Source organism: Roseomonas sp. OT10 (genome assembly GCF_020991085.1).
GTDB lineage: Bacteria > Pseudomonadota > Alphaproteobacteria > Acetobacterales > Acetobacteraceae > Roseomonas > Roseomonas cutis.
The window spans coordinates 4,348,452-4,570,723 of record NZ_CP087719.1 but is presented as its reverse complement, the minus strand read 5'-3'; the positions used below and the strand labels follow the sequence as shown (position 1 = coordinate 4,570,723).

The window sequence follows — 222,272 nt, the reverse complement described above, 5'->3', positions numbered from 1 at the left end:
TCGGCCTGGTCGGCGAATCCGGGTGCGGGAAGTCGGTGACGGCGCTGTCCGTGATGCGGCTGCTGTCCCGTCCGGCCGGGCGGATCGTCGGCGGGCGGGTGCTCTTCGGCGGCCGCGACCTGCTGACGCTGCCCGAGGGAGAGATGCGCGCCCTGCGCGGCCGCGACATCGCTATGATCTTCCAGGAGCCGATGACGAGCCTCAACCCGGTGCTCTCCATCGGCATGCAGCTCGCGGAGCCGATGCGCATCCATCTCGGCCTGTCGGAGGAGGAGGCGCGGGCCCGCTCCGTGGAGCTGCTGCGGCTGGTCGGCATCCCGGACGGGGAGCGGCGGCTGGGGCAGTTCCCGCACCAGTTCTCCGGCGGCATGCGGCAGCGCGTGATGATCGCCATCGGCCTGGCCTGCAATCCCAAGGTGATCATCGCGGACGAGCCCACGACCGCGCTCGACGTCACGATCCAGGCCCAGATCCTCGAGCTGATGAAGGACCTGTCCCGTCGGCTGGGGATCACCCTCATCCTCATCACCCACAATCTGGGCATCGTGGCGCGCTACGTCGACCGCCTGGCGGTGATGTACGCCGGCCGCGTGGTGGAGGAGGGGCCGGCGGAGGAGGTCTTCGCCGCGCCGCGCCACCCCTACAGCATCGGGCTGCTGCGTTCCGTGCCGCGGCTGGACCAGCCGCGCACCGGGATGCTGGAGACCATCGAGGGACTGCCCCCCAACCTGCTGCGGCCGCCGCCGGGTTGCCGCTTCGCGCCCCGCTGTACCGCCCGCATCCCCCGCTGCGATCGCGATCCCCCCCTGCGGAGGATGGGAGCAGGGCGCCAGGCGGCGTGCCATCGCGCGGACGAGATGCCGGGCGCCATGCCGCGCCGGGTCGCCGCCGGCGCGGCGGCGCGAGCGGCGCGATCCGTCGCGCCCTCTCCCCTGCTGCAGGTCCGTGGCCTGACGAAGCACTTCGCGGTCCCCGCCCGTGGGCTGTTCGGCGGCACGGCGACCGTGCGGGCGGCCGAGGCGGTGTCCTTCAGCGTCCGGCGGGGCGAAACCCTCGGGCTGGTGGGCGAGTCCGGCTGCGGCAAGACGACGGTCGGCCGGATGGTGCTGCGCCTGGAGGAGCCGACCAGCGGCGAGATCCTGTTCGACGGCGAAGACGTGACCCAGGCGTCCGCGAAGCGGATGCAGGCGCTGCGGATGCGCATGCAGGTGATCTTCCAGGACCCCTACAGCTCGCTGAACCCCCGCATGACGGCGGGCGACACGATCCGCGAGCCGCTAACCCGCCGGCTGGGCCTGCGGCGGAACGCCGCGCGGGAGCGGTGCGCGACGCTGCTGCGCCAGGTCGGCTTGCCCGCCGAGATGGCGGAGCGGTACCCGCACCAGATGTCGGGCGGGCAGCGGCAGCGCGTGGGCATCGCCCGCGCCCTCGCCATGGAGCCGGACTTCATCGTCTGCGACGAGGCGGTGTCGGCGCTGGACGTCTCCGTGCAGGGCCAGATCATCAACCTCCTGGCGGAGCTCCAGGCGGAGCTGGGCCTGTCCTTCCTGTTCATCGCCCACGACCTGGCGGTGGTGCGGCACCTCTCGCACCGGGTGGTGGTGATGTATCTCGGCCATGTCATGGAGGTGGCGGACCGCGACGCCCTCTATGCCACGCCGCAGCACCCCTACACCCGCGCCCTGCTGGATGCGGCCCCCGTCCCCGACCCGGCCGTGGAGCGCAGGCGGCTTCCGCGTGCCCTGGGGGGCGAGCTGCCCTCCCCGCTGTCGCCTCCGTCGGGATGCGTGTTCCGCACGCGGTGCCCGATGGCCGTCGCGGAGTGCGCGGAGGCCGTGCCGTCCCTCCGCGAGGTGCGGGCGGGTCACCTGGCCGCCTGCATCCGCATCTGAGGAGGGAGGACGCGATGCTGCGATATGCCCTGCGCCGGATTGCGCTGATGGTGCCGACCCTGCTCGGGGTCGCGGTGCTCACCTTCTTCATGCTGCGCGTTGTGCCGGGCGACATCGTGGAGATGAAGCTGCGCAGCGACGGCGCCCAGGTGACGCAGCAGATCGTCGACAGCGAGCGGGCGCGCCTGGGCCTTGACCGGCCCCTGGTCGTGCAGTTCGCCGACTGGATGCGCGGGCTGGCCACGCTGGACCTGGGCACCTCCATGTGGACCGGCCGCCCCGTGGCCGAGGAGATCGGCGTCCGGATCGGGCTGACCATGCAGGTGTCCCTGATGGCGGCGATCATCGCCGTGCTGATCGCCGTCCCCCTGGGCACGGTATCGGCCCTGTTCCGCGACAGCTGGATCGACTACGCGGTGCGCATCTTCACCACGGCCGGGCTGGCCGTGCCCTCCTTCTGGCTGGGCATGCTGGTGATCCTGGGGCTGCTGACGCTGTTCCAGTGGTCGCCGCCGGTGACCTACACACCCTTCTGGAAGTCGCCCGTCGACAACATCGCGCAGCTGATCTGGCCTGCCCTGGCGGTGGGCTACCGCTATGCGGCCGTGGTGGCGCGCATGGTCCGCTCCTCCGTGATGGAAGTGATGCGGGAGGACTACATCCGTACCGCGCGTGCCAAGGGCGTGTTCGAGCGGTGGGTGGTGACGCGCCATGCCATGCGCAACGCCCTGCTGCCGGCGATCACCGTGGTCGGACTGGAGTTCGCCTTCCTGATCGGCGGGCTGGTGGTGACGGAGCAGGTCTTCAACCTGAACGGCATCGGGCGCCTGTTCGTGGAGGCGGTGACGCGCAGCGACTTCGTCATGGTGCAGGCGCTGGTGATGCTGCTGGCCGTGGTCTTCGTGACCATGAACCTGCTGGTCGACATGCTGTACGGCGTGCTCGATCCGCGCGTGCGCCAGGCCTGAGGGGAGCGGGACATGAGCGCCTTCGTGGAAGGTGGGCAGGCACGGCGCCGCTGGCACTGGTCGGACCTGGCGCTGATTCGCTTCGCCGCCGCCCAGCCGCTGGGGATGGCGGGCCTGCTGGTCGTCCTGGCCATGGCCTTCGCCGCGGTCTTCGCGGACTCCCTCGCGCCCTTCGACCCGGAGGCGATCGACTTCGCCTCGATGCTCGCGCCGCCCTCGGCGGAGCACCCTCTGGGCACGGACGCCTTCGGGCGTGACATCCTGACCCGGCTGATCTACGGCGCGCGGACCGCGTTGAGCATCGGCTTCCTCTCCTCCTTTCTCGGCTGCACCGCCGGCGCGCTGCTGGGGATCACCTCGGCCTATTTCGGCGGCCGCGTGGACCTGGTGCTGCAACGCTTCGTGGACATCGTGCTGTCCTTCCCGATCATCGTCCTGGCGCTGGTCATGGTCACGGTGGTCGGGCACCGGCCGATCCTGGGGATCGATGCGAACCTCATCGCCGCCATCGCCATCCCCATCGTGCCGCGCGCGGCGCGCGTGGTGCGCGCGGCGGCGCTGGGCGTCCGGGCCATGCCCTATATCGATGCCGCGCGCGCGGGCGGCTATGGCAGCCTCCACATCATCCTGCGGCACATGGCGCCCAACGTGGTGGCGCCCTACCTGATCCTCCTGACCGCCTACATCGCCCAGGCCATCCTGCTGGAGGCGTCCCTGTCCTTCCTCGGGCTCGGAGTGTCGGAGCCGAAGCCCGCCTGGGGGCTGATGCTGGCCGGTGATTCGTCGAACTTCTACCAGGAGGCGCCGTGGATGATCCTGTTCCCCGGGATCGCGATCTCGCTCGCGGTCTTCGCCTTCAACCTGCTGGGGGACTCGCTGCGCGACTGGCTGGATCCGCGGTTCCGGACCTGAGCGGCGCGGTTCAAGAACAAGGGAAGGAAACGAACATGACGGATGCAATCGGCCGGAGGATGCTGAGCCGCCGGGCCGCCCTGGCCCTGCCGGCCCTGATCGGCGGCGGCCTGGGCGGCCCGGGGCCGGCCCGGGCCCAGTCGGACGGGGCGCCGAAGCGCGGCGGGACGCTGACCTTCGCCGTGGCCGCGGAACCCCCGACCTACGACCTGCACGCGACGGGCACCTTCGCGGTCATGCACCGCGTGGCGCCGCACTACTCCACGCTGCTGCGCTACGAGCCAGGCAATTACCCCAACATCGTCGGCGACCTCGCGGAAAGCTGGACGGCCAGCGACGACAGGCTGACCTACACCTTCCGGCTGCACCCCGGCGTCCGCTTCCATGACGGCACCCTCCTCACCTCCGAGGACGTGAAGGCCAGCTACGACCGGATGCGCGCGCCGCCGGAGGGCGTGGTCTCGAACCGGCAACCCTCCTTCGGACAGATCGCGTCGATCGAGACGCCGGACCCGCTCACGGTGGTGTTCCGCATGAAGGCGGTGGACGCCTCCATCATGGACACCTTCGCCTCTCCCTGGAACTCGATCTTCAGCGCCGCGCGACTGAAGGCGGACCCGAACTTCCCGGCCCGCAACATCATGGGCACCGGCCCCTTCCGCTTCGTGGAGCATGTTGCCGGCTCGCACTGGGTCGGCGAGCGGTTCGACGGCTACTTCCGGCAGGGGAGGCCGTATCTCGATGGCTTCCGGGCCATCACCATGTCGCCCGCCGCCATGGTGAACGCGCTGTCGGGCGGGCAGATCCTGGCGGAGTTCCGCGGCTTCACGCCCAACGAGCGCGACCGGATCGTGAAGGCGCTGGGGGAGGATGCGCGGGTCCAGGAGTCGAGCTGGATGCTGCACATGATCCTGACCTTCAACTGCCAGCGCAAGCCGTTCGACGATCCCCGGGTACGGCGGGCGCTGTCCCTGGCCATCGACCGCTGGGGCGGCTCCCGGAACCTGTCGAAGATCTCCCAGCTCGGCCAGGTGGGCGGGCTGGTGCGCCCGGGCAGCGAATGGTCCGCCACCCCGGAGGAAATGGAGAAGTGGCCGGGCTATGGCCGCGACCTGGCGGCGAACCGCGCCGAGGCCCGGCGCCTGCTGCGGGAGGCGGGGGCGGAGAACCTCACCTTCACCCTGCTGGACCGCAACCACCAGCCCTATGTCACCGCCGGCATCTTCATGATCGACCAGTGGCGGCAGATCGGCGTGCGGGCCGAGCATCAGCAGGTCGAGCTGTCCTCCTGGTACGCGGCCCAGAACAGCGGCAACTTCGAGGCCTTCGTCGATTCCTTCACCCAGTTCAGCGACGACCCGACCAACGTGCTGGTGAAGTACATCTCCTACGACCGCGCCGAGGTCGCGGTGGCACGTGCCACCGACCGCGAGCTCGACCGCCTCTTCGACGAGCAGGCGAAGACCATCGACACGGCGGAGCGCAAGAAGCTGGTCCGGCAGTTCGAGTCGCGGCTGCTGGAGCAGTCCTATGCCGTCCCCATCCTGTGGTGGCAGCGCATCGTGGTGATGAACAGCCGCGTCCGCGGCTGGTCCATGGCGCCGACCCACATGATCTACCAGGACCTGGGCGACGTCTGGCTCGCAGCATGAGGGCCATGGAGGGAGAAGGGACATGAGCGGGCAGCATCAGGCGGCGCCGAGGCTGCGGCGTGCCGCCGCGGTGGTGGGGATCGGGCATACCGACTGGGTGGGCGACTGGGCGCGCAGCCGGGCCGGCGAGAAGCCGGCGGATTGCTACGGCTACGCGCTGCGGGCCTTCTCGGCGGCGCTGCGGGATTCCGGGCTGCGGCGGGACGAGGTCAACGGGCTGATCGCGGGCCCGACCACCGCCTATGAGCGCCTGGGCGAGGTGCTCGGCATCAACCCCGCCTGGGGCGACCAGGCGGATGCCGTGCTCTCCGTGACGCAGGCCTGCATGGCGATCGAGAGCGGCCTGGCCGACGTGGTGGCCATCGTCTACGGCAACGACCAGCGCACGGCCGGCACCCAGTATGGCGGGCCGCAAGCCATGGGGGGCGATGCCTTCCTCTCCTACGTCTATCACGCGCCCTGGGGCCTCACCTCCCAGGGCGCGCTCTACGCCCTCACCTTCCAGGCCTACAAGCAGGCGCGCGGCTTCACCGAGGCAGAGCTGGGCGAGGTGGCCGTGGCGCAGCGCGGTTGGTCCTCGATGAATCCCAACGCCATCATGCGGCAGCGCATCACGATCGAGGACTACATGTCCTCCCGCTACGTGTGCGAGCCGCTGCACCTGTTCGACTACTGCCTGATCAACGACGGCGGCGTCGCCATGATCCTCGCGGAGGCAGAGCGGGCGAAGCGCATCTGCGAGCGGCCCGTCTTCATCGAAGGCGTGGGCCGGTCGGACCTGAACCGTGGCGCCACGGCGCTGGAGCCGCGCCTCACGGAGTTCTACCTGTCCGCGCAGCGCCAGGCGGCGGCGCGCTCCTATGCCATGGCCGGCATCGGGCCGGAGGACATGGATGTCTTCCAGGTCTACGACAGCTTCTCCGTTCACGTTCCCCTGGCGCTGGAAGGCTACGGCTACTGCGCGCTCGGGGAGGCAGGGAAGTTCCTGCGGGAGCAACGGATCGGACCGGGCGGGCGGCTGCCGACCAATACCGGTGGCGGGCACCTGTCGGAGACCTACATGCAAGGCTGGGCGCACCAGATTGAATGCGTCCGGCAGCTGCGGGGTGAATGCGGCGAGCGGCAGGTCGAGGGTTGCAGCCACGTCCACTATACCTCGGACGTCGCCGGCAAGGCCGTCTCATTGATCTACGCACGGTAGGGGGCACCATGGACACCGGCATCGCATCCACGCCCGCCCCCGTGATGGGGCTGTACGACCGTCCGATGTGGCAGAGCATCCGCGAGCGCAGGATGCAGCTGCAACGCTGCCGGCACTGCGGCACCTGGCAGTACCCTCCGGGCCCGGCCTGCAGCGCGTGCCTGTCCGAGGAACTGGAGTGGTCCGCCATCTCCGGCAAGGGCAGCATCCTCTCCTGGGTGATCTTCCACAGGCAGTACCTGCCGGCCTATCCGGCGCCGTACAACGTCATCGCCGTGCAACTCGACGAAGGCCCGGTCATGATCAGCAACCTGGAAGGCCCGGCGCCGGACGGTAGCTGGATCGGACGGCGCGTCGAGCTCGTCTTCCACGACATGCCGGACGGCGCCGTGCTGCCCCGCTTCAGGCTGGAGGGGTGAGACGCTTCGTACGCGTGGCATGATGCGGTGACGTCTGGCGGACGGGCGTCCGTGGCCCGGGGGCAAGGCTCTGCCTCGCCCCCGTACCCCCACTCCGCCAGGACCCTGCGGGCCCTGGACCCGAGGAGTGCTGCCGCGCGGATGACTGCGACGGGGTCGAGGCGCCGAGGAGCCATGCTCCTCGGCGGACACGGCCGCAGCATTCGCTGATGCCCTTTGAAACTTTTTTCGGAGTCCCGCCTGTCCGTGCTCCGTCAGGGTTCAGCCCGCAGGCTGACGGCAGCCACGAAGCACCAGACTCCCAGCGGGGTCCGGGGCCCGCTTGTGGCCCCGGCAGGGGAGGGTCTGGGAGGGGACGGCGTCCCCTCCCGGTCCGACGCTGGAACGCCATAACACGACGGGTCAGGTTATCCCGCCGTCGGTATCAGGGCATCAGCAGCCCGCCATTCACCTCCAGCACTTGGCCGGTGACGAAGCCGGAAAGCTGGGGCGAGGCGAGGTAGAGGTAGGCGCCGACGCATTCGTCCACGCTTCCCATCCGCCGCATCGGTGTCTGCCGCAGCGATGCCTCGATCTGGTGCGTCGGCGTGGTGGCCGCCTTGCCCGGCTTGTCGATGACGCCGGGCGCGACGGCGTTGACCCTGATGTGGAAGCGCGCGACTTCCTTGGCCAAGCCACGGGTGAAGGTGGAGACGAAGGCCTTGGAGGCGGCGTAGAGGACGGAGCGGCCGCCGCCGCCGTTCCGCGCCGCCAGGGAGGTGGTGGAGACGATGCAGCCGCCTCCTTGCGCTTCCATGATGGGCAGGGCAGCGCGTGAGCAGGCGAAGACGGAACGCGCGTTCAGCTCGGTGATGGCGTCGTAGAGCGCGTCGTCGACGTCGCGGACAGGCCGGCGCTCCACCACGCCACCGGCGTTGTTCACCAGAACGTCCAGCCCTCCCAGGGCGGCATGGGCGTCACGCACCAGGGCTGCGCAGTCCTCCGTTGCCTGCAGGTCGGCGCGCAGCACCACCGCATGTCCGCCGGCACGCTCGACGTCATGGGCAACCGCCTCCGCCGCCTCGGGGTGGGCATGGCCATGCACGGCGACCCGCATGCCCTGGGCGCCGAAGGCACGCGCGACGGCGGCGCCGATGCCGGTGGAGGAGCCCGTGATCAGCACGGCCTTGCCGTGCAGGTCAGGAATCCGCAGTGGTGCCGTCATGGCGTCCGGCCTTTCCCTGAAGCAATCGGAGGGAGGATCGCGAAAGGCGCTTGTCTGCGCCAGTGGCAAAAGGCATTTTATATTTTATGAATGCCGACGCGGTCCGCACGCCACGGGCGCCGGCGGATGCCAGGATCGACCCGCGAAGCGGGCAGAGGGAGGATCCGACGATGCAACAGGAGCCGGCGCCGGTCCGCGCGCCGAAGGCCCCGCGGGGCCCCGCCTTCCGATGAGCGACTACACCCATCTGAAGGACCGGATCGCCGTCGTCGGCGTGGGGAACACCCGCTACGGCAACTTCCCCGAGAAGGACGACTACGGCCTGGGGGCGGAGGCGTTCCGCCACGCCGTCGACGACTGCGGCCTCGACAAGAACAAGGTCGACGGGCTGTTGGTGTGCCGCATCCCGTACTACGCACGCATGGGCGAGATCCTTGGCCTCTCGCCACGATGGACGATGCCGTTGCCGCCGCATGGCCGCATGTCAGCGATGGGCATCATCGAGGCCGCCGCGGCGCTGGATGCCGGGCTCTGCGACTACGCCGCGCTGATCTACGCCAATATCGGGCGGTCGCGGCGGGTCAACTACGGCGGGGAGGAGAGCCCCGGCGTCTGGGACCCCTTCGGCTTCACCTCGCCGGGTGCTGCGCACGCGCTGATGTTCCAGCAGCATCGCGCCCTCTACGGCACCACGACGCGGCAGCTGGCCGAGGTGTCGGTGGCCTTCCGCCACCACGCCTGCCTGAACCCCGACGCGGTGATGAAGCAGCCGATCAGCATCGACGATCATGAGGCCGCGCGCCCGATCGTGGAGCCGCTGCGGCTCCTCGACTACTGCCTGATCAATGATGGCGCCGTGTGCCTGATCCTGACGACGAAGGAGCGGGCGCGCGATCTGCGGAAGCGGCCCATCCTGATCTCCGGCATCGGGGGGCGCGAAGCCTACGAGACGGCCTCGATCGCCAATTACGACCCGGATTGCTGGTACCACCAGGGACGCGACGTGGCCCGTCAGGTCTACGGGATGGCCGGGGTCGGGCCAGCGGACGTCGATACCCTGATGTGCTACGACAATTTCAGCCCCACGGTCCTCTTCAGCCTGGAGGGGCTGGGCTTCTGCGGCCGCGGCGAATCCGGCGGCTTCGTCGAGGGCGGCACGCTGAAGCTGGGCGGGCGGCTTCCCACCAACACCGATGGCGGGCACCTCTCCAACTCCTACATGCAGGGCTGGGCCCTGAACGCCGAGGCGGTACGGCAGCTGCGCGGCGAATGCGGCGAGCGCCAGGTGGAAGGCGCCGAGGTGGCGCAGTTCTGCGCCATCACGCCCTGCTCGCGCTCCATCATCTACACCCGGGGTTGAGGAGGCGCGTGATGGAGAACCCGCTTCCCGCCAAGCCCCGCCCGCAGATCGATCCCGTCAGCCGCGGCTTCTGGGAGAACTGCCGGCACGGCGTGCTGTCCGTGCAGCGCTGCGACGACTGCGGCCACCGGCACTATCCCGGCTCGCCCGTCTGCCCGGCCTGCCTTTCCGCTTCACAGTCGTGGGAGGCCGTGTCGGGGAAGGGTGTCCTGATCTCCTGGGTGCGGTTCCACCGCGCCTACTGGGACAGCTTCCGTGGCGATGTCCCCTACCTCGTCTGCCTCGTGAAGCTGGAGGAGGGGCCGCTGATGCTCAGCAACTTCGCCGGCGAGGCGCCGGCCGATCCACCCATCGGCGCCCCCGTCGAGGTGGCGTTCGAACGCGTGGACGAGACGCTCACCCTGCCGAAGTTCCGCTTGGGCGGCTGAGTGGGACGCGGGCCCATGGGGCCGCGTGGGCATCGGGCGGCGCGGACCGCCGGGCGCCCTGTCCGGTGGGATGCGCGCTTGCCGGGCGGGCACGATGATCGTGCAGGACGCAGGGCCGCCGACCGGGCGGCTGACAACAACAGGGGGGGTGGAGCGCGTGACAGGGCAGCAGGACCAGACAGGCACGACGGCGGAACCCGGAGCCTTGCCGGCCGACGCGCCCGGCATGCTGACGGGGCTGCGCGTGGTGGAGTTCGCCGACGAGCTGGCCGAGTATGCCGGCCTGATCCTGGGTGGCCTGGGCGCGGAGGTCATCAAGGTCGAACCCTCGGGCGGCTCCCCCACCCGCCGCATCGGACCCTTCGCCGGCGACGGAGCCGATCCGGAGCGGTCGCTGCATTTCTGGACCTACAACCGCGGCAAGCGCTCGGTGCGGCTCGACCTCGACGATCCCGGGCAGCGTGCCGCGTTGCAGAATCTGTTGCGCTCGGCCGACATCGTGCTGGATTCCACGCGTGGCGCCCTGCATGCGGCCCTGGGTGAGACCCTGGACTCCTTGCCGGGGCGCTTCCCCGGCCTGGTGGTGGCGCGGATGACGCCGTTCGGGGACACCGGCCCCTGGAAGGACCACAAGGCCAGCGACCTGATTCACCTGGCGCTGGGCGGGGTGATGATGAACTGCGGCTACGATGCCGCGCCGCCGTGGCACTACGACCTGCCGCCCATCGCGCCGCAGCTCTGGCATGCCTATCACATCGCGGGGGAGCAGCTGGTGGTCGGCATCCTCGCCGCGCTGCTGCACCGGCTCCATACCGGCGAGGGGCAGGACGTCTCCGTCGCCGTGCATGACGCCGTGTCCAAGAACACCGAGCTTGACGTGATGTCCTGGGTGATGCGCCGGGCTCCGCTCTACCGCATGACCTGTCGCCACGCCGGCGAGCACCCGAACCACGTCCCGAACATCGGCCATACCAAGGACGGGCGCTGGTGCATCGCGCTGGGCCTGTCCGTACGCGATCAGGCCAACCTGGTGCCCTTCCTGGCCCGGTACGGGATGCAGGCGGACCTGACCACGCCCGAGGACGGCGCGGATCTGCGCGCGCGCAACATCCCCGGCTCCGCCGCGGCCGACGAGTCCAAGGCGCATGTCGTGGAGGTGATCCAGCGCTTCATCCGGGCCTACACCTATGACGACCTGCCCTGGCGGGAGGCGCAGGCGGCCGGCCTGCTCTGGGCGCCGCTGCGCAAGCCGCATGAGAACGTCGCCGACCCGCACTGGCAGCGGCGCGGCACCTTCGCGGCGGTGGAGCATCCCGAACTCGGCCGCGCGTTGCCCTATCCGGTGAGCCGCTGGCTGAGCACGGAAACGCGCTGGCTCCCCGGCACCCGCGCCCCGCTCCTGGGCGAGCATACGGACGAGGTGCTGCGGCGGCCGGCGGCGGCGGGCGGGCCGGGCGTGCCGGCGCGCCCGCGCAGCGGCCCGGCGCGGCTGTCGGCGCGCGGCAAGGCCTTCCCGCTCCAGGGCGTGCGAATCTTCGACTTCTCCTGGTTCCTGGCCTCGGCCGGAGGGACGCGGCTCTGCGCCGCCCTGGGGGCGGACGTCATCAAGGTGGAGTGGAAGGAGAACCCGGACACCCGCCTGGCTGCCATGGCTCCGGTCGGCGGGCGCGACGCCCGCCGGGCCGCCACCGCGCCGCTGCCCGGCGTGACGGATGCGGACATGGGCGGGCAGTTCAACAACAAGAACGCCGGCAAGAGCGGGCTGTCGCTGAACATCCGCCATCCCAAGGGGCTGGAGATCGCGCGCCGCATGATCGCCCAGTCCGACGTGGTGGCGGAAGGCTTCTCCCCGGGCGTGCTGCAGCGCCTCGGCCTGGGCTATGCGGCGCTGCGCGAGATCCGGCCGGACATCATCTACGTGCAGCAGTCCGGCATGGGCGGCGTCGGCACCTATGGGCGCTTCCGCACCATCGGGCCCGTGGCCGCGGCCTTCGCGGGGACGGCGGAGATGTCGGGCCTGCCGGAGCCGGCGATGCCCGCGGGCTGGGGCTATTCCTACCTCGACTGGATCGGCGCGTATGGCTTCGCCATGGCGATCATCGGCGCCCTGTTCCACCGCGACCGTACGGGGCGCGGGCAGTGGATCGACAGCTCGCAGTGCGAATCCGGCATCTTCCATGGCGGTGTGCCGATCCTGGACCATGCGGTGAACGGCCGGTCCTGGACGCGCATCGGCAACCGCTCGCCCTACAAGCCCGCCGCGCCGCACGGGGCGTATCGCTGCGCCGGCACGGATCGCTGGATCGCCATCGCCTGCTTCACGGAGGCGGAGTGGCAGGCGCTTTGCCGCGTTGCCGGCAGGCGGGACTGGTCCGGGGACCCGCGCTTCTCGACGCTGGAAGCCCGCCTCGCGAACCAGGACGCGCTGGACGCGGCGCTGACCGCCTGGACGCGGGATCAGGACGCGCATGGCTGCATGGCGGCCCTGCAGGCCGCCGGCGTCCCGGCGGGCGTGTGCCAGGATGCCGAGGACCGCTGCGACCGGGACCCGCAGCTCGCGGCACTGGACTGGATGACGGAGGTGACGGGCACGAGGATCGGCCGCTGGCCCGTCACGGAGCTGCCGTCCCGGTTGTCCGCCACGCCCGCCTACAGCGGCGGCATCATCGACCGCGGCGCGCCCGGCTATGGCGAGGACAACGAGCGGTTGCTGCGGGACCTGCTTGGCTATTCGGCCCGGGAGGTGGCGGAGCTTGCGGCCGAAGGGGTGATCTGACCCCGTGCGCGACGCCTGCGGCATCGTTTTCGTCGGCGATATCCATCGCCACTGGCGCTATGTGGAGGAAGGTCTCGCGGCCCTGCCGGCGCCGCCGCGCGCGGCGGTGCTGCTGGGCGACATGGAATGCGACGAGCCCCTGGACAGGCTGGCGGCGCCGCTGCTGCGGCGAGGCGTGGCGGTGCACTGGATCTTCGGCAACCACGACTACGATGGCGGGCCGGAGATGTGGGCAAACCTGTCCGCGCCGCAGCGCAATCCCCTGACCGCGCCGGGGGCCCTGCACGGACGCGTGGTGGAGATCGGGGGGCTGCGTGTCGCCGGGCTGGGCGGCGTGTTCCGCCGCCGCGTCTGGGAGCCGCCGGAACCGCCACGCCTGCAGGCCCGCGCGGAGCTGGAAGCGGACCTCGCGACGCTGGAGGCGGGCTGGAACGCCGCGCAGCGCAGGGCGCTCGCCGATGCGCTGGCGGCGATGGCCATCTGGCCGGAGGACTGGGAGGCGCTGCGGCGACAGCGCGCCGACATCCTGGTGACGCACGAGGCGCCGTCCAGCCATCCGATCGGCGCCGCGGCGCTGGAGGAGCTGGCACGCGCCCTGGGCGCAAGGCTGCTGGTGCACGGCCACCACCACGTCAACACGCTGTCCACCGCGCCGGACGGTCTGCGCGTGCTGGGCGTGGCCTCGGGCTGGGGAGTGGCGGCCGACGGCGCCATCCTGTGGCCGGGCGAGGCACCGCGCTGGCTCGGCGCGGCGCCGGCGGGCTGGCGGCGCGAGAGGGTGCCCGACCGGGTGGGCGGGCCGGCATGCCCATGAGCGCCGGCGAGTCGTCCCGCCGGCCGAGGGAAGGACGGGCGCGTGCCGGGGCAACGGCATCGCCCACGCGACAGGGAAGGAAGACAGGATGAGCGTCATCGAGATCATGGCCCGCGGTCTGGGCTTTCCCGAAGGGCCGGTGGTGCTGGAGGACGGCTCCGTCATCATCACCGAGATCAATGGCGGCAGGATCACCCGGGTGTCGCCGGACGGGGCGGCGACGCCCCTCGGCGCGCCGGCCGGGGGGCCGAACGGGCTCGCCATGGGGCCGGACGGGGCGCTGTACCTGTGCGACAACGGCGGCAACCTTTACCTGCCCGGGCACTTCATGGGCATGGGGCCGGCGCCCGGCTACCAGGGCGGCTCCGTGCAGCGGGTGGACCTGCGGACGGGCGAGCGACGGGTGCTCTATGCCGAATGCGACGGCCACCGCCTGTCGGCGCCCAACGACATCGTCTTCGACCGGCAGGGCGGCTTCTATTTCACCGACATGGGCAAGCGCCATCCGCGGCACCGCGACAATGGCGGGCTCTACTATGCCCTGCCGGACGGCTCTTCCATCCGGGAGGTGGCCTACCCCATCCTCAGCGCCAACGGGGTCGGCCTGTCGCCCGACGAGCGCACGGTCTACGTCGCCGATACGGAAGGCGCGCGCCTGTGGCGCTTCGACGTGGAGTCTCCAGGCGTCCTGAAGGCGGGCGCTGCCCCCGCGCCGCATGGCGGGACCATCATCGGCGGCCTGCCGGGCCATGCCCGGTTCGACAGCCTCGCGGTCCTGGCCTCGGGAGATATCGCCGTGACGACGCTGGGCACGGGCTTCATTACGGTGTTCGCGCCCGACGGCCGGGTGGTTCGCGAGGTCAAGATGCCGGACACCCACCCCACCAACATCTGCTTCGGGGGAGAGGACATGCGGACCGCCTACATCACCCTCTCCGCGAAGGGAGAGCTGGCCAGGATGCAGTGGGACGAACCGGGGCTGCGGCTGAACTTCCAGCGCTGACGCGGGCGGATCGGGCCGGGCGGCGAAGGGCGGCCGCCCGCCCTGCGCGTTTCCCTCGGCGAGTGCGGCCGGGTATTCTGGCAACCGGAAAGCCCGGGCAGGGTCGGGTAGGGATATCGCGACGATGGCGTTCAAGACCAAGCAGGACCAGGTGGCAGACATCCTTCGGGAACGCATCATCGCCGGAACCTATCCGCGCGGCACCAAGCTGAAGCAGTCCCAGATCGCCGAGGAGCTCGGCGTCTCCATCACGCCGGTGCGCGAGGCGCTGCACACGCTGGAGGCGGAGGGCTATGTCGCCGGCGTCTCGCACAAGGGGCTGCTGGTCCCGGATGTCGTGCCGGACGCCACGCGCGAGATCTTCGAGCTGCGCGTCCTGCTGGAGCGCGAGCTGGCCGACCGCGCCATGGCGGCCATGACCCGCAAGGCGCTGGCCGAGCTTCGCGAGATCCAGGCCAGGATCGTGTCGCTGACCGAGGCGGCAACCGACCCGCAGGCGACGCGGGCGGAGAACTACCGCTTTCATTTCCGGCTCTACGAACTGGCGCAGCGCCCGCAGACGCTGCAGTTCGTGCGCGTGCTCTGGGCGAAGTACCCCTTCATCAGCCAGGAATACGCGGGCCGCCGGAAGAAGCAGATCGCGGAGCACGAGCGCTTCCTGACCCTCGCGGAGGCGGGGAACCGGGAGGGCGCCGTCCAGGCCCTGGTCGACCACATCGAGGCTGGCTGGGCCGGGCTGAACAGCACCCCGTCGCCCGTGGCGGCGGAGGAAGCCCCGGTGGCCGAGCCGGTGCCGCAGGCCGCACAGGCACGGCGGCGGCGCGCTATTCGAGCGTGATCCGCGCCTCCCGCACCACCCGCCCCCAGCGTTCCGTGTCGCGGGCGATCAACTGCGCCAGCTCCTCGCGGGAGGAGGCCACGGCATCCGTGCCCTTGTCCGCCAGGCTGCGTACCACCGCCGGCTTGGCATAGGCGGCGCGGACCGCACTCCCGAGCCGCGCGACGACGGTTTCCGGCGTGCCGGCGGGGACCATGAAGGCGCCCCAGGCGGCGGCCTCGAAATCCGTGACGCCCGCCTCGGCCATCGTCGGAACCTCGGGCAGGGCGGCGTTGCGCCTCCTGCCGGTGACGGCCAGCGGCCGCACGGCCCCGGAGCGGATATGGGTGATGGAGGAGGGGACGGAGTCCATCAGCATGTCGATGCGGCCCGCGATCACGTCCATCAGCGCCGGCGACGAGCCGCGATAGGGGACGTGCAGCAGGCTGATCCCCGTCAGCATGCCGTACAGGACGGTATAGAGCTGCACGGAGGAGCCGACCCCGGCCGAACCATAGGTGAGCTGCCCGGGCCGCTCCCGCGCCATGGCGGTGAGCTGGGCGACGCTGGTGGCCGGGCTGCGCGCCGGCACCACCAGGACATGATCGACGGAGAAGGTCTGCGTCACCGGCACCAGGTCGCGCTGGATGTCCACCGCCGACGCCCTGTACAGATGGGGGTTGATCGTCATCGTGCCCTGGGTGGCGAACAGCAGCGTGTAGCCATCGGGCACGGCGCGGGCGGCGAACTCCACCCCGATCGTGCCGGCCGCGCCGGCCCGGTTCTCCACGACGAAAGGCCGGCCGAGCTGGACGCGCAGCTCCTCCGCCAGGACCCGGGCGACGAGATCCGTGGCGCCGCCGGGGGCGAAGGGCACCACGACGTTGACCGGGCGCGCCGGCCAGTCCTCTCCGTCGGCCAGGGCGGCGCGGGGCAGCGCGGCGCCGGGCAACGCGACGCCGAGCAGCGCCGCGAGGCGACGGCGGGTGAGCGCATGGGGCGTGAGGGGCATGGTCAGATCGCCTCGTCGTTCCGCAGCGCCTGAAGCTCCTCGGCGCTGCGGCCGAGCAGCCCGCCATAGACGGCCTCGTTGTGCGCGCCGAGCAGGGGTGCCGCCTCCACCGTCACCGGCGAGTCCGACATCTTGATGGGAAAGCCCGGCATCACGAAGGCGCCGCGCACCGGGTGCTGGACCGTCACGAAGGTGCCGCGTGCCCGCAGGTGCGGATCGTCCGACAGCTCCTGGGTGTCGAAGATGGCACTCGCCGGGACGCCGGCATCGCCCAGCGTCTGCATCACCCACATCTTGTCGTGATGCTTCGTCCACTCCGACAGCACCGCGTCCACGTCGCGGTAGTTGCGCTGGCGCGCCTTGGGCGAGTCGAAACGCGGATCGCCCAGCAGATCCTCCCGGCCGATGACCTTGAGCAGGCTTTCCCAGTGCCGGTTCCCCGCCCGCGTGGTGTAGACGTAGCAGTAGTCGTTCTTGCCGCCGCCCTTGCAGGGATAGACCTCGCTGGGCGAGGTGCCGGCGATGATGCTCTGGTTCCCCGCGCGCGGGGCGGGCGAGCCGTACATGGCCTGGGTGGCATAGGCGATGCGGCCGAAGTTGATCACCGCATCCTGCATGGTGACCTCGATCCGCTGGCCGCGCCCGGTGGCCTGGCGCTGGTACAGCGCGGCGATGATGCCGATGGCGGCGTGCAATCCCGTGCCCGTGTCGCCGACATTCAGCCCGGGCTTCAGGGGCCGGCCATCGGCCTCGCCGGTGATGGACAGGCCGCCGCCCGCCGCCTGGGCGATCGGGTCGAAGGCCAGGAACTTCGCATAGGGGCCATCGGGCGCGAAGCCCTTGATCTGGCAGTAGACGATCCGCGGGTTGAGGCGCGCAACCTCCTCATACGGAAAGCCCAGCCGCTCGATCACGCCGGGGGCGAAGTTCTCGATGAAGACATCCGCCGTCGCGATCAGCTCGCGCAGCAGGGCGCGACCCTGCTCGTGCTTCAGGTTGCAGGTGACGCTGCGCTTGTTGGCGTTCAGCAGCAGGAAGTAATGGGAGTCCGCCCCCGCCGCATCCGTGGAGGAGCTGCGGCCCTGCTCGCCCTTGCCCGGGGGTTCGACCTTGATGACGTCCGCGCCCAGCCAGGCCATGGTTTCGGTGCAGGAGGTCCCCGCCTCGAACTGCGTCAGGTCGACCACCCGCACGCCCGCGAGCGCGCCGTGGGGCGCCGCGGCATCCCCTGGCTGCTCGCCCCTGCCGCTTTGCGCGTCCCGCACCGTATCGAGCATTCCTGTTTCCTCCGTTCTCGGCACGGCCTGGGCCGTGCGGCGCCATCACGGTCCGCCCTGGCGCGTCAGGTCGTGAAGGCGGTGAACTCCGCGGTCTGGGCGCGAGCGCGCCAATCCGTCACCACGTTGACCACCGCCACCCTGCCATCCGCGACCGCGCGCAGGGCCCGCTCCAGCGCGGGACGGATGTCCTCTGGCTGCTCCACGTACTCGCCGTGGCAACCCAGCGCCTCCGCCATGCGGTCGAAGCGCGTGTAGCCGAGCTTGCGGCCCGGCTTGACCTCGTCCGGATCGGCGGTCCAGCCGCCGTTGAGGCTGATCACGACCAGCAGCGGAAGGCCATGGCGCACCGCGGTGTCCAGCTCCATCGCGTTCAGGCCGAAGGAGCCGTCGCCGTGCAGCACCACCACCTGCTTGTCCGGCAACGCCGCCTTGGCGCCCACGCCGAAGGGCAGGCCGACGCCCATGGTGCCGAAGGGGCCGGAGTTCAGCCGATGGCCCGGCACGAAGGTGGGGATGGACTGGCGGCCGTAGTTCAGGATCTCCTGGCCGTCCACCACCAGGACGGCGTCGCGGTCGAGGATGTCGCGGACCTCGCGGCACAGGCGCAGCGGATGGATCGGGACCTGGCCGGTGGCCAGCTTCGCCTCCGCTGCGGCCTTCTTCTCCTCGTCCAGGGCGGCGAGCCGCGCCCGCCAGCCGGCATAGCGGTGGGCGAGGTCGTCCCGCGACGGCGACTCGTCGAGCTGGGCCAGCACCGCGCCCGCATCGGCGACGATGCCGAGGGCGAGGTGGCCGTCGCCGGCGATCTCCGCCGGCTCGATGTCGATCCGCACGAAGCGCGCGGACTTCGCGAAGCGCGGCGGCCTGGCATGCCCGAAGACGTAGTTGGTGCGCGTTCCCAGGATGAGCACCAGATCGGCTTCCCGGAAGGCCGTGGAGCGGGCGCGCGGGAAGGAGAGCGCGTGGTCGTCCGGCACGGCGCCGCGGCCTTGCGGGGTGGTGTAGAAGGGGATGCCCGCCGTCTCGACGAAGCGCTGCAGCCCGGCCGACGCGCCGGACCAGAGGATGCCGCTGCCGGACAGGATCAGCGGCCTCTCGGCGCCGCGCAGCAGCTCCAGCAGCCGTGCCAGCGCGGCGGGCGAGGCGGCGGGGCGGGCCGTCAGCGCCCCGGACAGGTCGGTGTCGGGCCAGCGCACCGCGTCCTCGTCCACGTCGGCGTGCAGCACGTCCCCCGGCAGGTCGAGGTAGACCGGGCCCGGCCGTCCGGCCATGGCGTGGCGCAGCGCGAGGCCGATGTATTCCGGGATGCGGCGCGGATCGTGCACGCGCTCCGCCCATTTGGTAATCGGGCGCATGATCGCGAGCTGGTCGATCTCCTGGAAGGCGCCCAGGCCCGCCTGGCTGACGGGGCTGGAGCCGCCCAACGCCACCACGGGCGCGCAGTCGACCAGGGCGTTGGCGAGGCCGGTGGTCAGGTTGATCGTGCCGGGGCCCGAGGCCGCCATGCACAGGCCCGGGCGGCCGCGCAGCCGGGCATAGGACTGGGCCATGAAGGCGGCGGCCTGCTCGTGCCGCACGTCGATCATGCGAAGGCCCTGGGCGATGCAGGAGGACAGCGCCCCGTTCATCGGCCCGCCCATGATGAAGAAGCCAGTGTCGACACCATGGCGAGCCAGGGCGAGGCCCACCAGGTCGTGCGCCTTGATGGTCATGGCCGGGCCCCGGCATGTCCAGCGTGGGCGGTCATCCGGCCGTCGCGGCGAGAAGGCGCTTCCTTCGCGGTGCAGCAATCGGCAGAGCCTCGGGTGAACTCGCATCCTGGCAGGCGCGCCATCTTTATCCCTCCCTGCGCGAGGGCCTGCCGGCCACCGGGAGATGGCGAGGCACCCTTCATTGCGCTTGTCGGCACTGAATATGTCGACACTTGTAATATTTTATATAGAATACCCCAAAGAGGTCGGCAACACCTTGCAGCCGCCGGGCCGGGGGCGCCGCCCTGAGGAGGGACAAGATCATGCAGTCGCGTCGGGGACTCATCGCGCTGGCATCCGGCTTCGGCCCCCTGCTGGCCGGCTTCCCTTCAGGCAGGGTCGAGGCGCAGGGGGGCTGGAACCCCAACCGCCCGATCCGCATCGTGGTCCCCTTCGCCGCCGGCGGCAGCACCGACGTCGCCACGCGGCTGGTCGCGGAGGCACTCAGCACACCGCTCGGCCAGCCCGTGGTGGTGGAGAACCGCGCCGGCGCGTCCGGCACCATCGCGGCCGAGCATGTCGCGCACAGCGCCCCGGACGGCTATTCGCTCATCATGGCCAGCGCGACGACCCACGCCGCCAGCCCTGCCCTGTTCCGCAACCTTCCCTATGACCCCCAGCGCGACTTCGCGGCGGTGTCGCTCGTGGCCTACGCGCCGAACATGCTGGTGGTGCACCCCTCCGTGCCGGCGCGCAGCATCCAGGAGCTGATCGCCTATGCGAAGGCGAATCCCGGCCGGCTGAACTACGGGACGGCAGGCAGCGGCAGCTCGCAGCACATCTCCGCCGCCCTGTTCGGCTACATGGCCGGCATCGAGATGACGCACGTCCCCTATCGCGGCGGCGCACCGGCCGTGTCCGACCTGCTGTCAGGCCGCGTGCAGCTGGTCTTCGCACCGGTGGTGGAGGTGCTGGAGCCGGTGCGCAGCGGCGCGCTGGTGGCGCTGGGCCTGACCACCGCCCGGCGCATCGCGCTGCTGCCCGCCATTCCCGCGATCGCCGAGGCGCTGCCGGGTTACGAGGTCGCCGGCTGGGTGGGTCTCTTCGCACCGGCCGGGACGCCGCCAGCGGCCGTCGACCGCCTGTCGCGGGAAACCGCGAAGGTCGTGCGCCAGCCGGCCCTGCGCGCACGGCTGGCCGAGATCGGCTTCGAGGCCGTGGGCAGCACGTCCGAGGAGTTCGCGACCTTCCAGGCCGGCGAAATCCCGAAATGGGCCGAGCTGGTGCGCATCTCCGGCGCGACGCCCGGCTGAATCGTCCAACGCACCGGCTGGCAAAGACGCCTGGCGCCGGTTGCAGGGGGAGAGTGGAGCGGATGGATCGTCGTCATCTCGTCGCGGCGCTGGCCGCGCTCCCTTGCCTGTCGGGGAGGTCGCGGGCGGAAACGCGCTGGGCACCGGAGCGCCCGGTGCGCATCGTCGTGCCCTTCGCTGCCGGCGGCAGCACGGACCTTGCCGCCCGGCTGCTCGCCGAGGCGCTGGCCCCGCTCCTCGGGCAGCCGGTCGTGGTGGAGAACCGCGCCGGGGCAGGGGGCAACATCGCGTCCGAGCACGTGGCCCGCAGCGCCCCCGACGGCTGCACGCTCATCATGGCCACGACCTCGACCCACGCGACCAACCCGGCCCTGTACAAGCACCTGCCCTTCAGCCCCTCGCAGGACTTCGCCGCGGTGTCGCTGGTCGCCTTCACCCCGAACGTGCTGGTGGTAAACCCGGCCGTGCCCGCCCGGTCGCTGCAGGAGCTGATCGCCTACGGCAAGGCCAATCCGGGGCGCCTGAACTACGGCACGGCGGGGCCAGGAAGTTCCCAGCACCTGGCGGCAGCGCTGTTCGGCCGTGCCGCGGACATCCGGATGACGCATGTGCCGTATCGCGGCGGCGCCCCGGCGGCGGCGGATCTCGTGGCGGGGCGCGTGGACTTGGTGTTTAGCGCGGTGATCGAGGTGCTGGACCAGATCAAGGTTGGGCAGCTCCGGCCGCTCGGCGTCACCACGACCCGGCGGACCTCGCAGCTGCCAGAGGTGCCGGCGATCGGCGAGATGCTGCCGGGCTTCGAGCTGGCGATCTGGGTCGGCCTCTTCGCGCCGGCCGGCACGCCGCCCGCCGCGATCAACCGACTGTCCCAGGAAACCATGGCGGCACTGCGGGCGCCGCGCCTGCGCGACCGCATCCTCCAGCTCGGCTCGGAGCCGGTCGGCAGCAGCGCGGAGGAGTTTGCGGCCTTCTACGCGCGGGAACTGCCAAAGGTGGCCGAGCTGGTGCGGCTGTCCGGCGCCACGATCGATTGACGCGCCCGACGCGCTGCGCATTGTCGGAGGGAAGACCACGGTGACAAAGGCGCTCCGGGCCGTATGGCCGCGCCCCCGTGCCGCTCTGGCCTCGGATTGGCACGCCTGTCCGGAGGCCGATGCCGAGGGCGCGAAGTGGCCGTGGCGCACTGTCGGCTGCACCTCGTACTGAAATCGTCACTGTGATCTCACACGAACGGCGGGACGCGCCACTCCGTGCCGGCGCGGGGTGCGCGCGTGGCCCGGGGGCAAGGCTCTGCCTCGCCCCCGTACCCCCACTCCGCCAGGACCCTGCGGGCCCTGGACCCGAGGAGTGCTGCCGCGCAGATGACTGCGACGGGGTCACGGCGCCGAGGAGCATGGCTCCTCGGCGGGTACGGCCGCAGCAATTGCTGACGCCTTCAAAGCTTTTTCAGAGTCCCGCCTGTCCGCGTTCCGTCAGGGTTCAGCCCGGAGGCTGACGCTCACCGGAAGCACCAGACTCCCAGCGGGGACCGGGGCCCGCTTGTGGCCCCGGCAGGGGAGGGTCCGGGAGGGGACGGCGTCCCCTCCCGGTCCGACGCCGGAACACCACAGCACCACGGGTCAGGTCATCCCGCCATCCGGATCAGCCCTTCGGCCGGCCGAGGGCGCCGGTCGGCCACACTTTTCGGACCGCGCATCCTCTTGCAGCATGACTTCCAGCATCCGCAGCGCGCCCAGGACATTGGCCTGCACCAGCGCGGCTGCCAAAGAGAGGTCGCGGTCCTCCAGCGCGCTGACCAGGCGCGAATGGTCGGCGATGGAGCGCTTTACGCGTTCCGGATTTGACAGCGTGCGGCGACGGAAGCGAAGGCTGCGCAGAACCAGAGAATCGAGAAGCCGCTGCAACGTCCGGTTCTTCGACAGCTCTCCAAGGCGTTCGTGGAAGCGGACGTTGCCCCAGTAATAGCCGTCGCGATCCTCTTTCGACGCGGCCTCCTGCATGGCGGTCACGATGGCGCGCAGGTCGGCGATCTCCTCGGCCGTGGCATGCTCGCCGGCCTCGGTCGCCACCAGCGCCAGCATCGCGGCGCGCACCCGGTAGATTTCCTGGATTTCCGCCAGGCAGTGGTTGACCACACGCGGCCTGCGGCGGGGCGGGATTTCCACCAGCCCTTCCTTCTCCAGCAGGACCAGTGCCTCGCGCGTCGGCGTACGGCTGGTGCGGAAGCGGCGGGCCAACTCCACCGAGTTCAGGTCCTGGCCCGGCTGCTGGATGCCGTCCAGGATTTCCGCCCCGATGGTGCAGGCGATCTCCGTCACCAGCGAGGACTGCTCGTCCCCGCGCGACAGCACCCGGCGGATGATGGCACGGAAGCGCTGCAGATTGGGTGAGGCCGGCGCGCCATCCACCTCCTGCGACGGCGGCAGGTCGACCTCGCGGTCGGCCATGGCAGGGCGGCGCCGTCCGTGTGCCGGTCGCTCCGTGTCCATGCCGTCAGGCGGTGAAGGCTTCGCCGATGGCGGGGACGCGCACGCGGCCGGCCTGCTCGCCCATCTCGCGCAGGAAGGGCTCGGGGGACTGCAGCAGGGGCGGGAAGGTGGCGTAGTGGCAGGGCAGGATCGTCCGCGCCTTCGGCAGGAAGCGGCGGACCGCGAGCGCGGCGCTGCGCGGCCCCATGGTGAAGCGGTCGCCGATCGGCACCATCACCACCGCCGGGTCGTACAGCTCGGCGATCAGGGCCATGTCGGAGAAGATGTCCGTGTCGCCCATGTGGTAGACCACCGGCTCCGCCTTGTCCTTGGGCGTGACGACGAGGCCGTTGGGCAGGCCCAGGGTCTGCAGCACACCGTTGGCGTCCATCTCCGAGGAGGAGTGGAAGGCGATGGTGAGGGAGACGCTGAACTCGCCCTGGTCGGTGGTGCCGCCGGTGTTCATCGGGTCGGTCGCGGCCACGCCCTTGGCGCCGAGGAACTGGCACAGCTCGAAGGTGGCGACCAGCTTGGCGCCGGTGCGCCGGGCGATGGCGACGGTGTCGCCGACATGGTCGCCATGGCCATGCGTCAGCAGGATGTGGGTCGCGCCCGCCGTCGCGGCCTCGGCATCGCCCCGGAAGGTGCCGTTGCCCGACAGGAACGGGTCGATCAGCACGACCGACCGCCCGAACTCCAGCCGGTAGGCCGAATGGCCGAACCAGGTGATACGCATCGTCGCCTCGTCGGCTTGCCGCCCCGGCAGCTCTAGTGGAGATGCCGGCGGCTGGCCATAGCTTTCCGGCCGGCGCCGCTCAGAAGGGCGTGTAGCTGCCGACCAGATCCAACGCGCCGGCGACATCGCCGAAGACGCGGGGATCGAAGCTGTCCGGCAGCGGGGCGGCCGCCTCGACCACGCCCAGGACGTCGGTGCCGGCCGTGCCCGAATCCTGCGCCAGCACGCGCACCTGTCGCACCTCTGGCCTTCCCTCGTACAGGTCGCGCATGCCTGCCACCACGGCATCCGCATCGCCCTCCCGCAGGCCGCGGAAGCGCAGCAGCCCGATCCGTGCCGCGCGCCCGGTGACGCGGTCGCCGGGATAGACCTGCGTTCCGGCGAAGCGCTGCACCCGCGCCCTGGCCGTCACGCGCTTGGTCCAGGGGCTGGAGCGCTCATGCGCGACGCGCAGGTAGTCCGGCGACTCCATCACCTCCGGCGCGGCGAGGTCGTAGATCGCGAGGTAGCGGGGCGCGGCCCCCGACACGCTGATGTAGCGCAGCCCGCTCTCGAAGCCCGGCACCGCCAGGCGTTCCGGCACGTGCTCGGAATCGTACCAGGCGTTGAACTCCTCCTCGAAGGCGGTGGGCGGGTGCATCAGCACCAGCAGGAAGCCCTTCCGTGTCATGCATCCTCCTCGTTCGCCCGCGCGCCGGCGCACCCGTCCGCGGATCGCGCAGGCCGGTGGCGGAGCGGAATCCTCATCGCGCGGCGACCGCGCCACTGCCGGAACCCTGCACGGAGTCGAGGAAGTCCAGCACCCGGGCCGCGAAGCGCGCCGGACGCTGATAGGGCAGGAAATGCGCGCCCTCCTCGTCGATCTCCAGCCGCACGTCGCCGGAAGGCAGCAGGCGCCGCACCTCCTCGGCCAGGGAGGGCGGCAGCAGCAGGTCGTACCGCCCTGGCACGAGCAGCACGGGGCAGCGGATGCGTGACAGGTCGTCGCCCGCATCGGCGGCGGCGAAGCCCAGCACGGCATCGGCATAGGCGGCCGGATCCTGGGCGGCGAAGGCGGCAAGGTAGCGTGCGAAGCGCGCATCGCGCGGCTGCGCCTCGAAGGGGCGTTCCACCGCGCCGGGCAGGATCGCCGCCATGCCGCCGGCCCGGACGGTCGCGGCACGCTCCGTCAGCATCGCCCGCGCCGCATCGGAGGAGCGCGCCGTGGGGTTGGACAGAACCAGCGCCGTCGCCCGCCCCGGGTGGCGCGCCGCATGGGCGGCGGCGACCATGCCGCCCATGGCGCAGCCGACGGGGACGACCGCTTCCAGCCCCAGCGCTTCGCACAGGGCCTCGAGATCCGCCACATGCGCGTCGAGTCCCGGCGGGACCTCCCCGCGTGGCGAGGCGCCGGCGGAGCGCAGGTCGACGGCGACGCATGGCAGGCGCGGCTCCCAGGCCGGCAGGCAGGCGTCCCAGAAGTCCAGCGACGCGCCGAGCGGATGGATCAGTAGCAGCGCCGGCCCCGCGCCGACCGGCCGCCCGCTCACGCGATGGTGCAGCAGGCCGCTCATGCTGCCGCCGGCCGCGCGTTGCCGAGCAGGAAACCCGCCACGGCGGCGGTGAAGGCGTCGGGGCACTCGATCTGCATCATGTGCGGCGCGCCGGGCAGCACGGCGAAGCGCGCGCCCGGGATGGGCCTGGCCACCGTCGCCTCCGACACGGCGGGGGCCGTGGCCGCGTCCTGCTCCCCCGCGACCACCAGCGTGGGCACGGCGATCCGGCCGAGCTGCGGCGTGGCCGACAGCCCGGCGATGGCGTGCCAGCCGGCGGACCAGCCCTCGACCGTGTCGCCCAGCAGCCGCGCCCGTACCCGCGCCACGGCCGGATCGTCGCGGAACCCGGCGGTGAACCAGCGATCGAGGGTCGGCTGCGCCACCGCCGCCATCCCCCCGCGTTCCGCCGCCAGGCCGCGCTCCCGCAGCATGGGGCGCATCTCCTCGGCAAAGTCGCCGCCGCAGCCGCAAGGCAGCAGCGCCGACACCAGCTCCGGATGCCGCAGGGCCAGCACCTGGGCCACCATGCCCCCGAAGCTGAGCCCCAGCACGGCGGCCGGGCCACCCGCCCTGCGGATGGAATCGGCCACGTCATCCGCATAGAGTTCGATCGGCCTCGGGCGCGACACCGCGGGCGAGCGGCCATGCCCCGCGAGATCCAGGCTGAGCACCCGGCGCGACCCGGCCAGCGCCGCCGGGAGCGGCCCCCAGAAGCTGCCGTCCAGGCCCACCGGATGCAGCAGGACGACCAGCGGCCCTTCGCCCTCGGCCTGGCCGTGCAGGGAAAGCGCGCTCACCGCGACGGCAGGCGGCGCAATGCCGCAGCGAGGGTCCTGGTCATCGGGGCCTCCCCTTTCATGTCGACACTTGCTCGCCACGTCACCTCTGTCAATGCAGGCGATGGTGCCTGGGGTGGCCTACCGAGCGGGATCAGTTCTTATCTGTGGCCGAAAGACGGAATAGGGGGTCGACGCGCGGCACGCCGGAGCCCTAGACTGGTGGCAAGCATAATGTCGACATTAAGGAGGAATTGTTCTGAGCGCGACCACCGCCGCGACCGTGCGGCACCCGGTCATCCGCCCCTCCTGGCTGGCCCGCAACGCCGAACCGGCCCTGGAGCCGGAGCTGCCGATCGTGGATGCCCACCACCACCTCTGGGACAGGGCGGACGACGCCTATCTGCTCGACGACTTCCTGGCGGATGCATCCGGCGGCCACGCCATCCGCGCCAGCGTCTTCATCGAATGCCGGACGAGCTTCCGCAGCGGCGGCGACCCGTTGTTCCAGCCGGTCGGCGAGGTGGAGTTCGTGGCGGCCGCGGCACGCCAGGCGGCCCGCCGCCCGGAAGGCTGCCGCGTCGCGGACGGCATCGTCGGCTTTGCGGAGCTTTGCGCCGGCGCCGCCATCCGCCCCGTCCTGGAAGCGCAGATCGAGGCGGGGGCCGGCCGCTTCCGGGGCGTCCGCCACATCGCCGCCTGGCATCCGGATCCGGGTGCGCGGGGCTCCGTCGCGACGCCGCCGCCCATGCTGTACCTGGAGCCCGCCTTCCGCGAGGGCTTCGCCCAGCTCGCGCCACTCGGCCTGAGCTTCGACGCATGGATGTACCATACCCAGCTCGCGGAACTCCGCGACCTCGCCGACGCCTTCCCGGACACGCCGATCGTGCTGAACCACGTCGGCGGCGCCGTGGGCATCGGCCCCTATGCCCAACGCCGCCGGCACGTCTTCGCCGCCTGGAGCGCGGCGATCCGCGAGCTGTCGCATTGCCCCAACCTGCACATCAAGCTCGGCGGGCTCGGGATGCGGCTCTTCGGATTCGACTTCCACGAGGGGGCGGAGCCGCCCGATTCCCGCCGGCTGGCCGAGGCCTGGCGGCCCTACGTGGAGACCTGCGTCGAAGCCTTCGGTCCCGGCCGCTGCATGTTCGAGAGCAACTTCCCGGTCGACAAGGCCAGTTGCGGCTACACTGCCCTGTGGAACGCCTTCAAGCGCATCACCGCCGGCTGGCCGGCGGAGGACCGGGCGGGGCTGTTCCATGACAACGCGGCGCGCTTCTACCGCCTCGGCGACCTGGGCTGACGGGGACACGCCGCCGATGGCCCGCCTTCCCTACCTGGACCCCCTGGACCTGCCTCCGGAGCACCGCGACATCCTCGCCCGCCCGATCGCCCTCAACCGCATCCTGGCGAACAGCCCGGGCGCGGCGCAGACCATCGAGAATCTCGGCATGTTCGTGCGCCACCGCAGCCGGCTCGATCCGCGCCTGCGGCAGCTGGCCATCCTGCAGGTCGGATGGCTGGCGCGGAGCCCCTACGAGTGGTCGCACCACATCCGCATCAGCCGCGACTTCGGCGTGCCGGATGCCGACATCGCCGCCATCGCGTCGGAGACAGAGGGGCAGGACAGCGGCCTGGAGCCCCTCGCCCGGATGGTGCTGCGCGGGGCGCGCGAGATGTACCACGGCCCCGGCATGTCGGCCGCGACCTTCGACGCCCTGCGCGCGCACCTGGATGCGGAGCGGCTGACGGAGCTGACGGTGGTGGTCGCCTTCTACTGCGGGGTGGTGCGGCTGCTGGCGACGCTGGAGGTGGATGTGGAGCCGGATTACCTGCCCTGCCTGCAAGAATTCCCGCTGCCGCGATGAGCACGGCCATGGCCCTGCCGGGCGAGGCGGCGACGCCCTCGCCCCTGCCGCCGCCCGGGACGCGGGTCCTCGTCACCGGCGGCGCCCAGGGCATCGGCCGCGCTGTGGCCGATGCCTTCGCCGCCCGGGGCGCCAGGGTCTGCATCCTGGATCTGGGGCCGGTGCCGGATGCGCCGGCCGGCTGGATCACCGTGCGCGGCAGCGTCGCCGATGCCGCCGAGGTGGAGGGCGCCTTCGCCCGCATGGACGAGGCCTGGGGCGGCGTGGACGTGGCGCATGCCAATGCCGGCCTGTCCGCAAACAAGCCCACGCTGGAACTGACCGAGGCGGAGTGGCGGCGCACGGTGGAGGTGAACCTGACCGGCGCCTTCCTGACCGCGCAGGCCGCCGGCCGCCGCATGGTGGCGCAGGGCTCCGGCCTGCTGCTCTTCACGGCCAGCCTGTATCACGCGGTGGGGGGCTCCGGCCGCGCGGCCTATTGCGGCACCAAGGGCGGCGTTGCGAACCTCGCCCGCTCCCTGGCCTGCGAATGGGCGGAGCACGGGGTCCGGGTGAATGCGCTCGCCCCCGGCTATGTCGAAACCGCCCTGGTGGCCGACCTGCTGGCACGCGGCCGTCTCGACGCCGGGGCCATCGCCCACCGCTCGCCGCAGCGCCGGCTGGTGCAGCCGGGCGAGGTGGCGGCGATGGCGCTGTTCCTCGCCTCCCCGGCGGCGTCCAGCATCAACGGCGCCGTGCTGGCGGTGGATGGCGGCTGGACCGCCAACGGGGCGCCGTAGCCATGGCGGACGACGTCGCCAGCCGCGCCTCGATCGGCGGCCGCACCCGGCTGCTGGCGATCCTCGCCGACCCGGTCGCGCATCTGCGCACGCCGGGCGCGATGAACGCCCATTTCGCCGCGCTCGGCCAGGACGCCGTCCTGGTGCCGATGCACGTCGCCCCCGGCGACCTGGCCACGGTGGTGGACGGGCTGCGGCGGCTGCCGAACCTGGACGGCATCATCGTCACGGTGCCGCACAAGGAGCGGATCGCGGCGCTGTGCCACTCCCTTACCGAGGCCGCGCGCCTGACCGGGGCCGTGAACGCCATCCGCCGCGATCCGGACGGCCGGCTCGTCGGCGGCCAGTTCGACGGCGAGGGCTTCGTGGCGGGGCTGCGGATGGCCGGCCACCCGGTCGAAGGGCGCCGCGTCTGGATGGCGGGCGCGGGGGGCGCGGCCGCGGGCATCGGCTTCGCGCTGTTGCGGCACGGGGCATCGGCGCTGACCATCCACAACCGCACGCCCGACCGGGCGGAGGCTTTGGCGGCCCGGCTGCGCCAGGCCTGCCCGGGTGGCGCGGTTGCGGCCGGCGGCCCCGACCCGGCGGGGCATGACATCGTGGTCAACGCCACCTCGCTGGGCCTGCACCCCGGCGACGCCCTGCCGGTGGAGCCGGCGCGCCTCGTGCCGGCCATGCTGGCGGCGGAGGTGGTGATGCAGCCGGCGGTGACGCCCTTCCTCGCCGCGGCGGCAGGCCGTGGCTGCGTCACCCATGGCGGCCTGCCGATGCTGACCGCGCAGGTGCCGATCCTGGCGGCCTTCGTCACCGCCGGCGCGTGAGTGCAGGCAGCAGGAGGCGGCGGCGCCGGCCGGCGCGGGCCTGCTCCTCCGGCCGCAGCACGGGCATCCGCGCCGGACGCAGGGGCGCCGCGGATGCCCCAACCCCGCCCCTCCAGGAGGTCCGCATGTCCGAAGACACGGCACTGTTCGACAAAGGCCTGCCGATCCGCCGCGAGGTGCTCGGCGCCGACTACGTCGACGGCTCGCTGGCCAGGGCCGACGACTTCATGATGGCCTTCCAGCGTGCCACCACCGCCTGGGCCTGGGGTTGGGCCTGGGGGGACCCGACGCTCGACCGGCCGACGCGCTCCATGCTGAACCTGGCCATGCTGGCGGCCCTCGGCCGCACGCACGAGATCAAGCTGCATGTGAAGGGCGCGCTCAACAACGGCCTGAGCGTGGAGCAGATCAAGGCGGTGCTGCTGCACGCCACGGCCTATTGCGGCATCCCTGCCGGCCTCGACGCCTTCAAGGCGGCGCATGAGGTGCTGGTGGCGGAGGGGGCCCTGCCTGGCCCCGCCAAGGGGCCGGCGGAATGAGCCTCGCCTCGCCGCCGGCGGCCGGCACGCCGCTGATCCGCCGCATCGGCTTCGTCGGCATCGGCAACATGGGCTGGCCGATGGCGTCGCGGCTGCTGGGCGCGGGGTTCGACGTGATCGCCTGCGACGCCGCCACCGGACGCCCGGAGCAGTTCGCGCAGGCCTGCGGCGGCCGGGCGGCCGCCAGCCCCGTGGAGGCTGCGCGCGGAGCGGACGCGGTCGTCACCATCCTTCCCACCAGCCGGCAGGTGGCGGAGGTGCTGGAGGCGATGGGCGAGGGGCTGGCGCCCGGCACGCTGGTGATCGAGATGAGCTCGGGCTCCCCGGGTGCCACCCGGCGGCTGGCCGGCCTGCTGTCCGGCCGCGGCGTGGCCATGATCGATGCGCCCGTCTCCGGCGGCGTGTCGCGCGCCAGGACCGGCGAGCTGTCCATCATGGTCGGGGGCGAGGCCGCGGCGCTGGAGCGCGCCGCGCCGGTACTGTCCGCCGTGGGCAGCAGCATCCACCGCTGCGGCGCCGTGGGGGCCGGCCAGGCGATGAAGGCCCTCAACAACCTGGTCAGCGCGGCCGGCTTCCTGATCGGCGTCGAGGCCCTGCTGATCGGCCAGCGGTTCGGGCTCGACCCGTCGCTCATGGTGGACGTGCTGAACGCGTCCACCGGCATGAACAACAGCACGCAGAAGAAGTTCAAGCAGTTCGTGCTGTCGCGCCGCTTCGATTCCGGGTTCGGCCTGGATCTGATGGTCAAGGACCTCGGCATCGCGCTGGAGATCGGGCGCGAGACCGACACGCCCGCGCCCTTCGCCGCGCTGTGCCGGGAGCTGTCCGCCAGCGCGGTGGCCCTGCTCGGACCGGGGCAGGATCACACCGCCCTGGCGCGGCTCTCGGAGCGGCTCGCCGGGGACGAGCTGGGCCCGGCCCCGGTGGAGCCGGCCGGCACGCGGTGAGCACGGCCGCGCCGGAAGCATGGTGGCGACACACCGGCTCGAAGGGCTGGCGGGGGCTCGGGAGAGAGCGTGCGGCCGCCGCCATCCCTTCCGACCCATCGGGCGGCCGTGGGGACCGTCGCAGCAGCAGCCGATGAGAGTGTGTACACCAATAGACTGTTCGATCAGTTTTGCCGACAATTTCCGGAATCGGCACGTATTTGTGTCGACACTTTGGCGGCCCGGAGCATACTGGCGGAGGGGCTGCCAGACCATGGAGGAAAGCGCCACATGCGAGTCGCCTTCGTGGGTGCGTCCCACTGGCATCTGCCGCTCTACCTGGACCCCGCCCTCCAGATCCCCGGCCTCGTGCTGGCTGGTGTCAGCGATCCCGATCCCGCCGTGTCCGCCGCGCTCGGCCAGCGGCTGGGCTGCCCCGACGACCGCGACTACCGGGAGCTCTGCCGGCGCGAGCGGCCCGATTTCGTCTTCGCCCTCGGGCGCCATGCCGACATGGCCGCGCAGGCGGAATTCCTGATCGGCGAAGGCATCCCCTTCGCCCTGGAGAAGCCCTGCGGCCTCGACAGCGCAGAGCTCGCACGCATCGCCCGTCTCGCCGCGGCGCGCAGGGCCTTCGCGGCCGTGCCGCTGGTGCTGCGGAACGGCGACTTCTTCCGGCTGCTGCAGGACCTGGCCGCGGAGGATGGCGGCGTGCAGCACATGGCCTTCCGCTTCATCGCCGGCTTCGCGCAGCGCTACCTGGATGCAGGCTGCGCCTGGATGCTGGACCCCGCCACGGCCGGGGGCGGCTGCGTGCTCAACCTCGGGCCGCATTTCGTGGACATCGTCCATGCGCTCTGGGGCGAGGCGGCACGCCCGGCGGCCACCAGCCTGTCCAACGCCGCCTGGGGTCATCCGGTGGAGGATTACGGCGCCCTGGCCTTCGCGGGACCGGGCGGCGCGCTCGCCCTGGTGGAAACCGGCTACCTCTACCCGGCGCCCACCAGCACCTTCGACCTGCACTTCGCCCTGCGCACGCCGCGCCACTACCTCGCCGTGCCGGACGCGGAGACGGTGGAGGTGACCGCGAATGACGGCGCGCGGCGGAGGCTGCGGATGCACACCACCAATGTCGGGCAATATCCGGCCTTCGTGCGCGACGTGCTGGAGCGGGCGCGTCGCGGCCAGGCGCCGCTGGCCGATCTGGACGCGATGCTGCCGGTGATGCGGCTGATCGAGGCGTCCTACGCCCTGGCCGGTCCGCCCCCGGACAGGCTGGCCCCCACCCGGGCCGCGGTGCCCGCATGAGCGCTGCGGCCGTGCGCGCCTTCGGCGGCCCGCGCCTCTACCTGCAGGGGCCCGGCGCGCTGCGGGAGATCGGGCCCGTGGTGGCGGGCATCGCGCGCGCGGCCGCCCTCGTCGCCGACGCCGCGATGCTGGCCCTGCACGGGCCGGCGGTGCTGGCTGCGCTGCGGGGGGCGGGTGTCGCCGCCGGCGGCGCCGCGCTGCGCGGCGAGGTGTCGGATGCCGGCGTGGCGGAGCTGGACGCGGCCTTGCCGGCGGAGGCGGGCTGCGTCATCGGCCTGGGCGGGGGGCGTGCCATCGACGCGGCCAAGGCGGTGGCGCTGCGCCGGGGCGTCCCCGTCGTCACCGTGCCGACCGCGGCCTCCAACGATTCCCCCACCAGCCGGATCTTCGTGATGTACCGCGACGATGGCGCGCTGGACCGGGTGGAGCGGCTGCCGCGCAGTCCGGAGGCCGTGCTGGTGGACACGGAGATCCTGCTGCGCGCGCCGCCCGTCCTGTTGCGGGCGGGGATCGGCGACGGGATCACCAAGCGTTTCGAGGCGGAGGCGTGCGCGGCGGTGGACGGCATCACGCCCTTCGGGACGCCGCCCCTGCGGACCGGTGCGGCCATCGCCATGCACGGCTTCGCGACGCTGCTCCGCCACGCGCCGCAGGCGATGGCGGATGTCGCGGCGGGCCGGCTGACGGAGGATTTCGAGGCGACCGTGGAAGCGGTCATCCTCATGAGCGGGCTCGGCTTCGAGAATGGCGGGCTGTCCATCGCGCATTCCCTCACCCGCGGCTTCACGCGGCATCCCGGCTCCGCGCACCGGCCGCATGGCGAGCAGGTCGCCTTCGGGCTGCTGGTCCAGCTCCACCTCGCCGGCGAGGAAGCGATGCTACGGCAGCTGCTGCCCTTCCACGCCCGGGTCGGCCTGCCGCGCCGGCTGGCGGAGATCGGGCTGTCGGCCGGGGATCGCGCCGGGCTCGAACGAATCGCCGAGGCGACCCTTACCGCCCCGCATGCCGGCCACCTGCCCGGGCCGCGTCTCACCGTCGCCGCCCTCCGCGACGCGATGCTCGCCGTGGATGCCCTTGCCCGCAGCACCGATGCGCCGCCGAACGCGCAGGAGCACGCATGACAGCCCATCCCACGACCCACCGCCTCGGGCTCGACGCCACGGCCCTCGCGGACAAGGCGCGGCGATTGCGCCGCCACGTCGTGCGCATGGTGGCCCCCATCGGGGAAGGCTATGCGGGCCAGGGGCTGGGGGCCGCCGACATCCTCGCCGCCCTCTATTTCCACGAGATGGCCTTCGACCCCGAGGACCCGGGCTGGGAAGGCCGCGACCGGTTCGTGCTCTCGCCCGCCCATTACGGCGTCGGCCTGTTCGCGGCCCTGGCCGAGCGCGGGGTGATGCCCGTGCAGGAGCTGGCGCAGTACGGCGTGGACGGCAGCCCGATGGAGATCATCGCCTCCGAGCGCCTGGCCGGGGTGGAGGCGACCTGCGGCTCCCTCGGCATGGGGCTTTCCGTCGGGGTGGGCATGGCCCTCTCGCTGCGCCGCCGCGGCAGCGCCAGCCGGGTCTACGTGCTGATCGGCGACGGCGAGCTGCAGGAGGGCTCCACCTGGGAGGCGGCGATGTCCGCTGCCGCCTTCGGGCTGCGTGGCCTGTGCGCGATCGTCGACGTGAACGACATGCAGGTGGACGGCGCCACCACCAGCGTCCTGAACATGGGCGACATCGCCGCGAAGTGGCGCGCCTTCGGCTGGAACGCCATCCCGGTGGACGGCCACGACATCCCGGCGCTGCTGGCCGCCTTCGCCGCCGCACGGGACCACGCGGCAGGCCCGACCGTGCTGATCGCCGAAACGCGGCCGGGACGGGGCGTTTCCGCCCTGGAAGGCCGCAAGAGCCATTTCGCCAAGCTGCCCCCCGAGGTGGCGGCCCAGGCCCTGACCGAGCTGGAGGGCTGAGCCGTGCGCGCACCCATCACCATCGCCCAGTCCGCCGCCGTCTGGCGCGACGGGACGCCCACCGCCAGCAAGGCCTATGGCCGCGCGCTGCTGGACCTGGCGCTGTCTGATCCCCGGATCGTCTGTCTCGGGGCCGACCTGACCGGCCCCACCGAGACCGACCTGTTCCGCGACCGCCTGCACGAGCGGTTCTTCAACCTCGGCGTCGCGGAGGCTAACCTGATGTGCGTGGCTTCCGGCATGGCGCGAAGCGGCGACATCCCCTTCGTGAACACCTTCGGCGTCTTCGCCTCGCGCCGTGCCTTCGACCAGGTGACGCTGCAGATCGCCTATCCCCGTGCGAACGTGAAGCTGGTGGGTTTCATGCCCGGTCTCACCTCGCCCGGCGGCCCGACGCACCAGGCGACGGACGACATCGCGCTGATGCGGGCCCTGCCCGGCATGGTGGTGATGGAACCTGCCTGCGCCTCCCATGTCGCGCCCATGCTGGCGGCGATGGCGGCGCATGAGGGGCCGGCTTACATGCGCATCAAGCGCGGCGACCTGCCGCTCCTGTTCGAGGCGGAGAGCATGCCGCCCATTGGCAAGGGGCAGGTGGTCCGCCGGGGCCGCGACGGCTGGATCCTGGCCAGCGGCGTCATGGTCGCCCTGGCGCTGGAGGCCCTGGACATCCTGTCGGCCCAGGGCATCCAGGCGGGTCTGGTGAACCTGCCCACGATCAAGCCGCTGGACGCGGCCCTGGTCGGGGCGCTGGCGGCCGAGGGGCGGCCGCTGCTGGTGGCGGAGAACCACTCGGTGATCGGCGGCCTCGGCTCCGCCGTGGCGGAGGTGATCGCGGAGTCCGGCCATGCGGCGCGATTCGCCCGCCTCGGCGTCGCCGACGTCTTCGCCGAGGGCGCAAGCGCCCCCTATCTTTTCGAGATGTATGGCCTTTCACCGGCCGCCATCGCGCGCCGCTTCGCCGCCCTGGTCTAGATCCTTGATCTCAGAGTCCGGCGGCGCAGTCTTCCCGCGGGCGTGGCAGGGCGCGCCATGCGCCAGCTTCTTCACCGGAACGCCCGCAGACAGGGGCGATCCGTCGGGCGATACAGCATGGTCAAGAGGGCCTGATACGGACGGCGGACTGTCCTGACCCGTCGTGCTGTGGAGTTCCGGCGGTGGACCGGGAGGGGACGCCGTCCTCTCCCGGACCCTCCCCTGCCGGGGCCACAAGCAGGCCCCGGTCCCCGCTGGGAGTTTGGCACTCCGTGGCTGCCGTCAGTCTGCAGGATGAATCCTGACGGAACGCGGACCGGTGGGACTCCGAATAAAGTGCCATAGGCGTCCGCGAGCGCGGACCCCGTACCCGCCGAGGAGCATGGCTCCTCGGCGCCGCGACCCCGTCACCACCACCGCGCGGCAGCGCTGATCGGGTCCAGGGCCCGCAGGGTCCTGGCGGAGTGGGGGTACGGGGGCGAGGCGGAGCCTTGCCCCCGGGCCACGAGTGCCAGTCCGGCAGACGTCAGCGCATCGCGCCGCGCGTATGAGGAGGCTCGCCCGGCGCCACGGGATCAATCCCGGGACGCAAGACGACCTGGATCTGGCGGTAGCAGCCACCGGCTCCGAGACTTGTGTGGGCGGCCCCGTGCCGCAAGGCCGAGCTACCGGCGCTGGGTGATCAGGCCGTAATGCTCGATGCGCCGGTTGGCCTCGAAGTTGAAGATCGTCTCCCGGTAGGGGCGCCCCGCCTCCAGGTCGCAATCGGCCACCACCACCTCGTCGCCCACGCCCACAGCCATGGCGACGATGTCGCCGCTCGGCGCGATGATGCAGGTCTGGCCCAGCAGGTCCTCGCCCTCCTCGTAGCCCGCCTTCGCGACGCCCACCACCCAGCAGCAGTTCTGATAGGCGCCCGCCCGCATCACCAGGTGGTTGTGCATGCTGGGCTGGTGCGCGGGCTGCAGGGCGGCGGCGTGGTTGCCGACCTGGTTCCGCCGCACCGCGCCGGTGTTGTAGCCCACCATCACGAGCTCCACCCCCTGCAGGGCCATGACGCGGTAGGATTCCGGCCAGCGCCGGTCGTTGCAGAGCAGCATCCCCATCGTCCCGCCGAAACCCTCGAAGACGGGAAAGCCGAGATCGCCGTTCTCGAAGAAACGCTTCTCGAAGTTCGTGCGCAGCCCGGCGGCGTCCTGTTCCTTGTAGCCGGGGATATGCACCTTCCTGTAGTTGCCGATGATGCGGCCGTCGCGCTCCACCAGCAGCGCACTGTTGAAGCGGCGCCGGCGTCCCTCCTCCTCGGCCAGCTCGGCATAGCCGAGGTAGAAGCCGATCCCCAGCGCCTTCGCCTCGTCGAACAGCGGCTGCACCGCCGGGTTGGGCATGGCGGTCTCGAAGTAGCCGTCCGCGGCCTCGGGATTCTCCATCGCCCAGCGCGGGAAGAAGGTGGTCAGCGCCAGCTCGGGATAGACGACCAGCTCGGCGCCGAAGCTCTTGGCCTTGCGCAGCAGCGCGACGAGGCGCTGCACGACCTCGGCGCGGCTCTCCTCCCTGGCGATGGGGCCCATCTGCGCGGCGGCGACCCTGACGATGCGTTCCATGACGATGTTCCCGATGCGGTGGTGTGGTCAGGCCTTGGAGACATTCCAGAACAGCGGCAGCGGCGCCTTCTCGATGCCGCTGACGCCGCTCCTCCAGGCCTGGTGCGCGAGGAAGAAGCCCGTGGGGATGTAGGGGACGCCGTCCATGGCCGCGCGGCTGAGGCGGTCGATGGCGGCCTTCTCCGCGGCCGCGTCGCCCGCCATGAACCAGGCGTCGCGCGCCGCCTCGATCGCCGGCACGGAGGGCCAGCCGAACCAGGCCTCGGCGCCATGGCCGCGCAGGCCGTTGTAGCCGGCGGGGGTGGCGCAATCGACGCCGCTGAACCAGGTGAAGAAGATGCTCCAGCCGCCCTTCTCCACCGGCTCGCGGCTGGCGCGGCGCGTGGCGACCGTGCCCCAGTCGGTGGCGACGTCCCGGACGTTCATGCCGAGGCGCCGCAGCAGGTCCGCCGTCACGTCGCCATGGGCCTTGGTGATGGCGTTGTCCTGGGCGACGAGCATGACGACCGGGCGGCCGTCATAGCCCGCCTCGGCCAGCATCCGCCGCGCCGCCTCCAGCCGCGGCCCGTCCCGCAGGATCTCGCCGCCGGCCTCGGTGTAGAGCGGCGTGCCGGGGGTGAAGTAGGAGGGCATGCGCCGCCACATGGCCGTGTCGCTGCCGGCCACCGCCTGCATGTAGTCGGCCTGGTCGATCGCTGCCATGACGGCGCGGCGGATGCGCACGTCGTCGAAGGGCGGATGCAGGCAGTTCATGCGCAGCACGCCGACATTGCCGAGCGGGTCGGCGATGTCCACGCGAACGTCGCGCCGGCGCCGCAGATGCGGCACGAGGTCGGGCAGCGGCGCTTCCCACCAGTCCACCTCGCCGTTCTGCAGGGTCGCCGCCGCCGTGGCGGGATCGGGCATGACGACCCATTCCACCCGGTCGAGCGCCACACGCTTGCCGCCGGCGAGCCAGGACGACGCCTCCTCGCGCGGCCGGTACTGGGCGAAGCGGCTGAAGGCGGCGGACACGCCGGGCACCCAGGCATCGGCCTCGAAGCGCAGCGGCCCGGAGCCGACGATCTCACCGATCTGCCGGAAGGGGTCCGTGCGCGCGATCCGCTCCGGCATCACGAAGGTGCAGGGGGCGCCGATCTTGGCCAGGGCCTGCAACATGCGCGGGAAGGGCTGGCGCAGCGTCCAGCGGAACTCGCGGTCATCCACCGCGACCAGCTCCTGCTGCCGCGCGCGGATCATCTGGCCCATGGAATCCCGCGCGGACCAGCGCTCCAGGCTCGCGACCGCGTCGCGTGCCAGCACCGGCTCGCCGTCGTGGAAGCGCAGGCCCTCGCGCAGGCGGAAGCGCCAGGTCAGCCCGTCCGGCGACACCTCCTCCGACTCCACCATCTGGCGGCGCGGCACCAGGTCGGCATCCATGCCGTAGAGCGTGTCCCAGACCAGCATGGCGGCGTTGCGCACCACCATCTGCGTGCCCCAGATGGGGTCCATGTTGCCCAGGCTCGCCTGCGGCACGAAGCGCAGGGCATTGGGCGCGGCGGCCAGCGCGGGCCGTGCCAGCATCGCCGTGGCGGCGGCTGCCGTGAAGAAAATCCGGCGTTGCATCCCGCTCCCCCTCAACCGGCCGCGGCCGTGACCATGATCTCGACCAGGCATTCCGGCCGCGCCATCTCCGCCTGCACGCAGGCCCGCGCGGGCGGCTCCCCCGCCGGCAGCCAGGCGGACCAGACCGCGTTCATCGCGTTCCGGTCGGCGATGTCCTTCAGCCAGACCTGGGCGCTCAGCAGGCGGGAGCGGTCGCTGCCCGCCGCCTCCAGCGCCGCGTCGATCTTGGCCAGGGTCTCGCGCGTCTGGCCCTCGATACCGGCGCCGAGGTCGTCCGCCGTCAGGCCGGAGACGTAGACGCCGCCGCCATGGCGGACGGCGATGGACAGGAAGCCCTTCTTCTGCAGCCTCTCGATGCCGCTCATGCGTCTGCTCCTGGGACGGGCCGCGCCGCGACCGGGTCGAAGGGCCCGGGGAAGACGCCGCGCGGGGCGATGAAGGGATAGGCGTCCCGCCGCAGCAGGGCGCCGGCGCCGGGGGGCGCGAGCACGGTCCCGTCGACGCAGGCCAGGCGGCCGCGCAGCAGGGTCGTCTCCGGCCAGCCGCGCACCTCCATGCCCTCGTAGGGCGTGTAGTCGCAGCCGTGCTGCATGAGCGCGTTGGTGAGGGTGACGCGCCGGTCGGGATTCCAGATGGCGATGTCGGCATCGGCGCCCACGGCCAGGCTGCCCTTGCGTGCGAGGCCGAAGAGCCGCGCCGGGTTGGCGGCGGAGAGGGCGGCGAACTCCCGCAGCCCGATGCGTCCCTGGGAGACCCCCTCGCTGAAGAGGATCGGCAGCCGCGCCGCGAGGCCGGGCACGCCGTTGGCGATCCTGGTGAAGGGCGCGTCGCGCCCATGCGCCAGCTTGCCGTCCGGCCCCTCGAAGCGGTTCGGGGCGTGGTCGGAGGAGACGTTGGCGATGACGCCCCGGCGGATCGCCGCCCAGAGCGCCTCCTGGTCCGCCCGGCTCCGGGGCGCGGGGCTGCACAGGAACTTCGCGCCCTCCATGCCGGGGCGGTCGAGATCCTCCGCCGTCAGCACGAGGTATTGCGGGCAGGTCTCGGCCCAGAGCTTCAGCCCGCGCCGCTGGAAGCGCTCCACCTCCTCGGCGCTTTCCGCGCCGGAGACGTGGAAGATCTGCACCGGCACGTCGAGCGCCTCGGCCATGCTCGCGACCCGGTGGATGCACTCCCGCTCCACCAGGATCGGCTTGGCCCAGGCATGGTATTTCGGCGCGGTCAGGCCCGCCTCGAGCAGGGCCTGCTTGTGGAACTCGATCAGCTCGTGATGCTCGGCATGGACGCAGACCAGCGCCCCGAGCCGCCGTGCCGCCGCCAGCACGCGCAGCGCCTGCCCGTCCGAGACGCGCGGGCCGTCGTAGGTGAGGAAGATCTTGACCGAGCGGTGCCCCTCGGCGACCAGCGCCGGCAGCTCCTCCTCCATCACCTCCGGCCGCGGGTCGGTGATCATCAGGTGCAGCGCCACGTCGATGCGGCTCCGCGCCACGCGCGGCGCGTAGTCGTCCACGGCCCGGCGCAGCGAGCCGCCCCGGGGCTGGCGCGCGAAGCAGACGAGGCTGGTGGTGCCGCCGACCAGCGCCGAGGCCGAGGCGCTCTCGAAGCTGTCGGCATTGACCAGCGGCGGGTCCGAGGGCTGCTCCACATGGGCATGGGTATCGACGCCGCCGGGCAGCAGGAGCCGGTCCGTAGCGTCGATCTCCTCCCGCCCCGGCGGCAGCCCCAGCCCGAGCGCCGCGACCCGGCCATCGAGGATGGCGAGGTCGCAGCGCGAGACGGCGTCGGCGGTCACGACGGTGCCGCCGCGGATCACGAGGTCATAGGTCTCGGGGGTCATCATTCGGCCTTCCTGAGGGGGCGGTGGGCCGGCAGCGCCGGCCCGGCGGGCTACTCGACCTTCACCCCCGCGCTGCGGACCACGCCCTCCCAGATCGGCGCCTCGCGCTCCATGCGCGCCTGCATCTCCTCGGGTGTCGACCGGATCAGCCGCCCGCCGATGGCGAAGGCGCGGCGGCGCGCATCCTCGTCCTCCGTCACCTCGTTCAGCGCGGCGGCCAGCCGGTCGATGATCGGGCGCGGCGTGCCGGCGGGGGCGACGAAGCCCGTCCAGGAGGTGATGACGAAATCGGGGAAGCCCGCCTCCGCCATGGTCGGCACCTCGTCCAGCCCCGGCCAGCGCTCGGCGCTGGTCACCGCATAGGCGCGGAGCTCGCCCCCCCGGATCGCCCCGGCGAAGGCCGGCACGCCGCCATCAAGGGTGAAGGCGGCCTGGCCCTGGGTGAGCGCGAGCTGGATGCCCGCGCCGCCGCCCACCGCGACGTGCTGGGCGGTGATGCCGGCGCGCTGGCAGAAGAGCGCGGTGGAGAGGTGGCCGGTCGTGCCCACGCTGGAGATGGCATAGAAGATGCCGCCCGGCTGCGCCCTGGCCCATTCGACCAGCGCCTTCAGGTCCGGCGCCGCGACATGCTTCGGCGAGGCGACGGCGACGTTCGCGTAGTCCCAGGTGAGGGCGATGGGCGCGAGGTCGTTCGGCCCGAAGGGCATGCGGTAGAGGAAGCGGTTGATGAGGAGGGAGCCGACGACACCCACGCCCAGCGTGTAGCCATCGGGCGGCGCCTTGGCGACGGCGTTGAGCCCGACGAGGCCAGCGGCGCCAGCCCGGTTCTCCACCACGACCGACTGGCCGAGCCGCGCCGTCAGCTTCTCCGCCAGGATGCGGGTGAGGACGTCGAGCGCCCCGCCCGGCGGGAAGGGCACGACGATGCGGACAGGGTGCGAGGGATAGGCCGGCTGGCCGATGGCCGGCCGCGCCAGGGTGCCGAGCGCGGCGCCCAGCAGGAGGCGTCGGGACGCTGCCGGGACGGTGCCGGCGGCGGGGAGGACGGGCCGCATCGCCTCACTCCACCTTCGTGCCGGTGCGCTGGATGATGTCGCGCCACAGCGGCCCCTCGGCCTCCATGCGCGCCTGCACCGCCGCCGGCGGGGCGCTGAGCAGCCGCCCGCCCGCCGCCAAAGCCCGGGCGCGGGTCGGCGCGTCCTTCACGATCTCCTCGATCGCGGCCTGGAGAATGGCGATCGCCTCGGCCGGCGTGCCGGTCGGCGCCATGAGGCCGGTCCAGGCGGTGATGACGAAATCGGGGAAGCCCGCCTCGGCCATGGTGGGCACGTCTTCCATCCCCGGCCAGCGCTCGGCGCTGGTCACCGCGAAGGCCTTCAGCGCCTTCTGCTGGATCGCCCCGGCGAAGGCGGGCACGCCGCCGTCCAGCGTGAAGGCCGCCTCGCCCTGGGTCAGCGCGAGCTGGATGCCCGCGCCGCCGCGCACCGCCATGTGCGTGCCCTTGATGCCCGCCCGCTCGCAGAACAGCGCGGTGCAGAGATGCCCCGGCGTGCCGACGCTCGAGATCGCGTAGAACACGCCTTGCGGCTGCGCCTTGGCCCAGGCGACCAGCGCCGCCAGGTCGGGGACGTGGAGATGCTCGGGCGCGGCGACGGCGACGTTGGCGTAGTCCCAGACCATGGCGACCGGCACAAGGTCGCGCCGCAGGTCGAAGGGCATGGAATAGAGGTAGGGGGCGATGACGATCTGCCCGACGCCGCCCACGCCGAAGGTGTGGCCGTCGGGCCGGCTCTTCGCGACGGTGTCGAGCCCGATCAGGCCGTTCGCCCCGGCCCGGTTCTCCACGACGAAGCTCTGGCGCAGCCGCTCGCCCAGCTTCTCGGCCAGGATGCGCGTCAGCACGTCCTGGGAGCCGCCGGGCGGGAAGGGGACGATGATCCGGACCGGGCGCGTGGGCCAAGTGCCGGGCTGCGCCAGCGCGGGCGCGGCCAGGGCGGGACCGGCCAGGGCGGCGGGGGCCGCGAGCAGGAGACGGCGAGACAGCATGAGGCTCTCCAAAACGGCAGTCAGGGTCATGCGCTCTGGCGTGGGCGGGTTCGGCCCGCTTCCCCGGGTTGGTTACCCAAAGTGTATCCATTTCCTAAATCTTACTGGATACACTTTCAAGCATCATTCTGCCGCTTCTCTTTCGGTCACGATCCTCTAGGACATCGTCCCCGATGGCCTCCGCCGACAACACGACGAAAAGCCGCGACGGCCAGGGGGTGGACCGCATCCGCCAGGCCCTGCGCGCCGCGATCCTGGAACGCGCGCTTCCCCCTGCCACGCGCCTGCCCGAAGCCACCCTCGCCGAGGCCTTCGGGGTAAGCCGCACCGTCATCCGCGGCGCCCTGGCGCAGCTCGCCGGCGAGGGGCTGGTGGAGGTCCGGGCCAATCGCAGCAATACCGTTGCGATGCCGGGCGAGGCCGAGGCGGAGGAGGTCTTCGCCACCCGGGCCAGCCTGGAGGTGCTGCTGCTCGGCCGTATCGGCCACAGCCTGACCGTGGACCAGATCGGGCTGCTGCGTGAGAACGTCGTCCTGCACCGGGCGGCGATCGGCAAGCCAGAGGCGATCCGCCTCGGCGGCGAGTTCCACCTCCTCCTCGCCTCGTTCAACCCGCCGGGCGTGCTGCGGCGCTACGTGGAAGAACTCGTCTTCCGCTCCTCCCTGGTCCTCGCCAGCCGGGGGCCGGCGAGAGCCGAGGACGCGCATTCCTCCGTCAACGAACACCAGAGGATCGTCGACGCGCTCGATGCTGGAGACGTCGCTGAGGCCGCCAACGTGATGGACCGCCATCTCCGCAGCATTGGCTCCAGGGTTTCTGAGCCGAGGTCAGATCGCTCGACGACCGACCTCTCGGAACGCCTCATGCGATACAGGCCAGCCTACTGATCCGCGCGGCGCGATGCCTTGACGTCTGCCGTCTGGCGCCCATGCCCCGGGGGCAAGGCGCTGCCTCGCCCCCGCACCCCCACTCCGCCAGGACCCTGCGGGCCCTGGACCCGGTGGGCGCTGCCGCGGGACAGCCGGATAAGGGGTCACAGCGCCGAGGAGCCATGCTCCTCGGCGGGACCGGCCTCAGCCCTCGCTGACGCCTTCTGGATCTCTTCTGGAGGCCCGCCTGTCCGCGCTCTCCCCGGGATCAGCCCGCAGGCTGATACCTACCACGGAGAGCCAACTCCCAGCGGGGACCGGGGCCCGCTTGTGGCCCCGGCAGGGGAGGGTCTGGGAGGGGACGGCGTCCCCTCCCGGTCCACCGCCGGAACACCACGGCGCCACAGGTCAGGTCATCCCGCCGCCGGTATGACGCGGCCCAGCTTGTCCCCGCTGTATCGGCCGCATGGCGCCCTCCTGTTCCGTCGTTACTCCGGCGTCACCCCCGCATCGGCGGCGACCTGGCGCCAGCGGACGATCTCGCTCGCGATCAGGCGGCGCAGCGGCTCCGGGCCACGCTCCGCGGCGGGCGGGATCTCCACCGCCAGGGTGGCGAAGCGCTCGCGGATCAGGGCGTCGTCCAGGGTCTCGCTCAGCGTCGCGGCCAGGGAGCGCACGATCTCGGGCGGGGTCCCCTTCGGGACGAAGGCGCCGTTCCAGACGGCGATGTCGAACTCCGGCTTGCCGATCTCGGCAGAGCTGGGCAGGTCGGGAAGCTGCGGCAGGCGCCGCGGCACGGTGACGCAGATGCCCTTCAGCCCGCCCGACTGCGCCTGCGGGATGACGGTCAGCGCCTGGTCCACCACCGCATGGGTGACGCCGTTCACCGTGTCCTGCAGCGCCGGCCCCGCGCCGCGATAGGGCACCAGCGTCGCCTTGGCCTGGAAGACACGGTCGAAGAGCAGCGCGCCGAGATAGGAGACGGAGCCGTTGCCGGCATTGGCGACCATCATCTGGCCAGGATGCGCCGCGATCCAGGCCAGCAGCTCCTGGGCATTGCCGGCGACGGAGGGGTTCACGCCGAGGATCATCGGATTGGTGGCGTATTGCCCGATCGGCTCGAAGTCCGCGACCGGGTCGTAGGGGAGGCGGCGGTAGAAGGAGAGGTTCGCCGCATGGGTGCCCATGTGGCCGAGCCCGAAGGTATGGCCGTCCGGCGTGGCCCGGGCCAGGCGCTGGGTGCCGACGATGCCGCCGGCGCTGCCGACATTCTCGACCGCGATCGGCCGGCCGAGGCGTTCGGACATGCGCAGGGCGAGGAGGCGGGCCATGACGTCCGTGGGCCCGCCCGCGGCGAAGGGCACCAGCATGGTGACGGGGCGCGAGGGGCGCCAGCCGCCGGCCGCGCCCTGCGCCAGGCCGGGGCGGGGCAGGGCTGCCGTCGGGCCTAGGGCCAGTCCGGCGAGCAGGGAGCGTCGGTGCATGGGGTTCCTCCTCCGTTGATTCCGATGGGGTCGCTGCCGGGCGGGCGGCCGCCGGCGCTCATCCTTCCACCGGCCATGACAGCCAGTCGAGCAGGACCTGGGTGGTCTCGTCGGGATGCTCCAGCGGCGGCAGGTGGCCGCATCGCCGGAACAGGTGCCAGCGCGATGTGACGATGCCCAGATGCATCTCCAGCGCCTCGGCCGGCGGCGTGAGCACGTCGGAATCGCCCACCGCGACCAGGGTGGGGATGCGGATCTCCGCCAGCAGCGGGCGTGAATCGACGCGGCCCAGGATGGCCTGCTGCTGCCGCAGGAAGGCCTCTCCGCCCACCCGGGCCGCCATGGCCCGCAGCATGTCGCCCACCGGCCCGTCCACCAGCGCAGGATGCACGAGCTGCGGCAGCAGCCGCCGGGTCACGCCGGCGAAGCGGCCGTAATGCAGCGAGTCAATGCCGGCGCGGCGCTGCGAGGCCCGCGCCGCGCTGTCCGGGGCGGCGCTGGTGTCCAGCAGCGCCAGGCGCGTGATGCGCTCCGGCGCCTGGCGCAGCATCTCGAAGGCGACGTAGCCGCCCATCGACAGCGCGGCGAGGGCGAAGCGGTCCGGCGCGGCGGCGAGGGCGCGCGCGGCCATGGCGGCGATGCTGTCGTCCAGCGTCAGGTCCGCCACCGCCACGCGCGCAACCTCGCCCAGCGGGCCGAGCTGGGCCTGCCAGAGTGCCGCATCGCAGATCAGGCCCGGAAGCAGGAGCAGGCCGGGCCTGTCGCCGGATGGAGATGGGGCGGTCATCCCGGTTGCCTCGTTCCCATGTCAGACCCGAGGCCACGGGGCCCCGGCATCGCCTCTCCGCGCCACCGACCCCGGCCGATCCGCCGCATCACCGCTCTCCCGGGCCCGCCTCAGCCGGCCGTGATGCCGGCCGCGCGCACCAGCGGCTCCCACTTCGCGATCTCGGCCTGCAGCCATCGCGCGGCGCTTTCCGGCGTCGAGGCGGCGTTCGGCTCGATGGTCATCTCCGTGAAGCGCTGGCGCATGCGCTCCTCGCCCATCACACGGTTCACGGCCGCGTTCATGCCCTGGACGATCTGCATCGGGGTGCCGGCCGGTGCGAAGAGCATGTGCCAAGTATAGGCTTCGAAGCCCGCCAGACCGGCCTCGCCGAAGGTCGGCACGTCGGGAAGCTGCGGCAGGCGGTGCGACGCGCTGACGGCGAGCGCCCGGGTCTGGCCGCGCTGGACGCTGGTCACGCCGTCCGAGGCGACGTTGAGGAACATGGTGAGGTTGCCGTTCAGCAGGTCCGGCATCGCCGGCGCCGCGCCGCGATAGGGGATGTGGTTCACCTTGAGGTTGCCGGCCTGCTGCAGGAACAGCTCGGTCGCCAGGTGCACCGCCCCGCCCGCGCCGGAGCTGCCGTAGTTGAACTTGCCGGGCGAGGCGCGGAACAGTGCGATCAGCTCCTGGAGGTTCCGCGCGGGGACGTCCTTGTTCACCATCAGCAGCATCGGGATGGTGCCGACCAGCGCGACCGGCTGGAAGTCCTTGACCGGGTCGAAGCTGAGGTTGGGGAAGAGCGGCCGCAGCACGGCATGCGCCACCGTGCTGTAGAGGAAGGTGTAGCCGTCGCGCGGCGCCTTGGCCGTCGCCTCGGTGCCGATGACCACGCCCGAGCCGGTGCGGTTCTCGACGACGACGCGCTGTGGCAGGACCGGTCCCAGCGCATCCGCGACCAGCCGGGCGGCGACGTCGGTGGGGCCGCCGGCCGCGAAGGGGCAGATGAAGCGGATCGGCTGGCTGGGCCAGGCATCGGCCGCGGCGGCCGGGCCGGCCAGGGTGAGGGCGGCGGGCAGTTGCAGGAACGCGCGTCGTTGGACCTTCATGTTGCTTCCTCCGGGCATGTCGTTGTGGTTTGCCGTCGCGGCGCGTCAGGCCCCCAGGATCCGGGCGCGCCTTTCCAGGAAGGCCGGCCAGGCCTCCGGATTGACCATGTGGGGTGGCCTGTCGCCGCGCAGCGCGGCGATCACCTGCCCTGCCGCCGAGAGTGCCATGTTGCGCCGCGCCTCGCCGGTCACGCCCGCCGTATGGAAGGTCGCGACCACGTTGCGCAGGCCCAGCAGCGGGTGGTCGGCGGGCGGCGGCTCCACCTCCCAGACATCCAGCCCGGCACCGCCGAGATGCCCGGAGCGGAGCGCGCTTTCCAGCGCGGCCTCGTCATGGATGCCGCCGCGCGCGGTGCTGACGAAGAGCGCGCCGGGCCGCATGCGGGCGAAGGCGGCGCCGTCCATCAGCCCCAGTGTCGACGGCCCGCGCGGGCAGTGCAGCGAGACGACGTCGGCGCGCGCCAGCAGCGCGTCGAAGGCGACGGGCTCGGCGCCACGTCGCCGGATTTCACCGGGCGGAAGGTTCGGGTCCGTGGCCAGCACCGTCATGCCGAAGGCCGCGGCAATGCCTGCGACGCGGCGCCCGATATGACCGATCCCGACCAGGCCGAGCACGCGTCCCGCCAGCTCCTGCCCCATCAGATCCTCGCGCGAGGCGACGCGCCCGGACCGCAGCAGCCGGTCCGTTTCCACGATGCGCTTGGTCAGGCCCAGCATCAGGCCGAGCGTGTGCTCGGCCACGGCCTGGGCGTTGGCCCCCGCTTGGTTGACCACCAGCACCCCGGCCCCGGTGCAGGCGGGCACGTCCACCGTGTCGTAGCCGGCGCCGTTGGTGGAGACGCAGAGCAGCCGCGGGCAGTCCCGCAGCAGCGCCGCATCCGCGAACCAGCGGCGCGGCAGCTCGTCCTTGGCGGAGGAGATCTGGTAGGCATGCGCCCTGGAGAGCTGCGCGAGCGGGTCTTCGCCCGCCAGGGGCAGGGTCAGGAGTTCCAGCCCCGGCTCGGCGGCGAAGCGCTCCGCCATGGCCGGATGGTACCAGAGGTCGAAACGCGCCACGATCTTGCTGGAACCCACCTGTCCTCCCCCCGGCGCGTTGGCCTTAATTCCTGTCAGCGTAGCACGAAGGGATTCGGGACGCCCTCGGCGAGGTTCATCCACACCGTCTTGGTCTGGAGATATTCGTAGATCGCGTCCTGGCCGCTTTCCCGCCCGATGCCGCTGCGCTTGTAGCCGCCGAAGGGCGCCATGAAGCTGACGGCGCGGTAGGTGTTGACCCAGACGGTGCCGGCCTGCAGCCGGTCGGCCATCAGGAAGGCGCGCCGCGTGCTGCCGGTCCAGACGCCAGCGGCCAGGCCGTAGATCGTGTCGTTGGCGATCTCCACCGCATGCGCCTCATCCTCGAAGGGGATGATCGACAGCACCGGGCCGAACACCTCTTCTCGCGCGATGCGCATCGTGTTGGTCACGTCGGCGAAGATGGTGGGCTCCACGAACCAGCCCCGGGCCAGCCCGGGCGCTTCCGGCGTGCCGCCGCCGAGCAGGCAGCGCGCGCCCTCGCTCCGGGCGATGTCGATGTAGGACAGCACCTTCTCGCGCTGCGGCAGGGTGGTGATGGGGCCGACCTGGGTCTCCAGCTCCATCGGGTCGCCCAGCCGCGCGGTGCCGGCGAAGGCGGCGACGCGGTTCGCCACCTCCTCATAGACGGAGCGCTGCACCAGCAGGCGCGAGCCGGCGATGCAGGTCTGGCCGGAGGCGGCGAAGATGCCGGAGATGGCGCCCTTCACCGCATCCTCGATCCGCGCGTCGTCGAAGATGATGTTGGGCGACTTGCCGCCCAGCTCCAGCGTGACGTGCTTCAGCCCCTTCGCGGCGGAGCCGTAGACGGCGGCCCCCGTGGCGTCGCCGCCGGTGAAGGCGACCTTGGCCACCAGCGGATGCTCGGTCAGCGCCGTGCCGATCTCCGCGCCATAGCCGGTGACGGTGTTCACCACGCCGGGCGGGAAGCCCGCCTCCTCGATCAGCGCCATCAGCGCCAGGGTCGAGCAGGAGGTGAATTCGGAGGGCTTGATGACCACGGTGCAGCCCGCGGCCAGGGCCGGCGCCAGCTTCCAGGCCAGCAGCAGCAACGGCGAGTTCCAGGGCGTGATGGCGACGACGACGCCCAGCGGCTCGTGCTTCGTGAAGGCGAACATCTCCGCCTTGTCGAGCGGCAGCACGCCGCCCTCGATCTTGTCCGCCAGCCCGCCGTAGTAGTGGAACCATTCCGGGATGTAGCGGAGCTGCCCGTGCATCTCGGCGAAGAGCTTGCCGTTGTCCCGCACCTCGATCCGCGCCAGCGTCTCCGCGTCGCGCAGGATCAGATCGCCCAGGCGGCGCAGCAGCTTGCCGCGCGCCGTGGCCGTCAGGGCCGGCCAGGCGCCCTGGTGGAAGGCGCGATGCGCGGCCTCCACCGCCTCCGCCGCGTCCCGGGCGGTGCAGCGCGGAATCTCCGCCCAGGTCTCGCCGGTGAAAGGGTTCTGCGACGCGATCCAGTCGCCTCCGCTGCCCTCGCGCGGCTCGCCGTCCACCGTGTTGCGGTAGCGCCGGATGTCGCCCATTCCTGACCTCCCCTTCTCGTGTGCTGGGGCCGGGGCCTGCCCGTCGCGGCGGGCCCCGGCCCGGGCGGCGTCACGCCGGCTGGTGGCCGAGCGCCATCCGGAAGCGGTTCTTGACGTAGACGCCGTCGCGCGGCGGCAGGGCGCGGGGCAGGTTGACCGCGGCGATCTTCACCACGGCGAGGTTCAGGCTCTCCTTCGCGTGCACGCGACGGCGCAGCGGCTCCACGCCCTGGCGCTCGGTGACGAGGTCGACCACCGGGAAGCCGCAGGCCTGGGCGACGCGGGTGAACTCGATGCCCTGGCCGGCATGGCTCGGCTGCATTCCCGTCTCGCCGAAATGGCCGTTGTCGAGGATGACGATGGAGAGGTTGCGCGGCTTGCGCAGCGCGATGGTGGCCAGCGCGCCGAAGCCCATCAGCGCCTCGCCGTCGCCGGTGACGACCATCACCGGGCGGTCGGGTTGTGCCGTGGCGAGGCCGAGGCCCACCGTCATGGCGCTGCCCATCGCGGCCCAGAGGTAGTAGTTGAGGTCGTGGTCGCCCGCCGCCATCACGTCGTAGGAGGGCGAGCCGAGGCCGGTGACGACGAGCAGGTCGCCGCGATCCTGCAACAGGTCGGAGACGACCGCGCGCCGCTCCAGGGTTCCGCCGGGGGTCACTTCACCCACTCCTTCTCGCCGATCAGACGCTGCCCGAGCAGGACGGCGCAGGCGGAGTCGCCCTCGAAGGCCATGGTGGCCGCGCCGCGCAGCAGGGGCGCGACGTCGCTGGGGTCGTCGGCGCGCCAGGTCATGACGCCCATCAGCCGCAGCGCCGCCTCGGTGGCCTGCCCCATCGGGTTCTGCCACTGGTTGAACTCCGCCCAGTCGCCGCGCATGGTCACCACCATCAGCAGCGGGAAGCGGGCGCAGGCGGCGAGGCCCAGGGTGTTGATGCAGTTGCCCACGCCGCTGGACTGCATCAGCAGCGCGCCGCGCTCGCCGCCGAGCCAGGCGCCGGCGAGGTAGCCGATGCCCTCCTCCTCGGTGGTGAGGACGACGGCGTGGATGTCCTCGTCGGCCTCGGCCATCCGGATGGCGGTCGCATGCCCGGCATCGGGGACATAGACGACGTGCCGAACCTTCGCGGCCTTCAGGACGTCGAAGACGTCCCGCTGCCAGGCCGGTGCCCCAGCGGGCGGTGCTTCCGAGACCATGCGCTTCCTCATCGCGGCGGGCGCGGCCGTGATGGGACGCCCCCTGTCCCTTGCTTCTAGGGGAGAGCGGACCTTTTGCGGAACGACAATCTTGCTCAAGGAGATATCCACGGATTATATCGTTTCATGGATCTTCGGCAGCTCAACACCTTCCAGCAGGTCGCGGATCTGGGAAGCCTGAGCAAGGCGTCCGACCGGCTGCGCATCGCCCAGCCGGCGCTGAGCCGCCAGATGCGACTGCTGGAGGAGGAGCTGAAGGTGCCGCTCTTCGTCCGGCACGGGCGCGGCATGGTGCTAACCCCGGCCGGGGAGATGCTGCGCGAACGGGTCAGCGGCATCCTGCGGCAGATCGAGGAGACGCGCGCCGACCTGCTGCAGGAGGCGGACGCGGTCCGGGGGCGGGTGATCCTGGGCGTGCCGCCCACCGTCGGCGACGTGCTGGCGACGCGGCTGATCGAGCGCTTCCTGCAACTCTACCCGGAGGTGCGGCTGCGGGTGGTCACCGCCTTCAGCGGCTATCTGCTGGACTGGCTGCACAGCGGCGAGCTGGACGTCGCGGTGGTCTACGGCTCCGAGCAGGGGAGCAACATCCGCTTCTCGCCGTTGCTGATGGAGAATCTCTACCTGATCACGCGCGCCGGCGGCGAGTCCCGGCCGCACCACGCGATCCCCTTCGCGGAGCTGGTGCGGCACCAGCTGATCCTGCCGGGGCCCCAGCACGGCCTGCGGATCCTGGTGGAGCGCGAGGCGGGCCGGCTGGGCCTTGCGCTGCGCATCCCCGTGGAGGCCGATGCCCTGCAAATCCTGAAGGGCTTGGTGGCCAGGGGCCTGGGCGCGACGGTGCTGCCGCTCGCGGCGGTGCATGAGGAGGTGTCGGCCGGGTTGCTCGGCGCCTCCCCGGTCGTGGACCCGCACCTGTCGCGCAAGCTGGTGGTGGCACGGCCGCAGGGGCGACGGGCTTCCAAGGCGGTGCAGCGCTTCGAGGCGGTGCTGCGGCAGGAGGTGGCGGCGATGGTGGAGGAGCGGGTGTGGGAAGGCCGGCTGCTCGAAGGAGATAGAATATCGGCATAGATGATCGACAAGAATTGTCGATGCGATACATCGCGTCTGGTGGCATGATCCGGCCGCATCAGCCAGCCACACAGCAGAACCCGGAACACGTCCATGACCGAGATGCCTGTCGACCCTCATGCGGAGATCCGGGAGGAGGTCGCCACACTCTGCGCCCGCGTCTGCCGGGTGGCGCCGATCAGCACGAACCTGATGCTGTTCCATCCGGGCGAGCACGTGCTGGGGATGCCGCGCGGCTGCTGAGCGCATGACGGCCCCGCACGGGGTCTGGCAAGGAAGCGGGACGAGGCACGGTCTGATGAAGCTGCTGGTCGCTGTGAAGCGGGTTGTGGACTACAACGTGAAGGTCCGGGTGAAGACGGACGGGACGGGGGTGGAGACCGCCAACGTCAAGATGTCGATGAACCCGTTTGACGAGATTGCGGTGGAGGAGGCGGTCCGGCTGAAGGAGAAGGGCGCGGCCACGGAGATCGTGGCGGTCTCGATCGGTCCGTCCCAGGCGCAGGAGCAGCTGCGCACGGCGCTGGCGATGGGGGCGGACCGGGGCATCCTGGTGGAGACGGCGGAGGCGGTGGAGCCGCTGGCGGTGGCCAAGATCCTGAAGGCGCTGGTCGACAAGGAGCAGCCGGGGCTGATCCTGCTGGGCAAGCAGGCGATCGACGACGACATGAACGCGACGGGGCAGATGCTGGCCGCCCTGCTGGGGCGCGGGCAGGGGACCTTCGCGAGCAAGGTGGAGATCGCGGACGGGGCGGCCACCGTGACGCGGGAGGTGGATGGCGGGCTGGAGACGGTGAGGCTGGCCCTGCCGGCGGTGGTGACGACGGACCTGCGGCTGAACGAGCCGCGCTATGCCTCGCTGCCCAACATCATGAAGGCGCGCAAGAAGCCGATCGAGACGGTGAAGCCGTCTGATCTGGGCGTCGATGCCGCCCCGCGCCTGACGACGCTGAAGGTGGAGGAGCCGCCGAAGCGGCAGGCGGGGGTGAAGGTGGGCTCGGTGGCCGAGCTGGTGGGCAAGCTCAAGACCGAAGCGAAGGTGATCTGACGATGAGCGTGCTGGTCCTGGCCGATCACGACGGCCGCGCCCTGATCCAGCCGAGCCGCTCGGCGGTGGCGGCGGCACAGCGGATCGGGGGGGAGGTGCACCTGCTGGTGGCCGGTCCCCGCGCGGTGGCCGAGGCGGCGGCGAAGCTGCCCGGGGTGGCCAAGGTGCTGCTGGCCGAGGGCGAGGCCTATGCGCACCAGTTGGCCGAGCCGGTGGCGGCGCTGCTGGTGGCGCTGGCGCCGGGCTACACGCACCTGCTGGCGCCGTCCTCGGCGGTGGGCAAGAACGTGATGCCGCGGGTGGCGGCGCTGCTGGACGTGCAGCCGGTCAGCGACATCTCGGCGGTGGTGGATGCGGACACCTTCGTGCGGCCGATCTATGCGGGCAACGCGCTGGCCACCGTGAAGTCGTCGGATGCGAAGAAGGTGATCACCGTGCGCGCGGCCTCCTTCGACCCGGTGGCGGCGGAGGGGGGATCGGCCGCGATCGAGGCGGCGCCGGGGGCGGCGGATCCGGGCGTGTCCTCCTTCGTGGGGGCGGAGATCGCGAAGTCGGAGCGGCCGGAGCTGACGGCGGCGCGGGTGGTGGTCTCGGGCGGGCGCGCGATGGGCTCGGCGGAGAACTTCCACCTGCTGGACAAGATCGCGGACCGGCTGGGGGCGGCGGTGGGGGCGAGCCGTGCGGCGGTGGATGCGGGGTATGCGCCCAACGACCACCAGGTGGGGCAGACGGGCAAGATCGTGGCGCCGGAGCTGTACATGGCCTTCGGCATCTCGGGGGCGATCCAGCACCTGGCGGGGATGAAGGACAGCAAGGTCATCGTCGCCATCAACAAGGACGAGGAGGCGCCGATCTTCCAGGTCGCCGACTACGGCCTCGTCGGCGACCTCTTCAAGATCATCCCAGAACTCGAAGCGGAACTGGGCAAGGCGGCTTGACCTTCGGGAAGCACCAGATACGGAGACGCTGAGCCATGTCCGACCGGGAGGCGATGGAATTCGACGTGCTGGTGGTGGGGGGTGGCCCTGCGGGGCTGGCCGCTGCGATCCGGCTGAAGCAGGTCTCGCCGGGGCTGAGCGTCTGCCTGGTGGAGAAGGGCAGCGAGATCGGCGCCCATATCCTCTCCGGCGCGGTGCTGGAGCCGCGCGCGCTGGACGAGCTGTTCCCCGACTGGCGCGACGACCCGCCGGCGCTCGCCACCCCGGCCGGCGAGGACCGCTTCATGCTGCTGACCGAGAGGCGGGCGTTCAGGCTGCCCACGCCGCCGCAGATGCACAACCACGGCAACTGGATCGTCAGCCTGGGCAATGTCTGCCGCTGGCTGGGCGCGAAGGCCGAGGCGTTGGGCGTGGAGGTCTATCCGGGCTTCGCGGCTTCCGAGACCATCCTCGAGGACGGGCAGGTCCGGGGCGTGGTCGCCGGGGTGATGGGCATCGCCCGCGACGGCGAGGAGGGGCCGAACTTCCAGCCGGGGATGGAGCTGCGCGCCACCTACACCCTCTTCGCGGAGGGCTGCCGCGGCTCGCTGACCAAGCGGCTGGAAGCCAAGTTCGACCTGCGCCGCGACGCGTGGCCGCAGACCTACGCGCTGGGCATGAAGGAGCTGTGGGAGATCCCGAAGGAGCGGCACACGCCCGGGCTGGTGTGGCACTCCGTCGGCTGGCCGCTGCCGCGCGACACCTATGGCGGGTCGTGGCTGTACATGCTGGGCGAGAACCTGGTCTCCACCGGCTTCGTGGTGGGGCTGGACTATCCCAACCCCTGGCTCTCCCCCTTCGACGAGTTCCAGCGCTTCAAGACGCATCCCGAGGTGCGGAAGATGCTGGAGGGGGGCAAGCGCATCGCCTACGGCGCCCGCGCCCTGAACGAGGGCGGCTGGCAGTCCATCCCCCGCCTCGCCTTCCCCGGCGGGGCGCTGATCGGCGACGGGGCGGGGTTCCTGAACGTGCCCAAGATCAAGGGCACGCACCTGGCCATGAAGACGGGCATGCTGGCGGCCGAAGCCGCGGCCGAGGCGCTGGCCGGCGACCGGCGCGCGGTGCTGGACGCCTATCCGCGGTCGATCCAGTCCTCCTGGGTGGCCGAGGAGCTGAAAGGCGTGCGCAACATCCGCCCGGGCTTCGCCAAGCTCGGCTTCTGGGGCGGCATGGCCCATGCGGCGCTGGACACCTACGTCCTGAAGGGCCGCGCGCCCTGGACGATGAAGCACCACGCGGACCACGAGACGCTGCGCGATGCGGCGCAGAGCCCGCGCATCGCCTATCCGAAGCCCGACGGGGTGCTGAGCTTCGACCGGCTGTCCAGCGTGTTCCTGTCCAACACCAACCACGAGGAGGACCAGCCGGTCCATCTGGTGCTGAAGGACCCGGCGCGCTGGAAGGCCGTGAACTGGGACCGCTTCCGCAGCCCCGAGAGCCGCTACTGCCCGGCCGCCGTCTACGAGGCGGTGGGGCCGGAGGCGGAGCGCGTGCTGAAGGGCGAGCCCGACGCCCAGGCGCTGGAGGCGCCGGGCGGGCAGAGCGCCGAGGTCGAGGCGGGCGACGCCGCCGCGCGCCTGGTGATCAACGCGCAGAACTGCGTCCACTGCAAGACCTGCGACATCAAGGACCCCAGCCAGAACATCGACTGGCACACCCCCGAGGGCGGCGGCGGACCCAACTACATCGGCGGCATGTGAGGGCGACGCGCGGACGGAAGTGAAGCGGAAAGGAGGCGCGCCCGCAGCGGGATCAACGCCTCCATCTCCACTGGCTTCGATCGTGCCATCCGGAAGCCGTTCGCGACGGGCACGGAGTACCGGCGAACGATGCCGGTGGCGACGCGATGACGCCGGCCCGGCGCCGGATCAGCGGCCGGCCTGCCCCTGCCGGCCCGGGAAGACCACGTCCCGGTTGACGTCCTTGTAGAGCAGGTAGGCCGTCTCGCCCCAGCCGGTGGCATAGAACTGCTGCGGCACGTAGGCACCCATCCAGATGAAGTCGCCCGCCCAGCATTCGTGCCACTCGCGGCCGAGCAGATAGAGGCCCTGGCCCTCCAGCATATACAGCCCGTGCTGCATGATGTGGGTCTCGACGAAGGGGAAGTAGTTCCCCGGCGCGAAGGACAGGATGTTCACCTCCATGTCCATGGCGAGGTCCGCCTCGCCCAGCAGCGCCTGCCAGGCCCGGCCCTGGGTGTGCTTGTTCACCCGCGGCACGGCGTCGCGATGGCCGAGGAAGGCGCCGCGCGGCGCGATGCCCGGGGCGGGGATGTAGGGGCGCTGGATCCAGATCGCCCGCGCCGGGCCGCCCACCGCGCGGATGCCATAGGCCCGGCCGGCGGGGGTATAGGCGAAGCCGCCCGCGCCCAGCACCCGCGCCTCGCCGTCGGCGCCCAGCTCCGCCTCGCCCTCCAGCACGTAGAGGAAATGCTCCAGCCCGTCCTCGCGCGGCCCCGTGGTGCCGCCGCCCGGCTCCATCGCCAGCAGCGCCTGGGCGAAGTTCGCGCCCATCGCCGGGCTGGTGTGGAAGTGGATCGCCGTGCCCGCAAAGCCCGGCAGGCGGCTGGGCAGGATGCCCTCGGGCGGCATCACCGCGTAGTGCGGCGTCACCATGGTGCGGTTGTGCCCGGCGATGCCGGGGGGAAGGATCTGCATGCGGCTCACGCGGGCTCTCCGGGCAGGGCGGCGGTGACGATGATCTCCACCAGGTCGCCGGGCGGCATCGGCGTCTGCACCGCGCTGCGCACGGGGCCGCAGCCCCCGGGCAGCCAGCGCGTCCAGGCGGCGTCCATCGCCGCCTTCTGCGACAGGTCGGCCATGAACACCTCGGCGCGCAGCAGGCGCGAGCGGTCGGTGCCGGCGGCGGTCAGGTAGCCGTCGATCACCGCCAGCAGGTCCTCCGTCTGCGCCTCCACCCCCGCGGCCTTGTCGCGCGCCGTGGCCAGGGCCCAGACCGTGCCGCCCCCGCCGGGCAGGCGGTGCGTCACGGTGCGGGAGCGGTTGGCGAAGGGTCCCGGGGTGCGGTCGATGTCGGGATGTCGCATGGTTCGGCTCACTCCGGCCGGATGGTGGTGGCAAGGGTGTACTCGGCCGGGTGCGGCGGCATGGTCAGCCCGCGCCGCAGCGCCCAGGACGCCTTCTGGAAGTAGAGCGGGATCACCGGCAGGTCGGCCATCGCCACCTCGCTGGCGCGCGCGGTCAGGGCGCGCCGCGCCTCCGGCTCCATCGTGGTGCGGATCCGCTGCATCAGCGCGTCCAGCTCCGGATTCGAATAGCGCAGGTAGTTGAAGTTGCCCGAGCCGCGCGCGGCGTCGAAGCTCTCCGCCACGCCGCCGATCTGCCGCGCCGCGTCGCCATAGACGGTGGCGAGGCCGGCCAGGCCCAGCGACGCCTCCTGCCGCGACATGCGCGGGATGAAGACGGCGAAGGGCTCCGCCTGCACCTCCGTGCGGATGCCGATGCGCGTCAACATCGGCGCCACCGCCTGCATCACGTTGCGGTCGTTGACGTAGCGGTTGTTGGGGCCCGCCAGCACCAGCCGGAAGCCCTGCGGCCAGCCCGCCTCGGCCAGCAGCTTCCGCGCCGCCGCCGGGTCCGCCTTGTCGGGGTGCAGCGCGGGCGAGGTGCCGAAGAAGCCGTCCGGCAGGAACTGGCCCGCCGGCACCGCCTCGCCCTCCATCACCCGCTCCACCAGGGCGCGGCGGTCGATCGCGAGGCTCATCGCCCGGCGCACGCGCGGGTCACGCAGCGGGTTGGCGATCGGCTCTCCGTCAGGGCCGGTCACCTGCGGGCTCTGCTCCCGCGCCGTGTCGGGCTGGAGGTAGATCAGCCGGGTGGAGACGCCGGAGATCACGGTGAAGCGCGCATCGCCGCGCAGCCGCGGCAGGTCGGCGGTGGGCACCTGCTCGATCCCATCTAGGTCGCCCGCCAGCAGCCCGGCGGTGCGCGCGGCATTGCCGGAGACGGGGCGGAAGGTCACGCGCGCCCAGGGCTGCGGCACGGGGGAGAGCGGGTTGCGCGCGATCACCCAGGCCTGCCCCGGCACCCAGGAGACGAAGCGGTAGGGGCCGCTGCCCAGCCCGGCGCCGCCGCTGGCGAAGTCGGCGCTGGCCTTCCCCTCCGCCGCGCGCTTCGCGACGATAGCAACCGCCGCCAAGTTCTGGAGCAGGATCGGGTCCGGCTGCGCCGTGCGCAGGCGCAGGGTGCGGTCGTCGACCACCGTGATCTCCGCGATGGTGCGGACATGCACGGCCAGCGAGGAGGGGCTGTTCGGCACGGTGGGCGGCCGGCGCAGCGAGAAGGCCACATCCTCCGCCGTCATCGGCGAGCCGTCGGCGAAGCGGGCGCCCTCGCGCAGGGTGAACTCCCACAGGTCGGGCGCCAGCAGGCGCCAGGAGGCGGCGAGGGCGGGGATGCTCTCCCCCGTCTCCGACAGCCCCACCAGCGGCTCGTAGAGGTGGCGCCAGAGGGCGTTGTTCGGGCTGGCAGACTGGAAATGCGGATCGGCGGAGGTGATCTCCGCCGACACGCCCAGGCGCAACTCCTGGCCCAGCGCCGCGGTCGCGGCGGGGGCGCAGGCGAGGGCGGCGAGCAGCAGCGTCGCACGGTGTCGCATGGGTGGTCGGTCCCGGCAGGTTCGCCGTGGTGTGGTGTTTCCGGGGGCAAGCTGCGCCGCGGGCCAGCCGCAGACAAACCACTTGTTCTCCGCCAGAGCCTCAGCTTTCCTGCGGGTCCATGCGACGTGACCTGCCACCCCTGAACGCCCTGCGCGCCTTCGAGGCGGCCGCCCGGCTGGGCGGCTTCGCGGCCGCGGCGGGAGAGCTGGGCGTGACCCCCGGCGCGGTCAGCCGCCACGTCCACCTGCTGGAGGCCCGGCTGGGCCAGCGCCTGTTCGACCGCGGCCCGCGCTCGCTCACCCTGACCGCCGCGGGCCGCGCGTTGCTGCCCGTGCTGTCCGAGGCGCTGGACGCGATGGAGGCGGGGATCGCCCGCGCCCTGTCGCCCCGCCCGCGCACGGCGCTGGGGGTCTTTGCCCAGACCTCCTTCGCGATCGGCTGGATGCTGCCCCGGCTGCCCCGCTTCCATCGCGAGCACCCGGAGATCGAGCTGCGCCTGTCCACCGGCATCGAGGCGCCGGCGCTGCATGGCGGATCGGGGGCGGGCACCCCGGATGCGGCGGTGGTGCATGGGCGTGGCCCCTGGCCCGACCTCGCCACGCACCTGCTCTTCCCCGACCGGCTGGTGCCCGTCTGCGCCCCCGCCTGGCTGGCGGCGCGCGACCTGGCCGAGCCACGTGCCCTGGCCGGCGAGACGCTGCTGGTCTCCGACACCGCGCCGGAGGACTGGGAGGAGTGGTTCGCCCATGCCGGGCTGCGCGGGCTGCGGCCGGACCGGGCGCTGCGCTTCGGCTCCTCGCTGCTGCCGCCCCAGGCGGCGGGCCATGGGCTGGGGGTGGCGCTGGCGGACCTGTCGCTGGTGCAGCCGGAACTCGAGAGCGGCCGGCTGGTGAACCCCGCGCCCGCCGTGCCGCCACTGCGCCGGGGCACCGGCTGGCACCTGGCCCACCTGCCGGCACGCGGCCGGGAGGTGGCGCTGGTGGCGCTGCGCGACTGGCTGCTGCGCGAGGCCGGCGGCGGCTGAGGCGCGTGTCACGGTGAGGGGTGTGCGTGGCCCGGCTTCCCCGGGGGAGGCCTTGCCTCCCCTGTTCAGACCGGAGAGATGCTTGACGGGTGTACGGAGACATCCCTGACGGAGTGGATAATGGTGGGGGAGGCGGAGATGTCGAGGTTGGCGAGGTGGAAGCGCATGAAATGAAGGCTGAGGAGGTGTTGGGATGAGGTGGGCCTGAGGGCGATGTCGAGGCCGGCGAAGGCCTGGGACAGGCCGACCAAGTGGCCCTTCAGCTTGAAGCAGCCGTCGGGCCGCACCCGCCGGACCAGGTCGGTGGCGTAGTAGTCGGGCAGTGGCAGGGTGCGGGGGAAGGGGATGCGGCTGGGCTGATAGCGACTGGCCGGGACGGCCAGGCCCAGCGCCTCGTGTGGGCGCTGCTCGTTGTAGACGGGGCGCCAGGCCTGGAAGGCGCGCTGGCAGGCCTCGAGGTCGGCGAAATGACGGCCCTGCAGCACCTCCACGTCCAGGCTGCGGTGGAAGCGCTCGTCCTTGCCCTGGGTCTGGGGGTGGCGCGGCCGGCCGTGCCGGGTCGCCACCCCGAGGCGCATCAGCCAGACCTCGAAGGCGCTGCGCTGGACCGGCAGGCGCCCGAGCTGGCCGCATGCCCCCCAGGGCGAGCCGTTGTCGCAGAGGATGGCCGCGGGCAGGCCATAGCGGCGGAACACCTCGCTCAGCCGCGCCTGCACCTCCGTCAGCGTCTCGCCGGCACAGGCGAGGATGCCCAGCGCATAGCGGGAATGGTCGTCCAGCACGGTCAGCGGATGACAGCGCCGCTTGCCGGCCGGGATGTGCCCCTTGAAGTCGATCTGCCACAGCTCGTTGGGGGCCGATCGCTCGAAACGGCCGCTGGCGCGCCGGTCGGGCATCTCGCCCGCCTCCAGCAGGCCGGCCCGGCGCAGCACCTGCGTCACCGTGGAGGGCGCCGGCACCGCCTCCACCCCCAGGTCGCGCAGCCGGCGTGCCAGCTTGCGCCCACCCCAGCGCGGGTGCGCGGCCCGGAGTTCGAGGAGGCGGGCCTCCATCTCCGGCCCCACCCGCCGCGGGCTCGTCCGCGGCCGGCGCGAGGCATCCTCCAGCCCAGCCTCGCCCGCCTCCCGATACCGGCGCAGCAGGGCAAAGCCCGTCTGCCGGCTGATCCCAAAGCGGCGGCTCAACTCCGCCACGCTCACCTCGCCCGTGCCGGCCAGACGCACGAACTCCCTTCGGCTCTCGATCACCGATAACGCCTTCCAGGGCATCGTCCCTCTCCCGAGGCCACTCGCCCATCAGCGTCAAGCATGTCTCCGAACAAGCGTCAGGAATGTCCCCGGTCTGAACACCTCCCCCAATACCCCCTCCACCGGGGGCGGGCCGGCCCCCGGACCCCGGCGGGAGTTTGGCTCTGCGTGGTGGGGGGTCGGTCTCCGGACTGAACCCGGAGAGCACGGGATCAGGCGGGGCGCAGGAAAGTAAGAATCCGTCAGCGCGCGAGGTAGCCGAACCCGCCGGAGGTCATGGACCTCCGGCGCCGCGATCCCGTGTCAGGCTGTCCCGCGGCAGCCCCCAGGGGGTCCAGGGGCTCTGCTCCTGGCGGATGGGGGGTATCGGGGGGCAAGGCGGAGCCTTCCCCCCGGGTCACGTGCGCACCACAAGGCCCTGCGCAGAGCCAGCCACCCGACCAGGCTGCCGCAGGTTTCCTGCCGTGGGGGCGCAGGAATCCTGTGTCTGGCAAAAGCCGGGGCTTCGCGCTTTCCCTGGGCCGCCATGACCAACCTGCTGCCCGACACCGAACTCGCCGCCACGCTCTTCGCCCGGCTGCACGCGGCCACCGCCGATCCCGCCGGCGGGGTGACGCGCGAGGCCTACGGCCCTGGCGAGAACGCCGCCCATGCGCTGGTGCGCGAGGCGGGCGAGGGGATCGGGCTGGAGGCGCGCACCGATCCGGCCGGGAACCTATACCTGACTCTGCCCGGGGCCGACCGGGCGGCGAGGCGGGTGGTGTTCGGCAGCCACCTCGACAGCGTGCCGCGCGGCGGGGACTACGACGGGGTGGCGGGGGTGCTGGCGGGGCTGGCCGTCGTCTCCGGGCTGCGCCGCGCGGGCTTCGTGCCGCCGCGGGACATCACGGTGATGGCGATCCGGGCGGAGGAGGCGGGCGCCTGGTTCCCCTTCGGCTGCCCCGGCTCGCGCGCGGCGCTGGGCATGCTGCCACCCGAGGCGCTGGCGGTGCGGCGGATGGATGCGCCGGTGACGCTGGGCGAGGCGATGCGGGCGGCGGGCTTCGACCCCGACTGGTGCGCGCGCGGCGAGGCGGCGCTGACCCCGCGCGACACCGCGGCCTTCGTCGAGCTGCACATCGAGCAGGGGCCGGTGCTGGAGGCGGAGGGGCTGCCGGTCGCGCTCGTCACCGGCATCCCCGGCAGCCGGAGGCACCGCTTCGCGCGGGTGCTGGGGGAGTGGAACCACTCCGGGGCAACGCCGCGCCGCTATCGCCGCGACGCGGCGGCCGCGCTGGCGGAGCTGGCCTATCGGCTGGAGCAGGAATGGATCGCGCTGGAGGCGGAGGGGCGCGAGCTGGTCTGCACCTTCTGCGTCATGGCCACGGCGGCGGAGGCGGGCTTCACCAAGATCGCCGGCGAGGCGGAATTCAAGCTGGACGTGCGCAGCGTCGACCAGGAGGCGCTGGACCGGCTCTTCGCGGCGCTGCACCGGCTGGTGGCGGAGATCGGGGCACGGCGCGGCGTGCGCTTCGAGCTAGGGCCGGAAAGCGCCGGCACGCCGACGCCGCTCGACCCCGCGCTGCTGGAAGGGCTGGGGCAGGCCGCGCGGATGCTGGGCGTGCCGCACCGTCGGATGCCCAGCGGCGGCGGGCACGACGCCTCGGCCTTCCAGAAGGCGGGCATCCCTTCGGCCATGCTGTTCGTGCGCAACCAGAACGGCAGCCACAACCCGGACGAGGCGATGCGGATCGAGGATTTCGACGCGGCCTGCCGGGTGCTGATGCGCTGGGTGACGCAGGGCGAGGATCCGCGGACACCTGCCTGAACCAGGGGATGGCGGCGGCAAGGCCATGGTGCTGTGCCAGGATGCGGAAGCCTCCGCCGGTCTTCGCCAGACGCGCCATCCGAAGCGCGCAGCGATGACGGCGAACCCGGCGCCGAGGAGGTATGGGCATCCGTGGTCCTGCTTGGTGGCAGGCTAGGGGCGCCCCTATCCTCGCTTCGAAGCGGCGCAGGCAAGATGCGTGACGGAAGTTGCGGTGGGGCTGGGCGTCTGGCGCCTGATGGAGGTGCTCTTGGCCAGCCCGCTGGCCGTCTACCTCCTCGTGCAGCGGGACCCGGCCTATGGCGGCGCCGCGCGTCACGCCAGGGCGGTGGGAGCCGGCATCAGGCCGCCCGCATCGGCCGCCGTACCCAGGCGCCGTGCGATGCGAAACGCCTTCCCGTACCGCTCGACATCCTCGGGCCAGCGCAGGAACCAGAAGATCGGCGCTGTGCCTGCGACCCAGTCGGGCCGCAGGCGCGCGACCTTACGCAACGCCTCACGCGCCTCCTCGACGAGGCCGGCCTTGATTGCCGCGACCGCCATGCTGCGGAAGCAGAGGGCGTAGCCAGGCAGATGTGCCGCGCAGTGGCGGAGCACGACGCCGGGGAGGCGTTCACCCAGGACGGTCTCGCGCCACCGGAGGCACGACGAGCAGAACGAGGGGGCGCGCCTGGGGTTGTTCACCGCCGGCATGGCCATCGTCCACGGCCGTTCGAACAGACCCCGAGGCAAGCCATGGGGCGTCTACAGGTGCTTCACCAAGCCCTCGATCATGGCCTGTCCCATCGCGTGACGAGCCTCGACCGTTGCGCTGCCGAGATGCGGCAGCAGCACCACGTTCTCCAGTCGCGCCAGTGCCTCGGGCACCACCGGCTCGCCCTCCAGCACATCGAGCCCCGCCGATCCCAGGCGCCCGTCCGCCAGCCGCACGATCAACGCGTCCTGATCCACGATCTCACCACGCGCGACGTTCACCAGCGTGCCCTCCGGCCCCAGCGAGTCCAGCACGGCGCCTGTCACCAGATGCCGGTTGGCTTCGCCGCCGGGACAGGCCACCACCAGCAGGTCACAGCCCTGCGCGAGCTCCAGGGGCGTGGCGCGGTAGGCATGCGGGCTGTCCTCGCGGCGGCGCCGGGTGCAGTAGGCGATCGGCATCCCCATGCCCGCCGCCCGCCGCGCCACCGCCTGCCCGATATGCCCGTAGCCGAGCAGGCCGAGCCGGCAGCGACTGAGCGAGCGTCCCAGGGGAAAGGCCCCCTGGCGCCAGGCGCCGCCCCGGGCATGGGCATCCGCCGCCACCAGCCGTCGTCGCGCCATGACAGCAAGCGCGATGGCAAGGTCCGCCACGTCCTCCGCCAGCGCGGTCGAGGTGGTGGTGAGCGGGATGCCGCGTTGCGCCAGCGCGTCGGTGTCGATGCGGTCCGTCCCGGCGCTGAAGCAGGAGATGATCCGCAGCCCCGGCATCCGGTCGAGCATCGCCGCGTCCAGCACCACCTTGCCGCTGGTGGCGATGCCCGCCACCCGCCCGCCCTGCGTCGCCAGGAAGCTGTCCAGCCCGGCGGCGTCGAAAGGGCCGTGGCAGGGGAACAACCCGCGCAGCGCCGTCACATCCTCCTCCGGCAGGTAGGGCGAGAGGATCAGGACCTCCGGCGCGCTCATTGCCCGCCTACCACCGGGAACCAGTCCGGCCGACGCGGGTCGGCGTGGAAGCGGGCGTAGTAGTCGCCCTTCTCCTCGTAGAGGCGGCCGTACTTCTCCATCTTCTCCTCGTCCAGCGCGACGCCCAGGCCGGGCCCGGTCGGCACGGCAATGGCGCCGTCCACGTAGCGCATCTTGCCGCCCTGGATGATGTCGTCCGTCAGGTAGTGATAGTGCGCGTCGCCCGCGACCGTCATCTCCGGGATGGTCGCCGCGGTGTGCAGCATCGCCGCCAGCTCGATCCCGAACTCCGCTCCCGAATGCATCGCGACCCCCAGGTTGAAGGTGCGACAGACCGCGGCCAGGTCCTTCACCCCGCGCGGCCCTTCCCAGTAGTGGATGTCGGTCAGCACGATGTCCACCGCGCCCATGCGGATCGCGGGGCCGAGATCGTCGAAGCGCGCCGGGTACATGTTGGTGGCGATGGGGATGCGCACCTGCTGCCGCACGGCGGCGTTGCCCTCCAGCCCCCAGGACGGGTCCTCGTAGTATTCCAGCCCCAGCGCCTCCAGCCGCCGCCCCACCGCGACGGCGGTGCGCACCGACCACACGCCGTTCGGGTCGATTCGCAGTCCGAAGCGGTCGCCCAGCCGCCTGCGGCACAGCTCCAGCACCCGCGCCTCCTCGAACGGGTCCTCGACCCCCGCCTTGAGCTTCATCGCCGTGACGCCCAGCGTCTCGTGCAGCTCCACGCAATGCTCCGCCACATCCTCGGCCGAGCGGTCGTCGCCCCCGCCGGGCCGATCGTAGCGCCAGAACAGGTAGCCGATCATCGGAACCGCATCGCGCACCCGCCCGCCCAGCAGGTCCGAGAGCGGCCGCCCCAGCATCTTGCCCTGGATGTCGAGGCAGGCCATCTCGATCGCCGCGTAGAGCCGCGCATTGGACAGGTAGTAGATCGCGCGCAGCACCTTCAGCTTGATCAGCTCCAGCGCGAAGGGGTCCATGCCCAGGATCCGCGGCTTCAGCTTCATCAGCGCCCCGCGCTGGTCGCCGCCGCCCACCTCGCCCAGGCCCACGATCCCCTCGTCGGTGATCAGCTCCAGCACGGTGCGCAGGAAGTAGCCCGGATGCACCCCCGTGTTGTGCCGCAACTGGCTGTCCAGCGGAATCGCCACGCAGCGCACCCGCATGTCCACGATCTTCATGGTCCGGACGTCTCTCCTCTGAACGTTGCACTTCGTGGCCCGGAGGAAAGGCGCTGCCTTTCCCCCGTACCCCCTATCCGCCAGGAAACTGAGTTTCCTGGACCTTCCGTTCGTTCGCGCGTGTCGTCGGGGTCGCGCCGGGGAGCCACGCTCCCCGGCGAGGGGCATGTCCGCGCTCGCGGCCGGGATCATTCTTCATCGGTGCCCCGCCTGTCCGCGCGCTCCCCGGGTTCCGCCCGCAGGCGGACCGCCGAGCGGGCGCCAACGCCCAGCGGGGTCCGGGGCCCGCTTGTGGCCCCGGTGGAGGGGGTATCGGGGGAGGCAACGCCTCCCCCGGGGAACGGGCGCGCCCTCACGCATCATCGTGCCGCAACCGGCTGTCCAGCGCGTCGCGGGCGGCGTCGCCGAGGAAGTTGAAGGCCAGGACGGTCAGGAAGATGGCGAGGCCGGGGAAGACGGACATCCACCAGGCGGCGGGGTATTCCAGGCCGGTGGCGACCATGAAGCCCCAGCTCGGCGCCGGCGGCTGGGCGCCGAGGCCGAGGAAGGAGAGGGCGGATTCGGTGATCAGCGCCTGGGAGGCGGAGAGCGAGCCGTAGACCAGCACATTGCCCGAGACGTTGGGCCAGATGTGGCGCGCGAGGATGCGCAGGTCGCCGGCGCCGGCGACGCGGGCCGCCTTGACGAAGTCCAGCCCGCGCAAAGTCAGCACTTCGGCGCGCACCAGCCGGGCGAAGCCGGGGGTCTTGGTAATGGCGATGGCGAGCATCGCGTTCATCAAGTCCGGGCCGAGGATGGCGACGATGGTCAGCGCCAGCACCAGCAGCGGGAAGGCGAGCAGCGCGTCCATGACGCGCATGATCAGCGCATCCACCCAGCCGCCGAGCCAGCCGGAGACGAGGCCGATGGCCGAGCCCACCGCCAGCGCCAGCCCGACCGCGAGGCCCACGACCTGCAACGACACGGTGGCGCCGTGCATGATGCGGGAGAGGACGTCGCGCCCCACCTCGTCCGTGCCGAAGAGGTGGCGGGCGGAGGGGGCCTCGGTCAGCGCGTCGAAATCGACGTCGATGGGGGAATAGGGGGCGAGCCAGGGCGCCAGCAGCGCCATGCCCAGCACCAGGGCCAGGATGGCCACCGCAGCGGCGCCCTGCCAGGAGCGGAGCACGCGGCGGAGGAAGACCCGGCCGGGCGAGGCGCTGCGCGGCATGGCGGGAAGCGGCAGGGCGGTCGCGCTCATCGGGGCCTCACGCCTGCACGCGGGGATCGAGGACGGCGTAGAGCAGGTCGGTGACGAGGTTCACCAGCAGCACGGCAGCCACGATGAACAGCACCGCGCCCTGGATCGCCGGGAAGTCGCGCTGGAAGATGCCTTCCACCAGCATCCGCCCCAGGCCGGGCAGGGCGAAGACCGTCTCCGTCACCACCGCGCCGCCGAGCAGCGCGCCGACCTGCAGGCCGATCACCGTCACCACCGGGATCAGCGCGTTGCGCAGCGCGTGGCGCAGGATGACGGAGCGCTCGCGAAGGCCCTTGGCGCGGGCGGTACGGACATAGTCCTGGCTCAGCACGCCGAGCATCGCCGCGCGGGTCTGGCGCATCACCAGCGCGGCGAAGGCGAGGCCGATGGTCAGTGCCGGCAGCGCCATGTGCTGGAGGGCGAGGGCGGGGTCCCGCGTCAGCGGCACGTAGCCCGAGGGCGGGAACAGGCCGAGCCGCACGGAGAAGAGCAGGATCAGCAGCACGCCCAGCCAGAAATACGGCACTGCCATCCCTGCCAGCGAGGTGAGCGAGGCCGCCACGTCCAGCCAGGTGCCGCGGAAGCGCGCCGCCAGCACGCCGGCCGGCAGGCCGATGGCGACGGCGATCAGGATGGACAGCCCCGCCAGCAGCAGCGTGACCGGCACGCGCGCCTGGAGCATCGCCACCACCGGCTCGTTGGAGCGCAAGGAGCGGCCGAGATCGCCCTGCAACGCCCGCCAGACCCATTGCGCGTAGCGCAGCGGCAGCGGGTCGTCGAGGCCGTAGGCGGCCCGCGCCGCGGCACGGGCGGCGGGGCTCGCCTGCTCGCCCAGGATGGTGAGGGTGGGATCGCCGGGCAGCAGGTTGGTCAGCGCGAAGACCACCACGGTCACGATCGCGACCACGGGTAGCATGGCGAGCAGCCGGTTTCCGATTCGTCGCAGCATGGGCTCAGTCCTCCAGCCGGGCGAGGCGCTCGGGATCGTCGCCGATCGCCTTCACCACGCTGTCGGTCGCGTCGAAATGGATTCGCATGGCCCGGCGCGCGGCCTCCGCATCGCGGTCGCGCACGCCCTCGGCAATGGCCACGTGGCGGGCCAGGGTGGCCATGGGGTCGCGCAGGTCCATCTGCGTGCCCATCAGCCGCATGGTGTAGCGCATCACGTCGGACAGCGCGTCGACCAGCAGCGCCAGCAACCGGTTCTCCGCCGCCTGGGCCAGCGTCAGGTGGAAGGCGAAGTCGGCCCGCAGCCAGGGGTCCAGCCGCTGCGGATTGGCGCGCATGGTGGCGAGGTGGCCGAACATCGCCTCCACCTGCGCCTCGCTGCGGCGTTCTGCGGCCAGCGCCGCGACCTCCGTCTCCAGCGCGCGGCGCAGCTCGATCGCCTCGTGCAGCCCGTTGTCGTGCGTGCGCACCGCCATGCGCAGCAGCTCCTGGAACGGACCGGCGGAGAGCGGCTGGATCGTGGTCGGCTTGCCCTGCTGCACGGAGACGAGGCCCAGCGCCACCAGCCGTCCCATCGCCTCCCGCACCACGGGCTTGGAGACGGAGAGCAGCCGGGCCAGCTCCGCCTCGCTGGGCAAGGCGTCGCCGGGGCGGAGCATGCGGGCGGCGACCCGGCCCAGCACGAAATCGGTGACGGAGGCGGTCAGGCGCGGTCGCTCTGCGGACGCGGTCACGGGCGTCGTCCTCCTCCCCAGGGTCGTGGCGCGAAATACGCTTGACGAACCTATAAGATATCTGAAAGGTTCCTGGCAAGACGGAAGGCACGGGGACAGGCAGTCCCGGTGCCCGGCCGCCGGAACCAGGGAACGTCCACATGAACCGTCGCCTCGCGCTCTCGCGCCGCGCCCTGCTGGGCGCCTCCGCCGCCGCCCTCGTGCCGTGGCCGGGCCTGGCCCAGGCCAATGCCGAGCCGATCCGCGGCGGCCGCATCGTCGCCTCGATGGACCTCCAGCCGCGCAGCCTCGACCCGATCATGGGCGACGCGCCCACCTCGGACCGCTACGTGCTGATCCAGATGTTCGAATCGCTGGTGCGCTTCGACGAGAAGGGCGAGCTGGTCCCCTGGCTGGCGGAATCCTGGGAGTACGGCGATGGTGGCGCCTCCATCCTGTTCCGCCTGCGCCGCGGCGTGACCTTCCACGACGGCACGCCCTTCGACGGCGAGGCGGTGGCCTTCAACATCCGCCGCACCATCGACCCCGCCACCAACGCGCCGCGCTCGCCGGACATGGGCGACGTCGCCTCGGTCGAGGTGCCGGACAGCCACACCGTCCGCGTGCGGCTGAAGGGCCCCTCGGGCGCGGCCATCTCCGCCTTCGCGGTGGAGGCGGGAATGATGTGCTCGCCCACGGCGCTGAAGAAGTTCGGCGCGGATTTCGGGCGCAACCCCGTCGGCACGGGCGTCTTCCGCTTCGGCGAATGGGTCTCCGGCAGCCAGGTGGTGATGCACCGCAACGAGAGCTACTGGCGCGACGGGGCGGACGGAAAGAAGCTGCCCTATGCCGACGGCGTGACGGTGCGCTTCATCCCCAACACCGCCGTCAAGATGATCGAGGTGAAGGCGGGCAACGTGCATGTCGTGGACGGCATCACCCCGCGCGACTTCGCCGAGGTGGAAGCAAACCCCGCCCTCCGCCTGATGCCGGTGCCGCCGGGCATCGCGCAGTGGCTGACCTTCAACGTCACCAGGCCGCCCTTCAACGACCAGAGGCTGCGCGCCGCGGTGAACGCGGCGATGGACCGCAACCAGCTGATGCGCGCCATCACCCGAGGATACGGCGCGGTGACGCCGACCTTCGTGCCCAACAGCGAGTGGAACTTCGACGGCTCGCTGCGCGCCCCGACCCTCGACGTGGCGCGGGCGAAGCGGCTGCTGGCCGAGGCGGGGCATCCGAACGGCTTCTCCGCCACCCTCTCCATCATCCAGCGCGACCCGGACACGCAGCTCGCCCAGCTCATCCAGGCGCAGCTCCGCAACGCCGGGATCAACCTGAAGATCGAGATCCTGGAGCGGCAGGCCTGGGTGCCCAAGGTGCTGGACCACCAGCACGAGATCGCCATGGGCCGCGTCAACGTGCCGCGCGCCGATCCGGACCAGGTGTTCAGCCCCTTCTTCGGCCGCGACGCCTCGCAGAACTGGTCCGGCATCAACGACCCGGAGGTGTTCGACGCGGTGGACGCCGCCCGCCGCGCCACCGACCGCGCCGAGCGCAAGCGGCTCTACGCGAAGGCGCAGCAGCTCCTGCTCGACCGCGACTACTACGCCTGGCTGTTCTTCCGCGAGGCGCGGCATGTCGTGCGGCGCGAGCTGCAGAACCTGGAGATCGATTCCGGCGGTGCCTGGCTGCTCGGCACCGCCTGGCTGCAACCGAAGCCGGTCTGACGCCGTGACGGATTTCCCCCTGCTCTCCGTCCAGGACCTCGGCATCGGCTTCGCCAGCCGCCACCGCGTCACGCCCGTGACCAGCGGCGTCAGCTTCGACGTCGCCCCGGGCGAGACCCTGGCCGTGGTGGGGGAATCCGGCTCCGGCAAGTCCGTCACCTCGCTCGCCGTGATGGGGCTGCTGCCGCAGCCGCAGGCGCGCACCCTCTCCGGCCGCATCCTGTTCCGGCCGGAGGGCGGGGGGCCCGTCGATCTCCTCGCCCTGACGCCCGAGGCGCGGCGGCGGCTGCGCGGCGGGCAGATCGCGATGATCTTCCAGGAGCCGATGACCTCGCTGAACCCGGTCTTCCCCGTGGGCGACCAGATCGCCGAGGCGGCCGCCCTGCACGGCGCCCCCGGCGGGCGCACCGGCCGCGCCGCACGGGATCGGGCGCTCTCGGCGCTGGAGCAGGTCGGCATCCCCGACCCCGCGCGCCGTGCCCGCAGCTATCCGCACGAGATGTCGGGCGGCATGCGGCAGCGCGTGATGATCGCCATGGCGCTGGCCTGCAACCCGCGCCTGCTGATCGCGGACGAGCCGACGACGGCGCTGGACGTGACCATCCAGGCGCAGATCCTCGACCTGCTGCGCCGCCTCCAGCAGGAGGCGGGGCTGTCCATGCTGTTCATCACCCACGATCTGGGCGTGGTGGCGGAGATGGCCCGGCGCGTGGCGGTCATGTATGCCGGCCAGGTGGTGGAGGAGGGGCCGGTGGGCGACATCCTCGCCAGCCCGCGCCACCCCTATACCCAGGGCCTGCTCGCCTCGGTGCCGGAGCTCGGCTCCTCCTGGCGCGGCCGGCGGCCCCTGCGCCCGATCGGCGGCGCCCCGCCCGACCCCGCCTTCCCTCCCCCCGGCTGCCGCTTCGCCCCGCGCTGCGTCCATGTCCGCGCCGAATGCCGCGCCGCGCCACCGCCGCTGCTCGCCGCAGGGCCCGGGCGTGCCGCCCGCTGCATCCGCATGGGCGAGATTCCCGCCCTGCCGCTGGAGCAGGCCGCATGACCGCCGCGCCGCTGCTCGCGGTCGAGGGGCTGCGCAAGTGGTTCCCGCAGAAGCCCGGCGGCCTGGGCCGCCTGTCCGGTCGCGCGCCCACTGCGGTGCAGGCGGTGACCGACGTCTCCTTCACGCTGCGCCGGGGCGAGGTGCTGGGGCTGGTGGGCGAGTCCGGCTCCGGCAAGACCACCATCGGCCAGTGCGTGATGCGGCTGCACGAGCCCTCCGCCGGCCGGATCATGTTCGACGGCACGGATGTCGCCGCCCTGCCCAGCCGCGCCATGCGCCCGCTGCGCCAGCGGATGCAGATGGTGTTCCAGGACCCCTACGCCTCGCTGAACCCGCGCCTGCGCGTGGGCGACAGCATCGCCGAGCCACTGGAGACCTTCGGCCTGCTGAAGACCCGCGCCGAACGGACCGACCGCGTGGCCGAGCTGCTGGAAACGGTCGGCCTGCGCGCCGACCATGCCGGGCGCTACCCGCACGAATTCTCCGGCGGCCAGCGCCAGCGCATCGGCATCGCCCGCGCCATCGCCCCCGGTCCGGAGCTGATCGTGGCGGACGAGCCAGTCAGCGCCCTCGACGTCTCCGTCCAGGCGCAGATCGTGGCGCTGATCGAGGAGCTGCGCGCCCGGCTCGGCCTGACCATGCTGCTCATCGCCCACGACCTGGCGGTGGTGGAATACGTCTCCGACCGCGTGGCCGTGCTCTACCTCGGCCGCGTCATGGAGATCGGCCCGGCCCGCGAGGTCTACCGCACCCCGCGCCACCCCTATACCCGCGCCCTGCTCTCCGCCGTGCCCGAGGCCCGGCCGCATGCCGATCGTGGCCCGCGCATCGTGCTGCGCGGCGACATCCCCAGCCCGCTGAACCCGCCCTCCGGCTGCCCCTTCCGCACCCGCTGCCCGGAGGCTGTCCCCGCCTGCGGGGACGCGGTTCCGCCGTTGCGCGACGTGGGCGCGGATCATGCCGTGGCCTGCATCCGTCAGGAGATCGCTTGAGCGTCGTGCCCGCTCCCCGGGGGGAAGGCGCTGCCTTCGCCCCCGTACCCCCCATCCGCCAGGAGCAGAGCCCCTGGACCCCCTCTCACGGGGCCGTTGCAGCGGGATCGCCTCGCCGGAGGTCCATGACCTCCGGCGCCCGAGGGTGCCGCCGGCACGACGCGGGCATGGCTTTTCATGCCCTGCCTGCCCGGTTCGGCCCGCAGGCTGACCCATGCCATACGGCGCCAGACTCCTGCCGGGGTCCGGGGGCCGGCTCGCCCCCGGCGGAGGGGGCTACGGGGGAGGCGGCGCCTCCCCCGGGGAACGGGCGCCACCCATGACCGCCTCCTGGCGACTGGACGGCCGGACGGCGCTCGTCACCGGCGGCAGCCGCGGCATCGGCCTGGCCATCGCCACCGCGCTGGCGCAGGCGGGGGCGCGGGTGGTGGTGCATGGCGCCGAGGCGCATGCGCGGGAGGCGGAGTCCGAGGCGGCGCGGCTGCCCGGTGCCGTTCCGCTCGCGCTCGACCTCGGCCCGCCGGGTTCGGGGCTGGAACTCGCGGGCCGGGCGGGGCCGGTGGACATCCTGGTGCTCTGCGCCTCGGTGCAGGTCGAGGCGGCCTGGGACGCGGCGACGCCCGAGGCGATGGACCTGCAATGGGCGGTGAACCTGCGGGAGAGCCTGGTCCTGGCCCAGGCCCTGGTGCCGGGAATGCTGGAGCGGCGCTGGGGGCGGGTGCTGGGCGTATCCTCGGTGCAGGCGTCGCGGCCGCATCCGATGATGATGGTCTATGCCGGCACCAAGGCGGCGCTGGGCAATATGCTGCGCAACCTGGCGAAGCAGACGGCCGCGCGGGGCGTGACCGCCAACCTGATCTCGCCCGGCGCGATCGAGACGGCGCGCAACGCGGCCGCGCTCGCCGATCCGGGCTACCGCGCGCGGGTGCTGGAACGCATTCCCGCCGCGCGGCTGGGCCGGCCGGAGGACTGCGCGGGCGCCGCGCTGTTCCTCTGCTCCGACGCCGCCGCCTATGTCACCGGTGCCGACATCCCGGTGGATGGCGGGCTGGCGCTCTGACATCCACGAACAGGGAGAAGCTCCATGCCCGATGACGGGTCCGTCGATACCAAGGCGCTCCAGAAGGAGGCCGCGATGATGAAGCTGGAGGGCCTGATCCGCGAGCGCGAGGTCCATGAGATCGTCCCGCTGCCGATCCCGGACGCGGAGATCCTGGCGCGTTACGAGAAGCTCTACACCGGCGCCATCTCCGACGTGCTCCGCGAGCACGTGCTGATGGACCAGGCGCTGCCCGGCTACCTCCAGGTGCTGCGGCCGGAGAAGACCGTGGCCGGCTTCGCCTTCACGGTGAAGAGCGCCCCCAGTACGCGGGTGAGCGGCGAGCTGACCTTCCGCACCCACATGCTGGAGCAGATCCCGCGCGAAGCCTTCATCGTCTGGGACACCACGGGCGATACCGAGGGCACGCTCTGGGGCGGGGTGATGACGGCGACCGCCGTCGGCATGGGCGTGCGCGGCGCGGTGATCGACGGCGGCATCCGCGACACGGCGCAGATCCTGCAGAAGGACTTCCCGATCTTCTACAAGTACCGCTCGCCCAACGGCAGCCTGGGGCGCTGCCTGATCTCGCACTACCAGGTGGCGGTGAAGATCGGCAGCGTCTGGGTGCGGCCGGGTGACATCGTGGTGGGCGACATCGACGGCGTGATCGTCGTGCCGCGCGGCATCGCCATGGCCGTGCTGGAACGCGCCGAGCAGATCCTGGGCAACGAGAAGGAGATCTTCCGCTGGGTGGCGGAGGGCGACAGCCTGCAGGAGATCACCGCCAAGGGCGGGTATTTCTGATCCGCCGCGCGGGACGCCGCCCTGACGGGGTGGTGTTCCCGCACCCTCCGGGAGCGGGCGCCGTCTGGCCACGCCTGCCCTGTCGGCACGTTGCCGGGAGCGGGCAGTGACGCCCTGAACGCCGGCGCCAATGCCGGCGAGGGCCTGTTCGCCACCCTGATGGGGCGGCGGCTGCGGCGCGGCGCCTTCCGCCTCGCCACGCCCATGCGCGGCATCCTGCTTGGTTAGACGTTCTTAAGTCCCAATGCGCCATCCTTCGTACCGACAGGGCCAGGATGGCGGGGCGTGGCAAAAGGCAATCGCAACGGCGAGGGGGCGACGATCGTCATCCGCCGGGAGGAAGGCGGCGGAGACGGGCACCACGGCGGTGCCTGGAAGGTTGCCTATGCCGACTTCGTCACCGCGATGATGGCCTTCTTCTTGCTCATGTGGCTGCTCAACGCCACCACGGAGGAGCAGCGCCACGGCCTCGCCGACTATTTCGCGCCGACGAACGTCATGGCGCGGGGCAGCAGCGGCAGCGGCCAGCCCTTCGGCGGCAGCACGCCGAACGATGCCGGCCAGCTCGCCTCGACCACCGGTGCGGTGCGGCTGGAGATGGGCCCTGCGCCCATCCTCCAGGACATCGAGACCGAGGATGAGAGCGAGGTCCCCGCGCGTCTCCTGCCGATGCGCGATGCGCCCCCCGGCGAGTCGGACGGGCCGGAGGCGCGCCCCGGCCGGGTGGAGATGGCGACCCCCGGCATCCGCCGCGGCGACATCCTGCGCGACGGTCACCTGGATGCCGTGCCGCCGTCGCCGGATGCCTTGGCTTCCCCGGCCACGCAGCAGGCGGGCCCGGCGCAACGCCGCCGGGAGGAGGCGCGGGAGGCCGACCTCGCCGCCGCCTCCGAGGGCGCGCTGCGCCAGGAGCTGGAGCGGCGGGAGCGCGACGCGCTGGAGCAACTGGCCGAGCAGCTGCGCTCCGCCGTGAAGGCCGACCCCGTCCTGGCCGAGCTGGCGCAGCAGTTCCGCGTCGAGCAGGTGCCGGAGGGCTTGCGCATCCAGCTCCTCGACGCCGACCGCCAGCCGATGTTCGCCCTGGGCGGATCGGCGCCCAACGAGCGCTCGCGGGCGCTGATCGCCAAGGTCGCCGCCATCATCCAGCGCGTGCCCAATGCCGTGGCCATCACCGGCCACACCGATGCCAAGCCCTTCCGCACGGGCGAACGGTCCAACTGGGACCTGGCCGCCGACCGCGCCAACGTCACCCGCCGCCTGCTGATCGAGGGGGGGCTGACCGAATCCCGGCTGCGCAGCGTGGCCGGCCTTGCCGAGAGGGAGCCGCTCTTGCCCGAGGACCCGCAGGCCGCGGCGAACCGCCGCGTCGCCATCCTGCTGCTGCGGCAGAACCCGGCGCCGGGGACGCAGGCCCGATGACCACGATCGGCGGCTTCATCTTCATGCTGGTGGCCGTCTTCGGCGGCTACACCATCGCCGGCGGCCACTTCAACATCATCATGGCCACCCTGCCCTTCGAGATGATGATGATCGGCGGCGCGGCGATCGGCACCTTCGTCATGTCGAACTCGATGCACGACATCAAGCACACGGCCGGCGGCTTCGGGAAGATCATCAAGGGCGCGCGCTACCACAAGGAAGACTACGTGGACATGCTCTCGCTCCTCTACTTCTTCGTCCGCCTCGCCCAGACCAAGGGCGCCATGGCGCTGGAGCCGCATATCGAGAAGCCGGAGGAGAGCGCGGCCTTCGCGAAGTTCCCCAAGATCAGGGACGACCACCACGCCGCCGCGCTGATCTGCGACTACCTGCGCATGGTGGGCATGAATGCCGACGACCCGCACCAGATCGAGGACGTGATGGCGCGCGAGCTGAAGAAGATCCGCGAGGAGGAGATGCACGCGAGCCATGCCATGCAGACCGTGGCGGACGCCCTTCCGGCGCTGGGCATCGTCGCCGCGGTGCTGGGCGTCATCAAGACCATGGGCTCGATCGACCAGCCGCCGGCGGTGCTGGGCAAGATGATCGGCGGCGCGCTGGTCGGGACCTTCCTGGGCGTGCTGCTGGCCTATGGGCTGATGGGGCCGATGGCCACGCGGCTGAAGGCGGTGGTGGAGGAGGAGTCGAAGTACTTCGAGGTGATCCGCGCCGTCCTCGTCGCCCACCTGCACGGCAACGCGCCGCAGGTCTCGGTGGAGACGGGACGCAAGATGGTGCCCAGCGGCTGCATGCCGACCTTCCAGGAGCTGGAGGCGGTGCTGCAGGACCTCCAGATCGCCTGATGCGTGACGCCCGCGATGCTTGACGGGCGCGGCGGCGGGCGGCACCCCTTGGCACATGCAGAACGACCCCGGCGGCGCCCCCTATCACGACCTGATCGGAATGGAGGTGGAGGAATGGCGTGACGGCTTCGCCCGCATCGTCTGCCACGCGGAGACGAAGCACCTGAACCGCAGCGGCATCGTCCATGGTGGCGTGATCCTGTCGCTGATCGACCAGGCGGCCGGCTATTCCGGCCTGTGGTGCAGCGTGCCCGGGAACGTCCGCAAGGCGGTGACGGTGGACCTCGACTGCCGCTTCACCGGCCAGGTCGGGCTGGGCCGGGTGGTGGCGGAGGCGAAGCTGGTCCGCGGCGGCCGCAGCCTCTACTTCGTCCGCACCGAGGTCTTCGATGCGGACGGCCAGCTCGCCGCCTTCGGCGCCAGCACGCATCGCTGGCGCAAGGGCAGCGAGCGGATCGAGGGCGTGCCTGCCGAAGCCGGCTGAGGGCGGCGCTACGCCGCCAGGGCCCGGGCGAAGACCGCCGGGTCCACGTTGCCGCCGCTGATCACCACCCCCACGGTGCGGCCCTGCAGCGGCACCTTGCCGGTCAGCGCCGCGGCCAGGGCCACTGCACCGCCGGGCTCGGCCACGATCTTCAGCGCCTCGAAGGCGAAGCGCATGGCGTGGAGCACCTCTGCGTCGTCCACCGCGACGGCGCCGGCCAGCAGGCGGCGGTTGATCGCGAAGGTCAGCGCCCCCGGCCGCACCGAGAGCAGCGAGTCGCAAAGCAGCGAGCCCTGGCCGTCCGCCCGCAGCCGCTCCCCGGCGGCGAGCGAGCGGGCGGTGTCGTCCCAGCCTTCCGGCTCCACCCCCCAGACCTCCGTGCCGGGGCTCGCGCCCTCCACCGCCAGGGCGCTGCCCGCCACGAGCCCGCCCCCGCCGGTGCAGACCAGCAGCGCGTCGAGCGTCAGCCCGGCGGCCTTCGCATCCTCGATCAGCTCCAGCGCCGCCGTGCCCTGGCCGGCGATCACATCCGGATGGTCGAAGGGGGGCAGGACGGTGCCGCCGTGCTCGGCGGCCAGCCGGTCGGCCAGGGTCTCGCGGTCGGTGGTGGCGCGGTCGAAGAAGGTGATCTCCGCGCCCCAGCGCCGGGTGCTCTCCACCTTGATGGCCGGGGCGTCCTGCGGCATCGCGATCAGCGCCCGCATCCCCAGCGCGGCGGCGGCGCAGGCCACCGCCTGGCCGTGATTGCCGGAGGAATGCGTCACCACCCCCGCCGCCCGCTGCTCCGGCGACAGCTTCAGCGCCGCGTTGGTCGCCCCGCGCAGCTTGAAGGAGCCGGTGCGCTGCAACGGCTCCGGCTTCACCAGCACCGTCGCGCCGGTCAACTGGTCCAGCAGCGGGTGGCGCAGCATCGGCGTGCGGACGATCCGCCCGGCCAGCCGTTCCGCGGCGGCGCGGACGTCGTCATGGGTGGGAAGTCCAGGGGTGGGAAGCCCAGGGGTGGGAAGCCCAGGGGTGGGAAGCCCAGGGGTGGGAAGCGTCGTCATGCGGTCTCTCCGGCGAAGCGGCGCGGGTCGAGCAGGGGCAGCACCGGCGCCAGCGCCTGGCCGGGGTCCTGTCCCTCGACCAGCGCGGCCAGCAGGGCACCGGCGGCGGGGGCGGTCTGGATGCCGTAGCCGCCCTGGCCGGCATTCCACCAGAAGCCCTCGGCCGAGCCGGGCCCGATGGCCAGGCCGCGATCGGGGGTGAAGGTGCGCAGCCCCGCCCAGCGGTGCTCCACCCGGCGCACCGCGATGTCCAGCGCCTGCTGCATCCGGTCCACGGCGACAGCCACGTCCAGCTCGTCCGGCTGGGCGTCGGCGGGCTCCTGGTCCGTCTCGTCGGCCGGGCTGACCATGAGGCGGGAGCGTGCCTCCGGCCGGGCGTACCAGGAATGGCCGACATCCTCGACCAGCGGCCAGTCCGTCACGTCATAGGGCGCGGGATCGACGATCAGGGCGGTGCGCCGCTTGGGTTGCAGCCCCAGCGGGGCAACGCCGGCCAGGGTCGCGACCTCGTCCGCCCAGGCCCCGGCGGCATTCACCAGCACGGGGGCGGCGAAGGCGGTGCCGTCGCTCGTCTCCACCTGCCACTGCCCGTCGACCCGGGCGATCCGCCCGGCCCGGGCGCGCAGGGCCAGCACCCCGCCGCGCGCCGCGACCTGCTTCAGGAAGCCCTGGTGCAGCGCGGCCACGTCCATGTCGAAGGCCTCGTGCTCGATCGCCGCCGCCGCCGCGTAGCCGGGGCGCAGCGCCGGGACCATCGCCCGCACGTCGTCGAGGGCGATGGGCTCCACCCCGCGCCCGTTGGCGATCAGCGCCTCCAGCACCGGAAGCTGTTCCGGGGGGGCGAGGTGGACGACCGGCCGGCGGCGGAACAGCGGCGCGGCGGCGAAGCCCTCCGGCGGGTCCTCGAAGAAGGGGCGGGAGGCCAGCGTCAGCACCTTCGCGTCGGGCGAGCCATAATTGGCCAGCCAGATCGCGGCCGAGCGGCCGGTGGTGTGGTAGCCGGCGCTCTCCTCCGCCTCGATCAGCGCGACGCGGCGGTGCGCGGCGAGGTGCGCGGCGGCGGTGGCGCCGCCGATGCCGGCGCCGATGACCAGGGCGTCGAAGGCGCGGCTCATGCCACGGCGAGCCGGCGCGCCCCGCCCGGCGGGCACGGGGCGGGGGAGGGGGTTCGGATCATGCTTCCATGGTGCGTCTGCCGTGCTCCCCCCACAAGGCCGCCGCGTTGACAGGACGTAATCCACGCCTCTATGTCGCGCTTGCTCAAGGTTCCGACCTCGGGCCGCGGGGATTTGACGGATGCAGCTTGCGCCGCGTCACCAAGTGCTAAAGCGCCAGGAAGCGAAAGCCGGCTGAGCCGGCCGCGCTTCGTGGGTCATCCGACGGTGTTGGAGGATCGCGATGCGCCCTGAGATGTGTCCCTGCTGACCGTCTGAAGCTGTCCGCCGAAGGGTCCCGTGCGGCCCCGAAGCCCCGTTTTTCCCGAGTGCCCGCCCATCATGTCCCAGACCTCAGCCACGACGGCCCCGGCCGCGATCCGGCTCCGCGACCTCACGCGCCGCTTCACCGGCCGCGGCACCGCGACCCTTGCGCTCGACGGCGTCTCGCTCGATGTCGCGCCGGGCGAGGTGTTCGGCATCGTCGGCCGCTCGGGCGCCGGCAAATCCACGCTGATCCGCTGCGTGAATCTGCTGGAGCGGCCGGATTCCGGCGGCGTGGAGGTGCTCGGCCGCGACATGCTGGCGCTGGACGAGGCCGGGCTGCGCGCGGCGCGGCGCGGCATCGGCATGGTGTTCCAGCACTTCAACCTGCTTTCCTCCCGTACCGTCGCTCAGAACGTCGCCTTCCCGCTGGAGATCGCCGGCATCCCCCGCGCCGAGCGCGAGGCGCGGGTGGCGGCGCTGCTGCCGCTGGTCGGGCTGGAGGCCAAGCGGGATGCCTATCCGGCGCAGCTCTCCGGCGGGCAGAAGCAGCGCGTGGGTATCGCCCGGGCGCTCGCCTCCGACCCGAAGGTGCTGCTCTGCGACGAGGCGACCAGCGCGCTCGATCCCGACACCACGGGCGAGATCCTGGCGCTGATCCGTGCGCTGCGCGACCGGCTGGACCTGACCGTGCTGCTCATCACCCATGAGATGGCGGTGGTGAAGGCGATCTGCGACCGGGTCGCCGTGATGGAGGCGGGCCGCGTGGTCGAGCAGGGCCGCGTCTTCGACGTCTTCACCCGGCCCGCCCATGCCACCACCCGCCGCTTCGTGGCGGAGGTGATCGGCCATGCCGTGCCGCCCGGCACCCTCGCCCGCCTGCCCGGACCCGGGGCGGGCGAAGGGCGGCAGCTCTGGCAGGTGCTCTTCGCCGGGCCGAACTCCACCCGCGCCGTGGTCAGCGAGGCGTCGCGCCGCTTCGGGCTGGACCTGAACATCGTCTCCGGCCGCATCGACGAGATCGGCGGCGAGCCCTTCGGGCTGATGGCGCTCGCCGCCTATGGCCCGCCGGCCGCGCTGGAGGAGGGGGCGACCTGGATGCGCTCCCTCGGGCTGGACGTCACCCCCGTGGAGGAGGCCGCCTGATGCTGCCCTTCGACCTGCCCTGGCTCACGCCCACGCTGCAGGACCTGCTGGTCGAGGCGGCGTGGGAGACGCTGCTGATGGTCGCCGCCGCCATCGCCATCGCCATCGCCGCCGGCCTCCCCCTGGCCCTGCTGCTGCATGCCACCGCGCCGGGCGGGCTGCGCCCCTCCGCCTGGGTGAACCGGCCGCTCGGGCTGGTGGTGAACGCCGTGCGCTCCACCCCCTTCATCATCCTGATGGTGGCGATCGTGCCCTTCACCCGGCTGGTCGCCGGCACCTCGATCGGCACCGGCGCGGCGATCGTGCCTCTGGCCCTGGCCGCCACCGCCTTCATCATCCGCCTGTTCGAGAACGCGCTGCGCGAAGTGGACCGGGGCGTGGTGGAGGCGGCCCGCGCCATGGGCGCCACGCGGCTGCAGATCCTGGCCAGGGTCCTGGTGCCCGAGGCGATGCCCGGCTTGGTGGCCGCCGTCACCGTCACCCTGGTCGGGCTGGTCGGCTACTCCGCCATGGCCGGCGCCGTGGGCGGCGGCGGGCTGGGCGACCTCGGCATCCGCTTCGGCTACCAGCGCTTCATGCCGGAGGTGATGGCGACCGTGGTCGTGCTGCTGATCCTCTTCGTCCAGGCCCTGCAGTCGCTCGGCGACTGGCTGGTCCGCCGCGTCAGCCACCGCTGACACCCCTGCCGAACACCGGGAGACCCTCCATGCCGACCACCCGCCGCGCGGCCCTCGCCGCCGCCCTCGCCATGCCCTTCGCCGCCGCCCGGGCGGAGCAGATCGGCACCGCCGCCCGTCCGCTGCGCGTCGGCGCCACCGCCGGCCCGCACGGGCAGATCATGGAGAAGGTGCGTGAGATCGCCGCCCGCGACGGCTTCGTGATCCGGGTCGTCGAGTTCTCCGACTACATCCAGCCCAATGCCGCGCTCGCCGCCGGGGACCTGGACGCGAACTCCTACCAGCACCAGCCTTTCCTCGACCGGACGGTGCAGGATCGCGGGCTGAAGCTGGTTTCGGTGGCCAAGGGGATGGTCTTCCCGATGGCCGTCTACTCCCGCCGCCACAAGGCCCTGGCCGACGTGCCGCAGGGCGGGCGCGTGGCCATCCCGAACGACCCGACCAATGGCGGCCGCGCGCTGCTGCTGCTGGCCTCCGCCGGGCTGCTGACGCTGACGCCGGGCGTCGACTACCGCGCCACCATTGCCGACATCGTGCAGAACCCGAAGCGGCTGCGCATCGTGGAGCTGGAGGCGGCGCAGATCCCCCGTGTGCTCGACGAGGTCGACCTGGCCGCCATCAACACCAACTTCGCCATTGCCGCCAGCCTCAACCCCGTGCGCGATTCCCTGGCGCGCGAGCGCGCCGAGAGCCCCTATGCCAACGTGATCGCCGTGCGCGAGCAGGACCGCAACGCCCCCTGGCTGCCGCGTCTCCTCGCCGCCTACCAGAACGACGAGATCAAGGCCTTCGTCCGCGACACCTTCCAGGGCAGCGTCGAGCCCGCCTTCTGAGGAGTTCCCCGACCATGCAGCGTCGTTCCCTGATCCTCGCCGCGGCCGGCGGCATGCTCCTGTCCCGCGACGCCCTCGCCCAGGGCGGCGCCGCGATCGGCACCGCCGCCCGCCCGGTGCGGGTCGGCGTCACCAGCGGCGTCCACGCCCAGGTCCTGGAGCAAGTCCGCGACGTGCTGGCGCGCGACAACTTCGTGGTGAAGATCACGGAGTTCGGCGATTTCATCCAGCCGAACGCGGCGCTGGCCGCCGGCGACCTGGACGCCAACACCTACCAGCACCAGCCCTTCCTGGATGCGCAGAAGGCCCAGCGCGGCTATGACTTCGTGCCGGTGGGCAAGACCGTGCTGACGGTGATGGCGGTGTTCAGCCGCAAGCTGAAGTCGCTGGCCGACCTGCCGCAGGGCGGGCGCGTGGCCATCCCGAACGACCCGACCAATGGCGGCCGCGCGCTGCTGCTGCTGGCGCAGGGCGGCGCCATCACGCTCGCCCCCGGCGTGGATTTCCGTGCCACCGTCGCCGACATCACCCAGAACCCGAAGCGCCTGCGCTTCGTGGAGCTGGAGGCGGCGCAGATCGCCCGCTCCCTCGACGACGTGGATGCCGCGGCCATCACCGGCAACTACGCCGTGCCCGCAGGCCTCAACCCGCTGCGCGACGGGCTGGTGAAGGAGGGCGCGGAGAGCGTCTACACCTGCCTCGTCGTCGTGCCGCGCAAGGATGCCGAGGCTTCCTGGGCGAAGAAGCTCGCCTCAGGCTACGCCGCGCCGGAGATCAAGGCCTTCGTCGCGGAGAAGTTCGGCGGTGCGGTGATCGTCGGCGCCTGAGCCGGGGGGGGAGGCCCTGCCTGCCCCTCGGCATCGAGGGGTATCCCCTGGGGGTGGGGCTCCGACGCTCGTTGCGACGGCGGACTTCCCTGCCATCAGGCCTGGCGCGGACCAACCAGCCCGAAGGCCGCGCCTTGCGGGTCCAGGGCGATGAGGACGAATTCCCCGCCCGGGATGACGTTCGGACCGAAGAGGACCGTCCCGCCGCCGTCGCGGACCGCCGCTGCCGCCGTGTCGATCCCGGGCACGCCGAAATAGGTCAGGAAGCCCGGCGGGCGGCCGGGTGGCAGGGGCATGACCGCGCCGATCACCTGATCGTGGTGGGCGAGGAACTGGTACTCGCCCATCTCGCCCATCGGCATGGCACCCTTCCGCTGCCAGCCGAAGTGACGGCCGTAGAAGTCCAGCGCCGCGGCCGGGTCCGGGACGGCCAGCTCGTTCCAGCGTGCGTGCCCGGCCGCGGTCGGGTGGAAGGATTCGCTGCGGCCTTCGTAGGCGGGCTGCATCACGGAGAAGGCGGCGCCCTGCGGGTCGCGGAGCAGGGCGAAGCGGCCCACCCCGGCGATGTCGGTGGCCGGGAACAGCACCTGGCCGCCCTCGGCCGCGATGCGTCCGATCACCGCATCCGCCTCCGTCACCGAGAGGTAGAGGCGCCAGGAGGGCGGCATGGCGGCCCCCTCCGGCCGCGCCATCAGCCCGCCGATCGCCGTCCCCGCATGCTGGAAGAGCCGGTAGCCGGTGTCCGGGCCCGGCGCGGCGGCAACGGTCCAGCCGAGCAGCGCACCGTAGAAGTCTGCCGCCGCATCGGGATCGGCGGTCATCAGCTCGTACCAGATCGGGGCGCCCTGTTCCTGGGACATGGGGTGTCTCCTCAGGCGTCCAGGATCGGCAGGAAGCCGCCGAAGATCATGCGCCGCCCGTCGAAGGGCATCTCCCCCATCTCCGCGAAGCGGGGGTCGGTGCGCATGGCCGCGTTCACCGCGTCGCGGACGTCCTTCGAGGGATATTCGAACCAGCTGAAGACGACGGTTTCATCGTCCTTCGCATGCACGGCGGTGCGGAAGTCGTTCACCTTGCCCGGGGGGATGTCGTCGCCCCAGCATTCGACATGCCGCAGCACGCCGAGCTCCTTGAACACGGGCGCCGCCGCCGCCGCGTGGCGGAGATAGGCCTCCTTGTTGGCGGTGGGCACGGCAAGGACGAAACCCTCGACATAGTTCATGCGGACAATCTCCTGAGTGACGATTCGGGATTAAAGGTTGATATCAACATTACGGCGCGTCAAGACCGTCTCCATGTGGCCCACCGCCCCTGGCCCGGCCCCCGGAGCATGGTGTCGCAATTGTTGCGCCCTGCCGCACGGTCTGCCTAACCTTCTCCAAACACCCGCGCCGGCCAAGCGGCGGCACGACCCTGGGATGCACCCGGGGCGCGCGACGGGATGGAGGGACGGACCAATGACGAACGGGCAGGCGACCCGCCGGCAGGTGTTGCGCGCGGGTCTGGGCGGGGCGGCGGCAAGTGCGCTGCCCCTGGTCAACGTGCATGGCCAGGCGTCGGGCGGGAAGCTGGCGCTGGGTCTGTGGGACCACTGGGTCCCTGCCGGCAATGACGAGATGCGCCGCATCCTGGCCGAATGGGGCCAGAAGAACCGGGTCGAGCTGCAGGTCGACTTCATCACCTCCGTCGGCAACAAGAACCTGCTGACCATCGCGGCCGAGGCCCAGGCTCGGCAAGGCCACGACATCCTCTCCTTCCCGACCTGGGAGATCCACGCCCAGTCCCGGCTGCTGGAGCCGATGGACGACGTGATGGGCCGCCTGTCCGAGAAGTACGGCGCGATCAACCCGATCGTGCAGTACCTCTCCCGGGTGGAGAACACCTGGCGCGCCGTGCCCGCCATCTCCGGCAGCCAGAACAAGCCCTCGCTGGGGCGCATCGACCTGCTGAAGCAGCATGCCGGACTGGACATCCAGGCCATGTATCCCGCCCGCGCCGAGGCCTCGCCAGCGGCGGAACAGTGGAACTGGGACAACTTCCTGCGCGCGGCCGAGCCTTGCCACAAGGCGGGCGTGCCCTTCGGCCTGCCGATGGGACAGTTCACCGACGCCACGGACTGGATCGGCAGCCTGTTCCGCTCCTTCGGCGCGGAGCTGGTGAACGGCAAGGGAGAGACCACCGTCCGCAGCGACAACGTCCGCAAGGTGCTGGACTACGCGACGAAGCTCGCCGCCTTCCTGCCGCCCGACGTCTTCTCCTGGGACGACGCCTCGAACAACCGCGCGATCATCTCCGGCAAGTCGGCGCTGGTCTTCAACCCGCCCTCCGCCTGGGCGGTGGCCAAGCGCGACGCGCCGCAGAACGCGGAGCAGATGTGGACCTTTCCCGCGCCCTCCGGCCCCGCGGGGCGCTTCACCCCCTATTTGCCGTATTTCTGGGGCGTCTGGTCGTTCAGCCGCAACAAGGGCGCGGCGAAGGCGCTGGTGGAATTCCTGTCGGAGCGCGACCAGGCGAAGCGGATGGTCTCCGCCTCCAACGGCTACGACATCCCGCCCTTCACCAGCATGACCGACTTCGACACCTGGGAGAAGGAAGGCCCGCCGACCGGCGTCGTCTTCAACTACCCGGTCAAGCCGCACCACAAGGCGGAGCAGTTCATCGCCTACTACCCCGCCCCGCCGGAGATCGCGGTGCAGATGTACAACCAGGGCATCCAGGCGAAGATGATCGCCCGCGCGGTGCAGAACAAGGAACCGGCGGACCGCGTCATGGCCTGGGCCGAGCGCGAGATCGAAGGCTTCAAGCGCGGCTGACCCCGCCTCGCCGGGCCGGGGCGCGGAAGCCCCGGCCCGGCCGCACCGATTCCAGGAGACGCGGATGGCCGATACGCTGACCGCCCCCATCGCCACCGCCCCGGCCGTGCGGCCGAAGGTGGGGACGCTGCAACGCCTGGCGCGCCGCAAGTCCACCACGGCCTTCCTGATGACCCTGCCGCTGATCCTGCTGATCAGCGGGCTGGTGATCTATCCGTTCTTCTACGCCGTGTACCTGGCGATGCAGAACAAGCGCATGACGCGCTTCGTCGGGCTGGACAACTTCGCCTTCCTGCTGACGCGCGAGACCTTCTGGGCCGTCTTCTGGCAGAGCGTGCTCTTCGCCGTCTCCGCCGTGCTGGCCAAGGCGCTGATCGGCTTCATCCTGGCGCATGTCCTGCACGCCCTGCCGGCGAAGGGCCAGCGCAAGTGGCGCGGCATGCTGCTGGTGCCCTGGGTGATCCCGCCCGCCATCTCCACCCTGGCGTGGTGGTGGCTGTTCGACCCCTCCTACTCCGCCTTCAACTGGGCGCTGATGGGGATCGGGGTGGACCCCGTGCCCTGGCTGGGACAGGCGGGCTGGGCGCGCTTCTCCGTCATCCTGGTCAACGTCTGTTACGGCGCGCCCTTCTTCATGATCATGTACCTCGCCGCCCTGAAGTCGGTACCGGACCAGCTCTACGAGGCGGCGGCGATCGACGGGGCGGGGTTCTGGCAGAAGCTGCGCTTCGTCACCCTGCCGATGATGCGCAACATCATCAGCATCACCGTGCTGTTCAGCCTGATCGTCACCTTCGCCAACTTCGACATCGTCCGCATCCTGACCAATGGCGGGCCGCAGGACACGACGCACGTCTTCGCCACCTATGCCTTCCAGGTCGGCATCCAGTCGGGCGACATCCCGCTCGGCGCCTCGGTCAGCCTGTTCATGTTCCCGCTGCTGGCCGTCTTCGCGATCCTCACCCTGCGCGGGGTGAACAAGCGGTCCAAGGAGATGGCATGAGCGCCACCACCGCCGGTCCCGCGGCGGCGCCCGCGGAGCGCCGCTCCGGCAGCCTCTCGGCCGAACGGCGCTGGGCGCTGATCGGCGCCTATGCGGCGCTCGCCGTCTTCGTGCTGTTCTTCCTGATCCCGCCCTTCCACATGCTGGTCACCAGCCTGAAGGGCAGCGCGGAGATCGCGGACCTGAGCAGCAACCCCTGGATGGTCTGGCATCCGACGCTCTCCAACTACTGGGAGCTGCTGACCCAGGGCTCCTACCTGACGCATTTCAGGAATTCGGTGATCGTCACCACCTGCACCGTGCTGATCACCATGGTCATCAGCACCCTGGCCGCCTTCGCCCTGGCCCGGATGCAGTTCTGGGGCAGCGGGGCGCTCGCCACCGGGGTCTTCCTGACCTACCTGGTGCCCGAGACCCTGCTGTTCATCCCGCTGTTCCAGATCATCGGCAGCCTCGGCCTGTACAACAACATGTGGGCCATGGTGCTGATCTTCCCGACGCTGACCGTGCCCTTCTGCACCTGGATCATGATCGGCTACTTCGCCTCCATCCCCAAGGAGCTGGACGAGGCAGCGGTGATCGACGGGGCCAGCCACCTGCAGATGCTGTGGAAGATCTTCATCCCCGTGGCCCTGCCCGGCATCCTGGCGGCGATGATCTTCGCCTTCACCGTCTCCTGGGCGGCCTTCATCTATCCGATCGCCTTCCTGGTCTCCTCCGACCAGATGGTCCTGACCGTCGGCATCGTCAGCGAGCTGATCCGGGCCGACACCTTCCAGTGGGGCAAGATCATGGCCGGGGCCCTGATGGCCGCCTTGCCCCCGCTGCTCGTCTACGCTTTCCTGATGGACTACTACATCGCCGGCCTGACCGCCGGCGCAACGAAGGGCTGAGAAGGGACGTCGTATGGCTCAGGTATCGCTGCGCAAGGTGGTCAAGGCCTATGAGGGCGGGGTCCAGGCGGTGAAGGGCATCGACCTGGAGATCGCCGACCACGAGTTCGTCGTCCTCGTCGGTCCCTCCGGCTGCGGCAAGTCCACCACCCTGCGGATGATCGCGGGGCTGGAGGAGATCTCGGACGGGGAGATCTCCATCGGCGGGCGGGTGGTGAACGACGTCCCCCCGCGCGACCGCGACATCGCCATGGTGTTCCAGAACTACGCGCTCTATCCGCACATGACGGTGCGCGACAACATGGCCTTCGGGCTGATGCTGCGGAAGTTCGCCAAGGACGAGATCAACCGCCGGGTCGACAACGCCGCCCGCATCCTGGACATCGAGCCGCTGCTGGCGCGCAAGCCCAAGGCCCTCTCCGGCGGCCAGCGCCAGCGCGTCGCCATGGGCCGGGCCATCGTGCGCGACCCCAAGGTGTTCCTGTTCGACGAGCCGCTGTCCAACCTCGACGCCAAGCTGCGCGTGCAGATGCGCACCGAGATCAAGAAGGTCCACCAGACCGTCCGCACCACCACCATCTACGTCACCCACGACCAGGTGGAGGCGATGACGCTCGCCGACCGGGTGGTGGTGATGAACCACGGGGTGATCGAGCAGGTCGGCCCGCCGCAGGAGCTGTACCACAACCCCGCCACCCGCTTCGTGGCCGGCTTCATCGGCAGCCCGGCGATGAACTTCATCCCCGCCCGGCTGGAGAACGGCGCCGCCGCCCTGCGCGTCCACCTGCCCGGCGACATCGTGCTGAACGTGCCGGAGAGCCGCACCGGCCGCTACAGCGCCTGGGCCGGCAAGGAGGTGCTGTTCGGCATCCGCCCCGAGCACCTGACGGAGGCGAAGAACCTGGAGCGCCCCGGCGTCGCCCCGCTCTCCGCCACGCCGGAGGTCACCGAACCGATGGGCATGGAGACGCTGGTGCACTTCCGCATGGCCGATGCCGAGGTCTGCGCGCGCGTCGAGCCCACCGCCCCCGCCGCCCCCGGCGTGCCGCTGTCCATGGCCGCCGACATGAACAACATGCACCTGCTCGACCCCGCCTCCGGCCGGGTCCTGTGACGGAACTCGCCGGGAAGACGGCCTGGGTCACCGGGGCGGGGACGGGGATCGGGCGGGCGGTCGCGCTCGCCCTGTCCGGTGCCGGGATGCGCGTGGCGCTGACCGGCCGGCGGGAGGCGCCGCTGCGCGAGACGGCGGCGCTGTTGCCGGGCGAATCGCTGGTCGTGCCGGCCGACCTGACGGACGCTGCCGCCGTGGCGGCCGCCGCCGACCAGGTGGCCGGGGCGCTCGGCGGGCCGGACCTGCTGGTGAACAATGCCGGGCTGAACCTGCCGCGCCGCTACCTGCACCAGCTCGACCCCGCCGGGATCGAGGCGATGATCCAGGCCAACCTGACCGCGCCCTTCCTCACCACCGTCGCCGTGCTGCCCGCCATGCGCGAACGCGGCGGCGGGCTGATCGTGCAGATCGCCTCGATGGCCGGGAAGCTGATCTCCTTCCTTTCCGGTCCCGGCTACACCGCCGCCAAGACCGGGCTCGTCGCCTTCTCCGCCCAGGTCAATGCGGAGCAGGGCATCCACGGCATCCGCTCCACCTGCGTCTGCCCCGGCGAGGTGGCCACGCCCATCCTCGACCTGCGCCCGGTGCCGCCCACGGCCGAGGAGCGGGCGCGGATGCTGCAACCCGAGGACCTGGCGGAGATCGTGCTCTTCGCTGCCCGGATGCCGCCGCGCGTCTGCCTCAACGAGATCCTGGCGACGCCGACCTGGAACCGCGCGAACATCGCCCAGGCCCAGGCCATCGCCCAACTCGCCTGAAGGACTTTCCCCGATGGGTTCGACCGACACCCTGATCGAGGCGCCCCGCCTCGAGGCCCTGGTGCGCGACATCTTCGTCGCCGCCGGCTGCGACGCCGCCGAGGCGCATCGCATCGCCGAGCACCTGCTGGGCGCCAACCTCGCCGGCCACGACAGCCATGGCGTCGCCCGCGTGCCGCGCTACGTCGAATGGCTCCAGGCGGGCTACGTCCATGCCGGGCGGAATGCCGAGATCGTCACCGACGGCGGCGGCTTCCTGCTGTTCGACGGCCAGTTCGGCTTCGGCCAGACCGTGGCGCCACAGGCCGTGGCGGCGGGCATCGAGCGGGCGAAGGCCCAGGGCGCTGCCATCGTGGCGCTGCGCAACGCCGGCCATGTCGGCCGCATCGGCGCCTATTCGGAGCAGGCGATCGCCGCCGGGCTGCTCTCCGTCCACTTCGTCAACGTCGCCGGCTCCACCCTGGTCGCGCCCTTCGGTGGCGTGGAGCGGCGGCTGTCCACCGCGCCCTTCTCCGTCGGCGTGCCGCTGGACGGGCGGCCGGTGGTGCTGGACTTCGCCACCTCCCTGGTCGCCGAGGGCAAGGTGCTGGTCGCCTCCAACGGCGGCAAGGCGCTGCCGGAGGGCGCGCTGATCGAACCGGACGGCACCCTCTCCAGCGACCCGCACACGCTCTACGGCGACTATGCCCCGGTCGGCCCGCGCGACGCGGCGGGCGGGCTGGGCGCCATCCGCGCCTTCGGCGAGCACAAGGGTTCCGGCCTCGCCCTCGCCTGCGAACTGCTGGCCGGCGCCTTCACCGGCGGCGGCTGCGCCGGGCCGGTGGACACGCGCGGGCGGATCGCGAACGGCATGCTCTCCATCTACCTCTCGCCGCAGCATTTCGGCACGGAGGCGGAGTTCCAGCGCGTGGGGCGCGAGTACGTGGACTGGTTCGCCTCCGCCCGCCCCGCCACCCCCGGCCAGCCCGTCCTGCTGCCGGGCGAGCCTGAGGCCCGGACCCGCGCCGAGCGGCTGGCGAAGGGCGTGCCACTGCCGCCAGGGACCTGGGGCTCCATCCAGGACACCGCCCGGGCGCTGGGACTCGATCCCTTGGCCTGATCGCGGGGCGCGCCCTGGGGGGAAAGGCTCCGCCTTGTCCCCCCAACCTCCCTATCCGGCAGGAGCAGAGCCCCTGCACCCCCCTTCACGGCAGCGGGGTCGCGCCGGAGGTCCATGACCTCCGGCGACGGCGTGTGTGGCCCGGCATTCTTCCGTGGAGCCCCGCCGGTCCGCGAATTCTCCGGGGACAGCCCGCAGGCTGACGGCTCAGCGGGTGCCAGACTCAAGCCCGGGGTCCGGGGCCCGGCTTCGGGCCCCGGCAGGGGGAGGGAGGGGGAGGGGACGGCGTCCCCTCTTGGAGGCATCCACCTGGAGACGACAAGGGCCCCGAACTACCCGGTCCGGGGCCCCGTATATCCAGAGGGAGACCCTCCCCCGGCATGGGCCGCCTCAACTCTGGGCGTCGGGCGACAGCGCCATGCAGGCGCCGCGGGCGCGCAGCTTCTCGCAGGCCCCCTGGGCCCCTTCGCGCGACAGGCCGATCACCCGGGCGCGGTAGAGGGTGGAGCGTCCCTGGGACACTGCCTGGACCGCGACACGGTTGGCGCCGGGGATGCTGCCCTTGGCCTGGTTGGCGGCGGCGCGCGCCAAGTTCTCGCTGGCGAAGGCGCCGACCTGCACCGCCCAGTTGCCGCCGGTCGCGGCTACGGCCGGGGCGGGGCTACCGCGCATCCCGCTCGGCAGGGTGCTCGCCTGGGCGGCGGGGATCAGCGCCATGTTCCGGAACGGGCCGGAGGCCGGCGCCGGGAAGTTGGGCGCCGGGGCCGGGGTGCGCGCGGCGGCGAACTGGGTACGGGGCGGCGGGGCCGGCGCCGTGGCGAAGGCCGGCGGGGTGGGCAGGGACCGCGGGGTCGGCTGCTCTGCGAAGCGGGGCGCAGGACGCGGGGCTGGCTCCTCCGCCACGGCGGGGGCGGGGCCGGTGGAGCCGTCCGGGATCGGCGCCATGGCGACCACGTTGGGACCCAGGCTGGCCGCGGCTGCGCTCGCCACGGGTGCCGGGCCGGTGGAGCCGTCGGGGATCGGGTCCATCGCGATCACGTTGCGGCCCAGCGTGGGCGCGGCGACCGCGGCGGCGGAGGTGCCATCCGGGATCGGTTCCATGGCGACGACATTGGGACCCAGCCCGGCGACCCCCAGGCTGGCGACCTGCACCCGGCGGGTGGACCCGTCCGGGATGGGTTCCATGCGGACCACCGGGCCAGCGGGCAGGCTGGCCATCTGTACCGCCGGCTGGTCGGCCTGGCGGCGCTGCTCCCGCTGCTCGCGCAGGGCCAGCATGGTGGCGCTGTCCATGCGGCGCGGACCGGCGGGGATGTTCAGCGGGATCTCGGCCGCGGCGTAGACCTCCGGCGGGGCGCGCCGGTTCGGGTGGGCGTCGATGATGCGCGGCCCGATGCGGGCGACGTAGTTGCGCGTCTCCGCCGGCATGCCGCGATTGGCCCAGAGGTAGTCCTCCAGCCGGCGCGGGCCCGCATTGTAGGCGGCGAGGAAGCCGGGGCTGCCGTAGAGGTCGTACATCTGCCGGATGTAGGCGGTGCCGGCCATGATGCTGTCGTAGGGGTGGTAGGGATCGTCCCCCAGCCCGTGCTTGTAGCGCAGTTCGGCATAGGTGCCGGGCATCACCTGCATCAGCCCCATGGCGCCGACCGGGCTGGTGGCCGTGGCACGGCCCGCGCTCTCCTGGCGCATCACCTCGCGGATCCAGCGCTCCGGCACGTCGAAGCGGCGGGAGGCCTCGCGGACATAGGGACCCCAGGGATCGCCGGCCGGGCCGGGCGGGTCGTAGGAGGCGGGGCGGTGCATCGAGGCGGATGCGCGCGTCGTGGGCCCCGAGGTGGTCGGCTGGCTGCCGCAGGCCGCGACCAGGGTCAGCAGCGACAGGGTCGCCACCCCTCGCCAGCGAGCGAGCAGATTGCACCGATCGGCACCGGCAGGAGCCATCCCCTATCCCCCCTTCGGAGAAGCCCGTCCGCGATTCGCGGCCCCCTCGCGACGCCCCCACGCCGTTCGGAAGGCCGCAGCGCGGCCGGGACAGGCGGTTGCCTGTGGCCGGAAGGGCTACTGGAACCCCGGGGGGCAGGCAAGCTGGAGATGCTTCTTCACACGCCGGGGGGTGGCGACCGTGTCCTCAAGGCGCCAAATGACCCCTGTATCCTCGTGACGTGCGTTGTTCCGGCAACACCGTCCCCCAGGGAGCCTTCCGATGCCTGCCTTCGTCCCGACCTTCCGCGCCCTGCTGGCGCCCCTGCTGCTGGCAGGGGGCCTTGCCGCCTGCGCGCCGCAGCAGAGCGGCGCGACCTACAGCGCGGCCTCGCTCGGGCGTCCGGCCGCGGTCAGCTACGGCACCATCGTCGGCTCCCGGCCGGTGACGGTACAGGGCGGCTATGGCGGACCGGGCGTCGGCACGGCGGCGGGCGCGGTGGCCGGCGGCGTCGCCGGCTCCTTCATCGGCGGCGACTGGCGCTCCAACCTCATCGCCGGACTCGGCGGCGCGATCATCGGCGGGCTGGCCGGCAACGCGATCGAGCGGGGCGCCACCACCGGCCAGGCCATCGAGTTCGTCATCCGCCAGGATGGCGGCGGCGACGTCGCCGTGGTGCAGACCAACGAGGAGGGGCTGCAGGCCGGCGACCGGGTGATGATCAGCTACGGCCCCGACCGCGCCCGGATCAGCCGGGCCGCCGGCGGACCACCCGCCGCCCCGGCCTATGCCCCCGCCGCCTATCCGCCCGCGGCCGCCACGCCCCTCGGCGCCGCCCCGGCCGGGACCGGCTACGCCCTGAAGCAATAGCAGCCGGCACGGGCGCCACGCTCTGTTGTGGGGGCAGGCGGCATCGTATAGGCAGCGCCGCATGACCGCTCTCCTGGCGCCCGTCCACAGTATCGACGCGAGCGACCCCAAGCACCTCTCCCGGGCCCTCGAGGATCTGGGCGAGGGGCTGGCATCCTGGCGGCTGGCCTGGGCCCTGGCCCGGCTGGACCTGCGCAACCGCTACCGCGGCTCGGTCATCGGCCCCTTCTGGATGACGCTGTCCACCGCGGTGATGCTGGTGGGGCTGGGCTTCCTCTACGCCCGGCTCTTCGGGATGACGCTGCAGGGCTACCTGCCGCACCTGGCGGTCAGCCTGATCACCTGGAACGTCATCAGCGCCGTGGTCACCGACGCCTGCACCTCGCTGACCAGCGCCGAGGGGGTGATCCGCCAGCTGCGGCTGCCCTATACCGTGCACGCGCTGCGCTGCGTCTTCCGCAATCTGCTGACGGCGGCGCACAGCCTGCCGCTGATCCTCCTAGTCTTCCTGGCGCTGGACCAGTGGCCGGGCGCGGAGGCGGTGCTGGCCATTCCCGGCCTGCTCCTGCTCGCCATCAACGCCCTGTCCGTTTCCCTCTTCCTCGGCATGCTCTGCGCCCGCTTCCGCGACATCGGGCCGATCGTCGGCAGCGTGATGCAGCTCGCCTTCTTCATGACGCCGGTGATCTGGAAGCCGGAACTGGCGGGCGACTGGCAGCCCTGGCTGGTGCTGAACCCCTTCTACGCCCTGCTCGAGACGGTGCGCGGGCCCCTGGTGGAAGGCGGTGGGCCGCCCGTGGCCTGGCTCGCCGCCTTCCTCTACACGGCCCTGGCCGCCGCCGGCGCCTTCGCCTTCTTCGTCCGCTTCCGCGGCCGGGTCGCGTTCTGGGTCTGAGTGGATGGCGCTGATCAAATCCAGCGGGCTGACCATCGAGTTCCCGCTCTACCATGTCGGGGCCCGCAGCCTGAAGAAGCGCCTCCTGGCGAAGGCGGCGAAGCGGGTCCGCACCGACGCCTCCAACCGCGTGGTGGTCAGCGCCCTGCGCGGGCTCGACTTCGCCATCGGGAATGGCGAGCGGGTGGCCCTGATCGGCCACAACGGCGCCGGCAAGACCACCCTGCTGCGCACCATCGCCGGCATCTACGAGCCGGTGGGCGGCAGCCTGCGGGTGGAGGGCGCGATCGGCTCCCTGATCGATCCGGGCGCCGGGATGGACCCCGATTCGACGGGGCGCGAGAACATCCGCCTGCGCGGCCTCTACCGCGGCCTGAGTGCCGAGGAGCTGGAGCGGCTGGAGGAGGACGCGGCCGAGTTCTCCCAGCTCGACGAGTTCCTCGACGTGCCGGTGCGCGGCTATTCCGCCGGCATGCAGCTCCGCCTCGCCTTCGCCATGGCGACCGCGATGGAGCCGCAGATCCTGCTGATGGACGAGTGGTTCATGGCGGGCGACGGCCAGTTCATGGAGCGGGCGGAAGCCCGCCTCACCAGCCTGGTGCAGGGCGCGGAGATCCTGGTGATCGCCACCCATGACATGAGCATCGTGCGCCGCTGGTGCACCAGGGCGATCCGGCTGGAGGGCGGGCGGATCATCGCCGACGGTCCGGTCGACGAGGTCCTGGGCATCGGGGCCGCGGCGTGACCGCCGCCCCCGGACCCCGCCGCCCATGACCGTCTGGGTCGATGTCGAGGACCTGTTCGACTACCTGCTGATCGGCAAGCGGCCATCCGGCATCCAGCGCTTCGCCTTCGAGATGTGCCGTGCCCTCTCCGCCGAGCCGGGCGTCCGCTTCTGCCGCCACCAGCCCCTCGCGGGCGGCTTGCAGCAGGTGGCCTGGAGTGACGTGGAACAGCTCTACGAGCGGCTGGGCGCCGGCCAGGCGGAAGCCGCGCCCGCCGGGAGAAGCGGCTTCGACGTGCTGGCGGCGCATGCGGCCCGCCCCCCGGAAGGCCCGGGCGAGCGGGGGCTGATCAAGCGCTCGCTGGGCCGGCTGCCCGGCACCGTCCGCTTCCCGCTGATGCGGACGGTCCTGTCCCAGGCCGCCGCGGCGAAGCACGGGGTGGAGAGCGCGCGCGCGATCGCGGGCCTCGTCGCAGGCTTCGCGCACGACCGCCTGCGCCCCGCCGCCCGCCGGACACAGGGCGAGGCCATCGCGCCGGCGCCGGGCGACGTCCTGCTGGTCCCCGGCGCGCCCTGGTCGCGGCCGGAATACGGGCAGATGCTAGCAGGGCTGAAGCAGCGTCACGGGTTGCGCGTCGCCCTGGTGGTCTACGACCTGATCGCCATCCTGCATCCCGAGTGGTTCGACCCCGGGCTGGTGCGGGTCTTCGGCAGCTGGTTGCGCGCCACCCTGCCGCATTGCGACTGGGCCCTGGCCATCTCCCGCGCCACCGCGGCCGACCTGACCGAATGGCTGGCGCGCGAGGGCCTCGCCGCCGCGACGCGCGTGGAGACGATCCCCGTCGGCACCGGCTTCGGCGCCATCCCGCCGCTGCCGCCCGCCGTGGCGCCGCCGCCGGCCGATCCGGGCTACGTCCTGTTCGTCTCCACCCTGGAGGCGCGCAAGAACCATACCCTGGCATTCCGTGCCTGGCGTCGCCTGATGCGCGAGATGCCGGAGGCGCAGGTGCCGCGCCTGGTCTTCGCCGGGCAGGTCGGCTGGCTGGTCGCCGACCTGATGCAGCAGATCGAGAACTCCGCCCATCTTGGCGGCAAGCTGGTCCTGGTCCGCGGCGGCAGCGACGCGGAGCTGCGCCTGCTCTACCGCGACTGCCGCTTCACCCTCTTCCCGTCCTTCTACGAGGGCTGGGGCCTGCCCGTGACGGAAAGCCTGAGCTTCGGCCGCGCCTGCATCGCCTCGGACCGCGCCTCGGTTCCGGAGGCCGGCGGCCCCTTCTGCCTCTATCTCGACCCGGACAACGTGACCGGCGCCACCGCCCTCATCCGCCGCGCCATCGAGCAGCCGCAGGAGATCGCCGCGCTGGAACGGCGGATCCGCGAGGAGTTCCGTCCCACCCCCTGGTCGGCGGCCGCCCGGGCGATCCTCGATCTCACGGCCCACCCCGGCGAGCGGTAAGCGTCGCTCCGGGCCCTCGGGGGAGGCGGAGCCTTCCCTCCAGGCGACGGCGGCCGGGGATCAGCCCCTGGCCACGCGGTCGCGCCAATCCTGCAGCAGGTCGCCCAGGGTCGTCTCCCAGGGGATATGCGGGGCCCAGCCCAGCGCCGCATGCGCGGCCGTGGCGTCGCCGGCGGTCCGCTCCACGTCGGTCGGGCGCAGGCGGGAGGCCTCCTCCTCGATGCGGACCTCGATGCCGGCCAGGGCGATCAGCGTGTCCAGGATGTCGCCGATGCGGCGCGGCGTGCCGGAGGCGATGTTGAAGACGCAGCCGGCCGGCAGGTCGGGCCGGGCCAGAGCGGCGGCATAGGCGGCGCAGACGTCGCGCACGTCCAGGAAGTCCCGCCAGCGGTCCAACGCGCCGGTGCGCAGCACGGGCTCCTGCTTCCCGGCCTCGATCAGCGCCACCTGCTTCGCGAAGGCGGCGAGGGCGAAGCGGTCGGTCTGCCCGCCGCCGGCCTGGTTGAAGGGGCGCAGCCGTACCGCGTTCAGTCCGCGCAGGCTCATCTCGCCGATCGCCAGGTCGGCCGCGGCCTTGGAGGCGGCGTAGGGGTTGGCAGGGCGGAAGGGCGCGTCCTCGGTCAGCGGCACGCCGCTCTGGAAGGCCAGGCCATAGACTTCGGCCGAGGAGACGTGGACCAGCCGCGTCTCCGGCAGGGCGCGGCGGATCGCCTCGCCCAGCGCCATGGTGCCGCCCAGGTTCACCCGCCAGGTCCCTGCGGGGTCGGCGAAGGATTCGGGCACGGAAGACTGCGCCGCGAGGTGCAGTACGGCATCCGGCGCCAAGCGCCGCAGCACAGCCTCCAGCCCCGGGTCGAGCAGGTCGAGCGGCACCGTCTCCTCCGCCCCGGCGACCGTGCCCTGGCGCGAGGCGGCCAGCAGCCGGGCGGCGGGGAAGGCGGCCCGAAGCACCGGCATCAGATGCCGGCCGACAAAGCCGCCTGCCCCGGTGACGAGGATGCGCTGCGGCAGCGGGCGGCCCGGCACGCCGGCCATCGCCGTCAGCGCTGCATCCGGGAGCGGTGCCGGAACAGGTCCGCCTCCACCATTTCCTGGATCATGGCTTCCAGCGAGGTCTCCGCCTCCCAGCCCAGCACGCGCTTCGCCTTGGACGGGTCGCCGAGCAGCACGTCCACCTCGGCCGGGCGCAGGAAGGCCGGGTCGACCTTGACGAACTCCTCGTAGTCCAGCCCGACATGGGCGAAGGCGATCCGGCACATGTCGCGCACGGTCGTGGTGCGGCCGGTCGCCACGACGTAGTCGTCCGGCTTCTCCTGCCGCAGCATCAGGGCCATCGCCTTGACGTAGTCGCGGGCGTGGCCCCAGTCGCGCTTGGCGTCGAGGTTGCCCATCTTCAGTTCGCCCGCGAGGCCGAGCTTGATGCGGGCGGCGCCGTCCGTGACCTTGCGGGTGACGAACTCGATGCCGCGCAGCGGGCTCTCGTGGTTGAACAGGATGCCCGAGGAAGCGTGCAGGCCGAAGCTCTCGCGGTAGTTCACCGTCATCCAGTGGGCGTAGAGCTTGGCCACCGCATAGGGGCTGCGCGGATAGAAGGGCGTCGACTCGCTCTGCACCGGCTCCTGGATCAGCCCGTACATCTCGCTCGACGAGGCCTGGTAGAAGCGGGCCTCCGGGGCGACGAGGCGCATCGCCTCCAGCACGTTGTTGGCGCCCAGCGCGGTGACCTGCCCTGTCAGCAGCGGCTGGCCCCAGGAGGACTTCACGAAGGACTGGGCCCCGAGATTGTAGACCTCATCCGGCTTCACCTCCTGCAGGATGCGCAGCAGGGAGGAGAGGTCGAGCAGGTTGCCGTCCATCATCCGGACCTGCCCGGCGATGCCCAGCCAGCGCAGCCGCTCGTCCACCACGTCCGCCGAGGCGGAGCGTCTCACCAGGCCATAGACCTCGTAGCCCTGCTCGAGCAGGTGCTGGGAGAGATAGGCGCCGTCCTGGCCCGTGACCCCGGTGATGAACGCTCTGGGCATGGTCCTCGTCTCGGTAAGCTTGAGTCGCGTTTAGAACGGATGGCCGGAAGGTGAAATCACCCGATGGGGTGAATCCGCCCCGGCGCCCCGGCGGGGGGCCAGGCAACGCCTCCCCCCCCGGGTGGGCCCCCAGGCGCGCGGCGCCAGGATCGGCCGGACCCCTCGGCCCCCGTGTCACCCTTCGGGCGGGACGGCCAGCGCGGCGCGGTAGTCGGGCGGGGCGAAGCGGACCGGGGCCGGCCGTTGCAGCGACGGGTCCCCGGCGATCCGCCGCAGCGCCTGGGCTGCGGCTGCGGTGTCCGGATCGGCCCAACGCGTGCCCGGCATGTCATAGGTGCCCTGGGGGTCGCGGGCCGGCACCAGTGTCCAGGGCACGGCAAAGCAGCCGGGCCCGGTCATGAAGTCGGTGTTGCCGGACCAGCCTGTGGCCACGACCGGGCGGCCGATCGCCATCGCCTCGGCCATGGCGAAGCCGTAGCCCTCCGACCGGTGCAGGGAGAGCAGCGCGTCGCATTCCCGCATCAATGCCCAGAGGTCGCGGCGCGGCAGGTCCGCATCCAGCACGCGCACGTTGGAGTGCCCTGCCGCCGCCCGCGCCACCGGCTCCCAGCTGCCCTTCGCCTCCGCCGTGCCATGGGTCTTGAGCACGAGGAGGCGGGAGGGGTCGTCGCCGAAGGCGCGGGCATGCGCCGCGATCGCGCCCAGCGGGTTCTTCCGGGCCAAGGAGGAGGTGGCGTCGAACAGCGTCAGGGTGACGAAGGCATCCGGCGGCAGACCGAAATCGGCGCGCGTCCTGGCGGAGGGATCGGGGGCCGGCACGGTGTAGGGGACGATCTGCGGCTCCGGGAAGCCGCCACGGCGGAAGGCGTCGGCGCAGAATCGGCTGGGCGCCCAGATGCGGTGACAGGCGTTGTAGCCGCGGTCCCAGTCGCGCGGCAGGGTGGGCAGTTCCCAGGCCCAGTTGGCGACCAGCCGCTTGCCCGCGACCGCCTGCCGCCCCAGCGCCCTGAGAGCCCAGGGCAGCATCGGCCCGTTGACATGCAGCACGATCGTCCCCGGCCCGGGCGGGATTGCCGGCGGCGGGCCTGGCGGCCCCTGGCGCAGCGGGCCGGTCAGGTCGGCCGGCAACGGATCGAGCCCCTGGGCCCGCATCCCTTCCAACATGCGCCTGGCCCCGGCGCCGAGGCCGGAGCTGGCGCCGAGGTAGCCGGCCACCACGACAGGCCCCTGCCCGTCGGGCTCCGGCCGGGTGGGGCGGGGCGCCAGGGCGGCCATGGTGCCGAACAGCGCCTCGCGGCGCAGGCCACGCGGCAGCGCCTCCCAGGCCCGGCGGAGCAGGCTCATGCCCGCCCCCCGCCAAGGCCCAGCCCACGCAGGCCGTCCACCAGCGCCGCGGCCTGGGCGTCCCAGTCGGCCAGGACCGCCCCGGTGCCCCGCGCCTCGGCGGCGCTTCTCTCCCTCTGCGCCGGTTCCATCATCCGCTCCATGGCCTCGGCCAGGGCGGCCGGTGTCGCGGCCGCCGCGAGCAGCCCGCCCCGGCCCTCGCCGATCTGCTCCGCCAGCCCGCCCACGGGCGTTGCCACCGCCGGTACCCCGAGCGCCAGGGCCAGGGGCAGGACGCCGGACTGGCTAGCCTCGCGATAGGGCAGCACCACCGCCCAGGCCCCGGCCAGCAGGGCGGCCATCTCCCCATCCGGCACCCAGCGCTGCTCCAGCGTCACGCCGGGCAGGCCGGCCAGGCCAGGGGCGCAGGCTTCGGCATCTCCCTCGCCCACGATCCGCAGCCGCGCCTCGGGCCGGCGCTGCCGCAGCAGGGTGAAGGCATCGCGCAGCAGGTCCAGGCCTTTGTAGGCACGCAGCCGGCCGAAGAAGACGAAAGCCTGCCCGGCCGGCGCCGCATCGGGCGGGCGCGGCGCGGCCCCGCCGCCGGGCAGGTGCGCGCCCAGCGGCATCCGCAGGAGAGGCAGCCCGGGTCGCAGCCGTGCCACCCTCTCCTCCACCGCACGGGAGAAGGTGAGGGCGGCGCGGGCGGCGCCCAGCTCCGTGCGCAGCCGCCAGTCCCAGAACAGCGCGGGGTCACCGGGATGCGGCGCGGCGTCGTGGATCGCCGGCACGAAGGCAAGCCCGGCCCGGGGCAGGGCGGGCGCGACCAGGGGCGTCCAGACATGGCTCATGGCGGACAGCACGACCTCCGCACGCATCCGTGCCGCCTGGCGCAGCAGCCGGCGGCGCAGGGCGGGTGCGCGCAGCAGTCCCAGCGCCGCCCCGGGCAGGCCCGCGAAGGTCGGGACCGCATCCAGCCCGGTGCCGATGGCGCGGAATGCCGCCAGTTGTTCCACCCGGTCGGCCAGGGACAGCTCCAGCGTCACGTCGGAACGGGCTGCCAGGGCGCGCGCCAGGCAGAGAGCGTACTGCGCGCCCCCGCCGCGACGCCCCCAATACCACAGCAGGATGCGCATCCCGGGCGCCTAACACCTGCCGCCCGGGCTGCCTAGCGTCGTGCGGATCGTGTCTCGGCGGGATGGTGCTTCGCCCGGGCGCGACTAACCTCCTAGCGCCTTGATCGCCAGTGTAAGGGAAATGAAAATGAGAAATACAATCCATGGTTGATAATCGTATCATCCCACCCGCCGAGCGGAGCGCCATCTGGAGAGCTTCTGCCGAGGAGGCGACGCTGCCGCTGACAGCCGTGCCGCAGGCCGGGTTGGAGGAGTTCCTCGCGGGCCTGCCCGCGGCGGCGGCGGCCTTCCTGCGCTCCAGCGGCTTCACGGCGAAGGCCGGGCAGGTGTCCCTGCTGCCGGGTGCGGAGGGGCTGGCCGGCGCGGTGCTGGGCCTGGGCGGAGGGAGTGAGGCCGCGGGCCTGCCCTGGACCTATGGAGACCTGCCGCGGCAACTGCCGCAGGGCTCCGCCTGGCGCCTGACCGGCGCCTATGACCCGGCGGCCGCGGCCCTCGGCTGGGACCTGGGCAGCTACGCCTTCGACGCCTATCGCAAGCCCGCGCGGGCGCCGGCCCGGCTGGCCCTGCCGGATGGGGGCGAGGAGGCGGCCGGCACCGCGCTGGTCATCCACTGGGTGCGGGACCTGATCAACACCCCGGCGGCCGATCTCGGCCCGTCCGAGCTGCTGGATGCCGCCGCCGCGCTGGCGGAAAGCGAGGGTGCCTCCTTCGAGCGGATCGGGGGCGAGGCGCTGCGCGCGGGCTTTCCCGCACTGCAGGCCGTGGGCGCCGGCAGCGATCGCGAGCCGGGCGTCGGGATGCTGCGCTGGGAGGGGAAGGCGGACGGGCCACTGGTCGTCCTCTGCGGCAAGGGCGTCTGCTTCGACACCGGCGGCCTTGATCTCAAGCCCGCCGCCGGGATGTTGCGCATGAAGAAGGACATGGCCGGGGCCGCGGTGGTGCTGGGCCTCTCGGCGCTGATCATCCGCTCGCGCCTGCCGGTCCGCCTGCTGACCCTGGTCGGGGCGGTGGAGAACAGTGTCTCGGCCGCCGCCTTCCGCCCCATGGACGTGCTGCGGACCCGGGCGGGGTTGCGAGTGGAGGTGGGCAACACGGACGCGGAAGGCCGCCTTGTCCTCTGCGACCTGCTTGCCTTTGCCGCGGAGCAGAACCCCGCGCTGGTCATGGACTGTGCCACCCTGACCGGCGCGGCGCGCGTGGCGCTGGGTCCCGACATGCCAGCGCTGTTCTGCAACGACGAGGCCTTGGCCAGCGGATTGCAGGCTGCCGGTGAGCGTGTCCACGACCCGCTCTGGCGTCTCCCGTTGCATTCAGGTTACGATTCGTGGTTGGACAGTTCCGTAGCAGACATCAACAACGTCGCCGGAAAGCCGATGGCCGGTGCCGTTGTTGCGGCCTTGTTCTTGCGCCGCTTCGTTCCCTCAACCATTCCTTGGGCTCATATTGATCTCTATGGATGGAACGATTCACATCGAGCGGGACGTCCCGAGGGAGGAGAGGCGCAGGCTCTTCGCGCCATGTATGCGGCTCTGACAGAGCTGCTACCCACACTGGTGCTCCATGGAAAAGAAACGAAGTCAGATTGAACACGTTCTTCCCGTGACGAAACGAGTCTGAGCGGGCAATCTGGAACCAAGGTCCGCGCGCGTCGTACGGGCCTGGCCTTGGGGGGAAGTCCTGGAACGACGCGGTCAAAATGAAATTTAAGAAAGGACAACAAGCGGCATGACACTTCAGAAGATGAGCTCGGATGAGCTGGTCGAGATTCTCCGCGACACCATCGTCGCGATGGTGCGGCGGGATGGGCCAGACCTGTCCGCGCGCCAGCTCGGCGTCTTCCTGACCACCTATCTGGCCGATGGCCCGCACACCGTTCGCGGCCTCGCCGCCTCGCTGAACGTCTCGAAGCCTGCCATCACCCGCGCCCTGGACCGCCTGGGCGAGCTGGACCTGACCCGTCGCAAGACGGACCCGCAGGACCGCCGCAGCGTGCTGGTGCAGCGGACCATGAAGGGCTCCACCCTGTTGCGCGACCTCTCCGCGATCATGGGCGAGGCAGCCCAGGCGGCCGGCGGACCCGCCCTGGCGGAACCCGCGAACTACGAGACCCCGGCCAAGGCGGCCGTCTGACCGGACCACCCCTGACCCTGGCCTCCGGGCCTCGGGACCGGCAGGATACGCGGCGGCGATCGCCGCCCGTGCCTGCCGGTGGGCCGGATAGCCAGGCCCGCTGTCCCGCTCTGTATCAGGCCACCCCGGACGTTTCGTGCATGTCCAGCGCGGCTGCCATCAGCCGGCGCGTATAGGCCTCCCGCGGTGCGGCGAGGATCTGGCGGGTCTCCCCCGTCTCCACCACCCTCCCCCCCTGCATCACCATGATCCGGTGCGCCATGGCGCGCACGACCCGCAGGTCGTGGCTGATGAACAGATAGGCCAGCCCATGCTTGGCCTGGAGCGTCCGCAGCAGATCCACGATCTGCGCCTGCACGGAGACGTCGAGCGCGCTGGTCGGCTCGTCCAGCACCACCAGCTTCGGGTTCAGCACCAGGGCGCGCGAGATCGAGATGCGCTGCCGCTGCCCGCCGGAGAATTCGTGCGGATAGCGCTCGGCCATCGAGGGATCGAGCCCGACCTCCTCCAGCACCCCGGCCACCCGGGCTTCACGCTCCGCCCGGGACAGGCCGGGCTCGTGCACCGCAAGACCTTCGCCCACGATCTCCTGGACGGTCATGCGCGGCGACAGGCTGCCGAAGGGGTCCTGGAAGACGATCTGCATGGAGCGCCGCAACGGGCGCAGCGCCGACCGGCTCAGCCCGTCGATGCGCTTCCCCTCCAGCGACACCTCGCCCCGGCTGCCCTCCAACTGGAGCAGCGCCAGTCCCAGCGTGGTCTTGCCGCTGCCGCTCTCCCCCACCACGCCGACCGTCTCGCCCCGGTGGATGTCGAGGGAGACGCCGTCCACCGCCTTCACCTCCGCCACCACCCGGCGCATCACTCCCCGGCGGACGGGGAAGCTGACCCGGATGTCGCGCGCCGTCAGCACCGTGGGCGCCCCTTCCGGCGGGAGCGGCGCCACGCCACGCGGCTGGGCGGCGAGCAGCATCCGCGTATAGGGGTGCTGCGGGTCGGCCAGCACCTCGGCCACCGGCCCCTGTTCCACCGCCTGGCCGTCGCGCATCACCACCACCCGGTTGGCATGGGCGCGCACGATCGACAGGTCGTGGGTGATGAGCAGCATCCCCATCCGCCCGCCCCGCTTCAGCCCGTCCAGCAGGTCGAGGATCTGCGCCTGGATGGTCACGTCGAGCGCCGTGGTCGGCTCGTCCGCGATCAGCAGCTTCGGGTCGTTGGCCAGCGCGATGGCGATCATCACCCGCTGCCGCTGCCCACCCGAGAGCTGGTGCGGATAGGCATCCAGCCGGTCGGCCAGGATGGAGAGCCCCGCCCGTTCCAGCAGCCGCGTCACCTCGGCCTTCAGCGCCGCGCCGCGGACGGGGCGGTGCAGGGTGATCGCCTCGGACACCTGGCGCCCGATGCTGTGCAGCGGGTTCAGCGAGGTCATCGGCTCCTGGAACACCATCCCCGCCACGCCGCCGCGCAGCCGGCGCAACGCTGGCTCCGGGGCGGAGAGCACCTCCACCCCGTCCAGCACGATCCGGCCGGCGGGATTGCTGCCCCCTACCGTCAGCAGCCGCAGGCAGGAGAGGGCGGTGACGCTCTTGCCCGAGCCGCTCTCGCCCACCAGGGCGACGGTCTCGCCCGGATCGACAGTAAAGGAGACGTCGCGCACCACCTCCCGCCCGCGGAAGGCGACGCGCAGCCCCTCCACCTCCAGCACGGGTGCCATCAGCCGCGTCCTCCCGGAAGCTTGCGCGGGTCGAAGGCGTCGCGCACCGCCTCGCCGATGAAGATCAGCAGGGTCAGCGTGCCCCCGAGCACGAGGAAGGCCGTCATCCCCAGCCAGGGGGCCTGGAGGTTGTTTTTGGCCTGCGCCACCAGCTCCCCCAGCGAGGGCGAGCCGGGCGGCAGGCCGAAGCCCAGGAAGTCCAGGCTGGCCAGCACGGTGACGCTGCCCGAGAGGATGAAGGGCAGCAGCGTCAGTGTCGCGACCATGGCGTTGGGCAGGATGTGGCGCAGCATCAGCCGGGAATCCGCCACCCCCAGCGCCTTGGCGGCGCGCACGTAGTCGAGGTTGCGGCCGCGCAGGAACTCCGCCCGCACCACGCCCGTCAGGCTCATCCAGGAGAAGAGCAGCAGGAACACCAGCAGGGTCCAGAAGCCCGGCTCGATCACGCTGGCCAGGATGATGAGCAGGAAGAGCTGCGGCATCCCCGACCAGACCTCGATGAAGCGTTGCAGCCCCAGATCGACCCAGCCGCCGTAGTACCCCTGCACCGCCCCCGCCGCGATGCCGATCACCGAGGAGACCAGCGTCAGCGCCAGCCCGAACAGCACGGAGATGCGGAAGCCCCAGATCACCCGCGCCAGCACGTCCCGCGCCTGGTCGTCCGTCCCCAGCGGGTTCCGCGCGCTGGGCGCCGAAGGGGCCGGCACGCCCAGGTCGCGCACCACCGTGTCGAAGCGATAGGGCACCGCCGGCCAGACGGCCCAGCCGCGCTTCTCCACCTCGGCCAGCAGCACCGGGTCGCGCCAGTCGGCGGTGGTGGGGAAGCCGTCGGAGAGGATGTCGCTCTCGGCATAGTCGGTCAGCACGGGGAAGAACCACTGCCCCTCCACCCGCGCCACGATCGGCCGGTCGTTCGCCAGCACCTCGGCGAAGAGGGTGACTACGAACAGCAGCCCGAACAGCCAGAGCGAGACATAGCCCCGCCGGTTCGCCCGGAAATTCGCCCAGCGTCGCCGGTTGAGCGGGCTCATGCGCGGCGTCGTCCCTGGCCCACCCCCGGGGGGAGGCGCCGCCTCCCCCTCTCGACCCCCTCCGCCGGGGCCACAGCCGGGCCCCGGACCCCGGCGGGAGTCTGGTGCCGGGTGGGTGCCGTCAGCCTTCGGTCGAATCCGTTTGGAGCGCGGACGGGCAGGGCGCCAGCCGAATCGGGAAAGGCGTCAGCGCAGACGGACACCTTTCCCGCCGGAGGTCCAAGACCTCCGGCGCCGCGACCCCGTATCAGGCTGTCCCCGGCAGACTCCCCGGGTCCAGGGCACGCAGTGTCCTGGCGGATAGGGGGGGCCGGGGGGAAAGGCGGAGCCTTCCCCCCCGGGGACCGGCCACTGGAGCGATCCCGCCTCACCGTCGCGCCTCGAAGTCGATGCGGGGGTCCACCAGGGTGTAGGCGAAGTCGCCGACGATCTGCATGACGAGGCCGAGCAGGGTGAAGATGTAGAGGGTGGCGAACATCACCGGGTAGTCGCGGCGGATGGCCGATTCGAAGCCCAGCAGCCCGAGGCCGTCGAGCGAGAAGACGATCTCCACCAGCAGGGCCCCCGTGAACAGGATGCCGATGAAGGCCGAGGGGAAGCCCGCGATGATGAGCAGCATCGCGTTGCGGAAGACGTGGCCGTAGAGCACGCGGTGCTCGCCCGCGCCCTTGGCGCGGGCCGTGAGGACGTACTGCTTGCCGATCTCGTCCATGAAGGAGTTCTTGGTCAGCATCACCAGCCCGGCGAAGCCGCCCACCACCAGGGCCAGGGTGGGCAGCACCATGTGCCAGGCATAGTCCAGCGCCCGTTCCCAGAAGGGCCACAGTTCCGAGCCGGAGGAGGTGAGGCCGCGCAGCGGGAACCACTGCACGAAGGAGCCGCCGGCGAAGATCACCACCAGCAGGATGGCGAAGAGGAAGCCGGGGATGGCGTAGCCGACCAGCACCACGCCCGAGGTCCAGGCGTCGAAGGCGGTGCCGTCCCGCACCGCCTTGCGGATGCCGAGCGGGATGGAGATCAGGTAGATGATCAGCGTGGACCACAGGCCGAGGCTGATGGAGACGGGCATCCGCTCCACGATCAGGTCGATCACCGGGCGGCCGCGGAACAGGCTCTGCCCGAAGTCGAAGCGCAGGTAGCCGCTCAGCATCTCGAAGAAGCGGACATGCGCCGGCTTGTCGAAGCCGAAGGTGCGCTCGATGTCGCGCACGATGGCCGGGTCCAGCCCGCGCGCGCCGCGATAGGTACCGACGGCGCCGCCCTCGCCGCCGCTCCCGCCCTGGGATTGTGGTGCCTGAGCCGCACCCTGGCCCTCTCCGGTCAGGCGGCCGAGCGTGCTGCCGCCCTGGCCGCGCAGCTCGGCGATCATCTGTTCCACCGGGCCGCCGGGGGCGAACTGGATGACGACGAAGTTGATCAGGATGATGCCGAACAGCGTCGGCACCACCAGCAGCAACCGGCGGAGGAGGTAGGCGGCCACGGGCGCGCGTCAGGCCGGGCTGCGCCGTGCCTCGGCCAGGGCGCGGTCGCGCGCCGGGTCCACCCACCAGCTGTCGAAGCCCAGGCCGTAGCGTGGGTTGCGCTCCGGCCGGCCGAGCCGGTCCCACCAAGCGATGCGGAACGTCCGGCTGTGCCAGTGCGGGATGACGATGTGGCTCCACAGCAGCACGCGGTCGAGCGCGTGGGTGCGCTGGATCAGCTCCTCCCGGTCCGGGGCGTTCACCACCAGCTCCACCAACGCGTCCACCACCGGGTCGGACAGGCCGATGGTGTTGCGGCTGCCCGGCTCCTTCGCCTTCTCGCTGGTCCAGAAGTCGCGCTGCTCGTTGCCGGGCGAGAGGCTCTGGCCGAAGAGCTCCGTGGTCATGTCGTAGTCGAAGGCGTCCATCCGCACCTGGTACTGCGCCGGGTCCACGGTGCGGGCGCGGGCCTCGATACCCAGGCGTTGGAGGGACTGGATGTAGGGCAGGGCGATGCGCTCATAGGTCGGCCCGTTCAGCAGGATCTCGAAGCTGAAGGGCTGGCCCTGGGCGTTGACCATCTTGCGGTCGCGAATCGCCCAGCCCGCCTCCCGCAGCAGCTCCAGGGCGCGGCGGGCATTGTCGCGGTTGTTGCCGCTGCCGTCGGTGACGGGGACGGCGAAGGGCTTCGTGAACAGCTCGTCCGGAATCTTGCCCCGGAACCCTTCCAGGATATCCTTCTCCCGTCCCTGCGGCAGGCCGGAGGAGGCGAGCTCCGAATTCGAGAAGAACGAGGTCGTCCGCGCGTAGGAGCCGTAGAACAGGTTCGCGTTCATCCACTCGAAGTCGAAGACCAGCCCCAGCGCCTCCCGCGTGCGGCGATCGGCGAAGATCGGGCGGCGCAGGTTCATCGCGAAGCCCTGCATCCCCGTCGGCAGCTCGTGGCGCAGCTCGTCGCGCTTCACCCAGCCGCGCCGAACGGCGGGGAAGTCGTAGGCGGTGGCCCAGTCCTTCGCCACGTTCTCCGTGCGGAAGTCGATCTGCCCCGCCTTGAACGCCTCCAGCGCGACGGTGGTGTCGCGGAAGTACTCGTAGCGCATGGCGTCGAAGTTGTTGGTGCCGCGCATGGTCGGCAGGTCGCGGCCCCAGTAGTCGGCCACGCGGCGGTAGACGACGCTGCGCCCCGGCTCGAACCGCTCGATGCGATAGGGGCCGGAGCCCAGCGGCGGTTCCAGCGAGGGTTGGGCGAAGTCCCGCCCCTCCCACCAGTGCTTCGGCAGCACGGGCATCTGGCCGAGGATCAGCGCCAGCTCCCGGTTCTCGCCATTGCGGAAGCGGAAGACGGCGCGGCGCGGGCCTTCCGCCACCACCTCCGTCACGTCGCCCCAATAGGCCCGGTAGAAGGGCCGGCCCTTCTCGCGCAGGGTGTTGAAGGTCCAGACCACGTCCTCGGCGGTGACGGGGCGGCCGTCATGCCAGCGCGCCTGCTCCCGCAGCTCGAAGGCCACCCAGAGGTTGTCGGCCGGGACCTCGATGGCGGCGACGAGGTGGCCGTATTCCGTGCTGGCCTCGTCCGCCGATTCCCGCAGCAGCGTGTCGAACAGCAGCGGCACGCCCACGGCCGGGGTGCCGCGCAGGATGTAGGGGTTGAAGCTGTCGAAGGAGCCGAGCGCGGTCATGGCGACCTCGCCCCCCTTCGGCGCGTCGGGGTTCACCCAGGGCCAGTGCGGGAAATCGGCCGGCAGGGCCGGATCGCCCAGCAGCGAGAGGGCATGGGTCCGCCGCGTGGCCGGTGCCTGGGCCGCAGCGCGTCGCGCGAGCGGCGGCAGGCCGGCGAGGAAGGTGGTGGCGAGGCTGGCGGCCAGCAGGTCTCGTCGGTGCATGGCGGCAGCATGGGGGCGGAGTCGCTTCGCCTCAACCACCCATGGCCAGATCGCAACCGGTTGTCACCGGCCGGTACATGCGGTCAGCGGGCTCGGACGGCTCGGTCCGGCAGGCCGGGGTCGAAGGCGAGGCCGTCCCCCAATGCCTGGAGGGGAATAGGCGGCCGGGGCGACAGGGCGACTGCCGCTTGCGGGTGCCAGGGCCCTGGCCGTCGCTCTCGCCGATGGTCGCCTGGTGGGTGCTGAAGTTGCGGGCGCATCTCAGCGCGTCCCGCAGGCCGCGGCGAGGGCGGCGATGCCGCTCCGGGCCCCGGCCAGAGGGATGGACTCGGTCGTCCCGGACAGGGTCACGCGCAGCGTCTCGCCCGACAGCACGCGCAGCAGTTCGGGCGTCAGCGGCACGCTGGCATCGAGGACGACCTGGTCGCCCAGTTCCTGGACCTGTGCCCGCATCGGCACGGATGCCTGCCCGCCCTCCGAGGCGAAGCGGACCGTCGCCCGCATGCCCCCCCGTACCCGGTCCCGGTCATCCTGGTAGCGCAGCGAGAAGCCCCGGCTGCGGGTGTCGCAAAGCAGGAGAAGGCTCTGATCGCTGCTCTCCGGCACCTCATAGGCCAGGTAGATCCTCCCCTCGCCGCTGCGCTGCTCCCATCGCATCGCATCCTGCGCCGGGGCGGGCGGGGAAAGGGCGAGGCCGGATATCAGAAGAGCGGCGGTGCCGAGCCGTGTCCTGAACCACATGTCCTGCCTTCCCCTCCGCGACGTGGCGCGCCGTCGTTATCCGCAAGCGGGCGGGCAGGGAAAGGCATGCCGGATCAAGATCGCCGGAACCGGTGGCCCTGGCGCGGGGTGACGGTGCTGCGCCGAACGGTTCCGGCCTCAGCCCGCCTTGCCATCCCGCAGGATGCGTCGGGCCGGGCCGAGCAGCGCTCGGTCGCCCACGGCCATTACCGTGCCGTCGCTCTCCAGGGTCAGGGGCTTGCCGTCCCAGTCGGTGACGGCGCCGCCCGCCCCCTCGACCACCGGTACCAGGGCGGCCCAGTCCCAGGGCTTCATGGTCGAATCGACCACCAGGTCGACCAGCCCCAGGGCGAGCAGGCCATAGCTGTAGCAGTCGCCACCCCAGGTCACCCGGCGCACGGCGCCGCACAGCGCGTCACGGGCGGCGTACTCCTCCGGCCGGAAGATCGCCGGGCTGGTGCAGGACAGCTCGGCCGCGGCCAGGTCGGGGCAGGGCCGGCAGCCCGGCGTGCCGCCGAAGGGACCAGTGAAGCGGGTGGGTTCGCCGGCCACGCCCAGCCAGCGCTCGCCGGTCGCCGGCTGGTCGATGACGCCCAGCACCGGCTTCCCCCGGTGCAGCAGCCCGATCAGCGTGCCGAACAGGGGGCGGCCGGTGACGAAGGCCCGCGTCCCGTCGATCGGGTCCAGCACCCAGACCCATTCGGCCTCCGGACGCACGGAGCCGTGCTCCTCCCCAATCACGCCATGATCCGGGAAGGCGCCGAGCAGATGCTCGCGCAGCGCCCATTCGGCGGCGCGGTCGGCCTCGGTCACGGGGGAGGCGTCGCCCTTGGCCTCGACCAGCAGGGCGGAACGGAACAGGGGGCGGATGACCGCCCCCGCGAGGTCGGCGGCCGCCTCGGCGACCGCCGCGTATCCGGCCGGCAGGCTCAGGGCAGCGGCGGCGCGCTGGGGCTGATGGACCGCAGGTAGGCGATCACGTCCGCCCGCTGCTGCGCCGCGTTCAGGCCGGCATAGGCCATGCGGGTGCCGGGCATCGCCTTGGCCGGGGAGCTGATGAAGCGGTTCAGCTCCTCGTAGCCCCAGGCGTGGTCCGCCTGGGCCTTGTTGGCGTTGGAGTAGTTGAAGCCCGCGACCGCCGCGTGCTGGCGACCCACGACCCCGTGCAGGTTCGGCCCGACGCCGTTGCGCCCGCCCTCGTCGAAGGTGTGGCAGGCGGCGCACTGGCGCTGCACCAGGGTGCGGCCGTTGTCGGGATTGGCGCTGGCCAGCAGCGGGGCGATCGGCTCGACCTCATAGGGCGCGGGCGCCGCCGCCGGACCGGCGGCCGGCGCATCGCCCACCTGGATCGCGCTGGTCTCCAGCCGGTGCGGGTGCACCACCAGCCCGCCCACGAATCCGGCCACCATGAAGGTGATGCCGGCGGTCAGCACCGCCGCGAACGCCTTGTTAGCCTCCAGGCTCATACGACCCGTTCCATTCCTCGCCCGCGGGACCGCGCGGCCTGATCTGCATTCCCGGAAGTGGCGCCCGGACGGCACGTTTGCGCCGCCTCGCCGGCTCCACTAGAACCGGCGCGACCATAATGATGCGACGCCAGTCCCACAACCCGTGCGCCCCCTCGTCCTGATCCCCGCCCGGATGGCCTCCACCCGGCTGCCCGACAAGCCGCTCGCCGACATCCACGGCAAGCCGATGATCGTCCACGTCCTCGACCGCGCGCGGGAGGCCGGGATCGGCCCCGTCGCCGTCGCCTGCGCCGACGCCCCGGTGGCGGAGGTGGTGCGCGCCGCCGGCGGCACCGCCGTGCTGGTGCCCGACGACGTGCCCTCCGGCACGGACCGGATCAACCTGGCGCTGGCCGCGCTCGATCCGGTGCAGGAGCACGACGTGGTGGTGAACCTGCAGGGCGACCTGCCGACCCTGCCACCGGAGCAGCTCCGCGCCGTGCTGGGCCCGCTGGCCAACCCGGCGGTGGAGATCGCGACCATCGTCGCCCCGATCACCACGCCGGAGGAGGCGCGGACGGACAGCGTGGTGAAGTGCGCCTGCGCCTTCCCGCCCGGGGCGGCGGTGGCGCCGGCGCTGTACTTCTCCCGCCTGCCGGTGCCCTGGGGCGAGGGGCCGCTGTGGCACCACATTGGCGTCTATGCCTATCGCCGCGCGGCGCTGGCCCGCTTCGTCGCCCTGCCGGCCAGCGCGCTGGAGGGCCGCGAGAAGCTGGAGCAACTCCGTGCCCTGGAGGCGGGGATGCGGATCGCCGTCGCGCGGGTGGACCACGCCCCCTTCGGCGTGGACACCCCGGCCGACCTGGAACGCGCCCGGGCTATGCTGGCCCCGGTGCGGACGCCCGGCGTGCAGGGGAGCGCGCGGCGATGAGCGGGGTGATCGCCTTCCAGGGCCTGCCCGGCGCATATTCCGACCTCGCCTGCCGGGCCGCCTATCCCGGCTGGACCACGCTGCCCTGCCCCTCCTTCGAGGCGGCGATGGCAGCGGTGCGCGAGGGACAGGCGGAGCTGGCCATGCTCCCCTGCGAGAACAGCCTCGCCGGCCGGGTGCCCGACATCCACCGCCTGCTGCCCGATTCGGGGCTGCACGTGGTGGGCGAGCATTTCGAGCGGGTGGAGCACTGCCTGATGGCCCCGGCGGGTGCCACGCTCGCCACGCTGAAGCGCCTGCACAGCCACCCCGTCGCCCTGGGCCAGGTGCTGAACCTGATCCGCGACACGGGGATGCAGCCGGTGATCGAGGCGGACACGGCCGGCGCCGCCCATATCGTCGCGGGGATCGGCGGGGTGGAGGACGCGGCCGTCGCCTCCGCCCTGGCGGCCGAGACCTACGGTCTGGCCATCCTGCGCCGCAACGTCGAGGACGCGGAGCACAACACCACCCGCTTCTACGTCATGTCGCGCGAGGCGCGGATGCCGGAGGGCGAGGATTGCGTCACCACCTTCGTCTTCCGCACCCGCTCCGTCCCCGCCGCGCTGTACAAGGCGCTGGGCGGGTTCGCGACCAACGGCGTGAACATGACGAAGCTCGAATCCTACATGCTGGACGGGCACTTCTCCGCGACGCAGTTCCTCTGCGACGTGGACGGGCGCGCCGACAGCCCCGCCCTGGAACGCGCCTTCGAGGAGTTGCGCTTCTTCTCCCGCGGGATGCGGGTGCTCGGGACCTACCCGGCCCATCCCTACCGGCACAGCCAGGGCGGGGACTGACGCAGGCGGCCCGCCGCACCGGGTGATCGCGGCGCGCCCGTTCCCCGGAGGCAAGGCTCTGCCTCGCCCCCGATACCCCCACTCCGCCAGGACTCTTCGAGCCCTGGACCCGGTTGGCGCTGCCGCGGGACAGCCGGTGACGGGGTCACGTCGCCAAGGCGCCAAGCGCCTCGGCGGGCACGGCCTCCGCGCTCGCTGACCCCCCATGGGGTTTTTCCGGATTCTCGCCCGCCCGCGCGCCGTCAGGGTTCGCCCACGGGATGACGTCTGCCGGACAGCACCAGACTTCCAGCGGGGGCCGGGGCCAGCTTGTGGCTCCAGCGGAGGGGGAAGGGGGGAGACAGAGCCTCCGCCGGGGGGGCCGTTGCAACGCCAGACCCGCGCGGCCAGCCGGCGAAGTCCATGCGTCGTACGAAGCCGCCCTGGCGGCCACCGCCGGGTGCTTGCGCCGCGGCGCACATTCCGTTCTCTATGGGGGCATACGACGTTCCGGAGAGGAAATGCCCATGAACCGTCGCGCCCTGTTCGGCGCCGCGGCCGCCGCCGCGCCCGTCGCGCTTGCCGCCCCTGCCATCGCCCAGACCACGCCGGAGGTCCGCTGGCGGCTGACCTCCTCCTTTCCCAAGAATCTGGACATCCTGTTCTCGACGCCGGAGCTGATCGCCAAGCGCGTCGCGGCGCTGACGGACAACAAGTTCCAGATCCGGGTCTTCGCGGCGGGCGAGATCGTGGGCGGGCTGCAGGCGCTGGACGCGGTGCAGGCGGGCACGATCGAGGCGGCGCACACCGCCTCCTACTACTACGTGGGCAAGGACGCGGCCTTCTCCTTCTTCACCGCGCTGCCCTTCGGCCTGACCCAGCGGCAGATGACCGCCTGGCTGCGGCATGGCGGCGGCAACGAGCTCGCGAACGAGCTGTTCAAGGACTATAACATCATCGGCTTCCCCAGCGGCGACACCGGGGCCCAGATGGGCGGCTGGTTCCGCAAGGAGATCAAGTCGGTCGACGACCTGAAGGGCCTGAAGTTCCGCGTCGCCGGGATCGCGGGCGAGATCTTCGCGCGGCTGGGATCGGTTCCGACCCAGGTGGCGGCGGGCGACATCTACCCCTCGCTGGAGCGCGGCACGCTGGACGCCGTGGAGTTCGTCGGGCCCCACGACGACGAGAAGCTCGGCTTCGTCCGCGTCGCGCCTTTCTACTACTACCCCGGCTTCTTCGAGCCGAGCGCGCGGCTGCACACCCTGGTCAACCTCCGCGCCTGGGAGAGCCTGCCGGAACTGTACAAGCAGGCGCTCCAGGTCGCCTGCCTGGAGCAGGATTCGGAGATGACCAGCCGCTACGACAACTCCAACCCCCAGGCGCTGCGCCGGCTGGTGGCGGCGGGCGCGCAGCTGCGCGGCTATCCCCGCCCCGTGCTGGAGGCGGCCTGGAAGGCGGCCAATACCGTCTACGAGGAGACGGCGCAGAAGAACGAGAAGTTCCGCAAGGTGCTGGAATCCTACCGTCGCTACCGTGACGAACAATTCACCTGGTTCCGCGTGGCGGAGAACTCTTTCGACAACTTCGCCTTCACGGCATCGCATACGGTCCGCTGATCCGGACCCGGGGGCACGGCCACGCCGTGCCCCCGCCCGCATGACGAATTGGACAGGCAGGCCGTGCGTCCCGGTGGCGGCGCGCGGCCTGTCCCGTGGCTGTGGCCCACCGGACACTCGCCACCCCCGGTGGCGCGGGCTATCAGGAAGCCCCGATCCCGCGCGGAAACCACGACACGATGGATATCGCCGCTCTCTTCTCCGCCCTCCTGATGGGGGTGGTGGAAGGGCTTACCGAATTCCTGCCCATCTCCTCGACGGGCCACCTGATCCTGCTCAGCGAGCTGATCGGCTTCGAAGGCCCCCCGGGGAAGACCTTCGAGATCAGCATCCAGCTCGGCGCCATCCTGGCCGTCATCTGGGTCTATCGCGGCGACCTGATCGCGATCGCCCGCGGCATGTGGACACCCCGGACGCGCGAGCGCTACGTGGCGGTGAACCTGCTGCTCGCCTTCCTGCCCGCCCTCATCCTGGGCGCGACGCTGCACAAGACCATCACCACCCTGTTGTTCAATCCCTGGGTGGTGGCCACGGCGCTGATCCTGGGCGGCGTCGCCCTGATCGTCATCGAGCGCACCCGCCCCGCTCCGAAGATCGGCTCCATCCCGGAAATCGGCCCGCTGGCCGCCTTCCTGATCGGTTTCGGCCAGGTGCTGGCGATGATCCCCGGCACCAGCCGCTCCGGTGCCACCATCATCGGCGCCCTGCTGCTGGGGGTGGAGCGCAAGGCGGCGGCCGAGTTCTCCTTCCTGCTGGCCATCCCGACCATGATCGCGGCCACCACCTACAGCCTGTGGAAGGCCCGCGGCGAGCTGCACCTGGACGATCTGGGGCAGATCACCCTGGGCTTCTTCGCGGCCTTCGTGGTCGGCCTGGCCGTGGTTCGCTGGGTGCTGCGCCACATCAGCCGCATGGGCTTCGAGCCCTTCGGCTGGTACCGCATCGCCCTGGGCGGAATCGTGTTAGTGTGGCTGGTGCTCCGCTAGGGATCCGCACGCGCCGGTAGCGCGGAGCATCGACACAGGAGGACCCCCGTGCCGCGCCTAGCCGTCTCCGCCGTCCTGGCCCTCCTCCTCCCCGCTGCCGCCTGGGCACAGACCTGGCCGAACGAGGTCGGCCCCGGCGGCGACGCCTTGCGCCAGACCATCACCACGCTGGACCGCTTCCTGGCCTCCCCGGCCACGTCCCAGGCGATGCCCGGCGGCGCCCGCAGCGCACCCGTCCCGATCCTCGACTGGGCCCCGCCCCCTGCCATGGTCCCGGCCCCGCCCCCGGTCCGCCGAGCCTCCGCCGCACCGGCCCGGCGCGTGGCGCGCCGCACGACGCCGGCGCCTGCCCCGACGGTGGCGACGGTGGAAACCCAGTGGCTGGAGCGTCGCATGGCCGAGCGCGAACAGCAGCTGAGCGAGTTGCAGCGTCAGGTCGAGGCCGACCGTCGCACCTTGCAAACCCAGCGCTCGGCCGCGGCCACCTCCCCGCTGCCCGCAGCCGCCCCGCCTGTGGCCGCATCGACACCGCCTCCCGCCGCGGCTCCGGCTTCCCTGCCTCCTAATCCCTGAGGCACTGCCCGCTGAAAGGCGCGGGCGTGCGCTGTGGGGCGAGGTGGGGTGCTGTCCCGCCCACTCCCCGGACCGCCCTGCGGAGAGTTGGCTCCGTCCCGCTGTGGCGAAGCCGGCAGGCTGAACCTGAAGACGAGGCAAGGCGCCGGGGCGAAGGCAAAGACCGTGCGTGCCGGCGCCTCGGTGTCCCCGCCGGGCGTGGGCCGCCTGCCTTATACGAACGAGGAACTGCCCTGACCGGTCGTGCCGTGGTGTTCAGGCGGCGGACCTGGAGGGGACGCCGGCCTGCGGCATCGACGCCGTGCGTCGATCCCCGTCCCGGACCCTCCCCTGCCGGGGCCACGAGCGGGCCCCGGACCCCGCTGGGAGTTGGCTCTTCGCGGCTGCCGTCAGCCTGCGGGCTGAACCCTGACGGAGCTCGGACAGGCGGGACTCTGAAAAAATCAGGAGGCGTCAGCGAGTGCTGTGGCCGTACTCGCCGAGGAGCCATGCTCCTCGGCGCCTCGACCCCGTCGCAGTCATCCGCGCGGCAGCGCCGATCGGGTCCAGGGCCCGCAGGGTCCTGGCGGAGTGGGGGTACGGGGGCGAGGCAGAGCCTTGCCCCCGGGCCACGGACACCACCCCGGCAGGTGTCAACGCATCATGCCGTGCGGATCAGTTCGCAGGCTGACCCCAATCAGGCGGAGCCAGACTTCTGCCGTGGTGCGGGCGTCGGCTTGCCCCCGGCGGAGGGGGGGCGACGGCGGATGCCAGCGCCACCCCGCAGTGATGTCGTCAGGCCGGGACCGGTTCGCGGCCGAAGGAGCGGACACCCATCTCGGCCATGGTCTCGGCCAGGGCCTCCATGGCGCGAGCGATGTCGTCGGGGGTGACGACACCGATGCAGGCGATGCGGAAGGTGTTCGCGGCCGCCAGCCGGCCCGGGAAGATGATGAAGCCGCGCGCCTTCATCCCCGCATAGAGCCTGGCGAAGCTGTAGTTCTCGTCCTGCGGCTCGTGGAAGGTCGCCACGATGGGCGAGGCCACGGCGTCATCCAGCAGGGTGCGAAAGCCCATCTGCCGCATCCCGTCCACCAGCCGTCGCCAGGAGGCGCGGTAGCGGGCTTGCCGCCCCGCGATGCCGCCCTCCTCCGCATGCTCCTTCAGGGCCTGGGAGAAGGCGAGGATCAGGTGTGTCGCCGGGGTGAAGCGGAAATGGTTGGTCCGCTCGATGTGCTGGTACTGGTCCCACAGGTCGAGCGAGAGGGACGGCGAGTTGCCCTGGCTTTCCTCCAGCACCGTGCGCTTGGCGATTACCCAGGCGATGCCCGGCGGCGCCTGGATGCCCTTGTTCGCCGAGAGCACCACAGCGTCGTAGGACAGCGCCTTCGCGTCCAGCTCCATGATGCCGAAGGAGGCGACGGCATCAATCAGCAGCCCCACGCCGCGCCGGCGGCAGACGGCGGCGATCTCTGCCACCGGATTCAGGATGCCGGTGGAGGTCTCGCAATGCACCACCATGACGTGGGTGATGGCCGGGTCGGCGGCCAGCGCCTCCTCGAACTGCTCCGCCGTCGGCGGGGTGAAGGGCGCGGTGCGGAAGGAGGCGTAGGGGATGCGCAGGTGGCGCGCGATGTCCACGATGCGGTCGCCGTAGACGCCGTTGGTATGGACCAGAAGCTTGCCGTCGCGCGGCACCAGCGTGCCGATCGCCGCCTCGTTGGCATAGGTGCCGCTGCCCACGATCGGAACCGCCGTGTGGCTGCCATGGCCGTTCACCAGGTCCAGCAGGGTGCTGCGGCAATGCCTGATCTTTTCGACCATCACCTCCTCGCCGGAGGCGTAGTCGTGCAGCATCGCCTCCTTCACCGTGCGGCTCAGGCTGCACGGCCCCGGCGTCAGCAGCAGCGGCTCGTCGGCGATATCCTGGGTCATGTCCGGGCTCCCTGGGGCGGTGGTGGCTGTGCGGCGTGCATGGGCGTGTCGAGGGGCGGCCTCGGCACGCAGGCTCCTGTCAGGACGGTGCGTCACCGGCGACGGGCTCGCCCGCCGCGTCGTACAGGTGACACACGACCTGGCGCCTCTCTCCGTCCACGCGCAGCACCGGGACGTCCTGCGAACAGCGCGCGAAGGCGCTGGGGCAGCGCGTGTGGAAGGGGCAGCCGGAGGGCACGCGCATCGGGCTCGGCAACTCGCCGCTGAGGGCGGCGACGGTCGAGCGCCGCGAGGCTCCCGCCTCCAGGCGCGGCGCCGCGCGCAGCAGTGCCCGGGTATAGGGGTGCTTCGGCCGGTCGAAGATGGCGTCGGCCGGCCCCAGCTCCACCACCCGGCCCAGATACATCACCGCGACCTGGTGGGCGAGGTGCCGCACCACGCGCAGGTCGTGCGAGACGAAGAGGATGGAGAGGTTCAGCCGCTCCTGCATGTCCAGCAGCAGGTTCAGGATCTGCGCCTGCACGGAGACGTCGAGCGCCGAGACGATCTCGTCCGCGATCAGCACCTCGGGCTCCACCGCGAGCGCGCGGGCGATGGCGATGCGCTGGCGCTGCCCGCCCGAGAACTCATGCGGCAGCCGGCCCGCGGCATCGGCCGGCAGGCGTACCAGGGACAGCAGCTCCGCCACGCGCCCCGCGATCCCGGCCGGGGGCACCATGCGGTGGACGCGCAGCGCCTCGGCCAGCGTCTCGCCCACCGTCATGCGCGGGTTCAGCGAGCCGTAGGGGTCCTGGAACACCATCTGGACCCGGCGGTTGAAGCGGCGCAGCGCCTCGCCCGCCAGGCGACGGACATCCTGCCCCTCGAAGTCGATCTGTCCGGAATCGAGGTCGATCAGCCGCACCAGGGCACGGGCCAGGGTGGACTTGCCGCAGCCGGATTCTCCCACCACCGCCAGCGTCTCGCCCCGGTTGAGGGCGATGCTGACGCCGGCCAGGGCGCGGACCGCCGGGCCGGGCGCGCCGCGGATCACCTCGGCCAGGGAGCGGCGGCCCGGAAAGCTGCGCTCCAGGTCGTCGGCGCGGAGCAGGACCTCGCTCATGCCGCCTCCGGCGCTTCTTCGAGCAGCTCACGCGCCCGCACGCAGGCGGAATCCTGCCCCTCCGCGACTTCCAGCAGCGGCGGCTGCCCCGGGCGGCAGGCGGGCACCGCATAGGCGCAGCGCGGCAGGAAGCGGCAGCCCTGTGGCAGCGCCGCGGGATCGGGCGGCACGCCGGGGATGCCCTGGAGCCGCTGCCGCGCATGCGCCGCATCCGGCAGGGAGCGCAGCAGGCCCAGCGTGTAGGCATGCGACGGACGGGCGAAGAGCCGCTCCGTCGGCCCCGTCTCCATCACCCGCCCGGCATAGAGCACGGCGACCCGGTCGCAGGTGCCCGCCACCACGCCGAGATCGTGGGTGACCAGCACCACGCTCATCGCCAGCTCGTCCTTCAGCCGCAGCAGCAGCTTCAGGATCTGGTCCTGGATGGTGACGTCGAGCGCCGTGGTCGGCTCGTCGGCCAGGAGCAGCTTCGGGCCGGCGGCGAGCGCGATGGCGATCATCGCCCGCTGCCGCATGCCGCCCGAGAATTCATGCGGAAAGGCGCCCAGGCGCCGCGCCGCGTCGGGGATGCCGACCTGGTCCAGCAGCTCCACCGCCCGTCGGCGCGCGGCACCGCCGCGCAGCCCGAGATGCACGCCGAGGCTCTCGGTGATCTGCACGCCCACGGGGACCACGGGGTTCAGGGCCGTCATCGGCTCCTGGAAGATCATCGCGATGTCGCGGCCCCGCAGGGCGCGGATGCGCGGCTCGGGCAGGGTGACGAGGTCCTGCCCGTCCCACAGCGCCTGGCCGGTGACCCGGGCCGCGGGCGGCAGCAGCCGCAGCACCGCCCGCAGGGTGAGGCTCTTGCCGGAGCCGGATTCCCCGACCAGCCCCAGCACCTCGCCGCGCCCGACATCGAGGCTGACGCCGGAGACGGGGGTCACGCCCCCGACATGGACGGAGAGGTCGCGAAGGGAGAGGAGCGGTGTCACGCGCGGCGCCGCAGCCAGGCGGCCAGCCCGTCGCCGAACAGGCTGAAGCCCGTGCCGGCCAGCACGATGGCGATGCCGGGGAAGATCGACATCCACCAGGCCGTGGTCATGAAGTTCTTGCCGTCGGCGATCAGCACCCCCCATTCCGCCGTGGGTGGCTGCGCCCCCAGCCCCAGGTAGCCCAGGCTCGAACCCAGCAGGATCGCCAGCGACATGTCCGTCATCCAGTAGACGAGGATGGGGGAGACGGCGTTGGGCAGCAGGTGGCGGAAGATGATGCGGCCGCTGCCATAGCCCATCACCCGCCCCGCCGCCGCGTAGTCGCGCTTCTTCTGGGCGATGATCTCCGCCCGCATCAGCCGGGCATAGACGATCCAGCCGACCGCGGAGATGGCGATGTACATGTTGATCAGGCCGGGCCCCAGCACGGCGACGATGGCGATGACCAGCACCACGAAGGGGATGGTCACGATCACGTCCACCAGCCGCCGGAACAGCGCGTCCGGCCAGCCCCCGACATAGCCGATGACGCAGCCGGCGAGGGAGCCGAAGAGCGCCGGGAAGAGGGTGGCGAAGATGGCGATCTGCAGGTCCACCTGGGCCGCCCAGATGGTGCGCGACAGCACGTCGCGGCCGAAGTTGTCGGTGCCGAAGGGATGCGCCCAGCTCGGCGGCTGCATCAGCGCGACGTAGTCGAACTCCAGCGGGTCGTAGGGCGCGATCCATCCCGGCAGCAGGGCGCAGGCCAGGAAGATCAGGAGGATCGCCGCGCCCACCAGGCCGGAGGCCGGCAGCCGGGCGCGCTGCCGTGGCCGGGCCAGCACGGTCGCTTGATCCGCCACGGGGCGCCCCGTCACCGGGCGATCCGGGGCGAGGCGATCCGTCACGGGACGATCGGGGGCGGCGCCGTCCTGCATCGCCTGTGCCGGGGCGCCGCCGCTCATGTCCCCACCCTTGGGTCGAGCGCCGCCTGGACCGTGTCCAGCAGGAGGAAGACGAGGGAGACCAGCACCGCCAGCACCACCGTCAGCCCCTGCACCACGGCGTAGTCGCGTGCGAAGATGCTGTCGATCATCAGCCGGCCGATGCCGGGAATGGCGAAGACCGTCTCGGTGATGACCGCGCCGCCCACCAGCGTGCCGATATGCAGCCCCAGCAGGGTGACGGTGGAGACCCAGGCGTTGCGCAGCACATGCCGGCGCAGGATCAGGGAGCGCGGCAGGCCCTTGGCGGTGGCGAAGCCGACATACTCCGCATCCAGCACCTCGATCAGCGACTGGCGCAGGTTGCGCAGCAGGATGGCCGAGAGGGAGAGGGCGAGCGTGAGGGCCGGCAGGAACAGGTAGTAGAGGTTCTGGACGAAGCTCTCGCCGATCCCGCCCACCGGGAACCAGCGCAGCCCGGCGGCCAGGGTGATGAGCAGCACCAGGCCGATGTAGAAGACGGGCATGGAGACGCTGATCTGGGCGAAGACCCGGATCGCCGCATCCGCCCAGCCGTCGCGCCGCAGCGCCGACCAGAAGGCCAGCGGCACGGCGATGAGCAGGGCCAGGGTGGCGGCCATGCCGGTCAGCAGCAGCGTCACCGGCAGGTGGTCGGCGATCAGGCGGGTGACCGGCACGCGCATCATGATGGAATCGCCGAAGCGCAACGTCAGCAGGCGGATCAGGAAGTCCCAGAACTGCACCAGGATCGGCCGGTCCACGCCCAGCTGGACGCGCATCCGGGCGATGGATTCATCCGTCGCCCGCTCGCCCAGCATGACCAGCGCGGCATCGCCGGGCAGCAACCGCATCAGGCAGAAGACCAGCGCGGCCACCACCAGCACCGTGAAGGCGATCTGCAGGAGCCGGCGGCCCAGGATGCCGGCGAGGTGCATCCCGGCCGGCCCTCAGCCGTCCACCCAGGCGTTGAGGAAGATGTTGTTCCCCAGCGGGATCTGCACGAAGTCGTGGACCCGCTTGGTCATGGCGACGGGATAGGGGACCTCCATCCCGAAGATGTAGGGCGCCGCCGCCATGAAGCGCTGCTGGATGGTCCGGTACATCTCGCCGCGCTTGGCCGGGTCCATCTCCACCTCCGACTGCCGGAAGAGCTCGTTCGTCACCTCGTCGTTCCAGCCCGTGCGGTTGGATTGGCGCGTCGGGTAATAGGCCATGATCGAGGTGATCTGCTTCGGGTCGTTCAGGTCGTTGGTCCAGAGCGAGGTGCGCATCTGGAACCGATAGTTGTTGAAGCGATCCTGCCGGGTCGCATTCTCCAGCTGCTCGATCTTCAGCCGCACGCCGAGCTGGGACCACATCTGTTGCAGCGTGGCGAGCTTGGCCGCGTCGTCGGCGCTGCCGGCCAGCGCCATGCAGGTCACCTCGAAGCCGCCGTTGGGATAGCCCGCCTCGGCCATCAGCTGCTTCGCCTTGGCGAGGTTGTAGGGGTAGGCGGGCTCCGGCCCGTAGGCATGCGGCGTGGACATGGGCATGAAGCTGTGCTGCGGCGAGCCCACCCCATGCGTCACCACCTGGATCAGCGCCTGCTTGTTGGTGGCGTAGTTCAGCGCCTGGCGCACGCGCACGTCCGAGAGCGGGTTCTTGCTGCCGTCGCTCAGCGTCGGCCGGGTGTTGAGGGTGAAGTACTGCACCTGGGCCGCCGGGAAGAGCACCATGTTCAGCTTGGGATCGGCCTTCAGCTCCGCCACCCGGGCATAGGGCACGAATTCCGTCGCATCCACCTCGCCGGCGCGCAGCTTGAGGATGCGCGTGGCGTCGTCGGGGATGATGAGGAAGCGGATGGTGTCGAGGTAGGGCAGCGGCTGCCCGTCCTCGCCCTTCTTCCAGTAGTAGGGGTTGCGCTTCAGCACCATCTCGCTGTTGCGGCGCCAGCTCTCCAGCACGAAGGGGCCCGATCCCACCGGCTTCTCGGCGAAGGCCTTGGACTTCTCCGCCAGATTGGCGCCGGGCGCCGCCATCAGCAGCTTCTCCGACATGATGCCGGCGTTGAAGGTGGCCAGCGCCTGCAGGATGGCGGGGTCCGGCCGGGCCATGCGCAGGATGACGGTGTCGTCGCCCTGCGTCTCGATCTCCCCGATGGCGGCCAGCAGGAAGGCGAACTCCCCGCCCGTCTCCTTCCCCCGCGCCCGGTCCAGCGACCACTTCACGTCGCCGACGGTGATAGGCGAGCCGTCGGCGAAGCGGATGCCCGGGCGCATCTTGAAGGTGAGCGTGCGCCCTTCGTCGGAGAAGGCGTAGCTCTCGGCGAGGCCGGCCTGGGTGCCGCCCTTCCCGTCCAGCTCGGGCTGCAGCAGCGTGTCGTAGAGGTTCAGCGAGATCCAGATGTCCGCGTTCTGCGCGGTGTTGACGGGATCGAGGAAGATGCAGTCCGCATAGCGGGCGAAGGTCAGCGTTCCACCGCGCTTCGCGGCCCGGGCCGGTGTGGAGAGGGTTGGAGCAAGCGCGAGAAGCGAGGCCGAAAGAAGCAGATCACGCCGCTGCATGAAACGCCATCCCATGACAAGACGATGCGGGGCGAGCATCGGCGCAGCCTGTCGGACTGGTCAACTTCCCTGATGCCATCAGGCTGGGATTTATGAAGCCCCTGGCGGATGCAGCAAACCGCATGGGCATTCGTCGCCCAAATCATGGCGCTCTGCATGCGGTGGAAGCAGCGCAGGCCCGCAGGGAGGATGCTGTCCGGCACGCCGTGTCCGCCGGCACGGCGCGGGCTCGGGGGAGCGGCTGCGCGCCCGGCGCCTCCTGCTGCGGGCCCACGGAGGGGGCGTGGTCGCATCGGGCCGGCAGGGCGGGGGACGGGTACGGCCGCCCGCATCCGGCCCCAACCGGGCCAGGACGCGGGCGGCGCCGTATCAGGACCTGCCGCCACCAGGGCTTTGTGCGCCCGGCCCACCGGGACATGGCCCCGGCTCAGCAACGCGCCGTGGCAAGAATGTACCGGCGGCGCCGAGCGGCGCCGCATCACGCGGATCTCCCGCATGGCCCGGCTGCCGGGGAGCAGCGTGTTGCACACCGCCTCCGCGTCGCTCCACGCGCATCGGCCTGTGATGCTTGGTGCCCAGCTTGACGTGCTCCGTCGGGTTCAGCCCGGTCTCGGCTACCCTCCGTTCTGCCGGAAGACACGCGCTGTCCAGCAAGGCCCGCCTCCGGTCCGATCCGTCCGGCCGCCTGAAGCCGCCCCGGCAACGTCTGGTGAGTGTCTGGCCTCCGCCGCGGCATCTGGCGTGGGCAGGGCTCGCTCCCATCACGGCGCAGCACTCACGAGACAAGGCCTCCCCGGGACAAGGCTTCTGGGCAGTTCGGCGCTTCCCGGTCTGCGGCGGCTGTCAGCGGAGAGGGGGCACGCCGGTTGACGCAGGGCCCCCTCCCGCAGCAATCCCGGATGACCGCCCTGGACCAGGAATCGCCGCGTGACGCCCGCCTCCTGCACCTCTGTCGCCCTGATCGGCGCGCCCGTGGATGCCGGGTCCCATCGCCCCGGCTGCCTCATGGGCCCGGCCGCCCTTCGCGTCGCAGGCTTGATGGAGGCGCTCCAGCGGCTGGGCCACGAGGTCGGCGACGAGGGCGACCTGGCGAGGCCCGCCCCCGCCTCCGCCGATGCCGGCGATGGCCGGATGCGCAACCTCGCCGAGGTCACCGCCTGGACCGCCCTGCTGAGCGGCCGCGTCTGGCAGGTGCTGCGGAGCGGCCGCTTTCCTCTCATCCTCGGCGGCGACCACAGCCTCAGCACGGGAAGCGTGCATGGAGCGGCCCGTCACTGCGCGGAGACGGGGCGGGAGCTCTTCGTGCTCTGGCTCGATGCGCATGGCGACTACAACACGCCCGACACCTCCCCCTCGGGCAACCTGCATGGCATGACCCTCGCCGCGCTGTGCGGCGAGCCGGGGCTGCAGCCCCTTTTCCACGGCCTCCCGCCTGCCAGGCTGCCGCCGGGAAACGTCTGCGTGTTCGGTGCCCGTTCGATCGATGCCGGCGAGCGCAGGCTGCTGCGCCAGCGTAGCGTGGAGGTCGTCGACATGCGCCGGCTCGACGAGGAGGGTGTCTCGGCGCCGCTGCGTCGCTTCCTCGACCAGGTCCGGCAGCGCCGCGGCCTGCTCCATGTCAGCCTGGATGTGGACTTCCTCGACCCCTCCCTGGCGCCCGGCGTCGGCACCACCGTCCCCGGCGGCGCCACGTTCCGTGAGGCGCATCTCGTCATGGAGATGCTGCATGAATCCAGCCTCGTGGGGTCGCTGGACGTCGTCGAGCTGAACCCCTTCCTCGACGAGCGGGGAAAGAGCGCCTTGCTGCTGGTGGACCTCGTCTCCAGCCTTTTCGGCCGCACCGTCATGGATCGCAGGACGCCGGTCGTCCGGGGGACCTGAGGGCGGTTGGCCGGAGCACCGCCGCCCACGAAGGCAGCCAGCGCCGGGGTCTCCCGGATCGCCGCAGGATCGCACTCCAGGATGTCCGTCTCTCGGCAGTGGGCCGTGAACCCCTGCGGGCGGGTGGGGCCCGCCGCCTTCCGCCGGTTGCGCCCGCCTCCGGGGGCGGCCCGGCGCTCCGGATCGCGGAACGGGCTGCGCCGCTTCCGCGGGTGGCCCAGCCCGGCCCATCGGCGCTGAGCGGCCGCTTCGGCCCGCAGGCCGGCGGCCCTGCACCAAGGGCGTGGGCGCGCCGATGCGCGTCCAGGTTATAGAGCCACAGCCATGGCCACCCGCCGGGGGCCATGGACGTTCGGGCGGATCGAAGGACGCCCGCCTGTCAGGCCGGATGCCTGCCGTCCGGTGCCGCTCCGCTACTCGATGACACGCCGGTGCACCCGTCCGTGGAAGCGGGCGACGATGGCGTCGATCGGCGCCATGCTCACCTCGTCGACTTCCAGGATGATGCCCGCGGTGCCGGGGTTGAGGTCGGCCGTGACCTCGCTGGCGAAGTCTTCGTCCACCGCGCCGCTGACGGCATCGCCCCCGAGGCCCGCGGTCGCGCCGATGACCGCACCGGCCGCCACGCCCGCCGGCCCGCCGATCAGCCCGAGCAATCCGCCGACGACCGTACCGGTGAGCGTGCCCCAGAGCGGCCGGTCCTTCCCGTCGAGGACGCGGACGTTGCCCTTCTCGTCCTTGGCGACCAGGACGCCCGCTTCGACCTTGAAGCCGGCATCGTCTCCCTCTGCATCCTTCAGTGCATCAGTGCATAGGCTGCGTCATAGGCGGCGTTCTCGTTGCCGAAGATCGCAACGATGGCTTTCTCAGTCATCGGATCTCGCCCTTGCTGCTGTGAAGAGGTGAAGACGGGACGCCATCTCCCTGCGCCGACGCGCCACGGTGGGGCCGGGTGACGAAGGTGTCTGGAAGGCGACGCGGCCCGCGAGCCTAGTTGTCCTGCGGTGGGACCTTCTCGGGCCGGGCAGCACAACTCACGACATCGGCCTGTCCATCATGACGGGCACGAGGCCAGGGCCGGCAGGGGGTGGCAGTATTGACCATGATCGCCCGCGTGACGTGCAACGCCATTGGTCGAACCCTCTTACCGAGCTTCCTGGCCAGTTCATTTTAGTACCGATCCGGGAATCAGGAAGCGGCATCGAATCACATCTGGGGGAGTCATGGCGGCGAGGCACTCCCGGCGCCCCGTGCGGGGCAGGCCGCCCGCTCCGTGGGAGGATCAGCCCCCACCCATCCGGGCGAAGACCATCTGGTCGCGGTTCGCCTGCATCAGCGCGGAGATGCTCGGGACCTTCTCGAAGCCCAGGCCGCGCGGGGGTGCATCCTCCTCGCCGGCCAGCACCCTGGCATAGCTCTCGCCGCCGACCTTCTCCCATTTCCCAGCGGGCTTGCGCACCTCCAGATTGACCACCGTGGCCTTCAGCACGAGGCGCACGATCGGGTCCTTCGGCGCGCCCGGCCTGGTCAGGCTGGGATGGCCGGCGATCATGCGCCAGCCCTGGGACAGCGCCCAGGCGGTCAGCTCTTCCTTGGTCACGGCAGCGGTCCTCATCCGGGGCGTCCGGACGGGCGTAGGGGTTGCACCGCCCGCCGGCAAGCGGGCCCGGTGCCGCCGGGCGGCCGCATCCGGACCGCGGCCGTGACGTGGCCTCACCCCGCGCGGTGCCGCGCCTCGCCGCCGACGAAGGTGGCCAGCACCCGCGTCTCCCGGATCGCCGCCGGGTCGCACTCCAGGATGTCCGTGTCCAGGATGGCGAAGTCGGCCAGCATGCCCGGGGCCAGCGCGCCCTTCTCCGCCTCCTCGCGCTGGCACCAGGCGCCCAGCGTGGTGTAGGCGGCCAGCGCCTCGCGCGGGGTGACGGCCTCCCGCGCGTCGAGGTCGGCGCCGCCGGCGGTCCGCCGCGTCACCATCGCGCCGAGCGCGGTGAAGGGGTTCACCCGGCAGACGGCGAAGTCCGAATGCCCCGGCGCCGGCACGCCTGCGTCGATCAGCGACCGGTGCGGCCACATGTGGCGCATCGCCGCCTGGCCGCGATTGGCGACATAGGCCTCGCCCAACTCGTCCATGAAGCCCGTGGCGCTGCTGTCCACGAAGCCGCCGCGCTTGAGGCGCGCCAGGATCGGCGGGGTGACGTGGCAGCAGTGCTCCACCCGCATGCGGTGGTCGTCGCGGGGATGCGCGGCGAGGGCCGCCTCCATCACGTCGAGCGCGAAGTCGATGCCGCGGTCGCCCACGCCTTCGATCAGCACCTGCAAGCCGGCGGCATGGGCGGCGGTGGCGCGCGCGGTCAGGTCGTCCTTGTCGTAGAGCAGCATGCCCGTGTTGGGCACCGGCTCGCCCTGGTTCGGCGTGCCGATGTAGGGCTCCCAATAGGCGGCGGTGCGGCCGCTGGTGGAGCAGTCGGGGCACCACTCCACACCGACCAGCCGCAGCGTCGCGTCGCCGAAGCCGGATTGCAGCCCGGTGCCGATCAAATGCTCGACCAGCCCGCGCTCGCGGCCGGAGGCGATGATGCCCATGCGCATGCGCCAGCGATCCTCGCGCCGCATGCGCTGGTAGGCGCGGATCGCGACGGAGGGGCAGAGGCTGTTGGCGACGGAGGTGATGCCGTGCGCCAGGCATTCGTCCTGCACGGTCTCCATTCCCTCGGCGATGTCCGCCTCGCCCACCTGGGCGTTGATCGCGTCGAGGAAGAGATGCGCCGCCGTCTCCTGCACCAGACCGGTGAAGGCGCCGTCGCGGCCGCGATCGAAGCGGCCGAAGGGCGGGTCGGGCGCGTCGTCCGGGATGGCGCAGGCGGCGAAGGCGGCGCGGTTGGCCAGGCCCATATGCGCGTCGGTGCGCAGGATGAAGACCGGCCGCCCGCCGGAGGCCGCGTCCAGCTCGTCCCGCGTGGGATAGCCGCCGCTGGCGCGCTCGTTGAAGCGGTGGAAGCCCGCCCAGCGGCCGGGCGGCAGCTCGGCGCAGCGGCGGCGGATGGTGTCCAGCAGCGCGCCGCGCGAGCGCACCTCCTCGGGCGAGACCAGCAGCCAGTTGCGCCGGCGCACGGCGTAGGTGTCCGGATGGGCGTGGCTGTCCACGATGCCGGGGATGACGCGGCGGCCTTCCGCATCCTCGATGCGGGTGCCCGGCCCGGCGAGCGCGCGCATCGCCGCGTCGTCGCCGGTGGCCACGATCCGCCCGCCCAGCACGGCGAAGGCGGTGCAGTCGCCCGCCGCCGTCATGGTGGCGACACGGCCATTGAGCAGGATGAGGTCGGGGTTCATGCGGCGATCCGGTCGATACGGTCGCGCAGCCGGTACCAGGAGCCCACGGCGGGCAGGAACCAGGGGCGGCCGTCATAGGTCGGCAGGGTGGGGAAGGGCAGGTCGGCGAGCGCGAAGCCCTCGTTGTCGGCGCCGGCGATGCGCAGGGCCGCGCGGTGGCCCAGCCAGCTCGCCATGGCGACGCCGGAGCCCTGGCAGCCGGCGGCATAGTGGATGCCGTCCTGCACCCCGACATGCGGCAGGAAGTCGAAGGTGAAGGCGACGTTGCCCGTCCAGGCATGGGTGATGCGGAGGTCCTTCAGCTCCGGGAAGACCTCCGTCATGAAGCGGTGCAGCACGGGGGCCGCGGTCTCCGGCGCGGTCGGGCCGAAGCTGGCGCGCCCGCCCCACAGCACGCGCCTCCCGTCCGGGCTGGGGCGGAAGTAGTTCAGCACCCGCTTGGTGTCGCTGATCGTCCGCCGGCCGGGGAAGAGCCGCTCGATGGTCGCCTCCGGCAGCTCCTCGGTGGCGATGATGTAGCTGCCGACCGGGATCATCCGCCGCGCCAGCCAGGGCATGGCGCTGCCTCCGTCCGGGCCTAGCGAGTAGCCGTTGGTGGCGACCAGCACCGCGTCGGCGCGCAGCGCGCCCTGGCCGGTCTCGATGCGATGCCCAGCGCCCTCGGCCGCGATGCCCTTCACCCGCACCCCGTCCACCAGCACCGCGCCGGCCCGTTCGGCGGCGGCGGCGAGGCCGCGCGCATACTTGCCGGGATGCAGGCTGCCGCCCGCCTCGGCGATCATGCCGCCGCGGTAGTGGTCGCTGCCCAGCGCCTCGCGCTGCTGCCCGCGCGGCAGCATGCGGGCGGGCAGGCCGGTGACCTCGGCGATGAACTCCACCTTGGCGGCCAGCGCGTCGTAGTGCCGCGGCGTCCAGGCGGGCACGAAGCGGCCGCAGCGGACATAGTCGCAATCGATCGATTCGCGGGCGATCAGATCCTCGATGAAGGGGAAGGACGCCGCGGCCGCCCCGGCGATGGCCCGCGCCCCCTCCCTGCCATGGGTCTTCTCCAGCGCCCCGGAGGCCACCTTCAGCCCGCCGGAAACCATGCCGCCATTGCGGGAGGAGGCGCCCCAGCCGATCCGTTCCGCATCCAGCACGACAGGCCGATGCCCCAGCCGCGCGAGCGTCAGCGCCGCCGAGAGCCCGGCATAGCCCCCGCCGACGATGGCGACCTCCGCCCGGTCGGGCAGGGGCGTGTCCCGGTCCGGCGGTTCGGCCGCCTCCCACCACCAGGGCTTCGCCTGGAAGCCGGGCGCGAAGAGGGGGTGCCGGGATGCGGCCGCTTGGGACATGGACAGGGGACCCCCGGGCGGTATGGAATGTGCTTGCGCCCCTCGCGGCGCGGCGGGCCATACGGTTGCGCCGAGACCGATGCATGGCAAGGGTCCGGGGACGACATGACGCAGAGCTTCCAGCAGGATTGCATCGAACTCGCCTGGCAGCAGTATCGTCGCGGCCGGGTGGACCGCCGCACGCTGCTGCGCGGCCTTGCGGCGCTGGGCGTCGGCGCGGGCGCGCTGGCGGCCGGTGGCGCACAGGCGCAGGCGGCGAAGGAGCTGGTGATCGTCAACTGGGGCGGCATCGCCAATCAGGGCTTCGGCCGCTTCTATGGCGAGCCCTTCGCCGCCGCGAATCCGGGCTGGAAGGTGGCCACCGACAGCAGCGGACCCTCGGCGGGCAAGATCCGCTCGATGGTGGAGAGCGGGCGCGTCACCTGGGACCTGTGCGACAGCTCCACCTCCTCCTCGATCCTGTTGGGCGGGCTGAACGCGGTCAACAAGATCGACTATTCCATCGTGAAGAAGGAGGACGTGCTCGACCCCTCCTTCGCTCTGGAATACGGCGCCGCACCCTATTCCTTCTCCTCCGTGCTCGTCTACGACAGCAGCAAGTTCCCCGAGGCGCCGACCGGCTGGAAGGATTTCTGGGACCTGCGCAAGTTCCCCGGCACGCGGCTGATGCGGCGCGACGCGCTGACCTCGCTCGATGCCGCCGCCGTGTCGATGGGCGCCGATCCGAAGACCATGTACCCGCTCGACGCCAAGGCCGCGCTGAAGCGCGCCGCCGAGCTGCGGCGCAACTGCGTCTACTGGAACAGCGGTTCCGAATCGGAGCAGTACATGCGCACCGGCGAGGCGGTGATGGGGCTGATCTGGCACACCCGCGCCAAGGTGCTGGAGGAGGAGACCAAGGGGAAGCTGAAGTTCATCTGGAACCAGGGCATGCTGCAGGCGGGCATCTTCGTCAGCCCGCGCGGCAATCCCGGCGGCGAGATGGCGCAGAGGCTGCTGGCCTCGATGCTGCACAACCCGGAGCCGCAGGCCGGCCTGTTGCAGTTCCTGGGCAACGGCCCGACCAACCCGCGCGCCGCCGCCTTCGTGCCCGCCGAGTTCAAGCGCTTCAACCCGACCGATCCCGAGAACGCGGCGAAGCAGTTCGTCATGGACGGCGATTGGTGGGGCAAGAACTACCAGAATCTGAACCAGGAATTCCTCGACATGGTGACGGGCTGAGCGCGTGATCCTGCTGGTGAAGTCGGGCGGCGAGGCGCTGGTCCCGGGCTGGCGCGAGGATTTCCAGGCCGCCGATCCGCGCCTCGACGTGCGCTGGTGGGACGACCCGGAGGTGGCGCCGGAGGACGTCTCCTATGTCATGGTCTGGGACCCGGAGCCGGGGCGGCTGCGGCGCTTCCCGAACCTGCGCGTGGTCTTCTCCTCCGCCGCGGGGGTGGACAACATCGTGCGCGATCCGGACTGGCCCTCCCACCTCCCGCTGGTGCGGATGGGGGGTGCCGAGACGGAGCAGCGCATGGGCGAGTTCGTCGCCTGGTCCTGCCTGTCGCTGCTGCGCGGGGCGCGCCGCTTCGCCCTCGCCCAGGCGGAGGCGCGGTGGTCGCACTTCCACCCGAAGCGCACGGCGCGCGAGACGCGGGTGGGCATCATGGGCATGGGCAATCTCGGCGCCGCCGCGTCGCGCATGCTGATGGCGCTGGGCTTCCCCGTCGCCGGCTGGTCGCGCGGCCGCAAGGAGGTTCCGGGCGTCGAATCCTTCGCCGGGGCGGCGGAGCTGGATGCCTTCCTGGCGCGCACGGACCTGCTCGTCTGCCTGCTGCCCTCCACGCCGGAGACGGCGGGGCTGCTGGATGCGGCGCTGTTCGCGAAGCTGCCGAGGGGCGCGCAGGTGGTGAATGTCGGGCGCGGCAGCCACCTCGTGGTGCCCGACCTGCTGGCGGCGCTGGATTCCGGCCAGGTGGAGGAGGCGCTGCTCGACGTCTTCGAGGAGGAGCCGCTACCGGCCGACAGCCCGCTCTGGCGCCATCCGAAGGTGACGGTGACGCCCCACGTCGCCTCGCTCGCCAACCGCGCGGAGCGCGCCCGCTACGTGGCCGAGGCGATCGCCGCGCACGAATCCGGCCGGCCCCTGCCCAACCTCTACGACCCGTCGCGAGGCTACTGATGCCGCTGCCCTCTCCCCCGCGCCGCCCCGACCCGGACCGCATCCCGACCGAGCGGGAGCTGCGCGAGGACCTCGCCTGCGCCTACCGGCTGATCGCGCATTTCGGCATGACGGACATGGTCTACACCCACCTGTCCGTGCGCGTGCCGGGACCAGAGGGGGACAGCTCCCACCGCTTCCTGGTGAATCCCTACGGGCTGCTCTTCGAGGAGATCACCGCCTCCTCCCTCGTGCTGGTGGATGCGGAGGGGGAGCCGGCGCAGGAGACGAGCTGGCCGGTGAACCCGGCGGGCTTCGTCATCCACTCCGCCCTGCACATGGGCAGCGAGCGGGCGCAGTGCGTGATGCACACTCACACCCTCGCGGGGATGACGGTGGCGGCGCAGGCGGACGGCATCCTGCCGCTGAACCAGATGAATATGGAGCTGCATGGCCGCGTCGCCGTCCACGAGTACGAGGGCATCGCGGCGGACGACAACCTCTCCGAACGGCAGCGCATCGTGCGCGACGTCGGCGAGAAGCCCTGCCTGATCCTGCGCAACCACGGGCTGCTGACCACCGGCCGCACGGTGGCGGAGGCCTTCTACTGGCTCTGGTACCTGGAGCAGGCCTGCCGCATCCAGGTGTCCGCCCAGTCCACCGGCGCGCCGCTCTCCCTGCCGCCGGAGGAGGTGGTGGAGCGCACCCGGGCGCAATCCCCCGACAGCCCGGTCAAGGGCTGGCTGGTCTGGCAGGCGCTGAAGCGCAAGATGGACCGCGAGCAGCCGGAGTACCGGGAATGAGCGCCGCGCTGAAGGCGCCGCCCGCCGCGCACGCCCTGTCGTTGCAGCGGCTGACCCGGCGCTACGGCGACTTCGTCGCGGTGCAGGACGTCTCGCTGGAGGTAGCGCGGGGGCAGTTCCTGACGCTGCTCGGCCCCTCGGGCTCCGGCAAGACGACCATCCTGATGATGATCGCCGGATTCGTGGAGCCGACCGAGGGGCGGATCGTGCTCGACGGCCAGGACATCACTGGCCTGCCGCCGGAGAAGCGCGACTTCGGCATGGTCTTCCAGGGCTATGCCCTGTTCCCGCACATGACCGTGGCGGAGAACGTCGCCTTCCCGCTGCTCGTGCGCCGGCTGGGCCGGGCGGAGCGCGACGCCAAGGTGCGCGCGGCGCTCGACCTCGTGCAGCTTGGCCGCTTCGCGGAGCGCCGCCCGTCGCAGCTTTCAGGCGGGCAGCAGCAGCGCGTGGCGCTGGCGCGCGCGCTGGTCTTCGACCCGGCGCTGCTGTTGCTGGACGAGCCGCTCTCCGCGCTCGACAAGAAGCTGCGCGCGGAGCTCCAGGACGAGCTGAAGGCGCTGCATCGCCGGGTGGGGCGCACCTTCATCAACGTGACCCACGACCAGGAGGAGGCTCTGTCCCTGTCGGACACCATCGCCATCCTGAACCATGGCCACCTGGTGCAGCAGGGCGCGCCGGGGGCGCTGTACGAGCGCCCGGCGACGCGCTTCGTGGCGGACTTCCTGGGCAAGTCGAACTTCCTCACCGGCACGGTGGAGGCGGCGGAGGCCGGCACCGTGGCGCTGCGCGTCGGCGGCACGCGCGTGCTGGCGCTCGGCGAGGCGCGGCCGGGCGAGACGGCGCTGCTCTCCCTGCGGCCGGAGAAGATCGCCGTCCTGCCCGACGGCGCGACCGAGGACAATGTGGTGGAGGGCCAGGTCACGAGCTGGTCCTATCTCGGCGCCGGCTTCTCGCTCGGCGTGCGGACCGCCGATCTGGGCGAGCTGCGCGTCGCCGTCCCCTCCTGGCGCGCGCCCTTCGCCCCCAGCGAGGGCCTGCCGCTGCGCCTCGGCTGGTCGCGCGAGGCGGCCATCGCCGTGCGGGACGATTCCGCTTGAGCCGCGCCGCCACCCTGCCGGCCGAGGCAGCGGCGCCCGCCCGGGGCGCGGGCGGGACCTTCGGGCGCGACGGCGGCTGGTGGCTGCTGATCCTGCCGGCCTTCCTGCTGATGACGCTGCTCTACGTCGCACCCATCGCGCAGGTGCTGGTCATCAGCGTCACCGAGCCGCAGCCGGGCCTCGCCAACTACGAACGCCTGCTGACCAGCGAGAGCGTGCAGCGGGTGATCGTCACCACGCTGCGCATCGGCCTGATCACCACCGTGCTGTCGCTGCTGCTCGGCTATGCGCTCGCCTACAAGGTCACCATGTCCGGTCCGGTGGCGCGGCGCTGGTGGCTGCTCGCCGTGCTGGTGCCGCTGTGGATCAGCGTGCTGGTCCGCGCCTTCGCCTGGGTGACGCTGCTGCGCCGCCAGGGGCTGGTGAACGAGGGGCTGATGGCGATGGGCGTCATCGACCAGCCGCTCGCCCTGGTGTGGAACGAGCTGGGCATCGTCATCGGCATGGTCCACGCCATGGTGCCCTATGCGGTGCTGCCGATGCTGGCCAGCATGGGCGAGGTCGACCGGCGCGTGCTGGCGGCCGCCCGCGGCCTGGGCGCCACGCGCACGGAGAGCTTCCTGCGCGTCTTCCTGCCGCTCTCCCTGCCCGGGGTCATCGCGGCCGGGGTGCTGGTCTTCATCTTCTCGCTGGGCTTCTACATCACCCCCGCGCTGCTGGGCGGCGGCAAGACGCTGATGGTCGCGGAGTGGATCAAGCTCCAGATCACCGACCTGATCCGTTGGGGGCTGGGGGCCATGATGGCGACCGTGCTGGTGGCCGCGATCCTGACCGTGCTCGCCGTCTTCTCGCGGGTGGTGGACCTCCGCCGCCTGTTCGGCTCGGGGGGCTGAGGCGATGCACGGCTACCGCCCCGGCTGGCTGAACTCCTCCCTCGCCTGGCTGACCGCGATCTACCTGATCCTGCCGGTCAGCATCATCATCCCCGTCTCGCTGACCGATCGGCGCTTCCTCTCCCTGCCGCATGACGGGCTGTCGCTGCAGCACTATGCCAGCCTGCTGGAGAGCCCGATGTGGCGCTCGGCCATCGGGCAGTCCTTCGCGATCGCCGTCGCCTCCACGGTGCTGGCGGTGGCGGCGGGCACGCTCTGCGCCATCGGCTGCTGGCGGCTGTCGCGGCGCAGCACGGAGCTGATCCGGGCGCTGATGCTGCTGCCCCTCATCATCCCGTCCATCGTCTATGCCGTGGGCCTGTACCGGACCTTCGCCTGGGTCGGGCTGCTGGACCGCTTCTGGGGCGTGGTGCTGGCGCATGGCGTCACCGGCATCCCCTATGTCATCGTCACCGTCTCCACCGCGCTGGCCGCTTTCGACGGGCGGCTGGAACAGGCCTCGCGCGGGATGGGGGCCAGCCTGGGGCAGACGCTGCGCTGGGTGATCCTGCCACGCATCCTGCCGGGCATCGTCTCCGGCGCGATCTTCGCCTTCATCCATTCCTGGGACGAGCTGGTGATCGTGCTCTTCATCGCCTCCCGCAACGTCTTCACCCTGCCGCGCAAGATCTGGGACGGGATCAACGAGAACCTCGACCCCGCCATGGCCGCCGTCGCCGTGCTGCTGGTGGCGGTCACGGTGCTGCTGCTGCTGGCCGATCTGGCGCTGCGGCGGCGGCGGGAGGCGTGACGCCGGCCCCCGGAAACGAGCGCGACAACAGGACAGGAGGAACGCCATGGCCCGGGCCATGAGTGAGTTCGACCACCGCTACAACATGCTGATCGAACGCTTCGCCAGCGAGGCGGAGCCAGCCTTCACCGCGGAGTCCGAGCAGGTCTCGGGCTGGGGCCGGCGCTGGGGCTGCGCGGATGACGTGGGGCGGCTGCGGGTGGTGCTGATGCACCGGCCGGGCGAGGAGATGGCGGTGGTGGAGACCCTCCCGCGCATCCCGGAGCTGAACGCCTATGGCGATCCGGAGAGCGGCGCCTACTGGCGCGGCACGGAGATCCCGACGCTGGCCGAGCAGCAGGCCCAGCACGACGCGCTGGCCGAAGCCCTGCGCGACGAGGGGGTGGAGGTGGTCTACCTCAGGCGCGCGGCGAAGGGGCGGCACAAGACGGTCTACACGCGCGATTCCTGCATCGCGGTGGATGGCGGCGCGGTGGTGACGCGCATGGGCCCGCGCATCCGGCGCGGCGAGGAGCAGCCGGTGACGGAGACGCTGGCCGCGCTGGGCATGCCCATCCTGCGCACCATCCACGGTACCGGCCTGCTGGAGGGCGGGTCCTTCGCCTACCTGCGCCCCGACGTCGCCGTGGTCGGCGTGTCCTCGCGCGTGAACGAGGAGGGGGCGCGGCAGCTGGAGGAGGTGCTGGCGGTGCAGGGCACGCGGCTGATCCGGGTGCAGATCCCCGGCTACCGCCTGCATATCGACGGCGCGCTGGTGATGCTCTCCCACGACGTGGCGCTGGTGAACCCGGTGATCCTGCCCTTCACCTTCATGGAGGAGATGAAGCGCCTGGGCATCCGCATGATCCCCCTGAACCACGAGGACCCGTCCTGGGCGATCAACTGCCTGGCCGTCGCGCCGGGCCGCGTGCTGATGAGCGACAAGGTGGGGCCGCGCACGCAGGAGGCGCTGGACCGCGCCGGCATCTCCGTGCGGCTGGTCGCCTATGACCGGGTCTATCTGGGCGGCGGCGGCATCCACTGTTCCACCAGCCCGCTGGTGCGCGACCGGGGCTGAGGGGCGCCTATACGCCCAGGTGCTCCTCCAGCAGGGCCCGATCGGCCAGCAGGCGGGGCCCCGGCCCGTCGAAGGCCACGCCGCCCCGGGCCAGCACCACGGCGCGGGGACAGAGGCGCAGGGCCAGGGCGAGGTTCTGCTCCGCCAGCAGGACGGCCAGCCCCTCGGCCACCAGCCGCCCGACCGTCTCGACGATGATCGCCTCGGCCATCAGCGGCGCCAGCCCCTCGCTCGGCTCGTCCAGCACCAGCAGGCGCGGCTGGGCGAGCAGGGCGCGGCCGATGGCGAGGAGCTGGCGCTCGCCGCCGCTGAGCGAGCTGCTGAAGGCCGCCCGGCGCTCGGCCAGGCGCGGGAAGGCCGCCAGGACGCGCTCCGGCGTCCAGGGCCCCGGGCGGCGGCGCAGGGTCGCGAGGCGCAGGGTCGCGAGGCGCAGGTTCTCCCATACCGTCAGGTCCGGGAAGACGCCGCGTCCCTGCGGCACCAGGGCGAGGCCGAGTCGCGCGATGCGGTGGGTGGGCCAGCCCGTCACGTCCCGCCCCATCACCCGCACCGTCCCGCCGAGGCGGGGGCCGAGGTTGAAGACGGCGTTCACCAGCGTCGTCTTGCCGGCGCCGTTGCGGCCCAGCACCGCCACGGCCTCGCCGGGTCCGACCGCCAGGGTCACGCCGCGCAGCACCCCGGCCGGACCATACCCCGCCGAGAGGCCGGAGAGCGCGAGCGGCGGCAGCGCGGCGGTGCTCATCCCCCGGCCATCGCCCCGAGATAGGCGGCCCGCACGGCGGCGTCCTGCCGAACCGCCTCCGGCGGGCCGCAGCACAGCAGCCGCCCCAGGCTCAGCACCGCGATGCGGTCGCAGCGCCGGAAGACGACATCGATGTCATGGGCGACGAGGATGATGGCGGTGCGCGCGTCGTGCCGCCGCACGATCTCCAGCAGCCGGTCCGCCTCGCCGCGCCCCAGCCCCGCCGTCGGCTCGTCCAGCAGCAGCAGGCGCGGCTCCAGGGCCAGGGCGATCAGCACGTCCACGATGCGTTGCTCGCCGTGGGAGAGCTCAGCCAGGCGCTCCGCCCCGTGCCGGGCGAGGCCGCTCTCGGCGAGGAGCCGGTCCGCCCGCGCCTCCGCCGCCCGCAGCGCAGGACGCGCGCCGATCCAGCGCAGCCCGTCCCCGGCCCGCTGCCGGGCCGCCATGGCGATGTTCTCCCGCACGCTCAGCACGGGGAAGACCATGGCCCGCTGGAAGGTCCGAACCAGCCCCAGCGCGGCGCGGCGGGCGGGGGGCAGGGCGTCGATCGCCTCCCCGGCATAGCGGAGCGCCCCCGCATCGGCACGGAGGAAGCCGGTGACGATGTTGAACAGCGTGGTCTTGCCGGCGCCGTTCGGCCCGATGAGGCCGAGCGTCTCGCCCTCCTCCACCGTCAGGCTCACCCCCTCCAGGGCCTGGAAGGCGCCGAAGCGCTTGCCGAGGCCCGACAGCTCCAGCAGCGCCGTCACGCCGGCCCGCTCCCCCACAGGCGCCTGGCGAGATGCCGCAGGCCGCTGGCGAGCCCCTCAGGCAGCAGCAGCACCGTCGCCACGAAGACGAGCCCGACCACCAGCTGCCAGCGCTCGGTGTAGGAGCTGAGATGGGTCTGGATCGTCAGGTAGACGGCACAGCCGAGATAGGCGCCCCAGAGGGAGCCGACGCCGCCGATCACCAGCATGACGATCAGCGTGGCGGAAAGCGTCCAGTGCAGGCTCTGCGGCCCGATATAAAGGTTCACGAAGGGGTGCAGCGCCCCCGCCGCCCCGGCGATGCCCCCGGCCGCCAGCATGGCGAGGAGGCGCAGGCGCGGCAGGTCGTAGCCCAGCGCGGCCATCCGGACCGGCTGCTCCCGCGCCCCCACCAGGGCGCGCCCGACCGGCGCCACGACGAAGGAGCGCGCGACGCCCCAACCGGCCAGGGCCAGCCCGCCGGACAGCAGGTACAGCGCCCGGGCGTCGCCCAGGCCCCAGGGGCCAAGGGAGAGCGCCGGCAGGCCGCGCAGCCCGTCCGCGCCGCCCGCCACCGCGCGCCAGTGGAAGGCGACCTCCCAGGCGATCTGGCCGAGCAGCAGGGTCAGGATCAGCAGGAAGAGGCTGGACGTGCGCGCGATCACCAGCCCCATCGCCCCGCCCATCGCGATGCCGGTCAGGATGCCGGCGGCCAGCACCACCGGCAGCTCCCCGCCCAGCGCCAGGGCCGTCAGCGCCGCGGCATAGGCCGCCGTGCCGAACACCGCCGCATGGCCGAGCGAAACCAAGCCGCCGAAGCCCACCAGCAGGTCGAGACTCAGCACCGCCGTGCCGAGGATGAGGATCTCGGCCAGGAAACGCAGCTGGTAGCCATCCGCCAGAAGCGCCGGCGCTGCCAGCACGACGGCCAGGACTGCCGTGATTCCGGTCCTCCGACGGTGGCGGAACGCACACGACACGGCCCTCCGGGCTCTCATGCGTGTGGCGACCGGGACCCGGCGGGCTTGCGGTGCGGCTGTGGCTGGCGGTGGACCGGGGGGAGGCGCTGCCTCGCCTCTGGCCCCCCCTCCGCCGGGGCCACGAGCGGGCCCCGGACCCCGCTGGGAGTCTGGCTCCGCGCGGCAGGGGCCAGCCCGCAGGCTGAACCCCTGGAAAGCGCGGACAGGCGGGGCGCCGAAGTGGAAGCAAAGGCCGCGCTCGCTGCGGTCACAGTCGCCGGGGAGCGATGCTCCCCGGCGTGCCGACGCGTCCGTGAAAGGGGGGGCCAGGGGCTCTGCCCCTGGCGGAGAGGGGGGGCGGGGGGAAAGGCGGCGCTTTTCCCCCTGGCGGGTGACGGCCCGTGCGGATGCCGGTCGGGCAAGGCCGTCACACCTGCCGCAGCCGCGGTGCGACCAGCCCTTGCGGGCGCAGCAGCAGCAGGACGGCCATGGCCGAGAAGGCTGCGACGTTCGCGAATTCCGGGAACCACACCCGGCTGAAGGTCAGGGTGAAGCCGACCACCAGGGCGCTGGCGACGGTGCCGCGGAAGGTGCCGAGCCCGCCGACCACCACCGTGACCAGGGCGAGGATCAGCACCTCCTCGTCCAGCCCGGGATAGGCGGCCAGCATGCCCGCCCCCAGGGCGCCGCTGATCCCCCCCAGCCCGGTCGCGAGCACGGAGACGGCCGTGAAGAGGCGGCCGGTGTCGAGGCCCAGCGTCTCGACCACGCCGCGGTCGTCGACGGAGGCGCGGATCGCGGCGCCCCAGAGGGTGTGGTCCAGCAGCAGCCAGAGCAGCAGCGCGAGCACGGTACCCGCGGCGATGAGGAAGAGGCGGTAGACGGGGAAGGGCATGTCCAGGAGGAAGACCACCCCCTGCAGCGCCTCCGGCAGGGTGGGCGAGAGGATCTGCGCCCCGAAGCCCCAGCGCATCAGGTCGGCGAAGACGACGGAGAGGCCATAGGTCAGCAGCACCTGCATCAGGTGGGTGCGGCCATAGAAGCGGCGGAACAGCGTGCGCTCCAGCAGCGCGCCCGCCAGCCCCGTCGCGAGGAACGCGGCCGGGAAGGCCAGCCACCACGGTGCGCCGGAGGCGAACCAGAGGATCGCGACGTAGCTGCCCAGCAGGTAGAAGGAGCCGTGCGCCAGGTTCAGGAAATTCATCAGGCTGAGCACGACGGACAGGCCCAGCCCCGTCAGCAGCAGCAGCGCCGAGAAGGACAGCGCGTTCAGGAGCTGGACGAGGGCATAGGCCATCCCCGCGCCGCTCAGGCCTCGGGGCCCGGGTCGCGCACCGCCTCGTAGGTATGGACGACCGTGTTGACCATCGCGCCCTCCGGGCCGCGGCGCACCTCGTTCACGTGGATGTCGAGGATCGCCTGACCGTTGCGGGGATCGAAGGGCATGCGGCCGAAGGCGGTGTCCACCGGCGCGGCGAACAGGGCCTGGCGCGCCTTCTCCCAATCCGCGAGGTCACCCGCCGCGCGCTCCAGCGCCGCCCGGATCACCTGGCCGCAGACATAGCCGCTGGTGCTGAACTCGCCGGGCAGGGGGCCGCCCGAGGCCATGTAGGCCCGGCGGAAGGTCTCCGCCGCGGGCGCCGTCGGGGATTGGTGGAAGGTGTTGAGCGCCCCCAGCGCGGCATCGCCCACCGCCGGCAGCACGTCCTCCTGGTCGAAGAAGGCCCCCGCGCCGATCAGCGGCACGCGGCCGGCCAGCCGGTACTCCTTCCACTGCCGCAGGAAGCGCACCGCGTCGCTGCCGGCGAAGAAGCCATAGACCGCCGCCGGCCGCTCGGCGGCGATGGTGGTCAGCAGCGGGCCGAAATCGGCACTGCCCAGCGGCGTCCAGAGCTGCCGGCCCAGCCGGCCGCCGAGCCGCTGGTAGGTCTGGGCGAAGTCGCCGACGAACTCCCGACCTGCCGCGTAGTCCGAGCCGACGGTCAGCACCCGCGGCGCGGCTAGCCGCTCATGGGTCCAGCGGGCGGCGGTATCGCCCAGCATCCAGTTCGTCTTGGTCGGGCGGACGATCCAGGGGCTGGCGGCCTTGCGCGCGAGGTCGTTGGCCGAGCCGAGCAGGAAGGTCGGCACCTTCGCCTCGGTGACCACGTCGCGCAGCGCGAGGGCGACGCCGGAGCTGATGACGCCGCAGAGCACCGCCACCCGGTCCTGCCCGAGCAGCTTGCGCGCCTTGCGCACGCCCTCGTCGGGCCTGGCCTGGTCGTCCTCCACCAGCAGCTCCACCGTCCGCCCGGCGAAGCGGCCCCCGGACTGCGAGACGAGCAGCTGCACCCCCGCCTGCAGGCTGGCGCCCAGCGAGGCAAAGGGGCCGGTGAGGGAGGTGATGAGGCCGATGCGCAGAGGTGCCACGGCCTGCGCCAGAGCGGGACGCGCGAGCGGAGCGGCGGGCAGGGCGGCCGCGCCCCGTAGCAGCAGTCGTCGCGACAGGGCAGGGCGAGAAGCGTCGCCTCGTGCTGCAGCCTCGTCCCGCATTCGTCTCTCCGCCGCGCGTCCCGTGCCCTGGAAGCAATAATGTGAGGCAGTCGCAGCAGCTTGTCGCAGAGCCACCCCGGCCGCACAAGCATGCCGGCCGCGCCCTGCCCGCGCGGCTGCCCCGGGCCAGGCGGCATTGCCCCGGCCCTCCGACGAGAGCTAATGATATCCATTCGCGTTTGGTAGCTTCCTCCGCTGGGGCCACGGGGCCCCGCCGTGGCGGGCGATGTGGCCGGATGCGGAAGCCAAGACCTTAAGGAGGCCCGGCATGCCGGCCGTCGATCCGAGCGCCTGTCGCTCCGCCCCCGCCTTGTCGCGCCGCAGCGCCCTGGCCTTCCTCGGGGCGGCGGGGCTGGCCCTGCGCGCCTCGCCCCTGCGGGCCGCCCCGCTGGTGGAGAAGACGGCCCGGATCGCGCCCGGCCTGTACGAGATCGTCGTCAGCACCACCACCGGGCTGGTCCATGTCGCCGCCACCGGCCCGCGTGGCGCCAACGAGGCGAAGATCCTTGGCCTCGACCCGCGCACCCTGGACGTGCGCTCGGCCATCGCCTTGGGCGACGATCCGGCCTTCGGCCTCGCGGTGAACGACCGCTCCGGGACGCTGCTGGGCACCGCCACGCGCGACGGCAAGCTGCTGGCGATCGACCTCCGCAGCGGCACGGTGACGGCCCGGATCGGCGCCGAGGAGGGCGCGCATGTCCGCCAGGTGGTGGCGGACGAGGCGCACGACCGGGCCTTCGTCAGCGTCTTCGGCGCGCGGGGCAAGCCGAGCGCGATCTGGGTGGTCGACACCGCCGCCAGGACCATTGCCGGGACCATCACCGAGGGGCTGGATGGCGGCATCACCGGCCTCGCCTACGACCCCGCGGGCGACCGCCTCTTCGCCACGGCCCTGCAGACGAACGAGATCGTCGAGGTCAGCCTGTCGCGGAAGGCCGGGGTGCGCCGCTTCGCCTCGGGCGGCGAGGGGCCGATCAACCTGGCCTTCGACCCGGCCAGCGGCCGCCTCTTCTGCACCAACCAGAAGAGCGGGCAGCTCGCCATCCTCGACGCCGCCTCGGGCAGCCCGGTCAAGGCCCTGGAGACGGGCGCCGGGGCGCTCGGCGTCACCCTCTCGGGAGACGGGGCGCTGGCCTACGTGGCGAATCGCGGCGCCGGGACCGTGAGCGTCGTCGATGCGCGCGGGCTGACGGTGCTGGCCCAGCTGGAAACGGGCACGCATCCGAACACGGTGGCGGTCGACCGCCGATCCGGTCTCGCCTACGTCACCAACAAGGCCCGCATGGCGCCGCGTGGCCAGCCGCCGGTCGAAGACCTGAACGGCGACACGGTGAGCATCCTGCGCGTCTGATTCTGATACGGACGGGGGGATGACGTGCCCCGTGGTGCTGTGGTGTCCGGGCGTCGGACCGGGAGGGGACGCCGTCCCCTCCCAGACCCTCCCCTGCCGGGGCCACAAGCGGGCCCCGGTCCCCGCTGGGAGTCTGGCTCTACGCGGTGGGCGTCAGCCTGCGGGCTCAACCCTGACGGAACGCGGACAGGCGGGACTCCAGAAGAAATCCAGAAGGTGTCAGCGCGAGCGGACCTCGTACCCGCCGAGGAGCTATGCTCCTCGGCGCCGCGACCCCGTGTCCGGCTGTCCCGCGGCAGCGCCCTTTGGGTCCAGGGCCCGCAGGGTCCTGGCGGAGTGGGGGTATCGGGGGCGAGGCAGAGCCTTGCCCCCGGGCCACGGGCGCCCCCCCGCGCCGGCGCGGATCAGGGCATCCCGCCGTCCGTTGTAATATGGCCGGGCAGCGTCTGCGGCCGTTCAGGCCGCCATGGTGCTGGGGATTGAGCGCCCTCGGATCGCGGGCGCCGTCGCCGGCTGGCTTTGCCGGGCCTCGCGGAGCGCCCCGGGGGCGTCCGTGCTGCGGCAGGAGGGCGCGGGCAGGGGGCGGTGAGGCCGGCGCCGGGGCTGTGCTGCCGGAAGATCGGGCGTCCCCGGTTGCCCCGGCGGCCCAGCCGGACCATATTCCGCCCCGGAAGGCCGGCCGCGGACGGGCGCCTCGCCAACCCGGTCAGGTCCGGAAGGAAGCAGCCGCAACGAGTTTCCGCCCGGGTCGTGTGTCGGTCTTCCACCGCGCCGGCCGAACTTCCAGCCGCCGGACCGGATGCCCAGCGACACCTCCTCCTTCCACCCTGACGATCCGGCGGATGAGATCCCCGAGCCGCCGATGGACGGGCCGGGCCTGTTCGGCGACCCCGCGCCGCCGGCGCCCTCCGCCGCGCCACCCGTGGCCGCGACGCCGCCCGATGTCGCGCCCGCCCAGCCCTATCGCGTGCTGGCGCGGAAGTACCGGCCGACCACCTTCGCAGACCTGGTGGGGCAGGATGCGATGGTCCGCACCCTGCGCAACGCTTTCGCCCAGGACCGGGTGGCGCATGCCTTCATGCTCACCGGCATCCGGGGCGTGGGGAAGACCACCACCGCCCGCATCATCGCCCGCGCGCTGAACTGCACCGGGCCGGACGGCAAGGGCGGGCCGACCGTCGATCCCTGCGGCGTCTGCGACAATTGCCGCGCCATCCTGGCGGACCGGCATCCGGATGTGATGGAGCTGGACGCCGCCTCCAACAACGGCGTGGACAATGTCCGGGAGCTGCGCGAGCTGGTGCGCTTCCGGCCGGTGCAGGGGCGGAGCAAGGTCTTCATCCTGGATGAGGTCCACATGCTCTCCGGACCGGCCTTCAACGCGCTGCTGAAGACGCTGGAGGAGCCGCCGCCGGCGGTCCGCTTCATCTTCGCCACCACGGAGCTGCGCAAGGTCCCGGCGACCATCCTCTCGCGCTGCCAGACCTTCCACCTGCGCCGCATGTCGCAGGCGGAGCTCTCCACCCTGTTCTCCCGGATCGCGGAGAAGGAGGGGGCGGCGCTGGAGTCCGAGGCGCTGGCGATGATCGCCCGCGCCGCCGACGGCTCCGCCCGCGACGGGCTCTCGCTGCTGGACCAGGCGATCGCGCTCGCCGAGCCGGGCCGCCCGGTCGAGGCCGTGGCCGTGCGCGACATGCTGGGCCTCGCCGACCGCACCCTGGTGCTGGACGTGCTGGAGGCGGTGCTGCGCGGTGACCTGCCCGCCACGCTGGCCGCCATGGATCGGGCGCACGAGGCGGGGGCGGATGGCGGGGTGATGCTCGCCGACCTCGCGGAGGCGGTGCACCAGGTCACCCGGATGCGCAGCCTTCCCGCCCTGCGCGACGACCCCGCACTGCCGGAGGAGCTGCGCCGTCGCGGCGGGGCGCTGGCCCAGGCGGTGCCCATCCCCGTGCTGGGCCGGGCCTGGCAGATGCTGCTGAAGGGGCTGGAGGAGGTGGCGCTCGCCCCCGACCGCCGCGCGGCGGCGGAGATGGTGCTGATCCGCCTCGCCCATGTCGCGGAGATGCCGACCCCGGGCGAGATCCTGCGCCGCCTCTCCGACGGGGCCGCGCCGGCCGGGGTGCCGAACGGCCGGGGCGGGATGCCGGCCCCGGCCGGGGGGGCGCCCGCCGGTGCGGCGACGTCGGCCCCGGCCGGCAGGCCGCTGCCCGCCGCCGGGACCGGACCGGTCGCCCTGTCGGCGGCCACGGCGATGCTGCCCGAGGCGCCCCGCGCCGTGGCCAACGGCGCCCCCGCGCCGGCGCCCGAGCCGGTGGCCCCGCCGGAGCAGGAGGCGGCGCCGGCGCCCCAGCCCGGCTCCTTCCGCGAGGTGGTGGCGCTGGCCGCCGGCCGCCGGCCGCGCCTGCATTCCGACCTGGTGCAGGCGGTCCACCTCGTCTCCTTCACGAAGACGCCGCAGGGCGGGCGGATCGAGCTGCGTCCCCGGCCGGACGCGCCGCGCGACCTCGCCGCCCAGCTCACCGCGCTGCTGGCCGAGACCACCGGGCTGCGCTGGATCGTGGCGTTGTCCAACGCGCCCGGCGAGCCGACCATCGCCGAGCAGAGCCGCGCCGCCGCGGCGGACGGGCTGGAGGCGGCCCGGACCCACCCGCTGGTGCAGGCCATCTTCACCGTGTTTCCGGAGGCCGAGATCAGGGCGCTGCGCGACAGCGCGCTCGACGATTACGGCCTGCCGCCGACCGCCCTCGCCGAAGCGGAGGAGGATGGCCGCGACTTCGCCCCGCCGGATGCGGAGGGCGTCACCCTGGACGACCTCGACGACCAACCACAGGACCCGGACCCATGAAGAACCTCTCCCAGATGCTGAAGCAGGCCCAGTCCATGCAGGCCAAGATGCAGGAGATGCAGGCGAAGCTGGAGGCCGAGACGATCGAGGGCCAGGCCGGCGCCGGCATGGTCAAGGTCACGCTGTCCGGCAAGGGCGACATGAAGCGCGTGGCCATCGACCCGTCGCTGATGGCCGCCGAGGAGCGCGAGGTGCTGGAGGATCTGCTCATCGCCGCCCATGCCGACGCCAAGGCGAAGGTGGAGGCGATGATGGCCGAGGAGATGCAGAAGGCCACCGCCGGGCTGAACATCCCCGGCATGGGCGGCGGGCTGGGCGGCTTCAAGCTGCCCTTCTGACGCCGCGTCCGGCGCTCTCCGTCCCCGTTAAAGGGAGACGGAGAGCTTCCTGCCGATCAGGCTCATCAGCCCGGACGTGCCACCATCGCCGTTGAACAGCGACAGGACGGGCGACTGACTCGTGCTGCTGGCATCCTGTGCGGTGAGGTAGCGCTGTACCATCTTGCGCACCGCCTTCGGGTCCGAGAAATCCCCGGTATCGACCCGCTTCGTCAGGATCGCCTTCTGCTGGTCGTAGTCCAGCAGGCCGAAGCTGTCGGGTAGGTTCAGCGCCCCCTTCACCACGGCGGTCAGCGCCTTGTCGCCCATCAGCCCGGCGATGCTGGTCACGTCGCCGATCTGGCGCTTGAAGTACAGCGCCTCCCGCAGGCCGGCATTGCCGTCGCCCGCGGCCTTCTCGAAGCGGTTGGTCAGGGCCTTGTCGATCAGGCTGTCCACCAGGGCGGCCTTGCCCAGCGGCGCGTCGGTGCGCCCGCCGAAGGCGGCGGCGAGCTGGCGGTAGCGGGAGTCGGTGAGGCGGTTGGCCAGGCTGGTCTCCGCGCCCGGATCCTGCGTCATCAGCTTGCGGAGCAGCGCCTTCTTGTCGATCTCGTCCTCAAGCTGAAAGGCTTCGAGCACCATGGAGAGGCTGCGGCGGTCCTTCAGCAGCTCCTCGACGGAGGTGATCTTGGCCGCCATCTCCCGGAAGCGCGCGACGTCGCGGGTGTTGTCCTTCTGCGCCTCGAAGCGGTCCTGCAGCGCCTCCCCCTGGCGCTGGAAGATCGTCCAGGCCAGGGCGCTGCCGATCCCGTCCAGCATGTCAGGCCACGGCCGGCACGAAGGCGGCGGCCGGCCTGGCGGCAGGCGCGGCGTGGTGGGGCTGGCTCTCCAGCGCCTCGATCATGTCGCGGTGCAGGGCGACCAGCGGCTCCAGCCCCGCCGCATCCTCCGTCCGGGCCAGGCATTCCCGCTGCGCCCAGAGGCCGAGCGAGACCAGCTTCCCCTTGAGCCCCGGCTCCAGCCCGTTGCCGGGGCCCAGCAGGTCGGCCAGCAGGATGGACCAGAGGCGATAGGCCTTGTTCAGGGCCACGGCCCGCGCGGCGCCCCGCTCGGGGGCCGCGGCGAGCAGGCCGTTGACGTAGCGGAAGGCGCGCAGCTCGATGTCGCGCGGCGAGGCGCTGGCATCCTGGTTGCGGGCGTATCGCGAAACGCTCATGCGGCTCTCCTGCTTCTGCTCCGCCCGGAAGCGGCCATCCGCTTGTCCGGACGCCAACCCGGGCCTGCGCGGCGAACCCTGCCAAGGCCGCGGGCCGGGGACGGGGCGCCGCCCCGTCCCCGCCGCACTCAGCCGCGGAACAGGCTGAGCAGCGTCTGGCTCTGCTGGTTGGCGATGGAGAGGCTCTGCGTGGCCAACTGCTGCTTGGTCTGCAGGCTGGTCAGCCGTGCGCTCTCCTCCGCCAGGTCGGCATCCACCAGGGCGCCGAGGCCCTCCTTGATGGAGTCGTTCAGCTTCACCGTAAACTCGGACAGCCCCTCGACCTGGCGCAGGCTGGCGCCGATGGAGGCGAGGCGGGTGCCCATCAGGTCGATCGCGCCCTCGATCGCGGTGATCGCGGCCGTGCCGGTCGGCACCGTCGAGACCGTCGCGCCGCCGGAGGCGAAGGTGGCCGTCACCGCCGTGGCGTTGCCACGAATGACCAGCGCGCCGTTGGTGTCGAGCTGCGCGTCCAGGCCCTCACCCTGCATGCGGGTGATCAGCTTGGACACCACGGTCAGCGGCGAGTCGGCCGCCGTGGTCTGGACGTCATAGACCTTGTTGGTCGCCGTCGGCGTGGTGGCGAGGGCGGTGGTGCCGTCGCTGATCTCGAAGGTGTGGGTGGTGCCGCCGACCGTGACGGACAGCGTATCGCCCGCCGCCGGCGCGAAGGCTGCACCGAAGCTGACCATGCGCGCGCCGCTCGCCGCCTGCAGGCCGGTGAGCGAAAGGCCGGCGGTGGTGCTGTTGGTGCCGGCGACCGAGGTCCGGGTGCCGTTGATGTCGCGCACGATGTCGAGGTTGTTGCCGGTGACGCCCGGCACGCCGGCCACGCCCTGGGTCAGCAGGTTCACGCCGTTGAAGGTGGCGGTGCGGGCGAAGGCGTCGATGTTCTGCAGCGCATTGGTGATCTGCGCGTTGATCTGCGCCACGTCCAGGCCCTGCTGCTGGCCCTGGGTCACCGTCTGCTTCAGCTTGCCCAGCTCGTCGCTGATGGAGGTGGCGGCGTCGCGGGCGACGGTCAGCGCCTGCTTGCCGAAGGCCAGGCTGTCCTTCACCGCCGACATGGCATTCAGGTCGGCGCGCATGTTCTGCGCGATGGCGAACACCGCCGGGTCGTCATTGGCCTTGTTGACGCGCAGGCCGCTCTCCACGCGGGACTGCGTGGTCAGCATGTCGCGCGAGATCGTCGAGAGCGAGCGAACGGCGGCCATCGCCGCGGCATTGGTGTTGATCGAGGCCATTTGCCTCTCCTCATCCATCCGTTTCGGCGGACGCGGGGACCTCTTGTCCTCGTCCGTCGAAGATCCCGCGGACGACGACGCGCCCTTGGGGTCCGGGGGCCGGCTGCCTCGCAGGCGGCCCGTGTCAGCAAGGCTACCGCGCCCTGCTGAAGGATTCGTGAATCAGACGGCGATTCCCGCCCCTTCCCCGGCGCCGGCCGCGACGGGCGGCAGGCCCGTCGCCAGATCCAGCCCGAGCACGCTCGCCTCATGCGCCATCACCCGGCGCACCAGCTTCAGCGAGGCGTACCAGTCCTCGCTCGCCGCCAGCACCATCGCGCGGTCCAGCAGCATCCGCACCATCCCGGAGGTGGTGGCCGCCTGCAGCTCCGCCGCCAGCTCGTGGGCGCGGGTCATGGACGGCTCCCGCTCCTCCTCCGGGCCGACATAGGCGGCCTGGAGGGCGAAGTAGATGCGGCGCGCCGGGGTGTTCGCCGCCTCCGGCGGCATCACCTGCTTGCCGAACAGGAAGCGCGCCCGGACGGGAAGCTCCACCCGCGCGCGGTTGCGGAAGCGGATGGAGGCGCCGTTGACCACCATCAGGTCGCCCTGCCGCAGCTCAAGCACCAGCGTGGACATGGTCACCTCCCCGCCAGGGCGGCCCGGGAACCCGCGGGTGCCCGCCGGCCCGGCGGCATCTTGCTGTCATCGCCTTGTTCCCCCGATCGCTCCCGTGCGACCCGCCGCGTGCGCCGGCGGATGGACCATCAGACACCGTCTGCCCTTAACGCCCGTTGAAGGGGGGCGCTCAGGACAGGAAGCGGGTCAGCGTCAGCTCCGACAGCATGGTCAGCGCCTTCCACGACGCCTCCAGCCGCTGGCGCGTCTCCTGCAGGGCGAGGATCGTGGTCTCGTCGTCCACTTCCTCGATCCCCGCCAGCTGCTGCTTCAGCGCGATGCTGGCATCGGCATGGCGTTCCTTCAGCGTCGCCAGCCGCTGCTCCGACTGGCCGAGCCCCGCGCCCTCCAGGCTCAGCGCGGTGGAGGCGCTGTCCAGCCCGGCCTGCACCGTGCTCATCAACGCCTGGAAGCCTTCGCCCTGTGCCGCCTGGTCCGTAGTCAACGCGGCCAGGGTGGCGAGCCCGCGCAGCAGGTCGCGCGCCCAGGACCCCACCGTCTCCCCGGTGGACACCGCCTGCGCGTTGCGGTTGGCCAGCAGGCCGTAGCCGACCCGCCCCCCATCCTCCGCCAGCAGGCTGCGCGGGGCCTCCGCGCCGCCGCCCGCGGGGTCCTCCAGCCAGGCGGAGAAGGGAGAGGCACCCGGGGTGGTGTCCGTCGCCGCGGCCGCCGTCTGGGTCGCCACGGCCGCGGCGTTGGTGGGCGTCAGCCCGGCGACGGCGGCGGCGATCGCGCTGGCCATGGGGCCCGTGGCGATGCCGGCCGCATCCGGGACCGGAGGGCTGGCGCTGTCGGAGCCGCCGAACAGGTATTCGCCCATGTGCTGCGTGTTCAGCAGCCCGGCGACCTCCTCCAGCGCGGCGCGGGCCGCCCCGGCGACCGAGAGCACCTCCGCCTCCCCGGCCGGGGCGAGGGTGGCGAGGCGCAGCGCCTCCGCCTTCATCCCGCCGGCGATGCTGCCCAGCCGCGTCAGCACCTGCTGCGCCGTGTCGGCGCGGCCCAGCGCCTGGTCCAGGGCCGAGGCATAGGCACCACGCCGCGCGATCTCCCCGCGCAGCCCGATGGCCTGCCGTGCCTGCGGCGCCTCGTCGCCATAGACGGTGGCCCTGCGCCCGTCCGAGACCTGGCGCGACAGCAGTTCCACCTGGGTCTTCAGTGCGGCCGACTGGGTGGCGATGCGGGCGAAGCTGCCCATCCCGCCGGCGATGATGGCAGCCATCAGCGCACCGCCGCGAACAGGGCGTCGTACATCGCCTGCACCGTGCTCATCACCCGCGCATTCGCGGCATAGGCATTCTGCAGCGTGATCATCGAGGCCATCTCCGAATCCACGTCCACGCCGGACCGCTCATGGAAGCGCTGCTCCAGCCCGGACAGCATCGCCGCGGCGGATTCCTTCGCGCCGGTGGCGGCGGCGCGGTCGGCGGTGTGGCCCGCCACCAGCCGTGCGGCGTAGTCCTCCACCGTTCCGGCCCCGCCCAGCCCGGAGGCCAGCAGGCCGCTGGGGCCCAGCCCCGCGGTGGGCAGGCCCGCCTGGGCGACGCCGGCCGCGACCTGGGTGCCGAAGGAGAAGTCCGTCACCCGCTCCAGCAGCGTGGCGAAGGAGGCCGGGCCGCCTGCCGGGTTCGGCGTGAAGGCCGTGGCGCCGCCCGCGCCGGCCGTCACCGCATGCGTGCCGTCGCGCACCTTGGCGGGGTCGGCCTGCAGCGCGGCATTCACCCGCAGGCTGCCCGCGAAGCCCAGCAGCCCGCTGCCCGGATCGGCATAGGGCTGCGCCAGGTCGGGCACGTCGCCGGCGCCATCGGTGAAGAGGCGCAGGCCCTGCGCCTCCAGCCGCGAGGCCAGGGCGGCGGCGGAGACGTCCAGCTCCGCCTGCTGCAGCGGCAGCACCTCGTCGCGCAGCCTGGCATATTCCGCGAGGCGGCCGCCGGAGAGCTGCGCGGTGATGTCCAGCCCGCCCAGCATCACCCCGGGGATCGTCCCGCCCGGCCCGTGATAGGCATCCGCCCCGATGGTGGCGGCGCCGAGCGAGACGGCGTCCCGCGCCTCGTCCAGCGGCAGGGCGATGCCGCCGCTGGCCACCAGCGTCACGCCGTCGTTGGGCTGCGGGATGACGCGCACCTCCAGCACCGCGGCGATGCGGGCGACGGCCGCGTCGCGCTGGTCCGCCAGTGCCGCGATGCTCCTCCCCTCGGCCGAGAGCGGCGCGATCCGGCGGTTCAGCGAGGCGACCTCGCGCAGCGCGGCGTTGAGCGTGGCCACGTCCGCGACCATGCCGTCATGCGCCGCCTGCCGGGCGCCGCCGATCGCATCGGCCACGTCGTTGTAGCGCCCGGCCAGATCCTGCGCCGCGGCCACCACCGCCTGCTGCAACGGCTGGTCGGAGGGGGCGGCCGCCAGGGAGACGAAGGCGTTGCGCAGCGTCGCCGTCAGGTCGGCGACCGATTCCGCCCGCTCCGGATCGCCCTGCGCCTGCTCCACCGGGCGCAGGATGGCCTCCCGCGCCGCGGCCGCGGCCAGGGCGGAGCGGGCGGAGCCCATCTGTGCCACCATGGCGGCATCGACGTCCCGCCGGGCCTCCAGGCTGCGGACGCCGAAGGGGATGTCGGCCGCATTGAGCGCCTCCCCGGCCACGGACTTCCGGGTGAAGCCGGCGGTGCCCGCATTGGAGACGTTGTCGGCGGTCTGGGCGAGCTGGCGCTGGACATGGGCCAGCCCGCCCACCGCGGTCGAGAGGGCGGCGTCGAGGCTCATGGCGGGATCATCCTGTGCGTCCTGGTGTTAACGCGACGTCAACGCCGCATGTTCAGCACGTCCTGCAGCATCTCGTCGGTGGTGGTGACGATGCGCGTGTTCGCGGTGTAGGCGCGCTGCGCCAGGATCAGCTTCGAGAACTCCGAGGCGACGTCGACATTGGAGCTCTCGACCGCGCTGCTCACCAGCTTGCCGGCGCCGCTGCTGTTGACGTCGGAGATGCGGGCCTCGCCGCTTTCCACGGTGCGCAGGAAGGCCTGCCCGTCCACGCGCTGCAGCTTGTCGGGGTCAGAGAAGGTGGCGACCGGCACGCGCGCGACGATGCGGGACTGGCCGTTGTCGTAGTTCACCGAGACGTCGCCGTTGTCCTGGACCGAGACGGAGGAGAAGGAGCCGAGCGGCACGCCGTTCTGGCCGAGGCTGCGCACCTCGTACTGGTCGCCGGAGAACTGCGTCAGCCCGGCTGCCCGCCCGAAGGTGCCGAGGTTGAGGGTGATGGGCTGCCCCCCCTGGCCGAAATTGGCGCCGAAGCTCAGCTCCGCCGGGTCGCCGGCCACGGCCGCCGCGCCGGTCAGCCCGTCCGTCGGGTCGAGGTCGACGATCTGCCCCAGCGTGCCGTTCGCGGCGGCGGGCGTGGCGGCGACGCCGAAGCGCAGCTCCACGCTGCCGAGGGCGGCGGCGGGCTGGTTGTCCGGCGCGGACATGTCCAGGCGCCAGACGTTCTCGGCGGTGCGCGTGTAGCTCATCTGCACCGTGTGGACCTTGCCCAGCCCGTCATAGACCTGGATCTGCGAGGTGACGCTGTTGCCCACCGCCGCATCCGCGGGCAGGTTCGCGGCCAGGTCGATGCTGCTGGTCGGCACGGGGTTGAAGACGCTCTGGTCGATGCGCAGCGGCGCCACGCGTGTGCGGTCGGGCACCCCGGCCGCGTTCATGGTCCAGCCCTCGAGGAAGTAGCCCTGGCTGTTCACGAGGAAGCCGTCGCGATCCATGGAGAAGTCGCCGGCGCGGGTGAAGAAGGCGCGCTCGTCGAAGCTGGGCAGGCCGTCCGCCGTCGTGCCGGTGGATTGCGAGACAGGAAAGAAGCCCTGTCCGGCGATGGCCATGGAGAGGGGGTTGTCGGAGGTCTGGACCGTGCCCTGCGCCGAGTTGGCATAGTCCGGACGCGCCACCACGGAGCCGGGCAGGTGGCTGCTGCGGCTGGAGCTGGTGATGTAGCTGGTGAAGCTGGTGTCCACGCGCTTGTAGCCGACGGTCTGGCTGTTCGCGACGTTGTCGGCGACGTTGCCGAGGGCGCGGGACTGGGCGTTGAGGCCGCTGATGGCCGTGGACAGCGATCCGTAGAGCGACATCGGGGCGGCTCCTTGCCGGGGTCGTGAGGGACGCCGCCCCAGGCGCAACCGCCGTGCCAGCGGATCGGGTGGCTTCGGCCGGACGGCCCTGCCCGTTGCCGGCAGGAAATGCCGCCTGACGGCGCCGCGCCCGGCAGGCCGTGCCGCTCGCCCCCCGCGGCAGGCTGGCAGGGCGCTTGCCCGAGGCGGCGCGGTTGGTCGGAAGGAGCGCCGATGCAGGATGTGCGTGCCACCCCGGGCCGCGGCGCCGTGCCGCCGCCGGCCGCGGGGCGGCCCATGCCCCCCGGGGGGGCCGCCCGGGGCTTCATCGACCTGCTGCAGGCTGCGCAGGGCGCCCCGCCAGGGCCGGGCCGGACCCCGGCGGCGCCGGGGGAGGCGGCGGCCGAGCGCGCCGCGGCGCCACCCACCGGGACCGGGGAGGGGGGTCTTCCCCTGGAGCCCGGCGATGGCGAGGCCACGCTTGCCGCCGCCGCCGGGATGGCCGGTTCGGTGGAGGACGCCGCTGCGGCCCCGCCCGCGGCAGCGGCGGCGGAGGAGGACAGGCCTGCCCCATCGCCGGGACGCGACGCCGGGCCGGAGGCCGTCCCGCCCCGTTGGGACTGGGCCGCGCCGCCGGCAGGCCCGGCACCGGCGCCCGCCCTGCCTGTGGCGGGCGCCGCCCCCCCGGACGCGCAGCTCATGCCCGCGATCGGCCAGGCGCCGCCGGAGGCGCCCGAGCCGGCACCCCGGGTGGGCGCATCGCGCGGTGCAGCCGCCGCCGCCCGGGCCCCTGGGAACGCCCCGCCGGCAGCCGCCGCGGAGGCCGCCCCCGCCCCGCCGCGGGACGCGGGACCGGCCGGCATCGCCGGCGAGCCCGTGCCCGCCGCGGAGCCGAAGGCCGCGGCATCCCACACGCAGGGCGGGTCGGCGAACCGTCCGGCCGTCCTCGAGCCTCCCGGCGCCGCGCCCTCCGCCGCGGAGCCCGGGACGCCGGTGGACGTGCTTCCTCCTGCCCCCGCGACGGTACCTGCCCCGCCGCCGGGCGCCCCCGCCGCCCCCGTGCCGGCCGCTGCCCTGTCGCGGAGCGCGCCGCCGCCGGCCGCCCAGGTGGCGCCGGTGGTCGTCGGCCTCTCCATCGGCGCCGGCACGGAGGCGCGGATCGAGATGGTACTGGAGCCGGCGGAGCTGGGGCGGGTGGAGATCAGCATCGACCGTACGAAGGAACAGGCGGCGGTGCAGATCGCGGCCGAGCGCCCCGAAACCCTGGCCCTGCTGCAGCGCGACCAGCGCGAACTGGATCGCGCCCTCTCCCAGGCCGGGCTGGCGCCGCAGGGGGGGCTGAGCCTGAGCTTCTCCCTCTTCGGGTCCGGTGCGGAGACAGGGGCTGGCGATCGGGGGCGGGGCCAGGGGCGCGCCGCCCGCGGCCCCGGCGCCCCCGGGGCCGGCATCCCCGCGGCCGCCTTGCCGCCGCGCGCCCTGCGCGGCCTGCTCGACATCGCCATCTGACGAAGGAGGCTTCCCATGGCCACGACCGCGGCGACTGCCGCCGCCAGCACGACCAGCGCCGCGGCCGCGACGGCCGGCAAGCCGGTGCTCTCGGCGAACTTCGACACCTTCCTGACGCTGCTGACGACGCAGCTGAAGAACCAGTCGCCGACCGATCCGCTCGACACCAACCAGATGACCGCGCAGCTCGTGCAGTTCGCCTCGGTCGAGCAGCAGATCGCGATGAACGGCAACCTGGAGAAGATGATCGCCCTGGACCAGGCGGCGCAGCTCACCGCCGCCGCGCCCCTGATGGGCCGGACGGTGCAGGTGGAGGGCGATCGCATCGCGCTGCAGGATGGGGTCGGCCGCATCGGCCTGCCGGCCGCCGGCGAGGCGGCGCAGGCGCACGTGACCATCCGCAGCGGCAGCCGGGTCCTGCGCGAGGTGGACGTGCCTCTCGGCGCCGCCGCCTCCACCTGGAGCTGGGACGGCAAGGACGCGAACGGCAACACCTTGGCCGATGGCGCCTACACCGTCGCCGTCAACGGCACGGCACGCACCGGCGAGGCCGCGCCGCTGTCCTGGACGGTGATCGGCACCGCCACGGCGATGGAACGCCAGAACGGCACGCTGAAGCTGATGCTGGGCAGTGCCGCCTATGACTTCGACAAGGTGCGCTCCGTCTCGGGCAGCAACTGACGCCGGCTCGGCGCGCATCGGCGCCTCTCGCCGGCTGGCCGGCCGTCGCATTCCCGGCGCGGCGCGGACCTCCGGAGGAAGGCGCGTCGATGCCCGATGCCCCCTTCGTCACGGGCTGCTTCCGCGTGGCAGGGCATCGGCTTCGGGCTGAGCCCGAGCGACACGCGGACGGGCGGGGCTTGGGAGCGAGAAGCGCCCGTCCGGGAGCGGGGCGCCGGTGTCCGCCGGAGGTCGTGGACCTCCCGGCGAGCGGAGTCCGGGCGGGAAGCAGGGCTCGCCCATGCCACCGGCATGGCGATCGCGGCGAGCCGGCCTGACGTGCCGCCCCCACCACATGATGCGACGCAGCGTCCGCGAAACGCGCCGTTAACCCGGACTCGGCAAGACTTGCCGGGCCGGCAGGAGGCCGGGGCGGAGAGGTGCGAATGCTGCCTGCTGGGGTTCGTGCGTCGCGGGGCGGGCTGGATCGACGCCAGGGGACGACATGCCAGGGCCGTTGATCGCCCAGCTCCGCGCGCTTGGGCCACTGCGGCTCGGGGCATTGGGTTTGGTGGCGCTGCTGCTGCTGGGAGGCATCGGCTTCCTGGCGCTGCGGGCCGGCAGCCCGCCCATGGCCCTGCTCTACGCCGATCTCGATCCGCGCGACGCGGGCGCCGTGGTGCAGTCGCTGGAGCGGCAGCGCGTGCCCTACCGCCTCTCCGCCGGCGGCAGCGCCATCCAGGTGCCGGAGGAGCAGGTGCCGCGCCTGCGCCTGGGCCTGGCGCGGGAGGGGCTGCCGGCGGGCGGCGCCGTGGGCTGGGAAATCTTCGACCGCGGCGAGAGCCTGACGACCACCCCCTTCCAGCAGGACGTGAACCGCCTGCGGGCCCTGGAAGGGGAGCTGGCGCGCACCATCCGGGGCCTCTCCGGCGTGCGCAACGCCCGGGTCCACCTCGTCCTGCCGCAGCGGGAAGCCTTCTCCCGCCGCACGGCGGAGGCGCAGGCCAGCGTGGTGCTGACCATGCAGGGCGCACAGCGGCTGGACCGGGAGGGGGTGCAGGCCGTGCTGCACCTCGTCGCCACCGCCGTCCCGGGGCTGAAGCCGCAGGCGGTGTCGATCGTGGACAGCCGGGGCGAGCTGCTGGCGCGCGGCGGACAGCCGCTCTCCGGCCCCGCGGCCGCGGCGACGCTGGACGAGGTGAAGCGCGCGCAGGAGATGCGGTTGGCGCGCGGCGTGGAGGAGCTGCTGGAGCGCAGCCTGGGCGTCGGGCGGGTGCGCGCCGAGGCGACGGTGGAGATGGACGCCGATCGGGTCCAGACCACGGAGGAGCGCTTCGACCCGGAGAACCAGGTCGCCCGCAGCGTGCAGAGCAGCCAGGAACAGTCGCGCAGCGCCGAGGGCGGTCCCGTCTCCGTCGGCAACCAGCTTCCCGGCGCGGAGGCGAATGGCGGCGGCGAGCGCAATCAGGAGAGCCGCCAGGAGGAGACCACCAACTACGAGATCGGCAAGACCGTCCGCTCGACGCTGCGCGAGCAGCCGGTGCTGCGGCGGCTGTCCGTCGCCGTGCTGGTCGACGGGATCTGGGAGCCGCAGGAGGGCGGCGCACCGCGCTTCCGCGAGCGCTCGGCGGAGGAGCTGGCGCGGCTCGCGGCGCTGGTGCGCAGCGCCGTGGGCGCGGATGAGCGCCGCGGCGACCGGGTCGAGGTGGTCTCGATGCGCTTTGCGGCGGCAGCGGCGGATGGCGCCGCGGAGCCGTCCTGGCTCGGCCTGCCCTTCGGCCCGGCGACCCTGGCGCGGCTGGCCGAGAGCGCCGTCTTCGCCCTGGTGGCGCTGCTGGCCGTGCTGCTGGTGGCCCGGCCGCTGACGCGGCAGCTCTCCGCCACGCTGAGGCCGACCGTCGCCCTGGCCGGGAAGGCGGCCGGGGCCCTGGCCGGCGCCGGCATGGCCGCCCTGCCCGGCACGCCGGAGGCCGAGCAGAACCAGGCGCTGGCGCAGGCGGAGGAGCAGATGCGCGCCTCCACCCTCACGCGCATCGCCGAGCTGGTCGAGAAGCACCCGGACGAGGCGGTGGGCGTGGTGCGGCGGTGGCTGTCGCCGGAGGAGGCGCGATGATCACGAACCTGACCGGCCCCCAGAAGGCGGCCGCCTTCATCATGGCGCTGGGCGAGGACACGGCCTCGCGGCTCTTCGCGCGCATGCACGAGGACGAAATCCGCGACATCTCCCTCGCCATGGCGCAGCTCGGCACCGTGCCGGCGAACCGGATCGACGAGATCTGCCAGGAGTTCGTGGACAGGATGGGGGTGGCCGGCAACCTGGTCGGCACCTTCGAGACGACGGAGCGCATGCTGCTCAAGACGCTGCCCAAGGACCGGGTGGCGCAGATCATGGACGAGATCCGCGGCCCCGCCGGCCGCACCATGTGGGATAAGCTGGGCAATGTCTCCGAGGCGGTGCTCGCGAACTTCCTGAAGAACGAATACCCGCAGACGGTCGCGGTGGTGCTGTCCAAGGTGCGGCCGGACCATGCGGCGCGGGTGCTGGCGCTGCTGCCCGAAGGCTTCGCGATGGAGGTCGTCATGCGGATGCTGCGCATGGAAACCGTTCAGAAGGAGGCGCTGGATGGGGTGGAGCGCACCCTGCGCGCCGAGTTCATGCACAATCTCGCCCGCGCCAACCGGCGCGACGCGCACGAGATGATGGCGGAGATCTTCAACAACCTCGACCGCAACGCCGAAGGCCGGATCATGTCCGCGCTGGAGGAGCGCAACCGCGAGAGCGCAGAGCGGATCCGGGCCCTGATGTTCACCTTCGAGGACCTGCAGCGCCTCGACGGCCAAGCGGTGCAGGTGCTGCTGCGCTCCGTCGAGAAGGACAAGCTGGCCTTGTCGCTGAAGGGGGCGAGCGACGCGGTGAAGGACCTGTTCTTCCGCAACCTCTCGGAGCGCGCGGCGAAGATGCTGAAGGACGACATCGCGGTGCTGGGCCCGGTGCGCCTGCGCGACGTGGACGAGGCGCAGGCGATCATCGTCAGCACGGCGAAGGACCTGGCGGCGCAGGGCCAGATCCAGATGGGCGATTCGCACGACGAGATGGTGGCCTGACATGTCGTCCTTCCGCAGCCACCGCCTGGCCATCGGCGGGGCCAACCTGCCCCGCGCCCTGCCCATGCTGCGCGCCCTCGCCCTGCCGGACCTGGACGCGCCGCCGCCCCCGCCGCCCGCCGAGGGGCCGGGGCCGGAGGAGATCGCGGCGATGCTCGACGCGGCGCGGGATGCCGCGCGGGCGGACGGCTATGCGGCCGGCGAGCAGGCGGGGTGGGAGGCGGCGCTGGCCTCCCAGGCCGCGCGTCTGGACGGGGCGCTGGCCGCGTTGCTGCCGCAGCTGGAGGCCATGCTGCGGGAGGAGCGGGCCGCCTCGGAGGCGCGGACGCGGGAGCTGGCGGTGCTGTTGCTGCGGCTGGTCGACGCCGCCCTGCCCGGCGCGGCCGCCCGCGCCGCACCGGACCTGCTGGATCGCCTGATGGAGCATCTCGGCCCCGTGCTGGAGGTGCCGGAGGGCGCCACCGTGCTGGTGCCGCCGGAGGTTCTCGAGGCCGCGCGGCGGCGGCTGGACGGCACCGGCCTGGCGGTCGCCGCCGATCCCGCCCTGGCCCCGGGCGATGCCCGGATCGCCTGGCGTGGCGGCGGGCTGGCAATGGACCTGGCGGCAAGGCGAGCCGCCATCGGCGAGGTGCTGGCCTCGCTGGGACTGACGGAGGAGGATCCCCGATGAGCGGCAGCTTCGAGATGGCCCCGCAGGACGAGGCGGCGGACCGCCTGGCCGCGCAGTCGCTGCCCAGCAGCGCGGCGGGGCTGGAGGCTGTCTACGACATCCCCGTGCAGGTCAGCGCCGTGCTGGGGCGCGCGACGATGCAGGTGAGCCAGCTGCTGAAGCTCGGCCGCGGTGCCGTGGTGGAGCTGGACCGCAAGCTGGGGGAGGCGGTGGACATCTACGTCAACAACCGCCTCGTCGCGCGCGGCGAGGTGGTGATGGTCGACGACAACCGCCTGGGCGTGACCATGACCGAGATCGTCAAGGCGGACCGCGCCTGAGATGCCCCGGCTCCTGATCGTCGGCAGCCTGGATGGCGAGCTGGGACAGGCGGGGCGCGTCGCGACCGCGCGCGGGGCCACGCTGGCCCAGGCGGATGGCGTCTCCTCCGCCATGAACCGCGCCCGGGCCGAGGGCTGCGACCTGATCCTCTGCGACGTGCTGCACGACGTCGGCTGGCTGGTGCAGTCGCTGGAGGCGGAGCGCATCGCCTGCCCCGTGGTGGCCTGCGGCCGGCAGGCGGATGCGGCGGCGGCGGTGCGGGCGATCCGTGCCGGGGCGAAGGAGTTCCTGCCGCTGCCGGCGGAGCCCGACCTGATCGTGGCGATGCTGCAGGCCGCGGCGGGGGACGACGGCGCCCCCGTACACCGCGACCCTGCCATGGCCACGGTGCTGGCGCGCGCCGAGATGGTCTCCCGCGCCGAGGCCAGCATCCTGATCACGGGCGAGAGCGGCACGGGCAAGGAGGTGCTGGCGCGCCACATCCACCGTCACTCGCGCCGCGCCGCCGGCCCCTTCGTCGCGCTCAACTGCGCCGCCCTGCCGGAAACGCTGCTGGAGAGCGAGCTGTTCGGACACGAGAAGGGTGCCTTCTCCGGCGCGCTGGACCGGCGCCGCGGCAAGTTCGAGCAGGCGGAGGGCGGCACGCTGCTGCTCGATGAGATCGGCGAGATGGACATCCGCCTCCAGGCCAAGATCCTGCGCGTGCTGCAGGAGCGGGAGGTGGATCGCCTCGGCGGCACGGCGCCGGTGAAGGTGGACGTGCGCATCCTGGCCGCGACCAACCGCGACCTGGCCGCCGAGGTCCGGGCCGGGCGCTTCCGCGAGGACCTGCTGTTCCGCCTGCGCGTCGTGTCGCTGCGGCTGCCGGCGCTGCGCGAGCGGCCGGACGACATCCTGCCGATCGCCGAGCATTATGCCCGCCGCTACGCGGAGGCGAACGGCCTGCCGCGCCGCGGCTTCTCGCCCCGGGCGCGGGCGCTGCTGCTGTCCCACCCCTGGCCCGGCAACGTGCGGGAGCTGGAGAACGCGGTGCACCGCGCCGTGCTGCTGGCGACGGGTCCGGAGATCGACGGCGAGGCGATCGAGCTGGACGCGGCCGAGCCGCCGCCCCTCGCCCAGCCGGAGGCCGGCACCGCCCTGCCCGCGCCGCGCGCGGGCTCCGGCGTCACGGCGCTGGTTGGCCGGCGGATGGAGGATGTCGAGCGCGACCTGATCCTGGAGACGCTGGGCCACTGCCTGGGCAACCGGACGCGGGCGGCGGAGATCCTGGGCATCTCCATCCGCACCCTGCGCAACAAGCTGCATGAGTACCGTGCCTGCGGCCTCGAGGTCCCCATGGCGCCCGGGCAGCAGCCGATTCCCGCCTTGCCGGCCTTCTGAGCATGAACGCCCTCACACTCCGCCTGCCGCGGAACCTTGCGGCGCTGAATCCGGGCAGCGACGTCGGCCTGGCCCTGGGCGTGGTGCTGCTGATCGCGGTGATGGTGGTGCCGCTGCCGCCGGCGCTGCTGGATGCCGGGCTCGCCGTCTCCATCACGCTCAGCGTGCTGGTGCTGATGACGGCGCTGTTCCTCAACCGCCCGCTGGACTTCACCTCCTTCCCGACGCTGCTGCTGCTGACCACGCTGCTGCGCCTCGCGCTCAACGTCGCGACCACGCGCGGCATCCTGACGCACGGGCACGAGGGGCCGCAGGCCGCGGGCGCCGTGGTCTCCGCCTTCGGCAGCTTCCTGATGGGCGGCGACGTGCTGGTGGGGCTGATCGTCTTCGCCATCCTGCTGGTCGTGAACTTCATGGTCGTCACCAAGGGTTCGGGACGCATCGCGGAGGTGGCGGCGCGCTTCAGCCTGGATGCCATGCCCGGCAAGCAGATGGCGATCGATGCCGACCTGTCCGCCGGCATCATCGACGAGGCGGAGGCGAAGCGGCGGCGCAAGGAGCTGGAGGCGGAGAGCGGCTTCTACGGCGCCATGGACGGCGCGGCGAAGTTCGTGCGCGGCGACGCGATCGCGGGGCTGATCACCACGGCGATCAACCTGCTGGGCGGCATCGCTATCGGGGTCGGGCGGCACGGGCTGCCTTTCGGCGAGGCGGTCGCCACCTTCTCCGTGCTGACGGTGGGCGACGGGCTGGTGTCGCAGATTCCGGCGCTGCTGGTCTCGGTCGCCGCCGGCATCGTGGTGACCAAGGGCAACACGGAGGGTACGGCGGACCAGGCGCTGGTCGGCCAGCTCGGCGGCGGGGTGAAGCCGCTGGCGCTGGTGGCCGGGGCCACGGCCGGGCTGGCGCTGTTGCCAGGGATGCCCATGCTGCCCTTTCTCGCGCTCGGCGGCGCGGCGGGCGGGCTCGCCTGGCTGCGCAAGGGCCAGCTGGAGCGCGAGGCCGAGGCGGCCGCGGTGCCACCCCCGCCGCCGGCCGAGCCACCCGTATCGGAATCCCTCAGGATCGACCAGCTGCGGCTGGAGCTGGGCTACGGGCTGCTGCCGCTCGCCTCCGGCGAGGCGCCGCAGCTGACCGAGCAGATCCGCAACCTGCGCCGCACCGTGGCGCAGGAGATGGGCTTCGTCCTGCCCAGCGTCCGGCTGCAGGACAACCTCGCCCTGCCGGCGGACCAGTACGTGATCCGCGTGAAGGAGATCGAGGCCGGGCGCGGCCAGCTGCGCCCGCCGATGCACCTGGCGATCGACCCTTCCGGCCAGTTGCCGCCGCTGCCAGGGGAGAGCTGCCAGGAGCCGACCTTCGGCCTGCCGGCGATGTGGATCGAGGAGTCGCTGCGCGAGCAGGCGCTGGCCATGGGCTGCACCGTGGTGGATGCGGCGGGGGTGCTGGCGACGCACCTGACGGAGCTGGTGCGGGAGAACGTGGCGGAGCTGCTCTCCCACGCCGAGACGCAGAAGCTGATCGACGACCTGCCGCGCGAGCACCAGAAGCTGGTGTCCGACCTGATCCCGGCCCAGGCCAGCCTCGGCACGGTGCAGCGGGTGCTGCAGGCGCTGCTGGCCGAGCGCGTCTCGATCCGCGACCTGCCCACCATCCTGGAAGGGATGCAGGAGGCGCTGTCCGCCGGGCTGCGCTCCATCCCCGGCATGGTCGGCGTGGTCCGCGCGCGGCTCGCGCGCCAGATCAGCGATGCCGCGCGCGGGCCGCAGGGCTATGTCCCGATGATCACCCTCTCCGCCGAGTGGGAGCAATCCTTCGCGGAGGCGCTGATGGGGCAAGGTGAGGAGCGGCAGCTCGCCATGGCGCCGTCCCGCCTGCAGGAGTTCATGCAGCGCGTGCGCGATGCCTTCGACCGGGCCGCGGCCGCCGGAGAGGCGCCGGTGCTGGTCTGCAGCGGCCATGTGCGGGCGCATGTCCGCGCCATCGTGGAGCGTTTCCGCCCCTCGACCGCGGTGCTGGCGCAGTCGGAGATCCATCCCCGCGCGCGCATCCGCACCGTGGGCGTGCTGTGACCGTCAGCAGCGGAGGGTAGGGTCGCCCCATGCGCCTGCGCGTCTTCCACGCCCCCAGCATGGCCCAGGCCATGGCCCAGCTCCGCGCCGAGCTGGGCGCCGATGTGGTGATCCTGGACAACCGCCGGGTGGCGGGGGGCGTGGAGGTCACCGCTGCGCTGGAGGCGGAGGAACTGCCTCCCGCCGCGCCCGGCGCGCCGGACCCGGGGGCGCCGCAGCTCCTGCGGCCGCGATTGTCCCTGGCCCGGCACAACCTGCCCCCCGCCCTGGCGGCCCGGCTGCAAGGGCCGTTGGCTCCGGCCCTGGCCGCCTGCTTCACCTTCGCCCCGCTGCCTGATGGGGGCGGGCCGGTCCTGGCCCTGATGGGCCCGCCCGGCGCGGGCAAGACGCTGACCTGCGCCAAGCTCGCCACCCGCGACGTGCTGTCCGGCGGCGTCCCCCTGGTGGTGACCGCCGATTCCACCCGTGCCGGGGCGGTGGAGCAGCTGGCGGCCTTCACCCGGTTGCTGGGGGTGACGCTGGAGGCCGTGGCCTCGCCCGGGCAGGCGGCCCGCAGCCTGGCCGGGCGCCGGCCGGGGCAGCTCGCCCTGCTGGACACCGCCGGCTGCGATCCGTTCGACACGGCCCAGGCCGCGGGGCTCCTGGCCCTGCTGCAGGAGACGGGGGCCGAGCCCGTGCTGGTGCTGCCGGCGGGGCTCGACGTGCAGGAGGCGGCGGAGCTTGCACGCGCCTTCGCCGCGCTGGGCGCCCGCCGCATGGTGCCGACCCGGCTGGACGTCGCCCGCCGCCTCGGCTCCGTCCTGGCCGCGGCGGAGGCCGGCGCGCTGCTGCTGGCCGAGGCCGGGACCGGGCCCGGCGTGACCGAGGGGCTGACGCCCCTGACCCCGGACTGGCTGGCGGAGCGGCTCTGTCCCGGCACGTCCGCCGATACCCGGCACGATGCCGCCGCGTGAGCACCGCGCTCTCCCGCTTCCACGCTGCCCTCGAGGCCAAAGGCATCGCGGCCTGCGTTCCTTCAACGCAGAGCCGGAACAGCCCCGCCCCTCACGGCCACGCTCTTCACCGCCAGCGCCACAGCGTCGCGAGCATGTCCGCCAGGCGCAGGGACGGGCGCCGCACCATCATGCGCACACGCGGCCAGGGCCAGCCCCACGCCGCGCCGCGCGTGGCAGGGGGCGCCGGAGAACATCGCCGCACGTTTCGCGGCGTGACCCGCTCGGGCGCCGCGGGGCGCAGGAAGCGGCGGCGACGCTTGCGGGGCGCGGCCCGGGCGTTCTCCGCTGTCTCCGGGAAAAGTCATGCCGCTCCGGCGAGCGGCCCTGTCATGGCCAGCCCATCGCCGCGTCGCCCAGGCCGCGCACCCCGGCATCCAGCGCCAGCAGCCGGCCGGACAGCGGCGCGATGGCCAGCGTGTCGATCGGCACGCCGTCCCGGGCAGTGGCGACGAAGAGCGTTTCCAGCCCCGGCCCGCCGAAGCAGAGATCGGTGGGGCGCGGCACCGGCAGGGGCAGCAGCCGGTCGACCTCGCCCTCCGGACCGAGGCGTGCGACGCCCCAGCCGTCGCTGAGCGCGGTCCACACGCCGCCCTCGGCATCCACCGCGAGGCCGGCGGGGCGGCCGCTCCCGGGCGGCAGGCGTGCCAGCAGCAGCGGGGCGGACCGCCCCGGCTCCAGCCGGTGGACGGTGCCCAGCGCCGGGGTGGCCGCGAACAGGGCCGCGCCGTCTTGCGCCCAGGCGAGGGCCGTCACCTCGCCCGGCAGGCGCCACGCCACCCGGGCCAGGCCGGTCAAGGAGAGCGGGCCGATGACGCTGCCCCCGTCCGGGCCGGCCATGGCGGCCCAGGCCTCGCCGCCGGGGCCGGCGCGCAGGGCGAAGGGCGCGGCGGGCAACGGTGCCAGGGCCTGCGTCGTCCCGTCCGGGCTCGCTCGCGTCACCAGGCCCCGGACATCCACCACCAGGGCATCGCCGCCCGTCGCCAGTGCCAGGGCGCGGATCGGGACCTCGGCCCGGGTCACGTGACGGTCGGTGCCGCCTGGAAGCAGGCAACGCAGCTCGGGCGCCAGCGCGTCGCACCACCAGAGCACCCCTGCCTCCGCCGACCAGCGCGGCGCGAGGCCCCGGAAGGCCGGACCGGCCGAGACCGGCCGTGCCAAGGCGCCCGCCGCCAGGGCGGGGGCGGCGGCGCGAAGCTGGGCGCCGATCCGGCGACCGGCGGCGGCGACCTCCGGCCCCAGCAGGTCCAGCCGCTCCCGCGTCATGCGCCAGGCGGGGCCGGCGATGCTCACCGCCCCGGCCACCCGCCCCTCCGGGTCCAGCACGGGTGCGCCGACGCAGCGCACGCCTTCGACGATCTCCTCGTCGTCCGTGGCGAAGCCGCGGGCGCGGATGATACGGAGCGCGGCCGCCAGGCGGCGGCGATCCGTGATGGTATGCGGGGTGAGGGAGGCCAGGGGCTGGCGGCGCAACAGCGCGTCGCGCTCCGCCTCCGGCAGGAAGGCGAGGATGGCCTTGCCCTGGCTGGTGCAGTGCAGCGGCTTACGCTGGCCCAGCCGCGCCGCGGAGCGGACCTCGTGCGGCCCCTCGAACTTGCCGAGGCCCACCACCTCCCGCCCTTCCAGCACCGCAATATAGGCCGTCTCGCCCGTGGCGTCGCGGAGCTGGCGCAGCTCCGGCGCCGCCAGGGCGGGCAGGTCGGGGGCGGACCACAGGCCCTGTCCCATCCCCTGGGCCATCTCCATCAGCCGGAAGCCGATGCCGTAGACCCGTCGCGACGGGTCCTGGCGCAGCAGGCCCCGCGCCACCAGCACGCCGAGGATGCGGTAGAGCGTGGTCCGGGACAGGCCGAGCCGTGCCGCCAGCTCCCTCTGAGCGATGCCGCCGGGGGCGGCCGCCACCGCCTCCAGCACGTCGCAGGCCTTGCCGAGCAGGGCTGCCCCGTCGGGGCGCGCCGCGCCCGGTCGATCCGGTCCGGCCCGTTGGTCCACCATGTGGGACAGCTAGCGTGGCCGGCGGGCGGGGAACAAGGCGCGCCGTTGACCGGTGTCCGGCTTCCATCCGATCCCGATACCAGGTTCCTGATGCCCGGACGGCGCGGCCGGCCTGCGCCGCCGCATCCCACCCGAGGAGGTCACGCCATGTCCGCCAAGAGCGACGTCGTCGTCACGCCTGACCACCTGGCCCGCCTCGCGCGGTGCAGCAGCGGCTCGATCACGACGGAGCTGTTCCGGCTGGGGTTCCGGCAATGCTTCCTGGTCGGGCTGAAGCCGCTGAACCCGGCGGTGAGGCCCTTCGCGGGCGAGGCCGCCACCATGCGCATGATCCCGGCGCGCGAGGATGTGGAGACCTACGCCACGCTGACGCCCACGCCGAACGACGACAACCTGCAATGGGTTGGCGTCGAGGCGACGCGGCCGCACCAGGTGCTGGTGATCGACAGCCGCAACGACCCGCGCGCCGCCTCGATGGGCAACATGCTGCTGACCCGCATGCAGAAGCGCGGCGTGGCCGGGGTGGTGACGGACGGTTCCTTCCGCGACGGCGCGGAGATCGCGGCGATGGACCTGCCCGCCTACTCTCGCGAGGTCGTCGCCTCCACCCGGCTGTCGTACCACCACGTCGCCGACCTGGACGTGCCGATCGCCTGCGCCGGCGTCGCCGTCTATCCGGGCGACATCATCCATGGCGAGAGGGACGGCATCACCGTCATCCCGCGCCACGTCGCCCTGCAGGTGCTGGAGGCCTGCGAGCGGCGCGACCCGCTGGAGAAGTACCTGGCGCTGCGCATCCAGGCGGGGGATGCGCTGTGGGGCGTCTATCCGCCGACGCCGCAGACCCGCGCCGACTTCGCGGCCTGGCAGGCGGCCGGCTCCCGCCCCGAGGACGCGCCGGTCATCCGCGCCCCCGCCCTGGTGGCGGAGTGATGGGGATGACCCGCTACGAGGCGATGATCCGCCGCTACTTCGACGCCTGCAACGCGGGCGATTACGACGCGCTGGTGGCCTGCTTCACGCCGGAGGCCGTGCACTACTTCCCGCCCGGCCTGCCCGGTACGCCCTGGCGCGGGGCGGAGGCCATCGCCAAGGGCTGGGTCTGGTGCGTGGAGACCCTGGGCAGCCGCTGGACCATCGAGCGCGTGCTGGTCGGCGAAGCGGTCAACGCCGACGGCTCCCCCTCCGGCGTGCCCGAGGCGGTGATCGAGTGGACGCACTGGAAGACCAGTCAGGGCACCGCCCTGCGCGGCGACGAGTGGTACCGCTTCGACCCGGAAAGCGGCCTGATCAGCGAGATCCGCGCCTACTACGCCGCCCCCGCGCAGAAGGGCGTGGCGATCGACGAGCTGCACGGCTTCGACTACCGCGGCCGCGGCTACCACCTCTCGCCGGGCTGACGGCGATGGCGCAGGGAAGCCGCATCGCGACGGTCGAGCTCTTCGAGTTGACCATCCCCTTCGCCGATGGCGGCGCGGGGCTGGGGTTGACGCCCGACCGCTGGGACCGCTTCGAGACGGTGCTGCTGCGCCTCACCGACGAGGCGGGGCGGCAGGGCTGGGGCGAGGCCTTCTCCTATGCCTGCCGCGGCGCCGTCTCGGCGGCGGTGCGCGAGATGGTGGCGCCGCTGCTGCTCGGCCAGGACGCGGCCGACCCGCCGGCGGTGACGGAGATGCTGCAACGCAAGCTGCACCTCTTCGGCCGCTACGGCATCACGCTGTTCGCCCTCTCCGGCGCGGACATCGCGCTGTGGGATCTGAAGGCGCGGGTGGCGGGCGTGCCGCTGGCCGCCCTCCTCGGCCCGCGGCGGCGGGAGGCGGTGGCAGCCTATGCCAGCCTCGTGCGCTACGGCGACCCGGCGCTGGTGGAGCGCTTCGCGGCGTGCGCCGTGGCGGAGGGCTACCGCTCGGTCAAGCTGCACGAGGTGACGGAAGCCACGATCGCCGCCGGCCGGAGCGGCGCCGGGCCGGGCACCCACCTGACCGTGGACGTGAACTGCGCCTGGACGGTGGCGGAGGCGCGCGCCCGCCTGCCCTTCCTGGCGGCGCAGGGGATCACCTGGCTGGAGGAGCCGGTCTTCCCGCCGGAGGATGCCACGGGCCTCGCCGCCCTGCGCGCCGCCGGCCCGGTCGCCGTCGCGGCGGGGGAGAATGCCTGCACCCGCTGGCAGTTCGCGCAGATGATCGCGGCCGGGGCCGTGACCTTCCCGCAGCCCTCCGTGACCAAGCTCGGCGGCGTCACCGAGTTCCTGGCGGTGCTGGAGGCGGCGGAGCGGGCGGGCCTCACCTGCATGCCGCATTCGCCCTATTTCGGGCCCGGCTACTTCGCGACGCTGCAACTCCTCGCGGTGGCGCCCGGGGAGCCGCTGCTGGAGGTGCTCTACGTCGAGCCGGAGGGCTACCCCGGCCTCGGCACCCCGCTGCCGCGCGACGGCATGGTGGCCATCCCCACCGGCCCGGGGATCGGCTTCGCCCCCGACCCCGCCGTGTTCGAGCGCCACGTCACGGCGCGCTGGTCCTCGGCCGCAGGGTGAGGGAGACCTCGCCCGCCAGCGTCTCCCCGGGGGCGAGCAGCACCCGCCCCGCCCCCGGCACGCCGTCCTGCGCCAGGTTGAAGCCGTCCGGCGCGTGGCTGCACGGCTCCAGGCACAGATAGGCGGGATCGGCCGGCCGGTGCACGACGAGGTGGCCGAAGACGGAATCCGCCCGCAGCTCCAGCACCCCCGCCGCCCCCGTGACGGTGCAGCGTCCGTCCCAGCCGCCGCGGTAGAGGGTCAGGCCGCCCGCCGGCAAGGGGCGCGGGGCCGCGAAGGCCCCGTCCGACGGGACGGGGTGCCCGGCCAGGACCTCCGGCGTGGTCGGCCAGTCGGTCGCGGCACGGAAGGCCAGCCGATCCTCCGCCGCGTGGCGGAGATAGGGGTGCAGCCCGATCCCCGCCGGCATCGCCATCCCGTCCGCATGGGTCACGGCCAGGGCGATGGTCACGCCATCCGGGCGCAGCGTGACCGACTGGCGGGCGACGAAGCGCCACGGCCATTCCTCGTCCCCCGGATGCGACAGCGCCAGCACCGCCGTGGTGGGATCGCACCGCTCCAGCGACCAGGGCACGCGATGGGCGTGGCCGTGCAGCGTGTGCGGCGCCGCGTCCGGATGCGACCGCAGGCGACGTTCTCCGTCCGGCAGCCGCAGCCGGGCGTCCCGGATGCGGTTGCCGTAGGGGATCAGCGGATAGATCCCGCCCTTGGGCCAGTGCAGCAGCGCCCCGGGCGTCGTCCCCTCCGGGAAGGGGTGGAGGATGGCCAGCGCCGGACCCTCGCCCCCGGCGGCCAGCGCCAGGGCGGTGATGCGCCCGCCCAGCTCCGGCGCCAGGCGCAGCCGCGCAGGTCCCGCCGCCAGCTCCACGATCCGCGCCACCATCCCGTTCCTCTCCCCAGCACCGCCGATGCCGGGGCGAAGCCATGGCAGCATCGGGCCCGGCTGGGGAGGGGTGGACGGCCCCCGCCGTCCCACACTGCGGGCCGGCCCGCGACACCCGGGCGGCGGCGCCCTTGGAACGACCGCGCGCCTGCGCGAAGGGTAGGGCGAAGCCATGGAGGAACGTGCGATGCCGGAAGCGGCGCGCCTGCTGATCACCGGCGGGGCCGGACGGGTCGCGACCCTGATCCGGCCGCACCTGCGCACCGCGGGGATGCGGCTGCGGCTGCTCGACCGGCAACCCGTCGAGGACCTGGAGGCGGATGAGGAGGCCGTGTCGGCCGACCTCTCCGACCCGGAGGCGCTGCGCGCGGCCATGGCCGGCTGCGGCGCTGTGCTGCACCTCGCCGGCTGCACCACCGACGCGCCCTGGCCGGAGCAGATCGCCGACAGCGTGGCGGGTTGCGCCAACCTGTTCGAGGCTGCCCGCGCCGCCGGGGTGGAGCGGGTGGTCTATGCCAGCAGCAACCACGCCGTCGGCTTCTACCCGCGCGACCGGCGGGTCGGCAGCGACGTCACGCTGCGGCCCGACAGCCGCTACGGCGTGGGCAAGGCCTTCGGCGAGCTGCTGGGCGCCTTCTTCGCCGACAAGTACGGGATGCGCGTCCTGGCCATCCGCATCGGCTCGGCCGAGCCGGCGCCGTTGGACCGCCGCCGCCTGTCCATCTGGATCAGCCCGCGCGACCTGGCGCAACTCGTGCGCATCGGCGTCACCCATCCGGGCCTGCGCTTCGCCGCGGTCTACGGCGTCTCCGACAATGCGCGCAGCTTCTACGACAACGGCGTGGCGGAGGCCCTGGGCTACCGCCCCCTCGACCGCGCGGAGGACCATGCTGCGGCGATCCTCGCCCGCGACCCGCCGCCCGCCGTCCCCCTGCCGGCGGGGGAGGTCGCGCAGGGAGGGACCTTCGCCGAGGCGGGGTTCGTCGGCGACCCGGCCCGGTTGCGGGAGTGGTGACGGACGCCCTCACGGCCGAGCTGGCGGCGCCGGTGCAGCAGGCCGCACAGCGACGCGAGGACCGGGTTGCGGTTTGCCGGCCACGCTGTCGAAGCAGGCATACCTGTGCGCCTCTCGCCGGAGGAGTGCTCCAGCTTCGTCAAGGCGGAGGTGGCGAAGCGGCAGACGGTGGCGCAGGCAGCCGGGCTGACCGCTGAGTAGGCAGCACAGGCTGTCGGGACCACGGGTGGAGCTGGCACCCGTCCACCGGGCTGCGGGGCTTTCGCGCGGTCGACCACGGCCCCCCTGCTTGGCCGCCTGTGCCGGGCCTGGCGGCCGGGGAGCGCATCCCCTTCCATGTCGCCGCCGCCCAAGCCTAGCCTGACAGCGGCCATCGCGGCGCGGAACGGCGGCACGGTCGGCGACCATCCGGCGGTGACAGGCGCCGCGTGGACCTGGGGGAGGGAAACGCAGGATGATGCGACGCGACGCGTTGGCCGCGGGGGTGCTCGCCGCTGCTGCGGTTGGGTCTTCCGATGGGATCGTGGGGCAGGCCAGGGCCCAGGCCGCATCCGGCCCTCCCCGGGCCGCCGACCTCCTGCGCAACCCCGCCAAGGAGAAGCTGAAGCGCGGCGAGGTGGTGGTCTCGATGAGCGTGCGCCTCGTGCGTTCGATGGAGATCGCCCAGATCGCCGCCGCGGCGGGCTTCGACTCCCTCTACGTCGAGATGCAGCACAGCACCTTCACCGAGGAGCAGATCAGCCAGATCTGCCAGGCCGCGATCCTGGCCGGCATCACCGCCCTGGTCCGGGTGCCCAGCATCCGCCCCGAGCATGTCGGGCGCGTCCTGGATGGCGGGGCGCTCGGCATCATCGCGCCGGAGCTGGAGACGGCGGCGGAGGTGCGCCAGCTCGTCGCCGCGGCGCGCTTCCCGCCCTGGGGCAACCGCTCCGCCCCCGGGGCCCAGGTCTTCCCCTTGCGCTACCGCAGCTTCCCCACGGCGGAAGCCTATGCGGCGATGAACGACGCGACGATGGTGGTGGCGATGCTGGAGAACACCACCGCCCTCGACCAGGTGGAGGAGATCGCGGCGGTGGAGGGGCTCGACATGCTCTTCATCGGCACCAGCGACCTGACGAACAGCATGGGGCTGGTGGGCCAGCCGGACCATCCGCGGGTGCAGGAGGCCTTCGCCCGCACCATCGAGGCGTGCCGGAAGCACGGCAGGCAGGTCGGCATCGGCGGCCTGGCGGGCCGCCCCGACCTGATCGCCCGCTACCTGAAGATGGGGGCGCGCTTCGTGTCCAGCGGCACGGACCTGACCTTTCTTCTCGGTGCCGCATCGTCGCGGGCGAAGCAGATCCAGGACATCCGGCTGGATTAGGGCGCGCGGCGTGATGGGCTGACCGGTGTCAGACTGGCGCCCGTGGCCCGGGAGCAAGGCGCCGCCAGCCGGGAAGGGTCAGCCTGTCACGCCACGCGAATCAGCTGATCGGCTCGGCGCCGACCTGGTCGACGATGCGGCGATAATGGTGCGGCTGGCGGTGGGCGGCGAAGTTGAACATCTTTTCCTTGCCCTGGCGGCAGAGGTCGAGGTCGCAATCCGCCACCAGCACCTCGTCGCCCAGGGTCTTCGCCTGTGCCACGATCACGCCGTTCGGGTCGACGATGACCGAGCCGCCGATCAGGCCGGAGCCGTCCTCGTTGCCCGCCTTGGCCACGCTCACCGCCCAGGTCGCGTTCATGTAGGCATTGGCCTGCGCCGCCAGGGTGGAGTGGAAGGTGCGGATCGCCTCGTTCTCCGTGGTGCCGCCATTGGGGTCGTAGGCGGCGGAATTGTAGCCGACCAGCATCAGCTCCATCCCCTGCAGCGCATAGACGCGCCAGGCCTCCGGCCAGCGGCGGTCGTTGCAGATCAGCATGCCCAGGATGGGTGAGCCCCATTCGGCCGGCCCGCGGAATGCCTGGAAGCCCTGGTCGCCGTACTCGAAGTACCGCTTCTCCAACTGGTGGAAGCGGTCGCCTGCGCGCGGTTCCACGCTGCCGGGGAGGTGGACCTTGCGGTACTTCGCCAGGATGGCGCCGTCCGGCCCGGTGGTGACGGCGCTGTTGTAGCGCCGGCCATCCCCGGCCAGCTCGGCATAGCCGACGTAGAAGCCCACGCCCAGTTCCCGCGCGCGGTCGAACAGCGGCTGCACCCGCGGGTTCGGCATGGCCGTCTCGTAGTACCGGTCCAGCTCCGCGCCTTCGAGCAGCCAGCGCGGGAAGAAGGTTGTGAAGGCCAGCTCGGGGAAGACCACCAGCTTCGCGCCCTGCGCCGCCGCTTGCTCCAGCAGGGCGATCATGCGGGCCAGGATGGCCTCGCGGCTGTCGGCGCGCTGGTTGGGGCCCATCTGGGCGGCCGCGAGGCGGAGGATACGGGGCACGGTCTGGTCTCCTGTGGCCGGCCGTCGCGCGGCCGCGTCATGGGTCTCCCGTCATGGCGTACCAGGATCGGGCGGTTCAATCAGCCCGGCGACCGGAATTCGGGCCCCGCCCATGGCGGCCGCGCCACGCCGACGGCCCGCCCGGTTGAGCCGGTGGCCATCCGCCACGGGGAAATCCCCCGAAAAACCGCCACCGGAGCCCGGCCAGTCCGTTGGGGCACCTCACGGCGCCGGGGATCGGGGCCCCCGACCGGATGACGGCGGCGTCGCCGGCGATGCCGGGCCACGCCCCGCCCCGGTCCGCCGCGCGAAGCGGGCCGCTGCCGGCCCGCTTCCTGGCTGCCGGCGGTCAGGTCCGGAAGCGCTTCGCCTGCTCGTCATAGGCGGCGTAGCCCAGGATCGCCGAGAGCTCGGGCGGCGGCAGGGCGGTCTCGGCCGCGGACTTGCCGGCGGCCAGCGCCGCGAGCCCCGTCTTGATCGCCCCCGCCACGGGGGAGAGCAGCCCGGTCGGGAAGGTGCCGATCTTGATGCCCAGCGACGCCGCCTTCTCCTGTGTCGGCGTCTCGCGCGGGGCGCCGGGCGAGAGCACGGCGAAGGTCGGCCGCCCGGCCGCGGCGGCCACCGAGCGGCGCACCTCGTCCTCGTCCGCCGGCGAGTCGTAGAACAGGATGTCGGCGCCCTCCTCGACGAAGGCCTCGATTCGGGCCAGCGCCTCCTCCGCGCCCTGGGTCGGGCGGCAGTCGGTGCGTGCCATCACCAGGATGCCGGAATCCTTCGCTGCCTCGACGGCCGCGCGGATCTTCATGCGCGCCTCGTCGCGCGGCAGGCAGGGCTTGCCGGCGGAGGTGAGGGCGCGCGGCGTGATCTTGTCCTCGATCAGGATCGCCGCCGCCCCGGCGCGCCCATAGGCGCGGACGGTGCGCTGCACGTTCATGGCGTTGCCGTAGCCGTGGTCGGCATCGGCCAGCACCAGCAGGTCGGGTGCCGCGCCGCGCACCATGTTGAAGGAATCGAACATCTCCGCGAAGGAGACGAGGTCGAGATCCGGGGCGCCGAGCCGTGCGGCGGCGACGCAGGAGCCGGAGAGGAAGACCGTGCGGAAGCCGGCGGCGGCGGTGAGCTTGGCGCTCAACCCGTCCCAGACGGCCGGCATGGGGATCAGGCCGGGCTCGGCCAGCAGGGCGCGCATTCTTTCGGGCGGTGTCATGGGATGGTCCTTTCCTGTGGCGGGCGAGGAGGGTGGCGGGTCATTCGCGCCATGGGCTACGGGCCCAGCGGGCACGCAGGCGCTTGTCCTCCTCGAGGAACAGCGCCTCCTGCGCCTCGGCCGTCATCGGTCGGCGCGGCAGGTTGATACGGTCGGCATCGGCGATCCAGCCGGGATCGGCATTGGCGGCGGCGACGGCTTGGCGCAGCCGGTCGCGGATCTCCGCCGGGATGCCCGGCGGCGCGACCAGGCCGCGGGTGGAGCCGGCGGTGATGGCGATGCCCTGCTCGCGCAGCGTGGGCACGCTGCCCGTCGCGGTCCAGCGCTCCGGGCCGCCCTGGGCGAGGCCGCGCAGCGTGCCGTCGCGCAGCAGCGCCAGCCCTTCGCCCATGTTGAAGGAGCCGACGTCGATGGTGCGGGAGAGCAGGCCGTTGGCGATGGGGGGGGTGCCGTTGAAGGGGATGTGGGCGAACTCGGTCCCCGTCGCATCCTGCAGCGAGAGCAGCAGGAAGTGGTCGTCCGTGCCGACGCCCGCCGTGCCGACGGTCAGGCGGCCGGGCTGCTGCTTCGCTGCCGCGACGAGGTCCGCCATGCTGCGCCAGGGGCTGTCGGCGCGCACCCAGAAGCCGCAGGGATCGTCGATGACGTTGCCCAGGAAGACGAAGTCCTGGACGCGGTAGCGGACCTGCCGCTCGATCGGCAGGGTGATGGAGTTGGGCGCCTGCGCCGCGCCGAGGGTGAAGCCGTCCGGCGCGGCATTGGCCACGCCCTCGAAGGCCTGCTGGCCGCCGGCGGCGGCGCGGTTCTGCACGACGAAGGTGGCGCCGGGCAGGTGGCGTTGCACCGCGGGCAGGAAGGTGCGGGCGAGGATGTCCATGCCGCCGCCGGCCGGACCGGGGACGAAGACCTGGATCGGCCGGTCCGAGGGCCAGGGACCCGCGGCCCGGGCCAGCCAGGGGTGGGCGAGGGATGCCCCCGCCGTGCCGGCAAGAAGCTGCCTGCGTCTCATCATGTTCCTCCCTGAAGGGGTGCGCACCGGGGGGTATCACCGGCACGGGACCCCGCGACCGTCGTGGCCATGCTGCCGGATCGCGGGGCACTTGGCATCTTGTGGCCTGGGCATCCCGTGGCCTGGGCGTCCCGTGGCATGCGGGCCTCAGCGCCGCCGGCTTCGGCGCACCAGCAGCATCATGGACCCGACCACGACCAGGTTCACCAGGCACATGATCAGCGAGAAGGCCGCGAGCAGGCCGAAGCTGCCCGTCTCCCAGATCTCCAGGATGGCGAAGCCGATGACCGGGTTGCGCAGCCCGGCGAGCAGCGCGGCCGCCGAGAGGTCGCCCATCATGTGGACGAAGACGATCGTCCAGCCGGCGACGATGCCGGGCAGCGCCAGCGGCAGGACGATCCGCGCGAGGGTGCGCCCCTCGCCCGCGCCGCTGATGGCGGAGGCCTCGCGCAGATCGCGGCCGATCTGCGCGACGGCGGCGTTGGCCGCGATGCTGCCGGGCGGCAGGTACATCACGACGAAGGCGAAGAGCAGGATCAGCGCGGTCCCGGAGAGGTAGAAGGGCGCGCCGCTGAAGGAGACGAGGATGCCGATGGCGATGACCAGGTTCGGGAAGGCGGCCGGCGCCCGCGTCAGGAAGTCCACGACCCGGCTGGCCCGCCCCGGGCGGAAGGTGACCTGCACCGCCGCCAGCACCGCGACCAGCATGCCCACCGCCGCGCCGATGGCGGAGAGCATCAGGCTGTTGCGGAAGGCGTTGCCCGTCATGCGGTTGACGAACAGCACCTCGTTGAAATTGTACAGCGTCAGCTCGGAGAGGCTGAGGCTCGGGGTCCAGAAGGGCTGGAGCGAGACCAGCAGCAGCGCCGCGGCGGGGATGAAGCAGGAGGCGGCGATGAAGGCCAGCAGCAGGCTGCGCGCCGGCCAGCGCCAGGGCCCCAGCGGCACGCGGGAGGAGCCGGAGGCCTTGCCGCCGAGGGTGACGAACTGCCCCGCCCGCGAGGCGCGCACCTGCACCCACCACAGCAGCCCGACCAGGGCGAGCATCAGGAAGCCCAGCATCTGCGCCTCGACCAGGTTGGGCGGGTAGTCCTTCGTCAGCATGGCGACGATGCGCGTGGTCAGCAGGTCGATCCGTGCATGCGTCGCGATGATCGCGGGGATCGAGTAGACGCCCATGCCGTTGATGACGACGAGGATCGCTGAGGCGAGGATGGAGGGCGCGATGGCCGGCAGGGAGACGCGCCACAGCGTCCGCGCCAGGCCCGCGCCGCTGACCCGCGATGCTTCCTCCAGCGCCGGGTCCAGGTTCTGGAAGGCGGCGGAGAGCATCAGGTAGACGAAGGGGATGCCGTTCAGGCTGTAGACGAAGATCAGCCCCGTCCAGCCGTAGATATCCGTCTGGAGGCTGTCGAAGGGCGCCGGCAGCGCCGCCAGCAGCCCGTTCAGGAAGCCCACCTGCGGCGCCGCCACGAAGACCCAGCCGATGGCCAGCGCCACGTTGGGGATCAGCAGCGGGATCACCGGCAGGATGAAGCCCAGCCCGCCCAGGTTCGCGTCCGTCCGCTCGTTGATCCAGGCGAGCACCCCGCCCGCCAGCACCGCCAGCACCGTGCTGGCCAGCACGACGATCGCCGTGTTCGCCAGCACCCCCGGCAGCCAGGGCTCGGCGAAGAGGCCCAGCGCCGCCGTCAGCGCCCCTTCGGCCAGGAAGGTGCGGAGCAGCATCCGCCCCAGCGGGTAGACGATCAGGAAGGCGAGGCCCGCGATGGCCAGCCAGCTGAACAGGAGGTAGGGCGGCGGCAGGACGAGCCTGGACCGCCGCGGCGGCGGATGCGGCAGGGCGGTCGCGCTCATGCCGCCCGGGCCTCCGCGGCCGGCACGGCGCCGCGCGGCACGATGCGGACGCGCTCGGGCGCGATGGCCAGGACCACCTCCTGCCCCGCCGCGAGGTCCGCCTGGTCCTCCGCCGACCAGAGCCGGAGCTGGCACTCCCCGGCGCGCACCACCACCTCCGTATGCGGGCCGGCGAAGAGGCTGGCCTCCACCCGGCCCGGGAGGCGGTTCGCCTCCCCCGTGCCGTCGCCGAGGCGGATCTGCTCCGGCCGCACCACGACGGAGACGTCGCTGCCCGGCTGCATCCCGTCCGGCAGATGCGCCCGCGCGGCGCGCAGCGGCCCGGCCCCGGTCTCCACCGTCACCAGGCGGTCGTCCATCGCCGCGATCCGGCCGGGCCAGATGTTGGCCGTGCCGACGAAGGCCGCAACGTACTCGCTGTTCGGGTTCTCGTAGATGTCGCGCGGGCGGCCCAGGGCGGCGATCCGGCCGCGCTCCAGCACGGCGACGCGGTGGCCCAGCTCCATCGCCTCCGTCTGGTCGTGGGTGACGTAGAGGCCGGAGAAGCCGATCCGCGCCTGCATCACCTTCAGCTCGAAGCGGAGCTGCGCCCGGACCTGGGCGTCCACGTTGGACAGCGGCTCGTCGAACAGCACGACGTTCGAGCCGGCGACCAGCGCCCGGGCCAGGGCCACGCGCTGCTGCTGCCCGCCGCTGATACGGCCGGGATACTGCGCGCTCAGGCCGCCGATGCCGGCCAGCGCCAAGACCTCCGCCACCCGGCGCGCCACCTCGGGCTGCGCCACCTTCCGGCAGCGCAGCGGGTAGGCGACGTTCTCGAACACCGTCATGTGCGGCCAGAGCGCGAAGGACTGGAAGATCATGCTGAGCCGGCGCCGCTCGGCCGGTTCCCAGATTCCCTGGCGCGAGCAGAAGACGGTGCGCCCGTCGACGACGATCCTGCCCCGGTCCGGCCGCTCCAGCCCCGCCACGCAGCGCAGTAGCGTCGTCTTGCCGCAGCCGCTGGGGCCGAGGAGCACGACCAGCTCCTCCGCCCCCACGCTCAGGCTGACATCGTCCACGGGCGTGATCGCCTCGCCCCCCTCGCGGCGGTAGGTCTTGGTGAGGTCCACGACCTCGATGCGCGGGCTCATGGCGGGCTCCCGGCTGGCGGCGTCAGGGACGGAGGCCGACCAGCTCGATCAGCTCCCGCTGCAAGGCGGGCGAGATCGTGTCGTTCGAGCCGATGTGGTTGGGCGACAGCTTCGGGCAGGCCGGGTCGTCCACCGGCATCACCGGCACCTGGCCGAGCTCGCAGACGATCTTCTGGGCGGTCTGGCCGAACTTCCAGTTGATCCAGAGCAGGGCGGCGTTCGGGTGGTTGGACTTCACCGGCACGGCGGCGCCGTTCTCCAGCCCGTGCGCCGGTCCCTCCGGCTGGAAGACGGCGACGGGCGCGCGCTGCGCCCGAAGCTGCGCGCTGTGCGACAGGGTGGTCGGCACCACGATCTGGTACGCCCCGGCCACCGCCTGCTGCGCGCCCGCGGTGCCGGTGCCGACCATCTGGATGCCGTGCTGGCCCAGCGCCCGGACCCAGTCGGCGCCGTAGGCATCCCGCATCACCAGCAGCCAGGAGGTGATGTTGGTGGAGATCTTCGGGTCGACCAGCGCGATCTTGCCCTTCCAGCGCGGGTTGGTCAGGTCCTTCCAGCTCCGCAGGTGCTGCCGGATGTCGTCCTGCGAGACGGTGCGCGTGCTGTAGGTGATCGCATGCGGGCTGACCGCGTCGATCACGTAGTTCGCGTTCTTCGCCTTCACCGGCGCGTTGTCGCCCGCATTCGGCAGCATGGCGGCGGTGAGGGGGCGGAACAGCTCCGGCCGTTCCTGGTAGAGTGCGGTGGAGGCGGTGTAGAGCATGTCGGCCTGCACCACGCCCGCCTCGACCTCGCCGACGAAGCGGTTGAACACGGTCGTCGAGGGCTGGCGGATCCACTCCACCCGGATGCCCGGATAGGCCTTCTCAAAGGCGGCGACCTGCTTCTGCATCTCGGCATCCACCGAGGAGGTGTAGATGACGAGCCGGCCCTCCTTCTTCGCCGCCGCCTCGATCTCCGCCGCCGTCGGTTCGGCCGCCCGGACGCGGCCGGAGCCGATCCAGGGCATGGCGAGGGCGGCACCGGCGATCAGGCTCGTGCGTCGCGTCAGGTTGCGCATCGGGGGGATTCCTTCTCAGCGGCCGCTCGGCCGGTCGCCGAAATCGGCGACCTTGCGGGCAAGGGTGTTGCGGAGGATGACGACGTCGTGCGACAGCTCCAGCATCGTCACGCCCTGGGCGATCCGGGCCTCGATCGCCTCGTCCTGCATCCCGACGCCGAACATGACGTGCTTGCCGGTGGCGCGGGCGGCCTCGCAGGTGCGGGTCAGCGCCTCCTCCGTCCGGGCCTGCACCATCGCCTCGTCGTCGCTGCCGAGCGACATGCCGAAGTCGCTGGGGCCGAACAGGGCGAAGTCGATGCCCTCCACCGCCAGGATCTCCCGCACCACCGGGATGGCGCCGGCGCTCTCGATCATCACGCCGACCAGCGGCTCGGCATTGCTCCAGGCGACCCACTCCTCGCGCGTCCGCCGGCCCCACTCGCCGGAGATGCAGAGCGAGCCGATGCCGCGCCGGCCGAGCGGCGGGAACTTCGCCGCGGCCACCACCTCCCTCGCATCGGCGGCGGAGGTGACGTGCGGCACCAGCACGCCGCCGGCCCCGACTTCCAGCGCCTTGCGCGCCAGGTAGGGATCGTCCCGGTCGATGCGCACGATCGGCACCACCTCGGCGATGGCGGCGGCGCGCAGCATGTTCTCCAGCGATTCGTCACGCCGCCAGGCATGTTCCGTGTCGATGCGGACGAAGTCGATGCCGGAATAGCCGGCCGCCTCCACCATGCTGGGCGCGCCGGAATAGATCGCCGTGCCGGTGACGACGCGGCCGGCCGCCAGCTTCTGCCGGACCTTGTTGGGCTTGCGCATCAGCATGCGGTCTTCCTCCCCTTCCTTGCCGTCAATGCGTCAGGATCGTTCCCAGGAACCGCTGGGCGAGCGGATGCCGGGGTGCGTGGAAGAACGCCTCGGGCGGCGCCTGCTCCAGGATGCGCCCGCCTTCGAGGAACCAGATGCGGTCCGCGGCATTGCGGGCGAAGCCCATCTCGTGCGTCACGCACAGGATGGTGCGGCCGCTGCGCGCCAGGCCCTGGATGATCTCCAGAACCTCGCCCACCATCTCGGGGTCGAGGGCGCTGGTGGGCTCGTCGAACAGCATGATGGGCGGGTCGAGCGCCAGGGTGCGCGCGATGGCCACGCGCTGCTGCTCGCCGCCCGACAGCTCCGCCGGCCAGTGGCGGAGGCGGTGCGACAGGCCGACCCGCTCCAGCAGCGCCACAGCCTTGCCGTGCGCCGTCGCCTTGTCCTGCCCCAGCACCCGGATCAGCGGCAGCGCCACGTTGTCCACCGCGCGCAGGTGCGGGAACAGGTTGAGCTGCTGGAAGACGAAGCCGATCCGGCTGCGCAGGCGGTTGAGGTCCGTCCCCGGAGCGTTCACGTCGATGCCGTCCGCCACCACCCGCCCCTGCTGGATCGGCTCCAGCCGGTTGACCGTGCGGATCAGCGTGGACTTGCCGGAGCCGGAGGGGCCGCACAGCACCACCGTCTCGCCGCGCGCGACCTCCGCGTCGATGTCGCGCAGCGCCTGGAATTCGCCGAACCACTTGGAAACGCCGGCGAAGGAGACCATGGGGGCGCTCATGCCGCCAGCGCCCCGTGGCGGCGGCGGCGGATGCGCCGCTCCAGCCCGTCGGACGCCTTGCTCAGGCTGAAGCACAGGAGGAAGTAGGCCATCGCCAGGATGCCGAAGACCTCGAAGGGGTGGACGATGAGGATGTTGTTCACCCGCATCGCCATGAAGGTCACCTCGCCCACGGAGATGATCGAGCCGAGCGAGGATTCCTTGATGATCATGGTGAACTGGTTGAGCATCCCGGGCATGACGTTGTAGAGCGCCTGCGGCAGCACGATGCGCAGCGTGATCGGTGTCCAGCGCAGGCCCAGCGCCCGCGCCGCCTCCACCTGCCCCCTGGGCAGGCCCTCGATGCCGCCGCGGATGGATTCCGACAGGTAGGCGGTCTGGTAGACGCAGATCGCGACGATCAGCGTCGGCAGCGGATCGACCGGGAAGCCCGCGACGACGGGGGCCAGGAAATAGGCCCAGAAGATCACCATCAGCAGCGGGATGCTGCGCACGCCGACCACGAAGGCCGTGGCCGGCCAGGCGAGCCACCGGATGCCGCTGGTGCGGGCCAGCGCGACGAGCACGGCGCTGGGGAAGGTCAGCACCAGGCAGACGACGGCGATCAGGACGGTCAGCACCAGCCCGCCCAGCGGCCCGTTGGGATACTGCCCGACGAGGAAGACCTGCCAGTTGTCGGAGAGGATCTGCCACATGGCCGCTACTTCAGCCGCAGGCGGAAGCGGTGCGCGACCGCGGCCCCCAGCCACATCAGGGAGAGCGAGCCCGCGACATAGATCGCCGTGACGATCGAGAAGGTCTCGAAGATGCGGAAGGTCAGCATCTCGATGTGCCGCGCCTCGTAGGTCAGCTCGGCGGCGCCGATGGCCGCGGCGATGCTGGTCAGCTTGAACAGGAACAGCGTCTGGCTCATCAGGCCCGGCAGGGCCAGCCGCCAGGCCTGCGGCAGGATGATCCAGCGCATCGCGCCGATATAGCCCAGCCCCATGGAGCGCGCGGCCTCCATCTGCGTCGCCGGGATGGCGCGCAGTCCGGTGCGGAACTCCTCCGAGAGGAAGGCGGCCTTGTTGCAGCCGAGCGCGATGATGGCGAAGACCACCTCCGCGCCCCGGTCGTTGATCGCGTCGTTGAGATCGGGCGGCAGCAGCGCGGCGACGCCGAAGTACCAGAGGAAGAGCTGGATCAGCGCCGGAACGTTGCGGTGGTACTCGACATAGGCCACCACCAGCCAGGTCACCGGCGGCAGCCCGAGCGCGCGCAGCAGCGTGAGCAGGATGCCCAGCGCCATGCCCATCAGCCAGGAACAGGCGAAGAGCAGCAGGGTCACCTGCAGCCCGGACAGCAGCAGCCCGCGGTACTCGGGATTGGTGATGACGGCCAGGTCCAAGCCTCGTCCTCCGCTGCCTCGCGCGCGCCGCCTATTCCGTCAGCGGCTGGCCGAAGCGGAACTCGCGCTCCATGCGGTAGACGCTGTTGCGCCCCAGCCACTTGTCGAACAGCGCCTGGCCTTCGCCGCTCGTCTCCAGATCGGCGAGGAACCGGTTCAGGAAGGCCTTCCACTCCTCCTCGCCCTTGCGGATGCCGAAGCCGGAGGCGGCGTAGGTCAGCGCGCCGGGCAGGGCGCGCAACGGCCGGACGGAGGGGCCGGCATTGGCCTCCAGCGCGCGGGCCTGGCTGTAGCGCATGGCGGAGGCGACGACCTTGCCCTGTTGCAGCGCGACGAAGTTCGCGGGCTGGCTCTCGAAGGCCACGACCCGGGCGGTGGGCAGGCGCTGCGGGATCAGCGGCTCCAGGAAGGAGCCGGCGACGACGCCGATCCGCTTCCCGGCGAGTTCGTCCACGCTCTGGATCGAGGACGCCTCGGGGACCATGAAGCTGAAGGATTCGTTGATGTAGGCGCCGCTGAAATCGACCTGCTGCGCCCGCTCCCGGCTGTAGCTCAGCAGCCCCGCGAGCAGGTCGATGCGGCCCTGCGTGATCTCTGGCACGCGCGCGGTGCTGGAGACCTCCTTGAGCTGCACCGGCACGCCCAGCGCCTTGCCGACCATGTTGCACAGGTCGATCTCGTAGCCGACCACCTGCTGCGTGCGCACGTCGAGATAGCCCCAGGGCGGCGAGTTCGAGCTCATGCCGCAGATGAAGGCGTTGCGCGCCCTGATCTCCGCCAGCACGTCCGCGCGGGCCGCGGGGCCGGCGGCCACCGCGCCGGCGAGCATGGCGGCCAGGCCGAGCCATCCTGCGAGCTTCATCGTCGTCTCCCCCTTCCTGCTTGGTCTGTCTCGATCAGTCGAAGGCGATGCCGACGGTGCCGAGGCCCGCGACCTCCGCCTCCACATCGGTCGCGGCGCCACGCGGCCAGGGGCCGAGCCTCGCCCCGGTGATGACGACGTCGCCCCGCCGCAGCCCGCCGGTCCGGGCGGCGGCATGATCCGCGAGCCAGGCGAGGGCGGAGAGGACATTGGCCGTGTCGGCGCCGCCCGCGACGGTTGCCACCTCCGCCCCGTCCAGCCGCAGCCGCATGCCGACGCTCTCCAGCGCCAGCCCCTGCCAGTCGGCGCGGCCCGGGTCCAGCACGACGGCGGCGTTGCTCTGGCTGTCGGCGACGACGCTCAGCGCGGAGGCCGCCTTGCGGTCGCGGAAGCGGGAGCCGAGCAGCTCGATCGCCGGGTGCAGCGTGGCGATGGCCTCGCGCAGGTCGTCTGCGGCATAGGGCGTTTCGCGCGGCGGCAGGTCGCGGCCGAGCGTCACGGCGATCTCCACCTCGATCTCGGCGCCCGGCATCGCCGCGAAGCGCGCGGGCGAGGCATGGATGAGCTCGGCGCCGATCGGCGCGCAGCTCGGGTCGGCATCGCCGCGGCGCGGGCCGACCTTCCAGCCGCCGATGCGGCCGGTCTGGCGGATCACCGCATCCTGGATGGCGTAGGCCTGGCCGATGCCGGTCGGGCGCAGCGCCACCGGCAGATCCTCCAGCGGCGCCCCGCCACGACGGGCCTCCAGCAGCAGTGCGGCGGCCCGCTCGGCATCGTTCGGCATCGCGTCCATCTCCCGTCAGCCCCGCTCGACGATCTCGACGGGCGCGCCCTTGAGCTTTTTCTTGGCGGCCAGCACGGCCTGGATCTCGGCCAGCGGGGCACGGGCTACGATCGCCTCCTCCTGGCGCTTCTCCAGCACGGCGAGGTCGTCGACCTCGGTCATCACCGCCTCCGCCGCCTGGTGCGGCACCACCACGACGCCGTCCACGTCGCCGACCAGCAGGTCGCCCGGCCGCACCTGCGCGCCGCCGCATTCGATCGGCACGTCCACCGCGGCCAGTTCCAGATCCGACGGCGGCCGGGCGGAGACGCCGCGCGAGAAGATGGGCAGCTCCATCTCCTTCAGCTCGCCCGCGTCGCGCACGCGGCCGTCGGTCACCATGCCCTTCAGCCCCTGGTAGAGCGCGAGGTGCGCGATGTTCTCGCCGAACAGCCAGGAGCGGGCGCCGCCCGTGCCGATCACCAGCACGTCGCCGGGATCGAAGGAGCGGATGATCGTGTAGATGGACAGGTCGGGGCGGCGGATTCCGGTGCGCGGCACGAACTTCAGGGTGCGGATGCGCCCGTGCAGCCGCCAGCCGGGCGAGAGCGGCACCACGTCGTCCATCCAGGAGCCCAGCCCCAGGCGCCCCAGGGCATCCGTCACCCAGCTGGTCGGCGCCGTCGCATAGCGCTCCAGCAGCGCGGTCGGGAGGGTCAATACGCTGGTCATCGCAACGCCTTTCGCGGGCATGGGAAGGGGATTGGCGACACGGGCCATGCCCGTGCGCCTCCGATGCTGGCGGCGTCCCCCGGGGCGCTGGCCCGCCGCCCTCGCTGGAAAGGGTCGGGCGGGGGGCGCTCCTGGATGGGACCGGTGGTGGCTAGGTCGGGGCCGGAATCGGCGGCCCGCGGCGATGCATGTCGGAGCGGGCGAGGACCTTGGCGGTCGGCATGGCTCTGTTTCCCCAGGCGCCGCTGTGGCCGCGGTGCTCTTTCGCGAACCCTATGGCGGGGCGGGAGTGGGCACCACTAGAGAGTTTTGATCATTCCATAGCGGATCGCTATAGGGCGGACATGATCGGGGCCGTCGACCTCCGCCGCCTGCTCTACTTCCGTGCCGTGGCGGAGCACGGCTCTGTGTCGGCCGCCGCCCGGGCGATCCGGGTCGCGCAGCCCGCGCTGAGCCATCACATGGCGGAGCTGGAGCGGCTGCTCGACGTCCGCCTCCTCCTGCGCTCCCGGCGCGGCGTGCGGGTGACCGAGGCGGGAGCCGCCCTGCTGCGCCATGCGGGCCTGATGCTCGATCAGGCGAGCCAGGCCGAGCTGGAGATGCGGAGCTTCCACCCCGACGGGACACGGCGCGCTAACCGGACGATCCGCATCGCCTTCATCCCCTCGCTGGCAAGCAGCCTGACGCTGCCGCTGGTCATGGCGGTCCGGGACAGCCTGCCCGATGTCTCCCTGCACATCATCGAGGCGGGGACGCGCGAGAGCCATGCCATGGTCCTGAGCGGGGCCGTCGACCTCGCCGTCAACCTCAGCACCGACCGGCAGGTCGCGAGCGCCCCGCTGGCCTGGGAGGACATGGTCTTCGTGGCGCCGCTCGGGCGACGCCCGGACGCCAATCCCGTCATCCGCTTCGCCGAGCTGGCGCGGGAGCCGCTGGTGCTGCCCTCCATCGGGCGGCCCGTCCGCGACCTGGTCGACCATGTCGCGAGCGACCTCGACATCGCGCTGAACGTCGTGCTGGAGATCGACGGGCTGAGCCCGATCGTCCGCGCCGTCATGGAGGGGCTCGGCAGCTCGGTGATCGCGCCGTTCAACATCGCGGACGAGTATGCCGCCGGCCTCGTCGACGTGCGGCGGATCATCGAGCCGCCGATCACGCGGCAGATCGTCCTGGAACGCCGCGGCGGCTTCGACATGCTCCTGGCGGAACGGCTGCACGGCATCCTGCGGGGCCACCTGCAGGAGCTGCTGTCGCGCAAGGCGCAGTACCACACCCTCATCTGACGCGGCGCCGCCCCGTCGGCCCCCGCATGCCGGGCGCGCCGGCCGGCGGGGCCCCGCCCGCGGCGGGTGCCCTATCCCGGCGCGCCGCGCAGCAGCGCCTCCGGCACCTCCACCTCCAGCCCGAGCAGGTGGAAGGACAGGGTCTTGCCGTGCCCATCGAGGTTCAGCGCGCCGTTGACGCCGCCTTGCAGCACGTCGTCGAGGACGAAGTTGAACCCGCCCAGCCCCGGCAGGTCATAGCGGCGGACCCGGGTGGTGCCGCGATGGGCGAAGCGGGCCAGGACGCGGGCCTCGGTGACCTGCTCCGCCAGCAGCGGCACGAGCTCCGGCCGGTCGGCGAAGAGCGCGATGTTCAGCCGGTTGCCCTTGTCCCCCGCCCGCGCATGGGCGATCCGGTGCAGCGGGACGGCGGTCATGCGGGCTCTCCCATCTCCAGCAGCGTCACGCCCGGCCGCACCCGCTCGCGCGGGACCATGAAGGACAGGGTGCGGATCCGGTCCACCACCCGGGTCCTGGCCCCGCCGCCCCCGGCCGGGCCGCAGCAGAGCAGCGACAGCACCTCCCGCGCCGCGCGCTCCGCCGCCTCGCGCGTCTCCGTCGCGACGGCGAGGCGCAGGCGCACGTCGGGCGGGTCGGTCCGGAAATCCTGGCGCCCCAGCGCCCCGTCATCGCCGTCGAAGACGCTGACCACGCCGATCAGGTCGATCCGCGAGCGTCCCGCGATGCCCAGCTGCCGCAGCCGCTCCGTCAGCACCCTGCCCGCCAGGGCGGCGCGGGCGCGGGCATTCGGGCCGGCATAGGAGATCTCGCCCTCGCCCAGCCAGCCGCCAGGCAGGCTGACCGTGGCCTTCAGCCGCTCCGGCCTTGGCCGGCCGCGGCAGCCGCGCACCCGCACGCGGTCGCGCCCCTCCTGCTCCAGCGAGACGCCCGTGACGTCCAGCACCACGTCGGGGGTAAGGTAGGCGGCGGGGTCGTGCAGCTCGTAGAGCAGCTGCTCCTTCACCGTGCGCAGGTCCACCAGCCCGCCCGTGCCCGGCGGCTTGGTGACGACGAAGCCGCCATCGGCGTCGATCTCGGCGATGGGGAAGCCGACCGCGTGCAGGTCGGGCACGTCCTTGCGCCCGGGATCGGCGAAGTAGCCGCCGGTGACCTGGCTGCCGCATTCCAGCAGGTGGCCGCAGGCGGTCCCCGCGGCGAGCCTGTCCCAGTCCTGCCAGTCCCAGCCGAAATGCGCGAGCATCGGCCCGAGGGCGAGCGCCGGGTCCGCGGCGCGGCCGGTGATCACCACCTGCGCGCCGGCCCGCAGCGCCTCGGCGATCGGCGCGGCACCGAGGTAGACATTGGCCGCGATCACCTGGGCCGGGTCCAGCACGGCGCCGGCCTCGCCCTCCCAGGGTTCCAGGTCGTCCAGCGCGTCGGTGCCGCGCACGTCGTCGCCCTCGACCACGCCGATGCGCAGGGCGGCGAGGCCGAGCTCCGCTGCCAGCCGCTGCACGGCCCGCGCCGCGCCGCGCGGGTTCGCCGCGCCACCATTGGTGACGATGGGGATGCCGGACGCGACGCAGCGCGCCAGGATGGGGCGGAACAGCACCTCCAGCGCCGGCTCGTAGCCGGCCTCGGGGTTGGCACGCCGCTCGCGCTGCGCCAGGGCCAGGGTGCGCTCGCCCAGCACCTCCAGCATCAGCGCGGCCGGGCCGCCGGATTCCGCCAGGGCGGCGACCACGGGGCCGGGCGCGTCCACCCGGTCGCCCGAGAAGCCGGAGCCGCAGCCGATGCGCAACAGGTCGGTCATGGCGCCGGCCTCAATCCGCCCGGGCACCGGAGATGCGGACCACCTCGGCCCATTTGGCGATGTCCCCCTTCAGGAAGTCGCGGAAGGCGTCGGGCGGCATGCCCACCGGCTCCAGCCCCTGCTCCAGCAGCTGCGGCCGCAGCTCCGGCGCCTCCAGCGCGCCCTTCAGCGCGGCATGGGCCCGGTCGCGGATGGCGTCCGGCAGCCTCGCCGGGCCGAACAGCCCGTGCCAGGCGGAGACGTCGAAATCGGCGATCCCCTGCTCCATGGCGGTGGGTACGTCCGGCGTCCAGGGCAGGCGCTGCGCCGAGGTCGCGGCGAGCGCGCGCAGCCTGCCCTCCCGCACGAAGGGCAGCAGCGCCGTCACCTGGTAGATCGTCATGGGCACGTGCCCGGCCACCACGTCCGTCAGCGCCTGGGCGGCGGCGCGGTAGGGAACGTGCTCCAGCGGGGCGCCCGTGCGCAGCTTCAGCAGCTCCCCCGCCAGGTGCGAGGAGGTGCCGTTCCCCGCGGAGGCGAAGGTGACGCTGGTCTGCGTCTTCGCCCAGGCGATGAACTCCGGCAGCGTCCTCGCCGGCACCTGCGGCCCCACCACCAGCAGGTTCGGCGCGGTGGTGACCAGCGAGATCGGCGTGAAGTCGCGCAGGATGTCATAGGGCAGGTTCGGCATCAGCGACGCGTTCACCGAATGCGAGGCGATGGAGCCCATCACCAGCGTATGGCCGTCGGGCGGCGACTTCGCGACCACCTCGGAGCCCACCACGCCGCCGGCGCCGGGGCGGTTCTCCACCACGATCGGCTGCCCCAGCGTCTGCGCCATGTGCGGCGTGACCAGCCGGCTCATGATGTCCGTGCTGGTGCCGGCGCCGAAGGGGACGACCAGCCGGATCGGCCGGCTGGGCCAGGGGGCCTGGGCCGCCGCGGGCCGCAGGGCGGCCGCCCCCAGCGCGGCGGTGCCGAGCAGGCGCGCGGCGAGGCGGCGGGTCAAACGGGTGCCGGGCATGGACGCTCTTCCTCCTGCGCCGGCCGCGGCGCACCGCTCCGGTCGGTCTGTGTTCCGGGGCGGCCGTGCCGCACCCGCCGGGGGAAGTCCAGCGAAGCGGCGGCCGCAGGGCAATGGGAAAGGCCGCGGATGCGTCGATTCCCGCATGGAGGCGGTGGCGTGGCCCCACGGGGCGATGCCGGGCCAGCTTGCCGCCGCGCGCCCCATCCGCTAAGCGCGATCCCGTCGGTTTCCGAAAGGGATTAATAGGGAACCCGCCACGATCCGGGCGTCGCAGGACGCGCGGGACGTGAACCGGGACTGCCCCCGCAACTGTAGGCGGCGAGCCTGATCCGCGCACACCACTGGGGGCCCGTCCCCTGGGAAGGTCGGATCGGGCGCTGACCCGCCAGTCAGGAGACCTGCCGGCATGCTTGCGTGAACCAGCCGGCGGGGTGTCCGGGGGAGGGGTGCTGATGGTCCGTTCGCGACGCGCGCAGCTGCGGCGTCCCGCCCGTGTGGCGGGGTGGGCCGCGCCTTCGTCCCCTATCCGATCCTCCGGCAGCCCCTCCGGAGACAGACCCCATGGCCTTTCCACGCATCGCCGCGCTCGCGGCTGCCTGCCTTGCCTCCTGGACGCTGCCCGCAGCCGCTGAGCCGACGCGCTATCCGCTGCAGGTCGAGAATTGCGGCTATACGCTGCGCTTCGACGCGGCGCCGCGGAACATCGTCACCATCGGCCAGTCGGTGACCGAGATCCTCTACGCCCTCGGCGCGGGCGACCGCATGGCCGGCACCTCGCTGTGGTTCAGCGCCGTGCTGCCGGAATTCGCCGAGCAGAACGCCCGCGTGCCGCGCATCGCCGACAACGCGCCCAGCTTCGAGGCCGTCATCAACAGGCGGCCCGGCCTGGTCGGGACGCAGTTCGAGTGGATGATCGGCAAGCAGGGCGTCGTGGGCACGCGCGAGCAGTTCCACGAGCTGGGCGCCCCCACCTACGTCATGCCCCCCGATTGCGAGGGTAAGAACAACCTGGTCGGCGCCGACGGCACCCGCACCGCCCCCTTCGGCACGGAGGCGCTGTACAAGGGCATCGCCCAGCTCGCGCAGATCGTGGACCGGCAGGATCAGGGCACGGCGCTGGTGGCCGGGCTGCGCGCGCGGGAGGCGGCGGCGGTCGCCCGCATCCGCGCGCTGAACCTGCCCGATGCCTCGGCGGTGTTCTGGTTCTCCTCCGCCGACCTGGATCTCGACCCCTATGTCGCCGGGCAGAAGGGCATCCCTGGCTACATGATGCGCACGCTGGGCATCCGCAACGTCGTGCAGTCGGACGAGGAGTGGCCCACCGTGGGGTGGGAAACCATCGCCCGCGCCAACCCCTCGGTGATCGTCGCCGCGCGGATGGACCGCCGCCGCTTCCCCGCCGACGACATCGAGAAGAAGCTCGCCTTCCTGCGCTCCGACCCGGTGACGCGGGAGATGGAGGCGGTGAAGCAGAACCGCATCGTCATCCTCGATGCCCATGCCATGCAGGCGACCCTCCGGCTGGTCGGCGGGCTGGAGGCCCTGACCGAGGCGATGGCCCGGATCCCGCGTTGAGCGGCAGCGCCATCGAGGCAGGGGCCGTCGCCCGGCTGGCCGGCCGGGCACTGCTGCACGGCGGCTGGATCGCCGCCCTGCTGGCGGCGGCGGTCCTGGCGGGGGTCTGCATCGGCGAGACGCCGATCCCCGTCGCGACGGTGTGGCAGACCCTGGCCAACCGCCTGCTCGGGGCCGGCTACGCGCTCGACCGCATCGACCAGGGCATCGTCTGGAACTACCGCCTGACGCGCGCCATCGTCGCCGGCTGTTGCGGCGCGGGCCTCGCCGTCTCGGGCGTGATCCTGCAGGCGCTGCTGCGCAACACGCTGGCCGACCCCTACCTGCTGGGCATCTCGGCCGGCGCCTCCACCGGGGCGGTGCTGGTGACGGTGGCGGGGGTGGGCGCGGGGGCGGTGTCGCTCTCCCTGGGGGCCTTCGCCGGGTCGCTGCTCGCCTTCGCCCTGGTCGCCGGCCTCGCGCGCGCCGCGGGCGGCGGGGCGGGGCTGCGCGCCGCCGGGCAGATCGTGCTGGCGGGCATCGCGGGCTCGCAGCTCTTCAATGCCCTCACCGCCTTCATCATCACCCGCTCCGCCAGCGCCGAGCAGGCGCGCGGCATCATGTTCTGGCTGATGGGCAACCTCAGCGGCGCGCGCTGGGACAATGTCGGCACGGCCGTGCCGGTGGCGCTGGCGGTGACGCTGCTCTGCCTCTGGCACGCCCGCGCGCTGGACGCCTTCACCTTCGGCGCCGATTCCGCCGCCTCGCTCGGCGTGCCGGTGCGGCGGGTGCAGGTGCTGCTGGTGGGCGGCGCCTCGCTCGCCACCGCCGTGATGGTCAGCATCGTCGGCGCCATCGGCTTCGTCGGACTGGTCATCCCGCATGCCGCCCGTTTCCTGGTGGGCGCGCGGCACGCGCGGCTGGTGCCGGCCTCGGCGCTGATCGGGGCGATGTTCCTGATCGCGGCGGACGTGGTGTCGCGGACCCTGGTGCGCGGCCAGGTGCTGCCGATCGGGGTGATCACCGCGTTGGTGGGCGCCCCCGTCTTCGCCGTGATCCTGCTGCGCGGGCGGCCGGCGCGGTGATCCTGGCGGCCGAGGCCCTGGGCTGGTCCACGCGCGGCGCCGCCATCCTGCGCGGCGTGGACCTCGCCGTGGCGGAGGGCGAGACGCTGGGGCTGATCGGGCCCAACGGCTCGGGCAAGTCCACCCTGCTGCGCCTGCTCGCGGGCGTGCTCGCCCCCACGGAGGGGCAGGTGCGGCTGCTCGGCCGGCCGCTGGCCCGGATGCGCCGGCGCGAGGCGGCGCAGCTCCTCGCCCTCGTGGAGCAGCAGGCGGAGACCGCCGAACGCATCACCCTGCGCGACGTGGTGGAGCTGGGGCGCACCCCCTGGCTCTCCGCGTTGCGGCCCTGGTCGGCGGCGGACGAGGCGGTGGTGGCGGGGGCGCTGGCGGCGGTGGGGCTGACGGAGCTCGCCGGGCGCGACTGGGCGACGCTCTCGGGCGGCGAGCGGCAGCGGGGCCACATCGCCCGCGCCCTGGCGCAGCAGCCGCACGTGCTGCTGCTGGACGAGCCGACCAACCACCTCGACATCCACCACCAGATCGCGATCCTGCGCCTCGTGGCCGGGCTGCCCGTCACCACGGTCGTGGCGCTGCACGACCTGAACCAGGCCATGGGCTGCGACCGCGTGGCAGTGATGCAGCACGGCCGGCTGGTCGCGCTGGGTCCCCCGGCCGAGGTGCTGGGCGTGGAACGGCTGCGCGAGGTCTTCGGCGTGCGCGCGACCGTCCTCACCGATCCCGCCGACGGGGCGCGGATCCTGCGTTTCCAGCCCCTCTCCTGAAGGAGCCGTCCATGCGCCCGCTTCTGCCGGCCGTCCTGCTGCTTGCCGCCACCGCCGGGCCCGCCCTGGCCGAGCTGTACGAGGTGCGGATGCTGAACCGCAATGAAACCGGCGGGATGGTGTACGAGCCGGACTACCTGCGCCTTGCGCCCGGCGACCGGGTGCGGTTCCGCGCCACCCACGTGACGCACAACGCCGCCTCGATGCCCGAGATGCTGCCGGCCGGGGCACGGCCCTTCAAGGGCCAGATCAACGAGGAGATCGAGGTCGCCTTCACCGAGCCGGGCTTCTACGGCATCAGGTGCATCCCGCACTATGCCATGGGAATGGTGATGCTGATCCAGGTGGGCGATGCCCTGGCCTCGGCGGCAGCCATCCCGGAGGGCCTGCCCGAGGTGGTGCGCCGGCGGTTCCGCGAGATCGCCGCCCGCGCCGACGGCCGCTGACGGTCGGGACCGTCAGGGCGCCGAAGGGGCGGCGGACCGGGAGGGGACGCTGTCCCCTCCCAGACCCTCCCCTGCCGGGGCCACAAGCGGGCCCCGGTCCCCGCTGGGAGTCTGGCGCTTCCGGTGGGCGTCAGCCTCCGGGCTAAACCCTGACGGAGCGTGGACAGGCGGGACTCCAGAAAAGAGTTGTAGGCGTCCGCGAGTGCGGTAGCCGTACCCGCCGAGGAGCATGGCTCCTCGGCGCCTCGACCCCGTCGCAATCATCCGCGCGGCAGCGCCCTTCGGGTCCAGGGCCCGCAGGGTCCTGGCGGAGTGGGGGTACGGGGGCGAGGCAGAGCCTTGCCCCCGGGCCACGGGCGCCACGCCAGCACGGATCAGGGCATCGAGCGGCCCGTATCATGCGGAGCGGGGCGGACCGCAGCGGACGTACACCTGACGCTGGATCGCCTCATGCGCCGCCCAGTCGATCGCCGGGCCGGGGGTGCCCTGGAGCCGGTTCAGCCCGTTCGAGCAGGCAAGCCGGAGGGGCGCGCGTGGTTGCCCTCCGCGATCACCACGCGCCCGCCCTGCTGCAGCACCCGGAACCGGGCCCGGAAGGCGGCCGCGCAGGACTTCCAGGCCCTGGCGGAGGTCCTACCGGGAAAACCCCCGGGGCCGGCTCCGGTGCCGTGTCCGGCGCCGCCGGCCATGGCCCAGCAGCGGTGCCAGCACCACCAGTGGCGCGGTGGCCAGCGGCAGCAGCCCCAGCCAGGCGGAGGCTGTCCGCGGCAACAGCACGAAGCCCAGCCCCGCGATCCCGGCCGCCGCCAGGTTCAGCAGCAGAGCCACCCACCACCAACGCAGGGCGCGCCGCCGACGCGCCTCCACCCCGACCGGGTCTCGCCCAGGATCGGTATAGGCCACGCCACCGCGGCCAACCTCGTAGAGCCGCGTGGGGTCCGGTTGGAAGGGTGGCGGCGCCTTCAGCGCCGCATCACCATGAAGGCCATGGGACGGCCCGACCGCCGCGCCTGCCGCAGCCGCCACCAGAACACCCCGGAGGCGACCAGCCCGGCCACCAGCAGCACGGGCAACAGCAGGCCGAGCATCAGCATGCCCAGCGCCGCCACCACCAGCCCGCCGACGACCAGCACCACCAGCGCCGCCACCCCGCCGATCCGGGCCAGCACCCGATCCAGCAGTCCGGGCGGCGCCGGCGTGCGGAACTCCCCATCCGGGGTCATGTCGAGGACGGGCTGACGGTCGGCCGCGAAGGGGTCCGCGTTGCGATGAGAGGCTCGGTGGTCGCTCATGCTGCGCATGTCGCCCCATCGGCCGGAGGGTTCAAGTCCGGTTCCTGTGTCGAAACATCTCGCCATCGCCGGACGGGACGGGGCAACCCCTCCTGTCGTGGCGGCGTTCCGGCCGGCATCACACAACACGGGATGGACACCATGCACCGGCTTCTGCTCGCCGCGGCCGTCATCGCGCCGATGGCCACCTTCGGCCCTGCCACACAGGCCCAGACCGCCCAGGCACCGGCCACCCCGGCGCCGACCGCGACCCAGGGGCGCGGGATGCAGATCGACGCCAGCCACATGCCGGCCAAGCGGCTGATCGACCGCGACGTCTACAGCACCGACAACGTCGAGATCGGCGAGATCGAGGACCTGATCATCGACCCTGCCCAGGGCCGCATCGTCACCGTGGTGATCGAGGTGGAAAACCGCCTCGGCCTGACCGACAAGTACGTGTCCGTGCCGCTGAACCAGCTTCGCTTCACCCCGGGCGAGCGGCGGATCACCATCAACATGACCCGCGACCAGGTCCGTTCCCTGCAAGGCATCGACTACCGCGACTGAGCCTCGGCGAGGGTCGGCCAGCCCCTCCGTGCCGCGGCGCCTCGCCATGCGCGGCGCGGCCCACCCCTTGCGCACCCCCTCCCGCCCCAGGCGATGCTGCTTCCCGCGCCGGGGACGGCTCCTCCAGCGGGGGCAGCGGGGAAAGGGTGGGCATGGGGACCTGGACGGCCATCGCAGGCATGGAGCGGCACCGGTTCGACGGGCTGCCGCAACTGCTTGCCGCCGCGTCGCCGCGCCGTTCGGGCGATGAGCTGGCCGGCCTGGCGGCGGAGAGCGACGCCCGGAGGGTGGCGGCACGGCTGGCGCTGGCCGACCTGCCGCTGCGCCACTTCCTGGCCGAGGCGGTCATCCCGTACGAGACGGACGAGGTCACCCGGCTGATCTCCGACCGGCACGACGCCGCCGCCTTCGCTCCCGTGGCGCACATGACGGTGGGGCAGTTCCGCGACTGGCTGCTCTCCCACGAGGCCGATGGCGCAGCGCTGGAGGCGCTCTCCCCCGGCCTGACGCCGGAGATGGTGGCCGCCGTCTCCAAGCTGATGCGCAACCAGGATCTGATGGCGGTCTCGCGCAAGCGCCGCGTCGTCACCCGCTTCCGCTCCACCCTGGGGTTGGAGGGCCGGCTTGCGACCCGGCTGCAGCCGAACCATCCGACCGACGACCCGCGCGGCATCGCCGCCTCGATGCTGGACGGGCTGCTCTGCGGCGCAGGAGATGCGGTGATCGGCGTGAATCCGGCCACCGACAGCGTGCCCAACGCCATCGCCCTGCTGCACATGCTGGACGCGGTGCGGGCGCGCTACGCCATCCCCACCCAAACCTGCGTCCTGACCCATGTCACCAACGCGATCGAGATCCTGCGCCGCGGGGCCCCCGTCGACCTCGTCTTCCAGTCGGTGGCGGGGACCGAGGGCGCCAATGCGGGCTTCGGCGTGAACCTTGCCCTGCTGCGCGAGGCGCGGGAGGCGGCGCTGGCGCAGAGGCGCATCGGCGCGGCCGGCGAGGCGATGCACGCCGAGGAGGTCATGTACTTCGAGACCGGCCAGGGCAGCGCTCTCTCCGCCGAGGCGCATCACGGCGTGGACCAGCAGACGCTGGAGGCGCGCGCCTATGCCGTCTGCCGCGAGTTCCGGCCCTTCATCGTCAACACGGTCGTCGGCTTCATCGGGCCGGAATACCTCTACGACGGCAAGCAGATCATCCGCGCGGGGCTGGAGGACCATTTCTGCGGCAAGCTGCTCGGCGTGCCGATGGGGGTGGACGTCTGCTACACCAACCATGCCGAGGCCGACGGCGACGACATGGACGGGCTGATGGCGCTGCTTGCCATCGCGGGCGTGAACTTCCTCATCACCGTCCCCGGCGCCGACGACATCATGCTGAACTACCAGAGCCTCAGCTTCCAGGATGCCCTGGCCCTGCGCCGCATGCTGGGGCTGCGCCCCGCCCCGGAGTTCGAGGACTGGCTGGCGCGGATGGAGATCACGGACCGCCAGGGGCATGTGCGCCTCGCCGGGCCGGCGCTGCCGCGGCTCGCCGCCCTGATGCATGAATCCGGGGAGGGCGCCGGTGCTGCCTGAACCCCCGGCCACGGGCCCGGCGGGCGATCCCTGGGACCGCCTGCGCGCCGCGACCCGGGCGCGGATCGGCCGTGGCCTGGCCGGCGATGCCATGCCGCTGCGCGAGGTGCTGGAGTTCCAGCTCGCCCATGCCCTGGCGCGCGACGCCGTCCATGCCAAGCTCGACGAGGCGGCGCTGGCGGAGGCCCTGGCGCCGCACCGCCCGATCCGGCTGGGCAGCGCCGCGCCGGACCGGGCGACCTACCTGCGCCGCCCCGATCTCGGCCGCGCCCTGGCGCCGGGCGCCGCGGCGCTTCTGCCGCGCGGCCCCCACGACGTGGCCTTCGTGCTGGCGGACGGCCTCTCGGCCACGGCGGTGCAGCGGCACGCCCCGGCGGTGTTCCACGCCTGCCTCGCGCGGTTGCGCGGCTGGTCGGTGGCGCCGCCGGTGATCGCCACCCAGGCGCGGGTGGCGCTGGGCGATGCGGTCGGCGCGGCGCTGGACGCCCGGCTGGTCGCCGTGCTGATCGGCGAGCGCCCGGGGCTGAGCGTGCCGGACAGCCTGGGCATCTACCTGACCTACGACCCCCGGCCCGGCCGGCGGGATTCGGAGCGCAACTGCCTCTCCAACATCCACGCCGCCGGGGGACTCAGCCCGCAGGCCGCGGCGGCCAAGCTGACCTGGCTGATGCGGGAGGCGCTGGCCCGCAAGCTGACCGGCACAGGGCTGAAGGACGATGCCGATCCCGCGACGCTGGAGACGGCGACCGATGCGCCCGCCCTCCCGCCGCCGCGCGACCCTTCCTGACAGGCGCCGCCGCGCGGCCGTGACAATCCCGTCCCCCTGGGGTTTGCTGTGGTCCTCCCCATGGTACGGACGGTCAGAATCCGGATGCGACGCCTTCTCCTCGCCGCCTGCCTTGCGCTCACGCCGATGGCGCCGCAGGCCCAGACCCTCCGCTTCGCCTTCCAGGGAGAGGTGCAGTCCCTCGACCCCTATGCGGTGAACGAGACCTTCACCACGGCCTTCCTCTCCTCCGTCTACGAGCCGCTGGTGCGCCGCAAGCCCGACCTGTCGCTGGAGCCGGGCCTCGCGGAATCCTGGGAGCGGGTGAGCGACACGCTCTGGCGCTTTCGGCTGCGCCCGAACGTGCGCTTCCACGGCGGCGAGCCCTTCACCGCCGACGACGCGGTGTTCAGTCTCCGGCGCATCGCCCGCCCCGGCTCCAACCTCGTCGCCCGCGTCGTCTCGGTGAAGGCGGCCCGTGCCCCCGATCCGCACACGCTGGAGATCGAGACGGACGGCCCCGCCCCCACCCTGCTGGCCGACCTGACCAACGTGCTCATCATGCCGCGCGGCTGGGCCACGGAGCACGGGGCGGAGGAGCCGGTGGACATCCGCACCCGCCGCGACAACTTCGCCAACCGCAACGCCAACGGCACGGGCCCCTTCCGCGTCGTCAGCCACGAGCCCGGCCAGCGCACCGTGCTGCGCCGGCAGGAGGCGTGGTGGGACACCATGCCCGGCAATGTGCGGGAGGTGGTCTTCACCCCGATCGGGTCGGACGCCACCCGCGTCGCGGCGCTGCTGTCGGGGCAGGTGGACCTCGCCTGGCCGATCCCGGTGCAGGACGTGCCGCGCATCGAGCGCAGCGAGGGTCTGCGGATGATCGAGCAGCGCGAGCTGCGCACCATCTTCCTCGGCCTGGACCAGGCCAGCCCGGAGTTGCGGAACAGCGACGTGAAGGGGAAGAACCCGCTCGCCGACGTGCGGGTGCGGGAGGCGCTGTACCGCGCCATCGACATCGAGGCGATCAAGGCCCGCGTCATGCGCGGCCGCGCCGCCCCCACCGCCCTGCTGAACGGCCCGGGGATCGAGGGCTTCGACGCCGCGCTGAACGACGCCCGCCCGCGCCACGACCGCGCCCGCGCGAAGCAGCTCCTGGCCGAGGCGGGCTATCCCGACGGCTTCGGCCTCGGGCTCAACTGCCCCAACAACCGCTACGTCAACGACGAGTCGATCTGCGCCGCCGTCGCCGCGATGCTGGCGCAGGTCGGCGTGCGGGTGACGGTGACGGCGGAGCCCTTCGGCACCTTCTTCAGCAAGGTCAGCCGGCGCGAAGTCTCCGCCTACCTGCTCGGCACCACGCCGCCGACCTATGACAGCTTCTCGACCATGTTCGCCCAGCTCCTCTGCCGCGAGGACCAGCTCAACGGCCGCCCCGGGCTGCGCGGCGGCGGCTCCACCAATGCCGGCGGCTTCTGCGACGAGGAGGCGGACCGCGCCATCATGGCCGCCCGGGTGGAACTGGACCCGGCGAAGCGCCGCGCCGACTTCTCCACCGCCTGGCGCCGCATGGTCGAGCTCTACGGCTACATCCCGCTGCACCAGCAGTACCTGTCCTGGGGCGTGCGGCAATCCGTCTCGCTGGAGCCGCGGCCGGACGACGTGCTCGACCTGCGCTTCGTCACCGTCCGTTGAGGGTGGGGCCGATGAGGGTCGGCATCGTCGGGGCGGGCGCGGTCGGCCTCGCCGCCGCCTGGAACGCCGCCCGCCGCGGCCATGCGGTGGAGGTGTTCGAGGCCGGGCCGATCCCCAACCCGCTCGCCGCCAGCATGGACCAGCACCGGCTCTGCCGCGTGCCCTATGGCAGCCAGGACGGCTACGCCCGGCTGATGGCGCCCGCCATGGAGTCCTGGGAGCGGCTGTGGGACGCGCTGGGCGAGCGCCTCTACGATGAGCGCGGCTGCCTCGCCCTGCACACGAATGACGGCGACTGGACGGAACGCTCCCGCGCCTCGCTCGCCCGGCTCGGCCTGCCGCATGCCGTGCTGACGCCGGCGCAGGTGGCGGAACGCTTCCCCGTCCTGCGCGTGGAGGACGCCCGCTGGGGCCTCTGGACGCAGCCGGGCGGGGTGCTCTTCGCCGATTCCATCACCGCCGGCTTCGCCCGCCTCGCGGCCGAGGCGGGGGCCGTGCTGCGGCCCGACACCCCCGCCGAGGCGGTGGGCGAGGACGGCAGCCTGCGCGCCGGCGGTACGGCATTCCGCTTCGATGCGGTGCTGGTCGCCGCCGGGGCCTGGACGCCACGCCTGCTGCCCTGGACCGGCGACGGCCAGACCCCGCTGCGCCAGGTGGTGGTCTATGCCGCCCCGCCGCCGGAACTGGCGGAGGCCTGGGCGGCGACGCCCATCCTGCTCGACATGGGCGGGCCGCGCGGGCTGTTCTGCGCCCCGCCCGGCCAGGGGCGCGGGCTGAAGTTCGGCGTCGGCGCCCTGAACCGCCCCGGCGAGCCCGACCAGCGCCGCAGCCCCGAGCCGGGCGAGGCGGAGATGGTGCTGGACGCCTGGCGTAGCCGGCTGGCCCTGTTCGAGGACTATGCCCTGACGGGCGCGCGGGTCTGCGTCTATGCCGGCCGGGCGGACGAGACCTTCACCGCCGCGCGCCGCGGCCGGGTGGTGGCGATCACCGGCTGCGCCGGCCATGCCTTCAAGTTTGCGGCGCTGCTGGGCGAGGGGCTGGCGGCGGCGCTGGAAGGCGGCGAGGCGGAACTGCGCTGGATGCGCGGCGAGGCGGAGGCGTTCGACCCGCGCCGCCTGCTCCCCGCCGCCTGATCCATAAGGCTTCCCGGCGATCCGTCCGGAGCAGGCTGCGATCGGATGGGCCATCCGGACGCGTGAGGGTGCCATTATGCGGACGGCACGCCCCCGCCCGGCGTGCTGTGATGGCCCGGCGTCGGACCGGGAGGGGACGCCGGCCTGCGGCATCGACGCCGTGCGTCGATCCCCGTCCCAGACCCTCCCCTGCCGGGGCCACAAGCGGGCCCCGGACCCCGCTGGGAGTCTGGTGCTGCGCAGTAGGCGTCAGCCTGCGGGCTGAACCCTGACGGAGCGCGGACAGGCGGGACCCTGAAAAGCGTCATAGGCGTCAGCGAGTGTGGAGGCCGTACCCGCGGAGGAGCATGGCTCCTCGGCGCCTCGACCCCGTGTCCGGCTGTCCCGCGGCAGCGCCCTTCGGGTCCAGGGCCCGCAGGGTCCTGGCGGAGTGGGGGTATCGGGGGCGAGGCAGCGCCTTGCCCCCGGGGGCAGTCACTGACGCGGCACCGATGGCGGCAACACGCTATGGCCTGTCCGGGCCTGAGGGCGTCCCGCGCCACACCGGCGCCAGGTAGAGCGCCAGCAGGAAGGCGGCCGTCACCCCGATGGCGACCGTCAGCCCGATGCCACGCAGCACGGGCGTGCCGCAGAAGGCCAGCAGGCCGAAGGTCAGCAGGGTGGTGACGGCGCAGGTCAGCACGGCGGCGCGGTTGCGGTCGGCGGCTTCGCCCGGCGCGGGCTGGTTCAGGAACAGGGCGTAGTCCATCCCCACCCCCGCCAGCAGCAGCAGCGCGGCGAGGTGGAAGGGCGTCAGCCGCTCGCCCAGCAGGGAGAGCGCGGCCAGCGTCACCACCAGCGCCCCCGCGATCGGCGCCGCCACGCGCAGCGCCTCCACCGGCCCGGCGCGGCCCGCCCGCCGCAGCCCGAGGGCGAGCAGCCCCAGCACCCCCGCCCCGCCCAGCGCCACCCAGAGCAGGGCGCGCTGCGTCGTGGCGGCGATCATTCCCTGGGTTTCGCCCTTGATGTCCACCACCAGCACGGCGGGGTCGCGCAGCCCCTCCACCGCCGCGCGCAGCGCCGCCGGGTCGCGCAGGCCGGAGGGCACCGCCAGCCCCTGCCAGCCTTCGCCGCGTCGGGCGAGCAGCGGGCCGAGCCGGGCGGAAAGCAGCGGCGCCCCCGCCAGCGCCCCGGCGGTCAGGGGGGCGAGCGTCCGGCTCTCCGCGACGGCGGCGAGGAAGGGCGCGAAGGCGTTGGCCCGGAAGGGCAGGCCGGCCCCGGCCTCGGCCAGCCGGGCGCGCAGCACTGCCGGGTCGGGCAGCGCCGCCTGCCGCGCGTATTGCGCCGCGGCACTCGGCAGGTAGCGGCTGGGCAGGTCCAGCCCGGCGAGCGTCCCGGCGGCCACCAGTGGCGCCAGCGCCGCCTCCACGCGCTCCGAACGCCGCAGCACCGCCTCGGCCGTGTCGCCGCGCAGGGCGACCAGCACCCGCACGTCCGGCGCGCCGAGCTGGCCGCGCAGCTCCGTGTCCAGGTCGCGCTGCGCCTGTGGCACGGGGCTGAGGTTGGCGAGGTCGTCCTCCCATCGCGGGCCGCCGGACAAGGCCAGAGCAAGCGCCGCGAGGCCGATCAGCCCGTACCCCCAGCGCCGGCCCTGCATCGCGGCCAGGGCGCGTGCGAGCGGCCCGGGCAGCGGCCGTGTCTCCAGCGCGCCCTCCGGCATCAGCCGGGGCAGGCCCCAGCGCGTCACCGCCACGCCCACCAGCAGCCCCACCGCCCCGAACAGGCCGAGCTGCGCCAGGCCGGGGAAGCCGGAGGCCAGCATCGCCACCAGCCCCAGCGCCGCCGCCAGCGCCGCCAGCCGCAGGGTCGGCCAGATGCGCCGCGCCGCCTCGGGCAGGGTCTCCTCCGGCCGGCGCTGGGTGACGAGCAGGATGGGGTAGTCCACCGCGACCCCCAGCATGGTCATGCCGAAGCCCAGCGCCGCCCCGTGCAGGTGCCCGAACGCCGCCGCCGTGACCGCCGCCGCCGCCAGCGTCCCGGCGGCCAGCGGCACCGCCACCACCAGCAGCATGCGCAGCGACCGGGTGCGCCAGAACAGGAAGCCGGCGATCAACAGGCCCGACAGGACGGAGATCATCTCCACGTCCGACTTCACCGCCGCCGCCGCCTCGGCCGCGAAGACCCCCGGCCCGCTGAGCAGCAGCCGCGCCGAACCGGGACCGGCGTGGGCGAAGCCGTCGCGCACCGCCTGTGCCGCCAGCCGCTGCCCCTCCGTGTCCAGCCCCGACGCCGTGCTGCGCGCCACCAGCAGGGCGCGCGGCGGCCCCTCGCCATTCTCCCCCTTGGCCGCGAACCAGACGCCCTGGCGCAGTTCCACCCGGCTCTGCCCCAGCCAGCCGCGCAGCAGGTCCAGGAAGGCCCCCACCGGATCGGCGAAGCCGAAGCGCGCCAGCACCGGCGAGGCGGCGGAGCGCAGCCCGTCCAGCAGCGCCGTCAGCTTCGCCCGCAGCGCCGGCACCTCGAACAGCGCGGGGGTGACGCTGGCGGAGAGCAGGTAGCGTTGCCGGAAGACCAGCTCACGCTCGGCATCCGACAGGTCCAGCGCGCCGTTGCCGACGAAGGCGAAGCGCCCCGAGGCACGCAGCGAATCTCCCAGCGCGCGGGAGAGGCGGGCCAGCTCGCCCTCCGGCGCGCCCTCGATCCCCACCAGCAGCAGCGTGGTCGCGGCGCCGCTGCGCAGCTCCTCCAGCAGGAAGGCGGCGGCGGGCGTCTCCGCGGGCGGGAGGAAGTCGCTCATCTCCGTCCGCAGCGGCAGCGCGCGGAACACTCCCGCCCCCAGCAGGGCGAGCACCAGCAGAGCGGCCAGCAGCCGGCCCGTCCCGCGCAGGGAGGGCGGAAGGCGGCCGGCCGGGCCGCTCACGGGCGGGGCGTGATCCGCATCCGGGTGGTGCCGTCGCTGCCCTGGGTCACCACGCCCAGGACGGCATCGGCCCGCCCCGTCACCTCGATCCGCTGCACCGCGACCCGCACCCGGGCGGAGAGCGGGGTCAGCACCATTCGCCATTCCCCCGCCGGATCGCCCTCGAAGCCGATCTCGTAGTGGCGCCGCAGCGTCGCGAGGTCGCCCGCCAGGGTCGAGCGCACCGCTTCCACCAGCGGCCGCAGCTCCGGCGACTGGTCCAGGCTCAGCTCACGCCGGATGCCCTGGTCCGGCCGCTCGAAGGTGAGCCGGTCGCCCTCCACCGTGAGCCGCTCGCGGATCGGGTCCTCGGTGCGTTTCTCCAGCCGGTCGGGGGCCTGCCAGGAGAGGGTGCCCGTGCTGGGCAGCGGCAGGGCCAGCTCCGGCAGCGCCTTCTCCTCCAGGAACTCGGCCTGTCCGGAGGTCCGCGCCGCGAGGGAGCGCATCACCGCCTCCAGCGGCGTCTCCGCCCAGGCGAGGCTCGTCCCCAGCAGCACCGCCGCCAACCCGGCCCGCACGGCGGCCCGGCGCGCCAGCCAGGCTGGCCGGGACGCCGGAACGGCCTCCGCCGGCAGCTCCTCCCAGAAGTCGAAGAAGTTGAACCAGTTCTCCGGGTTCTCCCGCGCCACCGCCTCCACCCGCGCCGCGTAGCGGGCCACGGAATCGGCCAGGTCCGCCTGCCGCGTGGCGCGGCGCAGCACGATCCGGTCGGCGAAAGGCTCGAACCGCGCCTCGTAGCGCCGTGGCCCGCGCCAGAGTCCGAAGGCCAGGAAGACAGGCGCATCCAGCACCGCGGCCAGCACGTGCGGCCCCAGCGGAAAGGCGGCCGGCTGCCCCAGGAAGGGCACCCGCGCCAGCTTGGCCTCCGCCGTGCCGGGCGGGGCCCGGTCCGCGAGGATGGTCACCAGCCCGCCCCGCTCCAGGCACTCCTTCGCCCGCAGCATGGCATCCGGCCGCCCGAGCGGCACCACCGAGGCCGCCTGCCGTGGCCCCAGCGCGTCGAAGAAGGCGCTGACGACGGCGGCGTTGTCCTGGTGCATCAGCGCCACCACCTCGACCGGGCAGCCGCGCTCGCCCACCGCCCGCAGCGCCTCGAAGCTGCCGAGATGCGCGCCGAACAGGATGCATCCCTCACCGCGCAGGATGCGCGCCTCCAGCGGCTCCACCCCCGCCAGGTCCAGCCGGTAGCCCGCCTCCCCTCCGCCGAGCAACAGCACCCGGTCCAGCACCGTCGCCGCGAAGGCGAAGTACTGCCGGTACTGGTCGCGGAACCGTGGCGCCCGCCCGAGCGCCCGCGCCAGGAAGCGCCGCGACGCCTCCCGCTGCGCCGCGGGCGCCGAGAGCAGGAAGTACAGCGTCACCGGCCAGAGCAGCCCATAGGCCACCCGGAACCCCAGCCGCCGCACGATCCACAGCATCAGCCGCAACGCCGCCGTGCCGCCGCGCTCCCTCTGCCGCGTCCAGCTCATGCGACGTGGTGTCCCGTGGCCCGGGGGGAGGCGGCGCCTCCCCCGGCTACCCCCCTCCGCCGGGGCCACAGCCGGGCTCCGGACCCCGGCGGGAGTCCGCCACCGGCGGCCATGCAGGCCAAGACAGGGCCGCGCGTGCCGAGGCCGAACTCGCCGGGGAGCCAGGCTCCCCGGCGCACGACGTCACCGTGAACGGGGGGCCAGGGGCTCTGCTCCTGGCGGATAGGGGGTGTCGGGGGAAAGGCAGTGCCTTTTCCCCGGGGGAGAGCGCCACGCCTCACGCCGCCAGCTCTCCCGCCAGCACCGTGGCGCCCTCGCGCTCGCAGGCGAAGGTCACGCGCCCCGGGGCGCGGCGTTCCAGGCGGATGGCTACCTCCTCCTCCGGCCGCACCGGCGCGGTGAACTTGGCGCGGAGCAGGCGGGTCGCCGGGCCCCAGCCGGCCGCGCGCGTCGCCTCCAGCACGGCGTCGAGCAGCACCACGCCGGGCACCACGGGATTCCCCGGGAAATGCCCGGGCAGGCAGGGGTGCGAGGCCGGCACGACCAGCCGGGCCGAGCGGACCTCCGGAGTGGTGTCGGGCATGGGTCAGCCGGGGTCCGCCGTGCCCTGGCGCAGCAGGGCCAGGGCGCGTCGGGTCAGCTTGCCCACCGGGTCGCGCGGCAGGGCGTCCAGCATCACCACCGGCCGCGGCAGGAAGACCGGCTCCAACTGCGGACGGAGCGCGGCCAGGATATCGGCCGGGGTGCGGCCGGGCGCCACGACATAGGCGGCGAGGCGGGCGGAGGGGTTGCGGTCCAGGTCCTCGGGCGCGACGAAGACGCCGTCCTGCACGCCCTCGACCTCGGCCAGCAGGCGGTTCAGCCCGGCCAGGGAGGCGCGCTTGCCGCCCAGCTTCACCACGTCCGAGCGCCGGCCGAGCAGGCGGAAGCAGCCATCGGGCCGCAGCGACATCGCATCGGCCAGGGGGACGCGGGCGGGCATGCCGGGCACCTCGGCCTCGACGGCGTCCTCGCCGGCCGGGTGCAGCACGACGCCGCGGTAGGGGCGCCATTCCTCCCCCCCCACCGTGCGCCGGCTGGCGATGGAGCCGACCTCCGTGGCGCCGTAGATCTCCAGCACCCGCGTGCCCCACGCCTGCTCGGCGGAATCGGCGAGCGCGGGCGACAGCGGGGCGGTGGCGGAGATCACCGCCTCGACCGGCGGCAGCGCCGCGCCCGAGCCGAGCAGGGCGCGCATCTGCAGCGGCGTGGTCACCAGCACCCGGCGGCCGGGGGCGGCGGCCAGCGCCTCGGCCACCTCGACCGGGTAGAAATGCGGCCCGGCATGGCTGGCGGTGCCGGCGTGCAGCGGCAGGACCAGGGTGGTCTCGAAGCCGTACATGTGCTGCGGCGGGACGGTGGCGACCAGCGTCGCCTCGCCGCCCGGATGGCCGCGCTCCAGCCCGAAGCGCGCGGCGGCGGCCCCGGCCGCGGCGACCAGGGCGTGCCAGCTCTTGGGGTGCGCCGCCGGCTCGCCCGTGCTGCCGGAGGTGAAGCCGATCACGGCGATGCGGTCGAGCGGGATGGCCGGGTTGGGGGCCGGGCCGCCCGGCGCATCCGTCGCCGCGACCACGACCATCGGCAGCGGCCCGCCCCCGCCCACCTCCGGCGAGGTGGCCGGGGAGGCGCCGTCCGGCAGCAGCCCGTCCGTCAGGGCATAGGCGCCGGGGAAGCGCGCGGCCAGCTCGCGCTGGCGCCGCTCCGAGCGGTCGGCAGAGAGCAGCGTGACCTGCCCGCGCGACAGGGCGGCGGCGAAGCCGACCAGCGCCAGGTAGCGGTCGCCGCAGAGATTCAGCACCTCCGCCCGGTCCGGCAGGCGCGCGGCCAGCGCCGCCACGTCGGCCAGGAAGGCGCCCACGGTCACGGGGGCGGCGCCGCGGCGGAAGAGGATCTCCTCCGGCCCGCGGATGGTCAGCGGCGCGGTGCCGGTTGGCGCGGTCTCGATCATGGGGCGGTCACGCGCGTCCGGCGGCGGTGGCGGAAAGGATGGCGCGGCAGGTGCGCCAGGGCGTGGCGCGGCCGTACTGCGGAAAGCGGAGGCTGCGGACCACGTGCTCGCCCAGGAAGAGCAGCGTGCAGAGCAGCAGCATCCCGCCCGTCAGCACCGGCGCCGGCACGGCCGGCGCCACGCCCGCCAGCGGCAGGACCTGCACCAGCGCGCCGAGGCCCAGCAGCACCGCCCAGAACGCCGTCAGCCCGCGCGCATAGGCGGCGCATTCCGGCGGCAGGTGGCCGAAGTCGAAGCGGCTGTAGCGGGCGATCAGCGGCTCCTGTCCCCGGCGGAGCGTCAGGCCGAAATGGGCGGCGAGCAGCGCCATCCCCAGCATGGTCCCGGCATGGAACAGCCAGGCCGCGAGGGCCGGCGCGGCCAGGAACAGGAGCGCCAGCGCCAGCGCCGCCGCGGCGCGCCAGGGACGGGTGCGGGGCGGGCCGGCCAGCAGGGAAAGCAGCATCGGCAGCGGACGGGCCTGCCCGTCCGCGAGGCCCGCCTGACTTGGGTCTGCATGCGCAGGGCATGGAGCGGGCACCGTCGCCGGCCATGGCCCCAGCCCTGCCGGCAGGCGGTCCGGGTCCATGCCTCAGCGCGCCCGGCTGGTCTCGATATGCGAGGCCAGGCTACGCAGCGAGGCGAAGATGCGATGGTTGCGCTCGTCGTCCGAGCGCAGCTGGAAACCGTAGCGGCGGGAGACGGCAAGGGCGATCTCGAGCGCGTCGATGGAATCCAGCCCCAGCCCCTCGCCGAAGAGGGGCGCCACCGGGTCGATCGCCTCGGGCGCGACCTCCAGGTGCAGAGCCTCGACGATCAGGGCCGCCACCTCGGCCTCCAGCGGCGAGGCCGCAGGGGCGTCGTCCCGGGTTGTCAGCGTCGAACTCACCGAAGGCGCCTCCGCCGGAACCGTCTCGGAAACTGGGACGGAACATTCGAGATTGAACCAGAACATCAGCGAAACTCTTTGAAAGATCAACCAGCGAGCGTACTCCCGGCTCTTATGGTTGTCTGGCGTGTCTAGACTGTGACAGGCCCCGCGGCACCCTCCGAACGGGTGGCCCCCGGCGGGGCCGGTGCCGCGCCGCGGGCCAGGGCCAGCCGGGCCAGCGGGGTGGCGGCCACGGTGCAGAGGATCGCCATCGCGACCAGGGCGGAGAAGACCGGCTGGCCGATCAGCCCCGCCTCCAGCAGCACCGCCAGCACCACCACCTCCATCAGCCCCTTGGCCTGCATCAGCGCACCCAGTGCCAGGGCCGAGGGCCAGGGCTCGCCCGTCCAGCGGGCCGGCAGCGCGGTGCCGGCGACCTTGCCCACCACCGTCGCCGCCGTGACCACCGCCAGCAGGCCGAGGAAGGCCGCCGAATCCGGCTCGATCAGCGCGCGCAGCCCGGTGAAGACGAAGAAGAAGGGCAGCAGCGCCGCGGCCACCAGCGGTTCCAGCCGCGCCAGCAGCGGGGCGCGCCAGGCGGCGGGGATCACCGTGCCGGCGGCGAAGGCGCCGATGATGTAGCCCATCTCGATCGCCTCGGCCGCCGCGGCGGACGCGAAGGTGACCGCCAGGGCGACCACCAGCATCGTCCCGGGCTCGGGGTGGCGCGCCGCCAGCCGCGCCAGCAGCGGCCGCGCGCCCCAGCCCAGCGCCGCCACCCAGAGCGCCGCCAGCCCGGTGACCCGCAGCGCCTCCGCCCCGCTGCCATGGGACAGGGCCAGGGTCACGGCGATCAGCAGCCACAGCGCGGCATCGTTCAGCGCGGCGAGGGCCAGGGCCGTCTGCCCCAGCCGCCCGGCGATCAGCCCCATCTCCCGCAGGATGGCGGCCAGCACCGGCAGGGCGGTGACCGCGAGGCACAGGGCGATGGCCGCGACGAAGCCCGGCAGGTCCCCGCGCGGCCCCAGCGCGCCGGGCACCGCGCCCGCGATCCAGGCCGCCGCCCCCGCCCCGAGGGCCAGTGGCAGCAGCATGCTGCCCAGCGCCGGGGCGGCGAGCCGGCGCGCGCCGTCGCGCAGCGTGGCGAGGTCGAGGTGCAGCCCGCTGACCAGCACGTAGAGCACCACCCCCAGCGTCGCGAGGCCGGAGAGCGCGCCCAGCACCGGGGGCGGGAACAGCGCCGCGTGCCAGTCGGGCGCCAGCCGCCCCAGCCCGGAGGGGCCCAGCAGCACCCCGGCCAGGATCTGCACCACGGCCAGCGGCGCGACCGCGCGCACGGCGCGCAGCCGCCAGAGCAGCCAGGGCAGCAGGACGAGGACGAGCGCGATCAGCAGCAGGGCGAGCCGGGGGTTGGCCATGCAGGGCCTGCGGCGGTCAGTCGAAGGGGTCGGCGGCGGAGGCGACCGTCGCCTCCGACTGGTAGAAGGACCAGGCGATGCCGATGGCGGCGGAGACGTTCCAGTTGTCGCGGAACAGCGGGCTGTCGCGGTTGGCCGCGCCGTGGAAGGACTCCACCCGTCCGCCGCCATAGACGGAGACCCGCGGGTTCAGCGGCACCCGGTAGGAGAACTGCAGGCGGGTGCCGAGATAGCCGCCCTCCGCGTCATAGGCCGGGCGGCCGGGCCGGACGTAGCGCGGCTCCACCTCGTAGAAGTAGTCCATCAGCCGCTCGGTCGCGACGATCGGCCCGATGCCGGCGCGCAGCCTGTCGCCGGCGAAGCGCAGGCCGCGCTGCTCGAAGGCCAGCTCGGGCGAGAAGACCACGCCGCGGAAGTGGATCGAGGAGAGGTCGGTCGAGAAGACCGCGCGCACCGGCAGCTCCAGGTTGATCCGCCGCGCCGCGCCGGGATCGCGCCACAGGGTCAGGCGCAGCGCCGGCCCCACCTCGCCCTGCCAGTCCAGGTCCGGCATCCCCTCGCGCGCCCTGTTGTCCGAGGAGGAGGAGGGGAAGGCGCCGGAGAAGCTGAGGTCGAGCCCGATGCTGTCGGAGCTGTAGACGCGCCCCCGGACCCCCTGGTCGTCGCTGCGCAGGATCTGGCCGCGATAGATGACGTAGGGCACGGGGATGGCCTGGAGGTGGTTCTGCCCGGCGGCCGGGTAGTCCGGCACCCAGGCGGCCGCGCCGCCGATCCCCGCCTCGAAGACCGGCAGGCGGACCTCCTGCGCCGCCACGGGGCCGGCGGCGAGCAGGGCCAGGAGGCCCAGGGCGGGGGCGGTGCGGCAGGGGCGGCTCATGCCGGGCGCTCCGCCACCAGCAGCACGTTGGGCAGCGGCGTCCCGGCCCAGCAGGGGCTCACCCGCACGGCGAAGCCCGCCGCCGTCAGCGGCGCCGCGAGCGCGGGCAGCGACAGGGGCCGGATCGACGCCTCCCGCGCCCCGCGCAGGGCGCGGTTCGCGACTTCCATGGCGCGTCCCACCCGGGTCCGCCAGCCCGCATCCGGATCGAAGGCGCGGATCACCACGCGCCGCCGCGCCGCCGCGGCCACCCGTCCCAGCAGGGCGTGCTGTGCTGCCTCCGGCATCTGGTACAGCACGTCCACCAGCATCACCGTGTCGCTGGCCGGCACCGGGGCGCGGGACAGGTCGGCGGCCGTGAAGCAGGCCGGCAGTCCCCGTGCCGCCTCGCGCGCCTCGCCGATCTTCGCCGCGTCCAGGTCCAGGCCCGCGACGGACTCCGCCCGCCCCGCCAGGAGCAGGGCCAGGGCGAGCTGCCCCCGGCCGCAGCCGAGATCGGCCAGGTGGCCGAAGCCCCCCGCCGCCTCCGCCGCCGCGAGGATCGCCGCCGTCGCCGGGTCGCGCCGCAGCTTGGACCGCACGTAGCCCTGCGCGAAGCGCGAGGCCTTGCCGTAGCGCGAGGCGACGGCGGCGACCAGCGCGTCGGGGTCGGCAAGGGGGACAGGGGTGGGGGCTGTCCGGTCGGGGGCTGTCATGTGGGGGGCTGTCAGGGCGGCAGCTCGGGCAGGGCACACGGCGGGACGGAATTCCGTTCGGTCAGGCACGGAACTATGCGGGCGGCGATTCCGGGCGGCAACGCCGCCGCGGCGGCCCGCGCGGCGGCGTGGCGCTCCCCCGCGGCGCGGCTGGCCGGCGAAGGCCGGGCCCGCGGGGGGGCGAGCGAGCCCCAGGGCGCGGGTGCGACCCCTCACGCCCCCGGGCGCCGGGCGGTGTAGGCGCGGAAGAGGCCCAGGGCGGTCTCGCAGCGGACCTCGGCGAAGCCTTGCCGCGACAGGTGCCGGAGGATGGTGGCGGCCGGGACGCAGGCCTCGATCGTGTCCCAGTAGTACCCCATCAGCGTTCCGGCGCGCGGGGCGGTGAGGCGGGAGAGGGCGGGGACCACGCGGCCCAGGTAGGTGCGGGCCGCGGCATGGGCGAAGGCTCCGTCCGGCCGGCCGATCTCCAGCAGCAGGACGGTGCCGCCGGGGCGCAGCACGCGGTGGAACTCGGCGAAGGCGACGTCCAGGTCGGCGACGTGGCGCAGGGCGTAGCCCATGGAGAGGAAGTCGATGCTCTCCGCGGGCAGGGGCAGCGCCTCCGCGCGGCCCTGGATCAGGGGGATGGGCAGGTGGCGCCGCGCCTCGGCCAGCATGCCGCCGCTCGGGTCCAGCCCGAGCACGGCGTCCGGCTCCCCGGTCAGCCGCACCGCCTCCCGCGCCACCAGCCCGGTCCCCACCGCCACGTCCAGCACGCGCTGCCCCGGCCGCAGCCCGGCCCGGGCCAGCGCCTTGCGCCGGTACCAGCCGCCGGTGCCCAGCGAGAAGATCCGGTTGATCCGGTCGTATTGCGGGGCGGTGTCGTCGAAGAGCTGCCGCAGGAAGCCCACCCGCGCGATCGGGGCGCCATAGTATCCCGGCAGCGGCGGATGCGGCGCGGCCGGGGCAGGGGGCGTCGTCTGCGGCATGGCTCTCCTGGGCCTCAGGCGGAAGCGGGTGCTTGGGGCCCGTCCGAGAGGGGCCGCGGGGCGGTCCGGCGGTGTCTTTCGCGCCGCATCGCCGCGTCCCTCGCGGACAGGCTCTTAGAGCAGATCGCACCGGACGGGAAATCGCCGCCGGTCCGAAGGCGCGCGGAAAACAAGGGGCAGGGCGGGTCCCGGCCGCCGGTCACCCGCACGGCCCACGGGCGGCACGGGGCGGGACGGGAGGGGGCGGGACGGGAGGGCGCGGCCCGGGCGGCGGCGCGGGGCCGGTTTCCGATGCGGATCGATCTGCTCTATCCTCGCTGCCCAAACAGGAACCGCCGCAGCACCGTGCCCCGCCTCCCCGAATCCCGCCGTGCCGGGGGCAACGACCCTCCCGCCCGAACCGGGGACGGCCCGGCCACCGGGCCGTGGCACCCCTTGCGGACCCCGCTCTTCTACCTCGTGCTGCTGGCCTTCGCCGTGCTGTCGCTGCTGTGGAGCCTGCCGGCCGGGCTGCTGTACCGGGTCATGCCGGCCCGCGCCGGGCAGACGCTGGGCCAGCGGGCGATCATGACCGGCTTCCGCCTCTACCTGTGGCTGATGCGGGTCACCGGCATGCTGCGCGTGGACCTCTCGGCCCTGGACACGCTGCGCGGGGCGGGGGCGCTGGTGATCGCGCCCAGCCACCCCTCCCTGCTCGACGCCGTGCTGGTGATCTCGCGCCTGCCGCGGGTGGTCTGCATCGCCAAGGCGGGCGTGTGGGACAACCCGCTGCTCGGCGGCGGCGTGCGGCTCGCCGGCTATATCCGCAACGATGCCACCCGCGCGATGGTCCGCCGCGCGGCGGAGGAGGTGCGCGCCGGCCGGCAGCTGCTGATCTTCCCCGAAGGCACCCGCACCCGCCGGCCGCCGCTGGGGCCCTGCAGCCGCTCCTTCGCGGTGATGGCCCGGATGGCCGGCGCCCCCGTCCAGACGGTGGTGATCGAAAGCGACTCGCCCTACCTGCGCCCCGGCTGGCCGCTCTGGCGCCGCCCACCGCTGCCGCTGGTCTACCGCGTCCGCCTCGGCCGCCGCTTCCAGCCCGCCGGCTCGGCCCAGGCGCTGAGCGACGCGATCGAGGCGCATCTGCGCGAGGAGCTGTCGCGCGACGGAAGGGCCGTGCCCGGCGGCGGGCCCGCCCCGGTGCCGGTGGCCGCCGCGCCCGTCCACGCGCAGCCTGCCGCGTGAGCGCCGCGATCCGGCCGCAGGAGGCGGCGCCGGGCCGGGAAAGGCCGGCGGCCGGGGCGGTGCCCGGCCAGCCCTCCGTCACGCATCTGGTCCTCATCCCGTCCTACAACAGCGGCCAGGCGCTGCTGGAGACCGTGCGGCAGGCCAGGGCCCGCTGGAGCCCCGTCTGGGTGGTGGTGGACGGCAGCACCGACGGCTCGGCGGAGCCGCTGGGGCGGCTGGCGGCGGGCGATCCGGGGCTGTGCGTGTTCCACCGGCCGCGCAACGGCGGCAAGGGGGCGGCGGTGCTGGAGGGGCTGGAACGCGCCGCGGCGGCGGGCTTCACCCACGCCCTGGTCATGGATGCGGACGGACAGCACCCGGCGGACCATATCCCGCGCTTCATGGCGGCCTCGGCCGGGCGGCCGGAGGCGATGATCCTCGGCCGCCCGCTCTTCGGCCCCGAGGCCCCGGCGATCCGCGTGCGGGGGCGCCGCATCTCCAACTTCTGGACGGATCTGGAGACGCTTTGGGCGGGGATCGGGGATTCCCTCTTCGGCTTCCGCATCTACCCCGTGGCGCCGCTGCTGGCGGTGATGCACGCCACCCGCTGGATGCGCCGCTACGACTTCGACGCCGAGGCGGCGGTGCGCCTGTGCTGGCGCGGGGTGCCGCCGGTCAGCCTGCCCGCCCCGGTGCGCTACCCCAGCGCGGCGGAGGGCGGCATCTCCCACTTCCGCTACGGCCGCGACAACCTGCTGCTGACAGCCATGCACACCCGCCTGGTGCTGGGTTTCCTGGCGCGCCTGCCCCGGCTGGCCTGGCAGCGGGCGCGGCGCTGACCGGGATCGGGCGCCGCGGCAGGCCCGGGGTGGTGGGTCGCGTGGCCGGCCGCGGCCAGGGGGAAGGCTCCGCCTTGCCCCCCGGACCCCCCCCATCCGCCAGGAGCAGAGCCCCTGGACCCCCTTTCACGGACGCGTCGCACGCCGGGGAGCCATGCTCCCCGGCGACGGCGGCCGCAGCACGTGCGGCCTTTGATTCTTCCTCGGTGCCCCGCCTGTCCGCGCGCTCCCCGGATGCCGCCCGCAGGCTGACACCGGCCATGCGGCGCCAGACTCCCAGCGGGGTCCGGGGCCCGCTCGTGGCCCCGGCGAAGGGGGGCGGGGGAGGCTGACCTCCCCCGGTTCGACGATGGAGGTCAGCCTCCCCACCAGACATCCAGGAAATGCCGCACCTCCCGCTGGAGGTCCGACATTTCCGGGCTGTCGGCGAAGCCGCCATGCGGCATGCCCTCCCAGAGCTGCAGGTCGCAGGGGATGCCGGCCCGGCGCAGGCTGCGCTGCATCCGCACCGCGTTGGACAGGAACAGGTCGCGCGTGCCGGCGCTGAGGAAGGTGGGCGGGAAGCCGCGCCGGAAGTCGCCGAAGAGCGGCGAGAGGTAGGGATGCGCCAGGTCGTGCCCGGCCGCATAGACCCGGTTGGCCTCGCCCAGCCCGGTCTTCAGGGCGACGTCGATCCAGCGGTTGGTCTCGAAGGTATCGCCGGATTCCGTCAGGTCGAGCTCCGGCGTCAGCAGGGCCGCCGCGCGCGGCATCGGCAGCCCCTCGTCCCGGGCGCGCAGCACCGTGGCGGCGGCGAGATTCCCGCCGGCCGAGACGCCGTGGACGATGATCCGCCGGGGGTCGAGGACCTTCAGCATCTCGCGATAGGCGGCCAGGCAATCGTCCAGCGGGGCGGGATAGGGGTGGGCCGGCGGCATGCGGTAGTCCACGCCCCAGACCATGCAGTCATAGGCGGCCGCCTGGACCGCCGCCCCGAAGCGGGCGCCGTTGCCGCCCCCCGCGATCAGCCCGCCGCCATGGATCTCCAGCATGATGCGGGTCAGCGTGCGGGGAGAGGCGCGGCGCGGGGCGGCGATAAAGAGTGTCGCCTCGCCCAGGGGGCGGGTCTCCACATGCACGTCCAGTGCGACGAGGCGGCGATCCACCTCCGCGGTCTTCGCGGCGTCGGCGCTGGCGATCCGTTCGGCCAGCAGGGCCCAGCCCCCCCGGTCCGAGGCGGGGGGCAGCGGCGTCCAGGGCGCCTGGGCGGCGGCGCGCATGCCCGCCTTCGCCTCCTCGCTGATCGAGGGCGGCAGCGGGATCCGCCGCGGCCCCAGGACCAGGGTCCCGTCCGGCTCGGCGGCATAGGGCGGCGCGGGCGGCGGCCCGGCGGCTCCGGCGGCCCGCGGCCCGGCCGCCAGCGGCACGGTGGCCAGGCCGGTGGCGAGCAGGGCGCGGCGGTTCAGGGCAGGAGCGGGGGCTGGTCGCCGGGGCATCGGTTCTCCTCGCGGACGGGCCAGGACCGGCCCGGTGGTCATATGGGGAGGGCCGCTCGACCTGCGCCTTCGCGGCCGGGCCAGGCGATGCGATCGGGCCCGGCCGCTTTCTGGACGAGCGGCGGGCGAAGCGCGAAAACCGTCCCGTCGAGGAGGTCGCGGCCGGACGGACGAACACCACGCCACCGGCCGCCAGGGCCACCCGAGGGCGGCGCCGGCCTGGCTGTCGCACAGGTGGGCCGGGGCCCTTCCATCGCCGGTCCGATCCTGCGCGGGAGCGGCGGGCCGGTCGCCGACATCCGAACCACCCAGCAGAAAGGCCTGCCATGCCCGTTGAAGTCCAGCCTCTCGACCCGTCCGTCGTGGAGACCCTGTCCGGCATCTCCACCGCCACCCTGACCACGGTCCTGCTGAAGAAGGGGCTGCGCAACGTCTGGATGCGCGGCACGCGGCCGCTGCAGCCGGGCCAGCCGCGCCTGGTCGGCCGCGCCTTCACCCTGCGCTTCGTCCCCGCGCGCGAGGACTTGGCGACGCCGGCGAGCTGGTCGAACCCGATCTCCACCCGCAGCGCCATCGAGGCGATGCCGCCCGGCGTCATCGCCGTGGCCGATGCGATGGGCGTCACCGATGCCGGCATCTTCGGCGACATCCTTTGCGCCCGCATGGCGAAGCGGCAGGTCGCGGCCCTGATCACCGACGGCGTCATGCGCGACGCCGCCGGGGTGAAGGGGACCGGCCTGCCCGTCTGGTGCCAGGGCGCGGCGGCCCCGCCCTCCGTCGCCGGGCTCACCTTCATCAACTGGCAGGAGCCGATCGGCTGTGGCGGCGTCGCCGTCTTCCCGAACGACGTGGTGGTGGTGGACGACGACGGCGCGGTCCTGATCCCGCAGGATCTGCTGGAGGAGGTCACGGCGCTGGCGGCGGAGCAGGAGGCGCAGGAATCCTGGATCATGGGCGAGGTGGAGAAGGGGGCTGTCCTCCCGGGCCTCTACCCCCCCAACGCGGAGAACAAGGCGCGCTACGAGGCCAGCCGCAAGCGCTGAGGCGGGCGTGCGTGGGCCGGGGGAGGTTCCGCCTCCCCCGGTCCGGGCCCCGGGGTGGCCCGTCCCCGAGGCAGGGCCGTGCCCGGGTCGCGGCCGGTCCTGAAGGCCGGCCCTCCCACCCCATCCGACACCATGCCGGCCCCGCATACGGCCCGGACATCCTCTCCGAGCGGCCAGCGCATGGCAGAGATTTCTGCGTACCCCTTGAAACTTTCGGTGCGCGGTGTTTGTTTGTGCATCGCAGCACAGCGGTGACGCGGTGCTGTCTTTCTTGGACGTTTCCTCCCTAAACTCGGCGGTGCCTCTGGCACCGCCTTTCTTTTTGCGGCCTGAGCCTGCACGCAAGGGATCGAACCCGCGATGCGGGGGATCCGGCGAGCCTGCCGCTCCCGGTGCGGAAAAGACCGCCAGACCAGTCCGCACGCCTCGCGAAAGCGCTCTCATACGAACGGCCCGATGTCTTTGATCCGTGGCGGCGCGGGGGTGTACCCGTTCCCCGGGGGCAAGGCTCTGCCTCGCCCCCGCTACCCCCACTCCGCCAGGACCCTGCGGGCCCTGGACCCGATCGGCGCTGCCGCGGGACAGCCTGCGACGGGGTCGAGGCGCCGAGGAGCCATGCTCCTCGGCGGGGACGAGGTCCGCACTCGCTGACGCCTTTGAAGGTTATTCAGAGTCCGCCTGTCCGCGCTCCGTCAGGGTTCAGCCCGCAGGCTGACGGCGGCCACGAAGCACCAGACTCCCAGCGGGGACCGGGGCCCGCTTGTGGCCCCGGCAGGGGAGGGTCCGTGGAGGGGACAGCGTCCCCTCCCGGTCCACCGCCGGAACACGGCAGCACGACAGGCGGGTCATCCAACCGTCGATATCAGCCCGGGCTCACGAGTAGCGGCGCCAGCTTCGCCCGGAAGCGTTCCGGCAACGGCTGCGGCACCTTCTGGGTGGCCCGGTCCACATAGACGTGGACGAAATGGCCTTCCGCGCTGGCGAGATCCTCCTCGCCACGGAAGATGCCCAGCTCGAAGCGGACGGAGCTGTTGCCGATCCGTCCGATCCGCAGCCCGACCGTCACCGTCTCGGGAAAGGACACCGGGGCGTGGTAGCGGCACAGGGATTCCACCGCCAGCCCGACCAGGGGCGAGGTCTGGATGTCCAGCTCTCCCGTCTCCAGCAGGAAGCGCGAGAGGGTCGTGTCGAACCAGGAATAGTAGATCGCGTTGTTGACGTGCCCGTAGGCATCGTTGTCGCTCCAGCGCGTCGTGATGGGCTGGAAGTACCGGTACTCCGCCCGGCGGGGCAGGAGGCGGGCGGGCTTGGCGCCTGGGGGTGGGGTGCCAGCGGGCGAAGCACCGGGGGTCGGGACGCCGGAGGGCGGGGCGGGAGCATCGGCCATGATTGCCCCGTTACAACGGCGCCGCTGTCCGGGGTAGGCCGGCGTGCCCCGTACAACACGCCCGCCCCGCCGGCGTTCCGTGCTATGGCCGGGACGCTTACAGGCGGGTTACGCCCCCACCCCCGGCCCGTGTAGGCTGGGCAGGGGAATTCGCTCCCAGGGGACCCAGCTCGGGAATGTCCGCACACGCCGCGCCTGCGCGCTCGGGAGGGCCGGAGCCCTTCCGCCTCCGCGCCGCCAATTTCAGCCTGCTGGTGCTGCGCCTGCTCGATGGCCGCGTGGAGGCCGTCGTGCCCGCCATCGCCGACCAGTTCCGCCGGGCACCCGGATTCCTGCGCAACGCCCCCATCGCCATCGGCCTGGACGACCTGGAGCCCGACGCCCAGGTCGATTTCGCGACCCTGGTCCGGGAGTTGCGCGCGGTCGCCATCTCGCCCATCGGCACCACGGGCGGCTCGCCCTCCCTGCGCTCCGCCGCCCTGTCGGCGGGGCTGCCGCCCTTGCGCAGCGTGGGGGGCGAGGCCCCGGAACCGCCGCCCGTGCCGGCCGCCAGCCTGCCTCCCCCACCCCCCCCGGCCGCGGCGGAGCCGCCGCCGGCGAGGCGGACCATGGTGGTGGAGGGCTCGGTGCGTGCCGGGCAGCGCCTCTGGGCCCAGGGCAGCGACCTGGTGGTGACGGGGTCGGTCAATCCCGGGGCGGAGGTGATCGCGGACGGGAACGTGCATGTCTGGGGGACGCTGAAGGGCCGCGCCATCGCCGGCGGGGCGGACGACACCGAGGCGCGGGTCTTCGCCATGGTCTTCGATCCGGAACTGGTCTCCATTGCCGGCTACTACGCGGTGCGCGATGGGCTGGGCGAGGCGCCGATCGGCAAGGCGGTGCAGGCGCGGCTGGTGGGCGAGAGCATGCGCTTCGACCGGCTGGGGACCTGAGGCCGCCCCGGCCGGCCAGGGGCCGGGGCCAGCGGGGGGCATCCGGGGCAGGGTCCCGGGGAAGGATTCAGAAGGGGGACTGGGCGCGATGGCGCAGGTGATCGTGGTGACGTCGGGCAAGGGAGGGGTCGGCAAGACGACCTCCTCCGCGGCCATGGCGACGGGGCTCGCCCAGATGGGCAAGAAGGTCGCGGTGATCGACTTCGACGTCGGCCTGCGCAACCTCGACCTGATCATGGGGGTCGAGCGCCGGGTGGTGTTCGACATCGTCAACGTGATCCAGGGCGAGGCGCGGCTGAACCAGGCGCTGATCCGCGACAAGCGGGTGGACACGCTCTCCATCCTCCCGGCCAGCCAGACGCGCGACAAGGACGCGCTGACCCAGGAGGGCGTCGGCAAGGTCATCGAGGAGATGCACCCCGACTTCGACTACATCCTCTGCGACAGCCCGGCGGGCATCGAGAAGGGCGCGCTGCTGGCGCTGTACTTCGCCGACCAGGCGATCGTGGTGACCAACCCCGAGGTCTCCTCCGTCCGCGACAGCGACCGCATCCTGGGCGTGCTGCAATCCCGCTCCAAGCGCGCGGAGGAGAAGCGCGACCCGGTGAAGGAGCACCTGCTCGTCACCCGCTACGACCCCGCCCGGGTCGAGCGCGGCGAGATGCTGAAGCTGGAGGACATCCAGGAGATCCTGCGCATCCCCCTGATGGGCGTGATCCCGGAGAGCGAGAGCGTGCTCAAGGCGTCCAACACCGGCAACCCGGTGATCCTGGACGCGGAGAGCAATGCGGGGCAGGCCTACAAGGACGCGGTGGCGCGTTTTCTCGGCGAGGACCGGCCCATGCGCTTCCTCGAAGCCGGAAAGAAGGGCATCCTCTCGCGCCTGTTCGGGGGGAGGGCGGCATGAAGTGGCTGGAATTCTTCCGCGCCAACCGCAAGGCCGAGCCGCCCACCGCCTCGGCCGCGAAGGAGCGGCTGCAGATCATCCTCAGCCATGAGCGGATCAGCCGGAACGGCGAGGACTTCCTGCCCAAGCTGCAACGGGAGATCGTCGAGCTGGTGGCCAAGCACGTGGCCATCAACCCCGAGAAGGTGAAGGTGGACCTGGAGCGCGGCAGCGACCTCTCCGCCCTCGCCATCACCGTGGAGCTGCCGGGCCCGGGCAACGAGGCGGGAAGCCGCATCACGGCCTGACGCGCGGCCGCCATGCCCGCCCCGCCGCCCCTGCCGCGCCGCAACTTGCTGGCCGCGCTGCCGGCGTTCTGGCCGCCGGCTGCCCGTGCCACCCCCGCCCAGGGCCCCGTGCCCCGTGGCGGCACCGCTTCCCCCTTGGCTGCCTCCCCCCTGGTCGCCTCCTCCCTGGCCGGCGCTCCGGACGACGCGGCGGAGGCCTGTACCGCGGTCGTGGAGCGACCGGACCTGGCCTGGCTGTTCACGGCCGAAGGCACCCAGGGCTGCTTCGCCGCCCGCCGCTTCATGCCGGGCTCCAGCCCGGAGCAGACGGTGCTGGTCGACCCGGCCCGTGCCGCGCGCCGGCTGCCGCCCGCCTCCACCTTCAAGCTGGTCACCGCCCTGGCGGCGGTGGAGTTCGGCGTGGTCGTGGACGCCGACCATCCTGCGATCCCCTGGGACGGCCGGACACGCCCCAACCCGGACTGGAACCGGGACCACACGCTGCGCAGCGGCTTCGCCGCCTCCGCCCTGCCCGCCTTCCAGGAGATCGTCCGCCGCATCGGCCGCGAGCGGCTGGCGGGCTTCGTCCGGCGCCTGGACTACGGCAATGCCGACCTGGGCAGCGGCCCGCTGGAGACCGCCTGGCTCGGCCAGGGCGGGCTACGGATCAGCGCGCTGGAGCAGGTGGCCTTCCTGGAGCGGCTGCGGCGCGGCACCCTGCCGGTCTCCGCCCACGCCCGCGCCGTCCTGCACGACATCGCCCTGTTGGACGAGGCGGGCGAGGCCCGCCTCTACGGCAAGACCGGCGGGCTGCTGCGGCCGGCCCTGGGCTGGTTCGTCGGCTGGGTGGAGGCGCCGGAGGGCGGCTGCTGCTTCGCCCTCAACATGGACACGCCCGACCCGCGCCTGACAGGGCGCCGCATCCCACTCGCCCGCGACATGCTGGCGGAGCTGGGCTGGCTGTAGGCCATCCGCTGGCTGGGGCGCCGGACCGGAGGAGGCGCCGCCTCCCTCCGCCGGGACCACGAGCGGGCCCAGGACCCCGCCGGAAGTTGGCTCACGCGGCGGGGGCAGCCTGCGGACCGAACCCTGGGAAAACCTGGGCAGGGGGGCCGCCGGACGCAGGATCATACGGATGGAACGATGCCTCGATCCGTGCTGGCGTGGCGCCCGTTCCCCGGGGGCGAGGCGCTGCCTCGCCCCCGTAACCCCCACTCCGCCAGGACCCTGCGGGCCCTGGACCCGATCAGCGCTGCCGCGCGGCTGGCTGCGACGGGGTCGAGGCGCCGAGGAGCCATGCTCCTCGGCGGGTACGGTGTCCGCACTTGCGGACGCCTTCAAAGCTATTCTGGAGTCCCGCCTGTCCGCGCGCCGTCAGGGTTCAGCCCGCAGGCTGACGGCAGCCGCGCAGCACCAGACTCCCAGCGGGGACCGGGGCCCGCTTGTGGCCCCGGCAGGGGAGGGTCTGGGAGGGGACGGCGTCCCCTCCCGGTCCGCCGCCCGAACACCACAGCGCCACGGGTCAGATCATCCCGCCGTCGTGATCAGGTACTGCATAGGCCGCAGCGGCCTCCGCGAAAGGGGCCAGGGGCTCTGCTCCTGAGCGCCTGTCCGCCGGTGCCGGCGATCCGGCACGCCGTCCCCGGGGATCAGAAGCGCAGCGGCCCCAGCGGGACCTCGGCCCGTCGCTCCGAACTCGTGACCGCCGCCTCCAGCACTGTCATGCAGGTCAGGGCCTGGTCCAGGGTCACCGGGCCCTCGCTACCCTGGCGGATGGCGTCCCGCACCCCCTGGTAGAAGCATTCGTAGGAGCCCGGCGAACGCACCGGCCAGGATTCGCGCCGGCCATCGGCCAGGGTTAGCAGGCCGGGCAGCGGGTCCTCGCCCCAGCCGGCATCGCCCGGCCCCTTGCCGTCGCGCATGGCCAGCGCCTGGGTGTCCAGCCCGTGCTTGACGTAGCTGCCGCCCGTGCCGTGCACGGCGAAGCGCAGCCCGTGATCGGGCAGCAGGCTGCCGCCCTGCAGGATCACCCGCAGCCCGTCCGGGTAGCGCAGCACGGCGTGGAACCAGTCATCCGCCTCGCCGCCCGGGCGCTGGATCGCCAACTCCGCCCGGATCGCCTCCGGCGCGCCGAAGAGAACCAGGGCCTGGTCCAGCAGGTGCGCCCCCAGGTCGAACCACAGCCCTGCGCCCGGCCCGGCGCGCTCGCGCCAGCGGTCGGTGACCTCGGGGCGGAAACGGTCGTAGCGGGATTCGAACTGCGCGACGCGGCCCAGCCGGCCCTCCCGCACCAGCCGGCCCACCTCCAGGAAGTCGGCATCCCAGCGGCGGTTCTGGAAGACGGTCAGCAGCCTTCCCTCCGCCCGGGCAAGCTCGGCCAGGGCCTGCGCCTCGGCCAGGGTGGAGGTGAAGGGCTTGTCCACCACCACATGCAGCCCCGCCCGCAGCGCCGCCTCGGCCAGCGCGGCATGCAGCCCGGTCGGCGCGGCGATCACGGCCAGCGCCGCCCCCGCCTCGCGGAAGGCGGTGACGGCGTCGGGGAAGACGGGCACGCCGGGCAGGGCGGCATTCGCCTTCGCCACGGCAGAGGTGACGACGCCCGCCATCTCCATCCCCTCCGTCCGGGTCAGCAGCGGCGCGTGGAAGAACTGTCCCGCCAGGCCGAAGCCGACCAGCAGGACCCGGATCGGAGTATCCATGACCTCTTTCCTCCCTCCGCCCAAGGCCGCCTCCGTCGTGCTGCCCGAGGCGGCGTCTTGCGGCCATTCGCCCTAGACTGTCACCTTGCTGGTCCGCACCGGCGTGCCGATCCGCCCGGCCACCCGGCGGCGCGCGACCGCGATGTTCAGCGGCTGGAAGGCCAGCAGCATGGACAGCCCCGCCGCCAGCCCCGCGTTGCGCGGCAGCGCCACCGTCAGGCAGCCGGGCAGCGGCGCCTCGCCGCTCGCATCGAAGACCACCGTGGTGCAGCCCGCCCCGACGCAGGCCTCGGCCAGGGGCGCCACGCCCGGCCCGTCCACCCCCGCGCTGCGGAGGAGGAGGATGCCCAGGCCGGGACGCAGGAACTCGAAGGGGCCGTGGCGGAACTGCCCGCCCTCCCAGCCGATGGTGGGGACGCGCGCCAGCTCCATCATCGACAGCGCGCCGCTCTGCGCGATGCCCTGCAGCACGTGCCGCCCGGCGAAGGCCACCACGTCGCAGCCGACCAGCGCCGCATCCACCGCCGCCGTGTCGGCCGGCGAATCCGCTGCCAGCACGGCGCGGAAGGCATCCTGCGGCAGGTCCAGCGCCTCCAGGATGGCGGCGTGCAGGGCCAGGGTGACGATGATGCTGCGGGTGGCGGCGAAGGCGTGCTCCGTGCCGCCGGCGCCGACCAGCACCGCCTCCGCCGCGCGGGCCAGGGTGCTGCCGCCCTCCAGCGTGATGCCGAAGCGACGCTCCTGCCCCGCGGGGCGGGCCAGCAGCTCCACGATCTCCCCGGATTCGCCCGACTGGGAGACGATGACGGCGGCCCGGGGAAAGTCCGGCAGAGGCGACATCAGCGCCTCCGAGGCACCCAGCGCGCGGCAGTCCAGCCCCAGCGCGCGGTACAGCGGCTCCA

Annotated in this window: 208 protein-coding genes, 1 other RNA gene and 1 riboswitch (2 of these 210 cut by a window edge); of the genes, 105 read left to right on the top strand and 104 right to left on the bottom strand. The window is 72.8% G+C overall.

Annotated features, from left to right (window positions below; genetic code table 11):
* The 6 genes in view from LPC08_RS20820 to LPC08_RS20795 are tightly spaced (at most 35 nt apart) and all read left to right on the top strand, a layout consistent with a single transcriptional unit that may run on beyond the window.
* A protein-coding gene (locus LPC08_RS20820) for an ABC transporter ATP-binding protein (protein WP_230450148.1) crosses the window boundary here: on the top strand, positions 1-1,892 show its 3' portion. It extends 166 nt beyond the left edge of the window; 1,892 of the gene's 2,058 nt are visible here — the last part of the coding sequence; the start codon falls outside the window, past its left edge; it ends in the stop codon at positions 1,890-1,892.
* 14 nt (positions 1,893-1,906) lie between these two features.
* On the top strand, positions 1,907-2,860 hold the full coding sequence (locus LPC08_RS20815) for an ABC transporter permease (protein WP_230450147.1): 954 nt from the start codon (positions 1,907-1,909) through the stop codon (positions 2,858-2,860).
* 12 nt (positions 2,861-2,872) lie between these two features.
* Positions 2,873-3,772 (top strand): ABC transporter permease, encoded by a 900-nt coding sequence (locus LPC08_RS20810; RefSeq protein ID WP_230450146.1) that lies wholly within the window; start codon positions 2,873-2,875, stop codon positions 3,770-3,772.
* A 35-nt stretch (positions 3,773-3,807) separates the two neighbouring features.
* Positions 3,808-5,424 (top strand): ABC transporter substrate-binding protein, encoded by a 1,617-nt coding sequence (locus tag LPC08_RS20805; RefSeq protein ID WP_230450145.1) that lies wholly within the window; start codon positions 3,808-3,810, stop codon positions 5,422-5,424.
* Positions 5,425-5,446: 22 nt separating this feature from the next.
* Positions 5,447-6,625, top strand: a complete 1,179-nt coding sequence (locus tag LPC08_RS20800) for a thiolase family protein (protein WP_230450144.1) — start codon at positions 5,447-5,449, stop codon at positions 6,623-6,625.
* A gap of 8 nt (positions 6,626-6,633) precedes the next feature.
* Entirely contained in the window at positions 6,634-7,044 is a 411-nt protein-coding gene (locus LPC08_RS20795; RefSeq protein ID WP_230450143.1) for a Zn-ribbon domain-containing OB-fold protein, read from the top strand.
* A 424-nt stretch (positions 7,045-7,468) separates the two neighbouring features.
* Here the strand turns inward: LPC08_RS20795 and LPC08_RS20790 are convergent, their stop codons facing one another.
* A complete protein-coding gene (locus tag LPC08_RS20790) occupies positions 7,469-8,248 on the bottom strand; it encodes an SDR family NAD(P)-dependent oxidoreductase (protein ID WP_230450142.1) in 780 nt (259 codons plus the stop codon).
* A 229-nt stretch (positions 8,249-8,477) separates the two neighbouring features.
* Here LPC08_RS20790 and LPC08_RS20785 point away from each other — a divergent pair, with 229 nt between their 5' ends.
* The 6 genes from LPC08_RS20785 to LPC08_RS20760 all read left to right on the top strand — a co-directional run bounded on the left by LPC08_RS20785 (position 8,478) and on the right by LPC08_RS20760 (position 15,467).
* A complete protein-coding gene (locus LPC08_RS20785) occupies positions 8,478-9,608 on the top strand; it encodes a thiolase family protein (RefSeq protein WP_230450141.1) in 1,131 nt (376 codons plus the stop codon).
* An 11-nt stretch (positions 9,609-9,619) separates the two neighbouring features.
* Positions 9,620-10,036, top strand: a complete 417-nt coding sequence (locus LPC08_RS20780; RefSeq protein WP_230450140.1) for a Zn-ribbon domain-containing OB-fold protein — start codon at positions 9,620-9,622, stop codon at positions 10,034-10,036.
* Between the two features lie 205 nt (positions 10,037-10,241).
* Positions 10,242-12,812, top strand: a complete 2,571-nt coding sequence (locus tag LPC08_RS20775; RefSeq protein ID WP_230450139.1) for a CaiB/BaiF CoA transferase family protein — start codon at positions 10,242-10,244, stop codon at positions 12,810-12,812.
* 4 nt (positions 12,813-12,816) lie between these two features.
* A complete protein-coding gene (locus LPC08_RS20770; RefSeq protein WP_230450138.1) occupies positions 12,817-13,626 on the top strand; it encodes a metallophosphoesterase family protein in 810 nt (269 codons plus the stop codon).
* A gap of 88 nt (positions 13,627-13,714) precedes the next feature.
* Complete coding sequence (locus LPC08_RS20765; RefSeq protein ID WP_230450137.1) at positions 13,715-14,629, top strand: SMP-30/gluconolactonase/LRE family protein; 915 nt, start codon at positions 13,715-13,717, stop codon at positions 14,627-14,629.
* Between the two features lie 124 nt (positions 14,630-14,753).
* Complete coding sequence (locus LPC08_RS20760) at positions 14,754-15,467, top strand: GntR family transcriptional regulator (protein WP_230450136.1); 714 nt, start codon at positions 14,754-14,756, stop codon at positions 15,465-15,467.
* On the opposite strand, the gene LPC08_RS20755 is transcribed toward LPC08_RS20760, so the two are convergent.
* The 3 genes from LPC08_RS20755 to LPC08_RS20745 form a co-directional block, all read right to left on the bottom strand.
* Positions 15,454-16,458 carry a Bug family tripartite tricarboxylate transporter substrate binding protein gene (locus tag LPC08_RS20755; RefSeq protein ID WP_230450135.1) on the bottom strand — a complete coding sequence of 335 codons (1,005 nt, stop codon included), beginning with the start codon at positions 16,456-16,458 and terminating at the stop codon, positions 15,454-15,456. The two genes, LPC08_RS20760 and LPC08_RS20755, sit on opposite strands and share 14 nt — an antisense overlap.
* 2 nt (positions 16,459-16,460) lie before the next feature.
* On the bottom strand, positions 16,461-17,735 hold the full coding sequence (locus LPC08_RS20750; protein ID WP_230450134.1) for a CaiB/BaiF CoA transferase family protein: 1,275 nt from the start codon (positions 17,733-17,735) through the stop codon (positions 16,461-16,463).
* Between the two features lie 65 nt (positions 17,736-17,800).
* On the bottom strand, positions 17,801-19,450 hold the full coding sequence (locus LPC08_RS20745; RefSeq protein ID WP_230450133.1) for a thiamine pyrophosphate-binding protein: 1,650 nt from the start codon (positions 19,448-19,450) through the stop codon (positions 17,801-17,803).
* Positions 19,451-19,752: 302 nt separating this feature from the next.
* On the opposite strand from LPC08_RS20745, the gene LPC08_RS20740 reads away from it, so the two are divergent.
* Both LPC08_RS20740 and LPC08_RS20735 read left to right on the top strand, forming a co-directional pair.
* Positions 19,753-20,742 carry a tripartite tricarboxylate transporter substrate binding protein gene (locus LPC08_RS20740; protein ID WP_230450132.1) on the top strand — a complete coding sequence of 330 codons (990 nt, stop codon included), beginning with the start codon at positions 19,753-19,755 and terminating at the stop codon, positions 20,740-20,742.
* A gap of 62 nt (positions 20,743-20,804) precedes the next feature.
* Positions 20,805-21,776: a Bug family tripartite tricarboxylate transporter substrate binding protein gene (locus tag LPC08_RS20735; protein WP_230450131.1), complete on the top strand. Its 972-nt coding sequence runs from the start codon at positions 20,805-20,807 to the stop codon at positions 21,774-21,776.
* Positions 21,777-22,361: 585 nt separating this feature from the next.
* On the opposite strand, the gene LPC08_RS20730 is transcribed toward LPC08_RS20735, so the two are convergent.
* The 5 genes from LPC08_RS20730 to LPC08_RS20710 all read right to left on the bottom strand — a co-directional run bounded on the left by LPC08_RS20730 (position 22,362) and on the right by LPC08_RS20710 (position 26,278).
* On the bottom strand, positions 22,362-23,189 hold the full coding sequence (locus LPC08_RS20730; protein WP_230450130.1) for a GntR family transcriptional regulator: 828 nt from the start codon (positions 23,187-23,189) through the stop codon (positions 22,362-22,364).
* A gap of 46 nt (positions 23,190-23,235) precedes the next feature.
* The gene (locus LPC08_RS20725) at positions 23,236-23,946 is read right to left on the bottom strand and encodes a metal-dependent hydrolase (RefSeq protein ID WP_230450129.1); all 711 of its coding nucleotides are present in this window, start codon (positions 23,944-23,946) and stop codon (positions 23,236-23,238) included.
* Between the two features lie 79 nt (positions 23,947-24,025).
* The gene (locus tag LPC08_RS20720) at positions 24,026-24,616 is read right to left on the bottom strand and encodes a DUF4286 family protein (protein ID WP_230450128.1); all 591 of its coding nucleotides are present in this window, start codon (positions 24,614-24,616) and stop codon (positions 24,026-24,028) included.
* Positions 24,617-24,689: 73 nt separating this feature from the next.
* Complete coding sequence (locus tag LPC08_RS20715; RefSeq protein WP_230450127.1) at positions 24,690-25,499, bottom strand: alpha/beta fold hydrolase; 810 nt, start codon at positions 25,497-25,499, stop codon at positions 24,690-24,692.
* A complete protein-coding gene (locus LPC08_RS20710; RefSeq protein WP_230450126.1) occupies positions 25,496-26,278 on the bottom strand; it encodes an alpha/beta fold hydrolase in 783 nt (260 codons plus the stop codon). The genes LPC08_RS20715 and LPC08_RS20710 overlap by 4 nt, the downstream gene beginning before the upstream one ends.
* Before the next feature lie 262 nt (positions 26,279-26,540).
* On the opposite strand from LPC08_RS20710, the gene LPC08_RS20705 reads away from it, so the two are divergent.
* The 10 genes from LPC08_RS20705 (at position 26,541) to LPC08_RS20660 (ending at position 35,430) form a co-directional block, all read left to right on the top strand.
* Positions 26,541-27,560, top strand: coding sequence for an amidohydrolase family protein (locus LPC08_RS20705; protein ID WP_230450125.1), 1,020 nt, complete (start codon positions 26,541-26,543; stop codon positions 27,558-27,560).
* Between the two features lie 16 nt (positions 27,561-27,576).
* Positions 27,577-28,125: a carboxymuconolactone decarboxylase family protein gene (locus LPC08_RS20700; protein WP_230450124.1), complete on the top strand. Its 549-nt coding sequence runs from the start codon at positions 27,577-27,579 to the stop codon at positions 28,123-28,125.
* Complete coding sequence (locus LPC08_RS20695) at positions 28,122-28,904, top strand: SDR family NAD(P)-dependent oxidoreductase (RefSeq protein WP_230450123.1); 783 nt, start codon at positions 28,122-28,124, stop codon at positions 28,902-28,904. Before LPC08_RS20700 ends, LPC08_RS20695 begins: the two co-directional genes overlap by 4 nt.
* A 2-nt stretch (positions 28,905-28,906) precedes the next feature.
* On the top strand, positions 28,907-29,725 hold the full coding sequence (locus LPC08_RS20690) for a shikimate dehydrogenase family protein (protein WP_230450122.1): 819 nt from the start codon (positions 28,907-28,909) through the stop codon (positions 29,723-29,725).
* A 125-nt stretch (positions 29,726-29,850) separates the two neighbouring features.
* Positions 29,851-30,264 carry a carboxymuconolactone decarboxylase family protein gene (locus LPC08_RS20685; RefSeq protein WP_230450121.1) on the top strand — a complete coding sequence of 138 codons (414 nt, stop codon included), beginning with the start codon at positions 29,851-29,853 and terminating at the stop codon, positions 30,262-30,264.
* On the top strand, positions 30,261-31,211 hold the full coding sequence (locus tag LPC08_RS20680) for an NAD(P)-dependent oxidoreductase (protein ID WP_230450120.1): 951 nt from the start codon (positions 30,261-30,263) through the stop codon (positions 31,209-31,211). Before LPC08_RS20685 ends, LPC08_RS20680 begins: the two co-directional genes overlap by 4 nt.
* Before the next feature lie 270 nt (positions 31,212-31,481).
* Positions 31,482-32,498, top strand: coding sequence for a Gfo/Idh/MocA family protein (locus LPC08_RS20675; RefSeq protein ID WP_230450119.1), 1,017 nt, complete (start codon positions 31,482-31,484; stop codon positions 32,496-32,498).
* Positions 32,495-33,619, top strand: coding sequence for a glycerol dehydrogenase (locus tag LPC08_RS20670; RefSeq protein ID WP_230450118.1), 1,125 nt, complete (start codon positions 32,495-32,497; stop codon positions 33,617-33,619). The genes LPC08_RS20675 and LPC08_RS20670 overlap by 4 nt, the downstream gene beginning before the upstream one ends.
* Positions 33,616-34,455 carry a transketolase gene (locus LPC08_RS20665; protein WP_230450117.1) on the top strand — a complete coding sequence of 280 codons (840 nt, stop codon included), beginning with the start codon at positions 33,616-33,618 and terminating at the stop codon, positions 34,453-34,455. Before LPC08_RS20670 ends, LPC08_RS20665 begins: the two co-directional genes overlap by 4 nt.
* Positions 34,456-34,458: 3 nt before the next feature.
* Positions 34,459-35,430 carry a transketolase family protein gene (locus LPC08_RS20660; protein ID WP_230450116.1) on the top strand — a complete coding sequence of 324 codons (972 nt, stop codon included), beginning with the start codon at positions 34,459-34,461 and terminating at the stop codon, positions 35,428-35,430.
* A 665-nt stretch (positions 35,431-36,095) separates the two neighbouring features.
* Here the strand turns inward: LPC08_RS20660 and LPC08_RS20655 are convergent.
* From LPC08_RS20655 to LPC08_RS20630, 6 genes are read right to left on the bottom strand one after another with little or no spacing between them, the layout of a single operon-like run.
* Entirely contained in the window at positions 36,096-37,034 is a 939-nt protein-coding gene (locus LPC08_RS20655) for an N-carbamoyl-D-amino-acid hydrolase (RefSeq protein ID WP_230450115.1), read from the bottom strand.
* 27 nt (positions 37,035-37,061) lie between these two features.
* Positions 37,062-38,639 (bottom strand): ABC transporter substrate-binding protein, encoded by a 1,578-nt coding sequence (locus LPC08_RS20650; RefSeq protein WP_230450114.1) that lies wholly within the window; start codon positions 38,637-38,639, stop codon positions 37,062-37,064.
* A gap of 11 nt (positions 38,640-38,650) precedes the next feature.
* On the bottom strand, positions 38,651-39,004 hold the full coding sequence (locus LPC08_RS20645; RefSeq protein WP_230450113.1) for a RidA family protein: 354 nt from the start codon (positions 39,002-39,004) through the stop codon (positions 38,651-38,653).
* On the bottom strand, positions 39,001-40,476 hold the full coding sequence (gene hydA / locus LPC08_RS20640) for a dihydropyrimidinase (protein ID WP_230450112.1): 1,476 nt from the start codon (positions 40,474-40,476) through the stop codon (positions 39,001-39,003). Before hydA ends, LPC08_RS20645 begins: the two co-directional genes overlap by 4 nt.
* Positions 40,477-40,523: 47 nt before the next feature.
* A complete protein-coding gene (locus tag LPC08_RS20635) occupies positions 40,524-41,528 on the bottom strand; it encodes a Bug family tripartite tricarboxylate transporter substrate binding protein (RefSeq protein ID WP_230450111.1) in 1,005 nt (334 codons plus the stop codon).
* 4 nt (positions 41,529-41,532) lie between these two features.
* Positions 41,533-42,519 (bottom strand): Bug family tripartite tricarboxylate transporter substrate binding protein, encoded by a 987-nt coding sequence (locus LPC08_RS20630; RefSeq protein WP_230450110.1) that lies wholly within the window; start codon positions 42,517-42,519, stop codon positions 41,533-41,535.
* Between the two features lie 173 nt (positions 42,520-42,692).
* Between LPC08_RS20630 and LPC08_RS20625 the strand changes: the two genes are divergently transcribed.
* Positions 42,693-43,406: a GntR family transcriptional regulator gene (locus LPC08_RS20625; RefSeq protein WP_230450109.1), complete on the top strand. Its 714-nt coding sequence runs from the start codon at positions 42,693-42,695 to the stop codon at positions 43,404-43,406.
* A gap of 470 nt (positions 43,407-43,876) precedes the next feature.
* Here the strand turns inward: LPC08_RS20625 and LPC08_RS20620 are convergent, their stop codons facing one another.
* The 7 genes from LPC08_RS20620 to LPC08_RS20590 form a co-directional block, all read right to left on the bottom strand.
* The gene (locus LPC08_RS20620; RefSeq protein ID WP_230450108.1) at positions 43,877-44,872 is read right to left on the bottom strand and encodes a Bug family tripartite tricarboxylate transporter substrate binding protein; all 996 of its coding nucleotides are present in this window, start codon (positions 44,870-44,872) and stop codon (positions 43,877-43,879) included.
* Positions 44,873-44,930: 58 nt separating this feature from the next.
* Positions 44,931-45,659 carry an alpha/beta fold hydrolase gene (locus tag LPC08_RS20615; protein WP_230450107.1) on the bottom strand — a complete coding sequence of 243 codons (729 nt, stop codon included), beginning with the start codon at positions 45,657-45,659 and terminating at the stop codon, positions 44,931-44,933.
* Positions 45,660-45,769: 110 nt separating this feature from the next.
* Positions 45,770-46,747 (bottom strand): Bug family tripartite tricarboxylate transporter substrate binding protein, encoded by a 978-nt coding sequence (locus LPC08_RS20610; RefSeq protein ID WP_230450106.1) that lies wholly within the window; start codon positions 46,745-46,747, stop codon positions 45,770-45,772.
* A 45-nt stretch (positions 46,748-46,792) separates the two neighbouring features.
* On the bottom strand, positions 46,793-47,821 hold the full coding sequence (locus LPC08_RS20605) for a hydroxyacid dehydrogenase (protein WP_230450105.1): 1,029 nt from the start codon (positions 47,819-47,821) through the stop codon (positions 46,793-46,795).
* Between the two features lie 35 nt (positions 47,822-47,856).
* Positions 47,857-49,344, bottom strand: coding sequence for an aldehyde dehydrogenase (locus tag LPC08_RS20600; protein WP_230450104.1), 1,488 nt, complete (start codon positions 49,342-49,344; stop codon positions 47,857-47,859).
* 70 nt (positions 49,345-49,414) lie between these two features.
* Entirely contained in the window at positions 49,415-50,002 is a 588-nt protein-coding gene (locus LPC08_RS20595) for a thiamine pyrophosphate-dependent enzyme (RefSeq protein WP_230450103.1), read from the bottom strand.
* Positions 49,999-50,538 carry a thiamine pyrophosphate-binding protein gene (locus tag LPC08_RS20590; RefSeq protein ID WP_230450102.1) on the bottom strand — a complete coding sequence of 180 codons (540 nt, stop codon included), beginning with the start codon at positions 50,536-50,538 and terminating at the stop codon, positions 49,999-50,001. Before LPC08_RS20590 ends, LPC08_RS20595 begins: the two co-directional genes overlap by 4 nt.
* Positions 50,539-50,664: 126 nt before the next feature.
* On the opposite strand from LPC08_RS20590, the gene LPC08_RS20585 reads away from it, so the two are divergent.
* From LPC08_RS20585 to LPC08_RS20565, 5 genes are all read left to right on the top strand, one after another.
* On the top strand, positions 50,665-51,609 hold the full coding sequence (locus LPC08_RS20585) for a LysR family transcriptional regulator (RefSeq protein ID WP_230450101.1): 945 nt from the start codon (positions 50,665-50,667) through the stop codon (positions 51,607-51,609).
* Positions 51,610-51,702: 93 nt separating this feature from the next.
* Positions 51,703-51,852 carry a hypothetical protein gene (locus LPC08_RS20580; protein ID WP_230450100.1) on the top strand — a complete coding sequence of 50 codons (150 nt, stop codon included), beginning with the start codon at positions 51,703-51,705 and terminating at the stop codon, positions 51,850-51,852.
* 55 nt (positions 51,853-51,907) lie between these two features.
* Entirely contained in the window at positions 51,908-52,657 is a 750-nt protein-coding gene (locus LPC08_RS20575; RefSeq protein ID WP_230449511.1) for an electron transfer flavoprotein subunit beta/FixA family protein, read from the top strand.
* 2 nt (positions 52,658-52,659) lie between these two features.
* A complete protein-coding gene (locus LPC08_RS20570) occupies positions 52,660-53,595 on the top strand; it encodes an electron transfer flavoprotein subunit alpha/FixB family protein (RefSeq protein ID WP_230450099.1) in 936 nt (311 codons plus the stop codon).
* A gap of 35 nt (positions 53,596-53,630) precedes the next feature.
* On the top strand, positions 53,631-55,334 hold the full coding sequence (locus tag LPC08_RS20565; RefSeq protein ID WP_230450098.1) for an electron transfer flavoprotein-ubiquinone oxidoreductase: 1,704 nt from the start codon (positions 53,631-53,633) through the stop codon (positions 55,332-55,334).
* A 168-nt stretch (positions 55,335-55,502) separates the two neighbouring features.
* Here the strand turns inward: LPC08_RS20565 and allE are convergent, their stop codons facing one another.
* Genes allE through LPC08_RS20550 form a run of 3 tightly spaced genes read right to left on the bottom strand, consistent with a single transcriptional unit; the run spans position 55,503 to position 58,251 of the window.
* Positions 55,503-56,291 carry a (S)-ureidoglycine aminohydrolase gene (allE, locus tag LPC08_RS20560; protein WP_230453126.1) on the bottom strand — a complete coding sequence of 263 codons (789 nt, stop codon included), beginning with the start codon at positions 56,289-56,291 and terminating at the stop codon, positions 55,503-55,505.
* A 5-nt stretch (positions 56,292-56,296) separates the two neighbouring features.
* Positions 56,297-56,680, bottom strand: coding sequence for a RidA family protein (locus LPC08_RS20555; RefSeq protein ID WP_230450097.1), 384 nt, complete (start codon positions 56,678-56,680; stop codon positions 56,297-56,299).
* 8 nt (positions 56,681-56,688) lie between these two features.
* A complete protein-coding gene (locus LPC08_RS20550) occupies positions 56,689-58,251 on the bottom strand; it encodes an ABC transporter substrate-binding protein (RefSeq protein ID WP_230450096.1) in 1,563 nt (520 codons plus the stop codon).
* Positions 58,252-58,370: 119 nt separating this feature from the next.
* On the opposite strand from LPC08_RS20550, the gene LPC08_RS20545 reads away from it, so the two are divergent.
* A complete protein-coding gene (locus tag LPC08_RS20545) occupies positions 58,371-59,276 on the top strand; it encodes a LysR substrate-binding domain-containing protein (protein WP_230450095.1) in 906 nt (301 codons plus the stop codon).
* Positions 59,277-59,341: 65 nt separating this feature from the next.
* On the opposite strand, the gene LPC08_RS20540 is transcribed toward LPC08_RS20545, so the two are convergent.
* A complete protein-coding gene (locus LPC08_RS20540; RefSeq protein WP_230450094.1) occupies positions 59,342-60,544 on the bottom strand; it encodes an IS481 family transposase in 1,203 nt (400 codons plus the stop codon).
* A gap of 505 nt (positions 60,545-61,049) precedes the next feature.
* On the opposite strand from LPC08_RS20540, the gene LPC08_RS20535 reads away from it, so the two are divergent.
* Positions 61,050-62,330, top strand: a complete 1,281-nt coding sequence (locus tag LPC08_RS20535) for a Zn-dependent hydrolase (protein ID WP_230450093.1) — start codon at positions 61,050-61,052, stop codon at positions 62,328-62,330.
* Between the two features lie 315 nt (positions 62,331-62,645).
* Here LPC08_RS20535 and LPC08_RS20530 read toward each other — a convergent pair whose 3' ends face one another.
* The 6 genes from LPC08_RS20530 to LPC08_RS20505 all read right to left on the bottom strand — a co-directional run bounded on the left by LPC08_RS20530 (position 62,646) and on the right by LPC08_RS20505 (position 68,098).
* Positions 62,646-63,023 carry a hypothetical protein gene (locus LPC08_RS20530; protein WP_230450092.1) on the bottom strand — a complete coding sequence of 126 codons (378 nt, stop codon included), beginning with the start codon at positions 63,021-63,023 and terminating at the stop codon, positions 62,646-62,648.
* Between the two features lie 51 nt (positions 63,024-63,074).
* Positions 63,075-63,989, bottom strand: a complete 915-nt coding sequence (locus tag LPC08_RS20525) for a 2-hydroxyacid dehydrogenase (protein WP_230450091.1) — start codon at positions 63,987-63,989, stop codon at positions 63,075-63,077.
* On the bottom strand, positions 63,986-65,176 hold the full coding sequence (locus tag LPC08_RS20520; protein ID WP_230450090.1) for an enolase C-terminal domain-like protein: 1,191 nt from the start codon (positions 65,174-65,176) through the stop codon (positions 63,986-63,988). The genes LPC08_RS20525 and LPC08_RS20520 overlap by 4 nt, the downstream gene beginning before the upstream one ends.
* 352 nt (positions 65,177-65,528) lie before the next feature.
* Positions 65,529-66,416, bottom strand: a complete 888-nt coding sequence (locus LPC08_RS20515) for an ABC transporter permease (RefSeq protein WP_230450089.1) — start codon at positions 66,414-66,416, stop codon at positions 65,529-65,531.
* A gap of 7 nt (positions 66,417-66,423) precedes the next feature.
* Positions 66,424-67,365 carry an ABC transporter permease gene (locus tag LPC08_RS20510; RefSeq protein WP_230450088.1) on the bottom strand — a complete coding sequence of 314 codons (942 nt, stop codon included), beginning with the start codon at positions 67,363-67,365 and terminating at the stop codon, positions 66,424-66,426.
* Positions 67,366-67,369: 4 nt separating this feature from the next.
* Positions 67,370-68,098, bottom strand: coding sequence for a FadR/GntR family transcriptional regulator (locus LPC08_RS20505; protein WP_230450087.1), 729 nt, complete (start codon positions 68,096-68,098; stop codon positions 67,370-67,372).
* 140 nt (positions 68,099-68,238) lie between these two features.
* On the opposite strand from LPC08_RS20505, the gene LPC08_RS20500 reads away from it, so the two are divergent.
* From LPC08_RS20500 to LPC08_RS20460, 9 genes are all read left to right on the top strand, one after another.
* Complete coding sequence (locus LPC08_RS20500) at positions 68,239-69,807, top strand: ABC transporter substrate-binding protein (RefSeq protein WP_230450086.1); 1,569 nt, start codon at positions 68,239-68,241, stop codon at positions 69,805-69,807.
* Between the two features lie 4 nt (positions 69,808-69,811).
* The gene (locus LPC08_RS20495) at positions 69,812-70,849 is read left to right on the top strand and encodes an ABC transporter ATP-binding protein (RefSeq protein WP_370643261.1); all 1,038 of its coding nucleotides are present in this window, start codon (positions 69,812-69,814) and stop codon (positions 70,847-70,849) included.
* The gene (locus tag LPC08_RS20490) at positions 70,846-71,841 is read left to right on the top strand and encodes an ABC transporter ATP-binding protein (RefSeq protein ID WP_230450085.1); all 996 of its coding nucleotides are present in this window, start codon (positions 70,846-70,848) and stop codon (positions 71,839-71,841) included. The genes LPC08_RS20495 and LPC08_RS20490 overlap by 4 nt, the downstream gene beginning before the upstream one ends.
* Positions 71,842-72,160: 319 nt before the next feature.
* Positions 72,161-72,901 carry an SDR family NAD(P)-dependent oxidoreductase gene (locus LPC08_RS20485; protein ID WP_230450084.1) on the top strand — a complete coding sequence of 247 codons (741 nt, stop codon included), beginning with the start codon at positions 72,161-72,163 and terminating at the stop codon, positions 72,899-72,901.
* Positions 72,902-72,925: 24 nt separating this feature from the next.
* The gene (locus tag LPC08_RS20480; protein WP_230450083.1) at positions 72,926-73,687 is read left to right on the top strand and encodes an RraA family protein; all 762 of its coding nucleotides are present in this window, start codon (positions 72,926-72,928) and stop codon (positions 73,685-73,687) included.
* 90 nt (positions 73,688-73,777) lie between these two features.
* Complete coding sequence (locus tag LPC08_RS20475) at positions 73,778-73,915, top strand: hypothetical protein (RefSeq protein ID WP_230450082.1); 138 nt, start codon at positions 73,778-73,780, stop codon at positions 73,913-73,915.
* A gap of 57 nt (positions 73,916-73,972) precedes the next feature.
* Positions 73,973-75,106, top strand: a complete 1,134-nt coding sequence (locus tag LPC08_RS20470) for a flagellar motor protein MotB (protein ID WP_230450081.1) — start codon at positions 73,973-73,975, stop codon at positions 75,104-75,106.
* Positions 75,103-75,969: a flagellar motor stator protein MotA gene (gene motA, locus LPC08_RS20465; protein WP_230450080.1), complete on the top strand. Its 867-nt coding sequence runs from the start codon at positions 75,103-75,105 to the stop codon at positions 75,967-75,969. The genes LPC08_RS20470 and motA overlap by 4 nt, the downstream gene beginning before the upstream one ends.
* A 55-nt stretch (positions 75,970-76,024) precedes the next feature.
* Positions 76,025-76,453, top strand: coding sequence for a PaaI family thioesterase (locus LPC08_RS20460; protein WP_230450079.1), 429 nt, complete (start codon positions 76,025-76,027; stop codon positions 76,451-76,453).
* Positions 76,454-76,461: 8 nt separating this feature from the next.
* Here the strand turns inward: LPC08_RS20460 and LPC08_RS20455 are convergent, their stop codons facing one another.
* Together LPC08_RS20455 and LPC08_RS20450 are read right to left on the bottom strand one after the other, a co-directional pair.
* Positions 76,462-77,499 (bottom strand): pyridoxal-phosphate dependent enzyme, encoded by a 1,038-nt coding sequence (locus LPC08_RS20455; protein WP_230450078.1) that lies wholly within the window; start codon positions 77,497-77,499, stop codon positions 76,462-76,464.
* A complete protein-coding gene (locus LPC08_RS20450; protein ID WP_230450077.1) occupies positions 77,496-78,614 on the bottom strand; it encodes an NAD(P)/FAD-dependent oxidoreductase in 1,119 nt (372 codons plus the stop codon). Before LPC08_RS20450 ends, LPC08_RS20455 begins: the two co-directional genes overlap by 4 nt.
* 381 nt (positions 78,615-78,995) lie before the next feature.
* Between LPC08_RS20450 and LPC08_RS20445 the strand changes: the two genes are divergently transcribed.
* From LPC08_RS20445 to LPC08_RS20430, 4 genes are read left to right on the top strand one after another with little or no spacing between them, the layout of a single operon-like run.
* Positions 78,996-80,063 carry a methionine ABC transporter ATP-binding protein gene (locus tag LPC08_RS20445; RefSeq protein WP_230450076.1) on the top strand — a complete coding sequence of 356 codons (1,068 nt, stop codon included), beginning with the start codon at positions 78,996-78,998 and terminating at the stop codon, positions 80,061-80,063.
* Positions 80,063-80,740, top strand: coding sequence for a methionine ABC transporter permease (locus LPC08_RS20440; RefSeq protein WP_230450075.1), 678 nt, complete (start codon positions 80,063-80,065; stop codon positions 80,738-80,740). Before LPC08_RS20445 ends, LPC08_RS20440 begins: the two co-directional genes overlap by 1 nt.
* A 29-nt stretch (positions 80,741-80,769) precedes the next feature.
* Positions 80,770-81,573 carry a MetQ/NlpA family ABC transporter substrate-binding protein gene (locus LPC08_RS20435; RefSeq protein WP_230450074.1) on the top strand — a complete coding sequence of 268 codons (804 nt, stop codon included), beginning with the start codon at positions 80,770-80,772 and terminating at the stop codon, positions 81,571-81,573.
* Between the two features lie 14 nt (positions 81,574-81,587).
* Positions 81,588-82,400, top strand: coding sequence for a MetQ/NlpA family ABC transporter substrate-binding protein (locus tag LPC08_RS20430; protein WP_230450073.1), 813 nt, complete (start codon positions 81,588-81,590; stop codon positions 82,398-82,400).
* A gap of 95 nt (positions 82,401-82,495) precedes the next feature.
* On the opposite strand, the gene LPC08_RS20425 is transcribed toward LPC08_RS20430, so the two are convergent.
* Together LPC08_RS20425 and LPC08_RS20420 are read right to left on the bottom strand one after the other, a co-directional pair.
* Entirely contained in the window at positions 82,496-83,260 is a 765-nt protein-coding gene (locus LPC08_RS20425; RefSeq protein WP_230450072.1) for a VOC family protein, read from the bottom strand.
* A gap of 11 nt (positions 83,261-83,271) precedes the next feature.
* Entirely contained in the window at positions 83,272-83,622 is a 351-nt protein-coding gene (locus LPC08_RS20420; RefSeq protein WP_230450071.1) for a DUF1428 domain-containing protein, read from the bottom strand.
* Positions 83,623-83,857: 235 nt separating this feature from the next.
* Here LPC08_RS20420 and LPC08_RS20415 point away from each other — a divergent pair, with 235 nt between their 5' ends.
* The 6 genes from LPC08_RS20415 to LPC08_RS20390 all read left to right on the top strand — a co-directional run bounded on the left by LPC08_RS20415 (position 83,858) and on the right by LPC08_RS20390 (position 90,080).
* Complete coding sequence (locus tag LPC08_RS20415; RefSeq protein ID WP_230450070.1) at positions 83,858-85,213, top strand: ABC transporter substrate-binding protein; 1,356 nt, start codon at positions 83,858-83,860, stop codon at positions 85,211-85,213.
* A 64-nt stretch (positions 85,214-85,277) separates the two neighbouring features.
* Positions 85,278-86,216, top strand: coding sequence for a carbohydrate ABC transporter permease (locus LPC08_RS20410; RefSeq protein WP_230450069.1), 939 nt, complete (start codon positions 85,278-85,280; stop codon positions 86,214-86,216).
* Positions 86,213-87,109 carry a carbohydrate ABC transporter permease gene (locus tag LPC08_RS20405; protein ID WP_230450068.1) on the top strand — a complete coding sequence of 299 codons (897 nt, stop codon included), beginning with the start codon at positions 86,213-86,215 and terminating at the stop codon, positions 87,107-87,109. The genes LPC08_RS20410 and LPC08_RS20405 overlap by 4 nt, the downstream gene beginning before the upstream one ends.
* 13 nt (positions 87,110-87,122) lie before the next feature.
* Complete coding sequence (locus LPC08_RS20400) at positions 87,123-88,223, top strand: ABC transporter ATP-binding protein (RefSeq protein ID WP_230450067.1); 1,101 nt, start codon at positions 87,123-87,125, stop codon at positions 88,221-88,223.
* Positions 88,220-88,981, top strand: coding sequence for an SDR family oxidoreductase (locus LPC08_RS20395; protein ID WP_230450066.1), 762 nt, complete (start codon positions 88,220-88,222; stop codon positions 88,979-88,981). The genes LPC08_RS20400 and LPC08_RS20395 overlap by 4 nt, the downstream gene beginning before the upstream one ends.
* A gap of 13 nt (positions 88,982-88,994) precedes the next feature.
* Entirely contained in the window at positions 88,995-90,080 is a 1,086-nt protein-coding gene (locus tag LPC08_RS20390) for a malate/lactate/ureidoglycolate dehydrogenase (RefSeq protein ID WP_230450065.1), read from the top strand.
* Positions 90,081-90,470: 390 nt separating this feature from the next.
* On the opposite strand, the gene LPC08_RS20385 is transcribed toward LPC08_RS20390, so the two are convergent.
* Complete coding sequence (locus tag LPC08_RS20385; RefSeq protein ID WP_230450064.1) at positions 90,471-92,021, bottom strand: lytic transglycosylase domain-containing protein; 1,551 nt, start codon at positions 92,019-92,021, stop codon at positions 90,471-90,473.
* Positions 92,022-92,283: 262 nt separating this feature from the next.
* Here LPC08_RS20385 and LPC08_RS20380 point away from each other — a divergent pair, with 262 nt between their 5' ends.
* The 4 genes from LPC08_RS20380 (at position 92,284) to LPC08_RS20365 (ending at position 95,946) form a co-directional block, all read left to right on the top strand.
* A complete protein-coding gene (locus LPC08_RS20380) occupies positions 92,284-92,871 on the top strand; it encodes a glycine zipper 2TM domain-containing protein (protein WP_230450063.1) in 588 nt (195 codons plus the stop codon).
* A gap of 61 nt (positions 92,872-92,932) precedes the next feature.
* On the top strand, positions 92,933-93,766 hold the full coding sequence (locus LPC08_RS20375; RefSeq protein ID WP_230450062.1) for an ABC transporter permease: 834 nt from the start codon (positions 92,933-92,935) through the stop codon (positions 93,764-93,766).
* Positions 93,767-93,770: 4 nt separating this feature from the next.
* Positions 93,771-94,511 carry an ABC transporter ATP-binding protein gene (locus LPC08_RS20370; protein WP_230450061.1) on the top strand — a complete coding sequence of 247 codons (741 nt, stop codon included), beginning with the start codon at positions 93,771-93,773 and terminating at the stop codon, positions 94,509-94,511.
* A gap of 25 nt (positions 94,512-94,536) precedes the next feature.
* Complete coding sequence (locus LPC08_RS20365; protein WP_230450060.1) at positions 94,537-95,946, top strand: glycosyltransferase family 4 protein; 1,410 nt, start codon at positions 94,537-94,539, stop codon at positions 95,944-95,946.
* A 60-nt stretch (positions 95,947-96,006) separates the two neighbouring features.
* On the opposite strand, the gene LPC08_RS20360 is transcribed toward LPC08_RS20365, so the two are convergent.
* The 4 genes from LPC08_RS20360 to LPC08_RS20345 all read right to left on the bottom strand — a co-directional run bounded on the left by LPC08_RS20360 (position 96,007) and on the right by LPC08_RS20345 (position 100,429).
* Positions 96,007-96,981 carry a GDP-mannose 4,6-dehydratase gene (locus LPC08_RS20360; RefSeq protein ID WP_230450059.1) on the bottom strand — a complete coding sequence of 325 codons (975 nt, stop codon included), beginning with the start codon at positions 96,979-96,981 and terminating at the stop codon, positions 96,007-96,009.
* Positions 96,982-96,986: 5 nt separating this feature from the next.
* Positions 96,987-97,970 carry a GDP-mannose 4,6-dehydratase gene (locus LPC08_RS20355; RefSeq protein WP_230450058.1) on the bottom strand — a complete coding sequence of 328 codons (984 nt, stop codon included), beginning with the start codon at positions 97,968-97,970 and terminating at the stop codon, positions 96,987-96,989.
* Positions 97,971-98,144: 174 nt separating this feature from the next.
* A complete protein-coding gene (locus tag LPC08_RS20350) occupies positions 98,145-99,314 on the bottom strand; it encodes a glycosyltransferase family 4 protein (protein WP_230450057.1) in 1,170 nt (389 codons plus the stop codon).
* A complete protein-coding gene (locus LPC08_RS20345) occupies positions 99,311-100,429 on the bottom strand; it encodes a glycosyltransferase (RefSeq protein WP_230450056.1) in 1,119 nt (372 codons plus the stop codon). Before LPC08_RS20345 ends, LPC08_RS20350 begins: the two co-directional genes overlap by 4 nt.
* 143 nt (positions 100,430-100,572) lie before the next feature.
* Between LPC08_RS20345 and LPC08_RS20340 the strand changes: the two genes are divergently transcribed.
* Together LPC08_RS20340 and LPC08_RS20335 are read left to right on the top strand one after the other, a co-directional pair.
* On the top strand, positions 100,573-102,015 hold the full coding sequence (locus LPC08_RS20340; protein ID WP_230450055.1) for a leucyl aminopeptidase family protein: 1,443 nt from the start codon (positions 100,573-100,575) through the stop codon (positions 102,013-102,015).
* Positions 102,016-102,154: 139 nt separating this feature from the next.
* Positions 102,155-102,559, top strand: coding sequence for a MarR family transcriptional regulator (locus LPC08_RS20335; RefSeq protein ID WP_230450054.1), 405 nt, complete (start codon positions 102,155-102,157; stop codon positions 102,557-102,559).
* Positions 102,560-102,674: 115 nt separating this feature from the next.
* On the opposite strand, the gene LPC08_RS20330 is transcribed toward LPC08_RS20335, so the two are convergent.
* The 7 genes from LPC08_RS20330 to LPC08_RS20300 all read right to left on the bottom strand — a co-directional run bounded on the left by LPC08_RS20330 (position 102,675) and on the right by LPC08_RS20300 (position 110,857).
* Entirely contained in the window at positions 102,675-104,276 is a 1,602-nt protein-coding gene (locus LPC08_RS20330; RefSeq protein ID WP_230450053.1) for an ABC transporter ATP-binding protein, read from the bottom strand.
* Complete coding sequence (locus tag LPC08_RS20325) at positions 104,276-105,307, bottom strand: ABC transporter permease (RefSeq protein WP_230450052.1); 1,032 nt, start codon at positions 105,305-105,307, stop codon at positions 104,276-104,278. Before LPC08_RS20325 ends, LPC08_RS20330 begins: the two co-directional genes overlap by 1 nt.
* A 367-nt stretch (positions 105,308-105,674) precedes the next feature.
* A complete protein-coding gene (locus LPC08_RS20320; RefSeq protein ID WP_230450051.1) occupies positions 105,675-106,787 on the bottom strand; it encodes a microcin C ABC transporter permease YejB in 1,113 nt (370 codons plus the stop codon).
* A gap of 9 nt (positions 106,788-106,796) precedes the next feature.
* Positions 106,797-108,650, bottom strand: coding sequence for an extracellular solute-binding protein (locus LPC08_RS20315; protein WP_230450050.1), 1,854 nt, complete (start codon positions 108,648-108,650; stop codon positions 106,797-106,799).
* Positions 108,651-108,911: 261 nt separating this feature from the next.
* Positions 108,912-109,391: a hypothetical protein gene (locus tag LPC08_RS20310; RefSeq protein WP_230450049.1), complete on the bottom strand. Its 480-nt coding sequence runs from the start codon at positions 109,389-109,391 to the stop codon at positions 108,912-108,914.
* Positions 109,392-109,529: 138 nt separating this feature from the next.
* Complete coding sequence (locus LPC08_RS20305) at positions 109,530-110,324, bottom strand: inositol monophosphatase family protein (RefSeq protein ID WP_230453124.1); 795 nt, start codon at positions 110,322-110,324, stop codon at positions 109,530-109,532.
* Entirely contained in the window at positions 110,321-110,857 is a 537-nt protein-coding gene (locus LPC08_RS20300) for a c-type cytochrome (RefSeq protein ID WP_230450048.1), read from the bottom strand. Before LPC08_RS20300 ends, LPC08_RS20305 begins: the two co-directional genes overlap by 4 nt.
* 145 nt (positions 110,858-111,002) lie before the next feature.
* Here LPC08_RS20300 and LPC08_RS20295 point away from each other — a divergent pair, with 145 nt between their 5' ends.
* The 5 genes from LPC08_RS20295 (at position 111,003) to LPC08_RS20275 (ending at position 115,763) form a co-directional block, all read left to right on the top strand.
* Entirely contained in the window at positions 111,003-111,770 is a 768-nt protein-coding gene (locus LPC08_RS20295) for a 3-deoxy-manno-octulosonate cytidylyltransferase (RefSeq protein ID WP_230450047.1), read from the top strand.
* Positions 111,767-112,609, top strand: coding sequence for a prephenate dehydratase (locus tag LPC08_RS20290; protein WP_230450046.1), 843 nt, complete (start codon positions 111,767-111,769; stop codon positions 112,607-112,609). Before LPC08_RS20295 ends, LPC08_RS20290 begins: the two co-directional genes overlap by 4 nt.
* A gap of 506 nt (positions 112,610-113,115) precedes the next feature.
* Complete coding sequence (locus LPC08_RS20285) at positions 113,116-114,204, top strand: TRAP transporter substrate-binding protein (protein WP_230450045.1); 1,089 nt, start codon at positions 113,116-113,118, stop codon at positions 114,202-114,204.
* 179 nt (positions 114,205-114,383) lie between these two features.
* On the top strand, positions 114,384-115,190 hold the full coding sequence (locus tag LPC08_RS20280) for an undecaprenyl-diphosphate phosphatase (RefSeq protein WP_230450044.1): 807 nt from the start codon (positions 114,384-114,386) through the stop codon (positions 115,188-115,190).
* Between the two features lie 48 nt (positions 115,191-115,238).
* Positions 115,239-115,763, top strand: coding sequence for a hypothetical protein (locus tag LPC08_RS20275; protein ID WP_230450043.1), 525 nt, complete (start codon positions 115,239-115,241; stop codon positions 115,761-115,763).
* Positions 115,764-116,537: 774 nt separating this feature from the next.
* On the opposite strand, the gene LPC08_RS20270 is transcribed toward LPC08_RS20275, so the two are convergent.
* The 6 genes from LPC08_RS20270 to LPC08_RS20245 form a co-directional block, all read right to left on the bottom strand.
* On the bottom strand, positions 116,538-117,677 hold the full coding sequence (locus LPC08_RS20270; protein ID WP_230450042.1) for a 2-aminoethylphosphonate--pyruvate transaminase: 1,140 nt from the start codon (positions 117,675-117,677) through the stop codon (positions 116,538-116,540).
* A gap of 79 nt (positions 117,678-117,756) precedes the next feature.
* Complete coding sequence (locus LPC08_RS20265) at positions 117,757-118,779, bottom strand: ABC transporter ATP-binding protein (RefSeq protein WP_230450041.1); 1,023 nt, start codon at positions 118,777-118,779, stop codon at positions 117,757-117,759.
* Positions 118,776-119,753 (bottom strand): ABC transporter ATP-binding protein, encoded by a 978-nt coding sequence (locus LPC08_RS20260; RefSeq protein WP_230450040.1) that lies wholly within the window; start codon positions 119,751-119,753, stop codon positions 118,776-118,778. The genes LPC08_RS20265 and LPC08_RS20260 overlap by 4 nt, the downstream gene beginning before the upstream one ends.
* Positions 119,750-120,697 (bottom strand): ABC transporter permease subunit, encoded by a 948-nt coding sequence (locus tag LPC08_RS20255; protein ID WP_230450039.1) that lies wholly within the window; start codon positions 120,695-120,697, stop codon positions 119,750-119,752. The genes LPC08_RS20260 and LPC08_RS20255 overlap by 4 nt, the downstream gene beginning before the upstream one ends.
* Positions 120,694-121,632: an ABC transporter permease gene (locus LPC08_RS20250; RefSeq protein WP_230450038.1), complete on the bottom strand. Its 939-nt coding sequence runs from the start codon at positions 121,630-121,632 to the stop codon at positions 120,694-120,696. The genes LPC08_RS20255 and LPC08_RS20250 overlap by 4 nt, the downstream gene beginning before the upstream one ends.
* A gap of 12 nt (positions 121,633-121,644) precedes the next feature.
* On the bottom strand, positions 121,645-123,240 hold the full coding sequence (locus LPC08_RS20245) for an ABC transporter substrate-binding protein (protein ID WP_230450037.1): 1,596 nt from the start codon (positions 123,238-123,240) through the stop codon (positions 121,645-121,647).
* Between the two features lie 927 nt (positions 123,241-124,167).
* On the opposite strand from LPC08_RS20245, the gene rocF reads away from it, so the two are divergent.
* On the top strand, positions 124,168-125,121 hold the full coding sequence (gene rocF / locus LPC08_RS20240) for an arginase (protein ID WP_230450036.1): 954 nt from the start codon (positions 124,168-124,170) through the stop codon (positions 125,119-125,121).
* Between the two features lie 413 nt (positions 125,122-125,534).
* Here rocF and LPC08_RS20235 read toward each other — a convergent pair whose 3' ends face one another.
* The 4 genes from LPC08_RS20235 to LPC08_RS20220 all read right to left on the bottom strand — a co-directional run bounded on the left by LPC08_RS20235 (position 125,535) and on the right by LPC08_RS20220 (position 129,785).
* Positions 125,535-125,870 carry a DUF1269 domain-containing protein gene (locus LPC08_RS20235; protein WP_255702357.1) on the bottom strand — a complete coding sequence of 112 codons (336 nt, stop codon included), beginning with the start codon at positions 125,868-125,870 and terminating at the stop codon, positions 125,535-125,537.
* Positions 125,871-126,403: 533 nt separating this feature from the next.
* Positions 126,404-126,721 (bottom strand): hypothetical protein, encoded by a 318-nt coding sequence (locus LPC08_RS20230; RefSeq protein WP_230450034.1) that lies wholly within the window; start codon positions 126,719-126,721, stop codon positions 126,404-126,406.
* Positions 126,722-126,834: 113 nt separating this feature from the next.
* On the bottom strand, positions 126,835-128,451 hold the full coding sequence (locus LPC08_RS20225) for an amidohydrolase (protein WP_230450033.1): 1,617 nt from the start codon (positions 128,449-128,451) through the stop codon (positions 126,835-126,837).
* A complete protein-coding gene (locus tag LPC08_RS20220; RefSeq protein WP_230450032.1) occupies positions 128,448-129,785 on the bottom strand; it encodes an NAD(P)/FAD-dependent oxidoreductase in 1,338 nt (445 codons plus the stop codon). Before LPC08_RS20220 ends, LPC08_RS20225 begins: the two co-directional genes overlap by 4 nt.
* A gap of 105 nt (positions 129,786-129,890) precedes the next feature.
* On the opposite strand from LPC08_RS20220, the gene LPC08_RS20215 reads away from it, so the two are divergent.
* The 7 genes from LPC08_RS20215 to LPC08_RS20185 are packed head-to-tail and all read left to right on the top strand — an operon-like array spanning position 129,891 to position 136,571.
* The gene (locus LPC08_RS20215; protein ID WP_230450031.1) at positions 129,891-131,006 is read left to right on the top strand and encodes an extracellular solute-binding protein; all 1,116 of its coding nucleotides are present in this window, start codon (positions 129,891-129,893) and stop codon (positions 131,004-131,006) included.
* 4 nt (positions 131,007-131,010) lie between these two features.
* Positions 131,011-131,949: a 2-hydroxyacid dehydrogenase gene (locus LPC08_RS20210; RefSeq protein WP_230450030.1), complete on the top strand. Its 939-nt coding sequence runs from the start codon at positions 131,011-131,013 to the stop codon at positions 131,947-131,949.
* Positions 131,949-132,731: a class II aldolase/adducin family protein gene (locus tag LPC08_RS20205; protein WP_230450029.1), complete on the top strand. Its 783-nt coding sequence runs from the start codon at positions 131,949-131,951 to the stop codon at positions 132,729-132,731. The genes LPC08_RS20210 and LPC08_RS20205 overlap by 1 nt, the downstream gene beginning before the upstream one ends.
* Positions 132,728-133,831, top strand: coding sequence for an ABC transporter ATP-binding protein (locus LPC08_RS20200; protein WP_230450028.1), 1,104 nt, complete (start codon positions 132,728-132,730; stop codon positions 133,829-133,831). Before LPC08_RS20205 ends, LPC08_RS20200 begins: the two co-directional genes overlap by 4 nt.
* A complete protein-coding gene (locus LPC08_RS20195) occupies positions 133,828-134,724 on the top strand; it encodes an ABC transporter permease (RefSeq protein ID WP_230450027.1) in 897 nt (298 codons plus the stop codon). Before LPC08_RS20200 ends, LPC08_RS20195 begins: the two co-directional genes overlap by 4 nt.
* A 4-nt stretch (positions 134,725-134,728) precedes the next feature.
* A complete protein-coding gene (locus tag LPC08_RS20190; RefSeq protein ID WP_230450026.1) occupies positions 134,729-135,514 on the top strand; it encodes an ABC transporter permease in 786 nt (261 codons plus the stop codon).
* A 46-nt stretch (positions 135,515-135,560) separates the two neighbouring features.
* Positions 135,561-136,571 carry a dimethylarginine dimethylaminohydrolase family protein gene (locus LPC08_RS20185; protein WP_230450025.1) on the top strand — a complete coding sequence of 337 codons (1,011 nt, stop codon included), beginning with the start codon at positions 135,561-135,563 and terminating at the stop codon, positions 136,569-136,571.
* Positions 136,572-136,578: 7 nt separating this feature from the next.
* Here LPC08_RS20185 and LPC08_RS20180 read toward each other — a convergent pair whose 3' ends face one another.
* The 5 genes from LPC08_RS20180 to LPC08_RS20160 form a co-directional block, all read right to left on the bottom strand.
* Positions 136,579-137,313 (bottom strand): ABC transporter ATP-binding protein, encoded by a 735-nt coding sequence (locus LPC08_RS20180; RefSeq protein ID WP_230450024.1) that lies wholly within the window; start codon positions 137,311-137,313, stop codon positions 136,579-136,581.
* Positions 137,310-138,062: an ABC transporter ATP-binding protein gene (locus LPC08_RS20175; RefSeq protein WP_230450023.1), complete on the bottom strand. Its 753-nt coding sequence runs from the start codon at positions 138,060-138,062 to the stop codon at positions 137,310-137,312. Before LPC08_RS20175 ends, LPC08_RS20180 begins: the two co-directional genes overlap by 4 nt.
* Positions 138,059-138,964: a branched-chain amino acid ABC transporter permease gene (locus LPC08_RS20170; protein ID WP_230450022.1), complete on the bottom strand. Its 906-nt coding sequence runs from the start codon at positions 138,962-138,964 to the stop codon at positions 138,059-138,061. Before LPC08_RS20170 ends, LPC08_RS20175 begins: the two co-directional genes overlap by 4 nt.
* A 463-nt stretch (positions 138,965-139,427) precedes the next feature.
* Complete coding sequence (locus tag LPC08_RS20165; protein ID WP_230450021.1) at positions 139,428-140,297, bottom strand: branched-chain amino acid ABC transporter permease; 870 nt, start codon at positions 140,295-140,297, stop codon at positions 139,428-139,430.
* Positions 140,298-140,308: 11 nt separating this feature from the next.
* Positions 140,309-141,409: an ABC transporter substrate-binding protein gene (locus tag LPC08_RS20160; protein ID WP_230450020.1), complete on the bottom strand. Its 1,101-nt coding sequence runs from the start codon at positions 141,407-141,409 to the stop codon at positions 140,309-140,311.
* Positions 141,410-141,800: 391 nt separating this feature from the next.
* On the opposite strand from LPC08_RS20160, the gene LPC08_RS20155 reads away from it, so the two are divergent.
* The 4 genes from LPC08_RS20155 to LPC08_RS20140 all read left to right on the top strand — a co-directional run bounded on the left by LPC08_RS20155 (position 141,801) and on the right by LPC08_RS20140 (position 146,069).
* Positions 141,801-142,883, top strand: a complete 1,083-nt coding sequence (locus LPC08_RS20155) for a YncE family protein (RefSeq protein ID WP_230450019.1) — start codon at positions 141,801-141,803, stop codon at positions 142,881-142,883.
* A gap of 670 nt (positions 142,884-143,553) precedes the next feature.
* An RNA gene (gene ffs, locus LPC08_RS20150) (signal recognition particle sRNA small type) lies at positions 143,554-143,650 on the top strand.
* Positions 143,651-143,682: 32 nt separating this feature from the next.
* A complete protein-coding gene (locus LPC08_RS20145; RefSeq protein WP_230450018.1) occupies positions 143,683-145,731 on the top strand; it encodes a DNA polymerase III subunit gamma/tau in 2,049 nt (682 codons plus the stop codon).
* Positions 145,728-146,069 (top strand): YbaB/EbfC family nucleoid-associated protein, encoded by a 342-nt coding sequence (locus LPC08_RS20140; RefSeq protein ID WP_230450017.1) that lies wholly within the window; start codon positions 145,728-145,730, stop codon positions 146,067-146,069. Before LPC08_RS20145 ends, LPC08_RS20140 begins: the two co-directional genes overlap by 4 nt.
* A gap of 27 nt (positions 146,070-146,096) precedes the next feature.
* Here the strand turns inward: LPC08_RS20140 and LPC08_RS20135 are convergent, their stop codons facing one another.
* The 7 genes from LPC08_RS20135 to flgE form a co-directional block, all read right to left on the bottom strand.
* A complete protein-coding gene (locus LPC08_RS20135) occupies positions 146,097-146,867 on the bottom strand; it encodes a DUF1217 domain-containing protein (RefSeq protein WP_230450016.1) in 771 nt (256 codons plus the stop codon).
* Between the two features lies 1 nt (position 146,868).
* Complete coding sequence (locus LPC08_RS20130) at positions 146,869-147,264, bottom strand: flagellar biosynthesis regulator FlaF (RefSeq protein ID WP_230450015.1); 396 nt, start codon at positions 147,262-147,264, stop codon at positions 146,869-146,871.
* Between the two features lie 128 nt (positions 147,265-147,392).
* The gene (locus LPC08_RS20125; RefSeq protein WP_230450014.1) at positions 147,393-148,547 is read right to left on the bottom strand and encodes a flagellin N-terminal helical domain-containing protein; all 1,155 of its coding nucleotides are present in this window, start codon (positions 148,545-148,547) and stop codon (positions 147,393-147,395) included.
* Positions 148,548-148,709: 162 nt separating this feature from the next.
* Entirely contained in the window at positions 148,710-149,165 is a 456-nt protein-coding gene (locus LPC08_RS20120; RefSeq protein WP_230450013.1) for a flagellar biosynthesis repressor FlbT, read from the bottom strand.
* A gap of 169 nt (positions 149,166-149,334) precedes the next feature.
* Entirely contained in the window at positions 149,335-150,423 is a 1,089-nt protein-coding gene (locus LPC08_RS20115) for a flagellin family protein (RefSeq protein ID WP_230450012.1), read from the bottom strand.
* Positions 150,423-151,958, bottom strand: a complete 1,536-nt coding sequence (locus LPC08_RS20110) for a flagellar hook-associated protein FlgK (protein ID WP_230450011.1) — start codon at positions 151,956-151,958, stop codon at positions 150,423-150,425. Before LPC08_RS20110 ends, LPC08_RS20115 begins: the two co-directional genes overlap by 1 nt.
* A 38-nt stretch (positions 151,959-151,996) precedes the next feature.
* Complete coding sequence (gene flgE, locus LPC08_RS20105) at positions 151,997-153,310, bottom strand: flagellar hook protein FlgE (protein ID WP_230450010.1); 1,314 nt, start codon at positions 153,308-153,310, stop codon at positions 151,997-151,999.
* Positions 153,311-154,348: 1,038 nt separating this feature from the next.
* Here flgE and LPC08_RS20100 point away from each other — a divergent pair.
* From LPC08_RS20100 to LPC08_RS20060, 9 genes are all read left to right on the top strand, one after another.
* Positions 154,349-154,795, top strand: coding sequence for a flagellar hook-length control protein FliK (locus tag LPC08_RS20100; protein WP_230450009.1), 447 nt, complete (start codon positions 154,349-154,351; stop codon positions 154,793-154,795).
* A 15-nt stretch (positions 154,796-154,810) separates the two neighbouring features.
* Positions 154,811-155,476, top strand: a complete 666-nt coding sequence (locus LPC08_RS20095; protein WP_230450008.1) for a flagellar hook assembly protein FlgD — start codon at positions 154,811-154,813, stop codon at positions 155,474-155,476.
* 484 nt (positions 155,477-155,960) lie between these two features.
* Complete coding sequence (gene fliF / locus LPC08_RS20090) at positions 155,961-157,568, top strand: flagellar basal-body MS-ring/collar protein FliF (RefSeq protein WP_230450007.1); 1,608 nt, start codon at positions 155,961-155,963, stop codon at positions 157,566-157,568.
* Positions 157,565-158,560 (top strand): flagellar motor switch protein FliG, encoded by a 996-nt coding sequence (gene fliG / locus LPC08_RS20085; RefSeq protein WP_230450006.1) that lies wholly within the window; start codon positions 157,565-157,567, stop codon positions 158,558-158,560. Before fliF ends, fliG begins: the two co-directional genes overlap by 4 nt.
* Position 158,561: 1 nt before the next feature.
* Positions 158,562-159,230 carry a FliH/SctL family protein gene (locus tag LPC08_RS20080; RefSeq protein WP_230450005.1) on the top strand — a complete coding sequence of 223 codons (669 nt, stop codon included), beginning with the start codon at positions 158,562-158,564 and terminating at the stop codon, positions 159,228-159,230.
* A gap of 14 nt (positions 159,231-159,244) precedes the next feature.
* Complete coding sequence (gene fliN / locus LPC08_RS20075; RefSeq protein WP_230453123.1) at positions 159,245-159,550, top strand: flagellar motor switch protein FliN; 306 nt, start codon at positions 159,245-159,247, stop codon at positions 159,548-159,550.
* Between the two features lies 1 nt (position 159,551).
* On the top strand, positions 159,552-160,931 hold the full coding sequence (locus tag LPC08_RS20070; protein ID WP_230450004.1) for a sigma-54 interaction domain-containing protein: 1,380 nt from the start codon (positions 159,552-159,554) through the stop codon (positions 160,929-160,931).
* Between the two features lie 2 nt (positions 160,932-160,933).
* Positions 160,934-163,003 carry a flagellar biosynthesis protein FlhA gene (flhA, locus tag LPC08_RS20065; RefSeq protein ID WP_230450003.1) on the top strand — a complete coding sequence of 690 codons (2,070 nt, stop codon included), beginning with the start codon at positions 160,934-160,936 and terminating at the stop codon, positions 163,001-163,003.
* Positions 163,004-163,032: 29 nt separating this feature from the next.
* The gene (locus LPC08_RS20060; protein WP_230450002.1) at positions 163,033-163,956 is read left to right on the top strand and encodes a flagellar biosynthesis protein FlhF; all 924 of its coding nucleotides are present in this window, start codon (positions 163,033-163,035) and stop codon (positions 163,954-163,956) included.
* Positions 163,957-164,325: 369 nt separating this feature from the next.
* Here LPC08_RS20060 and LPC08_RS20055 read toward each other — a convergent pair whose 3' ends face one another.
* Entirely contained in the window at positions 164,326-165,990 is a 1,665-nt protein-coding gene (locus LPC08_RS20055; RefSeq protein WP_230450001.1) for an IclR family transcriptional regulator domain-containing protein, read from the bottom strand.
* A 147-nt stretch (positions 165,991-166,137) separates the two neighbouring features.
* Between LPC08_RS20055 and LPC08_RS20050 the strand changes: the two genes are divergently transcribed.
* The 3 genes from LPC08_RS20050 to LPC08_RS20040 are packed head-to-tail and all read left to right on the top strand — an operon-like array spanning position 166,138 to position 168,523.
* Positions 166,138-166,923 carry an RraA family protein gene (locus LPC08_RS20050; RefSeq protein WP_230450000.1) on the top strand — a complete coding sequence of 262 codons (786 nt, stop codon included), beginning with the start codon at positions 166,138-166,140 and terminating at the stop codon, positions 166,921-166,923.
* 5 nt (positions 166,924-166,928) lie between these two features.
* Positions 166,929-167,390, top strand: a complete 462-nt coding sequence (locus LPC08_RS20045; protein WP_230449999.1) for a nuclear transport factor 2 family protein — start codon at positions 166,929-166,931, stop codon at positions 167,388-167,390.
* Between the two features lie 5 nt (positions 167,391-167,395).
* The gene (locus LPC08_RS20040; RefSeq protein ID WP_230449998.1) at positions 167,396-168,523 is read left to right on the top strand and encodes a mandelate racemase/muconate lactonizing enzyme family protein; all 1,128 of its coding nucleotides are present in this window, start codon (positions 167,396-167,398) and stop codon (positions 168,521-168,523) included.
* On the opposite strand, the gene LPC08_RS20035 is transcribed toward LPC08_RS20040, so the two are convergent.
* The gene (locus tag LPC08_RS20035) at positions 168,492-169,457 is read right to left on the bottom strand and encodes an aldose 1-epimerase (RefSeq protein WP_230449997.1); all 966 of its coding nucleotides are present in this window, start codon (positions 169,455-169,457) and stop codon (positions 168,492-168,494) included. The genes LPC08_RS20040 and LPC08_RS20035 overlap by 32 nt on opposite strands.
* A gap of 121 nt (positions 169,458-169,578) precedes the next feature.
* Here LPC08_RS20035 and LPC08_RS20030 point away from each other — a divergent pair, with 121 nt between their 5' ends.
* Complete coding sequence (locus tag LPC08_RS20030) at positions 169,579-170,421, top strand: NAD-dependent epimerase/dehydratase family protein (protein ID WP_230449996.1); 843 nt, start codon at positions 169,579-169,581, stop codon at positions 170,419-170,421.
* Between the two features lie 454 nt (positions 170,422-170,875).
* A complete protein-coding gene (locus tag LPC08_RS20025) occupies positions 170,876-171,784 on the top strand; it encodes an HpcH/HpaI aldolase family protein (protein WP_230449995.1) in 909 nt (302 codons plus the stop codon).
* 100 nt (positions 171,785-171,884) lie between these two features.
* On the opposite strand, the gene LPC08_RS20020 is transcribed toward LPC08_RS20025, so the two are convergent.
* The 13 genes from LPC08_RS20020 to LPC08_RS19960 form a co-directional block, all read right to left on the bottom strand.
* Positions 171,885-172,826, bottom strand: coding sequence for an N-carbamoyl-D-amino-acid hydrolase (locus tag LPC08_RS20020; protein ID WP_230449994.1), 942 nt, complete (start codon positions 172,824-172,826; stop codon positions 171,885-171,887).
* 349 nt (positions 172,827-173,175) lie between these two features.
* Positions 173,176-174,033: an isocitrate lyase/PEP mutase family protein gene (locus LPC08_RS20015; RefSeq protein ID WP_230449993.1), complete on the bottom strand. Its 858-nt coding sequence runs from the start codon at positions 174,031-174,033 to the stop codon at positions 173,176-173,178.
* Between the two features lie 40 nt (positions 174,034-174,073).
* Complete coding sequence (locus tag LPC08_RS20010) at positions 174,074-175,045, bottom strand: Bug family tripartite tricarboxylate transporter substrate binding protein (protein ID WP_230449992.1); 972 nt, start codon at positions 175,043-175,045, stop codon at positions 174,074-174,076.
* A 144-nt stretch (positions 175,046-175,189) separates the two neighbouring features.
* Positions 175,190-176,899 (bottom strand): ABC transporter permease, encoded by a 1,710-nt coding sequence (locus tag LPC08_RS20005; RefSeq protein WP_230449991.1) that lies wholly within the window; start codon positions 176,897-176,899, stop codon positions 175,190-175,192.
* Entirely contained in the window at positions 176,896-178,032 is a 1,137-nt protein-coding gene (locus tag LPC08_RS20000) for an ABC transporter ATP-binding protein (RefSeq protein ID WP_230449990.1), read from the bottom strand. Before LPC08_RS20000 ends, LPC08_RS20005 begins: the two co-directional genes overlap by 4 nt.
* Before the next feature lie 22 nt (positions 178,033-178,054).
* Positions 178,055-179,092, bottom strand: coding sequence for an ABC transporter substrate-binding protein (locus LPC08_RS19995; RefSeq protein WP_230449989.1), 1,038 nt, complete (start codon positions 179,090-179,092; stop codon positions 178,055-178,057).
* 15 nt (positions 179,093-179,107) lie between these two features.
* Positions 179,108-179,902, bottom strand: coding sequence for an HpcH/HpaI aldolase family protein (locus LPC08_RS19990; RefSeq protein WP_230449988.1), 795 nt, complete (start codon positions 179,900-179,902; stop codon positions 179,108-179,110).
* Positions 179,903-179,927: 25 nt separating this feature from the next.
* Positions 179,928-180,668: an amino acid ABC transporter ATP-binding protein gene (locus tag LPC08_RS19985; protein WP_304622036.1), complete on the bottom strand. Its 741-nt coding sequence runs from the start codon at positions 180,666-180,668 to the stop codon at positions 179,928-179,930.
* Positions 180,665-181,363: an amino acid ABC transporter permease gene (locus tag LPC08_RS19980; protein ID WP_230449987.1), complete on the bottom strand. Its 699-nt coding sequence runs from the start codon at positions 181,361-181,363 to the stop codon at positions 180,665-180,667. The genes LPC08_RS19985 and LPC08_RS19980 overlap by 4 nt, the downstream gene beginning before the upstream one ends.
* A gap of 5 nt (positions 181,364-181,368) precedes the next feature.
* Positions 181,369-182,055, bottom strand: a complete 687-nt coding sequence (locus LPC08_RS19975; protein WP_230449986.1) for an amino acid ABC transporter permease — start codon at positions 182,053-182,055, stop codon at positions 181,369-181,371.
* Positions 182,056-182,086: 31 nt separating this feature from the next.
* Positions 182,087-182,917 (bottom strand): transporter substrate-binding domain-containing protein, encoded by an 831-nt coding sequence (locus tag LPC08_RS19970; protein WP_230449985.1) that lies wholly within the window; start codon positions 182,915-182,917, stop codon positions 182,087-182,089.
* A gap of 34 nt (positions 182,918-182,951) precedes the next feature.
* Positions 182,952-183,701, bottom strand: a complete 750-nt coding sequence (locus tag LPC08_RS19965; RefSeq protein ID WP_230449984.1) for a 2-keto-4-pentenoate hydratase — start codon at positions 183,699-183,701, stop codon at positions 182,952-182,954.
* A gap of 15 nt (positions 183,702-183,716) precedes the next feature.
* Entirely contained in the window at positions 183,717-184,412 is a 696-nt protein-coding gene (locus LPC08_RS19960) for an RraA family protein (RefSeq protein WP_230449983.1), read from the bottom strand.
* A 344-nt stretch (positions 184,413-184,756) separates the two neighbouring features.
* Here LPC08_RS19960 and LPC08_RS19955 point away from each other — a divergent pair, with 344 nt between their 5' ends.
* Positions 184,757-185,695, top strand: coding sequence for a LysR family transcriptional regulator (locus tag LPC08_RS19955; RefSeq protein ID WP_230449982.1), 939 nt, complete (start codon positions 184,757-184,759; stop codon positions 185,693-185,695).
* 71 nt (positions 185,696-185,766) lie between these two features.
* Here the strand turns inward: LPC08_RS19955 and LPC08_RS19950 are convergent, their stop codons facing one another.
* The 3 genes from LPC08_RS19950 to LPC08_RS19940 are packed head-to-tail and all read right to left on the bottom strand — an operon-like array spanning position 185,767 to position 188,490.
* Positions 185,767-186,111, bottom strand: coding sequence for an AtuA-related protein (locus LPC08_RS19950; protein ID WP_230449981.1), 345 nt, complete (start codon positions 186,109-186,111; stop codon positions 185,767-185,769).
* On the bottom strand, positions 186,108-187,487 hold the full coding sequence (locus LPC08_RS19945; RefSeq protein WP_230449980.1) for an acyclic terpene utilization AtuA family protein: 1,380 nt from the start codon (positions 187,485-187,487) through the stop codon (positions 186,108-186,110). Before LPC08_RS19945 ends, LPC08_RS19950 begins: the two co-directional genes overlap by 4 nt.
* A 10-nt stretch (positions 187,488-187,497) precedes the next feature.
* Entirely contained in the window at positions 187,498-188,490 is a 993-nt protein-coding gene (locus tag LPC08_RS19940; protein ID WP_230449979.1) for a Bug family tripartite tricarboxylate transporter substrate binding protein, read from the bottom strand.
* 209 nt (positions 188,491-188,699) lie between these two features.
* Positions 188,700-188,913: riboswitch (cobalamin riboswitch) on the top strand.
* A gap of 141 nt (positions 188,914-189,054) precedes the next feature.
* Between LPC08_RS19940 and LPC08_RS19935 the strand changes: the two genes are divergently transcribed.
* The 4 genes from LPC08_RS19935 to LPC08_RS19920 are packed head-to-tail and all read left to right on the top strand — an operon-like array spanning position 189,055 to position 192,339.
* A complete protein-coding gene (locus LPC08_RS19935; protein ID WP_230449978.1) occupies positions 189,055-190,068 on the top strand; it encodes an ABC transporter substrate-binding protein in 1,014 nt (337 codons plus the stop codon).
* Positions 190,065-191,132, top strand: coding sequence for a FecCD family ABC transporter permease (locus tag LPC08_RS19930; RefSeq protein ID WP_370643260.1), 1,068 nt, complete (start codon positions 190,065-190,067; stop codon positions 191,130-191,132). The genes LPC08_RS19935 and LPC08_RS19930 overlap by 4 nt, the downstream gene beginning before the upstream one ends.
* Positions 191,129-191,893, top strand: a complete 765-nt coding sequence (locus LPC08_RS19925) for an ABC transporter ATP-binding protein (protein ID WP_230449977.1) — start codon at positions 191,129-191,131, stop codon at positions 191,891-191,893. The genes LPC08_RS19930 and LPC08_RS19925 overlap by 4 nt, the downstream gene beginning before the upstream one ends.
* Positions 191,894-191,904: 11 nt before the next feature.
* Complete coding sequence (locus LPC08_RS19920) at positions 191,905-192,339, top strand: pseudoazurin (RefSeq protein ID WP_230449976.1); 435 nt, start codon at positions 191,905-191,907, stop codon at positions 192,337-192,339.
* A gap of 633 nt (positions 192,340-192,972) precedes the next feature.
* Here the strand turns inward: LPC08_RS19920 and LPC08_RS19915 are convergent.
* Together LPC08_RS19915 and LPC08_RS19910 are read right to left on the bottom strand one after the other, a co-directional pair.
* Positions 192,973-193,242 carry a hypothetical protein gene (locus LPC08_RS19915; RefSeq protein ID WP_230449975.1) on the bottom strand — a complete coding sequence of 90 codons (270 nt, stop codon included), beginning with the start codon at positions 193,240-193,242 and terminating at the stop codon, positions 192,973-192,975.
* A gap of 59 nt (positions 193,243-193,301) precedes the next feature.
* Positions 193,302-193,631 carry a hypothetical protein gene (locus tag LPC08_RS19910; RefSeq protein WP_230449974.1) on the bottom strand — a complete coding sequence of 110 codons (330 nt, stop codon included), beginning with the start codon at positions 193,629-193,631 and terminating at the stop codon, positions 193,302-193,304.
* A 141-nt stretch (positions 193,632-193,772) separates the two neighbouring features.
* On the opposite strand from LPC08_RS19910, the gene LPC08_RS19905 reads away from it, so the two are divergent.
* The 5 genes from LPC08_RS19905 to LPC08_RS19885 all read left to right on the top strand — a co-directional run bounded on the left by LPC08_RS19905 (position 193,773) and on the right by LPC08_RS19885 (position 199,354).
* Positions 193,773-194,180: a PRC-barrel domain-containing protein gene (locus LPC08_RS19905; RefSeq protein WP_230449973.1), complete on the top strand. Its 408-nt coding sequence runs from the start codon at positions 193,773-193,775 to the stop codon at positions 194,178-194,180.
* Between the two features lie 152 nt (positions 194,181-194,332).
* Entirely contained in the window at positions 194,333-195,760 is a 1,428-nt protein-coding gene (locus LPC08_RS19900) for an ethanolamine ammonia-lyase subunit EutB (protein ID WP_230449972.1), read from the top strand.
* Positions 195,750-196,547, top strand: a complete 798-nt coding sequence (gene eutC / locus LPC08_RS19895) for an ethanolamine ammonia-lyase subunit EutC (RefSeq protein ID WP_230449971.1) — start codon at positions 195,750-195,752, stop codon at positions 196,545-196,547. The genes LPC08_RS19900 and eutC overlap by 11 nt, the downstream gene beginning before the upstream one ends.
* An 84-nt stretch (positions 196,548-196,631) precedes the next feature.
* Positions 196,632-198,221, top strand: coding sequence for an ABC transporter substrate-binding protein (locus LPC08_RS19890; RefSeq protein WP_230449970.1), 1,590 nt, complete (start codon positions 196,632-196,634; stop codon positions 198,219-198,221).
* 11 nt (positions 198,222-198,232) lie between these two features.
* On the top strand, positions 198,233-199,354 hold the full coding sequence (locus tag LPC08_RS19885) for an FAD-dependent oxidoreductase (RefSeq protein WP_230449969.1): 1,122 nt from the start codon (positions 198,233-198,235) through the stop codon (positions 199,352-199,354).
* A gap of 505 nt (positions 199,355-199,859) precedes the next feature.
* On the opposite strand, the gene LPC08_RS19880 is transcribed toward LPC08_RS19885, so the two are convergent.
* From LPC08_RS19880 to LPC08_RS19835, 10 genes are all read right to left on the bottom strand, one after another.
* Complete coding sequence (locus LPC08_RS19880; protein WP_230449968.1) at positions 199,860-202,253, bottom strand: MMPL family transporter; 2,394 nt, start codon at positions 202,251-202,253, stop codon at positions 199,860-199,862.
* Positions 202,250-203,761 carry an LpxL/LpxP family acyltransferase gene (locus tag LPC08_RS19875; RefSeq protein ID WP_230449967.1) on the bottom strand — a complete coding sequence of 504 codons (1,512 nt, stop codon included), beginning with the start codon at positions 203,759-203,761 and terminating at the stop codon, positions 202,250-202,252. The genes LPC08_RS19880 and LPC08_RS19875 overlap by 4 nt, the downstream gene beginning before the upstream one ends.
* A 277-nt stretch (positions 203,762-204,038) precedes the next feature.
* Positions 204,039-204,344 (bottom strand): ApeI family dehydratase, encoded by a 306-nt coding sequence (locus tag LPC08_RS19870; RefSeq protein WP_230449966.1) that lies wholly within the window; start codon positions 204,342-204,344, stop codon positions 204,039-204,041.
* Positions 204,345-204,347: 3 nt separating this feature from the next.
* Positions 204,348-205,748 (bottom strand): AMP-binding protein, encoded by a 1,401-nt coding sequence (locus LPC08_RS19865; RefSeq protein ID WP_230449965.1) that lies wholly within the window; start codon positions 205,746-205,748, stop codon positions 204,348-204,350.
* Between the two features lie 7 nt (positions 205,749-205,755).
* Positions 205,756-206,253, bottom strand: coding sequence for a COG4648 family protein (locus LPC08_RS19860; protein WP_230449964.1), 498 nt, complete (start codon positions 206,251-206,253; stop codon positions 205,756-205,758).
* Positions 206,254-206,379: 126 nt separating this feature from the next.
* Positions 206,380-206,676 carry a phosphopantetheine-binding protein gene (locus LPC08_RS19855; RefSeq protein ID WP_304622035.1) on the bottom strand — a complete coding sequence of 99 codons (297 nt, stop codon included), beginning with the start codon at positions 206,674-206,676 and terminating at the stop codon, positions 206,380-206,382.
* 131 nt (positions 206,677-206,807) lie between these two features.
* The gene (locus tag LPC08_RS19850; protein WP_230449963.1) at positions 206,808-208,076 is read right to left on the bottom strand and encodes a cation:proton antiporter; all 1,269 of its coding nucleotides are present in this window, start codon (positions 208,074-208,076) and stop codon (positions 206,808-206,810) included.
* Positions 208,077-208,092: 16 nt separating this feature from the next.
* Positions 208,093-208,953 carry a MipA/OmpV family protein gene (locus LPC08_RS19845; RefSeq protein ID WP_230449962.1) on the bottom strand — a complete coding sequence of 287 codons (861 nt, stop codon included), beginning with the start codon at positions 208,951-208,953 and terminating at the stop codon, positions 208,093-208,095.
* Entirely contained in the window at positions 208,950-209,648 is a 699-nt protein-coding gene (locus LPC08_RS19840; RefSeq protein WP_230449961.1) for a methyltransferase domain-containing protein, read from the bottom strand. Before LPC08_RS19840 ends, LPC08_RS19845 begins: the two co-directional genes overlap by 4 nt.
* A gap of 212 nt (positions 209,649-209,860) precedes the next feature.
* Positions 209,861-210,616 carry a class I SAM-dependent methyltransferase gene (locus tag LPC08_RS19835; protein ID WP_230449960.1) on the bottom strand — a complete coding sequence of 252 codons (756 nt, stop codon included), beginning with the start codon at positions 210,614-210,616 and terminating at the stop codon, positions 209,861-209,863.
* A gap of 435 nt (positions 210,617-211,051) precedes the next feature.
* Between LPC08_RS19835 and LPC08_RS19830 the strand changes: the two genes are divergently transcribed.
* Together LPC08_RS19830 and LPC08_RS19825 are read left to right on the top strand one after the other, a co-directional pair.
* A complete protein-coding gene (locus tag LPC08_RS19830) occupies positions 211,052-211,840 on the top strand; it encodes a lysophospholipid acyltransferase family protein (RefSeq protein ID WP_230449959.1) in 789 nt (262 codons plus the stop codon).
* Positions 211,837-212,661: a glycosyltransferase family 2 protein gene (locus LPC08_RS19825; protein ID WP_230449958.1), complete on the top strand. Its 825-nt coding sequence runs from the start codon at positions 211,837-211,839 to the stop codon at positions 212,659-212,661. The genes LPC08_RS19830 and LPC08_RS19825 overlap by 4 nt, the downstream gene beginning before the upstream one ends.
* Positions 212,662-213,017: 356 nt before the next feature.
* On the opposite strand, the gene LPC08_RS19820 is transcribed toward LPC08_RS19825, so the two are convergent.
* Entirely contained in the window at positions 213,018-214,136 is a 1,119-nt protein-coding gene (locus LPC08_RS19820) for an alpha/beta hydrolase (RefSeq protein WP_230449957.1), read from the bottom strand.
* Between the two features lie 326 nt (positions 214,137-214,462).
* Between LPC08_RS19820 and LPC08_RS19815 the strand changes: the two genes are divergently transcribed.
* A complete protein-coding gene (locus LPC08_RS19815; RefSeq protein WP_230449956.1) occupies positions 214,463-215,179 on the top strand; it encodes a ribonuclease activity regulator RraA in 717 nt (238 codons plus the stop codon).
* 862 nt (positions 215,180-216,041) lie between these two features.
* Here the strand turns inward: LPC08_RS19815 and LPC08_RS19810 are convergent.
* Positions 216,042-216,566 carry an acyl-CoA thioesterase gene (locus LPC08_RS19810; protein ID WP_230449955.1) on the bottom strand — a complete coding sequence of 175 codons (525 nt, stop codon included), beginning with the start codon at positions 216,564-216,566 and terminating at the stop codon, positions 216,042-216,044.
* A 176-nt stretch (positions 216,567-216,742) separates the two neighbouring features.
* On the opposite strand from LPC08_RS19810, the gene minC reads away from it, so the two are divergent.
* The 4 genes from minC (at position 216,743) to LPC08_RS19790 (ending at position 219,637) form a co-directional block, all read left to right on the top strand.
* On the top strand, positions 216,743-217,498 hold the full coding sequence (gene minC / locus LPC08_RS19805) for a septum site-determining protein MinC (RefSeq protein WP_230449954.1): 756 nt from the start codon (positions 216,743-216,745) through the stop codon (positions 217,496-217,498).
* Between the two features lie 88 nt (positions 217,499-217,586).
* The gene (gene minD, locus LPC08_RS19800) at positions 217,587-218,405 is read left to right on the top strand and encodes a septum site-determining protein MinD (RefSeq protein WP_230449953.1); all 819 of its coding nucleotides are present in this window, start codon (positions 217,587-217,589) and stop codon (positions 218,403-218,405) included.
* Entirely contained in the window at positions 218,402-218,692 is a 291-nt protein-coding gene (minE, locus tag LPC08_RS19795; protein WP_230449952.1) for a cell division topological specificity factor MinE, read from the top strand. Before minD ends, minE begins: the two co-directional genes overlap by 4 nt.
* Positions 218,693-218,827: 135 nt before the next feature.
* On the top strand, positions 218,828-219,637 hold the full coding sequence (locus tag LPC08_RS19790) for a penicillin-binding transpeptidase domain-containing protein (RefSeq protein ID WP_230449951.1): 810 nt from the start codon (positions 218,828-218,830) through the stop codon (positions 219,635-219,637).
* A gap of 683 nt (positions 219,638-220,320) precedes the next feature.
* Here LPC08_RS19790 and LPC08_RS19785 read toward each other — a convergent pair.
* Entirely contained in the window at positions 220,321-221,370 is a 1,050-nt protein-coding gene (locus LPC08_RS19785; protein ID WP_230449950.1) for an oxidoreductase, read from the bottom strand.
* A gap of 72 nt (positions 221,371-221,442) precedes the next feature.
* Positions 221,443-222,272 carry the 3' portion of an SIS domain-containing protein gene (locus tag LPC08_RS19780; protein ID WP_230449949.1) on the bottom strand. Its footprint extends 178 nt past the window's final position, so only the last 830 of its 1,008 coding nucleotides appear in the window; the start codon falls outside the window, past its right edge; it ends in the stop codon at positions 221,443-221,445.

Excerpts from the sequence above, each read along its gene's own strand:
- LPC08_RS20815 (WP_230450147.1), top strand. The coding sequence starts at position 1,907 with ATGCTGCGATATGCCCTGCGCCGGATTGCGCTGATGGTGCCGACCCTG.
- LPC08_RS20810 (WP_230450146.1), top strand. The coding sequence starts at position 2,873 with ATGAGCGCCTTCGTGGAAGGTGGGCAGGCACGGCGCCGCTGGCACTGG.
- LPC08_RS20805 (WP_230450145.1), top strand. The coding sequence starts at position 3,808 with ATGACGGATGCAATCGGCCGGAGGATGCTGAGCCGCCGGGCCGCCCTG.
- LPC08_RS20800 (WP_230450144.1), top strand. The coding sequence starts at position 5,447 with ATGAGCGGGCAGCATCAGGCGGCGCCGAGGCTGCGGCGTGCCGCCGCG.
- LPC08_RS20795 (WP_230450143.1), top strand. The coding sequence starts at position 6,634 with ATGGACACCGGCATCGCATCCACGCCCGCCCCCGTGATGGGGCTGTAC.
- LPC08_RS20790 (WP_230450142.1), bottom strand. The coding sequence starts at position 8,248 with ATGACGGCACCACTGCGGATTCCTGACCTGCACGGCAAGGCCGTGCTG.
- LPC08_RS20785 (WP_230450141.1), top strand. The coding sequence starts at position 8,478 with ATGAGCGACTACACCCATCTGAAGGACCGGATCGCCGTCGTCGGCGTG.
- LPC08_RS20780 (WP_230450140.1), top strand. The coding sequence starts at position 9,620 with ATGGAGAACCCGCTTCCCGCCAAGCCCCGCCCGCAGATCGATCCCGTC.
- LPC08_RS20765 (WP_230450137.1), top strand. The coding sequence starts at position 13,715 with ATGAGCGTCATCGAGATCATGGCCCGCGGTCTGGGCTTTCCCGAAGGG.
- LPC08_RS20760 (WP_230450136.1), top strand. The coding sequence starts at position 14,754 with ATGGCGTTCAAGACCAAGCAGGACCAGGTGGCAGACATCCTTCGGGAA.
- LPC08_RS20755 (WP_230450135.1), bottom strand. The coding sequence starts at position 16,458 with ATGCCCCTCACGCCCCATGCGCTCACCCGCCGTCGCCTCGCGGCGCTG.
- LPC08_RS20750 (WP_230450134.1), bottom strand. The coding sequence starts at position 17,735 with ATGCTCGATACGGTGCGGGACGCGCAAAGCGGCAGGGGCGAGCAGCCA.
- LPC08_RS20745 (WP_230450133.1), bottom strand. The coding sequence starts at position 19,450 with ATGACCATCAAGGCGCACGACCTGGTGGGCCTCGCCCTGGCTCGCCAT.
- LPC08_RS20740 (WP_230450132.1), top strand. The coding sequence starts at position 19,753 with ATGCAGTCGCGTCGGGGACTCATCGCGCTGGCATCCGGCTTCGGCCCC.
- LPC08_RS20735 (WP_230450131.1), top strand. The coding sequence starts at position 20,805 with ATGGATCGTCGTCATCTCGTCGCGGCGCTGGCCGCGCTCCCTTGCCTG.
- LPC08_RS20730 (WP_230450130.1), bottom strand. The coding sequence starts at position 23,189 with ATGGCCGACCGCGAGGTCGACCTGCCGCCGTCGCAGGAGGTGGATGGC.
- LPC08_RS20725 (WP_230450129.1), bottom strand. The coding sequence starts at position 23,946 with ATGCGTATCACCTGGTTCGGCCATTCGGCCTACCGGCTGGAGTTCGGG.
- LPC08_RS20720 (WP_230450128.1), bottom strand. The coding sequence starts at position 24,616 with ATGACACGGAAGGGCTTCCTGCTGGTGCTGATGCACCCGCCCACCGCC.
- LPC08_RS20715 (WP_230450127.1), bottom strand. The coding sequence starts at position 25,499 with ATGAGCGGCCTGCTGCACCATCGCGTGAGCGGGCGGCCGGTCGGCGCG.
- LPC08_RS20700 (WP_230450124.1), top strand. The coding sequence starts at position 27,577 with ATGGCCCGCCTTCCCTACCTGGACCCCCTGGACCTGCCTCCGGAGCAC.
- LPC08_RS20695 (WP_230450123.1), top strand. The coding sequence starts at position 28,122 with ATGAGCACGGCCATGGCCCTGCCGGGCGAGGCGGCGACGCCCTCGCCC.
- LPC08_RS20690 (WP_230450122.1), top strand. The coding sequence starts at position 28,907 with ATGGCGGACGACGTCGCCAGCCGCGCCTCGATCGGCGGCCGCACCCGG.
- LPC08_RS20685 (WP_230450121.1), top strand. The coding sequence starts at position 29,851 with ATGTCCGAAGACACGGCACTGTTCGACAAAGGCCTGCCGATCCGCCGC.
- LPC08_RS20680 (WP_230450120.1), top strand. The coding sequence starts at position 30,261 with ATGAGCCTCGCCTCGCCGCCGGCGGCCGGCACGCCGCTGATCCGCCGC.
- LPC08_RS20675 (WP_230450119.1), top strand. The coding sequence starts at position 31,482 with ATGCGAGTCGCCTTCGTGGGTGCGTCCCACTGGCATCTGCCGCTCTAC.
- LPC08_RS20670 (WP_230450118.1), top strand. The coding sequence starts at position 32,495 with ATGAGCGCTGCGGCCGTGCGCGCCTTCGGCGGCCCGCGCCTCTACCTG.
- LPC08_RS20665 (WP_230450117.1), top strand. The coding sequence starts at position 33,616 with ATGACAGCCCATCCCACGACCCACCGCCTCGGGCTCGACGCCACGGCC.
- LPC08_RS20655 (WP_230450115.1), bottom strand. The coding sequence starts at position 37,034 with ATGGAACGCATCGTCAGGGTCGCCGCCGCGCAGATGGGCCCCATCGCC.
- LPC08_RS20650 (WP_230450114.1), bottom strand. The coding sequence starts at position 38,639 with ATGCAACGCCGGATTTTCTTCACGGCAGCCGCCGCCACGGCGATGCTG.
- LPC08_RS20645 (WP_230450113.1), bottom strand. The coding sequence starts at position 39,004 with ATGAGCGGCATCGAGAGGCTGCAGAAGAAGGGCTTCCTGTCCATCGCC.
- hydA (WP_230450112.1), bottom strand. The coding sequence starts at position 40,476 with ATGATGACCCCCGAGACCTATGACCTCGTGATCCGCGGCGGCACCGTC.
- LPC08_RS20635 (WP_230450111.1), bottom strand. The coding sequence starts at position 41,528 with ATGCGGCCCGTCCTCCCCGCCGCCGGCACCGTCCCGGCAGCGTCCCGA.
- LPC08_RS20630 (WP_230450110.1), bottom strand. The coding sequence starts at position 42,519 with ATGCTGTCTCGCCGTCTCCTGCTCGCGGCCCCCGCCGCCCTGGCCGGT.
- LPC08_RS20625 (WP_230450109.1), top strand. The coding sequence starts at position 42,693 with ATGGCCTCCGCCGACAACACGACGAAAAGCCGCGACGGCCAGGGGGTG.
- LPC08_RS20620 (WP_230450108.1), bottom strand. The coding sequence starts at position 44,872 with ATGCACCGACGCTCCCTGCTCGCCGGACTGGCCCTAGGCCCGACGGCA.
- LPC08_RS20615 (WP_230450107.1), bottom strand. The coding sequence starts at position 45,659 with ATGACCGCCCCATCTCCATCCGGCGACAGGCCCGGCCTGCTCCTGCTT.
- LPC08_RS20610 (WP_230450106.1), bottom strand. The coding sequence starts at position 46,747 with ATGAAGGTCCAACGACGCGCGTTCCTGCAACTGCCCGCCGCCCTCACC.
- LPC08_RS20600 (WP_230450104.1), bottom strand. The coding sequence starts at position 49,344 with ATGGGCGACATCCGGCGCTACCGCAACACGGTGGACGGCGAGCCGCGC.
- LPC08_RS20590 (WP_230450102.1), bottom strand. The coding sequence starts at position 50,538 with ATGGTCTCGGAAGCACCGCCCGCTGGGGCACCGGCCTGGCAGCGGGAC.
- LPC08_RS20585 (WP_230450101.1), top strand. The coding sequence starts at position 50,665 with ATGGATCTTCGGCAGCTCAACACCTTCCAGCAGGTCGCGGATCTGGGA.
- LPC08_RS20580 (WP_230450100.1), top strand. The coding sequence starts at position 51,703 with ATGACCGAGATGCCTGTCGACCCTCATGCGGAGATCCGGGAGGAGGTC.
- LPC08_RS20575 (WP_230449511.1), top strand. The coding sequence starts at position 51,908 with ATGAAGCTGCTGGTCGCTGTGAAGCGGGTTGTGGACTACAACGTGAAG.
- LPC08_RS20570 (WP_230450099.1), top strand. The coding sequence starts at position 52,660 with ATGAGCGTGCTGGTCCTGGCCGATCACGACGGCCGCGCCCTGATCCAG.
- LPC08_RS20565 (WP_230450098.1), top strand. The coding sequence starts at position 53,631 with ATGTCCGACCGGGAGGCGATGGAATTCGACGTGCTGGTGGTGGGGGGT.
- allE (WP_230453126.1), bottom strand. The coding sequence starts at position 56,291 with ATGCAGATCCTTCCCCCCGGCATCGCCGGGCACAACCGCACCATGGTG.
- LPC08_RS20555 (WP_230450097.1), bottom strand. The coding sequence starts at position 56,680 with ATGCGACATCCCGACATCGACCGCACCCCGGGACCCTTCGCCAACCGC.
- LPC08_RS20550 (WP_230450096.1), bottom strand. The coding sequence starts at position 58,251 with ATGCGACACCGTGCGACGCTGCTGCTCGCCGCCCTCGCCTGCGCCCCC.
- LPC08_RS20545 (WP_230450095.1), top strand. The coding sequence starts at position 58,371 with ATGCGACGTGACCTGCCACCCCTGAACGCCCTGCGCGCCTTCGAGGCG.
- LPC08_RS20540 (WP_230450094.1), bottom strand. The coding sequence starts at position 60,544 with ATGCCCTGGAAGGCGTTATCGGTGATCGAGAGCCGAAGGGAGTTCGTG.
- LPC08_RS20535 (WP_230450093.1), top strand. The coding sequence starts at position 61,050 with ATGACCAACCTGCTGCCCGACACCGAACTCGCCGCCACGCTCTTCGCC.
- LPC08_RS20530 (WP_230450092.1), bottom strand. The coding sequence starts at position 63,023 with ATGCCGGCGGTGAACAACCCCAGGCGCGCCCCCTCGTTCTGCTCGTCG.
- LPC08_RS20525 (WP_230450091.1), bottom strand. The coding sequence starts at position 63,989 with ATGAGCGCGCCGGAGGTCCTGATCCTCTCGCCCTACCTGCCGGAGGAG.
- LPC08_RS20520 (WP_230450090.1), bottom strand. The coding sequence starts at position 65,176 with ATGAAGATCGTGGACATGCGGGTGCGCTGCGTGGCGATTCCGCTGGAC.
- LPC08_RS20515 (WP_230450089.1), bottom strand. The coding sequence starts at position 66,416 with ATGAGCGCGACCGCCCTGCCGCTTCCCGCCATGCCGCGCAGCGCCTCG.
- LPC08_RS20510 (WP_230450088.1), bottom strand. The coding sequence starts at position 67,365 with ATGCTGCGACGAATCGGAAACCGGCTGCTCGCCATGCTACCCGTGGTC.
- LPC08_RS20500 (WP_230450086.1), top strand. The coding sequence starts at position 68,239 with ATGAACCGTCGCCTCGCGCTCTCGCGCCGCGCCCTGCTGGGCGCCTCC.
- LPC08_RS20490 (WP_230450085.1), top strand. The coding sequence starts at position 70,846 with ATGACCGCCGCGCCGCTGCTCGCGGTCGAGGGGCTGCGCAAGTGGTTC.
- LPC08_RS20485 (WP_230450084.1), top strand. The coding sequence starts at position 72,161 with ATGACCGCCTCCTGGCGACTGGACGGCCGGACGGCGCTCGTCACCGGC.
- LPC08_RS20480 (WP_230450083.1), top strand. The coding sequence starts at position 72,926 with ATGCCCGATGACGGGTCCGTCGATACCAAGGCGCTCCAGAAGGAGGCC.
- motA (WP_230450080.1), top strand. The coding sequence starts at position 75,103 with ATGACCACGATCGGCGGCTTCATCTTCATGCTGGTGGCCGTCTTCGGC.
- LPC08_RS20460 (WP_230450079.1), top strand. The coding sequence starts at position 76,025 with ATGCAGAACGACCCCGGCGGCGCCCCCTATCACGACCTGATCGGAATG.
- LPC08_RS20455 (WP_230450078.1), bottom strand. The coding sequence starts at position 77,499 with ATGACGACGCTTCCCACCCCTGGGCTTCCCACCCCTGGGCTTCCCACC.
- LPC08_RS20450 (WP_230450077.1), bottom strand. The coding sequence starts at position 78,614 with ATGAGCCGCGCCTTCGACGCCCTGGTCATCGGCGCCGGCATCGGCGGC.
- LPC08_RS20445 (WP_230450076.1), top strand. The coding sequence starts at position 78,996 with ATGTCCCAGACCTCAGCCACGACGGCCCCGGCCGCGATCCGGCTCCGC.
- LPC08_RS20440 (WP_230450075.1), top strand. The coding sequence starts at position 80,063 with ATGCTGCCCTTCGACCTGCCCTGGCTCACGCCCACGCTGCAGGACCTG.
- LPC08_RS20435 (WP_230450074.1), top strand. The coding sequence starts at position 80,770 with ATGCCGACCACCCGCCGCGCGGCCCTCGCCGCCGCCCTCGCCATGCCC.
- LPC08_RS20430 (WP_230450073.1), top strand. The coding sequence starts at position 81,588 with ATGCAGCGTCGTTCCCTGATCCTCGCCGCGGCCGGCGGCATGCTCCTG.
- LPC08_RS20425 (WP_230450072.1), bottom strand. The coding sequence starts at position 83,260 with ATGTCCCAGGAACAGGGCGCCCCGATCTGGTACGAGCTGATGACCGCC.
- LPC08_RS20420 (WP_230450071.1), bottom strand. The coding sequence starts at position 83,622 with ATGAACTATGTCGAGGGTTTCGTCCTTGCCGTGCCCACCGCCAACAAG.
- LPC08_RS20415 (WP_230450070.1), top strand. The coding sequence starts at position 83,858 with ATGACGAACGGGCAGGCGACCCGCCGGCAGGTGTTGCGCGCGGGTCTG.
- LPC08_RS20410 (WP_230450069.1), top strand. The coding sequence starts at position 85,278 with ATGGCCGATACGCTGACCGCCCCCATCGCCACCGCCCCGGCCGTGCGG.
- LPC08_RS20405 (WP_230450068.1), top strand. The coding sequence starts at position 86,213 with ATGAGCGCCACCACCGCCGGTCCCGCGGCGGCGCCCGCGGAGCGCCGC.
- LPC08_RS20400 (WP_230450067.1), top strand. The coding sequence starts at position 87,123 with ATGGCTCAGGTATCGCTGCGCAAGGTGGTCAAGGCCTATGAGGGCGGG.
- LPC08_RS20390 (WP_230450065.1), top strand. The coding sequence starts at position 88,995 with ATGGGTTCGACCGACACCCTGATCGAGGCGCCCCGCCTCGAGGCCCTG.
- LPC08_RS20385 (WP_230450064.1), bottom strand. The coding sequence starts at position 92,021 with ATGGCTCCTGCCGGTGCCGATCGGTGCAATCTGCTCGCTCGCTGGCGA.
- LPC08_RS20380 (WP_230450063.1), top strand. The coding sequence starts at position 92,284 with ATGCCTGCCTTCGTCCCGACCTTCCGCGCCCTGCTGGCGCCCCTGCTG.
- LPC08_RS20375 (WP_230450062.1), top strand. The coding sequence starts at position 92,933 with ATGACCGCTCTCCTGGCGCCCGTCCACAGTATCGACGCGAGCGACCCC.
- LPC08_RS20370 (WP_230450061.1), top strand. The coding sequence starts at position 93,771 with ATGGCGCTGATCAAATCCAGCGGGCTGACCATCGAGTTCCCGCTCTAC.
- LPC08_RS20365 (WP_230450060.1), top strand. The coding sequence starts at position 94,537 with ATGACCGTCTGGGTCGATGTCGAGGACCTGTTCGACTACCTGCTGATC.
- LPC08_RS20360 (WP_230450059.1), bottom strand. The coding sequence starts at position 96,981 with ATGGCCGGCGTGCCGGGCCGCCCGCTGCCGCAGCGCATCCTCGTCACC.
- LPC08_RS20355 (WP_230450058.1), bottom strand. The coding sequence starts at position 97,970 with ATGCCCAGAGCGTTCATCACCGGGGTCACGGGCCAGGACGGCGCCTAT.
- LPC08_RS20350 (WP_230450057.1), bottom strand. The coding sequence starts at position 99,314 with ATGAGCCTGCTCCGCCGGGCCTGGGAGGCGCTGCCGCGTGGCCTGCGC.
- LPC08_RS20345 (WP_230450056.1), bottom strand. The coding sequence starts at position 100,429 with ATGCGCATCCTGCTGTGGTATTGGGGGCGTCGCGGCGGGGGCGCGCAG.
- LPC08_RS20340 (WP_230450055.1), top strand. The coding sequence starts at position 100,573 with ATGGTTGATAATCGTATCATCCCACCCGCCGAGCGGAGCGCCATCTGG.
- LPC08_RS20335 (WP_230450054.1), top strand. The coding sequence starts at position 102,155 with ATGACACTTCAGAAGATGAGCTCGGATGAGCTGGTCGAGATTCTCCGC.
- LPC08_RS20330 (WP_230450053.1), bottom strand. The coding sequence starts at position 104,276 with ATGGCACCCGTGCTGGAGGTGGAGGGGCTGCGCGTCGCCTTCCGCGGG.
- LPC08_RS20325 (WP_230450052.1), bottom strand. The coding sequence starts at position 105,307 with ATGAGCCCGCTCAACCGGCGACGCTGGGCGAATTTCCGGGCGAACCGG.
- LPC08_RS20315 (WP_230450050.1), bottom strand. The coding sequence starts at position 108,650 with ATGCACCGACGAGACCTGCTGGCCGCCAGCCTCGCCACCACCTTCCTC.
- LPC08_RS20310 (WP_230450049.1), bottom strand. The coding sequence starts at position 109,391 with ATGTGGTTCAGGACACGGCTCGGCACCGCCGCTCTTCTGATATCCGGC.
- LPC08_RS20300 (WP_230450048.1), bottom strand. The coding sequence starts at position 110,857 with ATGAGCCTGGAGGCTAACAAGGCGTTCGCGGCGGTGCTGACCGCCGGC.
- LPC08_RS20290 (WP_230450046.1), top strand. The coding sequence starts at position 111,767 with ATGAGCGGGGTGATCGCCTTCCAGGGCCTGCCCGGCGCATATTCCGAC.
- LPC08_RS20285 (WP_230450045.1), top strand. The coding sequence starts at position 113,116 with ATGAACCGTCGCGCCCTGTTCGGCGCCGCGGCCGCCGCCGCGCCCGTC.
- LPC08_RS20280 (WP_230450044.1), top strand. The coding sequence starts at position 114,384 with ATGGATATCGCCGCTCTCTTCTCCGCCCTCCTGATGGGGGTGGTGGAA.
- LPC08_RS20270 (WP_230450042.1), bottom strand. The coding sequence starts at position 117,677 with ATGACCCAGGATATCGCCGACGAGCCGCTGCTGCTGACGCCGGGGCCG.
- LPC08_RS20265 (WP_230450041.1), bottom strand. The coding sequence starts at position 118,779 with ATGAGCGAGGTCCTGCTCCGCGCCGACGACCTGGAGCGCAGCTTTCCG.
- LPC08_RS20255 (WP_230450039.1), bottom strand. The coding sequence starts at position 120,697 with ATGAGCGGCGGCGCCCCGGCACAGGCGATGCAGGACGGCGCCGCCCCC.
- LPC08_RS20250 (WP_230450038.1), bottom strand. The coding sequence starts at position 121,632 with ATGCACCTCGCCGGCATCCTGGGCCGCCGGCTCCTGCAGATCGCCTTC.
- LPC08_RS20245 (WP_230450037.1), bottom strand. The coding sequence starts at position 123,240 with ATGCAGCGGCGTGATCTGCTTCTTTCGGCCTCGCTTCTCGCGCTTGCT.
- LPC08_RS20225 (WP_230450033.1), bottom strand. The coding sequence starts at position 128,451 with ATGAACCCCGACCTCATCCTGCTCAATGGCCGTGTCGCCACCATGACG.
- LPC08_RS20220 (WP_230450032.1), bottom strand. The coding sequence starts at position 129,785 with ATGTCCCAAGCGGCCGCATCCCGGCACCCCCTCTTCGCGCCCGGCTTC.
- LPC08_RS20215 (WP_230450031.1), top strand. The coding sequence starts at position 129,891 with ATGACGCAGAGCTTCCAGCAGGATTGCATCGAACTCGCCTGGCAGCAG.
- LPC08_RS20205 (WP_230450029.1), top strand. The coding sequence starts at position 131,949 with ATGCCGCTGCCCTCTCCCCCGCGCCGCCCCGACCCGGACCGCATCCCG.
- LPC08_RS20200 (WP_230450028.1), top strand. The coding sequence starts at position 132,728 with ATGAGCGCCGCGCTGAAGGCGCCGCCCGCCGCGCACGCCCTGTCGTTG.
- LPC08_RS20190 (WP_230450026.1), top strand. The coding sequence starts at position 134,729 with ATGCACGGCTACCGCCCCGGCTGGCTGAACTCCTCCCTCGCCTGGCTG.
- LPC08_RS20185 (WP_230450025.1), top strand. The coding sequence starts at position 135,561 with ATGGCCCGGGCCATGAGTGAGTTCGACCACCGCTACAACATGCTGATC.
- LPC08_RS20180 (WP_230450024.1), bottom strand. The coding sequence starts at position 137,313 with ATGAGCACCGCCGCGCTGCCGCCGCTCGCGCTCTCCGGCCTCTCGGCG.
- LPC08_RS20165 (WP_230450021.1), bottom strand. The coding sequence starts at position 140,297 with ATGGCCTATGCCCTCGTCCAGCTCCTGAACGCGCTGTCCTTCTCGGCG.
- LPC08_RS20155 (WP_230450019.1), top strand. The coding sequence starts at position 141,801 with ATGCCGGCCGTCGATCCGAGCGCCTGTCGCTCCGCCCCCGCCTTGTCG.
- LPC08_RS20145 (WP_230450018.1), top strand. The coding sequence starts at position 143,683 with ATGCCCAGCGACACCTCCTCCTTCCACCCTGACGATCCGGCGGATGAG.
- LPC08_RS20140 (WP_230450017.1), top strand. The coding sequence starts at position 145,728 with ATGAAGAACCTCTCCCAGATGCTGAAGCAGGCCCAGTCCATGCAGGCC.
- LPC08_RS20135 (WP_230450016.1), bottom strand. The coding sequence starts at position 146,867 with ATGCTGGACGGGATCGGCAGCGCCCTGGCCTGGACGATCTTCCAGCGC.
- LPC08_RS20130 (WP_230450015.1), bottom strand. The coding sequence starts at position 147,264 with ATGAGCGTTTCGCGATACGCCCGCAACCAGGATGCCAGCGCCTCGCCG.
- LPC08_RS20125 (WP_230450014.1), bottom strand. The coding sequence starts at position 148,547 with ATGGCCTCGATCAACACCAATGCCGCGGCGATGGCCGCCGTTCGCTCG.
- LPC08_RS20120 (WP_230450013.1), bottom strand. The coding sequence starts at position 149,165 with ATGTCCACGCTGGTGCTTGAGCTGCGGCAGGGCGACCTGATGGTGGTC.
- LPC08_RS20115 (WP_230450012.1), bottom strand. The coding sequence starts at position 150,423 with ATGGCTGCCATCATCGCCGGCGGGATGGGCAGCTTCGCCCGCATCGCC.
- LPC08_RS20110 (WP_230450011.1), bottom strand. The coding sequence starts at position 151,958 with ATGAGCCTCGACGCCGCCCTCTCGACCGCGGTGGGCGGGCTGGCCCAT.
- flgE (WP_230450010.1), bottom strand. The coding sequence starts at position 153,310 with ATGTCGCTCTACGGATCGCTGTCCACGGCCATCAGCGGCCTCAACGCC.
- LPC08_RS20095 (WP_230450008.1), top strand. The coding sequence starts at position 154,811 with ATGGCCACGACCGCGGCGACTGCCGCCGCCAGCACGACCAGCGCCGCG.
- fliF (WP_230450007.1), top strand. The coding sequence starts at position 155,961 with ATGCCAGGGCCGTTGATCGCCCAGCTCCGCGCGCTTGGGCCACTGCGG.
- fliG (WP_230450006.1), top strand. The coding sequence starts at position 157,565 with ATGATCACGAACCTGACCGGCCCCCAGAAGGCGGCCGCCTTCATCATG.
- LPC08_RS20080 (WP_230450005.1), top strand. The coding sequence starts at position 158,562 with ATGTCGTCCTTCCGCAGCCACCGCCTGGCCATCGGCGGGGCCAACCTG.
- fliN (WP_230453123.1), top strand. The coding sequence starts at position 159,245 with ATGGCCCCGCAGGACGAGGCGGCGGACCGCCTGGCCGCGCAGTCGCTG.
- LPC08_RS20070 (WP_230450004.1), top strand. The coding sequence starts at position 159,552 with ATGCCCCGGCTCCTGATCGTCGGCAGCCTGGATGGCGAGCTGGGACAG.
- flhA (WP_230450003.1), top strand. The coding sequence starts at position 160,934 with ATGAACGCCCTCACACTCCGCCTGCCGCGGAACCTTGCGGCGCTGAAT.
- LPC08_RS20060 (WP_230450002.1), top strand. The coding sequence starts at position 163,033 with ATGCGCCTGCGCGTCTTCCACGCCCCCAGCATGGCCCAGGCCATGGCC.
- LPC08_RS20055 (WP_230450001.1), bottom strand. The coding sequence starts at position 165,990 with ATGGTGGACCAACGGGCCGGACCGGATCGACCGGGCGCGGCGCGCCCC.
- LPC08_RS20050 (WP_230450000.1), top strand. The coding sequence starts at position 166,138 with ATGTCCGCCAAGAGCGACGTCGTCGTCACGCCTGACCACCTGGCCCGC.
- LPC08_RS20045 (WP_230449999.1), top strand. The coding sequence starts at position 166,929 with ATGACCCGCTACGAGGCGATGATCCGCCGCTACTTCGACGCCTGCAAC.
- LPC08_RS20040 (WP_230449998.1), top strand. The coding sequence starts at position 167,396 with ATGGCGCAGGGAAGCCGCATCGCGACGGTCGAGCTCTTCGAGTTGACC.
- LPC08_RS20035 (WP_230449997.1), bottom strand. The coding sequence starts at position 169,457 with ATGCTGCCATGGCTTCGCCCCGGCATCGGCGGTGCTGGGGAGAGGAAC.
- LPC08_RS20030 (WP_230449996.1), top strand. The coding sequence starts at position 169,579 with ATGGAGGAACGTGCGATGCCGGAAGCGGCGCGCCTGCTGATCACCGGC.
- LPC08_RS20025 (WP_230449995.1), top strand. The coding sequence starts at position 170,876 with ATGATGCGACGCGACGCGTTGGCCGCGGGGGTGCTCGCCGCTGCTGCG.
- LPC08_RS20015 (WP_230449993.1), bottom strand. The coding sequence starts at position 174,033 with ATGACACCGCCCGAAAGAATGCGCGCCCTGCTGGCCGAGCCCGGCCTG.
- LPC08_RS20010 (WP_230449992.1), bottom strand. The coding sequence starts at position 175,045 with ATGATGAGACGCAGGCAGCTTCTTGCCGGCACGGCGGGGGCATCCCTC.
- LPC08_RS20005 (WP_230449991.1), bottom strand. The coding sequence starts at position 176,899 with ATGAGCGCGACCGCCCTGCCGCATCCGCCGCCGCGGCGGTCCAGGCTC.
- LPC08_RS20000 (WP_230449990.1), bottom strand. The coding sequence starts at position 178,032 with ATGAGCCCGCGCATCGAGGTCGTGGACCTCACCAAGACCTACCGCCGC.
- LPC08_RS19995 (WP_230449989.1), bottom strand. The coding sequence starts at position 179,092 with ATGCGCAACCTGACGCGACGCACGAGCCTGATCGCCGGTGCCGCCCTC.
- LPC08_RS19990 (WP_230449988.1), bottom strand. The coding sequence starts at position 179,902 with ATGCTGATGCGCAAGCCCAACAAGGTCCGGCAGAAGCTGGCGGCCGGC.
- LPC08_RS19985 (WP_304622036.1), bottom strand. The coding sequence starts at position 180,668 with ATGAGCGCCCCCATGGTCTCCTTCGCCGGCGTTTCCAAGTGGTTCGGC.
- LPC08_RS19980 (WP_230449987.1), bottom strand. The coding sequence starts at position 181,363 with ATGTGGCAGATCCTCTCCGACAACTGGCAGGTCTTCCTCGTCGGGCAG.
- LPC08_RS19970 (WP_230449985.1), bottom strand. The coding sequence starts at position 182,917 with ATGAAGCTCGCAGGATGGCTCGGCCTGGCCGCCATGCTCGCCGGCGCG.
- LPC08_RS19965 (WP_230449984.1), bottom strand. The coding sequence starts at position 183,701 with ATGCCGAACGATGCCGAGCGGGCCGCCGCACTGCTGCTGGAGGCCCGT.
- LPC08_RS19960 (WP_230449983.1), bottom strand. The coding sequence starts at position 184,412 with ATGACCAGCGTATTGACCCTCCCGACCGCGCTGCTGGAGCGCTATGCG.
- LPC08_RS19955 (WP_230449982.1), top strand. The coding sequence starts at position 184,757 with ATGATCGGGGCCGTCGACCTCCGCCGCCTGCTCTACTTCCGTGCCGTG.
- LPC08_RS19950 (WP_230449981.1), bottom strand. The coding sequence starts at position 186,111 with ATGACCGCCGTCCCGCTGCACCGGATCGCCCATGCGCGGGCGGGGGAC.
- LPC08_RS19945 (WP_230449980.1), bottom strand. The coding sequence starts at position 187,487 with ATGACCGACCTGTTGCGCATCGGCTGCGGCTCCGGCTTCTCGGGCGAC.
- LPC08_RS19940 (WP_230449979.1), bottom strand. The coding sequence starts at position 188,490 with ATGCCCGGCACCCGTTTGACCCGCCGCCTCGCCGCGCGCCTGCTCGGC.
- LPC08_RS19935 (WP_230449978.1), top strand. The coding sequence starts at position 189,055 with ATGGCCTTTCCACGCATCGCCGCGCTCGCGGCTGCCTGCCTTGCCTCC.
- LPC08_RS19920 (WP_230449976.1), top strand. The coding sequence starts at position 191,905 with ATGCGCCCGCTTCTGCCGGCCGTCCTGCTGCTTGCCGCCACCGCCGGG.
- LPC08_RS19910 (WP_230449974.1), bottom strand. The coding sequence starts at position 193,631 with ATGAGCGACCACCGAGCCTCTCATCGCAACGCGGACCCCTTCGCGGCC.
- LPC08_RS19905 (WP_230449973.1), top strand. The coding sequence starts at position 193,773 with ATGCACCGGCTTCTGCTCGCCGCGGCCGTCATCGCGCCGATGGCCACC.
- LPC08_RS19900 (WP_230449972.1), top strand. The coding sequence starts at position 194,333 with ATGGGGACCTGGACGGCCATCGCAGGCATGGAGCGGCACCGGTTCGAC.
- LPC08_RS19890 (WP_230449970.1), top strand. The coding sequence starts at position 196,632 with ATGCGACGCCTTCTCCTCGCCGCCTGCCTTGCGCTCACGCCGATGGCG.
- LPC08_RS19885 (WP_230449969.1), top strand. The coding sequence starts at position 198,233 with ATGAGGGTCGGCATCGTCGGGGCGGGCGCGGTCGGCCTCGCCGCCGCC.
- LPC08_RS19875 (WP_230449967.1), bottom strand. The coding sequence starts at position 203,761 with ATGAGCTGGACGCGGCAGAGGGAGCGCGGCGGCACGGCGGCGTTGCGG.
- LPC08_RS19870 (WP_230449966.1), bottom strand. The coding sequence starts at position 204,344 with ATGCCCGACACCACTCCGGAGGTCCGCTCGGCCCGGCTGGTCGTGCCG.
- LPC08_RS19865 (WP_230449965.1), bottom strand. The coding sequence starts at position 205,748 with ATGATCGAGACCGCGCCAACCGGCACCGCGCCGCTGACCATCCGCGGG.
- LPC08_RS19860 (WP_230449964.1), bottom strand. The coding sequence starts at position 206,253 with ATGCTGCTTTCCCTGCTGGCCGGCCCGCCCCGCACCCGTCCCTGGCGC.
- LPC08_RS19850 (WP_230449963.1), bottom strand. The coding sequence starts at position 208,076 with ATGGCCAACCCCCGGCTCGCCCTGCTGCTGATCGCGCTCGTCCTCGTC.
- LPC08_RS19845 (WP_230449962.1), bottom strand. The coding sequence starts at position 208,953 with ATGAGCCGCCCCTGCCGCACCGCCCCCGCCCTGGGCCTCCTGGCCCTG.
- LPC08_RS19840 (WP_230449961.1), bottom strand. The coding sequence starts at position 209,648 with ATGACAGCCCCCGACCGGACAGCCCCCACCCCTGTCCCCCTTGCCGAC.
- LPC08_RS19835 (WP_230449960.1), bottom strand. The coding sequence starts at position 210,616 with ATGCCGCAGACGACGCCCCCTGCCCCGGCCGCGCCGCATCCGCCGCTG.
- LPC08_RS19820 (WP_230449957.1), bottom strand. The coding sequence starts at position 214,136 with ATGCCCCGGCGACCAGCCCCCGCTCCTGCCCTGAACCGCCGCGCCCTG.
- LPC08_RS19815 (WP_230449956.1), top strand. The coding sequence starts at position 214,463 with ATGCCCGTTGAAGTCCAGCCTCTCGACCCGTCCGTCGTGGAGACCCTG.
- LPC08_RS19810 (WP_230449955.1), bottom strand. The coding sequence starts at position 216,566 with ATGGCCGATGCTCCCGCCCCGCCCTCCGGCGTCCCGACCCCCGGTGCT.
- minC (WP_230449954.1), top strand. The coding sequence starts at position 216,743 with ATGTCCGCACACGCCGCGCCTGCGCGCTCGGGAGGGCCGGAGCCCTTC.
- minD (WP_230449953.1), top strand. The coding sequence starts at position 217,587 with ATGGCGCAGGTGATCGTGGTGACGTCGGGCAAGGGAGGGGTCGGCAAG.
- minE (WP_230449952.1), top strand. The coding sequence starts at position 218,402 with ATGAAGTGGCTGGAATTCTTCCGCGCCAACCGCAAGGCCGAGCCGCCC.
- LPC08_RS19785 (WP_230449950.1), bottom strand. The coding sequence starts at position 221,370 with ATGGATACTCCGATCCGGGTCCTGCTGGTCGGCTTCGGCCTGGCGGGA.